169 protein-coding genes, 3 tRNA genes and 2 pseudogenes (2 of these 174 running past the window's edge) are annotated in these 230,686 nt (G+C 56.5%); 86 read left to right on the forward strand and 88 right to left on the reverse strand.

Annotation, left to right across the window (positions count from 1 at the left end; genetic code table 11):
- The 12 genes and pseudogenes from AB1L30_RS24895 to mch all read right to left on the reverse strand — a co-directional run.
- Positions 1-599: the 5' portion of an SDR family oxidoreductase gene (locus tag AB1L30_RS24895; protein WP_367017044.1), read on the reverse strand. 211 nt of this gene lie to the left of the window's left edge; the window shows 599 of its 810 coding nt (coding positions 1-599); it begins with the start codon at positions 597-599; its stop codon lies beyond the left edge, outside the window.
- Positions 600-601: 2 nt separating this feature from the next.
- A complete protein-coding gene (locus AB1L30_RS24900) occupies positions 602-1,033 on the reverse strand; it encodes a 3-hydroxyacyl-ACP dehydratase FabZ family protein (protein ID WP_367017046.1) in 432 nt (143 codons plus the stop codon).
- Between the two features lie 14 nt (positions 1,034-1,047).
- Positions 1,048-2,499 carry an NAD(P)/FAD-dependent oxidoreductase gene (locus AB1L30_RS24905; protein WP_367017047.1) on the reverse strand — a complete coding sequence of 484 codons (1,452 nt, stop codon included), beginning with the start codon at positions 2,497-2,499 and terminating at the stop codon, positions 1,048-1,050.
- Between the two features lie 120 nt (positions 2,500-2,619).
- On the reverse strand, positions 2,620-4,011 hold the full coding sequence (locus tag AB1L30_RS24910) for an NAD(P)/FAD-dependent oxidoreductase (protein WP_367017049.1): 1,392 nt from the start codon (positions 4,009-4,011) through the stop codon (positions 2,620-2,622).
- Between the two features lie 151 nt (positions 4,012-4,162).
- Positions 4,163-4,414, reverse strand: coding sequence for an acyl carrier protein (locus tag AB1L30_RS24915; protein ID WP_345093777.1), 252 nt, complete (start codon positions 4,412-4,414; stop codon positions 4,163-4,165).
- 26 nt (positions 4,415-4,440) lie between these two features.
- Positions 4,441-5,694, reverse strand: a complete 1,254-nt coding sequence (locus tag AB1L30_RS24920; protein ID WP_367017051.1) for a beta-ketoacyl-[acyl-carrier-protein] synthase family protein — start codon at positions 5,692-5,694, stop codon at positions 4,441-4,443.
- A 64-nt stretch (positions 5,695-5,758) separates the two neighbouring features.
- A complete protein-coding gene (locus tag AB1L30_RS24925) occupies positions 5,759-6,760 on the reverse strand; it encodes an NAD-dependent epimerase/dehydratase family protein (RefSeq protein WP_367017053.1) in 1,002 nt (333 codons plus the stop codon).
- 27 nt (positions 6,761-6,787) lie between these two features.
- On the reverse strand, positions 6,788-7,576 hold the full coding sequence (locus tag AB1L30_RS24930; RefSeq protein WP_367017906.1) for a hypothetical protein: 789 nt from the start codon (positions 7,574-7,576) through the stop codon (positions 6,788-6,790).
- A 66-nt stretch (positions 7,577-7,642) separates the two neighbouring features.
- A pseudogene (locus AB1L30_RS24935) lies at positions 7,643-7,729 on the reverse strand (MJ0042-type zinc finger domain-containing protein); the annotation flags it as partial.
- 46 nt (positions 7,730-7,775) lie between these two features.
- Positions 7,776-9,464, reverse strand: coding sequence for a fatty acid CoA ligase family protein (locus AB1L30_RS24940; protein WP_367017055.1), 1,689 nt, complete (start codon positions 9,462-9,464; stop codon positions 7,776-7,778).
- Positions 9,465-10,352 (reverse strand): RimK family alpha-L-glutamate ligase, encoded by an 888-nt coding sequence (locus AB1L30_RS24945; protein ID WP_367017057.1) that lies wholly within the window; start codon positions 10,350-10,352, stop codon positions 9,465-9,467.
- Complete coding sequence (mch, locus tag AB1L30_RS24950; RefSeq protein WP_367017059.1) at positions 10,349-11,305, reverse strand: methenyltetrahydromethanopterin cyclohydrolase; 957 nt, start codon at positions 11,303-11,305, stop codon at positions 10,349-10,351. Before mch ends, AB1L30_RS24945 begins: the two co-directional genes overlap by 4 nt.
- 236 nt (positions 11,306-11,541) lie before the next feature.
- Between mch and AB1L30_RS24955 the strand changes: the two genes are divergently transcribed.
- Together AB1L30_RS24955 and AB1L30_RS24960 are read left to right on the forward strand one after the other, a co-directional pair.
- Positions 11,542-12,648 (forward strand): hypothetical protein, encoded by a 1,107-nt coding sequence (locus tag AB1L30_RS24955; protein WP_367017061.1) that lies wholly within the window; start codon positions 11,542-11,544, stop codon positions 12,646-12,648.
- Positions 12,649-12,773: 125 nt separating this feature from the next.
- Complete coding sequence (locus tag AB1L30_RS24960) at positions 12,774-13,730, forward strand: RluA family pseudouridine synthase (protein WP_367017063.1); 957 nt, start codon at positions 12,774-12,776, stop codon at positions 13,728-13,730.
- On the opposite strand, the gene AB1L30_RS24965 is transcribed toward AB1L30_RS24960, so the two are convergent.
- Positions 13,688-14,476: a PIG-L family deacetylase gene (locus AB1L30_RS24965; protein WP_345093794.1), complete on the reverse strand. Its 789-nt coding sequence runs from the start codon at positions 14,474-14,476 to the stop codon at positions 13,688-13,690. The genes AB1L30_RS24960 and AB1L30_RS24965 overlap by 43 nt on opposite strands.
- Before the next feature lie 217 nt (positions 14,477-14,693).
- Between AB1L30_RS24965 and AB1L30_RS24970 the strand changes: the two genes are divergently transcribed.
- On the forward strand, positions 14,694-15,206 hold the full coding sequence (locus AB1L30_RS24970; protein WP_367017065.1) for a hypothetical protein: 513 nt from the start codon (positions 14,694-14,696) through the stop codon (positions 15,204-15,206).
- A gap of 24 nt (positions 15,207-15,230) precedes the next feature.
- Here AB1L30_RS24970 and AB1L30_RS24975 read toward each other — a convergent pair whose 3' ends face one another.
- Together AB1L30_RS24975 and cbiE are read right to left on the reverse strand one after the other, a co-directional pair.
- On the reverse strand, positions 15,231-16,025 hold the full coding sequence (locus AB1L30_RS24975) for a glycerophosphodiester phosphodiesterase family protein (RefSeq protein WP_367017067.1): 795 nt from the start codon (positions 16,023-16,025) through the stop codon (positions 15,231-15,233).
- Between the two features lie 120 nt (positions 16,026-16,145).
- A complete protein-coding gene (cbiE, locus tag AB1L30_RS24980; RefSeq protein ID WP_367017069.1) occupies positions 16,146-17,399 on the reverse strand; it encodes a precorrin-6y C5,15-methyltransferase (decarboxylating) subunit CbiE in 1,254 nt (417 codons plus the stop codon).
- A 121-nt stretch (positions 17,400-17,520) separates the two neighbouring features.
- Here cbiE and AB1L30_RS24985 point away from each other — a divergent pair, with 121 nt between their 5' ends.
- Complete coding sequence (locus AB1L30_RS24985; RefSeq protein ID WP_367017071.1) at positions 17,521-18,495, forward strand: phosphoglycerate dehydrogenase; 975 nt, start codon at positions 17,521-17,523, stop codon at positions 18,493-18,495.
- Between the two features lie 144 nt (positions 18,496-18,639).
- On the forward strand, positions 18,640-19,695 hold the full coding sequence (locus AB1L30_RS24990) for a linear amide C-N hydrolase (protein ID WP_367017073.1): 1,056 nt from the start codon (positions 18,640-18,642) through the stop codon (positions 19,693-19,695).
- A 95-nt stretch (positions 19,696-19,790) separates the two neighbouring features.
- Here the strand turns inward: AB1L30_RS24990 and AB1L30_RS24995 are convergent, their stop codons facing one another.
- The 4 genes from AB1L30_RS24995 to queA form a co-directional block, all read right to left on the reverse strand.
- Complete coding sequence (locus tag AB1L30_RS24995) at positions 19,791-20,123, reverse strand: iron-sulfur cluster assembly accessory protein (protein ID WP_367017075.1); 333 nt, start codon at positions 20,121-20,123, stop codon at positions 19,791-19,793.
- Positions 20,124-20,294: 171 nt separating this feature from the next.
- On the reverse strand, positions 20,295-21,473 hold the full coding sequence (locus AB1L30_RS25000; protein WP_367017077.1) for a cysteine desulfurase family protein: 1,179 nt from the start codon (positions 21,471-21,473) through the stop codon (positions 20,295-20,297).
- Positions 21,474-21,590: 117 nt separating this feature from the next.
- A complete protein-coding gene (locus tag AB1L30_RS25005; RefSeq protein WP_367017078.1) occupies positions 21,591-22,211 on the reverse strand; it encodes a phosphoesterase in 621 nt (206 codons plus the stop codon).
- A gap of 306 nt (positions 22,212-22,517) precedes the next feature.
- Positions 22,518-23,564 (reverse strand): tRNA preQ1(34) S-adenosylmethionine ribosyltransferase-isomerase QueA, encoded by a 1,047-nt coding sequence (gene queA, locus AB1L30_RS25010; RefSeq protein WP_367017079.1) that lies wholly within the window; start codon positions 23,562-23,564, stop codon positions 22,518-22,520.
- A gap of 139 nt (positions 23,565-23,703) precedes the next feature.
- On the opposite strand from queA, the gene AB1L30_RS25015 reads away from it, so the two are divergent.
- The 3 genes from AB1L30_RS25015 (at position 23,704) to AB1L30_RS25025 (ending at position 26,440) form a co-directional block, all read left to right on the forward strand.
- Entirely contained in the window at positions 23,704-24,834 is a 1,131-nt protein-coding gene (locus AB1L30_RS25015) for a glycosyltransferase (RefSeq protein WP_367017080.1), read from the forward strand.
- A gap of 483 nt (positions 24,835-25,317) precedes the next feature.
- Positions 25,318-26,205 carry a 16S rRNA (cytosine(1402)-N(4))-methyltransferase RsmH gene (rsmH, locus tag AB1L30_RS25020; protein ID WP_367017081.1) on the forward strand — a complete coding sequence of 296 codons (888 nt, stop codon included), beginning with the start codon at positions 25,318-25,320 and terminating at the stop codon, positions 26,203-26,205.
- 43 nt (positions 26,206-26,248) lie between these two features.
- On the forward strand, positions 26,249-26,440 hold the full coding sequence (locus tag AB1L30_RS25025; RefSeq protein ID WP_367017083.1) for a hypothetical protein: 192 nt from the start codon (positions 26,249-26,251) through the stop codon (positions 26,438-26,440).
- A gap of 104 nt (positions 26,441-26,544) precedes the next feature.
- Here the strand turns inward: AB1L30_RS25025 and AB1L30_RS25030 are convergent.
- The 3 genes from AB1L30_RS25030 to AB1L30_RS25040 form a co-directional block, all read right to left on the reverse strand.
- A tRNA-Lys gene (locus AB1L30_RS25030) sits at positions 26,545-26,617 on the reverse strand.
- Positions 26,618-26,797: 180 nt separating this feature from the next.
- A complete protein-coding gene (locus tag AB1L30_RS25035; RefSeq protein WP_367017883.1) occupies positions 26,798-28,168 on the reverse strand; it encodes a DUF1501 domain-containing protein in 1,371 nt (456 codons plus the stop codon).
- 60 nt (positions 28,169-28,228) lie between these two features.
- On the reverse strand, positions 28,229-31,492 hold the full coding sequence (locus tag AB1L30_RS25040) for a PSD1 and planctomycete cytochrome C domain-containing protein (RefSeq protein ID WP_367017085.1): 3,264 nt from the start codon (positions 31,490-31,492) through the stop codon (positions 28,229-28,231).
- Between the two features lie 124 nt (positions 31,493-31,616).
- Here AB1L30_RS25040 and AB1L30_RS25045 point away from each other — a divergent pair, with 124 nt between their 5' ends.
- Positions 31,617-32,186 carry a DUF1802 family protein gene (locus AB1L30_RS25045; RefSeq protein ID WP_367017087.1) on the forward strand — a complete coding sequence of 190 codons (570 nt, stop codon included), beginning with the start codon at positions 31,617-31,619 and terminating at the stop codon, positions 32,184-32,186.
- Between the two features lie 436 nt (positions 32,187-32,622).
- Here AB1L30_RS25045 and AB1L30_RS25050 read toward each other — a convergent pair whose 3' ends face one another.
- The 4 genes from AB1L30_RS25050 to AB1L30_RS25065 all read right to left on the reverse strand — a co-directional run bounded on the left by AB1L30_RS25050 (position 32,623) and on the right by AB1L30_RS25065 (position 38,207).
- Entirely contained in the window at positions 32,623-33,444 is an 822-nt protein-coding gene (locus tag AB1L30_RS25050; RefSeq protein ID WP_367017089.1) for a DUF1559 domain-containing protein, read from the reverse strand.
- Positions 33,445-33,582: 138 nt separating this feature from the next.
- The gene (locus tag AB1L30_RS25055; protein ID WP_367017090.1) at positions 33,583-33,975 is read right to left on the reverse strand and encodes a hypothetical protein; all 393 of its coding nucleotides are present in this window, start codon (positions 33,973-33,975) and stop codon (positions 33,583-33,585) included.
- Between the two features lie 66 nt (positions 33,976-34,041).
- Positions 34,042-34,989 carry a DUF1559 domain-containing protein gene (locus AB1L30_RS25060; protein ID WP_367017092.1) on the reverse strand — a complete coding sequence of 316 codons (948 nt, stop codon included), beginning with the start codon at positions 34,987-34,989 and terminating at the stop codon, positions 34,042-34,044.
- 287 nt (positions 34,990-35,276) lie between these two features.
- The gene (locus tag AB1L30_RS25065; protein ID WP_367017093.1) at positions 35,277-38,207 is read right to left on the reverse strand and encodes a zinc-dependent metalloprotease; all 2,931 of its coding nucleotides are present in this window, start codon (positions 38,205-38,207) and stop codon (positions 35,277-35,279) included.
- Positions 38,208-38,361: 154 nt separating this feature from the next.
- On the opposite strand from AB1L30_RS25065, the gene AB1L30_RS25070 reads away from it, so the two are divergent.
- The 3 genes and pseudogenes from AB1L30_RS25070 to AB1L30_RS25080 form a co-directional block, all read left to right on the forward strand.
- Positions 38,362-39,588 (forward strand): aminoglycoside phosphotransferase family protein, encoded by a 1,227-nt coding sequence (locus tag AB1L30_RS25070; protein ID WP_367017095.1) that lies wholly within the window; start codon positions 38,362-38,364, stop codon positions 39,586-39,588.
- Positions 39,589-39,788: 200 nt separating this feature from the next.
- On the forward strand, positions 39,789-42,428 hold the full coding sequence (locus AB1L30_RS25075) for a thioredoxin family protein (protein ID WP_367017097.1): 2,640 nt from the start codon (positions 39,789-39,791) through the stop codon (positions 42,426-42,428).
- A 174-nt stretch (positions 42,429-42,602) separates the two neighbouring features.
- Positions 42,603-42,896: pseudogene (locus AB1L30_RS25080) on the forward strand (endonuclease domain-containing protein); the annotation flags it as partial.
- 52 nt (positions 42,897-42,948) lie between these two features.
- Here the strand turns inward: AB1L30_RS25080 and hisG are convergent.
- Both hisG and AB1L30_RS25090 read right to left on the reverse strand, forming a co-directional pair.
- Positions 42,949-43,800 carry an ATP phosphoribosyltransferase gene (gene hisG / locus AB1L30_RS25085; RefSeq protein WP_367017098.1) on the reverse strand — a complete coding sequence of 284 codons (852 nt, stop codon included), beginning with the start codon at positions 43,798-43,800 and terminating at the stop codon, positions 42,949-42,951.
- Between the two features lie 42 nt (positions 43,801-43,842).
- Entirely contained in the window at positions 43,843-44,169 is a 327-nt protein-coding gene (locus tag AB1L30_RS25090) for a phosphoribosyl-ATP diphosphatase (RefSeq protein ID WP_367017100.1), read from the reverse strand.
- A gap of 203 nt (positions 44,170-44,372) precedes the next feature.
- Between AB1L30_RS25090 and miaA the strand changes: the two genes are divergently transcribed.
- Positions 44,373-45,338, forward strand: coding sequence for a tRNA (adenosine(37)-N6)-dimethylallyltransferase MiaA (miaA, locus tag AB1L30_RS25095; protein WP_367017102.1), 966 nt, complete (start codon positions 44,373-44,375; stop codon positions 45,336-45,338).
- A gap of 11 nt (positions 45,339-45,349) precedes the next feature.
- Here the strand turns inward: miaA and AB1L30_RS25100 are convergent, their stop codons facing one another.
- Positions 45,350-46,066: a hypothetical protein gene (locus AB1L30_RS25100; RefSeq protein ID WP_367017104.1), complete on the reverse strand. Its 717-nt coding sequence runs from the start codon at positions 46,064-46,066 to the stop codon at positions 45,350-45,352.
- 299 nt (positions 46,067-46,365) lie between these two features.
- Between AB1L30_RS25100 and AB1L30_RS25105 the strand changes: the two genes are divergently transcribed.
- The 3 genes from AB1L30_RS25105 to mqnC all read left to right on the forward strand — a co-directional run bounded on the left by AB1L30_RS25105 (position 46,366) and on the right by mqnC (position 49,015).
- Positions 46,366-46,956, forward strand: a complete 591-nt coding sequence (locus AB1L30_RS25105; protein ID WP_367017105.1) for a hypothetical protein — start codon at positions 46,366-46,368, stop codon at positions 46,954-46,956.
- A 105-nt stretch (positions 46,957-47,061) separates the two neighbouring features.
- On the forward strand, positions 47,062-47,910 hold the full coding sequence (locus tag AB1L30_RS25110; protein WP_367017107.1) for a menaquinone biosynthesis protein: 849 nt from the start codon (positions 47,062-47,064) through the stop codon (positions 47,908-47,910).
- Positions 47,888-49,015 (forward strand): cyclic dehypoxanthinyl futalosine synthase, encoded by a 1,128-nt coding sequence (mqnC, locus tag AB1L30_RS25115; protein ID WP_367017109.1) that lies wholly within the window; start codon positions 47,888-47,890, stop codon positions 49,013-49,015. Before AB1L30_RS25110 ends, mqnC begins: the two co-directional genes overlap by 23 nt.
- 87 nt (positions 49,016-49,102) lie before the next feature.
- On the opposite strand, the gene AB1L30_RS25120 is transcribed toward mqnC, so the two are convergent.
- From AB1L30_RS25120 to AB1L30_RS25140, 5 genes are all read right to left on the reverse strand, one after another.
- Positions 49,103-51,151 (reverse strand): prolyl oligopeptidase family serine peptidase, encoded by a 2,049-nt coding sequence (locus AB1L30_RS25120; RefSeq protein WP_367017111.1) that lies wholly within the window; start codon positions 51,149-51,151, stop codon positions 49,103-49,105.
- 203 nt (positions 51,152-51,354) lie between these two features.
- A complete protein-coding gene (locus AB1L30_RS25125) occupies positions 51,355-55,263 on the reverse strand; it encodes an AAA family ATPase (protein ID WP_367017112.1) in 3,909 nt (1,302 codons plus the stop codon).
- 49 nt (positions 55,264-55,312) lie between these two features.
- The gene (locus tag AB1L30_RS25130; RefSeq protein ID WP_367017114.1) at positions 55,313-56,533 is read right to left on the reverse strand and encodes a DNA repair exonuclease; all 1,221 of its coding nucleotides are present in this window, start codon (positions 56,531-56,533) and stop codon (positions 55,313-55,315) included.
- Positions 56,534-56,727: 194 nt separating this feature from the next.
- On the reverse strand, positions 56,728-57,177 hold the full coding sequence (locus AB1L30_RS25135) for a hypothetical protein (protein ID WP_367017116.1): 450 nt from the start codon (positions 57,175-57,177) through the stop codon (positions 56,728-56,730).
- Positions 57,178-57,207: 30 nt separating this feature from the next.
- A complete protein-coding gene (locus tag AB1L30_RS25140) occupies positions 57,208-59,226 on the reverse strand; it encodes a UvrD-helicase domain-containing protein (RefSeq protein WP_367017118.1) in 2,019 nt (672 codons plus the stop codon).
- Between the two features lie 251 nt (positions 59,227-59,477).
- On the opposite strand from AB1L30_RS25140, the gene AB1L30_RS25145 reads away from it, so the two are divergent.
- The gene (locus tag AB1L30_RS25145; protein ID WP_367017120.1) at positions 59,478-60,515 is read left to right on the forward strand and encodes a YihY/virulence factor BrkB family protein; all 1,038 of its coding nucleotides are present in this window, start codon (positions 59,478-59,480) and stop codon (positions 60,513-60,515) included.
- A 1-nt stretch (position 60,516) separates the two neighbouring features.
- Here the strand turns inward: AB1L30_RS25145 and AB1L30_RS25150 are convergent, their stop codons facing one another.
- Positions 60,517-61,968: a PLP-dependent aminotransferase family protein gene (locus AB1L30_RS25150; protein ID WP_345093862.1), complete on the reverse strand. Its 1,452-nt coding sequence runs from the start codon at positions 61,966-61,968 to the stop codon at positions 60,517-60,519.
- A gap of 168 nt (positions 61,969-62,136) precedes the next feature.
- Between AB1L30_RS25150 and metE the strand changes: the two genes are divergently transcribed.
- The 8 genes from metE to AB1L30_RS25190 all read left to right on the forward strand — a co-directional run bounded on the left by metE (position 62,137) and on the right by AB1L30_RS25190 (position 71,717).
- The gene (gene metE / locus AB1L30_RS25155) at positions 62,137-64,425 is read left to right on the forward strand and encodes a 5-methyltetrahydropteroyltriglutamate--homocysteine S-methyltransferase (protein WP_367017121.1); all 2,289 of its coding nucleotides are present in this window, start codon (positions 62,137-62,139) and stop codon (positions 64,423-64,425) included.
- Positions 64,426-64,595: 170 nt separating this feature from the next.
- A complete protein-coding gene (locus tag AB1L30_RS25160; RefSeq protein ID WP_367017123.1) occupies positions 64,596-65,009 on the forward strand; it encodes a Dabb family protein in 414 nt (137 codons plus the stop codon).
- Positions 65,010-65,329: 320 nt separating this feature from the next.
- Positions 65,330-65,644, forward strand: a complete 315-nt coding sequence (locus AB1L30_RS25165) for a hypothetical protein (protein ID WP_367017125.1) — start codon at positions 65,330-65,332, stop codon at positions 65,642-65,644.
- Positions 65,645-65,866: 222 nt separating this feature from the next.
- Positions 65,867-66,481 (forward strand): carbonic anhydrase, encoded by a 615-nt coding sequence (locus AB1L30_RS25170; protein WP_367017126.1) that lies wholly within the window; start codon positions 65,867-65,869, stop codon positions 66,479-66,481.
- A gap of 30 nt (positions 66,482-66,511) precedes the next feature.
- Positions 66,512-68,221, forward strand: coding sequence for a SulP family inorganic anion transporter (locus AB1L30_RS25175; RefSeq protein ID WP_367017128.1), 1,710 nt, complete (start codon positions 66,512-66,514; stop codon positions 68,219-68,221).
- Between the two features lie 437 nt (positions 68,222-68,658).
- On the forward strand, positions 68,659-70,131 hold the full coding sequence (locus AB1L30_RS25180; protein WP_367017130.1) for a porin: 1,473 nt from the start codon (positions 68,659-68,661) through the stop codon (positions 70,129-70,131).
- Positions 70,132-70,230: 99 nt separating this feature from the next.
- Entirely contained in the window at positions 70,231-70,782 is a 552-nt protein-coding gene (locus AB1L30_RS25185; protein ID WP_367017132.1) for a hypothetical protein, read from the forward strand.
- Between the two features lie 128 nt (positions 70,783-70,910).
- The gene (locus AB1L30_RS25190; RefSeq protein WP_367017134.1) at positions 70,911-71,717 is read left to right on the forward strand and encodes an RNA methyltransferase; all 807 of its coding nucleotides are present in this window, start codon (positions 70,911-70,913) and stop codon (positions 71,715-71,717) included.
- Positions 71,718-71,725: 8 nt separating this feature from the next.
- Here the strand turns inward: AB1L30_RS25190 and AB1L30_RS25195 are convergent, their stop codons facing one another.
- From AB1L30_RS25195 to AB1L30_RS25225, 7 genes are all read right to left on the reverse strand, one after another.
- Positions 71,726-72,514 (reverse strand): biotin--[acetyl-CoA-carboxylase] ligase, encoded by a 789-nt coding sequence (locus tag AB1L30_RS25195; RefSeq protein WP_367017136.1) that lies wholly within the window; start codon positions 72,512-72,514, stop codon positions 71,726-71,728.
- A gap of 3 nt (positions 72,515-72,517) precedes the next feature.
- Entirely contained in the window at positions 72,518-75,961 is a 3,444-nt protein-coding gene (locus tag AB1L30_RS25200; protein ID WP_367017138.1) for a pyruvate carboxylase, read from the reverse strand.
- A 200-nt stretch (positions 75,962-76,161) separates the two neighbouring features.
- A complete protein-coding gene (locus AB1L30_RS25205) occupies positions 76,162-76,623 on the reverse strand; it encodes a hypothetical protein (RefSeq protein ID WP_367017140.1) in 462 nt (153 codons plus the stop codon).
- A gap of 48 nt (positions 76,624-76,671) precedes the next feature.
- Positions 76,672-77,433 (reverse strand): response regulator, encoded by a 762-nt coding sequence (locus tag AB1L30_RS25210; RefSeq protein ID WP_345093884.1) that lies wholly within the window; start codon positions 77,431-77,433, stop codon positions 76,672-76,674.
- 36 nt (positions 77,434-77,469) lie between these two features.
- Positions 77,470-78,159 carry a phosphate signaling complex protein PhoU gene (gene phoU, locus AB1L30_RS25215; RefSeq protein WP_367017142.1) on the reverse strand — a complete coding sequence of 230 codons (690 nt, stop codon included), beginning with the start codon at positions 78,157-78,159 and terminating at the stop codon, positions 77,470-77,472.
- A 115-nt stretch (positions 78,160-78,274) separates the two neighbouring features.
- The gene (locus AB1L30_RS25220; RefSeq protein ID WP_367017144.1) at positions 78,275-80,062 is read right to left on the reverse strand and encodes an ATP-binding protein; all 1,788 of its coding nucleotides are present in this window, start codon (positions 80,060-80,062) and stop codon (positions 78,275-78,277) included.
- A gap of 197 nt (positions 80,063-80,259) precedes the next feature.
- A complete protein-coding gene (locus AB1L30_RS25225) occupies positions 80,260-81,648 on the reverse strand; it encodes a Gfo/Idh/MocA family oxidoreductase (RefSeq protein WP_367017145.1) in 1,389 nt (462 codons plus the stop codon).
- Between the two features lie 190 nt (positions 81,649-81,838).
- On the opposite strand from AB1L30_RS25225, the gene AB1L30_RS25230 reads away from it, so the two are divergent.
- Positions 81,839-82,885, forward strand: coding sequence for an FAD:protein FMN transferase (locus AB1L30_RS25230; protein WP_367017147.1), 1,047 nt, complete (start codon positions 81,839-81,841; stop codon positions 82,883-82,885).
- Between the two features lie 4 nt (positions 82,886-82,889).
- On the opposite strand, the gene AB1L30_RS25235 is transcribed toward AB1L30_RS25230, so the two are convergent.
- A complete protein-coding gene (locus tag AB1L30_RS25235) occupies positions 82,890-83,342 on the reverse strand; it encodes an opioid growth factor receptor-related protein (RefSeq protein WP_367017149.1) in 453 nt (150 codons plus the stop codon).
- Positions 83,343-83,516: 174 nt separating this feature from the next.
- The gene (locus tag AB1L30_RS25240) at positions 83,517-84,356 is read right to left on the reverse strand and encodes a hypothetical protein (RefSeq protein WP_367017150.1); all 840 of its coding nucleotides are present in this window, start codon (positions 84,354-84,356) and stop codon (positions 83,517-83,519) included.
- 219 nt (positions 84,357-84,575) lie between these two features.
- On the opposite strand from AB1L30_RS25240, the gene AB1L30_RS25245 reads away from it, so the two are divergent.
- From AB1L30_RS25245 to AB1L30_RS25255, 3 genes are all read left to right on the forward strand, one after another.
- Entirely contained in the window at positions 84,576-86,138 is a 1,563-nt protein-coding gene (locus AB1L30_RS25245) for a cryptochrome/photolyase family protein (RefSeq protein ID WP_367017152.1), read from the forward strand.
- A 457-nt stretch (positions 86,139-86,595) separates the two neighbouring features.
- Positions 86,596-87,363, forward strand: coding sequence for a helix-turn-helix domain-containing protein (locus tag AB1L30_RS25250; RefSeq protein WP_345093899.1), 768 nt, complete (start codon positions 86,596-86,598; stop codon positions 87,361-87,363).
- A gap of 39 nt (positions 87,364-87,402) precedes the next feature.
- Positions 87,403-88,116 carry a DUF2185 domain-containing protein gene (locus tag AB1L30_RS25255; protein ID WP_367017153.1) on the forward strand — a complete coding sequence of 238 codons (714 nt, stop codon included), beginning with the start codon at positions 87,403-87,405 and terminating at the stop codon, positions 88,114-88,116.
- Between the two features lie 20 nt (positions 88,117-88,136).
- Here AB1L30_RS25255 and AB1L30_RS25260 read toward each other — a convergent pair whose 3' ends face one another.
- The 3 genes from AB1L30_RS25260 to AB1L30_RS25270 all read right to left on the reverse strand — a co-directional run bounded on the left by AB1L30_RS25260 (position 88,137) and on the right by AB1L30_RS25270 (position 91,837).
- Positions 88,137-88,601 (reverse strand): carboxypeptidase-like regulatory domain-containing protein, encoded by a 465-nt coding sequence (locus tag AB1L30_RS25260; RefSeq protein WP_367017155.1) that lies wholly within the window; start codon positions 88,599-88,601, stop codon positions 88,137-88,139.
- A gap of 93 nt (positions 88,602-88,694) precedes the next feature.
- Entirely contained in the window at positions 88,695-89,702 is a 1,008-nt protein-coding gene (locus tag AB1L30_RS25265; RefSeq protein ID WP_367017157.1) for a DUF1559 domain-containing protein, read from the reverse strand.
- Positions 89,703-90,265: 563 nt separating this feature from the next.
- The gene (locus AB1L30_RS25270; protein WP_367017158.1) at positions 90,266-91,837 is read right to left on the reverse strand and encodes a M20/M25/M40 family metallo-hydrolase; all 1,572 of its coding nucleotides are present in this window, start codon (positions 91,835-91,837) and stop codon (positions 90,266-90,268) included.
- A 217-nt stretch (positions 91,838-92,054) separates the two neighbouring features.
- Between AB1L30_RS25270 and AB1L30_RS25275 the strand changes: the two genes are divergently transcribed.
- Positions 92,055-92,143, forward strand: a tRNA-Ser gene (locus tag AB1L30_RS25275).
- A gap of 105 nt (positions 92,144-92,248) precedes the next feature.
- On the opposite strand, the gene AB1L30_RS25280 is transcribed toward AB1L30_RS25275, so the two are convergent.
- A complete protein-coding gene (locus AB1L30_RS25280) occupies positions 92,249-95,116 on the reverse strand; it encodes a hypothetical protein (RefSeq protein ID WP_367017159.1) in 2,868 nt (955 codons plus the stop codon).
- Between the two features lie 215 nt (positions 95,117-95,331).
- Between AB1L30_RS25280 and AB1L30_RS25285 the strand changes: the two genes are divergently transcribed.
- From AB1L30_RS25285 to AB1L30_RS25310, 6 genes are all read left to right on the forward strand, one after another.
- Positions 95,332-96,387: a hypothetical protein gene (locus tag AB1L30_RS25285; protein WP_367017161.1), complete on the forward strand. Its 1,056-nt coding sequence runs from the start codon at positions 95,332-95,334 to the stop codon at positions 96,385-96,387.
- 141 nt (positions 96,388-96,528) lie between these two features.
- On the forward strand, positions 96,529-96,951 hold the full coding sequence (locus tag AB1L30_RS25290) for a hypothetical protein (protein ID WP_367017163.1): 423 nt from the start codon (positions 96,529-96,531) through the stop codon (positions 96,949-96,951).
- 148 nt (positions 96,952-97,099) lie between these two features.
- Positions 97,100-98,725 (forward strand): efflux RND transporter periplasmic adaptor subunit, encoded by a 1,626-nt coding sequence (locus AB1L30_RS25295; protein WP_367017165.1) that lies wholly within the window; start codon positions 97,100-97,102, stop codon positions 98,723-98,725.
- A gap of 12 nt (positions 98,726-98,737) precedes the next feature.
- A complete protein-coding gene (locus AB1L30_RS25300; protein ID WP_367017166.1) occupies positions 98,738-101,941 on the forward strand; it encodes a CusA/CzcA family heavy metal efflux RND transporter in 3,204 nt (1,067 codons plus the stop codon).
- 38 nt (positions 101,942-101,979) lie between these two features.
- Positions 101,980-102,390 carry an RND transporter gene (locus AB1L30_RS25305; RefSeq protein ID WP_367017168.1) on the forward strand — a complete coding sequence of 137 codons (411 nt, stop codon included), beginning with the start codon at positions 101,980-101,982 and terminating at the stop codon, positions 102,388-102,390.
- 95 nt (positions 102,391-102,485) lie between these two features.
- Complete coding sequence (locus AB1L30_RS25310) at positions 102,486-102,899, forward strand: thioredoxin family protein (RefSeq protein ID WP_367017170.1); 414 nt, start codon at positions 102,486-102,488, stop codon at positions 102,897-102,899.
- 42 nt (positions 102,900-102,941) lie between these two features.
- Here the strand turns inward: AB1L30_RS25310 and AB1L30_RS25315 are convergent, their stop codons facing one another.
- The 19 genes from AB1L30_RS25315 to AB1L30_RS25405 all read right to left on the reverse strand — a co-directional run bounded on the left by AB1L30_RS25315 (position 102,942) and on the right by AB1L30_RS25405 (position 132,047).
- The gene (locus AB1L30_RS25315; protein ID WP_367017172.1) at positions 102,942-103,787 is read right to left on the reverse strand and encodes a transporter; all 846 of its coding nucleotides are present in this window, start codon (positions 103,785-103,787) and stop codon (positions 102,942-102,944) included.
- 164 nt (positions 103,788-103,951) lie between these two features.
- Positions 103,952-105,253, reverse strand: coding sequence for a DUF1552 domain-containing protein (locus AB1L30_RS25320; protein ID WP_367017174.1), 1,302 nt, complete (start codon positions 105,251-105,253; stop codon positions 103,952-103,954).
- Between the two features lie 2 nt (positions 105,254-105,255).
- Positions 105,256-109,374 carry a DUF1592 domain-containing protein gene (locus tag AB1L30_RS25325; protein ID WP_367017176.1) on the reverse strand — a complete coding sequence of 1,373 codons (4,119 nt, stop codon included), beginning with the start codon at positions 109,372-109,374 and terminating at the stop codon, positions 105,256-105,258.
- Positions 109,375-109,425: 51 nt separating this feature from the next.
- The gene (locus AB1L30_RS25330; protein ID WP_367017178.1) at positions 109,426-110,154 is read right to left on the reverse strand and encodes a GntR family transcriptional regulator; all 729 of its coding nucleotides are present in this window, start codon (positions 110,152-110,154) and stop codon (positions 109,426-109,428) included.
- A gap of 503 nt (positions 110,155-110,657) precedes the next feature.
- Positions 110,658-112,424, reverse strand: coding sequence for an efflux transporter outer membrane subunit (locus AB1L30_RS25335; protein WP_367017179.1), 1,767 nt, complete (start codon positions 112,422-112,424; stop codon positions 110,658-110,660).
- 589 nt (positions 112,425-113,013) lie between these two features.
- Entirely contained in the window at positions 113,014-116,490 is a 3,477-nt protein-coding gene (locus AB1L30_RS25340; protein WP_367017181.1) for an efflux RND transporter permease subunit, read from the reverse strand.
- Positions 116,491-116,503: 13 nt separating this feature from the next.
- The gene (locus AB1L30_RS25345) at positions 116,504-117,508 is read right to left on the reverse strand and encodes an efflux RND transporter periplasmic adaptor subunit (RefSeq protein WP_367017183.1); all 1,005 of its coding nucleotides are present in this window, start codon (positions 117,506-117,508) and stop codon (positions 116,504-116,506) included.
- 866 nt (positions 117,509-118,374) lie between these two features.
- Positions 118,375-119,400, reverse strand: a complete 1,026-nt coding sequence (locus AB1L30_RS25350; protein ID WP_367017185.1) for a glycosyltransferase family 2 protein — start codon at positions 119,398-119,400, stop codon at positions 118,375-118,377.
- 233 nt (positions 119,401-119,633) lie between these two features.
- On the reverse strand, positions 119,634-119,801 hold the full coding sequence (gene ccoS, locus AB1L30_RS25355; RefSeq protein WP_367017187.1) for a cbb3-type cytochrome oxidase assembly protein CcoS: 168 nt from the start codon (positions 119,799-119,801) through the stop codon (positions 119,634-119,636).
- Positions 119,798-122,314 (reverse strand): heavy metal translocating P-type ATPase, encoded by a 2,517-nt coding sequence (locus AB1L30_RS25360; protein ID WP_367017189.1) that lies wholly within the window; start codon positions 122,312-122,314, stop codon positions 119,798-119,800. The genes ccoS and AB1L30_RS25360 overlap by 4 nt, the downstream gene beginning before the upstream one ends.
- A gap of 9 nt (positions 122,315-122,323) precedes the next feature.
- Entirely contained in the window at positions 122,324-123,109 is a 786-nt protein-coding gene (locus tag AB1L30_RS25365) for a sulfite exporter TauE/SafE family protein (RefSeq protein ID WP_367017191.1), read from the reverse strand.
- A gap of 3 nt (positions 123,110-123,112) precedes the next feature.
- A complete protein-coding gene (locus tag AB1L30_RS25370) occupies positions 123,113-123,355 on the reverse strand; it encodes a FixH family protein (RefSeq protein WP_367017192.1) in 243 nt (80 codons plus the stop codon).
- Complete coding sequence (gene ccoG / locus AB1L30_RS25375; protein WP_367017193.1) at positions 123,334-124,734, reverse strand: cytochrome c oxidase accessory protein CcoG; 1,401 nt, start codon at positions 124,732-124,734, stop codon at positions 123,334-123,336. The genes AB1L30_RS25370 and ccoG overlap by 22 nt, the downstream gene beginning before the upstream one ends.
- 22 nt (positions 124,735-124,756) lie before the next feature.
- Positions 124,757-125,404 (reverse strand): cbb3-type cytochrome c oxidase N-terminal domain-containing protein, encoded by a 648-nt coding sequence (locus AB1L30_RS25380; RefSeq protein ID WP_367017195.1) that lies wholly within the window; start codon positions 125,402-125,404, stop codon positions 124,757-124,759.
- Complete coding sequence (locus tag AB1L30_RS25385) at positions 125,401-125,574, reverse strand: hypothetical protein (protein ID WP_367017197.1); 174 nt, start codon at positions 125,572-125,574, stop codon at positions 125,401-125,403. The genes AB1L30_RS25380 and AB1L30_RS25385 overlap by 4 nt, the downstream gene beginning before the upstream one ends.
- Positions 125,571-127,880: a cytochrome-c oxidase, cbb3-type subunit I gene (ccoN, locus tag AB1L30_RS25390; protein ID WP_367017199.1), complete on the reverse strand. Its 2,310-nt coding sequence runs from the start codon at positions 127,878-127,880 to the stop codon at positions 125,571-125,573. The genes AB1L30_RS25385 and ccoN overlap by 4 nt, the downstream gene beginning before the upstream one ends.
- Before the next feature lie 352 nt (positions 127,881-128,232).
- Complete coding sequence (locus AB1L30_RS25395; protein WP_367017201.1) at positions 128,233-129,570, reverse strand: sigma-54 dependent transcriptional regulator; 1,338 nt, start codon at positions 129,568-129,570, stop codon at positions 128,233-128,235.
- Between the two features lie 13 nt (positions 129,571-129,583).
- Positions 129,584-129,982, reverse strand: coding sequence for a response regulator (locus AB1L30_RS25400; RefSeq protein WP_367017203.1), 399 nt, complete (start codon positions 129,980-129,982; stop codon positions 129,584-129,586).
- Positions 129,983-130,004: 22 nt separating this feature from the next.
- Positions 130,005-132,047 (reverse strand): protoglobin domain-containing protein, encoded by a 2,043-nt coding sequence (locus AB1L30_RS25405; RefSeq protein ID WP_367017205.1) that lies wholly within the window; start codon positions 132,045-132,047, stop codon positions 130,005-130,007.
- A 520-nt stretch (positions 132,048-132,567) separates the two neighbouring features.
- On the opposite strand from AB1L30_RS25405, the gene malQ reads away from it, so the two are divergent.
- The 17 genes from malQ (at position 132,568) to AB1L30_RS25490 (ending at position 157,732) form a co-directional block, all read left to right on the forward strand.
- The gene (gene malQ / locus AB1L30_RS25410; RefSeq protein WP_367017207.1) at positions 132,568-134,106 is read left to right on the forward strand and encodes a 4-alpha-glucanotransferase; all 1,539 of its coding nucleotides are present in this window, start codon (positions 132,568-132,570) and stop codon (positions 134,104-134,106) included.
- A gap of 302 nt (positions 134,107-134,408) precedes the next feature.
- Complete coding sequence (gene pgi / locus AB1L30_RS25415) at positions 134,409-136,055, forward strand: glucose-6-phosphate isomerase (RefSeq protein WP_367017208.1); 1,647 nt, start codon at positions 134,409-134,411, stop codon at positions 136,053-136,055.
- Positions 136,052-136,954, forward strand: a complete 903-nt coding sequence (locus AB1L30_RS25420; RefSeq protein WP_367017210.1) for a fructose bisphosphate aldolase — start codon at positions 136,052-136,054, stop codon at positions 136,952-136,954. The genes pgi and AB1L30_RS25420 overlap by 4 nt, the downstream gene beginning before the upstream one ends.
- Positions 136,955-137,293: 339 nt before the next feature.
- On the forward strand, positions 137,294-138,652 hold the full coding sequence (locus tag AB1L30_RS25425; protein WP_367017212.1) for a PQQ-binding-like beta-propeller repeat protein: 1,359 nt from the start codon (positions 137,294-137,296) through the stop codon (positions 138,650-138,652).
- Positions 138,653-138,699: 47 nt separating this feature from the next.
- Positions 138,700-139,404 (forward strand): hypothetical protein, encoded by a 705-nt coding sequence (locus AB1L30_RS25430; RefSeq protein ID WP_367017213.1) that lies wholly within the window; start codon positions 138,700-138,702, stop codon positions 139,402-139,404.
- A gap of 75 nt (positions 139,405-139,479) precedes the next feature.
- Positions 139,480-142,365 (forward strand): DUF3386 family protein, encoded by a 2,886-nt coding sequence (locus AB1L30_RS25435; RefSeq protein WP_367017215.1) that lies wholly within the window; start codon positions 139,480-139,482, stop codon positions 142,363-142,365.
- A 71-nt stretch (positions 142,366-142,436) separates the two neighbouring features.
- Positions 142,437-143,951 carry a DUF2271 domain-containing protein gene (locus AB1L30_RS25440; protein ID WP_367017217.1) on the forward strand — a complete coding sequence of 505 codons (1,515 nt, stop codon included), beginning with the start codon at positions 142,437-142,439 and terminating at the stop codon, positions 143,949-143,951.
- Positions 143,952-143,957: 6 nt separating this feature from the next.
- On the forward strand, positions 143,958-144,572 hold the full coding sequence (locus AB1L30_RS25445; RefSeq protein ID WP_367017219.1) for a PepSY-associated TM helix domain-containing protein: 615 nt from the start codon (positions 143,958-143,960) through the stop codon (positions 144,570-144,572).
- Between the two features lie 473 nt (positions 144,573-145,045).
- Entirely contained in the window at positions 145,046-146,626 is a 1,581-nt protein-coding gene (locus AB1L30_RS25450; protein WP_367017221.1) for an FHA domain-containing serine/threonine-protein kinase, read from the forward strand.
- Positions 146,617-147,987, forward strand: a complete 1,371-nt coding sequence (locus AB1L30_RS25455; protein ID WP_367017222.1) for an FHA domain-containing protein — start codon at positions 146,617-146,619, stop codon at positions 147,985-147,987. Before AB1L30_RS25450 ends, AB1L30_RS25455 begins: the two co-directional genes overlap by 10 nt.
- A 24-nt stretch (positions 147,988-148,011) precedes the next feature.
- A complete protein-coding gene (locus AB1L30_RS25460; protein ID WP_345093977.1) occupies positions 148,012-149,103 on the forward strand; it encodes a hypothetical protein in 1,092 nt (363 codons plus the stop codon).
- Positions 149,104-149,295: 192 nt separating this feature from the next.
- Positions 149,296-153,120, forward strand: a complete 3,825-nt coding sequence (locus AB1L30_RS25465; RefSeq protein ID WP_367017224.1) for a hydantoinase B/oxoprolinase family protein — start codon at positions 149,296-149,298, stop codon at positions 153,118-153,120.
- Positions 153,121-153,322: 202 nt separating this feature from the next.
- Positions 153,323-153,778, forward strand: a complete 456-nt coding sequence (locus AB1L30_RS25470) for a hypothetical protein (RefSeq protein WP_367017226.1) — start codon at positions 153,323-153,325, stop codon at positions 153,776-153,778.
- A 49-nt stretch (positions 153,779-153,827) separates the two neighbouring features.
- Positions 153,828-154,850 (forward strand): NAD(P)-dependent alcohol dehydrogenase, encoded by a 1,023-nt coding sequence (locus tag AB1L30_RS25475; protein ID WP_367017228.1) that lies wholly within the window; start codon positions 153,828-153,830, stop codon positions 154,848-154,850.
- Positions 154,851-155,119: 269 nt separating this feature from the next.
- Entirely contained in the window at positions 155,120-155,614 is a 495-nt protein-coding gene (purE, locus tag AB1L30_RS25480) for a 5-(carboxyamino)imidazole ribonucleotide mutase (RefSeq protein WP_367017229.1), read from the forward strand.
- Positions 155,611-156,750: a 5-(carboxyamino)imidazole ribonucleotide synthase gene (locus tag AB1L30_RS25485; RefSeq protein ID WP_367017230.1), complete on the forward strand. Its 1,140-nt coding sequence runs from the start codon at positions 155,611-155,613 to the stop codon at positions 156,748-156,750. The genes purE and AB1L30_RS25485 overlap by 4 nt, the downstream gene beginning before the upstream one ends.
- 142 nt (positions 156,751-156,892) lie before the next feature.
- Positions 156,893-157,732 carry a hypothetical protein gene (locus AB1L30_RS25490; protein ID WP_367017232.1) on the forward strand — a complete coding sequence of 280 codons (840 nt, stop codon included), beginning with the start codon at positions 156,893-156,895 and terminating at the stop codon, positions 157,730-157,732.
- Between the two features lie 44 nt (positions 157,733-157,776).
- Here AB1L30_RS25490 and AB1L30_RS25495 read toward each other — a convergent pair whose 3' ends face one another.
- The 6 genes from AB1L30_RS25495 to AB1L30_RS25520 all read right to left on the reverse strand — a co-directional run bounded on the left by AB1L30_RS25495 (position 157,777) and on the right by AB1L30_RS25520 (position 164,465).
- Positions 157,777-158,703, reverse strand: a complete 927-nt coding sequence (locus AB1L30_RS25495; protein WP_367017234.1) for a TIM barrel protein — start codon at positions 158,701-158,703, stop codon at positions 157,777-157,779.
- Between the two features lie 41 nt (positions 158,704-158,744).
- Positions 158,745-159,314, reverse strand: a complete 570-nt coding sequence (gene dcd / locus AB1L30_RS25500) for a dCTP deaminase (RefSeq protein WP_367017236.1) — start codon at positions 159,312-159,314, stop codon at positions 158,745-158,747.
- A 177-nt stretch (positions 159,315-159,491) separates the two neighbouring features.
- Positions 159,492-160,142: an endonuclease III gene (nth, locus tag AB1L30_RS25505; protein WP_367017238.1), complete on the reverse strand. Its 651-nt coding sequence runs from the start codon at positions 160,140-160,142 to the stop codon at positions 159,492-159,494.
- Positions 160,143-160,195: 53 nt separating this feature from the next.
- Positions 160,196-162,154: a DUF4129 domain-containing protein gene (locus tag AB1L30_RS25510; protein WP_367017240.1), complete on the reverse strand. Its 1,959-nt coding sequence runs from the start codon at positions 162,152-162,154 to the stop codon at positions 160,196-160,198.
- 45 nt (positions 162,155-162,199) lie between these two features.
- Positions 162,200-163,513, reverse strand: a complete 1,314-nt coding sequence (locus tag AB1L30_RS25515) for a DUF58 domain-containing protein (protein ID WP_367017241.1) — start codon at positions 163,511-163,513, stop codon at positions 162,200-162,202.
- 1 nt (position 163,514) lies between these two features.
- Positions 163,515-164,465 (reverse strand): MoxR family ATPase, encoded by a 951-nt coding sequence (locus AB1L30_RS25520; RefSeq protein ID WP_367017243.1) that lies wholly within the window; start codon positions 164,463-164,465, stop codon positions 163,515-163,517.
- Positions 164,466-164,739: 274 nt separating this feature from the next.
- Between AB1L30_RS25520 and AB1L30_RS25525 the strand changes: the two genes are divergently transcribed.
- From AB1L30_RS25525 to AB1L30_RS25590, 14 genes are all read left to right on the forward strand, one after another.
- Complete coding sequence (locus tag AB1L30_RS25525; protein WP_367017245.1) at positions 164,740-166,329, forward strand: hypothetical protein; 1,590 nt, start codon at positions 164,740-164,742, stop codon at positions 166,327-166,329.
- Between the two features lie 136 nt (positions 166,330-166,465).
- Positions 166,466-167,590, forward strand: a complete 1,125-nt coding sequence (locus AB1L30_RS25530) for a hypothetical protein (RefSeq protein WP_367017247.1) — start codon at positions 166,466-166,468, stop codon at positions 167,588-167,590.
- A 289-nt stretch (positions 167,591-167,879) separates the two neighbouring features.
- On the forward strand, positions 167,880-170,861 hold the full coding sequence (locus AB1L30_RS25535) for an anaerobic glycerol-3-phosphate dehydrogenase subunit C (protein WP_367017249.1): 2,982 nt from the start codon (positions 167,880-167,882) through the stop codon (positions 170,859-170,861).
- Complete coding sequence (gene moaD / locus AB1L30_RS25540; RefSeq protein ID WP_367017251.1) at positions 170,858-171,103, forward strand: molybdopterin converting factor subunit 1; 246 nt, start codon at positions 170,858-170,860, stop codon at positions 171,101-171,103. The genes AB1L30_RS25535 and moaD overlap by 4 nt, the downstream gene beginning before the upstream one ends.
- Positions 171,104-171,161: 58 nt before the next feature.
- Complete coding sequence (locus tag AB1L30_RS25545; protein WP_367017253.1) at positions 171,162-171,605, forward strand: molybdenum cofactor biosynthesis protein MoaE; 444 nt, start codon at positions 171,162-171,164, stop codon at positions 171,603-171,605.
- A gap of 4 nt (positions 171,606-171,609) precedes the next feature.
- Positions 171,610-172,617, forward strand: a complete 1,008-nt coding sequence (moaA, locus tag AB1L30_RS25550) for a GTP 3',8-cyclase MoaA (protein ID WP_367017255.1) — start codon at positions 171,610-171,612, stop codon at positions 172,615-172,617.
- A gap of 27 nt (positions 172,618-172,644) precedes the next feature.
- Positions 172,645-173,805 (forward strand): aminotransferase class V-fold PLP-dependent enzyme, encoded by a 1,161-nt coding sequence (locus tag AB1L30_RS25555; RefSeq protein WP_367017257.1) that lies wholly within the window; start codon positions 172,645-172,647, stop codon positions 173,803-173,805.
- Positions 173,806-173,832: 27 nt separating this feature from the next.
- A complete protein-coding gene (locus AB1L30_RS25560; RefSeq protein WP_367017259.1) occupies positions 173,833-174,261 on the forward strand; it encodes a YkgJ family cysteine cluster protein in 429 nt (142 codons plus the stop codon).
- A gap of 337 nt (positions 174,262-174,598) precedes the next feature.
- Positions 174,599-175,057 carry an HU family DNA-binding protein gene (locus tag AB1L30_RS25565; protein WP_345094017.1) on the forward strand — a complete coding sequence of 153 codons (459 nt, stop codon included), beginning with the start codon at positions 174,599-174,601 and terminating at the stop codon, positions 175,055-175,057.
- 131 nt (positions 175,058-175,188) lie between these two features.
- Positions 175,189-175,407, forward strand: coding sequence for a hypothetical protein (locus AB1L30_RS25570; RefSeq protein ID WP_345094018.1), 219 nt, complete (start codon positions 175,189-175,191; stop codon positions 175,405-175,407).
- 232 nt (positions 175,408-175,639) lie between these two features.
- Complete coding sequence (locus AB1L30_RS25575) at positions 175,640-176,557, forward strand: dihydroorotate dehydrogenase (protein WP_367017261.1); 918 nt, start codon at positions 175,640-175,642, stop codon at positions 176,555-176,557.
- 163 nt (positions 176,558-176,720) lie between these two features.
- A complete protein-coding gene (gene trpS / locus AB1L30_RS25580; RefSeq protein ID WP_367017263.1) occupies positions 176,721-177,704 on the forward strand; it encodes a tryptophan--tRNA ligase in 984 nt (327 codons plus the stop codon).
- A 16-nt stretch (positions 177,705-177,720) separates the two neighbouring features.
- Positions 177,721-178,131: a holo-ACP synthase gene (gene acpS / locus AB1L30_RS25585; RefSeq protein WP_367017265.1), complete on the forward strand. Its 411-nt coding sequence runs from the start codon at positions 177,721-177,723 to the stop codon at positions 178,129-178,131.
- A 187-nt stretch (positions 178,132-178,318) separates the two neighbouring features.
- Positions 178,319-178,825 (forward strand): DinB family protein, encoded by a 507-nt coding sequence (locus AB1L30_RS25590; RefSeq protein ID WP_367017267.1) that lies wholly within the window; start codon positions 178,319-178,321, stop codon positions 178,823-178,825.
- Between the two features lie 99 nt (positions 178,826-178,924).
- Here AB1L30_RS25590 and AB1L30_RS25595 read toward each other — a convergent pair whose 3' ends face one another.
- From AB1L30_RS25595 to AB1L30_RS25605, 3 genes are all read right to left on the reverse strand, one after another.
- Complete coding sequence (locus AB1L30_RS25595; protein WP_367017268.1) at positions 178,925-181,126, reverse strand: ABC transporter permease; 2,202 nt, start codon at positions 181,124-181,126, stop codon at positions 178,925-178,927.
- On the reverse strand, positions 181,123-182,232 hold the full coding sequence (locus tag AB1L30_RS25600; protein WP_367017270.1) for an efflux RND transporter periplasmic adaptor subunit: 1,110 nt from the start codon (positions 182,230-182,232) through the stop codon (positions 181,123-181,125). The genes AB1L30_RS25595 and AB1L30_RS25600 overlap by 4 nt, the downstream gene beginning before the upstream one ends.
- A 130-nt stretch (positions 182,233-182,362) precedes the next feature.
- Entirely contained in the window at positions 182,363-183,745 is a 1,383-nt protein-coding gene (locus tag AB1L30_RS25605) for a right-handed parallel beta-helix repeat-containing protein (RefSeq protein ID WP_367017271.1), read from the reverse strand.
- A 240-nt stretch (positions 183,746-183,985) separates the two neighbouring features.
- Here AB1L30_RS25605 and AB1L30_RS25610 point away from each other — a divergent pair, with 240 nt between their 5' ends.
- Positions 183,986-188,917: a PVC-type heme-binding CxxCH protein gene (locus AB1L30_RS25610; RefSeq protein WP_367017273.1), complete on the forward strand. Its 4,932-nt coding sequence runs from the start codon at positions 183,986-183,988 to the stop codon at positions 188,915-188,917.
- A 73-nt stretch (positions 188,918-188,990) separates the two neighbouring features.
- Here AB1L30_RS25610 and AB1L30_RS25615 read toward each other — a convergent pair.
- Positions 188,991-189,074 (reverse strand) — tRNA-Ser (locus AB1L30_RS25615).
- Positions 189,075-189,304: 230 nt separating this feature from the next.
- On the opposite strand from AB1L30_RS25615, the gene AB1L30_RS25620 reads away from it, so the two are divergent.
- Together AB1L30_RS25620 and AB1L30_RS25625 are read left to right on the forward strand one after the other, a co-directional pair.
- A complete protein-coding gene (locus AB1L30_RS25620) occupies positions 189,305-190,645 on the forward strand; it encodes a hypothetical protein (protein ID WP_367017274.1) in 1,341 nt (446 codons plus the stop codon).
- Between the two features lie 585 nt (positions 190,646-191,230).
- Positions 191,231-191,902: a hypothetical protein gene (locus AB1L30_RS25625; RefSeq protein ID WP_367017275.1), complete on the forward strand. Its 672-nt coding sequence runs from the start codon at positions 191,231-191,233 to the stop codon at positions 191,900-191,902.
- Positions 191,903-192,055: 153 nt separating this feature from the next.
- On the opposite strand, the gene AB1L30_RS25630 is transcribed toward AB1L30_RS25625, so the two are convergent.
- On the reverse strand, positions 192,056-192,901 hold the full coding sequence (locus AB1L30_RS25630; RefSeq protein WP_367017277.1) for a porin family protein: 846 nt from the start codon (positions 192,899-192,901) through the stop codon (positions 192,056-192,058).
- Positions 192,902-193,076: 175 nt separating this feature from the next.
- On the opposite strand from AB1L30_RS25630, the gene AB1L30_RS25635 reads away from it, so the two are divergent.
- The 11 genes from AB1L30_RS25635 (at position 193,077) to ychF (ending at position 212,164) form a co-directional block, all read left to right on the forward strand.
- Entirely contained in the window at positions 193,077-193,733 is a 657-nt protein-coding gene (locus AB1L30_RS25635; protein ID WP_367017279.1) for a hypothetical protein, read from the forward strand.
- Between the two features lie 208 nt (positions 193,734-193,941).
- A complete protein-coding gene (locus AB1L30_RS25640) occupies positions 193,942-195,663 on the forward strand; it encodes a GspE/PulE family protein (protein WP_367017281.1) in 1,722 nt (573 codons plus the stop codon).
- A 350-nt stretch (positions 195,664-196,013) separates the two neighbouring features.
- Positions 196,014-197,114 carry a type IV pilus twitching motility protein PilT gene (locus AB1L30_RS25645; RefSeq protein ID WP_367017283.1) on the forward strand — a complete coding sequence of 367 codons (1,101 nt, stop codon included), beginning with the start codon at positions 196,014-196,016 and terminating at the stop codon, positions 197,112-197,114.
- Positions 197,115-197,175: 61 nt separating this feature from the next.
- The gene (locus AB1L30_RS25650) at positions 197,176-198,900 is read left to right on the forward strand and encodes an ATPase, T2SS/T4P/T4SS family (protein WP_367017285.1); all 1,725 of its coding nucleotides are present in this window, start codon (positions 197,176-197,178) and stop codon (positions 198,898-198,900) included.
- 72 nt (positions 198,901-198,972) lie between these two features.
- Positions 198,973-200,367: a type II secretion system F family protein gene (locus AB1L30_RS25655; protein ID WP_367017287.1), complete on the forward strand. Its 1,395-nt coding sequence runs from the start codon at positions 198,973-198,975 to the stop codon at positions 200,365-200,367.
- A gap of 164 nt (positions 200,368-200,531) precedes the next feature.
- On the forward strand, positions 200,532-201,461 hold the full coding sequence (locus tag AB1L30_RS25660) for a type II secretion system protein (protein ID WP_367017289.1): 930 nt from the start codon (positions 200,532-200,534) through the stop codon (positions 201,459-201,461).
- 22 nt (positions 201,462-201,483) lie between these two features.
- Positions 201,484-202,461 (forward strand): prepilin-type N-terminal cleavage/methylation domain-containing protein, encoded by a 978-nt coding sequence (locus AB1L30_RS25665; RefSeq protein WP_367017291.1) that lies wholly within the window; start codon positions 201,484-201,486, stop codon positions 202,459-202,461.
- Positions 202,461-203,645 (forward strand): type II secretion system protein, encoded by a 1,185-nt coding sequence (locus AB1L30_RS25670; protein ID WP_367017293.1) that lies wholly within the window; start codon positions 202,461-202,463, stop codon positions 203,643-203,645. The genes AB1L30_RS25665 and AB1L30_RS25670 overlap by 1 nt, the downstream gene beginning before the upstream one ends.
- A 4-nt stretch (positions 203,646-203,649) precedes the next feature.
- Positions 203,650-204,978 (forward strand): hypothetical protein, encoded by a 1,329-nt coding sequence (locus tag AB1L30_RS25675; RefSeq protein ID WP_367017295.1) that lies wholly within the window; start codon positions 203,650-203,652, stop codon positions 204,976-204,978.
- A 134-nt stretch (positions 204,979-205,112) separates the two neighbouring features.
- The gene (locus AB1L30_RS25680; RefSeq protein WP_367017297.1) at positions 205,113-210,887 is read left to right on the forward strand and encodes a hypothetical protein; all 5,775 of its coding nucleotides are present in this window, start codon (positions 205,113-205,115) and stop codon (positions 210,885-210,887) included.
- A 185-nt stretch (positions 210,888-211,072) separates the two neighbouring features.
- On the forward strand, positions 211,073-212,164 hold the full coding sequence (gene ychF / locus AB1L30_RS25685; RefSeq protein WP_367017298.1) for a redox-regulated ATPase YchF: 1,092 nt from the start codon (positions 211,073-211,075) through the stop codon (positions 212,162-212,164).
- Here the strand turns inward: ychF and AB1L30_RS25690 are convergent.
- The 3 genes from AB1L30_RS25690 to AB1L30_RS25700 form a co-directional block, all read right to left on the reverse strand.
- Positions 212,154-214,628, reverse strand: coding sequence for a DUF3488 and transglutaminase-like domain-containing protein (locus tag AB1L30_RS25690; RefSeq protein WP_367017300.1), 2,475 nt, complete (start codon positions 214,626-214,628; stop codon positions 212,154-212,156). The genes ychF and AB1L30_RS25690 overlap by 11 nt on opposite strands.
- Positions 214,625-215,851: a DUF58 domain-containing protein gene (locus AB1L30_RS25695; RefSeq protein WP_367017301.1), complete on the reverse strand. Its 1,227-nt coding sequence runs from the start codon at positions 215,849-215,851 to the stop codon at positions 214,625-214,627. The genes AB1L30_RS25690 and AB1L30_RS25695 overlap by 4 nt, the downstream gene beginning before the upstream one ends.
- 88 nt (positions 215,852-215,939) lie before the next feature.
- Entirely contained in the window at positions 215,940-216,881 is a 942-nt protein-coding gene (locus AB1L30_RS25700; RefSeq protein ID WP_367017303.1) for a MoxR family ATPase, read from the reverse strand.
- Positions 216,882-217,394: 513 nt separating this feature from the next.
- On the opposite strand from AB1L30_RS25700, the gene AB1L30_RS25705 reads away from it, so the two are divergent.
- Complete coding sequence (locus AB1L30_RS25705; RefSeq protein WP_367017305.1) at positions 217,395-218,495, forward strand: GNAT family N-acetyltransferase; 1,101 nt, start codon at positions 217,395-217,397, stop codon at positions 218,493-218,495.
- Between the two features lie 3 nt (positions 218,496-218,498).
- Here the strand turns inward: AB1L30_RS25705 and AB1L30_RS25710 are convergent, their stop codons facing one another.
- The gene (locus AB1L30_RS25710) at positions 218,499-221,513 is read right to left on the reverse strand and encodes a tetratricopeptide repeat protein (RefSeq protein WP_367017307.1); all 3,015 of its coding nucleotides are present in this window, start codon (positions 221,511-221,513) and stop codon (positions 218,499-218,501) included.
- Between the two features lie 370 nt (positions 221,514-221,883).
- On the opposite strand from AB1L30_RS25710, the gene AB1L30_RS25715 reads away from it, so the two are divergent.
- Complete coding sequence (locus AB1L30_RS25715; protein WP_345094074.1) at positions 221,884-222,117, forward strand: hypothetical protein; 234 nt, start codon at positions 221,884-221,886, stop codon at positions 222,115-222,117.
- Positions 222,118-222,191: 74 nt separating this feature from the next.
- On the opposite strand, the gene AB1L30_RS25720 is transcribed toward AB1L30_RS25715, so the two are convergent.
- A complete protein-coding gene (locus AB1L30_RS25720) occupies positions 222,192-223,199 on the reverse strand; it encodes a hypothetical protein (RefSeq protein WP_367017309.1) in 1,008 nt (335 codons plus the stop codon).
- 215 nt (positions 223,200-223,414) lie between these two features.
- On the opposite strand from AB1L30_RS25720, the gene AB1L30_RS25725 reads away from it, so the two are divergent.
- The 3 genes from AB1L30_RS25725 to AB1L30_RS25735 all read left to right on the forward strand — a co-directional run bounded on the left by AB1L30_RS25725 (position 223,415) and on the right by AB1L30_RS25735 (position 225,933).
- Positions 223,415-223,654: a hypothetical protein gene (locus AB1L30_RS25725; RefSeq protein WP_345094078.1), complete on the forward strand. Its 240-nt coding sequence runs from the start codon at positions 223,415-223,417 to the stop codon at positions 223,652-223,654.
- Positions 223,655-224,015: 361 nt separating this feature from the next.
- Positions 224,016-224,981 carry a transglutaminase domain-containing protein gene (locus AB1L30_RS25730; protein WP_367017311.1) on the forward strand — a complete coding sequence of 322 codons (966 nt, stop codon included), beginning with the start codon at positions 224,016-224,018 and terminating at the stop codon, positions 224,979-224,981.
- Positions 224,974-225,933 (forward strand): transglutaminase family protein, encoded by a 960-nt coding sequence (locus AB1L30_RS25735; RefSeq protein WP_367017313.1) that lies wholly within the window; start codon positions 224,974-224,976, stop codon positions 225,931-225,933. Before AB1L30_RS25730 ends, AB1L30_RS25735 begins: the two co-directional genes overlap by 8 nt.
- Positions 225,934-225,942: 9 nt before the next feature.
- On the opposite strand, the gene AB1L30_RS25740 is transcribed toward AB1L30_RS25735, so the two are convergent.
- The 5 genes from AB1L30_RS25740 to AB1L30_RS25760 all read right to left on the reverse strand — a co-directional run.
- Positions 225,943-226,446 carry a peroxiredoxin family protein gene (locus AB1L30_RS25740; protein WP_367017315.1) on the reverse strand — a complete coding sequence of 168 codons (504 nt, stop codon included), beginning with the start codon at positions 226,444-226,446 and terminating at the stop codon, positions 225,943-225,945.
- Between the two features lie 158 nt (positions 226,447-226,604).
- Positions 226,605-228,437, reverse strand: coding sequence for a TlpA disulfide reductase family protein (locus tag AB1L30_RS25745; protein WP_367017317.1), 1,833 nt, complete (start codon positions 228,435-228,437; stop codon positions 226,605-226,607).
- A 153-nt stretch (positions 228,438-228,590) separates the two neighbouring features.
- A complete protein-coding gene (locus AB1L30_RS25750; RefSeq protein ID WP_367017319.1) occupies positions 228,591-229,388 on the reverse strand; it encodes an SDR family oxidoreductase in 798 nt (265 codons plus the stop codon).
- Entirely contained in the window at positions 229,385-230,251 is an 867-nt protein-coding gene (locus tag AB1L30_RS25755; protein ID WP_345094090.1) for an LOG family protein, read from the reverse strand. The genes AB1L30_RS25750 and AB1L30_RS25755 overlap by 4 nt, the downstream gene beginning before the upstream one ends.
- Positions 230,248-230,686 carry the end of an MBL fold metallo-hydrolase gene (locus AB1L30_RS25760; RefSeq protein ID WP_367017321.1) on the reverse strand. Its footprint extends 956 nt past the window's final position, so only the last 439 of its 1,395 coding nucleotides appear in the window; its start codon lies beyond the right edge, outside the window; its stop codon occupies positions 230,248-230,250. Before AB1L30_RS25760 ends, AB1L30_RS25755 begins: the two co-directional genes overlap by 4 nt.

Below are 230,686 nucleotides of genomic sequence, written 5' to 3' on the forward strand. Positions count from 1 at the left end.
ATCCCCGCCGAGGCCGACGTCTTTAACAAGCTTGGCCCGACCGCATTGAAGCGAACGCGCGAGAAGTTGCTGAAGCTCTTCGTCAGGAACGCTAGTGAAGAATCGAGCGCCGCTTTGATCGGCGCCATGAAACCGTAGTTCTCGCTGGCCATCCGGGTGGTCGAGATCGAAATCGTAACCACCGATGCGTCGGGATCGAACATGTCTTTCAACGCATTGGAAAGCTTCACCAGCGAGAAGCAAGAAATATCGACCGCTTGCAGAAACTGGGCCTTGGTCGTTTCGTGAAACGGCTTCATCCCTTCAGAGTAGTCGGCGAATGCAATCGAATGCACCAGGCCATGAATCGTTTGCCCGGTTGCCGTCAGTTCGTCACGCAGGCGATCGATCTGATCTTGATGTTCGACATCGCAAACCAATACCTGGCGATCGGCCAGCAGCTTGGCGGTCGATTCCTTACGGGCTTCGCTGCGGACGACATAAATAACCGTCGCCCCAGCTTCTTCCAGGGTCTTGGCGATATGCCAGGCGACGCTCTTGCGATTGGCGACCCCAGTGACGACAACGTTCTTGCCCGCCAGCTTCAGAAAATCAGACACGTTTACGACTCTTCGATCTGGGCAACGGTGCATGCGAAATCGAACCGCATGGCCAGCTTGCCACCGACGGTTACCTTGCCGGTCATGAAGAAGGCGTCCGCCATCCGTTCATTCAACTTGACGATCATCTCGATGAGGTCACCGGGACGCACCATTTTCTTGAACTTCACGTCGTTCAGCCGCGTAGCAACGGGAACGCCACCACCTTCGGTCACAAATTTGGACAACAAGATCGCGCCTGCCTGCATGGTTGCTTCACACAGAATCACCCCGGGAACCAGCGGATAGTCCGGGTAATGGCCCTGAAAAAAATATTCGTCAGGCGTGAATGTCTTGCGACAGATGATTTGATCTTCGGTCTGCTCGACCACTTCGTCGACCAGCAGCATAGGACCGCGATGCGGAATCGCGTCTTCGATGATAACCTTCGTCATGGATGCTAATTCCGTTAGTTGGTGCTGTCGGCGAGTTGCGAATTGGTGGACGCCTTCATGACGTACGAATCGACATCGTTCGCCACAATCACCCCGTAGTTAATAGCCCCCAGCCAGCCCGACATGATGATGCCAACGCTTCCGGCATGGTACAGACCTGGGATCTGTTCCGGCAGGGCCCGACTGACCGCCAGGCCTTCGAACTTCGTTCCGAAGCTGGAGCCAAGCTGATGCTTGGTGTATCGCTGGAAGGTCTTCGGCGTCGAGACTTCGACATGGTCGACACGTTCACGCACGTTGGGCACGTACTTCTCGAGCGCGTCGAGCGTCGTTTCTGCCAGGTCGTCTTTACTGACCTTGTACTCTTCTTCGGACAGATTCGCCCAATCTTCCCAGCGTGCATTCGTGCTGGAAACGACCAGCGAACGAGGCCGACCATCGGGACGGGTCCGCGGGTAATAGAACGAATAGGTACGGCTGGTGATGTCTCGGCTGAGCAGCAAATCGGTACGGAACGCAGGGGCCGTGCTGCTGAAGAGCAGGTCGCCTGTTTCTTCCGGAATCTGTTCGTCCGGCTTCATGGCGATGTAGACCTGCGTGCTGGAATTGTTGAGCCGCACTTCCTTGGCGTCTTCGATGAACTTTTTATCGAAGTGTTCTTCGCCGATCAGGTTGAAGATCGTCAGCTTTAGGTTCGAGTTCGACACGATCGCTTTGCAGCGAATCTCTTTGCCGTTAACCGTGACGCTTTTTACCTTACCGTTTTCCAAGTTGATTTTCTGCACGTCGGCGTTGATACGGACATCGACGCCTGACTTCTTCAGGTCTTCGTGCATCAACGTGATCAGGCGGTCGGTTCCCCCTTCAAACGTGAACACACCTTTGCTCATGAAATTTGAGAACACGATGCCATAGCTGATCGCCGGATCTTCCAGCGTCGAACCGTTGGCGTAAGTGATCGGCTCCATCAACAGTCGGACCACGTCTTCGCGACCTGGGAAGAACTTCTCGAACAGTTCCTTCGTGGTCGTGCCCTGATCGTCGTAGAAGTTCATTCCACGAGCCGTATCGAAGAATGCCTTGACGGTTTCTTCCGGAACGTTGAACTGCGAGATCAGCAGCTTGCTGAAGTCTTCGCGGTTGAAGGTCGTCGACAGCGAGAACATTGGGTTGTCGAAGCGAATGTTCTTCAACTGAACGATCGAATCGGCGATCTCGCGCGTCCAATAACGACGACAGCTTTTGATCATGCCAATCGGGAAACCATGCAGCGAGATGTCGAAGATGTGACCGCCTGGGCGTTTGAACCAGGTCGCCATGCCACCCAGCTTGTAGTGTTGTTCGCATAGCAGCACTTTGCGTCCCTGGCGAGCAAGCGTGTTGGCAGAGGTCAAACCTGCCAGGCCGCTGCCGATCACTACAACGTCGTATTCGTCCAGAGTGTCTTTAAGAAAGTCTTTCGCCATGATTTACCTGTTTTCCAAACGCTTCCTATCTCGTCGCCGCTTGGGCAGGGTTGCCCACGAACGAGGAGGCCCGTGAAACCGAGATCGGCGACTTTACGCGCCGAATCGCGAGTCGCTGCGTTAGCCTGCTTCCCGCAAGCAATAACGATTGGCCACCGACACTCCGCTCATGATCGAGCCAATGATGCCGACGTAACCTTGATCGGTTCCACAAATATAAAGGTTCTCGAGGTGCGTGGTGCCATCGAGATGTTTTTCTGGGGCACCATAAACGGCCCCGTTTTTGTGCCAAGTGTATCGATGAATCGTTTTCGGCGTGAACATATCCACCGCCACGACATGCCGCCGGAATTCTGGAATGAATCGGACGACGCTGTCGCTGATCAGATCGTACCAACGATTCTTTTCAAAGCGGTACCGTTCTTCCGGCATCGTGGCCCAACGTTCGTAGTTCGCCAGGGCGGTCACGCGAAGGTAACCTTCGTCGAGATTCGCTCCGTCCTGATAGTCGAAGTTATTGGGGGAACAGATCACGCCGGTGCGGACGTCGCATAGATCGTCTTCCGGCTTTTCCCAGTGGAACGTGTTCGAGTCGTTGAAGAAGACGATCGTCGAATCGTATCCAACTTCAACCGGTTGCTTCTTAATGACCGAGATCGTTTCGACGAAGCTCAACCGACCGGGCTCGCTCGGTGGTGGCTGGATACCTTCCTCGCACATCCGCATCGTTTCCCACCAACCGGCGGACGAAACCACTTTGCGGCCGAGTAGCTCAGTCCCGTCGTCCAGCTTCACGCCGACGCAGTTGCCATCTTCGATCTTCAGGGCAGAAACGCCCGTGCGAAGTTTCAGTTCGCCGCCGAGTTCGCGGAACTTTTTCACCAGGTTCTTCAGCAGCAGCCGTACACCTTTCAGCGGTCGGGCGAACCCTTCCATGTAGATGCTGCGGAACATAATGCAAAACTGTCCCCAGTCCATGTCCCGTTCGCGAGCATTGCCGTACCACATCAGCGGGCAAAGCAGCATCTCGACCAACAGCGGATCGGTGATGATCTCGGAGAGTCGCGTGCGAGCCGAGCCGGCGTAATTTTCCGCGGTGATATCGTCGTAGTCGATGATCTGGCCGCGGAGCCGGTCAAAGTTGTCGGCTTGCTTCGGAAAGCGTTGGGCGATTTCGCTGCGTAGAAGTTCGATGTCGTTGTCAAACTTCAGCTCGACGCCGGGAAACATCACCTTCGAGCCCAGTTGAGGGCAAAGAGCGAATTCGTCCCATTTGAAGCGAAGTTGGCGCAGAAGACGCCCGAGCGGCCCCTTCTTCTCGCCTTTCTGCGTGAAGTTGGTCACCGCGTGCAAACCGACATCGAAATCGCGGCCTGCCATGCGATAGAACGAGTTCAAACCACCGATGGTGTTATGTCGTTCCAGAATGCAGACGTTCTGACCGAAATAGGCCAGGCGAATGCCTGCCGCGAGCCCGGACATGCCTGCGCCGATAATGATCGTATCGTACATCGTGACGATGGAGCTCCGACGCTCGTAGGTTATGAGGAGTGGATCGAAGCGGAACGCAACGCACCGTAATTGGCTTCCATCGTCATGCCAAGGCGCGAAACGCGTTGCGTTTCACACCCTACGGATTTGCGTGGGACCTGCCTCTTGCGAGTTACAGGTCTTTCATCTTCGGCTCGAGATAGCTGACCGTGCTGGCCATCGAAGCGAGCTCTGGATATTCTTCTTCCGGAATCTGCACTCGGTGACGCTTGCGGAGTTCCATGACGATGTCTAGGAAGTCCATGCTGTCGAGTTCGAGCTGGTCGCGGAAGGGCTTGTCATCATCGATATCCGTGATGTCGTCATCCGGAGCGATGTCCCGCAAAATGTCCAAAATTTCTTCCCGGATTTCCGCTGGCGTCATCCCGATCTGGCTCCTTCAAGCGTCTATTACAGCTTTTTGATGATTACTACAGAGTTGATTCCCAGCATCCCGAACGAGTTGTTCAGAATGGTCTGGACTTTGCCAAGTTCTCGCGGCTGATTCAAAACCAACCCGTCGATGGCACACGCTGGATCGAGGTCGTCCACGTTAATCGTGGCGTGACAAACTCCATCCTGAAAGGCTGGCAGGTTTCCGGAAAGCTCAAGAGCCCCGGCGGCACCCATCGCGTGCCCAATGAAACTTTTTGTGTTGTTGATGAACGTGGTTTCGCTTTTGCCGAACACTTCGCGAATCGCCGTACACTCCTGCTGGTCGCCCAGGGTCGTGCCGGTAGCATGCGTGCTGACAATGTCGATGTCGGTGGCATTCAACCCGGCACGCTTCAAGGCCAGGTTCATGCATTGGACTTGTCGTTCAGGGTTCGGCAGCACGAAGTCGGTTGCGTCGGTGTTCATGGCATAGCCTGCCAATTCGCCGTAAATCTTCGCACCGCGTTTTTTCGCATCCGATAACCGCTCGAGCGTATAAATACAGCCACCTTCCGAAACGACGATGCCGTTTCGTTGGGTATCGAACGGACGCGAGGCCTTCGTCGGATCGCTATGCACGGCCAGAGCCCCCTGGCTCTTGAAACCGGCGAAGATCCCAAAGGTGTGGACGCTTTCTGAAACACCCCCAGCCAAAGCCAGATCGCATTCGCCCAAGCGAAGCATCTGAGCTCCTTGAATCAGGCCGGCATTCCCGGCGGCACAAGCAGCACCGATGGTGTAGTGCGGCCCCACAATGCCCATCGTCAGGCAGATTTCGCCGGCGGGATTGTTGGCCACGGTTCGTGGATTGTGGTGGTGCGACCAGAACGAGGTGTCGTAATCGTAACCCTTCAGGTTATAGACTTCGTTCTCGGTCTCGACATTGCCATGCTCGGTCACGCCTACGTAGACGCCGACCATGCTCTTATCAATGTTTTCCCATTCCAAGCCGCTGTCGGCGATCGCTTCGCCAGCACAGTAAATACCAATGCTGCCAGCACGGGTACCACGACGGATGTCACGCTTCTTCTGGTAGCGGGTCGCTTCGTAATCGCAGATACCAGCGAGGGTTTCGCCGATGTAACGGATCTCGTAGTCGGACACACCGCTTTTGCCACTGAGCAACGCCTCTCGATACTCAGCGTACGAATTGCCATTCGGAGCGGTCAGACCGACGCCCGTGATGACGATGCGCTGTGAATCGGGTAGTTGTTCGGCAGTGGCAACCATTTGCCCATCCTCGGCAATTTAACGGAAACCGTTCAAGCTACCGATTCCCAGGAACCTTGACAAGTCACCTGCGAGAAGCCAACTCGTCCGCCAGGCGACGCATTCCCTCTTCGGTCGAGACTTTGGGAGAGTATCCCAAGTCGTGTCGTGCCGCGGAGATATCGAAATAATGATGCGTTGCAAGCTGCCGCGCGAGGAACCGAGTCATGCGTGGTTCCTCGTTCATGCGTCCCACCATTTTGTAGGCGGTTTCCATCATAGCACCGGCATAATAGGCAACGTTTGCCGAAACACTTTTTCGGATCGGGGGGAGCCCGTCTAACGCCAGGATGTCGTTAATCCAATCCCAAAGTCGAACCGGAGCACCTTGAGTAACAAAGTAAGCCTTGCCACCAACCTTCTCTGGCGATTCGAGAAGTGCCCCGGCTGCTTGGATATGAGCCGAGGCAGCGTTTTCGACATAAACCATGTCGACGAGATTCTTGCCATCGCCCACAACCCGCAGTTTACCCGTTTTCGCACGGGCGATTAATCGCGGAATCAAGTGCTGGTCACGAGGTCCCCAGATGAGGTGTGGCCGCAAGGCACATGTGAGTAGCGTGCCAGGCTGATTTGCCGCCAGAACGGCCTGTTCCGCGATTGCCTTGGAATGCGGATAGTGGGCGAGCCATGTTTCGGGATAGGGAGCCTTTTCGTCGACTCCCTTTTGATCGGTCCCGTCGAAGGTCACGCTGGGGCTGCTGCAGTAGACCAGTCGCTCGACCTTCCAGGCCTTGCAGGCGGCGATGATATTGTCGGTGCCTTCGACATTGATGCCGTAGTAATCAGACCAACGGCCCCAGATGCCTGCGATCGCCGCCACGTGATAAACCACGTCGCAGCCCTTCACTCCCTTTTCGACGGCCGATGCGTCGCGCAGGTCTCCCTGGATGCATTCAACGCCGAGGCTCTCGAGATCAGGATAGCGTTGCCGCCCCAAGACACGGACCGATTCGCCATGCTGCAGTAGCTGCTCGACGAGATATCGGCCGAGGAAACCACCTCCGCCAGTGACTAGGACGCTCAAATCAGATTCCCCTGATACCGTCTTGGTTTAGAGGCCTTGAATCATTGACTTGGGAATCTGGAATCGGTACGAGCCACTCAGGCCGACCGCTTCGCCTGGCAGATCGAGGTACAGATTCTGAACCTTGTTCGGATCGAAGTCCTCAGGCACGTCGAAGACGATGCAATCGGTTCCCTCGTCCAGCGGATCGAACGTCTTGCTCGGTGTCCACCATTTCAGATCCTTCAAGTCGTCAAACTTGAGGGGATAGTACACGTTCTTATCGTCGTCCGAAAGCTGTGCCGTTCGGATGGCCCCACCCTTGGTGGTAAATTCGTTGCCATACCAGCTCTTGAAATCGAAGGTCTTGTTCGAGCGATTGGCCGTTTCCAGATAGATATTCACGAACGGACGGGACGAGGTTACGAGTTCGCCTTGCTCGTCACGCCCGCGGACTTCTCCCCAGTCGACGTGATTGACTTTGACTTTGAAGCCTTCCATGGTGGCCGAGTTCTTCGCTGGGATCCATTTGATGTGGATCTCCCCCTTTTCGGCGGCTTCCATCACGTCTTGAATTTGATTGCCGCTGTTGGCGACGCCGTCTGCTTCGTACGGTGTCTCGTTGACGACTTCATCGCCACCGGTACTGATCACACCGACCGAGACCAGCACGACAAACAGGACCACCGCCAGAAAGATCGGCAGCACAAACATGTACCCGATCTTCACAATCAAGTCCCAAGGAATTTCCTTGGTGGCCCCTTCTTCTCCTTCAGCTCCCTCTTCCTCGGTTGGCTGCTGATTCGGGTCAGCGGCCTTCTTTTTGGATGGCTTCACGCCTGGTGCCTTCGGCGTGATTACCGGCGGTCCGACTTGAGGTGCTGCCTGAGGGACGACGAACACCCCCTGACAAGTAGGGCATTTGACCTGAGTTCCAGCCGGACTGTTAACACTGAGCACGGTCGAACAATGAGGGCACTTAAGATGCATCGCAGGGAATTGCCTTGAAGGTGAGACGATGAGGGCAAACGTCAGTTTACCGGGGCAGGACCGAGTCGAGCCGATCTTCGGCCCATAGCGTTAGTTTTTCCCGGAAAATCTTCGAGTTATGACGAACGTCGACCGGAAAATTCGGGTGCAGCAGGAAATGCTCTATTCGCTGCGTCAGCCGGTTTTTATTGCCGATCTCTCGCAGTTCGTCCAGCAGAGTGTCAATCTCTTCCGGCGTATCGGGGTACATCCCAGGCCACGGCTGCACGATCACCACCGGGACCTGTTGGCCCGGTTCGCCAATCCCCACCAACGCACTCCGAAAGATCTTTTCGTGCGTGTTGAAGATCGCTTCGACCGGGATCGTATACATCGGGCCTTCTGCCGTTTGCAGACGGTGCGATTTACGACCACAGAACCAGAATCGGTCTTGCTCGTCGAGATAGCCGACGTCTCCCATGCGATGCCAGACCGCGTCGCCGTCGTAGATCTTCGAGCGACGCGTTGCCTCTTCACTGGTTGCATAGCGCCGCGTGATCACCGGTCCATGCACGATCAGTTCGCCAATTTCACCACGCGGCAGCGGCTGAACCTGATCGACCGATTCGATTGCCTCGTCCGTGATGGCGATCACCTGCCAGTCGATGCTGCGGAAGCGTGTGCCGACACAAGTCCCGCCCCCTTCGCTCGATTTCGCCGAGGTTTCTTCCAACACCTCAGTCGCGGAAATCGAAGCCACCGGCAACGCTTCGGTCGCACCGTATGGCGTGTACATCTCGGCATTGGGTGCCGCTTTTTTCATCCGCTTTAACACGTGCGGTGGCACCGGAGCCCCTGCTGACAGAACCCGCTTCAGCGAAGGCATCCATAAACCTTCGCGTTCGCAGAACTGCCCCACCGAGTTCCAGACCGCCGGCGAAGCGAACGACTGCGTGGCGTTCCAGTCGTCGACCGCTTCCAAGATATTGCGAGGGTCGACGGTTGCTGGCCGGCTGAAATCCATTTCCGGAATGACCGAGGTGACTCCCATCGCGCTGTTAAACAAGCCAAACAGCGGGAAGCCTTGCACATCGACATCGCCGGGCTGGATGTCGTAACGTTCTTGGATGAATTGCACCTGGCGGCGGAAGCCTTCGTGACGGAACTCGACACCTTTCGGCGGACCGGTACTTCCGGAGGTGAAGATAATCGCGGCTTGATCGTCCGCTTCCGCAGCGAACGGTTTAAAGTCGCCCACATCGGTCTGTCGAAGTTCTTCAACCGTCGGACCGCCCCAAAACCAGCGACGTCCGGCGGTGACATTCCACTTGGAATCACGATAGCGTCGACCACACAGCTTGCGGATCGCATGCACGATCGGAATCGCGACGAAGCCTTGCGGTTTGACTTGATCGAGACAGGAAAGCACATTCTTCTTGCCCATGCCAGGGTCGATCAGAATGCTGACGGCGCCAACCTTATACAAGGCGAAGACCAGAGAGACGAAGTCGATCCCTGGCCGGACCATCAAGGCCATTCGCGTCCCTGGCACAACTCCCATCTTCGCCAGGCCGGCCGCAATAACAGTGCTGTCTTTTGCCAAATTTGCAAACGTGATCGTGTCGTATCTTCGCTTGCCCGAAGCGTCTCGTTTCCCGGCGACAGCAATGGCGATACCATCAGGCTGTTGCGTGGCAACTTCATCCAGAAGTAGTCCCACGTTGAAGATCGTGTCAGCCGCGTTGGCTTCGAGCATTTAGATTCTTCCTACGACAAAGCGAATAAGCTCGGCAGCGATGTCGACGTCGCATGCCGCCGACAAGCCTTTCCATCCTGGAACAGCGTTGGCTTCGAGTAAATACCAGCCCCCTTCCCCATCCGGCAGGAAGTCGAGGCCCGCGATCACCAATCCCAATGCTTCGACCGCACGGCGTGCCTGGTCGGCGATCTCGGGCGGGATCGGCTCTGGCGTGGCGGTCGCGCCGTGACTGAGATTCGTCCGCCAATCGCTCTCGCTCGATCGTCGCATGCCCCACATCTGATTTTCGAGCACCAAGACTCGCAGATCATAGCCGGGATGGGAGATGAATTTCTGTAGATAGATGACCTGCCCCAATTGCTGGAGCGTTTTGAAGACGCGATGCGCGAGATCCGAACTTTCGACCCGCATGATCCCCCGTCCTTCGCCGCCGAAGATTGGCTTGACCACGACCGAAGGGCCCAGCATCTCGTACGACTGCATCGCTTCCTGCCAGGTCTGACAGACGTGCGTCTCGGGCACCCGGAAGCCTGCCTCGGCGAGGATCGACAGCGTGAGATACTTGTCGATCGCCATTTCCATCGAGCGTGGCGGATTGACCACCAGCACGCCCTGACGCTGCAGGGCCGCCAAGGCATCCATCCGGAAGACCACTTGTTCCAGCGAACCAGGCGGCATCGTCCGTACGATCACCGCCTCGAACCCGCCCGAGATCTTCACGCCGGCATCAATGCACTCCGATCCGCCGATCTGGCTGCGGAGTGCTCCGAAATCGAGTCGTTCGACTTCGGCCAAACCGGTCGCCGCTCGCTGCAAATCACGGAAGTACCAGCTATCTTCGTTCGCTAACACGCCAATGCGTGGCAGTCGGGAAATCGAACTCACGGCGAGACTTCCTGGCCAAACGATCGTGCCAGCACGGCTTCATCATGTTGTCCGAAGATCGTCGCTTTACCATCAACCAGGCTGACCAGGCACACCTCGGCAGGGCTGAACAGCAACGGATCGATCTGATAGAAATCGAACTTCGCGTCACGCAAGATCTGCTCGAACGGCTTGCCATGCATTGCAGACGAACTACTAGGAAGCTGCTCGCCGAAGGACCGCAGGTTCTCCGATGTTTCATGAACCCAGAGGGTGACCGTCCCCCCATACAGGATCGCGTCATTCGTTCGCCCTATTCCCACGACGTCGTCCGCAGCGACCGGTGGCAGCGGGGCTGAGCCGTAGCCGCTGGCGATCTTCGAGAGATCGAACTTCAGCTCGTGCAGCTTATGCAGACATGTCTCGACACTCCGGGCAACCACCTGGACATGACCCGCCAGGCTGGCCGTGCGAGCCGCCAGCAAGACCAGGTTCCGGGGATCAATCTGGCAATCGGCGGCGATTTTGCGACAAACTTCATCGCCGGGAAGCTGCGACGTCTCCAGCACACCGACGGCAACCGGGTAGTCGTCCACCAGGTTCATCGCTTGAATTACTGGCTCTTTGGCCGCTTTGATTCGCATTGGGCCGGAACCCATTCCAAAGAAGTCGCCCGCTTTGATCTGCCAGCCAGCATATTGCGAAGCAATGCAAGCAAGTTCTGGCCGATCGGTGGCGACGTTCACCTGCAGTCGCGTGCCAGGTCCGGTGGTGGGTGTGAAGTCGACTTTTCCCAGCCCTGCCAGGCAGATCTCGGCCAGCAGACGGCCAGCTTCCAAGCCGCCGAGTCTGGACGAAACGCCCAGATCAAGGACCTTCGCCCCGCAATCAACCTGAATCAGTTGAGCCCCAACTTCGGCGGGGGCATCGATGATCGGCTGCACCAGGGCATGGGCCCGTTGGTTCAATTCCAAGATGGTCTCCTCTGCGTGCGAATGCGTCGTTCGTCCGGTGATTTCCCATCTTCCACCTCTTTCCTGTCTGCTGCAACGAGGCGTCTGGGGGATGGGGGGAGCGCTATTGACGCTTTTTGCCGGGTTCTCCTATACTCAGGCGCTTGTTTGTAAGCAATTCCTATGAAACGCTTTAGTGGCAGTCTTTCCCCTATCGCGTTTCCCGTGGCAACCACTCAAATAGCGTTGAATCTGCGATGAAGTCGGAACGTCGGCACGAAATTCAAGAGAATTCCCTGGCCCACTTTCTCGAAGGAATATTCGAGTCGGCCAAGCCTCACGCCAACATGATTGGTGGCGTGATCCTCGCTCTTCTGCTTGGCTATCTGGCCTACATCATCCTGAATCAGGAAAGCAGCACGGTCGAAGACGCCGAGTGGAGTGCCGTTTACACGACTCTCGACCAGTCGTTCCGCGTGGGTGAAGATGACGTCAAGCGTCAGGAGATCGCCCAGGAATTCGCGACCATTTCGACCGATTACGGCGATACTCGTCCTGCTTTGTGGGCCGAGTACTTCTACGGTCAGCAGAACCTGACCCAGGCCAGCGACGTCGCTTTCAGCGATCCGCAATCCGCCGCTGCCGACATCGAACGTGCCATCACTTCGTTCCAGAAGGTCTACGATTCGAGCGATCTGCCGGTCCTGAAAGTGAAAGCTTTGTGGGGTCTGGCCGATGCTTACGAACTGCAAGCCACCAAAGAATCGCTGGGCAAAGCCAAGTCTTCGTACGAAGAAATCATGGTGATTTGGCCCGATACCAACACCTCGCGTGCCGCTGAAGAACGCATCGAACGCCTCGACAACGCCGGCATCGACAGCTTCTACGCCTGGTATCGCGATCAAGACTTCGCTGCTCACGCCGCGGAAATCGAACGCGAAAATCGTGCTCCACTGCAAGGCACCGTTCCTGGTCTCGAACCAGATGGTCCTGGCGGCACCATGTTCGACAATCCAACGGGTACCACCCCAGGTGCTGCGAACCCACTGTTCACGCCAAGCATGGACTTGAACGCCCCTGGTGATGCTCAGCCGAAGCCATCCAGCTTCACCGAAAAGGAAGAAGCAGCCACCGCTGAAAAGCCAGCCGACGAAGCGAAGCCGGAAGGTGACAAGCCTGCCGAGCCCATGACCGAAGCTGCCGCGGAACCGGAAAAGAAGGCCGAAGAAGCCGCCAAGCCAGAAGCCGAACCGATGAAGGAAGCTGCGGCGACCGAAGAGAAACCGGCTGAAGAAGTAAAGGCGGAAGAGCCTGCCAAGGAAGAACCAGCGAAGGAAGAAGCTGCCAGCGACGAGTCGAACTAGGCTCTCAGGCCAGTTCTGCTGGCCGGCAAATCTCCTTAGAATACCCTCCATGGCCACGATTGTTCGTGGCCATGATTTGTTTTAGCCCCAGAAATATCGAGACGGACAACCGCACCTCGAAGCCCATGCGATACACGGTCGACAACGCAGATGCCGGACAACGGCTAGATCAGTTTCTGGCGAAGAAGATCAACCGAGCCAGCCGCGGCCAGGTTCGCGAAGCGATCGACGACGGACAGATCACCGTCAACGATCAAGCTCAGAAGCCGTCGTATAAGCTGCGAGCGGACGATGTGATCGATTACCCACAAATCGATGCCCGCGAAGAAGAGCAAACGCCAGAACAAGTCGATCTCGACATTCTGTACCAGGACGAGCACCTGGCCGCGATCAACAAGCCGGCCGGCATGGTTACGCACCCTGCGAAAGGGCACTGGGATGGTACGTTGACGGCGGCCTTGCTGGCGAAGTTCAGCCAACTGAGCGATATCGGCGGCACGTCGCGTCCTGGCATCGTTCATCGACTCGACCGCGACACGAGTGGTGTGCTGGTAATTGCCAAGAACAACGAAGCCCACCAGGCCCTGAAGCAGCAGTTCCACGACCGTGAAACGGAGAAGGAATACTTCGCCATCGTGACCGGCTGCCCCGATCGCGACCGCGACATGATCAACGAGCCAATTGGTCCGCACCCGCGGTATCGCGAACGGATGTCGATCGTTCGCGACGATCCTGCCGGCAAAGAAGCCCAAACGTTCTACGAAGTCGCCGAGCGTTTCGACGGGTTCTCGGTCTTCAAGGTGATGCCGAAGACGGGCCGGACGCATCAGATTCGCGTTCACCTGGCGCACGTTCGCCATCCGGTTCTCTGCGATCGTGCTTACGGTAGCCGTGCTCGAATCACGCTTGGTGAAATCGCTCGCACCGAAGACGCTCAAATCGTGCTTGGTCGCACCGCCCTGCATGCTCGCCGTTTGAAGATCACCCATCCGGTGAGTGGCGAGCCGATGGAATTTGAAGCCCCGATTCCGCCCGATCTTCACTCGACGTTGGAAGTCTTGCGCAAGTTCCGCTCGCTATAGTCGCGAGGTTCGGGATATAGCAGGTCCATCATGTCGTGGGTACCGATGGCTCGCGTTGTGTAGAACAACTCGCCGGCACCATAGCCCGCTGTCGCTCCCAGGTAGATCGCCGCTCCACGCACGCGGTCAAAGATGTAATCTTTCGCCGGTGGAAACTGGGTCTGATAGCAGCGAACGCTCTCGAGTTTGCGATCGAGACAATCGGTGATGTCATGCACAAAGCTTCCCGGGGCGTCGAGCTTGTGAATCGGCTCGAAGGCAATCTTGTAGTAGAGCTGCCGCCCGATCGTATGCACTGGAAGGTGGTCGAACGTTTCGTCCCACTTCGTTAGCCGCGAATAGAAGACCGCCGCATCGGTGATCTGCATCGCCTGCCAATGATCGGGCGACGCCATCGGCGTGCGATCGCCGAAGCCGATCACCACCTTCGGACGATACTTGCGAAACTCTTTCGCCAACGCGACGCGGGCCTCGAAGCAATCGAACAGCCGGCGATTGGGCAGATCGAGCGTGATTCGCTTCGAGACTCCCAACACCTTGGCCGCCGCGGCAGCTTCGGCCAGTCGCGTCTCTGGATCGGGAGAACCGGGTGTTGGCTCGCCGTCGGTCAGATCAATGATCGCGACCGAATGCCCTTGATCGGCCAGCTTGGCGAGCGTTCCGCCGCAGGCAATTTCGACATCGTCCGGATGGGCTCCCACGGCGATGATATCAATCTGAGGGTACTCTTTCTCGACGTCGACCATGCTTCTTCTTTCTTCCTTCGGCAAGTTGCGATTTCCCTTCTAAGTCTTTGGTTCTTGGCTCGTCAGGTCAATCACTGTTCGCCGTAATCCCACAAGGCATGGCGAAAAATGGCTGCTTCCTGCTACGATTCTCATGTGGGGCCCCTCGGCTGGTGTACAATGCGGCCCTGCGATCCGACTTTCAGATTTCTCATTCGCCGCCTTAAAGCAGAATGCCATGCCTCAGCCTTACGATGCTTCGTTGATTACCGAAGGGACTGTCAACGAAGAGAACATGAACCTGATCCAGGCCGTCACGCAAGACGCGGCAGAATACTTGGATCTTTCGCTCGAAGAGGACACGCCTGACGCGATTATCGCCAAGGTGAACGAGACGATCCGCGATATCAAACTCGACCGCGGCAATCCGTTTCCCGAAGGGGAAGATATCGAGATCTTGCTAGGCTGCCTCTGGGCTTCGCAGTTGATCAAAGCGATGGACTTCGCCTGGGTCGAAATCGATTTCAACGACGAAGCCGACACGAAAGCGATCGGGCTGGTCTCGCCCACCCGTAATATCGCGATTTACCCGTTTAGCTTCGTCCATAGCTGCTTAACCGCCGGCGTTATTTGCACGATCGCGTTGTCGTACAACATGCTCAAAGAGAACGGCGTCGAGAGCTATTACGAGCCGAAGCAATATGGCGACCTGATGGCCGATGTCCATCACATCGTTCCGCCAGAAGCGTAGACTCGCACCATTTGGTTTCAGGCACTACTTGCCCTGAAACTTCTTCACCGCAGCCACGGTCACTTCAGGGTAATCGGTCGCGAACGATTCGACGCCCAGTTCCAAGAGCTGGGTGTACGCTTCTTCGTTCGAGCATTCCCACGGCAGCGTTTGAAACAAGATGCCACGTTGCTTCAGTTCATCCCGAACCTCGGTCAGAAACTTCTTGGAAGGGGTGAAAGGATCGTCACTCTTCAAGTCTCCCACGCGAACGTGGATTTGAAGCTGCGTGATGCCGTCGAAGTTGCCCTTCCGAATTTCAGCCAGCTTGGCGGTGAGCTTCTCTTCGCTGCCACCATTCCAGCAAAGCGTCTGGGACTCGGGCACACGCTGCTTCCACTGCTGAATCAACTCAGGATGCGTGGTCGTGTAGATGACCTGCGGAGCGACCTGATATTTCCGAATCAACTCAATCAGCTGCGTCTGATCGGCGGTCTTGATATCGAGGTAAAGCATACGCTCGGGTCGACCCTGCATCGCGGCGAAGATCGATTCGAGCTTGGGCACCCTCTGCCCTTCAAACTGCTCGCCACGGAACGATCCCACTTCCAGATCGGTGACCTGAGCGGCGGTCATGTTCTCGATCTTCTGGCTTTTCAGCGCGTCGTCGACGTTGCCAACGACACGCTTCAGATCGCCGTCGTGAAAACAAACAATCACCCCATCCGAGGTTGTTCGTAAGTCCGCTTCCGGCGTGACGCCAAGGCTCCAGCTGTATTGGAAAGCCTCGAGCGTGTTCTCGGGCTGGGCGATCCCGGCTCCGCGGTGGGCTTGGATCATGAATGGCTTTTCATCCGCCATTCCGATCGAAGCAAATCCCACTACCAAAGCCAGGCACAAACTTCGCAGGCAACCAAACATCGGCGATCGTCTCTCTTAAAGGAATCCAGCGGTCGCGATTTACTTCTTCAGCGGCTTCTTGGCACTCACCAGGAAGGTCGGATTGGAGGCCTCGAAACGGTGGCGTTCCAGCTGATAGGTCGCGTGCGAGATATTCACCATCGTCACCTTGGCCTGATCCATCTGCTGGTCAAATAGCTGATGCACGTCGGCCAGGTTTTCGATACTGCTGAGATTGCAGACGATGCGTCCGCCGGGCTTCATACGGGTAATGGCTTGTTCACAGATGCCTCGCACCTGACGCCCAGTTCCGCCAATGAAGACGCAGTCAGGATCCGGCAGGTCGGCCCACGCGTCGGGAGCCTTCCCCAGGATGGCCTGCACGTTGGTAACACCGAAAGCGTCGATATTGGTGCGGATCAGGCCGTGATCTTCCGCATCCATTTCAATCGCGTAGATACTTCCTTTTTCGGCGATCATGCCTGCTTCGATCGAAACGCTGCCGCTACCAGCACCGATATCCCACATGACACTCGATTCGCCCAGGTCCAGCAATGACAATGCAATACAGCGGACTTCCATTGGCGTCAGCAAGCCACGTTTCGGCTTCGACTGACGGAAGACATCGTCCGGGTTGCCGAACTTACGCTTGCCAACCAGCGACATCGGACGATCGGGCACGTCTGGCTTGCGAACGAGAATCATCACGTTCAATGGACCAAAAGTCTGCTCGCTAATCTCTTTCAAATCGCCCTGGGTCACGCATTCGTTGGGCGAACCAAGGTTCTCGCAGATGTAGGCATGAAAGTAATCGAGATTGTGCCCGAGCAAAGTCTTCGCGACTTCGGCTGGCGGAATCGCTTCGGTTGTGAACAAGCCAATCGCTTCCGAGATGCGCGCGGCGGCCACAACCGATTCGAGCGGCTGATTGGCGAGGTTCGCCAGGTGAGCGTCGTCCCAGCTCTCTTTGATTCGAGCAAACGCCAACTGCATGCTGCTGACGTGCGGGATCACATGGAAGCGATCTTTTCCGAGCTTATCGCAAAGATACTTCGACACCCCGTAGAACAATGGGTCGCCACTGGTCAGAAGAACGACGTTGCGATCCTGGTACTTTTCCAGGGCTTCGACGATCTCGCCCAGGTCGCCGCTGACCGGCACCTTCTCGGCAGAGACTTTTTCAACGTGACCAAGGACCTGCGGATTGCCGATGATCGCCTGAGCATCGCCCAGGATCCGTGTCGATTGGCTGGTCAGCCCCTCGAAACCGTCATCACCAATGCCAACAATATAAATTTTGGGAGACGTAGTCACCGATTGTTCCATTACCAAGCGTCTGAATTAGAAAAGACTTGCGTCGATTTTACGAGATGCGACCATCCGTGGAAAGTTCACCCAAGGGGAACTCCCGCTCCCACCTTTGCAAGGAACCAAGATGCCCACCGCCTGCGTAACTGCTCCGCACTATCACCAACCGAAGCACGACTACTACGACATTCTGACCCGCGCGGGGTTCGAGGTACGCTTCATCGATCCGAAACAGCACGACCTAAGCGACGCCGATACGCTTTTAGCCCAGCTGGACGGGGCCGAAGTCACCATGTGCAGCATGGAACCGTACACGCCAGAGGTAATGTCCCGTTCGAACCTGCGTGTTATCTGCCGATTTGGTGTCGGATTCGATGCCATCGATGTATCAGGGGCCACAGCGGAAAACATCGTCGTCTGTCGCACGACCGGGGTGCTTCAGCATTCGGTGGCCGAGCAAACACTTGCCCTCCTTTTCGGGGTGATGCGCGACGTGGTCCGCCGGGACCGAGCCGTCAGGGAAGGAAAATGGAGTCAGCCTCCCCTTCCCCGCCTGCATGGAAAAACGATTGGCCTGCTGGGCCTCGGATCGACCGGCCGCTGTGTTGCTGACAAAGCACTGGGGCTCGGCATGAAGGTGATCGCCTATTCCCCATCGGGACGCCCCTCTCCCGGCGTCGAAATGGTTTCGCTCGAACAGCTCTGGCGTGATTCGGATGTGCTGAGCATCCATGCTCCGCTGATCCCTGAGACGCGGAATATCGTCAACGCTGACACTTTGGCGAAGATGAAACCAGGTTCCGTGCTGATCAACACGGGTCGTGGTGGTCATGTCGACGAAGCTGCCCTGGTCGAGGCCCTCAAGTCCGGCCATTTGCTGGGTGCCGGGCTCGATGTCTTTCAGGAAGAACCAACGCCGGCGGATAACCCGCTGTTGAAACTCGACAACGTCGTGGCGGCGCCGCACATCGCTGGGGGCGATCACGAAGCTCTCTACGATATCCCTGTGCTGGCCGCACAGAATGTTGTCGATCTGTACGAAGGGCGCTGGCCGGCCGAGAATATCGTCAATGCCGAGGTACGGCCAACCTGGAAGTGGTAAATCGCTGTTTCAGCGTCTGACCTTTTCGCGCAAACGGGATAAATTCGCCGAGAATCGTGGGCGATTTCTGCTGCGTGGCCAGTTTCAGGGTGTAGGCTCCATGGAAACGTCCCTTCAATTGCCCGGTCATCCCGAGGAAAAGCAATGACAACCATCCAATATATGCATGTTATCTTGTCGGCGATCATGATGATCGTCCTGACGACCCCCACGATCTTCGCTTGCTCGCGGATCTTGTGGAATAACAACGGCGTGGGTGTCTTCAGCTCGCGCACGATGGACTGGCCCGAATCGACTGAGCCAACGATCCTGGTCTTTCCGAGTGGCATCGAACGCGACGGCGGCATTTTGGCCGGAACGACCGTGTTCCAAGAAAACCCAGCCAAGTGGACCTCGAAGTACGGCAGCATCATCACCAGCGTCTATGGCATTGGCACCATCGATGGCATGAACGAAAAAGGGCTTGGTGTTCATGGGCTATACCTCACGGCGACCGACTACGGCAAACGTGATGCCTCGAAGGCTGGCGTGCACGCAGGCCTGTGGGCTCAGTACATTCTGGACAACGCCCAGAACGTCGAAGAAGCGTTGGCACTGAACGAACAAATCCAAGTCATCATGGTCGAGGCTCACGGCCGCGAAGCTTCCATTCACCTGGCCTTGGAAGACGCCAGTGGCGACTCGGCCATCATCGAATACATCGATGGCAAGCCGGTTGTGCACCATGGCCGTCAGTACCAGGTCATGACCAACGACCCAAGCTACGACCAGCAGCTCGAGATGTTGTCGAAGCTCGACTTCTCAAAGCCTAGCAGCGACTTGCCCCTGCCTGGCAACGTAAACCCGCGCGACCGCTTCCAGCGTGCTTCGTACTACGTGAAGCTGTTGCCGAAACCGAAAGATAGTGTCGAAGCGGTGGCCGACGTGATGGCAATTGCTCGCAATGTTTCGGTTCCATTTGGTGCCCCTTACAAGAACTTCGGTGTCTACAATACCGAGTATCGCACGGTGATGGACCTGACCAACCAGCGTTACTTCTTCGAGCTGACGACCAGCCCGAACGTGCTTTGGTTCGACGTGAAGGCCCTCGACTTCTCGCCAGGTGCCGCGGTCCTGCAGCTGGATCCTTACAAGAACAAACTGGCCATCAGCGGCAACGCAACCGACGCCTTCGAGAAGCTCGAAAAGGCTCCGTTCTAAGAACGTTTGATTGGATTATCCACCAAGAAACGAAAGCGGCCCTCGCAGATTTGCGAGGGCCGCTTTTTTCGTGTGTTTGTCGGTCGCGTTCAGGACTAGGCCTGGAACGATTGACCACAACCGCAGCTTCGGGTCGCGTTCGGATTGTTGAACGAGAATCCGCGGCGATCGATACCGTCGTAGAAGTCGACCGTAGTGCCATCCAGGTAGAGGGCATGCTTCTTGTCGACCACAACTTCCACGCCGTGGAAATCGTACTTGGTGTCTTTGTCCGTGTCGAAGTCCTGCGTCAGCGTCAAGCTGTACGAGAAACCGCTGCAACCGCCGGCGGTGATGCCGATACGCAGCTTGGTGTCGTTTTCGTGCTTCTGGTCTTCCAGGATTCGCTTGACTTCGTCGGCCGCTTTTTCGGTGATGACGACTGCCATGTTTTGAGTACTCCAGACGTTATTAACGCAAACTTGTATGTGTTTATTATTATCGATGCCTTGATCCGGGAAAAGGGTGCAAAAAATCTTGCCGAAACAATCCTGCTCCCTTTTTCGGTAGCTTACCCCAAATACGAGGGTCCATGGGGCTTTTTGCCGGAACAATTCGCATCAAACGATCAGCTTGCGAAGTTTATCTACCGCATTCGACACAACGTCAACGGCAAATTCGACTTCCGAGACGGAATTGAACCTTCCCAGGCCAAATCTCAGGCTGCTGCGGGTCAAATCCTCGGACAGCCCCAGAGCCCGTAGGACATGGCTGGGCTGGGGATTCGCCGAGGTGCAAGCCGAACCGCTCGAGACGGCAATCTCGCGGACATTCATCATCAACGCCTCGCCGTCGACCTTTTCGACCGCGAAGTTGAGATTGCCCGCCAGGCGGACTCCCGGGCGATCGAGTTCGGGCCCATTGAGGTGCAAACCTTCGATCCGCTGCTGAAGTCCCTGCCACAACTGCTGTCGCAATGCCGTCAGACGAGCGGTCTCTTCGCTCATTTCTGCGACCGCCAACCGAACCGCTTCGGTCAAGCCAACAATGCCTGGCACATTGAGTGTGCCGCTGCGGATGCCTCTCTGTTGGCCACCACCCAGGATCGACGGCTGGAGCCGCACACGGGGTCCTGACTTACGGACGTACAACGCCCCGATACCTTTCGGTCCATAGACTTTATGGGCCGAGAAACTCATCAGGTCGACGCCCAACTTCTGGACATCGATCGGAATCTTGCCGACAGCTTGCGTGGCATCGCAGTGGAGCAGCACGCCGGCCTGTTTGCAGATCGCTCCGATTTCGGCCAAAGGATGGATCACGCCAATCTCGTTGTTGGCCAGCATGATCGAAACCAGACCGGTATCAGGCCGGATAGCATCTTCGACTTGCTGTGGATCGAGATAGCCGGCCCAAGGGTCCCCCTTTTGCCGTGGAGCCAACCGCGAGACTTCAAAGCCTTGATGCTCGAAATGTTCGATCGGATCGAGCACCGCTTTGTGCTCGGTCGTGACCGTCACGACATGGTCACCGCGACGGCGACGCTGTGTCAGCACGCCTGCGATGGCGAGGTTGTTGCTCTCGGTCGCCCCGCTGGTGAAGACGATTTCGCTAGGCTCGGCATTCAGAAGGGTGGCGAGCGATTGCTGGCAAGATTCGACCAACTGCTTCGCATCTTCCCCGAACAAATGCCCGACGCTGGAAGGATTGCCGAAGACCTGCGTAAAGGTCGGGAGCATCGCTTCCAGCACGCGCGGATCGACAGCCGTCGTGGCATGGTTGTCGAAATAGATGGGCATCGGCTCGGGCCGCTTTCGTACCGAAGAAACCTGGCGAAGTAACGATTCCCCCTATCATACGCCCCGCAGGTCGTATCTCGCTACTTGCCAGAGATTCGCCGCTTGGTCCGCAGGCGTTTACTTGCCGTAAATCGCTTGCAGGCAAATGCTCGACCAGGTCTCGAATTCTTCGAGCTTCGTCAGCATGTCGTTCACGGGGCGAAATCCGGCATCGAGGATGTCTTCTTCGTTCGGCAGAACTTCCGGACGCTCGATTTTGCAAAGATAGACCACACCCAGGTGGACACGTCCGACTTCGCTTTCGTCGTCGTTGATCAGGCCGGCACAGACCATTTCGTGTGGCGCGTTGAAGGTGACTTCTTCGGCCAGTTCGCGACGCATGCCTTCCTGAAACGGATCGTGCGAATCGCTGGGTGCGTCTTCCGACGAAACGTGACCGCCGATGCCAATGCTGCGTTTGCTATGCAGACGCGATTCGCCTTGGCCCTTACCACGCACGTACTGAAAGACATGCTTGGAGCCCTGATCGTCGACGTACTCGAAGATCACGTAAGGAATGAGCTGCTTGAATTCCGGCGACTTCTCCATGATGTCGCGAGGACGAAAGCTCATCTGCTCTGGCGTCAAAAGCTGGTCGAGGTAGTGTTCGACCTGGTCGCTGAATCCCTGGAACTGACCGATCTCGTGGAACTTTTCCGTGGGAACCACGAGTACCTGTTCGACTTCTGCGATGCTCATCTTCTACCCTTCCATGTGGGGGAAACTATGTGCGGGTCCAAGGGGACATCGTATCGAATCGCTAGCACGGGATCGACACCCCCAAACATTTTCACAGGCGGGCTTTTTGTGACCAGCCACGATGGCACGTCACGACAAGCACTTTGCGCTGGTTGGCATTCGTGGTGATGCTTTAAAATTTACCGCATATACCACGGGAAATCATCCCAAGAAATGAGAAGCATTCCTTCGAAACGTGAAAGAATTCCCCAATGGTGGCCTGCGATCGCATGAAATCGCAGGCCGATTGAGGTTTTAAATCTTCCCTTAGAGGATCAGCATCGCGTCGCCGTAGCTGTAAAAGCGATACTCTTCTCGGATCGCTTCGCGGTACGCCTGGCGAATGAGCTGATCACCCCCAAAAGTGCGAACCAGGATCAACAAGGTCGACTTCGGCAGGTGGAAGTTGGTCAGCAAAACGTCGACCGCTTTGAACTCGTAAGGTGGTCGAATAAACAGGTTCGTCTTGCCACTCCAGGGCTGAAGTTGACCTTCGGAGGCCGCCGTTTCAAGCACGCGAGTCGCGGTCGTTCCCACGGAAACGACCCGGCCGCCATCGGCTTTGACCTTCGCCAGGTGATCGACCGTTTCCTGGTTGATTTCGCCGAATTCAAAGTGCATCTCGTGCTGATCGATGTTGTCGACACCGATCGGGCGGAACGTCCCCATTCCGACGTGCAGCGTGACAAACTGCCGATCGACCCCCTTGGCGGACATCTTGTTCAGCAGTTCGTGCGTGAAATGGAGCCCTGCCGTCGGAGCCGCTACGGCCCCAGGCGATTCGGCGAAGACCGTTTGATAGTCCTTCCAGTCGTCCGGCATCATTTCACCACCGCGAATATAGTGCGGCAGCGGCACGCGTCCGACTCGTTCGAGCAAGTCGAACGGCGACTCTTCGCTCAGCGGTTTCACGGCCCATTGGCCGCCACCCAGGTTGGCCAGAAGTTCCAGCTCGACATCTTCGCGGGCCTCGCGATTTTCAAGCACGACTTTCTCGCCCGGTTGGATTTTGCCGCGAGTTTTCGCCAGAACAAGCCAATTGCCGTTGGCATCGGTCTCGACGAACAGCCCCTGCCAACGACCACCTGTGGTCACGCGTCGCCCCATCAGACGGGCCGGAACTACCTTGGTGTTGTTCAAAACCAGGCAATCGCCCGCCCCCAGCAGATCTGGCAAGTCGCGGACATGCTGATGCGTGATTTCCTGAGTCTGGCGATTGACGACCAGTAATCGCGCGTCGGTCCTTTTCTCCAAAGGTTGCTGCGCAATTAAATCGGAAGGAAGATGGTAGTCGTACTGGTCGATACTGGTCATAGAGCTTTCGGAATTCCTCGGTAAATCCACAGTCCACGCCCATCCAAAGCGTGGTCCAAGGTTGAGTATATGTCGCCAGCGGGGAATTCGACTAGAGCCTGTTCGGGTCTAACCCACGTTCCGCCAAGCTGCCTGCACCATGCCCACTGTCCGCAAGCGAATCCTGATCGTCACCACCGAGCTGAGTATGGGAGGCGCTGAACGCTGCGTTGCCAACCTTGGCTGCCGGCTCGATCCGCAGCGATTTGAAGTTCAGGTCGTCGCTCTCGCGCCCCCGCCCGAGGCCCCCAAAGACGCACTGGTTCACCAGCTGGCCGATGCCGAGATTCCTCTGACATTTCTCAACTGTCGCAGCAAATGGCAATTGCTTTCAGCGACAGGCCGATTGAAGCAAATCATCCGCCAGTTTCAGCCCGATGTCGTTTGGAGCTTTCTGTTTCATGCGAACATCGTTTCGTACCTTGCCACCCGCAACATGCGACTGGTCCGCCTTCAATCGCTGCGTGTGATCGAGCAAGGCCATTGGCGTCGAAAGCTTCAATCGTGGACGGCCCGCGGAGCAGATTGCGTGCTCTGCGTGAGCGAAGGGGTCAAAGCGTTCGCCGAACAATCGCTGCGGTTGCCGGCCCAGAAACTGGTGGTGATTCCCAACGGGATCGATCTCGACGTGATCAACCCCACCAGCTACGCCAAGCCGACCGATCGACCGTTTCGCATCCTCGCAGTGGGCCGGCTGCACGAGCAAAAAGGGTTCGACTGGCTGATCTTTCGCCTTGCCGAACTGCTGCGCGAGAAGCCGGAGTGGGAACTGGTGATCCTCGGAGAACACGGGGAAGGCAAGGTATTGGCGGAACTGCTCACGCAAGTTGAATCGGAAGAGCTCGAAGACTCGGTCTGGCTGCCAGGCTGGCAAGCGAACCTGCCCGAGTGGTTCAATCAGGCCGAAATCTTCGCCCTCAGTTCCCGCTGGGAAGGGATGCCCAACGCCTTGATCGAAGCGATGGCCCACGGCCTGCCGGTGATGGCCACCGATGTCGAAGGGGTCGCGGAACTGCTGCCCGGGCCGCTTTCCCGCCAGGTGGTCACCCACTTTCACATGCGAGAAGCCGAACAACTGCTACGGCAGCTGATGGAAGACGCCCAGCTCCGCCAGCAACTGGGTCAGGCCAACCGTCAGCAGATCGAGACGCAGTTCTCTCTTCGCCAGATCGTCCATCTTTACGAGTCGCTCCTGGATACCCTGCTCGACACTTCACGCCCCGAACGCTAGCACGCGGTTTCGGCAGGCCGAGAAACTTTTTGTTTTCGGGGGGGCTGTGTCCAACTCTTGGTTATGGCGTTGCTTAATGACGCTAGCTCAAATCGCTAGCAGAAATTTGGCGGGTTTTTCCGGATTGACGAAAAACGAGCGCCGAATATCTTCAATCACATGCTCGTCACGCGACATCAATTGCTGATCTTTTGCTTAACAACTATTCCTTAACTAAGAAACAACTTCTTACGTCCGTTGCTTGTCTTGCCCGCTGTCGATGTGCCCGATCAGGCCACTATTGGGACATTTGTCAGCACGGTTTCAAAGATTGAAATCGGGGTATTCAAGCCGTGTGAAGTGGCTAGTGCAGCGGCCACTTCACAAGATCCGTCGGTTTGGGGCACGGAAGCGCCACGACGGATTTTTTCCTTTCCGCCCTGCCACTGGGGCGGTGGCTCCGGTAAGCTGAAGACTTTGCCTTAAAGCTCGCTGCATAACTCTATGGCCGCACCGACCATTCACGTCCCTGTACTGCCGGCGGAAGTCCTCCAGTGGCTCGATCCTCAACCAGGAAAAATCCTGGTCGATGGCACCCTCGGCGGCGGCGGCCATACCCGCATGATGGCTGAGAAAGTCGACCCAGAAGGCTTCGTCGTGGCGGTCGATCGCGATGTGATCCCGCTGCAGCGAGCCGAGGAAACGCTGTCAGGCCTGCCGGTGAAGATTGCTCACGCGAACTTCGTCGAAATCCCGAAGATTCTCGATTCGCTCGAGATCGATCAGGTCGATGGCATACTTCTCGATCTGGGCCTATCAAGCGATCAGTTGGCCGACGACGGCCGTGGCTTCAGTTTCGACAGCGACGGCCCGCTCGACTTGCGTTTCGACATGCGAGACAAGAAAACGGCCGCCGATCTGGTGAATCATCTGAAAGAGAAGGATCTGGCCGACCTGATTTATCAGAACGGCGAAGAACGGCTCAGCCGCCGCATCGCCAAGAAGATTTGCCATATCCGCAAAGAAACGCCGTTCGAGACCGCCAAGCAACTGGCGGACGTCGTGACGAGTTGTTATCCGCCGGTGGCTGGCTCTGGCCGAGGCCGCATCCATCCCGCCACGCGAACGTTTCAGGCGCTGCGCATCGCGGTTAATCGCGAGCTTTCCTCTCTGGAAACGGCGTTGGAGACATTGCCCGACCGTCTGAAGCCAGGCGGCCGATTGGCGATCATCAGCTTCCATTCGCTGGAAGACCGCCCGGTGAAACAGGCCTTCCTCGACGATCCTCGCTTAAGCCGCCTGACAAAGAAGCCAATTGTCGCGACCGAGGAAGAGATTGCCCGCAATCCTCGTAGCCGCACCGCCAAGCTCCGCGTCGCCGAGCGTGTCTAGCCAGCGGCTCGCCACGGCCGACCTCGTGCCAGGATTCCGTACGATGACCGACGAAACCCTGAAAGCCTTGCAACTGGAATGGGCCCAAACCAAAGCCCAGCTCGAAGAGCTCCCCGCTCAGCCTGAGGACGCAGAGAGCGCCGACCTGGAAGCAGAACTCCAACAGCGACTCGACGAACTCGAATTCGAGATCGCCCTCAGACAACGCGGCACCGGGCCCTGCTCGCTCATGTAACCTCCGGCGAAGACCGCCGAAGCGATCCATTCCAAGAACAAAAAAAGGGCGACTCCAGTCTGTGACCAGAGTTGCCCTAATTTGTTGAATCATTTTGATTTAAGTGAGATTGCTGGGGCTCGAACCCAGGACCTACGGATTAAAAGTCCGTTGCTCTACCGACTGAGCTACAATCTCGTTTGGGAAGGGAACCAGTTTCGGCCGGATGGGGCGGATTGTCAAGGGGCCGTTTCGAGGCTTCTTGACGTAAGTACATACGCCCGGGCATTTTGCTGCGTGAACTTCGGCTTTCGTGGCTTTCTTTAAGACCGGAAAGCCACCGAAAAGTTCACAGCCCCCTGCTGCGTCTCACCAAGATCACGCCAGAATGTCGTGGACGATGTGCCCATGCACGTCGGTCAGACGCATGTCACGGCCGCTGAAGCGGAACGTCAGGCGTTTGTGATCGACCCCCATCAGGTGCAAGATCGTGGCATGCAGGTCATGGATCTCGACTCGGTTCTCGACCACCTTGTAACCGAACTCGTCGGTCTGGCCGTACACCGTGCCTCCCTTTACTCCGCCGCCTGCCATCCACATGGTGAAGCCAAATGGATTGTGGTCGCGACCGTTCTTTCCTTGGGCGAAAGGCGTGCGGCCGAATTCACCACCCCAAACGACCAGCGTCGAATCGAACATGCCACGACGCTTCAGGTCGGCCAGTAACGCAGCGATCGGTTGATCGACCGCCAGGCTATTCTTCTCGTGGCCATCCTTCAGATTGCTATGCTGGTCCCAGCGATCATGGCCAACGCTGGGAACCGTCAGTTCCACAAACCGCACGCCCCGCTCGACCAGGCGACGGGAAAGCAAACAGAGCCGCCCGAACGTTTGCGTCTTATCGAAGCTATGATTCAGACCATACTCTTCCAACGTCTGCGGCGTCTCGTCTCGCAGGTCCATCAGTTCCGGCACGGCGGACTGCATGCGATAGGCCAGCTCGTAGTTGGCGATGGCCGATTCGATCTGGTCGTTACGTCCCACCCGATCGATCGTCAATTGGTCCATTTGATCAAGCAAATCAAGCTTGCTGCGCTGCGCGGCAGGGCTACGATCGCGCGACTTGATGTTGGCCACCGGCGGATCGCTGGCGGCGAAGATCGAACCTTGAAACGCTGCCGGCAAAAAACCGCTGTTGAAGTTATCGAGCCCGCCCGGCGGAATCAGGCCGCCGTTCAGCACCACGAAGCCGGGCAGATTATCGTTCTCGCTCCCCAGCCCATAGGTCGTCCAGGCGCCCATGCTGGGGCGTCCCTGCAACCCGCTGCCGGTATGCAGAAAATAGTTGGCGTTGGTATGCTCCGAGAAGTTCGACGTCATCGAACGAATCACCGCCAGGTCGTCGACGTGCTTGGCAACGTGCGGGAAGAGTTCGCTGACTTCGATCCCGCTTTGACCATGCTTCTGAAACTTCCAGGGACTCGCCAGCGTTCCGCCCAAATTGTTGAACTGCGTTGGCTCAGTTTCCGCAGGGAACGGCTGGCCGTCGTATTTCTTCAGCATTGGCTTCGGATCGAAGGTATCGACCTGGGACGGCCCGCCATCCATATACAGAAAGATGACACTTCGTACCTTCGGCGAAACGTGCGGAGCCCCCAACAGGCCAAGCCCCTCAGCGGCAGACGCATCGCGCTGCAGCATCCAGTTCAAAGCGAGCGAACCAAAGCCACACGCGGCGCGACTCAGCAGTTGCCGGCGATTTAGCCCGGCGTTATTTCGAGAACCACAATCCACGACATCGCTCCGCGTTTAACGAACAAAAACAAAGGACTTTGCGTTGATCAGCACGTGTGCCAGATCTCGCCACAGTTCAACCGAGGCCAATTGATGGCCAGGATCGACCGAGATCGTCTGGCCATGCGTCTCCAAGAACTGAGCCGCCAAAGCCCGTTCAGCATCGGTCGGCTTACGTGAAAAGGCCTGCTCGACCATTCGCTCGAATCGCAAGTTTGCATCGTCTGGTGTTTCCTGAATGGCTCGCTGTGCCCAGACATGGCACTGCTCGAGGACCATCGGATCGTTCAACAGAATCAGCGATTGGGCTGGCACGTTCGACTGGTTTCGTCGGCCAATTGTGGTGATCGGCTGTGGCGTGTCGAAGGCGAGCATCATTGGCGACAGGAAGTTACGACGAATCGACAAATAGATGCTTCGCCGCCCTGCCCCGTCCAGCGGTCCGCTTTGACCAGGTCGACCACGACCTTGCATGAACGCCGTGAGATGAACCGGAACACTGGGCCCGAACATCGTTTCGTCGAGGCGACCGCTGATCATCAACAAGCTGTCGCGAATCGATTCGCCCGAAAGGCGTTTTACTTCGGCCCGGTGAAACAAGTCGTTCTTCGGATCGAGTTCTTCTGCCGTACCTTCCTGAACAGAAGACATCTGATAAGTCTGCGAAAGAACGACGCGACGAATCATCCGCTTCAGCGACCAGCCATCCGCCACGAATTCGGTCGCCAGGTAGTCGAGCAGTTCCGGATGGGTCGGCGGCTGCCCGAGCTCTCCGAAGTTGTCGACCGTCCGCACGATGCCACGCCCCATCAAGTAATGCCAGATACGATTCACGGCCACACGTGATGCGAAAGGATTGTCAGGCTGCATCATCTGTAGCGCGAGTTCTAGTCGCCCGCTACCGACGGAATCGAATGGATGGTCGTCGCCGGTGATCGCCGTGAGCAATCGTCGCTCGATTGGATCGGCCGGGTTACGAGCGTTACCGCGAATCAACAGGCGTTCGCTTTCCGCCGAGTTATCCCACATGCCAGGGGCCGTACGGGAACGCCATTTCACCTCGGCGAACAGCGGCAGCGTCGCATCCCGATATTGCCGCGCCAGGTCATTCAAAGGATTGGCATCGCCTGGCATCATCTTCGTCCAGTTCCGCACCAACCAGTCGGCCAGCGGTGCGTACTGAGGTTTATCAATCGCTTCATTAAAGGCCTTCACCAACAGCGCTGCAGGACTTCCCCCTTGAGCGACGGCCGCTTGAAACGCCCCGGCAGCCGCTTGCTGTGCGGATGGCAACGGGGGAGGAGCTGCCCCTTCGGCAACCTGATAAATTTCGGCTGGCAGGCCATCAATCGGCGAGAACTCGATATGGACCGAGTGTCCTTGATAATCGCGAAGGTTGTGCGTGACCCATCGAAGTTTCTCTGGATGGTCCGTTTTAAATTCCTGGCACACGACGCCATGCAGTGGACCTTGCACCAGCCGATGCGAGTCGACGACAGCGAAGGCTCGGACACTTCCTTTGACGAGGTAATGCACCAGACCATCGCCGAGCGTGAACGTGTTCGATTTAAGCGTTCGACCGGCGCGGTTCCAGTTGCGGATCCGACCGAAATCATCTTGTACGCCATTCCGCAGTTTGAGCGGTTCCCAACGAGTGTCGAAGACCGCGGCCGTTTCGGTTCGGACGCCAGCGACCTCTGGCTGTTCGGTCTTCGCCCAGACGAATTGCCCGGCCGGTTGTGGTGCCAATCCGAAGACAAAGCCATCGACACGCCACTGATCAGGAATCGTCTGACTGAAGTCGTTGACGATCTGGCCCGAATAGGTAGCCACTTCGCTGGTAAGCTGCGTCTCGGATGGCTGACCATCACCTTGAATCGCCATCGCCCAGTAGTGCAGCGGATGCTGTTGATCTTTGCGGGCCTTTGCGAGTTCGGCAGCCCAGGCCGAGTCTGCTTGGGTCAGCTCTTTTTCCCATTGGACACTGACCTGGGACACTTGCTGGCGATAGATTGCCTTCGCCTTTTGCTGAAACTCGGTGTTCAGTTTTTCCAGCGACTGGGCAATTCGCTGATTGTGAGGTTCGGTTTCAAAACGAACCTGGCGATAGGCCGAGCTTTGCAGGAAGCCCATCTGAGCGTAGTAGTCGGCCTGACTGATGGCATCGAATTTATGATCGTGGCAACGAGCACAAGTCACCGTCAGCCCGAGAAACGCTTTGTTCATCACGTCGAGCATGTTGTCGAAGCGATCGGTTTCGTCCTTGCGGATATCGACCGGCGAATGCACCCAGTCTCCCATGTGCCAGAAGCCTGTCCCCAGGACCGATTCGTTGAAACCGGTTTGAGCATCGACGCGGGGCTGCGGGAGAAGGTCGCCGGCGATGTGCTCGATGACCAGTTCATTGTAAGGGATGTCAGCATTCAGAGAGCGAATCACGTAGTCGCGATACTCGAACGCATTTGGGATGTCGTAATCAAACTCGTGCCCACGTGATTCGGCGTAGCGCACCAGGTCGAGCCAATGGCGTCCCCAATGTTCGCCGAAGCGAGGCGACGCGAGCAATTGATCGACCACCTTTGCTAAAGCTTCTGGCGAGGGATCCCTGAGGTACGCTTCCAGTTGCTCGGGCGTTGGCGGCATGCCGGTCAGATCGAAGTAAACACGGCGCAGCAGCGTGGCTTGATCGGCTGGGGAATTCGGCGTGAGGTTGGCCTCTTCCAGCTTCGCGAGAATGAATCGGTCGAGAGGATCCTTCGCCCAGGCCTCGTTCTTGACGGTCGGCAGTGCTGGGCGGGTGACCGGTTGCCAGGCCCAGTGATCTGCTTTGCGCTGCTCCAGATCGAAGACTTCTTTCATCGGCGTGTTGTCTTCACCGGGTGGCCAGGCCGCACCCGTAGCGACCCACTTCTCGAGCTTGGCGATTTCGTCTTCTGGCATCCGCGACTTAGGAGGCATCTGATAGATGCCGTCGTAGTGGATTGCTTCAATCAGCAGACTTTCGTCCGGCTTGCCCACAACGATCGAAGCCCCGCTGTCGCCACCTTCCAAGATGGCGGCGCGCGACGTGAGGTAGAGCCCACCACCAGGCGTCTCGGCCTCGGGCCCATGGCATTCAAAGCAGCGATTGGCGAGAATAGGCCGAATGTCTTTCTCGAAGAATTCCAGCTGCTGCGCGTCGAATTGCGGCGAGGCCTCTTCGGCGGCATCGACCGTGATAGTCACGATCAGTGTCAGCGCAACGGCAGCCAGCAATGTTCTGAGGCGAGAGAACGTCATCGCTTCGGTCCAGGCGGGTTGTGGAGAAGGAAGTGAGGTGGGATGGATTAGTTCCACCTTATCATTATGCCGCCCAGGTGTCACTATTTCTCTTGGCTCAATTTCACGGAGACCGGTTCCACCCATGAATTGCCAACTTGCCTTGAAAGAATGGAACGTCGTCTGCGAGGCGATTCGCCGCGGACAACAGATCGTCCTGGCCCGCAAAGGTGGGATTTCAGAACCCGAAGGTGAGTTTGAATTGCCCAAAGACCGCTTCTGGCTCTACCCGACTTACTTCCACGAGGCAGGATCGAAGCTGAACGAATTGGGGAAGAAGTTGTTAGAAGATCATCCCGAGTTCACCCAGCCTCCGGCATCGGCGGAGGTAACGCTCGACCTGGTGTGCGAAGTGGTCGAAGCGATCTACATCGAAGACGAATCGAAGCTGCGCGCATCGTTGTTTGAACAGGTCTTAAACCAAGAGGCCTTGACGGCCCGCTTTCATTATCGGAACCCTGGAATTCACCTGCTGGTGATCCGCGCCTACGAGGTTACCTCGCCCGCCACGGTGGTCCCGACCGAGGCGATGGCAGGCTGTAAGAGTTGGGTCGAGCTTGCCGAGTCGCTAGACCCTGGCCAGCTATCGCCGATCGTCGAAGAAGGCTCGTTCGAGATTCGCAAAAATTTACTACTTTCCGCCCTGAAGGCGTGAACCTACAATTGGATTGCCCTGTCCTAAGGGGGCGTTCACCGAGGAACATGATGAAAAAATGGTCTTGCCATTTTGGAAATCATGTTGCAAAGTGAGGTTTACCTAGGGTCGCGTCACGCAACGCGACGTTACTGAAGACCGGCGGTTGGCTCTACACGGCGTTCTGTCCAACCAAAGGTGAGCTTTAGTAGAAAGGAGGTGTTCCAGTGGAATATGTCTGTAGTTGCCGTAGAGGTGGTTTTGCCTAACGGCTGCCGGCGGGTTGCCGGTAGGCAACCACATTCCTATCGGAACCTCTTCTAAGAGAATCCGATCAGGCTACCAATGAGGCCCCGCAAGTCCCGTGCAGGATTTGCGGGGTTCTCTTTTTCTTGGGCTTCGTATCTGCGTCGAAGCGATGCCGCTGACCACCTTTAAAAATCCAAAGTGTCTTCCGTTACTTTGCGAAGCGGAATCCACCGGGTGCGTTCTCGTCGGCGACGATTCGCTCGCCTCCGTTGATGGTGATCATCGCTTTCAGCACTTCCGGCGGAAGGTCTGGCGATAGCTGGACGACGTGTCCATCGGCCATGACCGCGCATGGTCCGTCAGGATGATGGCTCGAAATCGACATCTTTTCCGGATCGTTGATCTGAAACGACATCGTCTCGACATCGAAGTCTTTCGGCTCGAGCCAAGAGATCTCTTCCGAAATGCTTTCTGCCACGGCGATCGTGGTGGAAAGGCCATCCGAAATGTCTCGCAGATTGCGACCACCTTCCGGCAGGCCGAAAGCATTGTCTCCAACGAGCATTAAATAGTTCGTGTGCGTTGACTTGGTGTTGCGTTCGCTCGGGCACTGCCATATCCAACTGGCGTATGACGGTTTGTCTCGATTAACCTTCCCCGGGATAAGGTCACTTGCCAGTTCCTTGCGAGTCCGTTCGGGAGGTTTGCCTTCGTAATGAAACTCGCGGAACTCCAACGTTTGATTCCATTCGCTATTCCAAGGCTCGTCGAGGCGATATAGCGAATAGAACACTGAAGACTCGACAAATGGATGAATGCGAATTCGCCAACTGTTGTCGAGCATTCTCGCCGGAGGCATCTTCAGGTAAGTGTCGTGATAGTTGTGAAGCGCCAACATCACCTGTTTCAGATGGTTCTGGCACTCCATCGTATGGGCGGCATGGCGTGCGTCTTGAATTGCCTTAGCCAGCAACGGCACCGTAACGAGAATCCCGATCCCGATGCACACCAATATAAGTTTACGCTTCATGACTCATTCCGATGGTCGACAAGTTGCCAACATCATCGTAAAGCAAAGGGACATTCCGTGCGAATCGCTGGCCAAGAAAACAAAACACGCCGGTGTTGGGGCCGGCGTGTTTCTCTAGCAAATGGGATGTTGAGGTGACTACTTCTTCAGATCAAAGGTGTAGACATTTTCAGCCTTGTTTTCGACCGTTTTGGTCAGGGTCGTTTGCGTGTTGTATTTCGCGGGGATGTACGGAATGTAATTTGGCAGGCCGTCGGGTGCTGGCTTATCTCCGACCCGATTGGCTGTGATTTCGACCTTCTTTTCGCCTGGTGTGGCGATGAAGGAGAACTCCCCGTTGGTGATGGGCCCGGCACCCACCGGCCCAGTTCCATCCGCCGGGATAAACAGAATCTCTCCCGTTTCGACCGGAGTTCCTTCAAAGGTCACGGTCCCCTTTACGGTGATCTCGGAAGCGGTATTGCAGCCTCCCAGTGATACGATCAGGCCGAGTCCGATCAATAGGGCAATTCTCTTTCGATGGATATCCATGCGTCGTCTTTCTTCCTGGGCCGAAGGGATTCAGTTCCCTCCGACGTTGTCTCGTCCCGTTGCTAATTAATACGACTTGGGAACTTCGCCACCAGAACGGGTTCCGAGATCTCGCCAGGTTTGCGTATCGATTGTTTCTGGCACGAAGTGTACGCTGGCATCCATCAACGTCATCAACGCACCGCCTGGATGCATGCTGCGAGAATAGATCACCTGGGTGTTGGTGTCCTGGGCGCAAGGCGCGTAAGAAGGACTCGTCGGCGAACCTTGGCATGTGCGGCACTTGTCCGAGGCGGTCGTGTTCGGCGGCAAACGGGTGCTGACGATGCTGCTCAAGTGATCTGCCCGGTAGTACCGACCACGCCAGTCGCGTTTGCCGGTGATGTTCGAGGGAACAAGCAGGATTTCAGCGGCCATCACCGTGTTGGCGGTCCCATCGGTGACCGACGAGAAATCGGTCTTCGACAGGTAAAAGAACATGCCACTGGCGGCGTTGTCGGTGGTGGTCGTGATCTCTTCGTTGCCGTGGCAAAGCAGATAGTTACCGTGGAACCCGTCGTTAAAGTCAGGCACCGGTTCGCCGGTTCCGTGCACTTCGCCGGTCTGACCACGATTCGGATCGGAAGGGCACATCAATGTCTCGATCTTCGTGTTCATCAAGGCACTAGGGAACGCATTCGAGTTGCGCGTGGTGAAGTACTGCGAGAGCTGATCGTGTAGCGCCGCTTGCTCCAGGTAAGGCAGGATGACCGGCATCCACGACATCGAGTGTGGCGGCGTGTTCAAACTGTCGTTCAAACCGTCGGCAAACACCCCGGGCGGAAAGACACGATGGGTATCGTGATAGTTGTGGAGCGCCAGCCCCAGTTGCTTTTGATGATTCGAGCAGGTCATTCGCCGGGCCGCTTCGCGGGCTTGCTGCACAGCAGGCAACAGCAACGCAATTAACACCCCAATGATCGCAATCACAACCAGCAATTCCACGAGCGTGAAGCCCGTCCGTTTGAGCACCATGGGACCATCCTTATGAAGTAATGACGAGATTATGGAAGAGCATCCTTCACACGGATTTTATAACGGTGCACTATCTACCAGCACTACTTTTTCCTCTTTTTTTCTTTTTCCCCTTCACATAACTCCCCATAAGGGTGGACTAGCAGGCAACAAGGTTTACCTAACTCACCCCCCCCTCTACAGGGAGGACCGTGGACTCGAACGCACAAAAAAAGCCCCACCCGAGCATGTGCCAGGGTGGGGCTTTGGTTTGCTTTGAAAGCGTTGCCCGAAGGCAACCGCTTCGCTTACGGACGCGATAGCGTCAGCTCGGCGTCGAGAACCTTTTCGATCCGACGGGTCGTTTCCAACAAGTGGGCACGAGTGTAAGGATCGAGTTCCAGGTCTTTCTCTTGCAGTTCTTCCAGCTTCTCTTGCAGGTCGATCAACTGAGCATAAGCGATCGTCTGGCAGTCGGCCGGAGCGAAAGCATCCCCCATTGCCAGGGTCGACAGACGCTGCAGATAATCTCGCTGCAGGTTACGACGCAGGCTACTGATCGCCGGCTTGCGAACCGTGTACTCACCTTCTTCCAGTGAATCGAGTTCGCTGTAGATGGAGTCGGTCAGCGACTGGATCATTTCTGCCGTGGTGAAGGCGTCTTCGTCGGCAGGAACTTTCAGTTCGGCATCGTGCATCCGCTCGAGGTTCATAGCTCCCATCATGCGGGACAAGATCTGCGACTGCCATCGCGAGATGGTGTCGTGGATCGCGTAGTCACCCTTCACGTCGAAGTTGGTACCCCAGTGGTTCCAGTGCGAAGGAGCCAACTTGTTGTACAGGTCGGCATCGAACTGGAATGGAGCGTCGCTGAAGACCTGTTCGCTGAGCAGGGTCATCACTTCACGCTGCTTTTCGGCGGGAACGATTTCGAATGGTGCCTTGGCGTCCTTCTGACCCTTGTGGGCTCGATTGACGTGCACACCACCGATGTAACGCGAAGCGAAGTACATTGCCTGACCGTGGGTGTTCAACAAGGTGTTGAAGGCCTGACGGGCACGCGAGTAGTCGTCGCCATCTTCGACCACGCGATCGGCCAGACCATCCATGGCAGCTTGAACGACGGCGGCCTGGTTCTTAGCGAACTCGATGGCGTCTTTGCCGAAGTCAAAGCGGTTGGAATCTGGATCTGGCGAGATGCTCGTGGTGTCTTCATCGGTCGAGAAGTGCAAAGCTGGCTCGGTGCTGCGCGAGGCAATCTTGCCGAGTTCACCCTTTTCGCCATCGGTACCACCGCTGAACGGCTTGTAACCGTATTCGATGGCCCACATGTCGTAGTCACCGATCGACTGAGGGAAGAACAGACCTTGCTTCTGGCCTGGAGGCGCGATGTGTGGTGGAACGTAGTCCATCACGCTGGCAACCGTTGCGGCGTCGCCTTCCATCTGGCTCATTTCTTCCATCGTGCGGTACTTACTGGCGACGAAGTTGTGACGCAGACCAAGGGTGTGCCCCACTTCGTGCATTGCCACTTCCTTCAGGCCTTCCATGATCATGCGATCGAGCAGTGCATCACGCTCTTTCTTGATCTCTTCCGCCGAAGGCTTCTTTTCTTCTTCTTTCTTTTCGTCGTCCTTCGACTCTTCTTTTTCTTCCTTCTTGTCGTCGGAAGCTTCTTCCTTCTCTTCGCCCTTTTCCTCGGACTTTTCGCCGTCGGTCATTTCTTCTTCCGACTTGGCTTCTTCCTTGTCAGCCTTCTTCTTCTTTTTCTTCTTCTCTTCGTCAGCCTTTTCTTTCTCGGCTTGAGCCAAGACCGCGGCAGCACCGTAGGCGAACTGCTGCGACATGCCGCCCGAGAGCATGCACTGGTGACGAGGCGAGATCGAACCAACACGCTGCAAGAATTCCTCGGCGTTGCTGACGTCGAGAGGGCCACCCAAAAGGGCTTCGGTTGCTTGCGGGTTGTAGTTCTCGAAAGCGGACTTCCAGTAGTTCAAGAAGCCAGCGTCGAAGATGATGTCGGCATCCAGGATCTGACCGGTGTATGGATTCACACGGGATGGACCCATGGCAAAACCAGCGTCCGAGGTGATCCAGCGGAAGGTGTTATAGCGAACGTCTTCCGGATCCCAATCGGCATCGTCTTCCTGTTGGCGAACATGGATGGCGTCGATGAAACCAGCCTTCTCAAAGGCCTTGTTCCAAGCCAGGATGCCGTCGCGGATTGGCTTGCGATACTTGTAAGGAATCGTGTTTTCCATGTAGAAGATGATCGGTTCTTTTGGTTCCGACATCTTGGCCGATGGATCAGCCTTTTCGAGCTTCCAACGGTTGATAAAACGAACAAACTGTTCGTCGTCACGGTTCGAGAAGTTCTTCACGGCCGTCAGGAAGTAACCAACGCGGTCGTCGGCAACTCGTGGCGTGTAGCCACCGGTTGGGATCTTGCTGATCGAGTAGTGCACGTCGACGGTCAAACCGCGCGAGTCAGCCACGGTGTCGATGTTCGAGCGACCGCTGGAAGCGTAGGTAGCTTCGACCTGCAGTTCGAGGTTCTTTTCAAAACCCTTCACTTCACCAAAGATCGACTTGCTGGCCGAGAAACCGAAGCCTGGCAGCGTGTCGCCGATCATCGGCAAGTCGCTCATGAAGACCGGTGTCACTTCGACCAGGTCGCCACCCTTCGGGCCCTTGCCGGCAATCGGCAGGCTGAAGAGCACGCTGTCGTTGTAGGCATGCTTCACGGCACGCGATTCTGGCTTGCCGTCGTTGGCCTTAAAGCGGACGTTCTTACGCAAGATGTGGACGCGATCGTCAACCTTGCGGAACGACCAGACCCAGTCGTCGCCAAAGCCCCACGACATACCGCCGTACAGAGGTTCAATACCGGCACCACGTGCGATCGAGATCAGCACGATGAATTCGCCGTTGTAATGCGAGCCATTCAGCTCGAAGAACATGCGGTTCCCTTTGTAGTGCGTAGGAACCAGGCCATCGGCCGTTTTGAAGTCCTTCAAGATACCGGACGAGGCCGAACTCGACCCGCCGGAGCTTCCACCGCTGGAACTGGAACTCGAAGCACCGGTGGTAGCGGCGATTTCCGACGGAATGCCCTTGGCGTTGTCGCCGGCAGCGTCGGACTTCGTATCGTCGGCCATAGCTACGTTGGCTGCGGCCAGGGCGACTACAGCCGTCGCACACCAAACCGTCGACCGACGCAAAATTGAAAACACCTTCATGCGTACAACTCTCGTACAAATTCAAGGAGGGGGAAGTGTCCGATGGTTTTCCGGATTTCGTTCCCAAAAGGTAACGTGCGGCGAGGTCCGATTTCCGCCCAGTCGGAAGCGGCCTCTTCTGATAGAGGCTTCCCAGGCTGGAATCTTGCGGAAAATGACAACGAAATTCAGAAAACGTACCAAAGCGACGTTCTGCCGAAGCGTTGGGAAAATATACCCTACTCTAAGCAGCCGCCGTAATTGTTCTATTCTGCGCACGAGATTTTGGGAAAGAAAACCCGGTTGTATCAATAAAATTGATTCACAACCGCGATTATCCCGATTTTCCCGCGGCGGACTGGGACGGAAAATAGAACGGAAAAAACAGCAGGAAATGACTAGCCATACGTCTCCACTCGAACCGGTTCTTTTCAGATTTCCCGCGATCCACGGGTTGGGCGGGCAGATCGAGCCATGTCGAGGTGGACTGAGTGGAAGTAAGGCCTGGAAAGTGGTCGGGCGCTCCAAGTCCTTCTGCCTTAAGCGTATGCCGATCGACTTTCCGGTCAAACTTCTCCAGTCGATCCACGCCGCGGTTCAGGCTCGTCGGCAGCAAGGAATGACCACCCTGCCCTCCTTCATCGCGGCCGACAACGGCGAAACCTATGTCCAGCACCAAAACCGCTTCTGGGAACTTCAAGAGTGGCTGCCCGGCGAGCCACTAACGTCCCCGCCAGATCGGCGTCAGAAGCAGGAAATGCTAGGCCTGATCGCCCAATTCCATGCGTTGTCGAGCGACATCAGTCCGGCGTTGGAAGTCTCGCCCGGCGCCGAGCGGCGTCTGGCGATGTTCCAGCACTGGAACGAGATCAACATTCCCCACACCCACGCCCAGATCAGCAAACTCGGGCACCCGCAATGGCAGTTCTGGCTGCACGCATTGGTCGACAGTTTCGTTGCGTATCGTCAACCGCTAGGTTTGCTGGTGCAGCAAATGCAGGCCGAGCGAACGACACTTCGCACCTGTATTGGCGACCCGCGACTGGAAAACTTCCGCTTCGATGGTCAGAAGTTCGTAGGCATGTTCGACCTCGGATCGCTGCGACGTGACAGCATCGCCTTGGATGTTTCGCGACTGGCAGGTGAAATGTCCACTGAGGGTGTTGTCGACTGGGAAGAGGTATTTGCGCTACTTCCTGCCTCGCAAAGGCTTACCCCTTCGGAAGAGCGGTTAGCGATCGAACTCGACGCGGCCAACGTACTACTTACAGGGCTCAATTGGGTACAGTGGCTCATAACCGACGGTTACAGTTTTGAAAACTGTGACCAAGTCAGTTTCCGCCTCCAGCATTTCCATACACGAATGCTGAAAATCGACGGGCATTTGGCCTGGAAAATCTAATTCGTTTGGTTGAAACTGCCTATGGTAAGAGGCATCACAGACTTTGATTTCTCTGAACGGGAATAATAAATCAACAGGCTCGGATTCCCGTCGGAGCGAATTACGGATTCTACGTTTACGAACCGTTCGATATTTCCGAAGATGGAAGGAGACCGATTCGTAGGTCCTTTCCAGCTTTACTCTTGGGACAGAACTCTCTCATGAAGCGTATTGCCCCCCTCGCCGTGGCATTAATTCTTTGCTGCTTGCCTACCCTGGGTTTCGCCCAAGGTTTTGGCGGCGGCGATCTGTTCCAGGGGATCGAAGGTTTCGACGACTTTGGCGGCAACCAGAACGATCCGAACTTGGAAGTCTCGGCGAAGTTCTTTGTCGATCCTTCCGGCACCCATGGCCGGATCGACGTGAAAGCCTCCGTCGGTAGTGGCTGGTGCTTGTACTCGATCACGCAGCCTAAGGGTGGCCCGATCGCGACGAAGATCAAGATCGAAGAAAACCCAGCGATCCTCGCCGTGGGCAACTTCACCCCTGACCATAAGCCAAAGATCGTTCCTCCTGATAAGATCATTCGCGTCGCTCAAGAGAAGTTCTACGACACGGTGACCTGGAGTGCTCCGATCTTGTTGGCCAACGGCACCGATGCCGAAACGCTGAAGCTCGACGTCAAGCTCGTCGGTCAAAGCTGCCACGACAAGGGAACCTGCTTCCCCGTTTCCGGCGACGCCGTCGCAAAGTTCGGTGGCACTGAAAAGATCGCCAAAGACGAAACGCTGCTGCCAGAAGTCGCGACCAAGCCAAGTGCCGCGATTCCACCGACCGACTACAAGCTGCAAGGCACCATCGGCGACTACAAAGCGGAATCGGGCCACGCGATCATCAGCGGTAAGTTCGAGCCAGCCCAGGTCTCTCCTGGTGACAAGATTACCGTCTCGCTCAGCATCAAGCCAACCGGCGACTATCACGTTTACGCTTACTCGCCAACCGATTCGGAGTTCAGCTACAAGGCGACCGTCGTTGGTCTGGGCGAACAGACGCCATGGCTTTCGATGAAGCCAAAGACCGAGAACCCCGTCGTCGAGAAGCCACTGATCGAAGGTCTGCCTGACATCGTGCGTTACCACGAAGGAGTCACGACCTGGACGTTTACCGTTCAGATTCCGATCGATGCTCAGCCGGGCAAATACCCGCTGGTCGGTTACCTCGGCTACCAGACCTGCACCAACACAACGTGCGATCGTCCTTCGGCTGTGATGTTTGAAGGCGTGGTTCAGGTCGGCGACAAGGCCGGCACCGATTCCTCTCCTCTCGCCTTCTCGAAGGCTCCTTATTCGACCGCGGCCGAGCGAGCCAAGATCACCAACGCCGAAGTCCAAGAAGCGTTGGGCGAAACCAGCATGGCTATGCCGCCACTGCGAGGCAATGCTGGTGACCACCAGCCAGAAGCCAAGGCCGTGGCCCCGCCCGTTCCGCTGAAGGACAGCATTGCCTGGGAAGTGCTCAATCCACCAGAAAACGCCAGCCTCGGCTGGATCATCCTGCTGAGCTTTATTGGCGGGGCGATCTTGAACCTGATGCCATGCGTGTTGCCGGTGGTTGGCTTGAAGATCTTGTCGTTCGTTAACCAGGCGGGCAAACATCGCGGTCAGGTGTTCATGCTGAACCTGATTTACTCGGCCGGCGTGATCTTCGTGTTTATGATCCTGGCGGTCTTCTCGTCGTCGTTGAATTTGATTGTCGAAGCCATTGCTCCACCGACCGAAGGAGCTGCCGCAGGGTCCGACGGCTTGGCTTGGGGCCAATGGAGCGGTGACTGGCGATACATCCTGGCGATGATCGTGCTGGTCTATACGATGGGCCTGAGCATGCTGGGCGTCTGGGAACTGACGATGCCAAGCTTCCTGGGAAGTGGCAGCGTCGCGAGTGCCTCGAATCAGTCGGGGTACGGGGGTGCGTTCTTCAAAGGGATCGTTACCACGCTATTATCGACGCCTTGCAGTGGTCCCTTCCTGGGCCCTGTGTTCGGCTATACGATCTCGCAGCCAGTCTTCGTCACCTTCCTGGTGTTCGGGTTCATTGGTCTGGGGATGGCTTCGCCTTACTTGATCATTGGTATCAACCCACGTTTGATCGCCTTTCTGCCGAAGCCTGGCAATTGGATGGTCGCCTTCAAGCAGATCATGGGTTTCGTCATGATGCTGACGGTCGTCTACCTGATGTACACGCTGCAGGACGAATGGGTCGTGCCAACCCTGGTTCTGCTGGTCGCCTTAGGAGCCGCCTGCTGGATGCTTGGTCAGGTCCATACGCTGGAGCACAAATCATCTCGCATCGCGACGACGATAGGTGCTTTTGTGGTGGCGATTGGTGTTGGTGTTTTCTCGTTCACCAGCTTGGTCGAAGGGGAAGCCCACGACGGGCAAATCGCCTGGGACACCTACGCCGAAGAACGTTGGCCAGCCCTGGAAAACGACATTTATGCCCGGCAGAAAGCTGGCGAAACAGTGATGGTTGACTTCACGGCCGACTGGTGCCCGACCTGTAAGTTCAACTACTACACCGCGATTAACACTGCTGGCGTCGGTGCCGTGGTCGACGAACACAAGATCGTGCCCATGCTGGTCGACTGGACCAACACCACGCACGACAACTCAGGCAAGGTGCAAAGCTTCATCAACAAGCTCGGGTCGAACAGCATCCCGCTGCTCGCCATTTTCCCTGGCGGCCAGCCTGGCAAGGTCTACGTGCTGAGCGACCTGCTCACCGAATCGAAAGTGATCGAAAGCCTGAACGCGGCTCAAGAAACTTCAAGCAGCGTGGTGAAGCAGACCGCGATGAACGAATAATCGTCGGCCTGCTGTCCGAGCGTCAAAACTTCAGTCCCCTCGCCCCTGAGGGGAGAGGGTTAGGGTGAGGGGCCTGGTGAAATCGTCACCCTCACCTTCGAAGCTCGTAGCATGAATGATCCCCCCGCAGATCGCCAACTGCGTTGTACTTCTACTTAACCTGAGCAGCTCCTTTGGTCGGCCCTGCGGGATCGTCGTTTAGGTGGCCTTAAATTTCGACGGCAACACTCAATTGATCCGTGGATCGTTGACTTTGCTTGCCTCGAGAAATCGCTGGTACTCGAGATCGATGGAGGCTACCACGATAAGACACAGGCCGAAGATCTGCGTCGGCAGAATGACCTGGAAGCTCGCGGCTTTCAGGTCTTACGCTTTCAGAACGAAGAAGTACGGACCAATCTGGAAGGGGTCGTCATCGCCATCCGCCGGCACCTAGGGTTCGCGGACGAAGAGAGCCCCTCACCCTAGCCCTCTCCCCACAGGGGCGAGGGGACAAGATACAACCAATCAGTCTCGCCGACTACAGGCGGCAGTTGGCGATGTTGGTCTGCAGGATCGCGGATGCTCCGAGTTGTTCGAGCTTTTCCATCACGTCGATCACTTCTTTGCGTTTGACCATCGCGCGGACGGCACACCAGGCTTCGTCTTCCAGCGGGTTGATCGTTGGCGAGTTGAAGCCCGGCGTAATCGCTTCGGCGGCGGCCAGGTTTTCGCGGCGGATGTTGTATTCCAGCAGCGAATAGTCGCGAGCGATCACCACACCTTCCAGGCGACGAACGATGCGGTCGGCCAGTTCCGGCATCCGCTTCTGCTTGTTCTGGATCAACACCGTTTCGTAGCTGCCGATTTCGGCGAAGATCTTCAATCGGTTCGCGGCCAGCGTGCTGCCGGTTTCAACCAGGTCGACAATCGCGTCGGCGATGCCTAGCGAGATCATCACTTCGACCGAGCCAGACAGGTTCACCAGGTGTGGATGGGCCCCGTTCGCTTCCAGATACTGACGGGTCACGTTCGGGAAGCTGGTCGCCACGCGACACTGCTTCATGTCTTCGACCGTGTTCCAGCTGGTATCTTCCGGAACGCACAATGCCAGGCGGCACTTGCCAACGCCTAGTTCCATGCGGGTATCGACTTCGACTTCCGCTTCTTGAACCAGGTCGCTGCCGGTGATCCCCATGTCGATAGCACCTTCGGCACACAAAACCGGAATGTCATCGGTTCGCAGGAAGGTGATGTCGATCGGCATGTCGCGCACCCGAGCGAACAAGCTGCGGTCCTGGCGACGGAATTTCAGTCCAGCGTCGCCTAATAGTTCCGTGGCGACCTCAGCCAGACGCCCTTTGCTGGGAATGCCGATACGAAAGTTTTCCATGATTCAATGCTTGGGGTTGGGTGCTAGAGCGAGTGAGTCTGTTTACTTTTGGGGGCGGGAAGCTTTTTCGTCGATGCCCGAAACACCGAATCGTCGGCCCAGTTCCGCTTCGACTTCTTCCAGGGCGATTCCTTTGTGCCCCAGCATGACGAACAAGTGATAAATCAGGTCGCCCGCTTCGTAGATCAAATGCTGACGCCCTTCGTCTCCCTCTTCGCCGGCGGCTTCGACCACTTCGGCGGCTTCTTCCATGATCTTTTCGCCGATCTTAGGGACGCCGCCGTTGAACAACTTCGTGGTGTACGATTTCTCAGGTGGGTTCGCGCGACGGTCTTCGATCACCGCCATCAGGGCGGCCAAGACGTTCACACGATTATCAGAGTTCGATTCGCCGGACAATGTTCGGCCCCTCTCGCAGCAAAGGTCGACGCGTGGAAAATCCCAGCCCTCCTCATCGGGTGGCCAGGAATCTAGTATTGTAGTCGGCTAGGGTAAAACTGAAAATTGGCCCCCCAACGAACCTTAACATCCGCAGTTTTCAGGGTTTAGGCCTTAAAAACGCCCCGCAAAGCATGACGAATCCCTCGACAGACAAAGAGTTTACCTTCCTCGATTGCTGGTTTCTTTCCGGAGCGACCGCCAGCGGCAAGACGCGCATTGGGTTGCAGCTGGCCAAGAAAATTAACGCGGAAATCGTCGCGCTCGACTCGATGTCGCTCTATCGCGACATGGATATTGGCACCGCCAAGCCGACCGCAGCCGAGCAATCCGAGGTGCCTCATCACCTGATCGATGTGCTCGATCCGACCGAAAACTCGAGCATTTCGCACTACCTCGAGATGGCCCAGGCCGCCGCGATCGAAATCCGCAGCCGAGGCAAAGAAGTCCTGTTTGTCGGTGGAACGCCTCTTTATTTAAAGGCTCTGCTGCGAGGTCTCTCGGAAGGGCCGGCCCCTGATAACGCGTTCCGCCAGGCCCTGGAAGAGGAAGCAAGCCGGGTGGGTAACAAGGCTCTGCACGACCGATTGAAGATGGTCGATCCGCTGGCCGCCAATCGCATCCACGAAAACGACATCCGCCGAATCATTCGGGCCCTGGAAGTGCATCACACCACTGGCCAGCCGATGAGCCACTATCAATTCGAGTTCGACGATCATGCCCGACCCGAAGATTGTCGAGCCTTCTGGCTTTCGTGGGATCGCCCAACCCTGCACGACCGGATCAATGCCCGCGTCGATCAAATGTTCGAGGAAGGTCTGGTTGCCGAAGTCGAGCGTCTGCTCGAGAAGCATTCGCCGCTCGGCACGACTGCCCTGCAGGCCGTCGGCTACCAGGAGGTGATTGACTTCCTGGAAGGCAAACAAGATCTGGAAACCAGCAAAGATCGCGTCAAAGCCCGAACGCGTCAGTTTGCCAAGCGGCAATGCACATGGTTCCGCAGCTTGAACGAATGCCGCGAAATCCCGCTGGAAGGCGAGCTCGACGCCAATGCGGTCGCCGAGCAGATCGAACAACTAGGTCGCGCGAGTCGAACCTAGTCGGGCGAGAATTACCACCAGTTCACGTAATAGGCCGACAAGCCCATCGTCAGCCGCAAGAGCAGCGTGACCAACAGGTAGAAAGAGAAGTGCAGCCCGCCCGATAACGGCGAGATGTCGAACGAGCCCGCCGCGGCCAGCCCGCCGAATACCACGCAAAACGCGGCCATCATCACGTAGTACGGCAAGTACTCGTTTAGATTCGGGCTTAGATCCCAGTAGCCCACCAGAAACGCATAGATCCCCCACAGCACGGCATACGCCGCTGAGCAGACCAGCACGCGTCCCCAAAGTTCCTGGCCGGCGTAAGGTTCGTATTCGTCGTCTCGCAGGAACCAGTATCCGCTCCAGCAGATCGGCACGGCGATCAGATAGCTGCCAGCGACCACGACCCAGGTCAAACCGCTTGGATCTTCGGTCGAGTGACCAATGAAAAAGGCAATCAGGAAGGTCGACAATGCCGCGACCATCACAACCGCCAACACGGTTGGCGAGAACTTCACGTCTTCGCGAGCCACTGGCTTGAAGACCAGCTTGCCGGAGGCGCTTTTCACACCGCCGAATTCTTCGCGTTCGCGAAGGACGACCGTTTCGCTCAGTTCCGGAACCTTGATCGTCTTCTTACAGTTGGGACAAGGGCCTTCGCGACCGGCGAACTTGGCGCTGACTTCAAAGCGTTTGAAGCAGCTGGGGCATGTTACGCGTATTTTTTCTTGCTGTTCGGCCATGTTGTTCCGCGAAAAGAGGCTGAAGCGGGAGGTCGGAGGAAAAGCTGACCCGCGGCCTTTAACTTGGCCGGGGCCCACATTTTAGTCAATGATCTGGCCGTTGATAATGCGTCGAAACGAAGAGACTTACGTCGATCCTCTGGCGAAACTTCGGCAAAACTCCTGCATTTCGGAATCCTGTCGCCCGGTTTTCATCAATTGCTCACATCGCCCCCTTAAACTAGCGGCATGCAGGCGGGCAGATTTCCGAGCCGAATTGATTCGCTGCACCTTTCCGGCATTCACCGCCAGGAGTCATCTTGAACACGAAACCAGAGACAATCGTGTTTCTTTGCCCGAATGGGCACCGTTTGAATGCACCGAAACGCCTGGAAGGCCAGCCCGGCAAGTGCCCTCATTGCAACGTTCGTTTCCGAGTTCCCAATCCATCGGGACACCCTTCGCACGACTCGATTCAGCTTGCCAAGGCCGCGTCGCCTTCGTCCTCGGGGATGGGGTCCCTTTCCACATCTGGCGAGTTTGATGGTTCCGGCCTGGCCGACTTCACCGACCTGGGCGGCCGTGACGAGGCCGAAACGTCCGACGTTTTACATTCGTCGATTGGCCTGAAAGCAGCCTCCCATTCGCCGGCTAGCGGTGAATCGCTACGAATGTTCCTCGAATTTCGAGAGCTTTGGCAAAATCGAACGGCAGAAACCCGCTTCGAGATCCACCTGCCCGAGGGGGAAGTATTCGTGCCGCAGCAGTTCTCTGTGGAAAAATCGACGCCAGAGCTGGGATATTTCGCCCGAAAGATGGAGTCCGAGAAGTTTCAGGTCCACCTGATCCCCTGGAAAGCGGTATGCCGGATTGTGGTAAGCGGACTGTCCGACCTTCCCTTCGAGCCATAGTCTTCGTACGCTAAGAGATGGTTCCCTAAATCGGCGTCATTGAGCGATTTAGGGGGTTACGCTTCCCCGCGAAAATCGGTTCAACTCGCGGAGAAACCCGGTAACTTGCCTGAACTGATGGGTGCGAAAAACACCGTGAACGCTGTCGACAAGAAGCCTCGCGTTGGGGCCGTCCGCTATTTGAACACCAAGCCGCTGGTGCATGGCTTGGACGACGCCGACACGCCGTTCAGCCTGACGTTCGACTACCCAAGCCATCTGGCCGATCAGCTTGCCCTGGGTCTGCTCGACGTGGCGTTGATTCCATCGATCGAGTACTTCCTCGGCGATGGCTATCGCATCATCACCGACGCCTGCATTGGCTGTCTCGGTCCGGTTTGGAGCGTGAAGATCTTCTTCCGCACGCCCCCGGAACAAGTCCGCACGCTGGCCCTCGACGAAGGTTCGCGAACCAGTGCCGCCCTGGCCAAGATTTTGCTGGCCGAGCGGTTGGGCGTCCGACCGCAGCTTCAAGCATTGCCGCTGGGCAGCGACATGCGTGATTGCGAAGCGGACGCCATCTTGCTGATCGGCGACCGAGCCATCCATCCGCCGGCGATCGATGCGGTGGAAGTTTGGGACCTGGGCGAGACCTGGGTCCAATGGACCGGCCTGCCATTTGTGTTTGCGATGTGGGTTGCCCGGCCTGGCATTCAAACCGAAGCGATCTCGCAGGCCCTGATGCATGCCCGCAACGGCGGACTCGACAATTTGCAGATGATTGCCGAACGCGAAGCACCGAAACATCGTCTGACGACGAGCGAGTGTTTCCACTACTTCCACGATAATTTACACTTCACCCTTGGCCCGCAGGAAAAGGCCGGACTGAAGCGTTACTACGAATTGGCCGCTGGGCTCGACCTGGCTCCCAGTGGCAGGACACCGATTTACGATGATTGCGAAATTGCTCGATAAAGCAGTCGCGGGCGAGCGACTGACACCTGAAGAAGGTCTGCAGATTCTCGAGTCGAACGACCTGCTGGCGATCGGCAAAGCAGCCGACGCGGTTTCGCGCCGGATGCATCCGGAGAACTACCGCACCTACAACATCGATCGCAACATCAACTATACGAACATCTGCACGGCGGTCTGCCACTTCTGCGCTTTCTATCGCAACCCGAAAAGCGAAGAAGGTTACGTCGTGCCGCGGGAAGAGATCCTGAAGAAGGTCGAAGAAACGGTTGCCCTTGGTGGGGATCAAATCTTGATGCAAGGTGGTCTGCATCCGAAGTACAAGCTGGAGTGGTACGAAGAACTGCTCAGCGACATTCGGACCAACTTCCCCCAGATCAACCTGCACGCGTTCAGCCCGCCCGAGATCTATCACTTCACCAAAGTCAACAAGCTGCCCCTGCGGGAAGTGCTTCAGCGTTTGAAAGACGCCGGCCTGGGTAGCTTGCCAGGCGGTGGTGCCGAGATTTTGGTCGATCGTGTTCGTAACGAACTGACCCGCGGCAAGGTGATGACCGACGACTGGCTCGACGTGATGCGAGTCTGGCACGAACTGGGAGGCCACAGTTCGGCGACGATGATGTTCGGTCACGTTGAAACCCTGGCCGAACGCATCGAGCATCTCGAACGCCTGCGTCAGCTACAGGACGAAACCGGCGGCTTCACGGCTTACATCTGCTGGACCTTCCAGCCAGACCACACCGACATGGCCCACATTCCGGCCCGCGGTACGTTCGAGTACCTGAAGACCCAGGCGGTCTCGCGGCTTTACCTCGACAACATCCACAACATTCAGTCGAGTTGGGTTACCCAGGGCCTGAAGGTGGGGCAGCTCGCCATGCTCTACGGAGCGAATGACATGGGCAGCTTGATGATCGAAGAGAACGTCGTGGCTGAGGCAGGTACCGTTCACTTCCTGACGCTGCAAGAGATTCGTGACGCGATTACCGAACTCGGTTTCGAGCCGCGTCAACGCAACGTCCACTACGAATTGCTGCCCAAAGAGCACGAGATGAAAGCCGTTCAGGCCAACGTGCTGCGGGACAAAGAACTGGTTACGCTCTCGTAAGCGAGCCGTTCGACATCGAACAACGAAAAGCCCCAAGGTGATTTGCCTTGGGGCTTTTTTCGTCGATGGTCGTTTCGCCAACCGGTCTTACTTTTTGGCGGACTTCAATTGCCAGGCTTCGTCAAAGAAGTCGGCGGCGACGATCTTACCGGGCCAAAGGGCGTCGGGCGGCGTGTTGATGTCGACCACGGCCCAGTCGGGCAGCTTGGGTACCTGGCGAGCGTTGTTCAGATAGGCATACTCGCGATAGGTGAAGCCGCTGTTGATTACCACATACTTCTTCGGATTCAACGGGTTCGGGTAGATCAAGACCGGGGAGTTCTCGTTCGCCTTGAAAGTTTGCTCTCCCACCTTCACTTCATCCTTTGTCCATTGAATCGGCAACTTGTCGGCAATCTTGGCCAACACACTGTTGCTGCCGGGGTCGCCGAACAGAATCAGATTGCTGTTGGCAATATCGGCGTCCGAGATCGCGCTGTCTTCGCGGATGATCGCATCGCCGCGGAACTGCCGACGCCACTCATTCACGAAGTGATCCATTTCGCCAACCGCCCAGGCATGGACCTTTTCGTTGTTGGCTTTCCCTGTTGGACTGACGATGACAAACGAATCGAGAAACGCGTCATCGATAGGTCCCTGTAGGCCTGGTGTCTTGGCCAGGGCATCGCCATCGGTCCAACCAACTTGCCACTGCTGACCGTCCCACTGCAATTTGCAGTTCCACGATCGATCGGTCTCGGGACCAGGGACTTTCAGTTCCTGGCGTTGGCTATCGACTCCGGCGGCGATTGGCGAGAGCGATAGCGTCACTTCACCTCGCACACCTTGCAGAATGTCTTGGCCGGCTGGGAGACTCAATTCCAAGCGGCTGACGTTGTTGGTGGCCAACGCAATACGACCATGATCGTGCACGGCAGCCAAAACGCGGGCCTGCTTCCAATGTTCCTGCAAGCCGCCAACTTTGACCCAATGCACCTCCGGATAACGAAGCGTGAACGTTGCGAACTGGATCGTTCGGGGTGTCTTATTTCGCCCTGCTTCGGCAATCGCATCGAGCTTAGCGGAAATGATCTTCTTCGAGTCGGCATGGATCGCATGTTTCGTATCGGGACCGATCACGTGCGTCAGGTGCATCTTCTCTTCGCGAAGCGCCGCTTCCATCACGTCGGCGGCCTGCTTCTGCTTGTCGATTTCGCCGCTGTAGGCCACCGTCGGCAAGTTGGCAAGATTGACGCAATAGCCTGGGCAATCGTACCACTGCCACAACGTCTTTTCGTACCAGGTTGGCTCTAAGGTTTCATTCTGGAAGACATCGAGAAACAACGGCGTTTCCGAGAAACCAGCCCCAGGGTTCGCGGCAAAGAAGAGGCCCGGATAATGAACCGCCATCTGCCAGCAGCCAGCGCCCCCCATCGAGAAGCCGCGGATCGCCACGCGATTATCGTCGATGCGATAGTTTCCTTTGACGTGGTCCATCGATTCCAACACGTCGATCTCGCCGGCGAACTTAAACGCATTGCAGTAGCGGCCGAAAGGATGCAGCACGATGGTCCGCTCCGGCTGGTACTGGCCAGGTCGCGAGGCTCGTTCGGCAATGAAGTTAGCCTCGGTATTGCGTTCGCCACGGCCATGCAGCCAGACATCCAAACGGAATGGTTCGGCCGATGCAAAGTCGTAGTTGGCGGGAATCTCGAGACCGTAAGGCTGAACGGTTTGATCGATCTTTGAGCGATATCCTCGCACCACCAAGCCGGTCTGCTTGGTCCACGGAGCCTTACCGTCCAACAGAGCCTCGGCACGGTTCAAGCCTTCGGTCAGTGTTTGCTTGGCGGCGGCGATGTCGTTCGGTTTGTAGAACTCGTGATACTTGAGTGCCTGGTGAATCGCTCGCGAATAAATCTCGACGTCTGGCAGCAACTGCGGGGTGCGGGCATCGCGCCGCATCTTCAGCTTCTTGATCAAATCGTCGAGCCGTTCGAGCCCCTGCGCGAGTTGGTCAGCATCAGCGGCCGGGACTTCGATCCCCACCGGAGGAATCGGGCGAACATTCGAGGCGATGTTATCGGCGGGACCATCCGCCCAGGCAGGCAAAGCCGCCAGACAAAACGCAAATACCAGGGGAAGAAGTTTGTGCATGAGGTCGATCCAGGTGGGAGGGAATCGGGCCAAGCGAAGATTTTGGGGCTTGGCGAAGCTACCTCGATTTTAACTACTGAGCACCTGCGAGGAAACAATAGCGGAAAGTTGGAGATTTTTTGCCTGTCCTCAATTAGCAACGCGCAAAGAAAAAGGGTAGCCGTGGCTACCCTTGTTTATGGAATTGAGTCATTCGCGTCGGATTAGTCCTCGTCGTCGACGATTTCCTGGCGAACTTCGATCTCGTCGTGATCTTTGCGAGGATCCTTTTCTTCGTACCAGCGGCGAGGGGAGTCCCAACCGAACTCTTCCTGCTGCGTGTAGACGTAGCGGATTCGCATCTTTTTCTTCTTCGGAGCCGGGATCAAAACCGGTTCTGGTTTTGGCTCTGGAACCAGTTCGAGCACTGGCTCGGGTTCAGGTTCCGGCTCTGGATCGGGTTCCCAGTCGAGTTCGACTTCTGGTTCCAGAATGGCGTCAGCCACCGGGAACTCGACTTCTTCTTCGTAAGGTTCTTCCTCAACCGGCTCTTCGGCCAACAAGGCGTCCCAGTCGATCGCCACCTTGCGGTCGCCATCGGCATCTTTCAATCGGTAGTTTGCCGGAGCACTCATGTCGACGTCGAAGTCGGCCAGCGACAACCGATGCTGATCGGTCACGTCGCTACCCTTCAGGCGGTAGCTGACTTCTTCTTGCAGCACGTCGACACGCAAACGAACGAGATCGTTCGGCACTTCAACGATTGGCAGAGCAATGTCTTCGAAGACCGGCTTCTTGATCACCTCGAAGTGGATCGGCACGTAAGGTGGCAGAATGACTTCGGTGAATCTGGCGGCCTGGAATGGAACCGGCTCTGGCTTAGGGTTTTCGATGTGAACAGTGATCTCGCCCTTTGGTAGCGGAGTCGACTTCACCTTCTTTGGGGCTGGCTTCGGTTCAGACGCGGGCTCTGGCTCCGGTTCTGGCTTGGGAGCTTCCAGTTCCATCTTCGGCATGGGCTGATCGATATCGATCAGGCCTGGGCGGCAAAGGCCGGTGAACTTAGGCAGCTGGCGAACGTCGGCACCCATGTCTTGGAACATGGCCGCGATATGTTCGTGGCAGGTAAAGATCAGCAACTGATGCCCTTCCGAAGCGAACTCGCGGAACAAATTGGCGGTCGCCTTCGATCGCTTCGAATCGAAGTTCACCAGCACGTCGTCCAGAATGACCGGCAAGACGCGGCCCTGGCGAGCAAACAAGTGAATCAACGCGAGGCGAACGCTGAGGAAGACCTGTTCGCGGGTACCTTCGCTCAAGTGAGCCAGGCTCTTCGAGTCGGCATAACGTTCTTCGACGAACAGGGTGTTTTCGTGCAGCGGCGTCCAAATGCGGATGTAGCGATCGTCGGTCAGCTTTCGCATGTACGAGGAAGCCAACCGCAGCGTTTCTGGCTGGCGGTCGCTTTCGTAGACGCGGCGAATTTGTTCGAGGATGCACGACGTGGTCGCCAGCGTCTGCCACTTTTCAATGGCCTTCTCGAGCTGAGCTTCGACCTCGGAAAGTTCGAGCTGGGCATGCAGCAGGCGATCGTTCTTCTCGAGCGATTCGAGCTGAACCTTCAGTTCGCCGCGACGCTCGAAGCATTCCTGCATCCGCTTTTCGGAATGCTGATGATCTGCCAACAGCTTGGCCAACTGTTCGTCGGCTTCTTTGCTGACGGTTGTTTCCAGCCAGGCTTCAATTTCTTCCAGCGTGCTTTCGGTACCGATCTTCTCGTCGATCGTTTCGGTCAGAGCTTCGAGCTTCGCTTCCAGCTCTTCGACTTCTTCCGTTTTGACGATCCAAGTGAGGTACTCTTCTTCGTCGCTGCTACTGGCTTCTTCCAGCAGTTGCTCGCGTTCGGCCATTAGCGCTTTGGCTTCTTCGGCCACACGGCGGAAGTCACCACGAACCTTCTGACCTTGCTCGAACAAGCCAGTCCGCTGCTTGTGCTTCCCTTCCTGACGCAGCAGGTCGTCTTCCAACTGATCTAACAGCAGCAAGGCATCCTGGGTCTTTGGTGCCACACCGACATCTTTGGCAAGATGCGAAATCCGGGTCAGCAGGGCATCGCGTTCTCGCAGGGCGATTTCGTTTTCGCCCTGAATCGCCTTCAAACGCTTGCGATACTGATGAATCTGAGCCAGGAAACGCCCCAGCGACTTTACGCGATCTGGGTTGATATCTTCCGGCAAATCGAGCACGCGAAGCGTTTCTTTCCAACGCTTCTTCGCTTGAACGACAGCCGATTCCAGCTCGCTGATCTGACGGGTGCTGGTTTCCTGCTTTTCGCGAACTTCACCCAGCTTGTGGCCCAGTGGAATCAGTTCTTCCAGGCGAGTCAGATGATCTTCGGCCGACTTCAGACGAGCCATCAACGCGCCATTGCCACGCGGCAATGCGATGTCGAGCTCTTTCTGCTCGGTAATCGCCTTGTCCATTTGCTGATCGAGCAGCATCAACTGACGCTTGGCCGAATCGAAACGTTGGGCCGATTCGTTGTCGAGCTTTCGCTTCATGCTGTACGAGGCCACCATCGCCATGGTGCCGAAGATCCAGCCGAAATGGCCCAACTGCCAGCCAATCAACAACGCCGGACCAAACATCGAATACAGCGTCATCGAGCTGCCCACGATGAACATCGCCCCCAGCATCACCATCTCTGGCTTCGGGGTGATCTGGTCTTCGAGCAGGTCGTGCGTTTCCCCTTCTGACTCGCGGTACTGAAGACGAATCTGGTCGATCTTGTCTTCGACCTGAATTCGGCGACGAAGTAAATTGACCAGATCGCCAGCCTTGGCGAGAGCCTTGTTCAGGTCTTCTTCACCGAGCGAAGTCAGCGATTCTTCGACTTCGCTTTCGACGCCGAGCAGTTCTTCGTCGTGGGTCGAGGTGTGTTTTCGAGCCGATTCCAACTCTTCGGTCGAGCGTTCCAGGGTCCGCAGCGGTTCGCGAAGTGAGCGAAGCTGCTTGCGGCTCAGATCAGGATTCTTCCCGGCCCGAGTCTTGACGCCGGTTTGTTCCCACAGATCTTCGATCTCGGAGCGGATCTGCGTTTCTTCTTCTTTGTTGCGTTCGAGCTGCTGCGTCAGCGATAGGATCCACTGGCGTTGTTCCCCCAATGCATCCACACGGGCTGCCTGGCGGGCCAGTTCCTGGTTGACCGGAATCGAGCTATGGCGTTCGCGAAGTTCCGTGTACTGCGCACGTAGCTCGCGGCACTTGGTCCGCTTCTTCGAGATTTGATCCTGCAGCGAATGCAGGTGACGCAGCGTATCCCGCGACACTTCCGGCAGTTCGCCATATGCCGCGATCTTCTCTTGCAGCTTATTGCGGCGCTGGATTTCAGGGCGAAGCGATTGTCCCAGTTCAATGAACTGGGCGAGGCGTTCGAGATCGGCAACTTTGAACTGGAACTGATCGATTTGCGTTTGCAGGGCTCGACGCTGGTTGATCAGGTTCGACCATTCCTGGGTGCCGCCCCGAAGTTGTTCGATTTCCTTCTTCAGGATCTGATGCTTTTCCAGCAGCTTATCGACCAGGGCTTCTTCGTCCCGGCCCGAGATCAAACGGCAACGGGAAGCTTCCAACTCGCGCATCACTTCGGCAAGCGAGATACGATCGAGTCCGCTGGTCAGTTCATAGATTTTTTGAGCGGCGACGCTATCGTCAAGGGTCGCCAGCAACTGCATTTCGCGCAGACCGACGGCGAAGATGTTGCTGTAAGTCAGGCGGTCGACACCTTCCAGCAAGGCATCCAGCTGGGCACGACTTTGCCGGGAACCATCGGAAGCTTCGATCCAGACCTGTTCTTCGCTTCCATCGTGATTGAACCGACGCACCACCTTAAAGCGGCCCATCGCTCCATTCACGCGCAGCCCACCGCCTGGCTCGCCACCATGAATCGGTGGCAAATAGCGACGTTCCAGATCGGGCTCTTGCCCGTAGAGCATCGTGCGAAGAAAGTGCAGCAGCGTGCTCTTTCCTGCTTCGTTATGACCGAACAGAACGGTGATGGTTGGCGACAACTGCTCGACACTCAGGTCGTGCCAGACGCCGAAACCGTCGATTTGAATTTGATTGAGTTGCATCCCTTCACTCCTGAAGATGGCCCACTTGCTCGGCCTGCGAAGTCTTCGATCACTCGGCTCGCAGCAATTGGACGCCCAACCGGCGTGCGTCTTGCAACACGCGGCGGCGATTTTCTCGTGACTCGATAGCGACTGCCTCGGCTAACTGGCTTTCCTCGTGCCCAGGGGCAAGGAATTGTGTCAGCTCGATCGGCAGACTTGGATCGGCGGCCAGCTCTCGCGTCAGACGCAAGTAATCGCCGCAGATCGATTGTTCTTGATACCAGGCTTCCGGAATGACCGAGGCCGTTTCGACCGTCAGTTCATAGGTCCACGAACCCATCGGCTCTTCGCCGAACTGTTTGTTCAGTTCGTTGGTGACCTCTTGCCAGGTTTCTTCTTTCAGCAGTTCGCGAGTCGCTTCGTTAGCGACAATCACGCGCCAGTCGATCATCAACTGGCGGTTTCCCTTGGTCGTGTTGAGCGTGTTTAAACGATTCTTGATGATCGTCGTCAGGTCCGAGAGCTTCTTGCAGTTTTCAAGCTCGATGATTTCGCTTTGCCAGCGACAGACGTCGGTTGGGACCGCTTCCATAGCGATATCCCCTTCTTCGTCCACTTCCACCAGGGTGCAGCTACGTTGCCCATTGGCAGTGATGGTTCGTCCCTGGGGCGAACCGGCGTACAAAGCCATCGAAGGCGAAGTCGCCAGCTTGTTGCGAAGTTCTTTCCCGCCCAGTGCCCAGTAAGGAATGCCGCTACGGGCGATCGATTCTGGCTCGAAGTCACCATGCAGCGCGGCAATGGTGAACAAACCTGCCGCATCGGGGCGGAACTGGCTCCAGCCTGGATCGCGACCGATGAATCCCTGGGCGATGATCGTGCAAATGGCGTCGTTGCCACGTTGATGGAGGATCTCGACCGGCTTGCCAGGACCAATCGTATGAACGTTTGGCGGCAGATGAATCGAAGCAGGCCAACGTGCCGGCGGGTCGATTTCGCCACCAACCCAATAAACCTTGATACCGGCGTCGTTCAGCGTTTCGAGCTGATCGAGCAGAAAACCAACGATCACCGGGCTGCTTTGCCGGACGTCGAGAATGTTGCCGGTAATCAGCACAAAGTCGACCTCGTGCAGCAAGGCGTTTTCCACCACCTGCTGAAAGGCCTGACGTGGCGCAGTCAGGAAGATCTCGCGCAGATGCTTGGGGACTTCAGCGAGTCCGCCGAGCGGCTGATCGAGATGAATATCACCGGTTTGAATGAATCGGAATGGTGACCCAGGCGTCACGGCCTCTCTCCATGGCTGACGGCCCTCGAAACGACTTGCGATAGCATCTTGCATGCTGGCACGAGGAGTAGTTTAACCAAACCGCAAAGTTTCGCCTATCCAGATTTGTTCAAGTCATTCGGTGGCAAATGCCGACACGCAAAGCCACTCGCCAGAGGTATTCCCTGACGGTATCCCTGCAGAAACACTCCCAACTAGGCCTCGTCGGCGAGAATGACCATCAGATCTTGGACCGGCAGAGCGAGAAAGATTACCGAGAACCAGAGCGCCCCGAACAGCAACAACAGATAGCCGACAAACCAAAGCCAGGTCAGCCATTGAAGGCGTTGGGGAAGATAGGGAACCGCCAACGCGATCGGGCCATCGAGCAAGACCACCAACAAGGCGGGAATATACCAGTAACTGGAAACGGTCGACGACCAACGAATCACCAGCTCGGTCCCAGCCGGCAGGTCGAGCTCGAAATGCTCAAACATGCGGATGAACATTGGCACGATGCTTCCATAAAACATGATCATCGCCGCAGTTACGACGACATGAATCCCCCAGGCAAGCCCCGAGATGAGAAGTCGCAAGATCACCGTCAGCAGCGATGGGCCAGCGTCAGGCTTGTCCGCAGTGGAGACAACTTCAACTTGCGACATCGGGACAACTCCGGTTTCAGGGCGAACGGCTTATCGACGCCGGGCTTGGGCTGAAGGGCGTCGCTGCCCCGATTTGGGTGCAGCTGGTCCACTTTGTTCCGCCTTGGCGTTGGGGTTGTCGGCCTGACCGGTCAATTCGTAGAGGAACCGGCTGGTTTCGGTAGGACGGGGCTTACCCCATTTCTTGCGAGCCAAAGCAAACGAGAAGGTCAGCCGTTCTTGGGCTCGCGTGATGCCCACATAGCAAAGCCGGCGTTCTTCCTCGATCGCTTCGTCCCCATCTTTCAAGCTGCGCTGGTGAGGCAAGATGCCTTCTTCCATGCCGACCATGTAAACATAGGGAAACTCGAGGCCTTTGGCAGCATGCAGCGTCATCAAGATGACGCCGTTCTTTTTGAGCTGCTTTTCTTTCTCGTTGTCGAAACCATCCCCGGCCAAGGCGGTGTCGTCGAGGAATCCGGCGAGGGTCGCCTTTTTCTTCTTCTTTTCCTCGTAAGCGCTGACGGCGTTAACCACCTGTTCGACGGCCGCTTCCCGTGACTCGCGATCGTTGGGGTCGGGATAAAGCCGAGCGAGTTCCTGCTGATAGCCGATCGCTCCGATCAAATCGCGGACGATGTCGGTCAGCGAATCCTTTTTCTCGACCCGAGCATGATAATGCTTGATCAGACGGACAAATTTGTTGATCGCGTCGGTCGTGGTCGACGAAGAACCTCCCCGCAGCGAAGCAGCCTGGGGCAGCACTTCCCACAGCGGTTTGCCTTCGTTGGTGGCGAAGTCGAGCAGCGATTTTACCGTCTTCTGCCCGATACCACGCGGCGGCGTATTGATGATTCGCAGCAGCGCGACTTCGTCTTGATGCGAATTGATCAGCTTCAAGTAGGAAAGGATGTCGCGGACTTCTTTGCGATCGAAAAACGACATCCCACCGATCAGGGTGTACGGAATGTTCATCGCGCGGAACTGCTGCTCGAACGCACGAGGCTGTTCGTTCGTGCGGAACAAAATCGCAAAATCACGCGGCTCGACGTCGGGCTGGTTCACTTTTCTCGAGATGTCGCCGACAATTTCTTCCGCTTCTTTTTCTTCGTCTTTGAAATACAGCACTTTCGGCTGGTCACCACCATGCCGGGCCGCGTTCAAAATCTTGTCGTACCGGGTCGAATTGAAAGCGACCAGGCGGTTGGCCACCGTCAAAATGGCACTCGTGCAGCGGTAATTGTCCGCCAGCAGCACCACTTTGGCTTCGGGCCAGTCTTCTTTGAAGCGCAGAATATGCTTCACTTCGGCACCACGCCACGAGTAAATCGACTGGTCGTCGTCTCCCACCACGCATAAGTTGCGGTGTCCTTCGGTCAGACCGCGGACGATACGGTACTGCGAGGCATTCGTGTCTTGGTATTCGTCGATCATCACGTGATCGAACAAGGCGGCTTCCTGATCGCGTACGTCCGGAAAGTTGGTGAACAACTCTTCGGTGCAGAGCAACAAGTCGTCGAAGTCGAGCGCGCCGCACGATTTCAGGGCGTTCTGGTAACGCCGGAAGGCCACAGCCGCCAGGTGGGCTTTATCGGTATCGGCATGGGCGAACGCTTCTTTGGGCCGAATACCAGCCGACTTCCAGCGACTGATAAAGTTCAGCAAGTCGCCTGGACGGAGGGTCTCGTTGGGGACACGAATCTCGCGAAGCACACCCCGGGCCACCATTTCCTGATCGCTGCGATCGTAAATGGTGTAATTCAGTGGATAGCCCAGGTGGTTAATATGCCGACGTAAAACACGAACACAATGAGAGTGGAACGTCGACACGACCGGTTCGTCTTTGGTCTGCTTGCCCAACAGTTTGAGGGCACGTTCCTTCATTTCGGCCGCGGCTTTGTTGGTGAACGTCACCGCGAGAATCCGCTGCGGCTTGATCCCATGCTTGATGAGATTCGCAATGCGGAACGTCACCACACGGGTTTTACCGGAGCCGGCCCCTGCCAACACCAGCATAGGGCCTGACAGTGTATTAACCGCTTCAAGTTGTGGCGGATTGAGTCCGTTCACCCGATTCTCGTCCGATATTCCGTTCCACCGAATTACCCTTTGGCGCAATTAATGCCGCGTAAAGGGTTCAGGCCCAGATGGCCAGCAAAGCCCATTGATCGTACGTCGCTGCCCCCTGCAATTTCAATGGGGTCTTGCCCAACTTTCCTCGTTTACTGTCGCGATCAAACTACGCCGAATGGGTCGTCCCGATTAGAATGGCGGTTTCAATGCACTCAGACGCACCTAATGCTCCGATTTCCAGGACCGCTATGCTCGAGCCGTGGAAGAAATTTTGTTCGCAGATCGTTTTTCGCTGGGTCGAAAACGATCATTCGACTTCGGCCGCTGCCATCGCTTTTTACGTTATTTTCTCGCTGGCCCCGATTGTCGTGTTTGCCGTCGCCATCGCCGGCGAAGTGTTGGAAAGCGATACGAGTGCCCGGGAAGCAGCCATCGCGTTTCTGAATACCAGCTTGAACGTCGCTTCCGACAATGAGCCTTCAGAGACAGAGAAAGCTCCAGCGAACGGCACCGACACCAAGCCAGACGCCGCCGATCCCGACAAACCAGAGACCGAAAAAGAGGAAGCGGCTGAAGAATCGGAGGAAAAAGAAAAAGAGTCCCAGTTCCCGGCCAAGCTCGACTATGGCAAAGAAATCGTCGACCAGGTTCGGCTTTCCGCTTTCCGCGAAGCGACCATGCTGCAAACCATCACTCTGTCAGTGATCGCGATCTGGAGTGCTTCGGCGACCTTCATGCAATTGCGGGCGGCGTTAAACCGAATCAATGGCTTTGTGGCCGAAGGGATCCGAGACAGCGTGATTGCCGTCTTGCTCGGGCGAGTTCGTGCTACGTTATTTTCAATCGGTGTCGGGCTGCTGCTCGCGGTAGCCACGCTGCTGAGTACCTGGTCGCATATCATCTTCGACCGAGCCTCGGATATGGGCTACACCTTCTTCGGCAAGCCAGACTGGCTGCCGACTCAGTTGATCTCGTGGCTGACCGTGCTGACGGTGTTTTACTGCATGCTCCGCTTCTTACCGATGAAACGGCCGCCGTGGCGGGAAGTCTTGTGCGGAGCCATCATCGGCACGGTCTGTTTTCAGCTCGGAAAGTACCTGATCATTCCGCTGGGCGAAAAGAACGTCGTGGCGACCGCCTACGTCAACAGCCGCATCTTGGTGATCACCGTGATGTGGATCTTCCTTTCCAGTCACGTGCTGCTGTTTGCCGCCGAGATCGGGCACATGTTGTTCGCGCCCGATACCTCGCCGTTTGCGAAGTACCGCCTGAAGCGCGAGTCGTAGCTTATCGCCCGGTCCGAATGTACTCGCCCATCCGTTCCACCTGGCGATGCAAGAGTGGCGACCAAGGGAAACCCGTGTTGATGCGGATGTAGTTTTTGAACGCCCCGCTCGGCGAGAAAATCGGCCCCGGAGCGAATTGAATTCCTTCTTCGCTCAGCGCGTGATACATCTTCATCGAGTCGACGTGCCGTGGCATCTCGATCCACAGAACGTGACCTCCCAGTGGTCGCGAGGCCCGAACGCCATCGGGAAAACAGTTTCGCACGGCCCTCAATGCGTCGTCCATCTGCTCGGCAAACTGCGATCGCACTTTGCGAAGATGCCGATCGTAGGCACCCGTTTCCAGGATTTCCGCCGCGACCAATTGGGGGGCGACTGACGTGCACTGGTTCACGACCAGCTTCATCAATTGAAACTGCTGGATATACCGGCCTGGGATGCACCAGCCCAGACGGAGCCCTGGCGAAAGGGTTTTACTGAACGATCCGCAGTAGAGGACTCGTCCCTGGGTATCGAACGCTTTAACGGCACGCGGCCGCGGCGATCGGAACGAAAGGTCACCGTAAACGTCATCTTCCACCAGCGGGACCTGGTAGCGATTGAGGATTTCGACCAGACGCTTCTTGTTTTCTTCCGGCATTAAGCTGCCGGTCGGATTCGAGAAGTTCGACACGATCGCACACGCGGCAATATCGTACTTCCCCATCACATGGTCCAAGTGATCGAGCTGAATCCCTGTCTCTGGATCGCAAGCGACTTCCACCGCTTTGACCCCCAAAGACTGCAGCACTTCCAGCAGTGCGTAGTAGGCCGGCGATTCGATCGCGACGATACTGCCCGGGGGGGCGACGCATTTGATCGAAAGGTAAACCGCTTCTTTCGCGCCACTGGTCACCACGATGTCGTCGGGGCTAACAATGTAACCGGCCTCGGTCCCGCGTTTCGCGATCGACTTGCGCAGTGCCTCGTGCCCTGGGACGCCGTCGTAACCGAAGCAGGCATCGGGCAAGTCTCGCATCACCTTCTGATACGACTTGTTCAGCACGCCCAGCGGCATAAGCTGCGTCGACTGGACGGCCGCCCCCAGCGTGGGTTCCGCCCCAGAGCCGATCGCGGCGTTCATGCGTGTCGGAATGTTTGTCTGGATGACGCATGCCTCGCCATTGGGACTGGTCGAAGAGAGCTTTGGCAATTCCTCAGGCGGGCGTCGAACATAGTGCCCCGACTGCGGGCGAACTTCGATCACGCGCCAATCTTCGAGTAGCGCCAAAGCGCTCTTGGCGGTATTCAAGCTCACGCGATGTTCTTCGCTGAGTCGGCGGATCGAAGGAAGCTTCTCGCCGGGCTCGAACGCTCCGGTTTGCACCAATCGGCGAAGCTTGTCCGCCAGTTGGTAGTAGAGCGTGCTCTCTTCATCGGTGGCCACTGCGGCCGCTTTGGGGGGCGTGTTCATCTGTCACCCTTGGTTCGGGCGGAATCTGATAAGGCGTGTTCTGCGCGGGCATCTGTACCCACGGACAATACTGGAATCCAGAACTGTGCCCACAGCTATCGTACCCATAAACTGCTCCCACTAGCAAGTGTTATCACATTTCACACTGAAACAAGGACTGTACCCCTCATGGCGATTGCAACCAATCTTGGCTTTCCACGGATCGGAGCCAAGCGCGAACTGAAGTGGCTGCTCGAGAAGTATTGGCAGGGAAAAATCGGGGCGGAAGAGCTTCTGACCAAGGCCCAAGACGTTCGTCAGACCAACTGGCAGTGGCAAGCGGATGCCGGTATTCAACAGGTGCCGGTTGGTGACTTCTCGCTGTACGACCATGTGCTCGACTGGTCGCAGCGGGTCGGGGCGGTTCCGGCTGCCTATCAATCGTCGCAACTGGTCAGCGAATTGGATCGCTACTTCGCGATGGCTCGCGGCACGCAAAAGGGTGTCGACCTGCCCGCTTTGGAAATGACCAAGTGGTTTAACACCAACTACCACTACATCGTTCCAGAATGGACCGAAGACCAGACGTTCCACCTCAATGCCGAGGCCTACCTCAACGAAATCGCCGCCGCCCAGGCCATCGCCACCGATGCTCGACCAGTGGTGCTGGGGCCAGTCAGTCTGCTGCTGCTGGGCAAGTTGAAGGGAAGTAATGCGTCGCCATTGGTTCTGCTCGAACGACTGCTGCCGGTTTACGAACAACTACTGGCCAAGTTGAACGAAGCGGGCGTGACCTGGGTACAGTGGGACGAACCGGTCCTGGCACTTGACCTTAGCGAAGAGGCTCAAAAGGCAATCCAGAAGAGCCTGGAAGTTTTGTCGGGGGCATTCGGCAACTTGAAGTTGGTCGTGACCAGCTACTTTGAAGGACTACGTGAAAACCTCGCCCTGGCGTTCTCGCTTCCCGTCGCGGCGGTTCACCTCGATCTGTCGGCTGCCCCGAAGCAACTGGACGAAGCATTGTCCTTGATTCGCCCAGAACAGCTCCTCTCGCTGGGTCTGATCGATGGACGCAACGTCTGGAAGAACGATCTGTCGAAGACACTCGACCTGGCAGAGAAGGCTGCCAAGGCGATCGGTACCGACCGTCTGCTGATTGCCCCTGGCTGCTCGCTGCTGCATAGCCCGGTCGACCTCGCTTCCGAAACGGCGATCGATGCCGAACTGAAGAGCTGGCTCGCGTTCGCTCGGCAAAAGCTGGATGAAATCGCCATCATCACCCAGGCCCTCAACGAAGGTCGCGACAGCGTCGCCGATGCGTTGCGACAGAATGCCAAAGCGATCCAATCGCGTCGCAGTTCGGTGCGAACCCACAATCCAGCCGTGCGTCAGCGGATCGAGTCGATCACTCCGGAAAGCTTGCTGCGGCAGGGTGCGTACAATCAGCGGCAAGGTGAACAACGCAGTCGCTTGAACCTGCCGCTACTGCCAACGACGACGATTGGTTCGTTCCCGCAGACCAGCGAAGTCCGCCAGGCCCGTGCCGCCTTCCGCAAGGGTGACCTGACGGCCGATGCGTATCAAGAGTTCCTCGAAGCCGAAACGCAAAGCTGCATCCGCCGCCAAGAGAACCTCGGTCTCGACGTTCTGGTGCATGGCGAATTCGAGCGGAACGACATGGTCGAATACTTCGGCGAACAACTCGAAGGCTTTGTCGTCTCACAAAACGGCTGGGTTCAAAGCTACGGTTCGCGTTGTGTGAAGCCGCCGATCATCTTCGGTGACATCCAGCGTCCCCACGCGATGACCGTCCCGATGGCCAAGTATGCCCAGTCGCTGACCCAGCGTCCGGTGAAGGGAATGCTGACCGGGCCAGTGACCATCTTGTGCTGGTCGTTCGTCCGCGACGATCAACCGCGCCGCGATACGTGCGAGCAAATCGCGTTGGCCATTCGTGACGAGGCGGTTGATCTCGAGTCGTCCGGCATCGGTGTCATTCAGATTGACGAGCCCGCCCTGCGAGAAGGATTGCCGCTGCGTCAGCGAGATCAGCCAGGTTACCTGCAGTGGGCCGTGGATGCCTTTCGACTCGCATCGAGTGGGGTCTCGAACGAAACGCAGATTCACACCCACATGTGTTACTGCGAGTTCAACGAGATCTTGCCGTCGATCGCCGCGTTGGATGCTGACGTGATCTCGATCGAGACGAGCCGCTCGAAAATGGAACTGCTCGACGGGTTTGGCGACTTCCAGTACCCCAACGAAATCGGCCCTGGCGTCTACGACATTCATTCGCCTCGGGTCCCTTCCACCGACGAAATGGTGGGGCTGCTGCGAAAGGCGGTCGACCTCATTCCAGCCGAGCGATTGTGGGTTAACCCAGATTGTGGGCTGAAGACCCGCGGATGGGTGGAAGTGGAAGCGGCACTGAAGTCGATGGTCGAGGCCGCCCAGCAAGTTCGCTCGCTGCTGGCTTAAGTGTCTGGGCTTTGAACCAAGATTTTGCACGCCCCGTATAGGAAAAACCTACGAGGGGCGTGCATTAATTCTTGGCTCTAGACGTTGAAAATGCTGGGGTTTCGTGTCAAATTGGATGTTTCCCTGCCAGCACATTCCTTCCTGAGTCTAGCCCAAAAGGTCCCACCTCCATGAAGTTTCGTCGTTTCGAACTCCGCTCGCTGTCCATTTGCCTGGCCCTCACCTTCGTGGGGATGCTGTTCATGAGCTCGATGTCGCAAGCTGAAGAGAAAGAGTCGACTCGCAAACTCCGCCATGTGGTGGTCTTCAAATTCAACGAATCGGCCAAGGCTGAAGATATTGAAAAGGTCGAAAAGGCTTTTATCGCCTTGCCTAAGCAGATTCCGGTCATCAAGGAATTCGAGTGGGGCACCAACAACAGCCCTGAGATGCTCGACAAAGGTTTCACCCACTGCTTCCTGGTCACCTTTGCCAGCGAAGAAGACCGTGCCGCCTATCTGCCGCACCCGGCTCACCAGAAGTTTGTCTCGATCCTGCGTCCGCACCTGGAAGAAGCATTCGTGATCGACTACTGGGCCGACTAATACTGGCACCGACGCCCGTCGCTGCTTCTACGCAAATCACTTCCGAGCGACCTAGCCCTGGCGGCCGGGGTCGCTCTTTTTGTTTGCATCATTAACTGCGAATATTCGATCAACTAAGGAACAATCAGCGTCACTAGATGACTTCTTTTTGAAAATCAGTCGCGGATCGCAAACTTGGGATTGGACGTAAGTCCTCTGATTCTCTATTCTTTTTCAGGAACAATCAGTCGAATTCTGCGGTATTTGATTGCCGCCGCAAACCACAAGCGTTCGATATTCGTACTGATTACACATTCCCAACGACCACGATTTCTTCGCCTATGCGACCTTATTGGCTTTACCTTCTGCTGATTCTTGCACTCTTGATGCCAGGGGCACGCCCTCGGTACATCAGTGCCAGTATCGCGTCTGGTGCCCCGGTCGAAGGCATTCCGACGACCGATACATCGGAAACGGAAGAACAAGAGGTCAACGAAAAGACGGTAACTTCGCGGCATCGGCTTTCTTTGACCGCCACGCGAAGCCTTGATCCACGACCGGTCGTTCAACGCCAGAGATTTCCGCGATCTCTGTCTGCTGTCCCTGGCATTGTGCATCAATCGCACAACGGATTTGGTGGCGATATCACCTGCTAGGTGAAACTGGGCCGCTGTGCGCAGTTGCTGAGTCTTTTTCCGTCGGCACTCTGCCTATCTCTGGCGGCCTCCTGTTTTGATTTGCTCTGGCTGATGCTCTGCACGCTCGGCCTGGCGAGCCATGCAATCTTTGGCCTGGTCACGACACCAAGTCGCCCATTGATCAGGCCCCCTGGTATCTGAATTCGTTCGACAGCCCCGAGACAGCGATAGGCAAGATCTATGCGTAATTTGATTGCTGGCGTAACTCAATTTCAAAACAAGACCTACCCGCAGATGCAGCCCCGCTTCGAGGAGCTGGCCACCGGGCAGAGTCCCGACGCGTTGTTCATCACCTGCAGCGACTCCCGCGTTGTCCCCGAACTGCTTACCGGTAGCGACCCTGGCGAACTATTCGTCATTCGCAACGCCGGCAACATTGTCGGTACGAAAGACGAAGCCGACCTGGGTGTGGCTGCGACCATCGAATACGCCGTCAAGGTGTTGAAGGTGCCACAAATCATCGTCTGCGGCCATGCTCGCTGCGGTGCGATGCAAGGTTTACTCAATCCATCGGCGGTCGAGAGTCTGCCGGAAGTCGCCAAATGGGTGTCGCTTTCCGCGGAAGCGCTCAACGACACCAGCGACGACTCCGACGACGACCGCCTCACCCAGTTGATCCAGGCCAACATTCGCCTGCAGCTTCGCAACCTGATGACCTTTCCGGAAGTTGCGGAAGGGGTTGAATCTGGCACACTTCAGTTGCATGGCTGGCTGTACGACTTCGTCACCGGCAAGGTGAGCGTCGTCTCGTTGGGCTCGAGTCAATTCGTCGAGCCCGTTGCCCAAATGGCCTAACCCAAGCTCAAATTTACGGAAGCACCACTCATGGCTACGCAAGAAACCTCCCCAGCTCAAGCGGCCGGTTACTTCTCAGGAACCTTTCGAAGAGACTTTGTATCGTCGATTGTTGTTTTCCTGGTCGCCTTGCCGCTGTGTATCGGAATTGCGGTAGCCGTGGGGGTGAATCCGGCACGAGCCTTAATTACCGGCATCATCGGTGGCCTGATCGTTGGTTGCTTTAGCGGTTCGCCGCTTCAAGTGAGCGGACCAGCGGCCGGCCTCTTTGTGATCGTGGCAGATTTGATCGCCTCGCAAAAAGCAAAGTTCCTTGGCTTTTATGCAGGTCCGGAAGCATCGGCCGAGGGCCTGTCGATGACGTACGCACTGGCAGCCCTCGGTTTCGCGGTGCTCCTGGCAGGCGTGCTGCAAGTTGCGGCCGGCAAGTTGTTAATCGGTCGCTGGTTCCAGGCAGTCTCGCCGGCAGTGATCAACGGCATGCTGGCTGGCATTGGTGTGCTGATCATCGTCAGCCAGTTTCATGTGATGCTCGATCATGAAGCCCTCTGGCATGGACATAAGGCCCATGGTGGCCTGGAATATATGGCCACAATTCCTGAAGCGATCTGGAAGTGCTTTGACCTGCAAGGGACCGGTCCTTCGCATCACTTGGCGGCAGCCATCGGGATTATCACCATCCTGACGATGATTCTTTGGCAAGGTTTCGCCCCACCGAAATTAAAGCTGATTCCATCGGCGTTGTTGGGGATTATGTTGGCTTCGATCGTAGCGGTCGTCTGGAACTTCCCGCTGAAGAATCTGGCGGTTCCTCAAAACCTGCTGGATGAAGTCTCGTTCCTGAACTCCACTTCTCACTGGACTTCGGTCATCACCGATCCGGCCGTCTATACCGCGGCGTTGGTGATCGCCTTGGTGGCGAGCGCCGAAACACTGCTTTGTGCCACGGCGATCGACAAGATGAAGCCCGGTCACAAAACCAATCACGACAAGGAACTCACCGCCCAGGGAATCGGCAACATGCTCTGCGGACTGGTTGGTGCCTTGCCGATGACCGGCGTGATCGTGCGAAGCTCGGCCAACGTGAACGCTGGCGGCCAGACTCGCGGGGCGACCATCATGCACGGTGCCTGGCTATTGCTGTTCATCGTGCTGCTCCCTTCAATCCTGACGCTGGTGCCACGGGCTGCCCTCGGGGCGCTGTTGGTCTACACCGGTTTCAAGCTGGTCAACATCAAGCAGATCAAAGAACTGTTTCGGACTGGTTGGACCGAGTTCGGAATCTACGTGACGACCGTTGTGCTGATCGTTAGCTTCGACCTGCTAATCGGTGTGGTGGCTGGTATTGTGCTTTCGGCCGTTAAATTGCTGGTGACCTTCACCAGGTTCGAGACCGACCTATTCATCACGGAAGAAGAAAAGAAGGCGACCCTCGCCTTGCACGGAGCGGCCACGTTTTTACGGCTTCCGGTTTTGACGGAACGCCTGGAAGAGATTCCGGCGGAAGTCGAACTGACGGTCGACCTCAGCAATTTAACCTACATCGACCATGCCTGCTTCGAGGCACTTCTCGATTGGGCCAAGCAGCACGAGAAGACTGGCGGCAGCCTGGTCATCGACTGGCGTTTGCTACATGGCAAGTTCCAGAAGGAAATGGATGTGCGGCAGCTGGAAACCCGTGATAGCGTCGAGCCTCAGAAACTTAGCGGCAAACCGTCAACCAAGACGGTTACGGCTTAGCCCCCCGTTTTAATCGATACGACTTACATAAAGCACATGCATACTGATCACCTGAAAGGGTGTTTTCGTTAAGAGTGTGTAAATATGAAAAAGTCGAGGTCTAACATAACCGTTCTCGGTGGTCTGGTTTCGTACGAACGCGACCGTTACCAGCCCCTTGCATGAGGGTTTTTCTGTGAGCAACGGTTGCACCCAACCTATTGCTAGCACCACTTATTAGGGTTGCGCCGGATTTCCGTTCAACCCCTGCGGCTTCGGTAAGTCTTTCTGCTTGTGCACGTTTCTCAGCATGTGCCAATTCTGTCGCGATTTTCGATTCTTGCGCGCTGTCTGAAATCGATCTGACGCTCGTAAGACCCGTTCCGATTATCGCATCTAACGGCATTGGTCATTTCTGCTCAGGATGAGCGACATTCGTGAAGTATGGAAACCGCACGATGAAAACTAGCTGGACGTTTCGCGCCCTTGGAATCTGTTTGGGCGCATTAGTCCCTGCTTTGGGCTACTCCCAAGAACCTTTCTATAACGCGCCCAATAGCAACTACGCCGACTCGGCAACGCAATACCAGTCGATGTATTCGCAGCCGCCGCAATCGTATGCGGCGGCTGACGTCCCCCAGGCGCTTCCTCAAGTAGTCGACGACATCTCAGCTGCTTCCTACTACAACCTTCTGGAACGCGTCGAAGCTCTGGAAGCGGAAAAGGCGGAAGAAGCTTGCAAGGAGGTCGATTTGATCGCCAAGCCAACCCAGAAGTGGTCTGGCCGTGTGCACTTCGACTACTGGAACTTCCCCGATGAATCGGCTCTGCCGAACTACATCGAAACCGGAAATCCCAACGACGGTCCCGACGACTTCATCGGTTTCCGCCGATTGCGATTTGGTGTCGCTGGCGATGTCTGGGAAAACATGAACTACAAGATCGAGATGGAGTTCGCTGATCCGGCGAACCTGGCATTCAAAGATGCCTATCTCGGTTGGACACAGCTGCCATTTCTGCAAACCGTGCTGCTCGGTAATCAGAAACGTCCTTACGGTTTGGATCACTTGAACTCCAGCCGTTACAACGTCTTCATGGAACGTCCGTTCGTAATCGAAGCGTTCAATCAAGACGCTCGTCGTATCGGTCTGCAGTCGTATGGCGTTTCCGAAAACGAATCGTGGAACTGGCGATACGGTTACTTCCTTATGGATGACCTGGCCAAAGTCGGTCACCAGTACGATGACAACTACCAGTCCGAAATCGCTGGCCGTCTGGCCAACACGATCTGGTACGACGAAACCTCCGGCGGCCGTGGTTATGCTCACTGGGCGATCTCGGGTTCGGCTGCCTTCCCTGGTAGTGGCGGCGACGATCGCTTCACCACCCGTCCAGAATCGCGTACCAGCGAAAAGTGGCTGGACACTGGCTCGCTGGGTGCCTCGAACTATCAACTGGTGGGCCTGGAAGGTGTGCTGAACATCGGCGCCTTCTCGCTGGTCGGTGAATACCAGACGGTTCACGCCAATCGCTCGGCTGCTCCGGACGTCAACTTTGGTGGTGGCTATGTCTACGCTGCTTACTGGTTGACTGGCGAATCGACGCCTTGGGAACGTGACTCCGGTACGCTGGGTCGCACCAAGCCGTTCGAGAACTTCTGGCTGGTCAATCGCTGTGATGGCTGTCGCAGCTACGGCTGGGGTGCCTGGCAGGTTGCCGCTCGTTATTCGTATGGCGACTTCAGCGATGCTGATGTCTTCGGCGGTGTTGGCGAAAGTGCCACGCTGGGCGTCAACTGGTGGTGGAATCCGAACGCTCGCGTTCAGTTCAACTACATCAATGGTCGTATCTCGGACCGCGTGATCGCGGGTGCTCCTTCCGACGCCGGTTGGTACGACATGTTCGGCCTGCGATTCATGGTCGACTTCTAAACCGCGACGCGGATGCAAACCCACTGCCTGAGGCCGACCACGCCCCAGGCATTCACCCTGATAACAACCAGTCAATAAACCAAATACGGAGAGATCTCCATGAACCGTTACCTCGCCATTCTCGGCCTCGGTCTGCTGATGTACGGCAGCGGGTGTTGCACAACCAAGTGCTGCGTTCCGACCTGCTGCTCGTCGTACGGCAAGACCTGCTCGCCTGAAGTAAAGCAGACTGAAACCACGCACAACTGCTACGCCGACAAGTGCAAAGACATTTGTATCCCGGCCGTTCGCTTCCCATGGGAAGATTGCTGCACGCCGCTGAAGTGCGGTCGTGTTCGCTCGGTCAAGCAGTTGACCAAGTTTGAATACAAGTGCCCTGACTGCGAAGTCAAATGGAACGTTGTCGATTCGGGCTGTAACTGCGGTCCCGGTGCGTGCGGCCCCGGCGGTTGCGGATGTGGCAAAAACTGCGGCGGTGCCTGCGGCATTCCTGCTTGTGGAAGCTTCGCCACCGATGGTACCACACCGGCTCCGACCGAAGCCCCAATGCCGCTGCCGGAAATGAATCATCAGGAGAAATCACCTTCCGAGGTTCCTCCGATGCCGCCGGTCGTGATCGAACAGACCTCGTACTTCGCAACGGGTCAGTAAGCGAGTCTTTCTCCGACTCGTCCAGGAATTCCGATCAAGCCCTTGGAGCTCTCCCTACTCCAAGGGCTTTTTATGTTCGAACCGGGGCCACTTTGGCCGAACGAAATCTATGGCTAAAATCGTTCGCTATGGCCGAGAACATCATCTATATCGATTCCCCGCAAGACCCGCAGCTCGTTCGCTACCATCGCGAGTTCGAGCGAAAAGCTCATATGCGCGACGGGTATTTCATTGCGGAAAGTCAGTTTCTTGTTCAGCGTTTGCTGGATAGCCCGTTTCCGATTGAATCGCTGGTGGTCGACGATTCCAGCAAGATCCCGCAACTCCCCGCTCAACGTCAGGGGCAGTTTCCGATCTACGTCCTCAGCCGAGCCGATATCAAAGAATTGGTCGGGTACAACTTCCATCGAGGCATCTTGGCCTGTGGGCAGCGTCCTCCGCGTCACGAGATCGCCAGCGTCTTCCCCGACGAAGTCCCGGCCACCTCGACCGTGCTTGCTGCGTCAAAGATTGGCGACTTCGAGAACATCGGCGCCATTATCCGGGCGGCGTGTGCCTTTGGCGCGGATGCAATCCTTTTGGATGAGGGCTGTGCCGATCCGTTTGCCAAACGGAGCTTACGCGTCTCGACCGGGCACGCATTTAAGATTCCAATCGTCGAATCGCAAGACTTCGCGGCCGACCTGAAGCAGCTTCAAGCGAAAGGCTTCGAAACCTTTGCGACCGTTCTCTCCGATTCCGCCACGCCCCTATCGCAGGTAAAACGAGCCGATCGAAGCATTATCTTGATGGGGAACGAGGGATATGGACTCGAGGCCGATACGCTGGCTCACTGCACCCATCAGATCACCATTCCGATGCTGCGTGGCAGCGATTCGCTGAATGTGGCGATGGCGAGCGGTATCTTCTTATACCACTTCTGCCACATGCCGTAGCGACGCGACTACCAGCGGACAATCTCGCCGGAAACCAGTGCACGTCGTCCCGACGAAGTTTCCAGGAGCAACGCTCCCTCGGCATCAATGCCGTGACACTCGCCGACGAAGGTGCGTTCCCCTTGCTGCATCTCGACCTGGCGACCTGTCAACAGACAGTGTGAACGCCAGTACGGCAACAAGCTGGCGAATGACTCGGGGTTCTCTGAACAGAGCGAACGAAACCGTTTCAAAAACTCGAGCAGCACCTCGGGCAGAAAGTGCTGCTGATGCGTCACGTCGGTCAAAGCGATCGCTCGCTGCTGGACATCGAAGGGTGCCTGTTCGAGCGAATTGTTGACATTCACGCCAATTCCAACGCATAGATAGGGACGCCCCTGATCACGTTTCTCGACGAGAATTCCGCACACCTTGCGTCCAGCCAGATAAACATCGTTTGGCCATTTGACCTGCACCATGCCATCGTCGGCATATTGTTCCAGAGTCTGACACATGGCGACGCCGGCAACGATCGAGCAGCGATGCCACGCCAACGGAGCAATCGGGATATCGGCCTCGCCCATCAACAGCGAAAACGTCAACGCCCCGTCGGCAGCGAACCAGCTACGCGTTCCCCGTCCCCTGCCCTTGGTTTGCGAGCGAGCCACAATCAACGCCGGCAAGCGGTCGGCGTAGTGCTCGATGGTGGCGAGCGCATGGTCGTTGGTCGACGTGATCTCGTCGAACACGTCGACCGTCTTCAGGTTCGCTTCCCGCAGGATCTCTTGCTGGGCGATTTCAGGAAACCAGGCACTCATGGGTTACGCCAACTTGACCATCAAGTCGCCTGTTTCGACCTGGCTGCCTGGCTTGACCAGGACCTGCTCGACGGTTCCTTCGACTTCCGCGTAAACCGTGGTTTCCATTTTCATGGCTTCCAGCGACAGCAGCTTTTGTCCCTTGGCAACCTTCTCGCCCGGCTCGACTGCGATGGTCACCACCATGCCAGGCATCGACGAACCAATCTGCTTCGGATCGCCAGGATCGGCCTTCTGCCGTTTTGGAATGTCCGACTCGAGATTCTGATCGATGATGCTGATCTCGCGCGGCTGACCGTTCAGCTCGAAGAACACCACGCGCGAACCATCTGGGTGCGGATCACTGATCGTCAGGAACTTCACGATCAGCGTCTTTCCCTTTTCGATATCAAACGCCAGTTCTTCGCCCGGTTCTTGCCCATAGAAGAAGACCGGTGTCGGCAGCCGACTGGTGTCGCCGAAGGCTACCTGATGCTTGGCGAAGTCTTCGTACACTTTCGGATAGAGCAGGTACGAAACCACCTCGTTTCGCTTCGGTGCCCGGCCGAGCATCTTCTCGACCTTCGCCGTCGCATCTTCAAAGTCAGCCGGTGCAAAGCTTTCGCCGGGGCGCGTCGTCAGGATCGTTTCGTCACGCATGACTCGCTTCTGCAATGCTTCGGGGAAACCGCCCGGCGGTTGCCCCATGCGACCGCCAAGCAGGTCTTTCACCGAAGCGGGAAAAGCCAACTCGCGTTCCGGGTTCAACACATCAGCAGGCGTCAGGTCGTTAGCTACCATGAACAAAGCCATGTCGCCGACCGCTTTCGAGGTGGGCGTCACCTTCACAATATCCCCCAGCATCTCGTTGACCTGGGCGTAGATCTCACAGATCTCGGACCACTGATCCGAAAGCCCCAAGGCGTGGGCCTGCTGGAACAAGTTGGTGTACTGACCGCCGGGCATTTCGTGCCGATACAGGTCGGCGGTCGCTGGCAGCACGGTGCTTTCAAACGGAGTGTAGAACTCGCGAACCGATCGCCAATACTCGGCAACTTCGTCGATTTGCTTCGTGCCGAGACTACTTTCCTGAGGCGTTCCTCGCAGCATTTCGACCACGGTATTCAAGTTTGGCTGCGACGTTCCCCCGGAAAGCGGAGCCATCGCGGCGTCGGCGATGTCGAGCCCCACTTCGGAACCTTCCAGGATCGACGCGGCCTGAATCCCGGCGGTATCGTGGGTGTGGAAGTGGATCGGCAACCCAATCTCTTGCCGGAGGGTCTCGATCAGCTTGCGCGCCGCTTTCGGCTTACAGAGCCCTGCCATGTCTTTAATTGCCAGGAAGTGGGCCCCCATCGATTCCAACTGCTTCGCCAGATCGACGTAGTATTTCAGGTTGTACTTATCGCGTTTCGGATTGCTGATGTCACCGGTGTAACAGATCGAAGCTTCGCAGATGCCGCCGGATTCGATCACGGCGTCCATTGCCACCTTCATGTTCGGCACCCAGTTTAAGGCATCGAACACGCGGAAGATGTCCATCCCGGCCTGGGAGGCTTCTTCAACGAATGCTTTTACGACGTTATCCGGGTAGTTGGTGTAGCCGACGGCGTTCGAGGCTCGCAGCAGCATCTGAAACAAGATATTCGGCACCGCCTCGCGCATGTCAGCCAGTCGCTGCCACGGCGATTCTTTGAGGAAACGCATCGTCGTATCGAAGGTCGCCCCGCCCCACATTTCGAGCGAAAACATATTCGCACAGTTGTGCGCGTACGCCGGGCAGATATTCAGCAAATCGGACGTCCGCACACGGGTCGCCAGCAAGCTTTGATGGGCATCGCGGAACGTGGTATCGGTGAAGAGCAGTTCTTTCTGATCGCGAACCCACTGCGCGAACTTGGTCACCCCCAGTTCTTTGAAGCGATCGCGCGAGCCTTTAGGTAGCTTTGCATCTTCATCGACGTGCGGCGTCGGAGCCGGATCGCGACGCTTGGAAACGGCTCGATCTTTCACCAGTGCGTTGCCGTTAACGGCGATCTCGCCCAGGTACTTTAGCAGCTTCGTGGCCCGGTCTTTTCGCGGGATGAACTGCATCAAGTCAGGCGTTTCGTCAATGAAGCGAGTCGTGCACTTCCCTTCGACAAACGTCGGATGCTTCATCAAGCGAATGAGGAATGGAATGTTGGTCTTCACGCCACGAACGCGAAACTCTTGCAGAACGCGTTCCATGCGACGCGAGGCATCGACAAAGCGGCGGCCACGGGCCGTCACTTTCACCAGCAGCGAATCGTAATACGGATGCACGACCGCACCGCTGAACGCGCTGCCTGCATCCAGACGCACGCCCATGCCAGCGCCGCTGCGGTAATGCGTCACGCGGCCATAGTCAGGCATGAACTTGTTGGAAGGATCTTCCGTCGTAACGCGGCACTGCAAAGCAAAGCCAAACGGCGTGATCGCCGATTGATCTGGGATTCCGATTTCAGGATGCTCGAGCGATTCGCCTTGAGCAACCAGGATCTGCGACTTCACCAGGTCGACGCCGGTGATCTCTTCGGTGACCGTATGTTCGACCTGGATACGCGGATTCACTTCGATGAAGTAGTATTCGCCGGTTACCGCATCGACCAGAAACTCAACCGTTCCGGCGGCATAGTAATCGACCGCCTTGCCAATGGCGACGGCAGCATCGCACAAGCCTTGACGGGTCTTGGGATCGAGCAGTGGTGCCGGGGCGATCTCGACCACCTTCTGGTGGCGACGCTGCACGCTGCAGTCACGTTCGTACAGATGGACCAGGTTGCCCTCCTTATCCCCGAGCAACTGCACTTCGATATGCCGGGCATGCTCGATGAACTTCTCGATGAAGATATCGGGGCTGCCGAACGCATTGAGCGATTCGCGCTGGGCTTCTTTGAACGAGCCATCGAACTCCTCCGAAGATCGAACGACACGCATCCCACGGCCGCCGCCACCTTTGGCCGCCTTTAGGATGATCGGGAAGCCCATCTTCTCGGCCAGTTGGCGTCCGGCATCGACGTTTTCAATCGCCGCGTCGCTACCACCCAGGATCGGCACGCCTGCCTGTTTGGCGACGTTTCGAGCAGCCGTTTTATCGCCGAGCATTTCGAGGCAACGCTTCGATGGACCGACGAAGACAATGCCATTCTTCTCGCACGCATCGGCCAGGTCTGGGTTCTCGGACATGAACCCATAGCCAGGATGAATCGCATCGATCCCATGCTCCTTGCACAGCCGAATCACACCAGGGATATCGAGGTAGGCCCGAACCGGTTCGCCTTCGGTTCCGATCAAGTACGCTTCGTCCGCTTTGAAGCGATGGAGCGCGAAACGATCTTCGTACGAATACATGGCGACCGTCCGAATTCCGAGCTCGTGGGCACTCCGGAAGATGCGGATGGCGATTTCACTACGATTGGCTGCCAGAAGCTTGGTGATCTTTTTCATAGTCGGCCGTATAGAATTCGCGACTGCCCAGGGACGGGGAAGCCAGACGGGAGAGGTGCAGTGGGGGAAAGCCAGCCAGTATATCAGATTGTAGGCGAAATAAACGAGCGTAAGTCAGACAACAATTTGATCTAATCCGACATGCGAAGTGATAGCATAAAGCGATTATGCGGACGATTCGTGCATTGATCGAGCGGCGACTACAAGAGCTCGCCAAGCTTGCCCGGCACTGGGATCAACTCGTCTGCCGGGAACCTTCCAGCGGCGTACTCGTTCCAGAGTCCGTTGACCCAATCGTCCTGGATATCCAACAGCAGCGATGAAGCGATCAGGCCGAAGTCATCCGAAACATATCCAGCCAACTCAGGCGACTCGGTCAGTTGCAATGTTTTCAAGAAGGCTGCCTTACGGATCTCTGCATGCAACCCTTTGAACTCTGCCGAGATATCCGCTTCAGGAAGCTTGTTTGAGGCCGCAGTCCAGGCAGTGTCGAAGGGAGCCGTATCGCGATAGTCGAGCTTCGCGTCGATATCGGCCTCGAACATGGCCGGTATCAAAAGTTGGTCGCTGTTAATCCGGTCGATGATTGACTGAACTTCCTTCACGGTAAACTTCCCAACGGTGACCTGACAGCGCATAAAAAAGAGAACGAGTTGGCTCACCCGTTCTCTTGCTGGTTATAGCGACCCAATTAGGTTGCGTCTACCAAATTACATCCGCGAGATGTTGGTCGACTCGGCGAAGTCTTCGTCGTCGATATCTGCGTCGCTGCTGGGGGCGGCCCCTGGGTCGCGGAAGCGGTAGCCTACGCCACGAACCGTTTCAATCAGGTCGGCGAACTCAGCCATTTTGCGGCGAAGGGCTCGCACGTGAACGTCGATCGTGCGTTCCATCACGACGGTGTCTTCGCCCAAAGCGGCATCGATCAATTCCGATCGATCGAACACGCGACCAGGCTGGCGAGTCAGCGTTTCGAGCAAGCGGAATTCGCTGCGGGTCAGCTGCAGCGGCTTGCCATGGACGGTGGCACGGTGACGGCGACGATCGATCGTCACACCCTGACTGGCAACCACGTCGGTGGTTGCCGTTTCGGTTCCACGACGACGACGTTCAAGAGCTTTGATTCGTTCCAGCAGCACCTTCACGCTGAAAGGCTTGGTGACGTAATCATCAGCACCGAGCGAGAAACCGATCAACTGATCGGACTCTTCCGCCTTGGCGGTCAGCATCAGCACCATGATGTCTTTGGTCGCTGGATCGGCACGCAGGCGGCGGCACACTTCCAAACCGTCGACAACCGGCAACATCAGGTCCAAGATCACCATGTCAGGCGTCTTCACTTGAGCCTGGGTCAAACCATCCTGACCATCGTAAGCCGAAAGCACTTCGTAGCCTGCCTGGCGAACGTTGTAAGCCAACACGTCGGCAAGTGCTCGGTCGTCTTCGACAATCAGAATCTTCATTCGGGCCATTTTCTAGGTCCAATTGCTAATACAGAACGGGGAGTTCTAGGAATGACTGGAAGAGCCAACTTCGCCACCATTGGAAAAGCGGTGACGAACAATGACTCCATCTACCATGTAAATTACATCGTCCGCGATATTCACCGCGTGATCCGATATTCGTTCGATGTGGCGACTGGCCGAGAAGCAATGCAGGGCCGGCACAACCTGGTCGGGACGTTCCCGCATGACTTTCTGCAGCTCTTCGATGACTTCGCAATTCATCCGGTCGACTTGGGCGTCCATTCCGCCGACACGAGTCGCAGCGACGCTGTCCATGTTGACGAACGAGTCGAGAACTTCGGTCACCATTTGCTTGGTCAGATCGACCATGCGAGCAAGTCGCGGAGGGGTGACGAACGTGGGGAACTCGATGACCGATTTGGCCCGTTCCGCCAGATTGACCGTCAGATCGGCCATCCGTTCGAGGTCGTTGTTTACTTTCAGAACCGTCGCGATGCGACGCAGGTCGACCGCCACGGGTTGATGTAAGGCGAGGGCCTTCAGGCATTCTTCCTCGATCTGAACTTCCCGCTCGTCAACGATGATGTCGAACCGGATCACCTCGTCGGCGATGTGAGCGTTGCGTTCAAAGAGGGCCCGAGTCGCCTTTTCGAGCATCTCTTCCACCACGCCAGACAACGACAGCACCTCGTGATGGAGGTGATCCAGGTCGCGTTGCAGGTGAAGAGACATAAGTTCTTAAATCTCGGGCGTTGCCTAGGATTTGAAGACGCTCCCAGGCCGAATCAGGTGTTTTCGATGAACCTAATGTTAACGCTCGATTATTAAGACAATGTAAACACAATTGTTAATTTGTAAGAACTCGGCTTCTTTTCAGCCGAACTGTGAAGACAGACCCCACTTCTAGCTCACTATCGAGCTCAACGCTACCCCCAAACGAACTAGCCAAGTGCTTAACAATCGAAAGACCTAAACCTGTCCCCCCCATTTCGCGGGAGCGTGCTTTATCGACGCGGAAGAACCGCTCGAAGATGCGGTCCTGGGCATCCTGCGGAATTCCAATCCCATGATCTTCGACCGAAAAGGCGACTTGGTCCCCTTCGGTCTTCCAACGGACGAGCACGTCGCCTGGCTTGCCCGAATACTTCACCGCGTTGTCGACCAGGTTGCCGACAATCGTGCGTAGGCCTTCTTCATCGGCTCGGACGTAGACTTCATCATCTTCGGCCGATTCCACCACCAGCCGAATTTGCTTGGCGGCGGCCTTATCGCGTAACGAGTCGACGCTCCACTGGGCGATGTCGGCCAGATTGACGTCGGTGATGTCGAATACTTCCTGTCCAGCTTCCACGCGAGCCAGCTGCAGCATGTCCATGATCAGATCGTGCAAGCGATCGCTCTGGTCGGTGATCTGCCCGAGGAAGTAGTCGCGATTCTCAGCATCGTTCACCGCCCCCATCGCCAAGGTTTCGGCGTAAGCACGGATCGCCGCCAAGGGGGTCTTCAGTTCATGCGAGACATTCGCCACGAACTCGCGGCGGAGATTCTCGAGGCGGCGAAGCTCGGTCATGTCGTGCAGCACCAGCACCACGCCTGGGCAAGGATCGCCAGGCAAGCAGTTGGCATGAATGTTCAGCACGCGGCGAAAGGGGGACGTTACCTCGAACTCCGTCGAGCAAGGCTCGCCAGTTGTCAGGGCCTGCTGCACCGATTGATCGAGCGCTCGAATACGGGTGATCTCGATCAAAGGACGACCTTCGATCTTCTCGACCCGGATCCCCAGGAGACGGCGAACCGCATGGTTTGCCAGCAAGACGACACGATCGGCACTGACCGCCAACACCCCTTCGACCATGCTCCCGAGCACGGTTTCGATTCGGTTGGCCTGGTCTCGCAAGGCTTTTTCGCGATCAGAAACCGCGATGGCCATCGCCTGGAAACGACGAACCAGTTGGCCTAGTTCATCTTTCGACGAGTTCCACAGATGCTTGCGATCACCACTTTCGGCCAGCGTGTCACATGCGTCGATCAGCTCGACGACCGGATCAACCGTTCTCGTTTCAACAGCGCGGGTCAGAAACAGCCCGGCCACGATGGTTCCGAAGGCAATGATGCCCAGCACCACGGCAACCGTTCCGGTCGAACTGGCAAGCTGATCTTTCGGCAAGCCAGCTCTGACAAAACCAACGGTCTGCCCTTCGTGGACCACCCGCTGAGCCACCATCAGCATGGTGACATCTTTGTCGATCAGAAGTCGTTCGGCATAGCCAAAGGTACGTGTGTCGGCATTGCGAAACTCGCTGAGATCGCGTTGGTTCTCCATTCGCCGTGGGGGATATAGAGAGTCCGCCAGCACCCGGCCGCCATCGCTGATGATGGTGATGTAGACGCCTGTCTCGGCTGCATAGCGTCGGACGCTGTTTTGCAGGTGATCTTCCTCTTGCAGCGGCGGATCTTCCTCGGTCAGAACGCCTGCTTTGACCATCTCGACAACCGTTTCCAGGTTGTGGATACGTTCGCGGCGGACAGCGCGTTGCTGTTCGACGCTCGCGGCCCACGTCATTGCAAGTAACGTGATGAAGCTCAGCGAGACGACCAGCAGCAGGATATATGTTCCGATTAGTGAACGGACCATTGCGACTTGAAACCAATCTTCCGTGTCAAAAAAGTTGCCATCTTGTATGATAAGCCGCGCAGGCCGACTGCCCAGCGCGGGAAGGGACTCGTTTTGGTTAAGTTCCGTTCATAATTCCGGCAAACCGCACGAAAAAGGGCGGCACCCAAGCGGGCCCGCCCTTTCGTTTATCGCTAGAACTTGCTGAAAAACAAGCCTTAGATGGTAATGGTTTCGCCTGGCATCGGAACGACGTAAGGCGATTGTTCCAGCTGCTTCTTAACCGCTTCTGGATTTGGCTTCACTGGGGCTTCATCGTCCATGCTGTTCAGCTTGTCGAAGTCGGCCAAAGCGATTTCGGAGTTCAATGCGTCTTCGTAGCGAAGAACCTTGCCACCCTTGCCGCTGTGACCACCCGAGTAGGTAGCCATACGACCGAAGATTGCGGTCATGGTGCTGTGGGCACCGTAATCGCCTTCGTTCGGACGTTCGCCGTTACGCAGCGATGCGAACAGGTCGTGATGTTCTTCCTGGTGACCGCCGCGACCACCCTGGCCGTAGCTCCAAGCCAGATTGCCTTTGGCGTCGTAGATCTTGCCGCCACTGATGTCGGCGTAACCCTTCGAGCCGTGAGCATGTTCCGAGACGCTGTTCCAGCAGCCGGGGATATGACGGCAAGCGCTGAGCATCTTCACGCCGTTGGCATAGGTGTATTCGATCATATGGTGATCGTAGATTTCACCATGATCGGCACCCTTACGAACCTGACGACCACCCTGCCCTTCGGCGGTTTCTGGTGGACCATCCATCAGCCAGTTGATCACGTCCAGGTTGTGGATGTGCTGCTCGACGATATGATCGCCACAGAGCCAGTTGAAGTAGTACCAATTACGCATTTGATATTCGAGTTCCGACTGCGAAGCAGAACGGTTACGAGTCCAAACGCCGCCCGAGTTCCAGTAGGCTCGGCAGAAGATGATGTCGCCGATCGCACCATCCTTCAGACGGTTGATCGTCTCGACGTAGGCCTTTTCGTGGTGACGCTGCAGACCGACAGCCACTGCCAGGTTCTTCTCCTTGGCCTTCTTGTTGGCTTCCAGCACGCGGCGGATACCAGGGGAATCGGTCGCGACTGGCTTTTCCATGAAGATGTGCTTGCCAGCGTCGACGGCGGTTTCGAAGTGCAGTGGACGGAAACCAGGCGAGGTGGCCAGGATCACCAGATCGCAATCCGATTCGATCACCTTCTTGTAGGCGTCGAAACCAACAAACTGGCGATCGGCTGGCACGTCAACCTGCTTGGCGTGACGGCTCGAGAGCGAACGGAGGCTCTGCGACAGGCGATCTTCAAACACGTCGCCCATGGCAACCAGCTTGGTGTCGCCCTTGGTGTTCATCGCTTGATCGGCGGCACCCGTACCACGACCACCGCAACCAACCAGACCGATCTTAATTTGATCGCTGCCAAAAGCGTGGGCACTTTGAGCGATCGTCAGCGAACCGGCAATTGCACCGCCAGCTACCAGCATCGACGAACCGGTCTTAATGAAATCGCGGCGCGATGGCTGCGTCGCGTCAGATTGCTGCTTGGAATCTTTCTTAGCCATAGATGGAGAATCTCCGTACTGCGTGAAAGTATTAGATAGGGGCGAGGTGGGAAAAATTAGACGTGCGTCCTACCATGAGGGTAAGCTTAAAGCATACCGGATTCTCAAGTTGAATTCAATTATTTCCAGGTAAGATAAGGGCTTGCGCAATATTCTGCACAAGCTTGAAGGCTGATAATCGGGAGCGAAGATGCCGTCACCATTCTCAAATTGCCGTGTCATCTGGGGGGCCATTTTGGCCTATCTCAGCATGGCAGGAACCACCTTGATCGCTGCCGAGTCTTCCCTTCTTACAGTCTCCCAACCGCACATGGGAACAATCGTCCGCATAGTGGCCGACTACGACGATGTCGAGAAGTTCCAAAAAGCCACCGATGAGGCTTTCCAACGGATACGCGAGATCGAGCAGATTTGTAGTGATTATCGGAGTGACTCCGAGGTCCTTCAATTGTCAGCAAAATCTCCGACAACCACTCCGCAGCGGGTGAGTGATGATCTGTGGAACGTCCTCGTCGAAGCTCAATCGGTCAACCAACAATCGCACGGCGCGTTCGATGTCACGCTGGGTCCACTCACCAAAGAGTGGCGTCGGTTTCGACGTCGCAGTGAATTCGATGCCGAGCGGATCGAAGCGGCCCGGCCGGCGGTTGGGGCGAAGCATCTGACGCTGGACAAAAAGCAGCAGAGCGTTTCGCTCGGTGTAGCCAACATGCGGATCGACCTGGGCGGCATCGCCAAGGGTTATGCGATCGACGCCGCCTTGAATACGCTGACCAGACATGGCATTACGCGAGCATTGATCGATGCTGGCGGTGATATCGCTGCGAGCGATGCTCCGCGTGGCGAACTTGGCTGGAAGGTCGGCATCTCAGGCCTCAATCCGAAAGATCCTCCGATTCTTGTTACCCATCTGGCAAACGGCGCCGTGGCAACCTCAGGCGATGCCTATCAGTTTCTGGAACATAACGGCAAGCGTTATTCCCACATTCTCGATCCTCGTACCGGGTATGGGGTCGAGCATCGTGCGACGGTAACGGTCTTCGCGACCAACGCCACGCTGGCCGATGCTTGGGCGTCAGCCCTGACCGTGCTGGGGCCAGATCAGGCCGGCGAAGCTTTACAGAAGCAGCCCGCAGTCGCGACCTGGATGGAGGTGCTGGTCGACGAGAAACCGGTTTCGTGGACCAGCCCAAACTTAGGTGCCTGGCTGAAAGCCCACATGGCTGAAGCCGAGTAGAAGTCTACTTTCGCAGCGAATCGAACACTTCATCTTCCAAGGCCATGTTCCAGAAGGCAAGCGTGCGATTGTCGATGCAGCGGGCATCCAGGGCCGATGCCGCGACTGCCTGAAAGAAGGCACGCGCCAATTGATCGAACCCAAACAAACGCAAACTACGGATCACACGTGTGACACGCAAATGATTGTGGTTTAGCTGCGTGTGCCAGTTCTTGCGATTCGCCGCCAACAAAGGCTCGGCGACAAACTGGCCATCTTCGTTCAGCTCGAACCCCATGAAGCGAGCAAAACGAACAATCATCTCGCGCATCAAGAGCTGCGCTTCGATGTTCTCGCGAAGCACATGCGCGGAGTCTTCGTCGACCAGCGGCGCACCGGGATTCACCATCGATGTTTCGTGAAGCGGAAACATCCACTGAATAATATCGTGATGCATTTCGAGATCATGATCGCTCATCGCGATCATATCCCGGGCAGTCCGACCATTCGAATCGGATCCACCGTGACAATAAAACTCGATCACTTGTGAGGTCATTTCTGCCTCTCCATCGGCAACGACAAGTCGAACTCGAGTCGGCTCTCTGGCCGACTCGAGCGGTCCTGCTGCACTTCTCTCTGCATCGCAAGCGTCTTAGTCGAGACTCTTTAAAGAAGAGAGGACATCGTTCGTTGCTTCGCGAGGCTTTCGTTCCGGTTTGGTCACATTCACTTCCGAGGCAAATACCCAGTGAACGTGATCTTGAGCTTCGTACACGCGGCCTTTCGCTGTCACATGATCGCCGACAGCGGCATAAGCCAGGCTGTTGACCATCAGGTGGGCGATTGTATCGTCGTTGATCAAAAACGCGAGTCGATGCAGTTTGCCAACCGGCGTCTTTAACGTCAATTGATCTCCGCGGAGTCGCGCCACAGCCGCCACGATCGATTGGCGCTGCTCCGGCTCGATAGCGTCGGGCTCGAACCCAGGCGGAACGCTCACGACGTCCAATTCACTTAGCACGTCTTTCCCGTGGCCGACTTGATCGACTGACGACACCATCCGAACCACCATCCCCGGCTGCAGGCTTCGGGCAAGGACATCCCCATGAACATCGACGGCAGAAACTCCAGCAGGATGGGTAGCAATTGTCCGGATGGTTCCGTTCGCCTGGCGAACCCACAGCATACCATTGCCAACACGAACCACCTCTCCTTCCACTGCGGTTTCAGGAAGTCGATTCACGTCGACCTTGTTCTTTTCTACGGGAATGGTGATCCTTTTGTTAGTTCCGCCGCACGATCCCATTTTCCATAGGTTTTCGTAACGCGCTTCAACCAGTTGCGACTTATAGAACGTCGGCCAGTTGAGCGATCCGTCAGCTTTGATCGGGGGCTCTTCTTTCTCCGCTGGGGCGTACGGATCGTAAGCAGCAAACTGAGCATACAAGGTGGGGCAAGAACTGGCAAAGACGATCGCCCCCCACACCGCCATGAGGGTGAATCTACACATAGGGCACCGATAGATTTTCTCGGAAGGAAACGGGGAGGGAGGTGGGGGTTAGAAGCTCCCGTTTCACCTAGCATATGCAGACAAACCTTCCAGGGGAAATAGCCTGCGTTGTAGAATTTGGGAAACATCGTTCCCAATTCGTGACCTGGGCGACAGTTACGAATGCACCTCGCCTGCGGTCAGGGGCTAAAATAGCTCCACATGGAAAGGGCCTCTCGCTTGCGGCATTTACGGATCATCTTTGGCGATCAACTCGATCGAAACTCGGCCATCTTCGACGGATACGATCCCCAGCAGGATAAGCTTTGGATGTCCGAAGTCGAGGAAGAGATCTCGTACGTTCCCAGTCATAAGCAGCGAATCGTCCTCTTCCTTTCTGCCATGCGACACTTCCGGGCGGAGTTGGAAGAAGCGGGTAAACCGGTTCGATACCATCCGCTTCAGGCCGACCGACGGCACGATTCCGGCAAATCGTTTCGCGATCTTATCTCGCAAACGATTAAGGAAGATCGCCCCGAAACCATCCGGGTGGTCCTGCCTGGCGACTTTCGCGTGAAGAAGGTATTGGAAGAGATCGCTGCGGAACATGACATCCCACTCGAGATCTTGCCAGACCTGCACTTCTATTGCACGGTCAACGAGTTCCACAAGTTCGCCAAAGGTCGCAAGACGCTGCTGATGGAAACGTTCTATCGGCAGATGCGGAAGAAGCACGATCTCTTGATGAGCGACGGCAAGCCTGTGGGTGGAAGCTGGAACTATGATCACGACAATCGCGAACCATTCCCGAAAAATGGCCCAGGCAAGATCGGTCACCCCACCTCATTTCAGCACGACGAGATCACGCAAGAGGTAATTGCGTTGGTCGAGGCTCGTTACCCGAAGCATCCCGGCAGCCTCGATTCCTTCGCCTTGCCGGTGACGCCTGGTCAGGCGAGTCGCATGCTCTCAGACTTCGTTCGCTGGCACCTGCCTGACTTCGGTCGCTTTGAAGACGCGATGTGGACCGACGAACCGTTCCTACATCACTCGCGGCTGTCGACCTGTATGAACCTGAAGCTGCTCAATCCGCGCGACTGTGTGGCCGCGGCGATCGAAGCATACCAAGACGGTTCGGCGCCGTTGGCCAGTGTCGAGGGCTTTGTGCGGCAGATCGTTGGCTGGCGCGAGTTTATTCGCGGGGTCTATTGGACGCGGATGCCAGATTACGCCGAGCTGAACTACTTTGAGCACGACCAACCGATCCCGTCGTTCTTCTGGTCAGGCCAGACCGAGATGCAGTGCGTGCGGCAGTCGATGAAGCACGTGCTGGAACATGGCTACGTGCATCACATTCATCGCTTGATGGTGCTGGGCAACCTGGCGATGACGTACGGCATGCATCCGTACGAGTTCCACCAGTGGCACATGGCGATGTATTTAGACGCAGTCGACTGGGTTTCGCTTACCAACACGCTGGGCATGAGCCAGCATGGCGACGGTGGTGTGGTCGGCACGAAGCCGTACTGCTCGACCGGAAACTATATCGACAAAATGAGTAACTTTTGCCATGGCTGTAAATACCATCCGAAGAAAGCGGTGGGGGACGAAGCGTGCCCGATCACGACGTTTTACTGGGACTTCCTCGATCGTCATTACGACCGACTGCAAAACAATCAACGCATGAAACTGCAGTTGAAACATGTCGAACGAAAACGAGACAACGGCGAGATCGAAGCGATTCGCCAGCATGCCGATCATCTTCGCAAGGCCTGGCAACCGTAACGATCCCAGGCCCTTCACAATCAAACCGCCGGACAGTGGTCTGATAGCTTGAGGTGATTTCTTCTGATCCAATCTGGCAGGAAAAAGAAGCCGGGAAACGAACCACAACGAGCGACTCGTTCCCCGGCCCATCCCCTTAGAACGGACTGACCGAGGTTGATTTCCTAGGTCTGCATATATGGTTGGCTTCCATTGAGAAGTATGCCGATGGCATTTCGTCAGCTCGCTTGGGCAGGCTTTCCGACCAGAACCAATCTGCACGCTGGCAGTTGGATTCCGCTTCTCGCAAGTCATGCGATACAAAAATTAAGGAGTAGGACCTGGAACAATTCCGGGCCTGAATGCATGATGGGTAGGCAGAATTCGTTGGCGAAAAGAATGTGGGGCACTTCTCGCCAACAGGGGTCTATTATTTATTGACCGAAATCGCTTGTCTTGCATCATTTCCACCAGCGCAATGCCGAATAAATACAAATCTGAGTGGGAACGACGCCTCGAAGATCTTTTCTCCCAGGCCCCCACCCTCGAGATCTTCGAGGAACTTTTTGCACGCCTGGACGAGGTCAACTTGTGCATTAAAGATCTCGAAGGGCGCTACCTGAGCGTGAACAGTGCGTTTCTGCGCAGTGTTCCGCGATTGAAGCGTGAAGACGTGATCGGCAAGACCGCATTCGACATCTATCCCAAGGCCCTCGCGATCGGCTTTCAGCAGCAAGATCAGCAGTTGCTTTCGCGTGGCCAGAATCTGCACGATCAGTTGGAAATGATCACCAATCCCGACAGTTCCCTTGGTTGGTACATTACCAGTAAGGTTCTGGCTCGCAACATTCAGGGGGAAGTGATCGCGATCATCGGCATGTCGCGCGACTTGCATACACCAACGGCAAAAGGAGATCGCTACAACAAGTTGGCGGTCGCTTTGAAACGGATGCAGACCGAATACGCGAGCCCGCTGCGGATCCAGCAACTGGCTGACGATTCAGGGCTGTCGGTCAGCCAGTTCGAGCGGCTGATGCGCAGCATGATTCAGATCACACCTTCGCAATACTTGATCCGCCAGCGGGTCGAAGCGGCGGCAGTGCAACTGCGCGATTCCGACAAAACAGTCGCCGAGGTCGCGCTCGATTGTGGCTTCAGCGATCAGCCTTCATTCTGCAAACAATTTAAACGGATCACTGGCCTCTCGCCTTTGAAGTATCGTAAGATGACCCGCGAAGAGAGCTAACCGCTCCCCTGCCCTGACCCATCTTATCGAAACGTTCGCATGTCTTCTGGCTTTCCCTACCTGATCGGTCGCATCGGCCTGACCGACCACTGGTCGATTCATTTATCGCACGTCCACAAGCAGCGGATGGAAGATGGGGCGATGGTCTTATGGCGTCCCCGCTTCACCATTTGGATCAATGCGTGGAACAACGATCAGCATCAGTCGATCGAAGCGCGAAAGCTTCACTTTGCGAAATCTGCCGATCCGAATAAATACGACGAACGCGAGCAGCAGACCGACGATGGGCGATTGATCTATTCCTATCGGCTGCGTGAAGAAGCGAGCGATGAACGCGTCGCAGCCCTGTACGGGTTTGTCTTCTCGGACTCAGGTCATGTGCAACTCTCGCTCTATTTCAACGAAGAGTCGGACGCCGAGATCGCCTACGCGACATTGAACAGCGTCAACCACGAACCTCCGGCGCTGGCAGACTGTCAGATCTATTCGCAGTTTTGCTATGCGTCGAACATGGTAACGATCGATCGAATCCCGGTCGATTACATGGTTCGCGAAGCAACGGAGCGGCCAAGAGATAGTGGCTGGCAGTTCTTCTCCGGCCGTGAAAGCCAGGAATACGTCGACGGGACGAACAACATCCAACTGGTTCCCGTCGCATTTGTCGCAGCCATTTCGCCGGAGATCATTCCGCACCTTAGTGCGGAACCAGGCACCCAATGGGAACGCCGAGACGACAGCTTCGTCCCGGCGTAGTGGTTCGCGGATAAGTCGGACTAACGAGTCAGCTCGAGCGACATTGCCTCGGTCGGTCCCTCGTTGACCGTGACCTTCAGGTCGGAAGTGTTCGGGCTGGCGTACTTCTTAGGGAGCAGATCTTTCGGCGGACCGAGTTTGCGGAAGGCGGCCTGGGCTTCTTGCGGCGTGCCTCCTTCTTCTACCTTGCGTACTTCCAGCTTGCGAATGGTCACCGAGTAGTCCCCAGGCATCGCTCCTTTTGGCTGAACGCCCGGCGAGACGTAGGTCATCACCGAGAACTTTCCTTCGGCATCGGTAATGCCGCTCGCCGATCGGCCCGTCTCGCTGCTGGGAACCAGTGTTACGGTTGCTCCCTCGACAACCTCGCCATCCATTGTGACTACCCCGGTCACTGGATAGGTCGCCGGACCAGATCCTCTGGAACATCCCAGCAGCGTGGCGAACCCAATTCCGCACACCACCATCGCTTGTGCCACTTGCATTGAATTTTCTCCCCCGAGAGTTCGTGTCCTGCGATTCACCCCGCCCCCTGCCGGCAGTGGCCGAGGTTTTTGTTTCCTGCCTATTTCCGACGATCAATAGTCGCCGATGACGCCGCCGTCCGACTTGTCACCTAGCCGGGCATAGGTCAGCCGATCGATCGTTTCTGGTAGAAACTGAACCGAACCATCCCCCATCACAAACTGACAACCACCAGGATGCAGCGACTTGAAACCGAACGTCGCACTCCAGTTGTTGCTGGCGTTCGAGAAGCAGGTATTCGATCCGTAACCGGCGTCGCCAGGGCATGTCGGGAAGTTGATCGGAGCGGTCGTTGCATACCACAGCGTTTCTGGCCAGGCCCAGCCCCAAGGCGCGAAGGTCTGACAGGTCGTGCGAATTTCACCCATCATGATCGTGTTGGTCGTGCCGTCCCGTAGATCCGCGATTCTTGCCGAGTACGGCGTGAAATAGCCACGACCAAACGGACCTGAGACAGGCTGATTCCCGTAGTCCGCCCGCACGTTTCCGCGGTTGAACGGATCCTCGCCATCGTTGTCGTTGTCGAGCCCCTGGCCAGAAGGAAACGCCCCGGCCGTTGCCAACATGTCGCATCCGGCCGCCGACTGCATGTACTGCGAACCAATGCTCGGGGCATAACTACAGCGAGCCGTGTTCGTCGTAGGATTGAGGGCGGTCACATCACCGTCGCTGGGGCACTGATAGGCCGAGATCTGATAATCGCCCACTCGCTTTCCATTGACGTTGTACAACGTCAGGTTCGAGTTCGTCATGTCGATGCCGTCGTAGAGCGACGTCTGTTCGATGAAGGGCAACATGCCAATCAACACGCACATGTTGTTTCCACCGGTGCCAGAACCGTTGTACCAATTGATCGGGAACCGCTGCAGGACGTCGTGATAGTTGTGCAGACCAATCCCCAACTGCTTCAGATTGTTCTGGCAACTCATTCGCCGAGCCGCCTCGCGTGCTTGCTGGACGGCTGGCAAAAGCAGCGCGATCAAGACACCGATAATGGCAATCACGACCAACAATTCGACAAGCGTAAAAGCGCGATCTTTGCGCATTCGTGTGGCACGCATGATACAGGTCCTATCCATCGAATGAGATAAGGATCGAGAAGGGACAAATCGTGTCGCCAGAGTATCAACACCCGATTTGCAATGCCACAATATTTTCCATCTTTTTACAGTTTTTACACAACAATCGCCCATTTTGAGAGTCATAAGAACGATTCCATCGCGAGACCTTGCCTCGATTGCTCAGCTTTCTATCAGTGATACGTGATCTCATAAACTCCTCACGATTCGCAATATTTCACGTCTGATTTGAGAACGACAAATACGAGCCAAGACGTGCCATATAAAAGATGAAAGCGTCGGCGTGGCCGAATTTCGCCCAAGATGCAAGGCGACTTTCTAAGCCCTGCCGGTCAGATCAGCACCCTGAAACGCCTGTCAGAATAGGGCTACGCGAAGGCGTTGCCCGTTTTAGGAATAGCAGTCAACGTTGTTAATCGAGCCAAGACTTACGAAGCGGTAATAAGAGATACTGCTTGATGATATCAACGCGTTCAGGCATGTCTGGCTTCCTTCAGAAGGGAAGCCCGTTCACAAAGAATTGCTTGCTTGAACCGCCGCAGATTCTACTCAGCGGGAGCTTCTTCCGTCGCTTCGCTGGACGTAGCCAGCAGCGGGCGGATTGCTTCCAGCGGCAGTTCGATTTGCTTCAAGTGACCCTGGCGATCGATCAGCAGAACGGAAGGGTCTGCGAACGAAGTGATCAGGTCTTTGAATTGCATGCTGGTCTCGAACGTTTGGCCGTTGACCTCGTAGACGCGATCGAGCGGACGAAGCCCAGCCATCGCCGCAACCGAACCAGGCGTCACGCTGGTCAGCATCACCGAACCAGGCTCTGCCGGATCGTCGGTCCACGCAATGCCGATCGGCGCTGGGTTCAAGTTTAATTGAACTGGCAGCTTCAACGGAGCCTCTTCCCCGTCCCGTTCGACTTCAATTTCGACTTCCACAGGCGCCGCTTGCACTTGAGCCAGAAAGCGATCGACCGTCGAGAATGGAAGCCCTGCGAATTGAATCAGTTTGTCGCCAGCCTTGATGCCAGCCTTGTCGGCCGGACTGCCGGTGGTGACGGCTGAGATTTCGAGCGAAGTCGCATCCTCTGACCGGTCTGGATTCCAGCGGATCCCCAGTCGTGAACGATTGACCGACCGTGGAACTTCGAATCGTTGACGTTCCGATTCCGATTCCAACCGACAACGGGTTCGGAATGCCGGATAGAAGTCACGATTCGCCGCATCCCAAGCCGTTTGAGCCGTTAGCCGCGCGACCGATTCAATGCCGGCATGATTGATCAGGTGAGCATCGTCCTGCGGACGATGGTATTCGTCGTGCAAACCGGTATGAAACATAAGCGTCGGGATCGACCGCGAGAAGAACGTATAGTGATCGCTGTTGTCGGTCATCTCCCAGCGGAAGTCGAGCTTCAAATCGCTCTTCGCGTTGGCCCGAGCAATTACCTGACGCAGCCCTGGCAAAGTGCGGGTGCCATAAACTTCGACTCCCTGGGGACGCAAACGCCCCACCATGTCGAGATTGATATACATGCGAACTCGATTCCAGGCCACCGTGGGATGCTCGACCCAATACTTCGATCCGAGCAGGCCCTTCTCTTCGCCGTCCCACAGAACGAACAAGATCGAGCGACGCGGCTTCACTTTCATTTCCGAGAGTGCCTGAACGACTTCCAGCAATGCGGAAGTTCCGCTGGCATTGTCATCGGCCCCATTATGAACGTAACCAAACGGGCCAAAGCTGTTGGCCCGATTTCCGTAGCCAACGTGGTCGTAATGAGCCCCGACCACGATCAGGTCCCCTTTATCGGCCCCTTCTTCCCCAGGCAAGATTCCCAGGATATTGCGCGAGCCGCCATGGAACAGTTGGAAATAGGTTCCACCGTCACCAGCCGGCTTCAGGCCGTACTTGGCGAACAGCTCTTGCAGGTAATTGCCAGCGGCGCGACCACCTCGGCTGCCTGCCTCGCGACCTTCAAAGCTATCGTCGGCCAGGACGTCGACGTGCCGTTTGATGTCTTCCGTCTGGATCGTATCGATGGCAGCCGATAGCGAAAGCTCGCCAGCAGCAGCACTTCCGACGAAGGCGAACCCAACGCAAGCGACAACTGTCCAGACACGTAACATTGAGGTGATCCCGATCGCAAAAACTAACAACGCCCCTGCCAGTTCACCCTAAAACAGAGTGGAAAGGTATGGAAGGTGACGATTATCGCGAATAAAGCCAGGCCCGCTACCCTCGCCGGGGAACGTTATTCAGCGTAACCATAGGCCATAATAGGAAAAAGCGAAGGAGGTCCCGTTGAGGCCCAGCCAAAAACCGTGTAGACTTTCGCTTTCCTCAGGAGAGATGGCAGAGTGGTCGAATGCGCCGGTTTGCTAAACCGGTGAACGGGTCAAACCGTTCCACGGGTTCGAATCCCGTTCTCTCCGCTTCCGCGAAAAGCCGTCAACGTAAGTCGTTGTCGGCTTTTGTTTTGCGCTGGATGTAAGTTTGCGGTCCCCGTTGCCATCGGTCTTGGACGGCGGGGCAACTGCTTACGGTTGCTGTTGTTGCAGGCGTCTTAGAATGGCGTCCAGGGTGGCCTCCATGCGGCGGGTTCTGGCTTCCAATTCGTCGAGCCGCTGCTCGGTACTTTTGGCCTGGGGCGCCCCCGGGTTGTTCATGGCTGCCTCACGCTGTTTCTGGCGGGCTTCTTCCATTCGCGCTTGTTGCTGAGCCTGGGCTTCCTCATTCTTTTTCAGCGCTGAGTCAACCTCTTTCCGTGGACCGACGACGACGACGCTAAACTGGACGGTATCTTCCTGCCCTTCCGAGTCTTGCAGGGCGGCCAAGATCGGAATTTGCGCTGCAAACTTGTCGTCAGGCAATTTCTTGCCGGTTAACTCCTCGTACTTCTGCGCGTTGTTCGACCGCGTTGCGAACGATGCCTCTTGGCGCGAGCCAGGCAGGATCGGACCACTGCTCGTGATCCTTTTCGTCATATCGTCCCACAAGCTCTCGACTTCGACCGTCAACTTCCCGCTCTTCGGGTCGAGCGTCAGTCCAGGAGACTCAGCCAACAGACTGAAGGTCACCCCTTCTCGAAGACCGGCCGTCCGAAGTGGAATGACTGCCGACGGGCTGAGAGCAATTTCCGTGACTTGATCTTGAGAGAAATGAACAGGCACCGGCATCGCTTCGGCAACATCGGTGGGAATCGTCGCGACAAGGAGTTCCGTATTATTCAGAAAAAGCACCGTCTGTTCGTGAACCAGCAAGCGGTTCGCCCCAGTGAAGAACGTGCCCTGCGAATTGCTGTTTGAAGAAACGTCGATCACCGCAGAGTGCTTGACCAGTCCTTCGACCAAATCGCACAACTCCATTGTCGTATTCACGATGCGTCCCTGCCGCGAAGACGCCACGAGCACTCCCAGTGGCCATCGCTCAGAGATCACGCCGATGCGGCCGCCTGGCCAGGAAGTAATCTGACGTCCCTTGGAATTGGTAAGACTACTTCCTTGCAACCGGCGTCCCCAGCGAACCGGTGATTGATTGCGATCCGGAAGTCGATAGAAGCCGGTCGCTTCGTTCTGAACGAGCTTCGGTAGTCCATCTGTCGGCGTGATTCGCAGCGTTTCGCCGGTCTGACGGTTGAAAATTCGCGAACCAAATTGAATGACATTCTCACCGATCAAAGCAAAGTTTTGCGGCGAGTTGAGTGGAACGGCTTGCATCTTCTGAGTGTCAAAAGCCTGCAGCTTGCTCCCCTCCGCGACGACAACATTCGGAGCGAACTTGACCAACTGCTTCGGATACGACTGCAAGAACTGGCGCTCGCTGCCTGCCAACTGGTGATCGAGCCGATAAAACAACGTACCGGAATTAGGAGCAAGGTAGACGTAGCTCTCGTCGATCGTGGCGCAGCGGACTCCTTGCGGCAACGACTTCCGGGCGATGATCTCGAGCATTTTCAGATTGACGACGGCGACATCATCCGGACCGGGCTGTGCTGGGTGTCTCGAATCCGTACCAGCTACAGGCCCCCATACCACCAGAAACTGGCCATCTTCCGAGATCTCCATGGCCCGGGCCTGAAACTCCAGGTCGACCTTCGGCAGGGTGACATGAACCGTCATATCGGCCGAGTCCAAAACCTTTTCATTACTCGTGGAGACCACTTCCAATCGGAAATTGACCAAACCAACGTCCTGGGCCTGCGGTGTCCAAGAAAGCTTGCCGTCGAACAGCGTTGCCGTTTCGGGCCCTTCGGCGATCCTCAATTTTGCTGCTGGCTCTTGATCGGCATTCGTGACGGGCAGAGCGATTTCCAACGGTTTCATTACCGTCGTGGTAACCTCTGAGGGCGCCTGAACGACTTTTAACGGCGCAATATTTTCCGAGTAAGGCCCCAGATCGATCCATGTGCCGTACGAGTCAGTGCCGACGAACACCACGTTATGTTTCAAGTCGAACTGCACTGTCGGATCGATATTGAACCGTCTTGAATTTCGACTAGACCGGTTCCCAGCGTTGGCAGTTGCCGCAGGAAGGCTCGCTGTGCCAATTGGCGACGCGTCGCTGAAACGCTCTAGCAAAAGTCCTCCTGAAGAAAACGCTGCCACCAAATCCAAGTGTGGATGAATAGCGACCGGCGTACCTCCGAAACTGCGAACCTTCTTCGTAATATCTAACGTGTACAAGGCGCTGCCAAAGGTCCAATATCGGTTCATCGGACCGGCAACCATTTGTCCGAAACTGTCATGGTAGTCTCGTACCTGGGTGAAGGTCGCCTCTTCTTCATCAACCTTCATCAGGTCTGCGCCGCTCGGTGAAGTCGCCCCTCGGGAGTCAGGGACAATCCACTTTCCATCGCGACTCATTGCCACGTGCACGACATGTGACTGCCCCCAAGACTGCACCTTGACGCGATTGCGGACCCGCTTTTCTTGCAGGTCGACCTGAAATACCTCGCCGTCCCACCATGCCGATCCTGTATTGCAGACGCAATAGACATAGTGATTATCGACCTGCGAACAGAAGAGGGCGTTCGGGCCTTTACCGCTGACGGCGGCCATGCCGGTCACTTGGTTGCTGTTCAGGTCGATCACATGCAGTGCTGGCGATTTGGTGCAAGCGACGACCAGTTGATCTCGCTTGATAATCATCTCAGTCGGAGTTTCCCCGACTTTGAAGCGTTGCACTTCCTGGGCATTCGAGTCGAATTCGACGACTTCATTTCCTTCGCTTAGCGAAGCAAACACGCGGCCACTCGGTTCATGCATGACCCAATCACCGATCTCTTCCGTTAAGGTGACAGAGCGTGGTGGAGCCTCGGCGAACCCGGCCGATGGCCACAGCATGCTACCGACCACAATCCCCAATACAATCCGAAAGTAATTCATCGAGTCATTATGCCAATGCACTATCATGTTCCATTGATAACATATGGTATTGTTATTCGCCGCGATCAGAGTGTATCAGATCAGCAACCCCCGTTACAGCAACGCCTCAAACTTTGAGCGTTTTGCTCACCCAGCGAATATTAAGATTGCACGATTCGGCTTGGCCATCGCACTCCGGTCGCGAATCAGGTAATTTCTCGCGGAACTTACTGGCGGTAACTGGAGTTACATTCGATATGCGAACTCCACATTTGCTTTCATTGCTGGTTGCTCTTGGTTTTGCCACGTCCCTTCGAGGTGCCGAGGTCGAGAAACCTACGGGCACTTATGCCAGCAAGATCACTCCAGGAGCAGTGCGTAGTCCGCAAATGCAAGGTGGGCTCGTTCGGGTGACCTGGAGCGAGATCGAACCGCAGCCAGGAAAGTTTGATTTTGAGCCGATCCAGCAACAGGTTCGGCTCTTGAAACCAGAGATGAACTGGACGCTCGCAATCCACGGGGGCTGGACTTCGACCGATTCTCCGGAGAGTTTCCCCCGAGCCTGGCGACGACCTCTTTCCCTATCCCCTGGCTGGTTGGTTTCAGAATTCAACGTGAAAACGTTCTCGATGAGTTTCCGAGGCAACCCGGTTCAAATGCCGAAATATTGGGATCCGACGGTGCAGAAGCGTTTGCAGATGATGCTTCAAGCCGTAGGTGATAAATATGCCCAAGACGCACGTTTGAAACTCATATATGTGCCGCAAATGACTAGCAACGGCACGGAAGGGCACTTCAATGGCGTTTCTTCAGAAACGCTCTATCGAGCGGCTGAAATCGATCCTCGTGATGCGAATGCCGAACAGAAGTTTGGCGATCTCTGGCTGAAAGCTGCAGGCGAAACGACACACAGCGTCCTGCAAGCGTTTCCTGGCAAAGCAGTCGCATTCGAGGTTCACGAGTTGTTCCGCAGCCCCAAGATTCCCGCTCGGCTGATCGCCCAGTTTCAAAAGGAAGAATTCGAAGATCGCGTTGGGATCGCCATGTGGTGGATTTCGGGTAAGACCGACTACCAACCTGGGCTCATCGCACTTCTGAAGGAGTATCCAGGCGACCTCTACGGTCAGGTGATTGGGCGTTCGGATCAGTCGCATCGCTTTCCTAACGGCGACTACACAGCCGTCTTCCGGCAGGCGGAAGAGCTCGGCATGCGTTACATCGAACCGTGGAACTACGAATTCGAGCACGGTACCAGCGACAAGGCGATGAAGAAATTCAACGCCACGGCCAAGTCCCGCTACAAAAAGCGGTAAGTAACGTTGATTCCGCGAAACAACCCGCCATTTACCGATCGGAAACCACCAACGAACGGCAACTCGACTTGAACCACGGCGATTTGTCACCTACCATTCAAGTGAGCTTTGCAAGTCGTTCCCGGTGAAAAAGCCCTCGGCATGAGCCAAATCGTCACCCTGTTAATCATGTTTCGCATTATCTTTTGCCCGCTATTTTGCGGTGCGGAGATGATGTTTGCTGCCATGCAACATGAATCAGGGAACACTTCGGTCGTGGTTTCCCCGGTGGTATCCCATGGCTGTTGCAAGCACTGCTCGGCTCCGGAACCTGCGGCTCCATCGGAAACTCCGCACGATTCCTCTCCCGATTGCGACTGTTTCTGCAGCGAATCGGCCATCGTTGGCATAAAGGTCGATCTCGACGATCTTTCGGCCTCTGCCTGGTCCGCCTGCCTCCCTCCGGCCCAGCAGTGGTTGGCGACGGAACTGCTTCCCCAGGCCACTCTGAAGTCGCACATCAAAATCCCTGGCATTGCCCCAGGGCGTTCTATGCGCGTCGTTCTTGCGTCGCTGCAGATTTAACGCTGCCATCTAAAAAGCGTTGTGTTAACGGTCCGGTTCTGCGCGTACCGCGTCGTGGAATCGGCTGCCTCTGCTTCCCAGGTATCGGTTATTGAAACGAGCTCATGGTTCGTTCGACCAACCTGGCCCTCTTTGCGGAGTCCTGCAAATGAGTCAAACAAATCTCGATATCCCCCGTTCCAATCCTTCCACGTCAAGTCCGCCGTCGTCACGTGCTGGCTTGCAGCGAGTCTTTTCGTGGATCCTCGGAAGTATTGGGCCTATCGCCGTCCTGCTTAGCTTCGCGGCGATCTTTGCATTCGGTCACTACACCGATTGGACAATGCCAAAGTTCGCCGCATTGACGGGGCAACCAGCGCCGGTCGCTGCCGATTGGTGCGAAGAACATTCTGTGCCAGAGTCGATTTGTGTCGAGTGCAACGACTCTTTAATGGAAAAGACGCCCGACTTCGGCTGGTGCTCGGTTCATGGCGTCCATAACTGCGTGATCGAGCATCCCGAACTCGCCCAGCTCGCCGAACAGCCAACCATCTCTCCGGGAGACAAAGCCCGCGCAGAACTGGCCATGACGATGCCTGTCTCGCGTGAGAACAACAGCGGCTGCACGACCTACCTTAGACGAATCCAATTCGCATCGGTCGATGCGGTCGCCCAGGCCGGCGTTGATGTCGAACTAGTGGAACGCCGTCGCATCGAACAAACCGTCTCCGGTAGCGCCGAGATTCTTTACGATCCGACGCGAACGGCCAGCTTTGCATCACGAACCGCCGGCAGCGTTTGGCGTGTCGAGAAGAATGTGGGTGATCCGGTTGAAGCTGGCGACGTGTTAGCCCTGGTCGAAGCGGAGCAAGTCGGCGCGTTGAAGTCGAATTTGATCCGGGCACTCGCTGAACAATCGTTGCAGCGACAAAACGTGGAACGACTGCACATTGCCAAAGATGCCGTCGCTGGCGTTCGTCTGCTGGAAGCCGATGCCGCCCAGGCCAAAGCCGAGGCCGATGTGTTGAGCATCGTGCAGTCGCTAGAGAATCTGGGGCTATCGGTCGATTTGCAATCCATCGCCCAGTTATCAGAACGAGAGGCCTTCGAGCAACTTCGCTTCTTAGGGATTCCCTCGGCCCTTCGGTCGCAGGTGCAAACCGCCACGGTAACTGCCAACCTGTTGCCGATTCGTTCATCGATCGCAGGGGCCGTCGTCGAACGCAATGTCACTCAAGGGGAGGTGGTCGACACCCATCGTCCGCTGTTTCAAGTGACTGATACCCGGCAGATGTGGCTGATGCTTGATATTCCGCAGGAGGATCTCGAGCATGTTCAGCCAGGACAAAAGATTCGCTTTCGTGGCGACGGAAGCAGTCGCGAAATAACAGGCCAGGTCGACTGGATCAGCACCGCAGCCGACGCCCAGACGCGTCTGGTTAAAGTCCGAGCCGTGTTGCCGAACCCAGATGGCCGGCTCCGTGACAAGACCTACGGAACCGGAACGATTGTTCTACGAGAAGATCCTAACGCGATTGCGATTCCATCCGAGGCTGTCCACTGGGAAGGTTGTTGCCGTACGGTTTTCGTGCGTGACAAGCATTACTTCGACAGTCCCGAAAGTCCCAAGGTATTCCACGTTCGCTCGGTTCGTCTCGGGGCGACCGACAAGGGCTATACCGAAGTTGTCGCAGGCCTGCTTCCTGGCGAGGTGGTTGCCACCACCGGAAGCGATGTGCTACGGGCCCAGCTTTTAAAGAATGGCCTGGGTGCCGGCTGCTGCGTGGACGAATAGGGGACAACTTCGATGCTGAATGGCCTGATCGACTTCTCGCTCCGGAATCGTGCCCTCGTGATTATCATCACGCTGGCATTTGCTGCTTGTGGCATTTATGCCCTGCAGCATCTGGACATCGATGCCTTTCCCGACACAACGCCGGTCCAGGTACAAATCAACACCACCGCCCCTGCCCTTTCCTCGGAAGAGGTTGAAAAGCAGATTACGTTTCCTGTCGAGCAAAGCATCAGTGGCTTGCCAGGGCTGACCGTGATGCGATCGATCTCGAAGTTCGGACTTTCTCAGGTCGTAGTGACCTTTGAAGATGGAATCGACATCTACTTCGCTCGCCAGTTAATTAACGAGCGTCTCTCGACGGTCGAGCTTCCGCTGGGAATTGTTCGCCCGCAGATGGGCCCCGTTTCAACAGGCCTGGGTGAAGTATTTCATTACGTGCTGACGTACGATGGTGTCGACTTCTCGACCGTCAGCGACTCCGAGCGAGTCAAACGCCTGACCGAGCTTCGCACGCTCCACGACTGGGTTGTGAAACCGCAATTGCGATCCGTTCCGGGTGTCGCCGAGGTGAACAGCTGGGGTGGCTACGAAAAGCAGTACCAGGTGCGTCTCGATCCCGATCGGCTACTGAAACATGGTCTGACTTATGAAGAAGTTGCCGACGCGATCGAGGCGAACAATGAAAACGTCGGGGGAGGCACCATTACCGACGGAAGCGAAATGCTGCTGGTCCACGGCATCGGACGCACGGTGAACCTCGACGAGATTCGTAACATCGTCATCAAGGCAAAGGATGGCGTGCCGATTGTGGTGAGTGACGTTGCCGAAGTGCAGATCGGTCACGAAATCCGCCGCGGTACGGTTACTGCCGATGGGCAAGGCGAAGCGGTGCTGGGGCTCGGCTTCATGCTCATGGGAGAGAACAGCCATCAGGTGACCTGGGCACTGAAGAACAAACTGGAACAAGTTCGCAGTTCACTTCCCCCGGGAGTTATCATCAAAACGGTCTACGACCGTACCGAGCTAGTGGACCATGTGATTCATACGGTTCAGAAGAACCTGTTCGAGGGAGGTTTGTTGGTCGTTGCCGTCCTGTTCATCTTCCTCGGAAATCTTCGGGCAGGCTTCATCGTGGCCCTCGCAATTCCGCTTTCGATGCTATTTGCCTTCTCTGGCATGCTGCAAGTGGGTATCGCGGCCAGTCTCTTAAGTCTCGGGGCAATCGACTTCGGTTTAGTTGTCGACAGTTCAGTCGTCATGATCGAAAACTGCGTACGGCATCTTTCCCACAATCGCGATGGGAGGAGCCGACTGGAAATCATCCGCGATGCAGCCGTCGAAGTTCGCAAACCAACCATGTTCGGCGAGCTGATCATCATGATCGTCTACTTGCCGATCCTCACACTGGAAGGGGTCGAAGGCAAGCTATTTCGCCCAATGGCGTTGACAGTGATCATGGCGTTGGCGGGCTCCATGATTCTTTCCCTAACCTTGATGCCCGTTCTGGCAAGCTTCCTGCTGCCGCGAAACTTGAAAGAGAAGGAACCACTGCTGATCCGAGGGTTGAAGCGGCTTTACGCTCCAATCCTTCGATTCACGATGCACAACAAGTTTGTCGTGATCGGGACGGCGGTTTGCCTGTTTGTCGCTGTCTTTGGATTGATCGCCCCTAATCTTGGCTCCGAGTTTGTGCCTCGCTTGTCGGAAGGCGCGATCACGCTGAACGTTGTTCGCCTGGCAGGGACCGATCTGGAAGAATCCATCCGCTACAACACGCGCATGGAGAAAGTCTTGCTCAAACAGTTTCCGGACGAGATCGCTCACGTCTGGAGTCGTGTTGGCACGGCAGAGGTCGCAACCGATCCGATGGGCACCGAACTGACCGATCTCTTCATCACGCTCCGGCCCCGGAAAGAATGGACCAAGGCGACCAGCCAGGAAACGTTAACACGGCTCATCCAAGAGGAACTCCGCGACTTGCCAGGTCCGCGGCTTGCTTTGTCGCAGCCGATCGAAATGCGAATGAACGAGATGATTTCCGGTGTCCGCGCCGACGTGGCTGCCATTCTATATGGCGACGATCTCGACCTGATGGTTCGCAAAGCGAGTGAGATTGAACAGCTCCTGAAGTCGATTCCAGGGGCTGCCGACGTCAAGGTCGAACAAGTTACTGGCCAGCCGGTCTTGCAAATCAAGATCAAGCAGGATGCGATTGCCCGATATGGCGTGCCAACCCGCAACGTGATGAACCTGGTACGTTCGCTGGGCAGCCACCATGTCGGCGAAGTTTACGAAGGGCAACTTCGTTTCCCTCTGACGATCCGCTTACCGGAAGAAGTCCGTGCCGACCAGGATGCGATCGCCAACATCCTGGTCGCTACCTCCTCTGGTCAACGGATTCCGCTTGATCGGCTCGCTTCGATCGAACGGGTCGACGAGCCAAACACCATCAAACGGGAATGGTATCAACGTCGCATCACGATCGAAGCCAATGTACGTGGACGTGACATGGGAAGCTTTGTAGCAGAAGCCCGCCAGGCGGTCGCTGACCAGATTGTCTTGCCGCCGGGACGGTATCGCGTGGAATGGGGAGGACAATTCGAGAACCTGCAACGGGCTCAACAGCGTCTGATGATTGTCGTGCCGATCGCCCTGCTTATGATCCTTGCGTTGCTCTACATGACCTACCACAACTGGGTCGATGCCATCCGGGTATTCACTGGGGTTCCGTTTGCCTGGATTGGTGGAGTGATCGCATTATGGATTCGCGATATGCCTTTCTCCATCTCGGCCGCCGTCGGCTTCATCGCCTTGTCCGGGGTCGCGGTTCTCGACGACATGCTGCTTGTTTCAACCATACGTCAGCTGCGTCGAAAAGGTCGAAGCCTCGACGATGCCGTCGAAGAGGCCGCCATGACACGACTGCGTCCGATTTTGATGACCACGCTCGTTGCCAGCCTCGGCTTCGTACCGATGGCGTTCAGCACTGGCATGGGAGCCGAAGTGCAACGACCGTTGGCCACCGTGGTGATTGGGGGCGTTTGCAGCGCGATGGTCATGAGCCTACTGGTGCTTCGTGTGCTGTACATGGTCTTCAATCCCCGGGACGAGGCAGCTGGTGGCAATGATGGCGGCGATCATCATGATGAGGAAGCGTCTCAGCCGCCACCCCAGCAACCAGATACCGGGCGAGTCGCAGAACTCGCCTCGTCTTAATCGAATGTTTTTAATCACCTTTCAAGAAGGAGAATTGTATGAAGTGGATGTCTCGATTTTCAAGTTTGGCGGTAGGGTTCGTTGCGATTACCGCGTTGACACTAACCGGTTGCGGCACAAGCCAGACGGCGATGGGCGATTCGGACGAGCACTCTGAAGTGGCCCACGACGACCATGATCATGGACACGAACATGGGGATGAGCATGTCCATGGCGAGTGGTGGTGCGTCGAACATGGTATCCCGGAAGAAGTTTGTGCACGCTGCGATTCGAGTCTGATTGCGGACTTCAAAGCGGCCGACGACTGGTGCGAAGACCACAACCGCCCTGACTCGCAATGCTTTGTCTGCACCCCAGGACTGTTCGACAAGTTCGCTGCCCGGTACAAAGCCAAATATGGCGAAGATCCTCCCAAGCCAGAAGAACTGGCGAAAGACGGAGACTCCTAGTCGGGGCAGTGACAAGTCTTGATTGGCTTCGCGGCGTCAGATGCCCGACCTGGCATTCTGTCGCCGCAAGGCCATCGCCTCCTTGAATGACAATCATGCCGTACGCCCAACATTCGATCTGGCTTACCGCTCTAACGTTTGCCCTGCTGATCGGCCTGGCAAGTTGTGCGCGGCAACCTCCCTTAGAATCGCCGGTTATTCTCGACCCGGTCACGGACGCGTCGTTCGATCGCGAAGTGCTGAAATCTTCCATCCCGGTGCTGGTCGTCATGACGGCGAATTGGTGTCCGAAATGCGCCCAAGCCAAGCCTTTGCTTCAAGAGATGTCGGAACGACTTCAAGGGAAGGTTCGCGTTCGTGAAGTTGATGCCGAACGCAATCGATTTCTCGCCGAGAAGTACGACGTTCACCAATACCCGACTTATCTGATCTTTGATGCCGGCACGCTTCAAGAGCGTTTCGTCGGCGACGAAGGCGTTGATCGTGTTCGTGAAACGCTCAATCGATAGGCGGTCGACTGTTTCTTACTGGTCGCTTAGGCATTTGGGCAATTAGAAACGTAGCCCGGCCCCAACATTGGTGAAGAAGTTCGGAGATTGGTCGTTCAGTCCCCAGCCGAAGCGAACACCGACTTCGACATTGGGCGTCACCAGGCAATGCACACCGGGGCTGACAAAATGCTGCGTGCTTTCGACTTCACGTCCTTCGGTGAAGACACCGAAGTATTCGATGTGCCCTTTCCAGCGTTCGCCAAACGGGACCTTCAGTACGGTGGATGGTGCCCAGACATGGAAGTGGTCTTCCTCGAAGCTGCCGGTGCTGTAGCGCATTGCGGAATCCCAGACCCAGTTGTTCGCGAACTTCCAACCACCGACGTACGTTACGGAAAGGTTGCTATCGTTTGCCTCGCCACTGGTGGGCGTGAAACCTTGCACGATCAATGAACTTTCTGGCAGCCAGTCCGACTGCTCGGTCAGAAAGAACTTGGCACCATACAAAATGGTACTCTCACGTTCGAGCATCGTTTCATCCTCGAACTCGTCCGGGATATTGCCTGAAACCGGATTGCCCGCGCCACCTACTTCGTAGTTCCAGCCAAGACGAAGTTCGATGTTTTCCGTTATCCCGTAGCGGGTGACAATTTCGGGATAGCTATGCGTTTCTGGAACGCCGCGGTTGTCGATGAACGTATAGGCCGATTCGACGACCAGCCAGTTCTTTCCTACGACACTCGTTGCTGGAGTGAACGAGTCGCGATCGGTCTCGATTTCGCTTTCCTCCGCCTCTTCAAAAGCAGACTCCGCGAATCCTTCGAACGCCATTTGGGCCTGGGCAAGGTTCGCTCCCGCAGCCCATATCAATCCCAGCCAAACCAGAACCTGCCGATACGAATTCATCGTCGACTTCCTGCCGAATTCAAGACGCTACCAATGCCCATAGTTCTTTTCGGCAGCCCTGACAGGCTGGCGAACTAAATTCGTCTCTGGTCTGAGAACTTCTTCTTTCCCAGTCGATTCAATCGTCGCGAATTGCTAGCAACCTGGTTCCACCTGCGCGAGAACTACACTTCCGCCAGTGGCGCGTCCGCATCGCCAAACGATGGCAGTTGGACCCCCATCTTGTTCATTATTGACAGATAGAGCCGGCACATCTGCCGATTCGGTTGATCTCGATAGTCGAGGTTCTGCCCTCCTTTTATTTGCCCACCTGCGGTCCCCAGCATGACGACCGGCAATTTGGTCGCATCGTGATGACCGTTGAGCATGCTCGAGCAGAGCATCAGCATCGAATTGTCCAGCAGCGTTCGCTCTCCTTCCTGAATACTGTCCATCCGCTTGGCGATATAGGCCATCTGTTCAAGGAAGAACTGATTCACCTTCAGCCAATCATCCGAGTCGGTATGCGACAACAAATGATGAATCATGTAGTCGATACCCAGATGCGGGAATCGCAGCGTGCCATGGTCGTTGTTCAGCTTCAACGTGCAGACCCGCGTCGTATCGGTCTGGAAGGCCAGCACCAGAATATCCGACATCAATCGCATGTGCTCGACGATATCCTGCGGATAGCCATCCGCTGGCCGGGGCATGTCTGGCTCGGTGCGTGTCGGCCGCCAACCTTGCATTTCGCCACGTTTGCCTGCCTTCGCGATCCGCTGCTCGACTTCGCGAACGGAAGTCAGGTACTCGTCCAGTTTCTGTCGATCGCCCTGGCTCAAACCGCGACGGAAGTCACTCGCATCTTCCAATACCGCATCGAGCACACTCAAGTTCTCGCGACCCGATGTATCTTTAAACAACTGATCGAATGCCAAGGCGGGATAAACTTCCAGCGGAGTCGGCGTCGTTGGGCTGCTCCATGAAATGTGCGAACTGTAGAGCATCGAATAGTTCTTGTGCACTGACGGATTGGCCTTCTCGCAACCGAGCACCAGGCTCGGCAGCTTGGTCATATGTCCGACGCTTTGAGCAACAACCTGATCGACACTCGTGCCAGAACGAATCACGCCGCCCGATGCCAATGGCGCGCCCGAAAGGAGGTTGCCGGTTTGCGAACTGTGAATGTTCCCCTTCAAGGCTTCAGCGTTGTACAACCCCTGAACAAAAGTTAGGCGATCGCGGTAGTCCTTCAAAGGAGCCAACACGTCGCCCAGTTCCATCTCGACACCACTTCCCTTGACCCACCATTGTCGCGAATGGAAGCCGCAGCCAGAGAACAAAATCGCCATGCGTACTGGCGGTTCGTTCACCCGACTATTGGTCGGCACTTCATCGGCGAAGGCCTGGACCGATTCCATCCATGGCAACGCCATCGAGACCCCCAGACCACGCAAAACAGTGCGGCGCGTCAATTTTCGATTCATGATTAATGCCCTTCCTGGCTAGTTGGCCAATCGCGGCCTCGAATGGAACGAAACTGGGGACTCAACACAATCGCTTCGACGGCGGCATGAAATCGATAGTCATTCTCGGCCAGGCGAGATTGCATCTGATCGAGCAAGATCTCGTCGGAAAGCATCACTTCCCGGCCGAGGGCAAAGCCAAGCAGCTTGCGGCAAAATTGCCGGACCACGTCGTCCTGCCGCTGCGTCAACAGATAACGTCGCAGACCTTCGACACCTTCAATTTTGTGGCCACTTTCGAGAGTCGACCGCGTATCCACGGCTTCCGAACGTCGCCGACCAATCGCGTCGTATTGCTCCAGGGCGAAGCCGTACGGATCGATCTTTTGGTGACACTTCGCACAGGCAGCATCCGAACTATGCTTTTCAATCAACTGTCGGGCCGTTAGCCCCTCGGGCAATTGGTCTGGCAGTTGTGGCACATTCGCTGGCGGCCTAGGGAGTTGCTGGCCGAGTAAGGTTTCGTAGGTCCAGTTCCCCCGCAAGATTGGGCTCGTTCGTGAAGCACCTGATTGGCTTGCCAGAACCGTGCCGAGACCGAATACGCCACCCCGGCCATGCTGCCGAATCCCTTCGACCTTCCGCCACTCGGGCCCGGTCACTCCGTCAATCCCGTAATGCTTCGCCAATGCCTCGTTCAGAAACGTGTGATCCGCATCCAGGATATCGAGCACTGATCTATTGTTGCGAAACATATCCTCGAAGAACCTTACCGTCTCTTCGTTCATGTCGACACGAAGTGACTGGAACTCGGGATAAAGCTGCTCGTTCTTATCGTCGTTCCGATCGAAGTCGCGAACGTGCAACCATTGGCAAGCAAATTGAGTCGCGAGTCGGCGAACCTTAGGGGCGTCGAGCATGCGTTGCGTTTGTGCGAGCAAGTCGGTTTCACTCGTCAGCGTATCCGTATCGGCAGCCTGGCGTAGCGTGGCATCCGGAATCGATGACCACAGGAAAAAGCTGAGCCTTGTCGCCAGTTCCGCCGAAGTGACCGGAACCGCTTGATCTCCTTCCCCTGGCTGTTCGTATCGATACAAGTATGCCGGCGAGGTCAACACGCGAGCCAAGGTCAAACGAATCGCCTCGTCATGTTCGATCTCGGCCGCACGCAATTGCCGATAGAAGCCGCGCAGACGCTGCTGTTCCGACGAGGAAAGAGGTCGCCGCCAGGCTCGGTCCGCGAACCGGATTACCGCCTCTAGATGAGAAGGTTCGGTTTCGATTAACCGGGCACGGAAAGCGTCGGCTCGCTCGAAGATCGGTGTCCGCATCGGTTCAAAGGCGTTCACAAGGTCTTGTCGATCTTGTGTAGCAAATTCATAAATTTGCTCGTATACCACCGTCAACGCGATCGGTTCCTGAGCGACATAACGGAGATGGTCCCAGAGGCGATCGAGCTCGCCGACTTGCTCCGCATTCAGCATCAACCGCTGGAGAGCTTCGTCTTCGCGAAAGTACAGTGTCATCGTCACGACTTCATCAACCGGGACAATCCGTGAGTAGCAGACCACCGGGGGAAATAGTTCGCGAAACTCTTGGGCAGCCTGATCAATCCGCTGTTTGCCTTGGCTACCGGGCGATACCAGCACCGAGGCATTGGGATCGAATACTGGCGAAGCTTCATTCTGAAGCGTCACGGAAACCTGGGCCGCGCCTTCGGCAGAGGTCGCTTCATCCAGGCGAGCCACCACGACCAATTCAGCTCCGTCGAGCAAAGACGCCGGTAGCGAGATTTCCGTTGCCGCCGGCGCTGCGACGCAAAGATCTTCAGCAGCGATGACCTTGCCGCGGGGATGCTTGCCGAACGCGCTGGTTACGGCCACCTCCGCTGTTGGTTGAGACAGGGCAACTTCCATCCAGCGCAAGGGACCTCTCCAATCAATCACTTGCCGCCGAAGGACTTGATCGGCGGACGCCAGTTCCTCAGCGTTGGCCTGTGTGACGATAGCTTGCACGCGTGCCGTGGCGTTCGCGACTGCCTCCGTGGATGCCTCGCCAATGATGGCATCTTTCCAGGTCGCTAACGCGGATTCTGGAATGATGGCCGTGGGGACAGGTTGGGAGGCCGCATCTGCCACACCCAAATGCCAGGTCGCATCGTGACCGTACTGATCTGGCAGAGGGTTTGCCTGGAGAATCGGTTCCACGATGTCACGCGAAAGGCTCCAGTTTCGCTTGGCTTCGACCATTTCCGAGATCGTGAGTTCAATTTGCGTCGAATCACAAACGTGCGACTTATCGCGGGCATTGATTACGTACTCGATCACGTCGCCTGCTTGCACGCGATGTTGTTCTGGCAGGTCGAACTTTGCGGAGCTTCCGTTATCGACGGCACCGCTGGCCAGGACTTGCTCTCCCGCTGCGGAAATCCAGTTCAACTGCCATGCCACACCATTGCCACAGTTCGGATCGACGTCGGCGACCATACCGGTCAATTGAACGGTGGTCTCCGCAGGGCTCCGCCAAGAGATCACCACTTGCTGCGTCGGCGAAGGATGAACCACAACACTTCCCGCCGGAACAGAAAGCGTTGAATACTGGATCACCTCCGCGGAACGGTTCGTCACGATGCTTGGCGTTTGCGGCCCCCCCCAGCCATTCACCTCGTCGTAGCCAGCGACGTTTTCCAGCTTGTTGGTAAAGTGGCCGGTGACCTCACGGTTGGCTTGAACTCCGAGTCCGACAGTCTTGGCCCAACTCGCCAGCAATCTCTCATTCAATTGGCGACTGGAAGCGACTTCCCCAAGCGGTTTGGCAGTTCGGTGAAGCTCAGCAACCGCAGCCAGGTACTGATCAGTTCGAGGCAGCTCGCTCTGCTGGAGCTTCGGCAACAGAGCTGAGATTTGCTCGACATCCTTCAGCAAAACCGGGGGATGCGTTTCGCTTCCCTTATCATCACGAAATTGAAGCTGAGGTCGCTGCCACACGACGTCTGTATTTCCTCGACCGGTCCTCAAATCATTGGCGTGGAAATAGACCGAAACTGGATCGCTTTCCCCTTGTGCTTTAAGCGGAACGCGAATCTCCTGGCTTGTCACCACCGTCGAAACCGGCGACATCCAGATCTTCTGCCGGGCTCCTTCGGTCAGCTGGCCAATCGAGTTGAACTTCCACATCCGCTGCTGCAGCGACTCGATGAAGTTCATCAACGCAGGCACGTCGTCGCTCGTCGCGGTTTGCCAGCGACGACGAAGTTCGTTCAAGTACAACGACGAACTGTCGTCCGGCTTCTGTAATTGTTCCCACAGGATAGCAAGATACTTCGCGTTCAGGCCGGTTTCCTCGGCGATCGCTGCCAACGACTTCTCGCCTCGGGCAAGCGTCTCGCGATGAACGATCGTCGCGGCCAGGTAGTCGCCAAACGGAATCGCTCCCCCTTCATTAGCAACTTTGCCGGTCCCTCCGACTTCGACGTAGACATCTTTCTCGGTCGTAAAACGTTGATAGAACTGCCGAACCGCCGCGACACGTTCGTCGCTCCAGTCTCGCCGCGACGCCCCGGCCGAGAACTCGATTCCTTCCGGGACCAGCACCGCGTGAGAAGCGACCTCTTTGGCGGCATCGAGATACTTGCTGACCATCGCCGGTGACATGGCCTGGGCGGCACCGGTGTTGATGAATCCTTCGCCGGCCGCTCCATCCACCGGGAACTCTCGCGTCGGATCGAGCGACGCGACTCCGGTCAGATCGCGAACAGTGAAGTTGTATTCGTCATTGTTCAAACGCCGCAGCACGACCGGGCCTGGGTCGCCAGCAGTCGCCTTCGCTTCCTCTTTCAGAAAGTTGTGTACCCACGTCCGCAACAGTACAGCCTCGGTTTCGCTCGGTTGGTTCGAATCCTTGGGTGGCATCTGCCCTTCGTCCAGCATCCGCCGAGTTTTGATCCAGGTTTTCTGATCCTGCGGAAGTTGCTCGAAGGTGTTGAAGCGTCCTAAATCAATTTCCGCTTCGGTCGTATCGCCTGCATGACAATCGAAGCAATACTTCTGCAATAGTGGACGGACCTCTTCGACGTAACGGGCTTCCTCTGCCGCCACGCACACCGGGCTAATGAAAAGCCACGAAGCTGCCCAGAGCAGCACTTTCCCTGATAGATGGTTTGCTCGACAACGCAGCAGGTTCACGGGGAGGTCCTAGGAGGGAGGTGCGGGTTGGGTGGGAGGAGAGCGGCGGGCTTCGTCGAGACTTCGCTTGAGGCCATATGCATGACGCCGAGCAAGCTCTTCGCAAGTGGCAATGTCACCAGACTGCAGGGCTTGAACAAGCTCTTGGTGGGATGCAGCGGTGATGGTTTGCGTCTTCTGAAAGATCACCATGTGTTGGCGATGTAGTTCGGCCAGCAGCAAAACCAACTGCGGCCGCAACAGCCTCCAGGCCGAGAGCAATCGCGAATTGCCTGCAGCCTGAATAATCACCTCGTGGAAGTCAACATCGCGATGAGTCAACTGCAGGAGATCGGTCTCTTGTCGAATCGCTTCGATGCGTTGCTCAAGCGATCGAACCACTTCATCGGTCAGCCGCGAACAGGCCAGCCGAATCGCGGCCACATCCAACACTTCACGAAACTCGAGGATCTCGCGAATATCGTCTTCCGTTAATGCTCGCACAAAAGCGGTGCCGCGGGAATCGAATTCGAGCAAGCCTTCTTGTGCGAGTTGAAACTTTGCCTGACGAATCGAGGCTCGACTCACGCCGAGCTGCGATGCCAGTTGCGCCTCGGCCAACGACTCACCAGGAGCCAGTTGCCCCGCCAGGATCGCATCGCGTAGCTGCCCTTCCACATCATCGGTAACGGTCTGCTTCTTGACACGACGCAGGCCGGACGTCGAGCCAGCGGATCGTGGTTGGAGGTGGGTTGTCATGGCCATGATGCTAAGCGGTCGACGGTCGACCGTCAATCACTTACGAAAGATTATCCCTTATAACATCCGCTCGTTGGCGGAGATCGTTACAAAGCGAGGAATCGGCGATGCTGTGGAGATAGACCTACCGCGTTACAGACTTCCCTGCCTATCGACTGTCGCCGCAGGGCAACACTGTCTCCTGCAGTCGACATCCCAGGACAACTTTTCGAGCGGTTCTGGCCGAATCGTCAAGTCACATCGCCGTTACGTCGTCCCCCATTGAAAACGGCTTGGGAATCCACTTGGAAGAAGCGATTCCCCTTGGTGTCGCGACGATGTACTCAACGATCGAGCTACGTACGGTGAAGTCGACGATGTTTGCGCACCTGACTCTCTGTCCGAGTGCTCTACTTAGTTCCTAGCCAGTTCGAAACAAAAAACCCTCGGCCTTGGACTTGGCGCGAGGGTTCTTCGTGGAGACATGTCTGCCTAAGCCAAACGAGCATAGGCAAACCTCGATATTAGTATCGCTCCGGCATGGCGAACTCAGGCGGCACCTCGTTCGCTCCGTGATACTTCACAATCTTGTCCGGCTGATTGAGAGCCGGCAGCAAGGTTACCTCTGCGGCTGGTTCTACTTCGACCTGATCGAGCGAAGTAGGAGCCAAGGCGTCTGGCGTCGCCGGATGTGGCTGACCGTCAACCGTTGGCGGGACCGGTAGTTCCATTTCGCCCGTGGCCGAACCGGCCTGAACCGGTTCGCACAGCGAGTAGCCTGGTGGCAAGCAGCGGACGTCTTTGTAGGTCATACCGGCGTTGTTCAGCAGGTAACCACCACCCAAGGCCTGGTAAGCGTTGACGATCGCCGAGAGCTGTTGCTGCTTGGTTTCGATCAGGTCAACTCGTGCTTCCAGCAAGTCACGCTGCGAGAACAACACGTCGACGTATTCGGCGCGGGCATTCTGGAAGAGGTTGGTAGCGACGCTAACCGATTCTTCTAAGGCTTGCACCTGGCCCTGCTTGATTTCGACACCACGCCGGTAGTTCTCGACCTTGGCCATGCGATTGACCACTTCGGTGTAAGCGTTGAGCACCGTTCGCTGGTAATCGTAGACTGCTTGAAGCTGACGTGCGTTGGCACTCAGGTACTCAGCACGGATCGCCTTCTTATTGATCAGCGGTGCTACGAGTTCGCCAGCGGTGTTGGCGATGAAGGCACCTGGGTCGAACAAGTAACGAGGATTGAAGGCCTCGAAGCCCACACGAGCGGTGATGTCCAGCGTGGGGAAGAAGCGAGCCCGAGCTACGAGGACGTCGAGTCCCGATGCGGCCAGTTCACGTTCAGCAGCGCGGATGTCGCGACGGTTCTGCATCAACTGGGCTGGCACACCAACCGCCAGCACCTGCGAGTCGAGCGTGATGAAGCCCCACGACTGACGATCGACGTGTTGTGGGTAACGACCGACCAGGAAGTTGATCTTGTTCTCGGTTTCGATGATCGACTGCGAAACGATGTAGCGTTGGCTTTCGTTTTTGCGAACTTCGGCCAGGAATCGCTGGACGGCCAGTTCGGTGCCACGAGCGGCATCTTTCTGGGCCTGAGCCACTTCGAGGCTCTGCTTTTGAATCTCGATCGTCTGATTCAAGTAAGTCAGACGTTGATCCAACGCCGACAGTTCGTAGTAGTTCTCGGCAATCTCGGCCACCAGACGGGTGACGAAGAAGTCTCGAATCTCGACCGCTTCGATGTAGCGATTCGTGGCGGCATCACGCGAGTTTCGCAGTTCCCGCCAGATATCGACGCGCCAGAAGAGGTTGGCCGTCAGTCCCACATTGCCCAGCGGATCAGGGAAGGTGCCGCCGCCTGGGTAGGTCAGCTGATCTTCTGCAGCACCCAGAGGCGTATACCGACTGGTGCGATCGAAGCCACCCTTGGCTCCCACGGTGACAAACGGCAGGTAAGCACCGCGGCGAGCCAAAATCTCGTTGGCTGCGACCTGCACTTCCTGGTTGCGAATCTTAAGTTCCTGATTCGAGGCCAATCCCTCGGCAATCAGGTCGGTCAGCATTGGATCGCCGAAGAACTCGCACACCCCAACGTCTGCTACGTTGTCGGCAGTGGTGGTCCCATTAAAGTCACCCGGCATCACTGGTGCAGGCGAAGCACAATACAGCTTCGGAATCGAACAGCCGGACAGAACCATCATCAGGCAAGCCGCCACGCCGAGCAGCAGATGGCTCGCCGGCGTCTCCCCAAGGGAGCATGTGGTCAATCTGTTCTGTCTCATTATCGAGCCCCTTTGGCCAAATGGCAGTCGTAGGGAAATATGAAAATCGGAAGTGTGGGGTTCAGATTTTTCATCGAGAGGTTCTTACAGCCTCTCAGATTGCCAGCCGCACCTTAGGCACAATTGGAAAGCGTATACCGAGTCGAACGAACTGCGAGAAGCCGCAGGACCACGAACGTAGGAATAGCCGGCTCAGTTCCTATCGGCAGAATATTGACTACAGGACAGAGAATCATCCCTGAGAAATCGATCGTGCGTATGTTTTCGTTCACGAACGTTTGGACTCGTAAATCCTCGAGTCAACCTGCGTTTTCAAATGCGACGGTCTGGTAACTTTTGAGGGCTGTTCGCCATGACCCAAGAGTGGTCATTCGACTTATCAAGGCCATCAAGTGATGGCATAGAAGGGGCCTGGCGGCCGGGTCGTAACATCTCGGCAAGATGTAACGACGATTGCCTGGTCGAGGTGCTCGTTTCGTGTCCAGATACGAAACGAGTGAAATTTTTTCGAGCAATTCGATGTTAATCTTTGCCGGTTGTAATTATTGTGACGAACCGGCAAAGATTTCCGTTGTCGAACCGCACTATCCTAGGCGTGACCATGACCATGATCGTGGCCATGACCATGTGACTCGTCGCGTTCGAAGAGTTCGCTGAGCGGATCGTCGTGCTCGTCTTTAATGAGCTTACGCCCGTCCGATATCTTCGCGAACAGGTAATACAGCCCCGGAATCACGAAGACACCAATCAGCGTGCCCATCAACATACCGCCGACCGCCGTGGTACCGATGGTCTGGTTACCAATGGCACCAGGACCTGTCGCTCGCACCAGCGGAATCAAACCAGCGATAAACGCGAACGAGGTCATCACGATCGGGCGGAAACGGAGCTTACCACCTTCGATGGCCGCATCCTTGATGCTCAGCCCTTCATGTCGTCGCTGAACGGCGAACTCGATAATCAGAATCGCGTTCTTGCCTAACAGACCGACCAGCATGACGAGACCAATCTGACAGTACACGTCGTTGGAAAGTCCCATGCCTTTAAGCATGAGGAACGAACCAAACAAACCGACCGGAAGCGAAACAATCACCGCCAACGGCAGCAGGAAGCTTTCGTACTGACCGACCAGCACCAGGTACACGAACATCACCACGATCGCGAAGATGTAGATTGCCGTGTTCCCCTTGTTGGCTTCGTCGTACGCCAATCCTTGCCAGCCGATGTCGTACCCGTGAGGGAGCGTCTCTTTGGCAACTTCCTGAATGGCTGCGATGGCCTGACCACTACTAAACCCAGTCGCCGGTGCACCCTGAATGATGGCCGTGGTATAGAGGTTGTAGCGGTTAATTTCGTTCATACCCTGCTTCTTCTCGATCTTCATGAACGCCGAGTAAGGAACCATTTCTCCCTCGTCGTTCTTGACGAACATGTTCTCGAGATCTTCAGGGTAACGCCGGAATTCAGGAGCAGACTGGACGTACACCTTGTAAAACTGACCGAAGCGGATGAAGCCCTGTTCCCAGGTACTACCCACCACGATCGACAGGTTTTCCATTGCATCGGAGATCGAGACCCCCTTCTGCATTGCGACGTCGTTGTCGATGATGATCTCGTACTGCGGATAGTTGCTGGCGAAGAAGGTAAACAGACCCTTCAACTCCTTCCGCTTTTCGAGCTCGGCCATGAAATTCTCGGTCACGGTGCCGAAGGTTTCGTAGTCGCCACTGTTCGTTTTATCCAGCAAACAGAGCGAGAAACCACCGGCAGCACCAAAGCCCGGTACGGCTGGCGGCTCGAAGAACTCGAGCTTCACATCCGAGATCTCGCGTCCTTTTTCCTCCAGTCGTTCGATCAACTCTTTCGAGGTTAGTTCGCGTTTAGCCCAAGGCTTCAAGTTGATCAAACAGGTACCGGCATTCGAACCACGACCTTCGGTCAGAATTTCGTAACCAGCTAGCGAGGTTACGGAAGTGATTTCTTCAAACTCTTCACAGATGGCCTGCAGTTCGTGCGACTTCTTGTTGGTGTACTCGAGCGTCGAACCTGGCGGTGTCTGGATAATACCGTAAATAACGCCCTGGTCTTCCAGAGGAATAAACCCAGACGGAAGCACCTGGTTGACCACCAGAATGCCGTAGCTAAACACACCAACCACCACCATCGTGACCAATCGCCGCGTCACAATGCGACTGACGATTGCCACGTAGGCTGAAATGGTCTTTTCCACCGCTCGATCAAAGTAGTAGATAAATATCCCCAGTGGACCACGGATCTTCTTCTCGCCAGGCTCTGCCCCCGAGAAAACCGATCGGAACGTGAAGATCATCAACACTGCCACAATGCCGGCAACGATCATCGTGCGTTCGTGGGTTAATTCAACCTGCTCCGAGATCACCTCCTCGATCAACTCGACATGCAGCAAAAAGTACACGCCGACGCCCACCGCCAGACCAAGCACGATCGACAGCAGCAGCCGAGCAATATGCACCTGCTTGCCGGCCATCGCTTTCAAGCCGCGATTGGTCAAACCAACCAGCCCCTTCTGCTTTTGGTAGCCATGTGGCTTCAAGATCATTGCGCACAGCACCGGGGTCAACGTCAACGCAACCACACCAGAAAGAACAATCGACATGGCCATCGTCAGCGCGAACTGCCGATAAAACACGCCCACCGCACCTGGCATGAAGGTCACCGGAATGAACACCGAAGTCATCACCAGGGTGATCGCAATAATTGCACCGCTGATTTCGCCGACCACTTCTTTGGTGGCCGCATATGGGGATAAATGTTGCTCGTGCATCTTTGCGTGGACCGCTTCCACCACCACGATCGCGTCGTCGACCACCACACCGATCGCCAACACCAGGGCGAACAAGGTAATGAGGTTAATCGACATCCCGAACATGCTCATGAAGAAGAACGTCCCAATCAACGACACCGGCACTGCCAACGTCGGAATGAGCGTACTGCGGAAGTCGCCTAGAAAGAGGTACACCACAATCGAAACAAGGATGAACGCTTCAAACAGGGTGTGAAGCACCTTTTCAATCGACGCATCCAAAAAGTTCGACACGTCGTAGCTAATGGCGTAATCCATCCCCGGCGGGAACGATTCGGCCTTGATTTCCCGTAGTTTATCTTTCACCGCCTTGATCACCTCAGCGGCATTCGACCCCGGAATCTGCTTGAGCACAATCGATGCCGAAGGATCGCCGTCGATGTCGGAATAAAGGTCGTAGAAAGAAGAACCCAGGTCGACTTTGGCGACGTCTTTAATTCGTAAGATTTCGCCGTTGGGATTCGCCCTCAGAATGATATTTTCATATTGTTCTGGCTTGTTGTAACGGCCCACCCATGTAAGCACGTACTCGATCGTCTGCGATGTCGTACCGGTCGCCTGGCCGAGTCGACCGGGAGAACCGATCATACTCTGCTCTTTCACCGCCTCCATCACGTCGGCGGACGAAACGTTGTAGGCCCGCATTCGATCGAGATCTAACTCGATACGCATGGCATAAGCGCGGTTCCCCAGGATGGTCGCGCGGCCCACGCCTCGAATACGTTGAATTTCCGGCAGAACGTTGACGCTCACATAGTTGTACAGAAAGTTCTGATCGTGATTCGGATCTTTACTGTACACGTTCACGTACATCAGCATGCTCGTCATGTTTTGCATAACGATGATGCCTTCGCGTTCCACGATCGGCGGCAGTTGGTTCTTCACCATCTGAATGCGGTTGTTCACATTTAACACCGCAATGTTCGGGTCGGTTCCCGGCTCGAACGTGATCATGATCGTCGCTTCACCAGCACTGGTGGCAGCTGACGTCATGTAACGCATGTCAGGCACACCGTTGATGGCTCGTTCCAAAATCACGAGCGTCGAGTCAACCAGAATCTTGGCACTCGCACCCGGAAACGAAACGGAAACCACCACGCTGGGAGGCGCGACAGAAGGGAACTGAGAGATCGGCAAAGCCGTGATGGCTAGCCCACCCATGAACAGGATGAGCAGCGAAATCACAATAGCTAGCGCAGGGCGATGTAAGAATTTCGAAAACATGGGTCATATCTCCCTATTCCGCGTGGTACTTGAGGTTGCCAAGAACGTCTTCGGGAGACCTAAATTCGTATTCGATCTTGTCGCCATCGCGCACCTGTCGAATACCTTCGAGGATAATCTTTTCCCCTGCTTTTAAACCGTCGGCGAGCACGAAGATGTCTTCCTGCTCGTTCCGAATATCGATTTCGCGTTGATGAACGACCCCTTCGTCATCAACCACAAACGCATACCGCTTCGCCAGGATCTCGAACGTCGCCCGCTGTGGGATCACTACTGCCCCGGGTAGCGTGCGATGGATTAGGATGGTCCCGGTCTGGCCGTTTCGCAGCAAACCACTGGGGTTCGGGAAGTCGGCACGGAAGGCGATGTTACCGGTTGTATTGTTGAAGTCGGCTTCGATCGCACCGATTTTCCCAGGTTGCGGGAAGATCTTGCCGTTAGCCAACTTCAATTCGATTTGCAGATGCTCTTCGCTAGAGCCACTCGAATCGGCGGCGTCCAGATCCGCCTTGTATTCCAGGTAGCGAGATTCCGGCACGTTGAAGTAAACCCACATCAGGCTGTTGTCCGAGAAGGTCGTCAGGACGTCCCCTTCTTCGATCAAGCTACCCAGCTGCGTGTGCTGGCGGTCGACGATTCCGTCGAAAGGGGCCTTCACGTCGGTGAAGTTCAACTCGGCCTGGGCCAGGGCAACCTTGGCTTTCGCTTTGGCCAATTCGGCTTTCTTCAGTGCCAATTCCTGGGGCGAAACAATGCCTTTATCAGCCAGATTTTGCGCGTTTTGCAGCTCGATTTCGGTACGGTTGGCTTCCGCGATTTCCGAGTCCAAGCGTGCCTGGTAGAGGGTCGGGACGATCTTAAACATCAGATCGCCTTTCTTGACCGCCTGTCCTTCGTTGACACGAATCTCTTCGAGATAACCACCCTCCAGGGCGCGGACCTCGATATGCTTGCAAGAGTGGATCTGGCAGACGTATTGCTGCGTCGTGATCACATCTTTTTCGATGGGACTGGTCACCAAGATCTTGTGGGCATGATGACCCGATCCACCGTGAGACTCTTCATGAGCCTCCGAGTGGGCCTCTTCGTGGCCGTGGGATTCCTCATGCGACTCGGCTGGAGAAGTGCAGCCCACGAGCGCAACGGAAGCCAGCGCCAACAAAATGGCTGCAGTGGCTGAGAATTTCATGTTGTTCTTACCGACCTCTGTAGAGCCAGGAAGACTGGCAAGGAGAGATTGAATATAGATCGGTGGGGTTGCATCTATTGTTCCCGAAGGAGCCCTTAGAGAAAACCCGACTCACGCCGATCCACACAGGTTTTGCTTGATTTACAACCCATTGGGGGATGTCACAAACAATTCCAGATTTCACACAAAATCAATGGCGGCTCATTTCTAATGGCCTGCGACAGCAATTTAAGGCTCCTTATCGGCAGCAGCTGTCCACCTTGGTTCCGCTCCCGGTGCCACTCCATCGAAGATCACCCAGGCAGACTCTTCACGTCATACCCAAGGGTGAGAACGAATATTGGCGACCTTCGCCCCTTTCAAGTTGCCACAGTGGCAGAACGTTCGCAGGTCGTCTTGAGATGCGTTCGTTCCACCGCCCTACTCGTTCGGGATCCGCAGCGGCGTCAATGATGGCAATGGCGACGCTTCGAAGGCAGGCACTGCCGGCGAAGTTCCGAGAATTCTAGTTTTGCCTATGGAGTTGTCTATCAGCTGCTTACTGAAGATGGTCTTCCCTGCGGCAAGCCGCTCGGCGGAAGACGACTCACACGACACTTCGTACGTAATGGTCGACGCAACTGCTGCAACCGAATGAGCAGCAGAGACCTGTGCGTTCTTAGCGGCGACGCCGAACGTGCATTCAGGCAAAACAACTAGAATCCCGCCAGGTCGCGAACGGCAGTCAAATAGCCGAGCGAGAAGCGATGATAGCGACCGGCACGCAGCTCGCCGAAGACTTTTGCAACCTGCCGACCGGTCGCTTTAATCTGGAGTCGCGTCCGAAAGTGGTCGGCAGCTTCGTCCAAATCGGCCAGGCGTTCGGTCAACACGTCCTCCAGCTCTGGTGCGTCGAGCGTTTGCAGATGCTGTTTGACCTGCGCGAACTGACGAGCCATTTTCTGCAGCCGCTCGATCTCGCCTGACTTCGTTCCAGCGATCCCTTTCGATCGGAGACTTCTCCCCAGCGGGCCTAAACTCAGCGGAAACCGCGAAGGGCGACGCAATCCAATCTGCTGACGGGCGTGCACTCGGTAGTCGATCAGGTCGTCATCGATCGCCACGCTCGGCATCCAGGCACTCAGTACGATGGCCATCCAAGCGTCGTGAACCCAGTCGCGAGGAATCGGGCAAACCGCCTTCAAATAGTCACGTCGAACCGCCATCGCTGCGCCGGTTACCATGCATTGCTTCAGCAAATGTGGGTAAAGATCGATGGCGGCAACTTGCTTCCCTCCCGGCAATAGTCGCGGCAGCGAATCCCAGGCACGGAAACCGCGTGGATCGCCAGCTTCGTCCACGATCCGGGCATTCGAGAACGCAAAGCCAGCGTCGGGATGCTGATTCAAGGCCTCCAGCATCCGTTCAACTTTGTCCTGACGCCAACGGTCGTCTTGATCGCACAGAAAGATCACTGGATGCGAACAGGCCTGCATCGCTTGCTCGAAGTTGGCGGTCGAACCAAGGTTTCGCGGGTTGCGAATCCAACGCACGGCAAACGGAGCCTCGCGTTGGAAGTCGGCGACGATGTCGGCGGTCGCATCGGTTGAACCATCGTCGCAAATGATCAGTTCGTCCGGAACGATCGTTTGCTGAGCGATACTTTCCAACTGGATCGGCAAATACCGCTCGCCGTTGTAGGTGCAGAGTGCGACAGAGGTGTGCAGACGGGGCCCGTTCATGCGGCGAAGCCTCTGCCGAAAATCGTTACCTGGAAACGCCATCCAATAGATTCGCCCCAACCCCAAGGGCAATTCAGGACTTCGACCTCTTCAGCAACCAGCGACATCGCAAACATCTAGACGGCGGAATGGAAAGACAATCCCACATCGTATGGGACGAATATTAAGATCCGCGCAGCAAACCGCGAATTCTTGATAGAGGGTTCTCCGCCAATCGACCTGAAACCACCGTTTTAAGACGAACGCGGCTTGTTGTGAGGCGGATCGTCATCTTGCAACATCCGCACGGCAGGAGTTTCCAGATCGTCGTATTGCCCCTGCTTCACCGACCAGATGAATCCCCAGACGGCCAGGCCAGCCAGCAGTAATGCGATGGGAAGGGCGATGAAAACGACGCTCATGAGACGACCTGTTGCACCTGAAGTTCGACGGGCTGTTCCTTCGTTGGACGTTGACCGAACGCGCCACTCGATGCCGAAATCGCCAAAACCGACAAAGAACTAATCGGCATCAGGATGGCAGCCACGATCGGGTTGATCAAGCCGCACATCGATAGCAAAACGGCGATTCCATTGTACCCTAGCGAAACGGCAAAGCTGCGTCGGATCGCTCGGACCGTCTTTTGCGAGCCGGTAATGGTCTCAAGGATCGGTAGGGTGCCTGGTCGATTCAGATAGACACTCGCCGCCTTCAAACTGACTTCCGCTCCCCCCTTCACCGCAATCCCGACCGAGGCCGCGGCCAATGCGGCACTGTCGTTCACGCCGTCGCCGACCATCACCACGGTTTGCGATGGGTTCGACTTCTGAATCTGACGCAACTTGTCCTCCGGGGATAGTCCTCCCAGGATACGCTGAGGTGCGATCCCGATTGCCTGACCGATCCGCAAAGCCGCTTGTTGATGATCGCCGGATAAGATGCCGACCGTCCAGCCCTGCTCTTCCAGCGAGGCAATCGTCTGCTTGGCATCGACACGGACACGATCACCCAGAGAGCAGACGGCGACCACCTCGGACTGGCGAGCAATCACCACGGCGGTGTCCCCTGCCTCGATCAAACCGGCTAGACGATCTTGAAGCGATTCGCCGATGAACAAGTTGGCCTCGGCGATCAATTGGCTTGATCCGACCGAGATCCGTTCGCCATCGATCCATCCCTGCACACCGATGCCGGGAAGAGTTTCGACATCGGTAACGCTGGTCGCAGAGATTCGCTCGTCGGCTGGAACTGCCAAATCGCGGACCAGGGCCTCGGCGATGGGATGCACGATCTGGCGTTCTAACGCTTCGACCGCCGGAGCAATACTCGTATCGCCGAAGAACTCGATCAGATGCATTCGTCCTTCCGTCAACGTGCCGGTCTTGTCGAGCCAGATCACGCCAGGCCGGGCCAGGTACTCGAACACATCACCCGATTTGACCAAGATCCCCTTCGCAGCCGCACGTCCCTGGGCGATTGCCACGGTCAGTGGCGTTGCCAATCCTAAGGCACATGGGCAAGCGACAATCAACAAAGCCATCGCGTGATTGATGGCAGCTTCGATGCCTAACGGTGCCCAACAAACGATCGTGATCGCTGCCAAGGTCAGGACGACCGCCACGAAGTAACCGCCAATGCGGTTGGCGAACTGAACGATCGGAGCCTTGCCACGAACTCCCTCTTCGACTAGTTCAGCGATCTGGCCGAGCCGAGTCTCCGCTCCGATCGACTGAGCTTGAACGATGATCGGGCTGGCGAGGTTCGTCGCCCCGCTAAGCACGCGATCACCGATCGTCGCCGGGATCCCATTCGACTCGCCAGTTAGAATCGCTTGATCGATCAGCGACGATCCATGCATGACAATCCCGTCTACCGGGATGACATCCCCAGCCCGTACATGGATCCAGTCGCCGACGCGAATCGCTTCGAGTGGAACGCACTCGGTCGCGGCGTCGACATTTGTTTGCAATAGTCGCGTCACCGAACGAGGCAGCATCGACCGCAGCAACGAAATCTGCTGGATCGCTCGACGCTGCTGCACATATTGCAGATAGCGTCCCACCAATAACAAAAACACCAGCACCGTCAGCGAGTCGAAGTAGATCTCGCCGCGCTGCAAAATCGTGTTCACAAACCCCATTGTGGCGCCAGCCGCCAAGCCCAAGGCCACCGGCAGATCCATATGCGGAACGCCGGCCCGGACAGCTTGCCAGGCACCTTGAAAGAAAACTCGTCCCGGCCAGACGAGGCAGACCATCGCCAGGCCTGCACTCGTCCAACGAAAGAGATGGAAGAATTCGCTGTCCATGCCGGTGAACAGCCCAAAGTACAACGCGACAGCAATCAGCATCGTGTTACCGGCACATGCCCCGGCCACGGCCAGGCGGATTAATTGACGGCGTGACTCTTGCCGCTGCAAAGCTTCCAGTTCATCTTCGACCACTGGATGAGGCGGGTAACCAAGTCGGTCGAGCGTTCGAGCGATCTCTGATAATCCAATCGCGTCGGCCTGCCAGTCGATCGTCGCGGTCGACGTGGTCAGGTTCATTCGTGCCGAAACAACACCTGGCAAGAATCGTGGAAGCTTTTCGATCGAGAACACGCAGCTCGCACAAACGACCCCGCCCAAAAGAAACTTCGTACGAACCAGTCCATCGGCGATCGGCTGACAGTTGGCCTCCTGAAAGCTTTCATGATCAAGGAAGCCATAGTCGTGCCCGCTGAACAACGATGCATCGTTTTCGCTGCGTCGTTGCTGGATCGAATCGAACAGTTCCTGATCCTCTTGCACGATACGATAAGCTGTCTCGCAGCCGTGGCAGCAGAACTGCTCGTCATGTTCTTTCCGCACCAGGTGGCCCGGGACGGGCTGGCCGCAGTGGGTACAGGCCACCTGATTGGAGAAAGACTTCGCTTTGATTTGGGCTGTGGTCATCGTCGTGCCTCAATCACACGCCGACTGGCTATGACAACACGGGAGAGGCGTCTGGCTGGCCTTGTTAACAGCCTCGACCGTGTTGATTTGTCCGGCCAGTTCCTGATCGATTGAATCGAAGACCGCATGGGCCCGGACCGAGATCGTGAAAAACCCGCTGACAATAAGCAGCACCGCCGTTGCCGTCGGAATCCAACGCTTCCAGTGATCGGTCAGCCAGTGCACGCCAATTTCAAACAACGAGAGCAGCGGCACGGTTCCCATCCAAAACACCACCATCACGCCAGCTCCATGGAGCGGTTGCGAGGTTCCGAGGGCAATCAACAGGAACGCATACAGCCAGCCACAAGGCAGCAAAGCGGTCACGCCACCAATGGCGACCGACCGCGACATTCCCTGAAAACGCCCACTCACACGATACAGCCGCTGCACCAAATTTCCGAGGTAAGTGGGCAGACCAAAGTGAACCGACCCGACTTTCGACAGTCGCAGCAAAGCGATGAACCCGTAGCCGATCATCACAAATCCGGTGATCCATGCCGCCAGTCGCTGCCATCCCAGGAAGTCGCCTCCCAGATCAACCAGCGAACCTGCCGCGCCGGCGACCGTTCCCAGCACGACATACGTGAGCAGTCGTCCCAGGTGGTAACCACCGAGCGAGACCAGCGACATCCATTTGCCCTGCGATTCGCCACGACTAGCCAGGATGGCGAATGGGCCACACATGCCAACGCAGTGCCCACTGCCGACCAGGCTGGCAGTCAGAATCACCAGAGCAATCGAGATCACCTCCATGGACTACGACTCCTTGATTACCGACGTCGCGTGAAGCTCGTCGTAATGCAACGCCTTTTGGTAATAGTCCGGCACGATGTCGTTCGAGTGCGAATTGGTCGCGATGATCGCTGCCGTCACCGACATCACGATCTGTAGCACCAACAGGCCAACGATCATTCCCACCCACACCAGGTGCGACCACTGTTCTTTCCAAACTTCGTCGGAATCCTCAGCGGTCGGTTCTAAGGACCGAATATTTGACATTGGATGCTCCGTTCGTCTTGGGTCTTTTCGCTAGTTATTTTGAGCGTGGCCGGAATCTTGCCGACCACGAAATCTTTCCGATCCGCGATCACCACGAACGAGATCGTTTCCGAAGCTCCTGCGGCGATCGTGGTGGGGCCATTCCCATCCAACTGCAGGATGTTCGGCTCGAGCGCCATCTGAAATGTGTCCTCTTCTTCCAGACGATTCACCAGCTTCACCTGCAATCGGTTTTCGATCAGTCCGGCATCATTCACCGCGTAAGGCAAGCCAAACCCGCGAATCAGGGTCACATCGAACGACTTCTTGTTGATGATGTTGTAGGCCAGGATCGAAACAACGATCGCCAGCAGTGTGGGATAGATGAAAACGCGTGGCCGCAGGTATCGCTGCACGCCCGTCTCGATCGCCTCTTGGCTCGAATAACGAATCAGGCCGGTCGGCTTGTTGATGCGCGTCATAATCTCGTCGCAGGCGTCAACGCACTGGGTGCAGTGGACACATTCCATCTGCAGCCCATCGCGGATATCGATCCCGGTGGGACAGGTTCGCAAGCACAACTTGCAATCGATGCAGTCGCCTTGCGGCTCTTCCACGATTGGCAACTCTTGCCCTTGCCCTTGCCCTTGCTTTCGCTTGCCGCGGGGTTCGCCTCGGATGTGGTCGTAAGTAACAATCAGCGAATTGCGATCGAGAAGCACCGATTGCAAGCGTCCATAGGGACATGCAATCAAGCACAGTTGCTCGCGGAAAAACACGAAGTCAAACATCATCAGGCCGGTCGTCAGAGCCATCACGATGAATGGTCCAGGATGCTCGAACGGCGATTGAGTCACCCATTGGCGAAGCCGATCGGTTCCGACAAAGTACGCCAGAAACGTATGGGCCAACGCCATCGACAGCACCAGGTAGATCGCGTACATCGCGATCTTGCGATAGGCCGGCACGCTTTTGCTGGGAACGCCGCCGCGGCCAGAGGTTCCCATGAAAAACCGTTCGATCGGGCGATAAACGAACTCCAGGTAAACAGTCTGCGGGCAAGCCCATCCGCACCACACGCGTCCCAGTAGCGCCGTCAGCAGGAAGATGGTCAGAAAGACACTGATCATCAACAACGCCAACAGCAACGTATCGCTCGGCAAAAACGTGTAGCCGAAAATCGTGAACTGACGTTCCGTGATATCCAGCAGCACAAGCGGCTTGTTATTCAGTCGCACATGCGGGATCGCCACGAAGATGGCAATCAACGCGAAGCCGACAATCCGGCGAGCATGCCAGAACTTCCCCAGCGAAACTCGCGGGAAGAGCCAACGGCGCGAACCGTCCGACTCTAAAGTGGAAAGCACATGCTCGTCAGGGGTTAACAGTTCGTCGCTCATGACTGGTTACCGATTGGCTGGGCTATTCAGACGGGGCTGCTTCGCTTGGCGCATCGAGGTCTGAAATCACGTGGGTTTCGCCTGCGATCGGACGAAGGCCCTTTCCTGCAGGATTGCTCCCCTTCAGCGAAAGCAAATAGGACGAGACCAGAATGATCTCTTGCGGCTCCAGCTTGCCGCGCCACGCAGGCATGGCGTTACCATTGGCACCGTTTTCAATCACTCGATAGAGGTCTTCCACCTTCTTGATGTTCTTCCAATGTTCGTCGGTCAGGTTCGGTCCGACGCGTCCCTCGGCATCGTTACCATGGCATGACGTGCAGTTTGCTTGAAAGACGTTCTTGCCGACCGGCAGCCATTCAGGGTCGGTCGAAAACCGCAGGATCGTCTCGCGATCAGGCTTGATCTCGCCCAAGGTCGAGAAACGCTCTTTCAAGTTGGCGGCCAGGGCCCGGTCGTAAGCCGCGATGACCGAACGTCCCGGGGTCAGACCGTTTTCGTAATAGACCCAGTAAAACACGGCGTAGATGATCGTGCCGACAAAAATCGCCTTCCACCAACCCGGCATCGGATTGTCGAATTCCTGAATGCCGTCGTAACTGTGGCCGGTCAACGGATCGTCTGGAATGTGGCCGTCAGCGGTCGAGTTTGGTTTTTCAGTCGAGTTCATCGTGGGCTCCGTTCCCCATCGTCTAGCGGGATTTCGGCTTCGGACATGGTTATCTTCTTGTCAGTCAGCAGCGTGCGGATGGTGATTGCCACGAACACGCAGAAGAACATCAACAGCGACAGCGTACCGATCCACGCGTACAGCGAGCTGTTTAAAAGGTCGCCTATCATTCCTGGTCTCCCATTTCGTTACCCACAGCCGCTTCCGCAGGCTCAGCTTTCTCCGCTTCTCCTTCGGCCGCTGTTTCTTCCGTTTTGGAAATATCGGTGCCCAATCGCTGGATATAAGCGATCAATGCGATCACTTTCTTCCCTTCAAGACCCGCAGGACCTTGCTGCTGAGCGATCTCGTCCGCGATTTGCTTGGCTTGGGCTTTCGCCACTTCGATCGAGTTCTCCAACACTTCGTCCGGATACGGAGCACCCAGGTAATAAGCCGCTTTGACCCGTTCTGGAATCGTATTGAAGTTCAGATCCTGCTGCTCAAAATGCGGATAGTTCGGCATGATCGAGCCCTTGATGTAGTCACCTGGATTACGGAAGTGGATCAGATGCCACAGGTGGGATTGCCGTCCTCCTTCACGTGCCAGATCAGGACCGATGCGACGCGAACCCCATTGGAATGGATGGTCGTAGACAAACTCTCCCGGCTTCGAGTATTCGCCGTAGCGGATCGTTTCCGCCACGATTGGACGAATCATTTGCGAGTGGCAGTTGTAGCAACCTTCCGCCACGTAGATGTCACGGCCGGCCAGTTCTAGTGGTGTGTATGGCTTCACCGAAGCGATGGTCGGAACATTCGAGCGAATCAAGAAGGTTGGAATGATCTCGAACAGCGAGGCGGCGATCACTGCGATCGTGACCCAGATGCTGAAGTAGATCGGACGACCTTCCCATCCGCGGTGCCAACCGAGACGCGTGAACACGTCCAGCTTCTTGGCAACGTTCACCACGGTCTCCAGCTTCGAGCCTTCAATGGCTGGTTCCTGATAGTCCTTGCTCAGTGGAGCGGCCTGGTAAACCGGCACTTCGTACGTCGACGGACGTGATGCCCATGTCTTGTAGAAGTTGTAGCTCATCATGCTGGCCCCACCCAGGAAGCAGAGGCCACCCAAAGCACGGATCCAATAGAACGGTGCGAGGTTAACGGTTGTCTCGATGAAGTTCGGGTACACCAACTGCCCCTTGCTGTTCATCGCGAACCAGAGCAGCCCCTGATAAACACCGACCCCATAGATCGGAATGATGTACAGCAGAATGCCAATCAGCCCCAGCCAGAAGTGCCATTCGGCCAGCTTCTTGCTGTAAAGCTGCGTCTGGAAAACACGTGGCAATAACCAGTAGATCATGCCGAAGGTCATGAACCCGTTCCAACCGAGGGCACCGCTATGCACGTGAGCGATCGTCCAGTCGGTGTAGTGCGAAAGGGAGTTGACCGCTTTGACCGACAGCATCGGCCCTTCAAAGGTCGACATGCCATAGAACGTAATGCCCACGACGAAGAACTTGAGCACTGGGTCTTCGGTCACTTTACGCCAGGCACCACGCAAGGTGAGCAGGCCGTTGATCATCCCGCCCCAAGATGGCATCCATAACATCACCGAGAAGATCATCCCCAGCGACGACGCCCATTCCGGGACGGCTGTGTAGTGCAAGTGGTGCGGACCGGCCCAGATGTAAATGAACACCAGCGACCAGAAGTGAAGGATACTCAGCTTGTACGAGAACACTGGGCGATTGGCGGCCTTGGGCAGGAAGTAGTACATCAGTCCGAGAAACGGCGTCGTCAAGAAGAACGCCACCGCGTTGTGGCCATACCACCACTGCATGAAGGCGTCCTGAACGCCGGCGTAGATCGAATAGCTTTTGAACAAGCCGGTCGGGAAGACCAGATTGTTGAAGATATGCAAAATGGCAACGGTGATGATCGTGGCAATATAAAACCAAATCGCCACGTAGATGTGCCTTTCACGACGAACAACGAGTGTCATGAAGAAGTTCACCCCGAAGAAGCCAGCCCAAACCAACGCAATCAGCAAGTCGATCGGCCATTCAAGTTCGGCGTACTCACGACTCTGCGTGATCCCCAGCGGAAGCGTCACCGCCGCCAGGACGATGATCAACTGCCAGCCCCAGAAGTGAAGCTGGCTGAGCGTGTCGGACCACATGCGGGTCTTCAACAGTCGCTGCGTCGAGTAATAGATTGCCGCGAAGATCGAGTTCCCGGCGAAGGCGAAAATCGCTGCATTGGTATGCAGCGGACGAAGACGCCCAAACGTCAGGAACTCGAGGTTCAGCGACAAGGCCGGGACCACCAGCTGAAGGGCGATGTAGATCCCAGCCAGGAAGGCGACCATACCCCAGACGACGGTCGCCGTCATGAATTGCCGGGTAATCTTGTCGTCGTACGAGAACGACTCGAGATGCCCCGACCTGACTTGTGAACTTCCTGTAACGTTATCCTGCGCTGCACTCATGGCAATCATCACTCGCTCGCGTCTAATCTTTCCCGACTAATCAAGGGATTCACCTGTGCTGGTCCCGTTTGGCAACCCTTGTGCCAGAACCCTGCGACAGAATGTCCCAAGTCGTCAGGAAGCGTTGTGCAAGCAACGATCTCGCATAGAGTTCCGACGAAGACCTGGGCCAATCCCGCGGAAAACGCGGGTTTGCATCCTGGACGTCGGCAGAAAGACCAGAGGCAGCTGCGGCAAGCCGAAAGGAGTTTGAGGGCGAATTTTTCGGCGAGTCACTGGCATCTCGGACTGAGCTTGCCAGTGTGCGGCAAAGAACGTGCGGGATCGCACGGCGGTGTGCGGATCCGCACGGCTATTTTGACTCGATTCCGTACTTCTCGAGAAGTCGATACAGAGCTCTTCGACTAACGCCCAGGGCCTGAGCCGCCTTGGTTTTGTTACGCTGATTCGCGTCGTAGATCTGCTCGATATGCTGCCGAGTCAGTTGCCCAAGATCGGCGGTGGTGGCTTCATCTTCAGGCTCGATCGTGGCGACTTCTTCGGGGAAGTTTTTCAGTTCGAGCAGGTTATCATCCGCCAAGATCTTGGCCCGCTCGACCGCATTTCGAAGCTGTCGAATATTGCCTGGCCAATCGTAGCGACGCAGGGCTTCTACCAGCCCTGATTCCAGCTGCCAGCTGTTGCCGGCGAACTTGGTCAGCAGCAATGCCAGGTCTCCTTCTCGCTCGCGAAGAGGCGGTAGCGAGATCGTGATCACGTTCAAGCGGTAGTATAAATCCTCGCGAAATTCGCCAGCTTTCGACGCCGCGGCCAGGTCGCGATTGGTTGCCGCGATCAAGCGCACGTTTGCCCGGCGTTCCTGGATCGAACCGACGCGGCGAAACGAACCATCTTCGAGCACGCGTAGCAACTTCGCTTGAAGTGGCAGCGCGAGCTCTCCGATTTCATCGACGAAGAGCGTCCCGCCATCGGCCACTTCAAACAATCCTGGCTTGGCGGAAGTCGCCCCGGTAAAAGCACCTTTTTCGTGCCCAAACAGTTCACTTTCCAACAACTGTTCCGGCAACGCGGCGCAGTTGATCGTGATCAGCGGAAAGTCCGCCAACGGGCTCACGCGGTGAATCGCTTGGGCGACCAGTTCCTTGCCAGTGCCGCTTTCGCCCTGGATAAGAACCGCTTTGTCGGTCGGTCCGACCCGTTCGATCAAGCGGAACACCGACTGCATCGGGGCCGACTTTCCGATCATTTCCGAGCCGGAAGGAAGCTGCTGCTGAATGAGCTCTTTCAGTTGCTGGTTTTGCTTTCGCAGCGTCTGCGTTTCGGCCGCTCGCAGGATGACCGCCTCTAACTCCTTCAGCCGTACTGGCTTGGTCAGATAGTCGGTCGTGCCGAGTTTCATTGCTTCGACGGCGGTCTCGATTGATCCTTCGCCGGTAAGCATGATGATCTCGCAATCGGCGTCTGTTTCACGAAACCGGCGGACCAGTTCCAGCCCTGAAAGATCGGGCAGATGCATGTCGAAGACCGCGACATGAAACGCATGCTGCTGCATCAACGCCAACGCATCGGCTGCGGTGTTGGCGGTTTGCACTCGGAAGTTCTGTCGCAAAAAGTAGGTCTGAAGATCTTCGGTCAGGTACTCGTCGTCGTCGACAATGAGCAAATCAATCTGTTTCTGAGACGCCGTCATAGGTTGCAAATTCTTACGAGTTATCAGCCTTGTCCTCGCACGAGGAGCGTTCGGTCGTGGTCTCTTCAAACGATTGCAACGTCGACTGTAACTTCGCTCGGTTGATCGGTTTATTGAGATAGCGAACCGGTGGAATGGCTTCGGCTTTGACGATCCACTCCGGGCATTGGTAAGCCGAAATGAGAATAGCAGGAACCGGCTGCTCTAGCCAGATTTGCCGCAGCGCATCTTCCCCGCTCAGCTCAGGCATCATCAAGTCGGTGATTACCATGTCTGGCACGTTACGACGGCACGATTCAACGAGAGCTTTTCCATCTCCCGCGACCGCGACTACTTCATGCCCCAAATGCGAGAGGATCTTCACGAAGTAATCCCGCATATCAGGTTCGTCGTCGGCAACCACGATTTTCATCGAACAACCTCAACGGCAAGCATTAGTCCTGCCCCAGAAACATCATGACAAACTTCGCCCCACAGCCTGGCTGGCTGATCGGCTGGATCTGCCCCTTATGGGCCTCGACGATTCGCGATGCAATCGCCATGCCCAAGCCGGATCCTTTCGTTTTTGTTGTAAAAAAAGGATCGAGCATCCGCTTGGCGATATTCTCGTCGAATCCAGGGCCATTGTCTTGATAGGTTACCCGAACCTGCCCATCTTCGCTCTTCTCGAACAAAAGAGTCACTACCAGGGGGTCTGGTGTCGCCGCGAGCGAGTTTTCCAGCAGATTCCGAAAAACCTGGACCAGCCGGAACTCGTCGGCCTGGAAAGGAACTTCAGCCATCCCATCGATTTGAATTGTCGTCTCGCGACAGCGGCGCTGCGGTTCGGTCTGCTCCCAGGCCCTCCGGCAGAGAACCGCCAGGTCGGAAGGTTTCGTTTCCAAAACGATCGGGGCGGCATAGTTCCGGACTTCATCGAACAGCAGTTGCAGGTCGTCTTGGGCCTGCTGCAGGCGTCCGATGAGCTTCATTTCCTGCGATTCCGGTTGGAATTCAAGTTCGAGCATTTCGGTGCAGGCCTGAATTCGCTGCAAGGCGTTCCGGCTTTCATGGGCTAAACCAGTGATCATCTGCCCGATCGCCGCCAGGCGTTCTGCTTGAAGTTGTTGCCGCCGTTGCTCCTCCATCTCGGTGATGTCGTGCAACAGCCAGATCTCGTCGATCGCGGACCGAAACTTCAATTGCGAGATAATGCGTTCCTCGCCATCGGGTCGGCGAATCCGGACTTCGGACTGCACGATCTTCCCTTCGGGTGATTTGGCGGCTGACTCCTCGACTCGCTCCTGTTCCTCGACGATGGTCAGTTGTTCCCAATCGGCCAAGGTCGCCAACTCGGCTCGGGCATGCCCGGTCATCGATTCGACGGCCTGGTTGACCTGAAGTTGCCCCCCGGCAACATAGACCGCCCCGGCTGGCAGACGCTCGATCAAGCGTCGAAGCTGATGCTCGCTTTGCTGACGTTGACTTTCGATCCCTTTCCGATGAACCGCGTTGGCAATTACATTGGCCATCGAAACGAGGAAGTCACAGTCCGAGGCCTGGAATTGCCGTCGGTTATGAAAGTGAACGCCGATCACGCCGTAGATCTGGCCTTCATTGCGGACGGCGACCTGCAGGCTGCTGACAACACGTTGCTCGCGAAGCAGTGGCGGGAAGTCGAGATCCGTTCGCAAGTCGTGATCGATGATCCCAATACATTCTTTATAGGAACAGACAAACTCGTAGTACGATTCAGGCTTCCGCAATCCGATCACGTCGTCGATCGCCGCGCCCGTCCAGCCAGCCGCCGACCGCAATCGAAACGAACTGTCGGCCGGGTGAAACTCCAGATATTCGGCACAATCTCCTTGAAGCGTTTCCATCAGGTGGGCAACGGCCTGGTCGTAAAGAACGTCGAGCGACTCCCCCGCCAGGGCATCGCGGCTTAACAGGGCAAGATGCTTCTGCTGCTTCAGCCGGGCATGGTCGACCGGGATCTGCCGGAATTGATATTCGGTTTGATAGGCATCCGACATGATCGCCAGGTCGAGGTCCAAACGACGATTGAGCGATTGATGTAACGCAATCCGCTCTTCGAAGGGGAGATCGTCTTGCCGGCAAAGGACACCGTTCAATGTGCCCCGGATCCGTGAGAACGCCGCGTTGACGTAAACCTGGTCGAGACCGATCTCGACATGCTGCTGGCCAATTTTTGATCGCCGATCGACATAGCTGCCGTCATGCTTCGCCAGCAGGGTATCGACCAACCATAACCGGAGGCTGGCCTGAAGTCGCTTGATCTGTTTTTCACCACCGGTAATCACCCGCGAGGCAGCGCGATGCTTTCGGATCTCGTCGTAGAAATCTTGAACGATTGGTTCAAAATAAGGTTCAAGACGGCGCAGCAGTTCTTCGGAACAAGCATCGTCCGCATCGGACCATGCAATGTATCGCTTGAGATCTTCGAATCGTCCATGAAAGTCAGAAGGAACACTCATTCAGGCTTTGCTTCCCTCGAGGCGGTCGTCATTCGGTTCCCTTCTTCCCCATGGCGTCCGGGTGCCAGATCGTTCTCAAAAAGTTGTCGTTTCGGTCGACTCGCAATGCTTCGATCTTCGTGGTTAGTCATCGAAGCCTTGGCGATCCCAGTCGGCAACTTTCCCCCACGTAACCAAGTGTGCAGTGGGGCAGCCTTCCACAATAGGCGTTCCAGTTCGTTTCGCCTAGCAACCTTGGCAATCCGATCGTACCGGCGCCATAGCTCATAACTGGGAAAAGATTTTCAAAATCTTGTACGAACGCTTCAAAGATTGTGCAATGCTTGCGAAGATCACACCTGATACTTTCGAGATCGTTGGAAAAGTGTCGGAATCCGGGCCAAACAGATTACCCTCTGTAGGCGAAATAGTTTCGCCAGCCCTGCCCAACGGTTCTCTCTCGGATAGCAGCATTCCTCGATTGACTATTTGTGCCCCGTATTGATGAACGGCGGCGGATTCGTTTACGGAAAACCGAACCATGTCGGACGATTGCCCAGTTGCTCCTATTCCCCCCTTCCCGGACGGATATCGTGCGGCCGGCATCTTGATGCATATCACCTCGCTTGCCAGTCCGCATGGCATCGGCGACTTCGGCCCCAGCGCGATCCAGTGGATCGATCTGCTGCACGACGCCGGCCAAAGCTGGTGGCAGGTCCTCCCCCTCGGTCCCACAGGGGACGGCAATTCGCCTTACTTGCCGCTGTCTTCGTTCGCCATGAACGAAGTGCTGGTCAGTCCAGAGTGGCTTCTGGAAGACGGCCTGATCTCGGCCGACGACTGCCAGACCTCGTGGCCAGACGCCAAGGTCGATTTCGACAACGTCAATCCTTATAAATACCGCCTGCTGGAAACGGCCTGGGATCGTTACCGTGCTGCACCTTCGGCAGAACTGTCCGAAGAGTTCGAGGCCTTTAAACTGGCCGAAGGGCACTGGCTCGACGACTACACCTTGTTCCGGGCCCTCAAGAATCAATTCCAAGGCGACTACTACATGCAGTGGCCGGCCGAGCTTGCCGAACGAAAGCCGGAAGCCCTGCTGAAGGCCCGCACCGAACTAGCCGAGCAGTGCGAGAAGTTCGCCTTCTTTCAATATTTGCTGCATCGCTACGGGATGCGAGTTCGTAATCATGCTCAGGCCAAAGGGGTTCGATTGATCGGTGATGTGCCGATCTACGTTTCGGCCGACTCGAGCGATGTCTGGGCGAATCCGGAACTATTTTCCCTGGACGAGCACAAGCGGCCGAAGTTTGTCGCCGGCGTGCCACCAGATTACTTCAGTGCTGTCGGGCAGCTTTGGGGCAACCCGGTCTACAACTGGGAAGCCCACCGTCAGACCGGTTATCGCTGGTTCATCCAACGCTTCCGTTCGCTGCTGACCTATGCCGATGCCATTCGCCTGGATCACTTCCGCGGGTTCGCTGCCGCGTGGCATGTGGCAGCCGATGCGAAGACCGCGGAAGTGGGTTACTGGGCACCGGGGCCTGGTGCGGAATTGTTTGAGGCCATCAAAGCAGCACTCGGCAACTTGCCGTTCATTGTCGAAGACCTCGGCACGATCACTGAAGATGTCTGGGAACTGCGTGATCAGTTCGACATGCCAGGCACCCGTGTCGTGCAGTTTGCCTTCGATGGCGACCCCGACAATCTTTACCTGCCGAAGAACTACGTTGCCAACACGACCGTTTACACCGGCACTCACGACAACGCGACCAGTCGTCAGTGGTACGAAGAATTGCCGGAAGAATCACGCGAGACCGTTTGGCAAAGTTTGAATATGCCGGTCGTCCCCGAGGACGAGGTTGCCTGGGCGTTACTGCAAGCAGCCTGGCAGTCGATTGCCGCCCTGGCGATCGCTCCGCTGCAAGACGTTTTGAACCTGGGAAGCGATTCACGCATGAACGTTCCTGGCGAATCGGATGGGAATTGGGACTGGCGCTGTCCATCCGACTTGCTCAGTAGTCCTTATTTTTCCACCTTGGCGCAAATCACCAAGGATACCGGTCGCTGGCCTGAATAAAGCGTGGTTCAGTTGTGGCACTTGATCAAGATCTTGAAAAACGTCAAAGATCAGGCGGCGCACTTCTTCATACGCTCTCCGCAAACTCCTACGATTGGTAGTTACGAGTCATCCTCGACGATCGGTGGAAATTTACACCCGGGCGTCAGGGGGCTGGCTCGTGGCCCACGCAATGGGACAATACAAGTGGTCACGGTATCCAGGATATTGCCTTGGCCCACGCGGCTACCGATTGCCTTCGCTCCGTTCCAGGTCGGCTCGCGAGCCCGTCACGACAGCAATGCTTAATCGATAAGGAATTCATGATGGCAGCAACCAAGACACCCCTGACGGAAATGAAAGCCTGGAAGGGCCTTACCGATCATTACCAGGCCATTCGCGACGTCCACATGCGGACGTTGTTTGCCAAAGATCCGGAACGTGGCGAGCGTATGACGGCCGAAGGTGCTGACCTGTTCCTCGATTACTCGAAGAACCGCGTCAACGAGGAGACGCTCAAGCTGCTGCTGGAACTCGCCGAAGAATCGGGCCTTCGCGAACGAATCGACGCAATGTTCCGCGGTGACAAGATCAACATCACCGAAGACCGCGCTGTGCTGCATGTCGCTTTACGTGCTCCGAAAGGAGCAACGATCGAAGTCGACGGCGAGAACGTCGTGCCAGACGTTCACCAGGTGCTCGAAGCAATGTCGGCGTTTTCCAATCGCATTCGCAGCGGTGAGTGGAAAGGTCACACCGGCAAGCCGATCAAGAACGTTGTGAACATCGGCATCGGCGGCTCAGACCTCGGCCCTGTGATGGCGTACGAAGCACTGAAGCACTTCAGCGACCGCTCGCTGACGTTCCGCTTTGTCTCGAATGTCGACGGAACCGACTTTGCCGAAGCGGTTCAAGACCTCGACGCGGCTGAAACGCTGTTCATCGTTGCGTCGAAGACGTTCACCACGCTCGAAACGATGACCAACGCGAACACCGCTCGCGACTGGCTGCTTTCCGCGTTGGGTGGCGACAAAGACTCGGTTGCCAAGCACTTCGTCGCGGTTTCGACCAATGCCGAAAAGGTGTCTGAATTCGGGATCGACACCGCCAACATGTTTGGTTTCTGGGACTGGGTGGGTGGCCGCTATTCGATGGACTCGGCCATCGGCCTATCGACGATGCTCGCCGTGGGCCCCGAGAACTTTATGGCGATGCTCGACGGTTTCCATCAAATGGACGAGCACTTCCGGACCGCTCCGTTTGAGAAGAACCTGCCCGTCCTGATGGCGCTGCTGTCGATGTGGTACAGCAACTTCTTCGGTGCCGAGACGATCGCCGTCCTGCCATACGAACAGTACCTGAAACGCTTCCCTGCCTACCTCCAGCAGTTGACGATGGAGAGCAACGGCAAGTACATCACGCTGGCTGGCCAACGCGTCGACTACTCGACCGGCACGATTTACTTCGGCGAACCTGGCACCAACGGTCAGCACTCGTTCTATCAATTGATTCACCAGGGAACGCGATTGATTCCTTGCGATTTCATCGCCTTCGGCAAGTCGCTCAATCCGCTGGGACGTCACCAGGACATGCTGATCGCCAACGTCTTCGCCCAGTCCGAAGCCCTCGCCTTCGGCAAGACGGAAGAACAAGTCAAAGCGGAAGGAACGGCCGACTGGCTCGTTCCGCATCGTGTGTTTGAAGGCAATCGTCCGTCAAACACGATCTTCGCCAAGCAGCTTTCCCCGTCGGTTCTCGGCCAGTTGATCGCTTTGTACGAACATTGCGTCTTCACCCAGGGAACCATCTGGCAAATCAATTCGTTCGATCAGTGGGGCGTGGAATTGGGTAAGCAACTTGCCCAGCGCATCATTCCAGAATTGGAAAATGCCGAACTTCCTGAGCTCACGCACGATAGTTCCACCAACAATTTGATCCGCCGTTACCGAGCCACCAAGGAGTCGAAATGACCGCGATCGATCCTAGCAGTCCCCAGTTCAAAAAGGTAAAGTCGGCTCCCGGCTTTATCGCCGCGCTTGATCAAAGTGGCGGCAGCACGCCCAAGGCGCTTCGTTCGTACGGCATCTCGGATGACGAATGGTCTGGCGACGAAGAGATGTTCGCGATGGTCCACAAGATGCGATCGCGTGTCATCACCAGCCCAGCGTTCACCGGCGAACGCATCCTGGCGGCGATCCTGTTCGAAAACACCATGGATCGCGAGATCGAAGGGAAGCCGACGGCCGATTACCTGTGGGACGTGAAGAATGTCGTTCCGATCTTGAAAGTCGACAAAGGTCTGGCCCCGGAAGCCAACGGCGTCCAACTGATGAACTCGATGCCAGGGCTTGAACAGCTGTTGGTGAAAGCCAAAGGCAAAAACATCTTCGGCACCAAGATGCGATCGGTGATCAAACAAGCCGACAAGTCAGGAATCGAAGCGGTGGTTGCCCAGCAGTTCGACGAAGCCAAGAAGATCATCGCAGCCGGCCTCGTGCCAATTATCGAGCCGGAAGTCGATATCCATTGCCCCGACAAGGGTGATGCCGAGGCTTACCTGAAGGCCGCCCTGGCCAGCAAGCTGGATGAATTGCCTTCCGACGACTATGTGATGCTGAAGCTGACCCTTCCCAGCGAAGACAACTTCTATGCCGAGTTCGTCGAGCATCCCCAGGTTGTTCGCGTTGTTGCCCTTTCCGGCGGTTACTCGCGGGAAGAAGGGAACGAGATCCTCGCTCGCAATCATAACGTGATCGCCAGCTTCTCGCGTGCCTTGCTGGAAGGCCTATCCGCCAAGCAAACCGACGAAGAATTCAACACGATGCTCGATAACACGATCCAGAGCATCTACGACGCTTCGATTACCTAAACGGTTATCGACAATCTATTTAGGCACCTCGTCCCAAGGGGGACAGGTGCCTTTTTCCGTTCGAATGGCAACTTCTGGGTTCCCTTTTTGCAAATGAGTTGCAAAAATGACGTTCTCAGCGTCCCCGTGTTGCAAGTGGCGGAAAGCTTGGTATCCTGTTCTCTGTACTGAGATTCAATATCAATTTCTAGCCGCCAGCCGTTTACGCCAGCATCCAGGCCACTCGCGAGCTCTCATCGTTGTATCGATGAGCGTTTGCAGAACTTGCTTCAGGGGGATGCTGTGATCTCTTGTAAACCTGCTTATTTCTGCGATCACACCATAAAGGCGACTGCTTTCATGTCTGCGTCGATCCGGGCCTTTGCCCCAATTTTCGTTGGCTTCCTCCTTGCCTCTTCCCCTTGGGCTCTTTCGGCGGAAGAACACACCAGTGCTGCCTGGCCGTCGTTTCAAAATGGGGGGCAATGCTTGATCCCAGGCGATTCCCTTCCGCAGAAGTGGTCGGCTACCGAAAACATTGCCTGGAAGGCTGAAATCGAAGGTTACGGTCAATCGACGCCGATCGTCACCGGCGATCAGATCATCGTGACTTCGACCAGTGGCCCCAACAAAGAGAACTATCATCTCGCCGCGTTCCAGCTAGGAACTGGCGAAAAGCTGTGGCAGAAGGATTTTAAGAATCCGAGCCCGATCGAAAACACTTCGTACGTCAGTCGTGCCGCCCCTTCCCCGATCGCGGATGGTAGCGGCTACATCGTCTATTACGAAGGAGGCATCGTCGTCGCCGTCGAACAAGACGGCAAGATCCGCTGGGAACGCAACCTGGTCGAAGAGTACGGTCCGATCAGCTCGCGTCACGGCCTTTCTTCGTCGCTGGAACAAACGGACGACCATGTTTACGTGTGGGTCGAACGTTCCGAAGAGCCTTACCTGGCTGCGCTGAATAAGAAGGATGGAACCACCGCCTGGAAGGTTCCAGGCCTCGGCTCAACGGCCTGGAGCTCGCCACGTTTGATCCCAGTCGGTGACCAATTGCAGCTGGTGTGCAGCTCGAGCGGCAAGATCGCTGGCTTCGATCCCAAGACGGGCGATCGTCGTTGGGACTTCGATCAAATTGCCAATAACACGACCTGCACGCCGATGCCGCTGGGTGACGGCAAGTTCCTGATTGGCGCCTCGGATGGTCGCGGTGAAGCAGCCGCCACGACCGATGGCACCTCGAACGGTGTTATTCAAATCAGCAAACAGGACGACGGTTCGTATACCGCCGACTTCGCCTGGCAGGCCGCCAAGGCAAAGTCGAGCTTTGGCAGCCCGATCGCCGCGGACGGCAAGGCCTGGTTCGTCAACCGCAGTGGTGTGCTGTTTGGTGTCGATCTGGCAACCGGCGAGCAAACTTCGTCGGCACGTCTCGCCACCGGTGGCATGTGGGCGACGCCGATTCAGCAAGGCAATGTGCTCTATATCTTTGGCTCGAAAGGAACGACCGAGTTGATCGACGCGACCAGCGGCAAATCGATCGGCGAGAACGCTCTGTGGGTCAACGAAGAAGAACCGGAACCAGCCGAAGGTGGACGCCGTGGCGAAGGTGGTGCTTCGTCAGGCGAGATCGTCTACGCAGCCGTTCCGGTTGGCTCGTGCCTGTTGATCCGCACCGGCAACACGCTGTATGCGATTCAAGAAGACACCACGAAATAGAACTCCCCCCACTCCCTCAGGATTGAAATCCGGAAGGAACTTGATCGATGAAAACGCTTACCGCTTCCTTGTTGGCGATCGCCCTGCTGGCTTCGGCCACGCCGGCTTATGCTCACTTCCCTTGGTTAACAATCCAGAAGGATGGCAAGGTTGCCTATTTCTTCGGAGAGAACCCGGCCGATTGCACCTACAAGCTGCCTGGCCCCATCGCCAAGTCGGAAGTGAGTGCGGTCTCCGAAAGCGGTAAGCTGACAGCCGTGGAACTGGAAGCGATCGAGTCCGACGACTTCGTCGGTCGCAAATCCGCCAAGCCATTGGCCAAAGACGCGTTACTTCAGTCGCAAGCGACCTTTGGCATCTATCATGGCTCGCGTTTGGACTACTACACGCAGCATGTCGGCGGCAAGCTGCCTGCCTCGCGGGAAGCGGCTCAGAAGGTTTCCGCAACGATCGATCTCAAGGCGGAATTGGTCAAAACGGAGGAAGGTGTCGACGCTTACATCCTGTGGCAAGGCAAGCCATTGGCAGACGCAGATGTCCATCTTTACTGCGAAGAAGGGCATGAAGAAGCGACTGCCACGACCGATCAAGAGGGCAAATTTTCCTTCACTGATGCTCAAATTGAAGAAGGCGTGAACGGAATCATGGTGGGGCACACCCTCCAGGAAGCCGGCACGCTGAACGACAAAAAGTACGACTCGAATTCGCACTATTTGACCGTCACCTTCCAGAGCCCAGCCGAAGGCAACTAGCCCTCCGACAAATATGCTCTGACCTGATCAACGGATTTCATTTCTCCCCCCAACTCACTTCGTGAATCGAATACCATGCGAACCACCTTTCGTTATCTTGCCGCCGCGTTGCTGTTGACGTCGGCAAGCTTCGTTCAAGCCGAAGAACAAAGCACGGTTACGACCAGCAAGACCTCCGAACCGACCGCAGCCGATCTGCGGCAAGCGGCTCACGACTCGCGCGAAGTCTGGCACAACTTCCCTGGGTTCACCGCCGGGATCGTGATCTCGGAAGATTCGCAGCGGTACGAAGGGACGATCCGCGTCGGAGCCGACTTCGAGTACGACATTGAAATCGACGACGAAGCTCTCAAGCCATGGCTGAAGTCGAAGCTCCGTTCGGTGATTTCGCATCGTCGTCCTGATCCTTCGCCCGAGCATTACGACGTTTCGTTCCGCGAAGAAGGAACCGATCACGCTGGTGGTCGCCTGGTTGCCGAGAACGACGGTTCCGGCATCTTTCGCATTCAAGATGGTCAGATCAAGGAAGTGATTCGCCGTAACGAATCCTCGTGGTTCGAGATCACCACGCTTGAAAACCTCACCACGCCAGCCGGGAAGGTATTGCCTCGCTCGACGTCAGTGACCTTCCGCAATCCAGACACCGGCAACATCGAATCGAACCTCAGCAACTACTTCGGCTGGACCCAGGTCGGCGAGTTCTTTCTGCCCGACTACTGCTACACCGTGAAGGTAGGTGCCGACGGCGAACGCTCGACGCGAAAGCTTGAGTTCAAATCGCACCAGTTGCATCTGGGCGACGCAAAAACAGTCAAGTTGCACAAGCCTCTGCCGGAACCGCTGACCAGCTTCGGTGCGGCGATCATGGGAGATTACCTCTACGTCTTTAGTGGTCACGATGGTGACGCCCACGGCTTTGGCCGCGACGTTCTGGCCGATCACTTCCGTCGGATTAAGTTCGCCGATCCTGCCGCCGAGTGGGAAGAACTGGCCAAGCAAGAGCCAGCCCAAAGCACCGCCCTGGTAACCGATGGTCAATACATCTATCGCATCGGTGGTCTGACCTTCTTAAACCGTGGCGACGAAGAAACCAACTTCAAATCGACCACCCACTTCTCGCGTTACGATGCCGAGAAGAACGAATGGACGCAGCTTGCTGAACTGCCTGACTCGCGTTCGTCGCTCGATGCCGCCGTCCTCGGTCGCCACATCTACGTGGCCGGCGGATGGAACCTCCAGGGAGCTTCGTCGAACGACGCCCCTTGGCACGAAGATATGCTTCGCTTCGACCTCGACAATCCTGAAAAGGGTTGGGAATCGCTGCCAGGTCCTGGTTACAAGACCCGTGCGATTTCGTTGGCGGCCCACGACGGCAAGATTTATTTGTTCGGTGGTATCCAGCCAGGCGGGATCTCGCGAAAGGTTTCCGTTTACGATCCTGAATCGGAAAGCTGGGCCGCTGCCCCAGACCTGAAAGCGGACAGCAGCACGTCTGGCTTCGCGACCAGTTCGTTCGCGACGGGCGGCAAGCTGTACGTGACCGGCGGCTCTGGCATCTTGTATCGCCTGAGTGACGACGGCAACGACTGGGAAGTCGAAACTCGTCTGCTTTACCCTCGTATGTTCCTGCGTTTGCTGCCGGTGAACGACCAGCAACTGCTGGCCGTGGGTGGCACCTCGATGCTGGGAGGCCGGATGGCCGTGGTCGAATCGATTGACGTGCAAACCGAAAAGGCTTCGCCCAACATGGTGAAGTGGTCGCTGCCATTCGATGGCCGTGCCAAGCAGAGTCAGACGCTGGTGCTTAATGGAACCAAGCTGTTCGCCTTCGGCGGCAACGCCAGTCGCTCGCCTCACGACTTCAGCAAAGAAGCCTTCGTGAATGAAGCGTTCGCGTTTGATATTTCGGACCAGTCGGTCGAACGCCTGCCCGATGTCCCGGCCGCTTCGCAAAGTGGAAGTGCCGTCTCGCACGCGTTGACCAGCAAGCACGAAGAGATCTTGCTGCTGGGTGGCCTTGGCATGCCCGACGATCAGTTCGGTTCGCTGTCGAAGGTCTATTCCTTTGATCCGAAGTCGAAACAGTGGACGACACAGTCCCCTACCCTGCCGACGCCTCGTGGCATGTTCAACGCCGTCAGCTACGACGACGCGGTCTGGTGCTTCGGTGGAAGTGCGGCCGGGAAGGGTGGCAACTTGAATCCCAACATCCTGCATTGGTGGGGCGATGAAAGCTCGATCGCGGCGCTGCCCGATGTCGCCCTGCCTCACCCGCGTCGCTCGTTCGGTGGTGCTCGCATCGGTGACGAGTACTTCCTGGTCGGTGGTCTGGGGGAAGGAACCGGAATTGAAAACAACGTCGATGTCTTCAACTTCAAAGATCGCACCTGGCGAACCGCAGCCTCGCCGGTCACCTCGCGCGTGTTCCCAAGCCTCGTGAGCGATGGCAAGCGTTTGTACTTGTTCGGCGGATTCGCCAACAACGATGGGCACTTCGCTCCGGCAACCGCGCTGGAAGTGTACGACCCAGCCGCCGATCGCTGGACGGTGCTGGCCAGCGAACTGCCGGGCGTGGATGCCTCGATGGCGATGTTCAACTTTGGTGGACGTCTGTTGTTCTACGGCATTGATAAGGAAGCCGACGGTCAAGCCAACTTCGTTCTATACGATCCGAACCCAACCGAAGCTCCGAAAGAAGTGGCCGCTGCCAACTTCTCAGGCCGCCGTGGTCGCGGGTCGGAAGCGACTTCCAACGCCAAAGCCATGCTTCGCAAAGACACCAACAAGGATGGCAAGCTTTCCCCCGAAGAGTTGGGCGATCGCTTGAAGTCGTTGGTGGAATCGGCTGATACCGACGGTGACGGCCTCCTTTCCCACGAGGAATTGGTGAAAGCCTTGGAAAAGCAAGCCGCCGAAGCTAAAACGGCGGAAGAGACGAAAAGCAATGAAAACGAAACCTAAGTACTGGTTTTGGGTTCAATAGCTTTAGCCCCTGCTTCCCGACGTTCAAACAACCTGACGCTGGATCCGTGATGCTGAAAACTTGCTGCTCTGCCTTCTTTTGCTTGACGCTCGTCTGCGTGGCGACGCGTTCCCAGGCCGAAAACTTCCAGTTTCTCCACGAAAACGTGCTCGGCACCTCGCTGCAACTGGTGATTGATAGCCAGGACGAAGCGACCGCCAAGAGCGTGGAAAAGCGAGCCCTGGAAGAGATCGACCGGCTCAATGCGATCCTCAGTCGTTATTACCGCCAAAGCGAATTGATGCAGTGGCAAGCAGGCTCAACCACGGAAGTTTCCAGTGAACTGTGGCAGGTCTTGTCGCAAGCGGAACAATGGCGTCGAACGACCAACGGTGCGTTCGACGTTCGTTCGCAAGCGATCTCGGAGCTCTGGGAAAAAGCCGACGCCACGGCCAAGGCTCCCTCGGATGGGCAACGTCAACAGTTGGTTCGTCAATTGTCCGCGGCCCCTTATCAACTGGCGCAGCCAAACCATGCCACCACCAACGGATTGCTTCCGTTGAGCTTGGATGGTCTGGCGAAGGGTTATGTGCTGGACGCCGTTTGCCAGGTCGTTCAGCAGGAATTCCCTGAGGTCCAAGACTTCGTCGTCAACATTGGTGGCGATCTCCGCAAACTGGGGGAAGCTCCTCTCGAGCTTTCGATTGAAAACCCACGCAACGCTGCGGAAGGGGCCAAACCGCTGCAACACTTCATCGCAACACAACCTTTGGCGATGGCCACCAGCGGAAACTATCGCCGCTTCGTGAATGCCGGCGGTCGCCAGGTTTCGCACATCTTCGATCCCCGTACCGGGCTTCCGGCGGAAAGCATTCTGTCGGCCACGGTCATTTGCCAGAACGCCATGGACGCCGATGCCTTGGCAACCGCGATCAGCGTACTGGGAGCCGAAGAAGGCCTGGCATTGATCGAAAACCTTTCGCACACCGAGTGCTGCATCGTCACCGCCAACGGCAACGTGGTGACCTCGAGCGGCTGGCCATTGGGGCACCTCACTACTTCGCCCCTGGCCATGGTACTGAAGGTGGAAGAAGAGACGAAGCAAGGTTTGTTCGTCGATTTCAGCATCGATCGCCCCGAAGGTGGTCGCCGTTATCGTCGACCTTACGTCGCCATGTGGCTGGAAGATGAAGATGGCTACCCAGTCAAAACAGGCATTCTCTGGCTGCAGACCGAACAACCAGGTCCCCGCTGGCACCGCGACTTGACCCGCTGGTTCCGCAGCGATCGAATTCGCAAAACGGTCGAAAACACCGACCTGGTCAACACCATCTCTGGGGCAACGCGTGGCCCAGGCAAGTACGACGCTCACTTCGATGGCACCGACAACCTTGGCAAACCGCTCAAGCCAGGCCAATACACCTTGTGCCTGGAAGTGGCTCGCGAACATGGTACTTACCAGTTGATTCGCGAATCGATCGAGTGGGGCAACACGCCGATTGCCGAGAAGAAGCTGGAAGGCAACGTCGAAGTCGGTTCGATGTCGTATCGCTTCGTCCCGACCACTTCGGAAGCAGGCAAGTAGCTCCGCATGAGGTCTGACGAAAAGAAGCCTCGCGGGCGTAATTGGTACGCGACGAGTGCCAAGTGGACGCGGTGGCTGCATACGTACTTGTCGATGATCAGCTTTGCCACGTTGCTCTTCTTTGCCGTGACAGGGCTCACGTTGAACCATCCAACCTGGCTCGGGGCCGATCAAACGGTCATTCGTGACGAGGAAGGTGCGTTCCCCACTGAAGAGATGACCGGCGAACTCGATAAGCTGGCCATCGCCGAAGAGCTTCGCGAACGCCATAAGCTAAAAGGGAAAGTCGCCGAATTCGAGGTCTCGGACTTCGACTGCATGGTGACCTACAAGAGCCCAGGCTACGTGGCCGATGTCTTTATCGATCGCGAGTCTGGCAAGTACACCGTCAGCGAAACGACCAGCGGCGTGATCGCCGTGCTGAACGATCTCCACAAAGGACGTGACTCCGGCGCGAAGTGGTCGTGGGTAATCGACATCTCGGCAATTTTGCTGGTGCTGGTTTCTGTCACCGGATTGGTGCTGCTGCTGTTCCTCAAACGGCAGCGAATGCCTGGGCTGGTCGTGACCGTCTTGGGAACCGTGCTGCTCGTGTTGGCCTGGCTCTGGGGCGTGCCGTAACGTTTCGCTGGCTAACCATTCCAAGCCTTGCTCGACGTTCTTGATGCGATGCCGCGATGCTCCCCCCTTACAGTCTATTTGGGGGCAGGTTTCCGCCGACTTGTTTTTGCCGAAAAATCAGTTTGCAACCATGGATCGGTCCAACTTAGAATCGATGGTGGCAAATTAAGTAAGGTCTTGGGAGAACCCAGGTTTCGCACTTCGGGATGATCGATTCCGTGCCGGCGGTACGCTACGGGGCAGCACTGATCCGTGAAAATATATTGACGCCCGATGGTGGATTTTTGGCAACATTTCTTCGCAACGATCGATAACCCTTTACGGATTCGTCGAATCAGCGGAATTTCGGGGGAAGCGACTGGGCAAGAGCCTGCTCCGAATGCAATTCTGCCGTGCCCCATGCCGATGAGCCGCTGCCTGGGCCTTAGAGGTTCGGTGCCACCTACCGTGTACTTCCCAGCGGAGGCGAGACATTGATTCGAATTGAAATTAAGAAAGGCCCAATGGAGGGCCGCGTCTTCGAATTCGAAGGGCACGACATTTTCTTGTTCGGGCGCGACGAGCAGCATTGCCATGCCTCGATCCAGCAAGACCCGTTCGTCTCACGGCATCATTTTCTGTTGGAAGTGAATCCGCCCCTCTCGCGGCTGCGCGATCTTGGTAGCCGAAATGGTACCTTCGTCAACGGCAAGAAACATGGTGGCAGAGCAACCTTTGCCAACAGCGAGGAAGAAGTCAAAGCAGGAGGTTCAACGATCGACCTCCACAGTGGCGATGTCATCACCGCGGGCAAGACGGTCTTTCAAGTGTTCGTCGCAGAACGTAAGCGGGTGACCGACACCATGGCGTTCGGCCAGTTCCCTCTCGACGATGATCGCGGCCATCACGGCGGCGATATCCGCCGAACGATCACGGAGTTCCCTCCCTCGTCAGCCGTCGGACGCCAAACGATGCACGAGCTTCCTCCCTCGATGCCAGGCCATGCCGGTCGGCAAACGATGGTCGAGATGCCTCTTCCGGATCGCTCGCAGGCGATCGGCCGACAAACGATCGTGGAAATGCCGAACAACGTCCAAAACGACATCGCCCAGGTCGCTGGACGGGCCACCATGGTCGAAGGAAGCATCGGCGGGACTGGGGCGTTTGGTAGCCACGTAGGCCATGTGGGGCCTTCGCAATACATTCCCCCGGAAAGGCAGCCAGGTGAATTTCCCGTGCTCGATGGTTTCGAGTTCCGCCAGTTTCTCGGTGCTGGTGGTCTCGGCGAAGTCTACTTTGCCCGTCGAACGATCGACAACAGCCCTGTCGCGGTCAAGTTCATGCGGTCGCGAATCGCCGTGACGCCCGATGCCCGCGACGAGTTCCTGCGAGAGAAAGAAGTCAGCGGCCGTTTGCGGCACCGGAATATCGTCCAATCGTACGGAGCGGGTTCGATCGGCAACGAGTTCTACTTCGTTACCGAGTACTGTGACGGCGGTCCATTGGCCAAACTGTTTCGCCAGAAGAAATCGACGATTCAGCCGAAGCATTTGGCGGTATCGCTTTACCTGATTCTCGATGGACTCGCCTTTGCCCATGAAAAGGGCCTCGTCCATCGCGACCTGAAACCAGCCAACCTGTTAGCCGCGAAACGAAACGGACGCTGGATTCCGAAGATCTCGGACTTCAGTTTGACGAAAGACTTCGAGAAATCAGGCTTCTCGGGCATGACCACCACCGGAACCTATACCGGAAGCTTCCCGTACATGCCACGCGAACGCCTGACCGATTACAAGTTCGCGAACCCCGCCAGCGATGTCTTCAGCCTAGCCGCCAGTTTCTATCGGATCATCACGGGGCGTTATCCACGCGGTGACGAAAAAGGAGGCGATTCGCTCGCGTTGATTCTAGGCAGCGACGTCCGTCCGATGCGGAAGAAATATCCAGGCTTCCACGCAGGTCTCGGCGAAGTCCTCGATACGGCCCTGCGTACCGAATGTTGCGAGCGTTACCCCAATGCTCGCGAGATGCAAAATGCCTTGCGCGTCGTCATGAAAAAGGAAGGATGGTTATAGACCGGATGGGCTCGAAGAAGGTCTGGATTATTGGTGCACGCGATACGTGCGACATCGTCATCGATCAGCCGACGGTGTCTGGCGAACATTGTCGATTGGAGTTCGACGATGGCCGAGTCTTCATCGAGGACCTGCAGTCGACCAACGGCACCTTCGTCAATGGCGAACGGATCTTCAAAAAGAAGCAGATTCACCCCGATGCCTTGGTCACCCTCGGCAAGAGCGTGACAATGCCGATGCCATCGCAGCTTTCCGGTCCGAAAGAACCACCCAAGAAACCAACTCAACCGGCCTCCCCGGTATCCAGCGAAGACGAGGCCCCTTTCCCCGCGACGATCTTGATCGCCAGCGGAATTGGTGCAACCGTTGTCCTGCTGCTGGTGTTGTTTGTCGTGCTTGCCTTCAGTTCAAGCTCGTCGGACAAAGATGCCCATGCGAGCAGCAACGATCCCATCGCGGAGGAGCCCGAAGACTCGAAGCCAAGCATACCGGCGACTTCTTCTACCAAACCAACCAACACGGTCGCTCAGAAACCGGTCGAACCGCCGCCGGTCACCCATTCGCCTCAGGAAGCAATCTACGTGCTGGCGGTCACCGACGCCTCGAACACGCAGCGTTACCGCATCGGAACGGGGGTCGCGATTGGTCCGACCACGATTCTGACTTCCGCGACAGTTAAAACAATCTCGGATCTGGCCAAAGAACGATTTCCTCGTGTTACCGTATTGGGAGATCGCCCGCTGACGGTTACCCAGTTCGTGCCTCATCCGACCTATCTGACCGCGATGCAGGAAGGGGACGAAGCGGAAGCCAAGTTCCACACATTGTTCTCGAAGGTCGACATGAACGACATCAGTGCCGACCTGCGAAAGACGGTCGAAGACACCTACCGGCACTACATGATCTATGCCGAGAAGCCGCACCACTACGACGTCGCGATCATTCAGGTCCAACAGAAACTTCCCTATTGGCTACCGCTGGCCAAAGATCCGACGCTACCTCCTTTAAGCAAGTTGACCGTAGTTGGCCACGGCTTCGATCGGATGGCACCGTATTATCCACCCGGTAGCTCTCTTCCTTTAAGTGAAGTGACAGCCCGCGTGCAGAAGGCTACCGGCGAAGCAGGCAATCAAGAGAATGCCCGTCTGCTGGTGGCCCGTTTCGATTCGGTCACGCCGCAGAATCACCTGGAAACCAATTGGAATGGATCCGCACTGTTGAATTCGCAGGGAGAGCTTGTCGGTATCTACTCGCGTCTGACTCCCGAAATGACGCTCGGCTCGCCCCCAACCGGCGAGACCTTCGATGCGAGTGTGATTGCCGATCTACAACCATTTATCCGCCAGTTCTCGACGAACTAGAAACGCCCAGTGAGGAATCGAACCATGTCTCATCGTCTCACGCAGTTTTGTTTGACCATCGGGCTGTGCGCTGCTCCGATGGCTGCCGTCGAAGCTCAGGTCGTCGTCGAAGATAACGTACGACCTTACTTCTACTCGCGGTCTCCGCACATGGAAGTTGGCTTACTGTTCGGCCAGGCCGAAATGATCCGGGCCCAAGGGGAAGCGGCCGTTGACTACCAAACGGCACGCACCATCGCCGCCGAGGCCTACGACAAAGAACTCGACAACGCCTTAAAGGCGGTCGAGATCTATTTCGAGCGTCGAGCCCTGCGAGATGCCAAGGTCTTGAAGAACCACCTCGACGAAGCGGACTCGCGGAAGGCCAAGGCCCTGCGTCGCCTGGTCGACCATCCCGATCTGACCGGTGAAGGCCAGGTCAACGGTGCCGCACTGAACACGCTGAAAGAGGCCCTTCGTTCGAGTGTCCTCTCATTCGATTACTTGAACGACGACGTCCAAGTTGCCGACCTGATGGCTCGTTTCCGTTTGACGCCAGACGACCTGGCAAAGATCAACTTGCGATTGGCCAACGTTCGAGGCGAATCAGGTACCTTCCGGGCAGACTCGGGCAAGCTAGGAACCTTCCAGTGGTGGCCGCAACTGCTGCAGGGCGAAGCCTTCAAAGAAGACCGCGCCAAGATCGAACAGAACCTGGAAGAGATCCGCCAGGCAGCCTCGAAGCAGACCGACATCGACCCGGTGCTGATCGATAAGCTCGAAAGCTCGATCCTGCAGTTGGCCAACAAGTTTCTGCAGGAAGTCGATGGCCAGGAAATGGCTCGCAAAGGGGTGTCCGAGTACTACACCTATCGCGAATCGGAACAGCACCTGCAAAGTCTGTCCCAGGCCGTCCGTCGCTTGAAACGCGTTGGCAAAGCGGAAGGTGCCTTAGTGATGAACGGCTATAATCCGTCGATCGATGGCCAGAACTTGACCGCCCTTCTCTCCTACATGGTTCGTAATGGGGTCGAGTTCGCTCCGCCAGAACCTGGCAACGAGAACACCTACCAGAAGTTGTTCGAGATGGCTAAGAGCCTCTACGTGGCGACTTCCGCCGCCGATCCTTCATCGTAAGCCGTCCGTTTCGTTGGACGCCGTACCACCAAGCCCAGGCACATCTTCAAATGTTCGCCTGGGCTTTTTTCGTGGCGATCTCAGCGTGACCTCCTACTTCGCACGTCCTTCCGCGAACAGGTGCCATTCGCCTATCATGGAAGCGGCTGTGCCCTGACCCTCTTATGACTTCTATTGACGATTGACTGGTTGATGCGACCTGAGTTCTGGATCGATGTAGGTGGAACGTTTACCGATTGTTTGATGCACTTGCCTGGCAATTCTCCGATGCGGCACAAAGTGCTCAGCTCTGGCAAGATGCAAGGAACCGTCGGTCCCGGTTCAACGCGATTCGACATCGTCGATGCCATTCGCCAGAACGATCCGCCCGAGGTATGGCAGGGCTATCAGTTCCGTTTGCTCGATCAAGCCGGACAGATCGTCGACGAACAAATCGTCACCCGGTTCGATAACCTCCGTGGAACGCTCACGCTGGCCGCTCCACTTAAATCAGTGCCAGCCCCTGGGATGGTCTATCAACTGGATGGGCACGAAGAAGCACCGATCGTTGCGATCCGCTATGCCCTCGGGCTTTCTCGCAACGATGTCATTCCACCAGTCGACGTCCGGCTTGGCACTACCCGGGGAACCAATGCCCTTCTAACACGAACAGGAGCGAAAGTCGGCCTGGCCATTACCGATGGCTTCGCGGATATCCTCGACATCGGCAGCCAAAGTCGCCCTCACCTTTTCCAGCTGGCGATTCGGAAACCAACGTCGCTTGTCACCACGGCTATCGAAGTTCGCGAGCGTCTCGATGCGGAAGGCAATGTTCTCCGTTCGCTCGATGAAACGCATCTGCAACAAGAGCTCCAGCGAATTTACGACGATGGCATCCGCTCGCTGGCGATTGCCCTGCTACACGCCTATCGCGATCCTTGTCATGAACAACGCGTCAGCGAGATCGCCGCGGAGATTGGCTTTGAAAACGTGAGCATGTCGCACGTGGTCGCTCCGTTGATCAAGATCGTTTCGCGTGGCGACACTACCGTGGTTGATGCTTACCTCAACCCGATCCTGCAAGACTATGTCGGTCGCATCCAGGCCAAGCTGGGCGAAGGTAGCCACCTCCGTTTGCTGACCTCGGCTGGGGGACTGGTCGCGGCCGATTCGTTCTCGGGCAAAGACAGCATCTTGTCAGGCCCAGCCGGCGGCGTGGTCGGTTTCGCGGCGGCGGCCAAGGCCGCCGGTTTTCAGCAGGCAATCGGATTCGATATGGGAGGCACCAGCACCGATGTTTCCCGGTTCGATGGCACGTATGAACGCCAATTTGAAACAGAAAAGGCAGGCGTACGGATTGTTGCTCCGATGATGGCGATCGAAACGGTCGCGGCCGGTGGGGGGTCAATTTGCGGCTTCGATGGCGTGAAGCTGGTGGTCGGGCCAGCGAGTGCCGGAGCCGAACCTGGCCCGGCTTGCTATGGCCGGGGCGGCCCGTTGACGGTTACCGATATCAACTTTGCTTTGGGCAAACTGCAAGCGGCCCGGCTCCCCTTCCCGCTCGATGCCGAAGCGGTCGAGCGTCGTCTGAATGAAGTATCGCAGCAACTGCAGCAGGCAACCCAGTCGACACAAACGCCAACCGAGTTGGCCGACGGTTTCCTGAAGATTGCCAATGCCAACATTGCTGAAGCGATCCGTACGATCTCGGTCGCTAAAGGCTACGATCCGAAAGACTATCTGCTGGTCCCTTTCGGCGGCGCGGCAGGTCAGCATGCGTGTGCCGTCGCCGAGCTGCTGGGGGCGGAGCAACTGCTGTTTCATCCAAGCGCCGGGATTCTCAGCGCGGTTGGGATTGGTGCGGCGGAGACAACCCGTTTCGCGGCCAAGCCCTTTTATGCCGCGTTGGCCGAAGCAAACCCTGAAATCGAATCAGCACTCGGACAGCTACGACAACAAACCTGTGACGAAGTCACTCAGGAAGGCGTTCCTGCCGCGGCGGTGTCGTATCGCGAGCAGATCGAACTCCGTTATCGCGGGCTCGAGTCTTCGCTGAACATCGATGCGTTTCCAGTTGCGAACCTGGAAGAGCGATACCATGCCGAGCATCGTCGCCGGTACGGGTACGATCGGCCTGGGCAAACAGTCGAACTGGTCGCCGTGCGAGTGGAAGCTTTTGCGACCGGACAAGCGACTTTCTCTCCCAGCGCACACGGCACCGCTTATTCACCTCGACCGAAAGAGACGGTGACTGTGACTTTCAATGGGAAGGCGTGCGACACCCAGGTCTTCGATCGCGACGAACTAAAACCAGGAGCCCTGCTCACCGGTCCGGCCCTCATCGCGGAGTCGCTGGCGACCACGGTGATCGATCCTGGCTGGGAAGCGGAAATGCTAACTGGTGGCGAGATCGTTGCCCGCCGTGTCGCGAAGACAAAGCTTGCTTCCGTCAGCAACGCGACTTCTGAGGAACTCACCGAGGCGGATCCTGTCTTGCTCGAGATTCTGAACAATCGGTTCGCGGCGATCGCCGAGCAGATGGGCGTTGCGCTTCAGAACACTTCGGTCAGCGTCAACGTAAAAGAACGGCTCGACTTCAGTTGTGCCTTGTTCACTGCCGCGGGCGACCTGATTGCCAACGCCCCGCACATTCCGGTTCACCTCGGAGCGATGGGGGAAACGGTGAAGGCAACCATCGAGCGTCATCCGCACATGCAATCGGGCGACGTCTTTGTCACCAACGATCCGTACCATGGCGGATCGCACCTGCCCGACGTGACTGTTATTTCTCCTTTCTTTGCGGATGTTGCGTCGCCAACGCCGCAGTTCTTCGTCGCGAGCCGGGCTCATCATGCCGAGATCGGCGGTATCGCGGCGGGATCGATGCCGTCTGGTTCGACCAACCTGGCAGAAGAAGGGGTGCTGATCGATAACCTGCGTCTCTTCGAGGCCGGCACTCCGCGCTGGGAAGCGCTGGAATCGATTCTGACCTCCGCCGAATATCCTTCGCGGAAACCGGCCGACAACCTCTCCGACATCGCCGCCCAGATCGCAGCCAACCAACATGGGATCGATGATCTGCATCATATGATCGGCCAGTACGGCCTTTCCTTGGTACAGGCCTATGCTCGATTCATTCAAGATGCTGCGGCTCGCAAAACGCGAGCCGCCCTGTCGCGGCTTCCCAACGGAGTCTACCGCTTTCAAGATCACCTCGATGATGGTTCCCCCCTTTGCGTGGCGATCAACTTGATCGACGATCAGGCCACCATCGACTTCACCGGCACCGGTCCAGTCTTGCCAGGCAACTTGAATGCGAATCGCGCGATCGTAACCGCAGCGGTGATGTATTGCCTTCGCTGCCTGTTGAACGAAGACATCCCTTTGAATCAGGGTGTGCTGTCGCCCGTGACGATCGTCTTGCCAGAGTGCTTTTTGAATCCTCCCAAACGCGAGACGCCACAGCAGTCGGCGGCCGTCGCTGGGGGCAACGTCGAGACTTCGCAGCGCGTCGTGGATGTTCTGCTGGGGGCGCTCGAGATGGCAGCCGCCAGCCAGGGGACGATGAACAATCTGACGTTTGGCGACACGACGTTTGGTTATTACGAAACGATCTGCGGTGGATCCGGCGCGACGGCCTCGGCAGATGGAGCTTCGGCCGTGCATACGCACATGACCAACACTCGGCTGACCGATGTCGAAGTGTTTGAACTACGGTTTCCGGCTCGAATCCAACGGTTTGCCATTCGGCGTGGCTCTGGCGGCGCAGGCAAGCATTGCGGCGGCGATGGCATCGTTCGCGAGATCGAATTTCTTAAGCCGCTCGACGTGTCGCTTCTCACGCAGCGACGGGGCCCTTATGCACCGTATGGGTTAGCCGGTGGCCAGCCAGGAGCATGTGGCGAGAATCTGCTGAGACGCCACAATGAACAAGAGATGCCGCTTGGCAACATTACCAGCGTCCAGGTAACGGCCGGAGATGTCTTGATCCTGAAGACACCTGGCGGCGGTGGCTGGGGGAAGCCGGACGCTGGGTAACGGCGGGGCCCGCGGAATCTGTCAAAGTTAAAAACGCGCCCAGATGGTCAGTTTTCACCCATACTGGCGGAGGGTGAGCCAGCTTAGGACGCACCTATCTGACGGCAATTCCCGAGGTTCGATCGCCAAAACCGCCTGAAACGTCTTTGGTATGCGATATGCACATTGATTAAGTAACGCCCTCAGTTGTAAGGAGGTTACGATGCCCACCGCATCTACCAAACTGATCGTACAAGATTTGCCTGGGATCGATGAGACGACCCAGGTCACGCGAGCCCCCGAAGATACAGACAACGTTTCAAGCGTCGATGCCCGCTACCTCCGTCTGAAGACTCGCGAACAAGTTGGCACACAAGCCACCGTCGGCGAAGCAACAATTTTCTGCGTTGCGGGTAATGTCGATGTGCTTGTGCGGCGTCAGCACTATTTGCTGGGGCCTAACCAACTGCTTTACGTCGCTGCCGGCTCTCCATTTCGTTTGGAAGCCGAGGACGAAAGTGCGGTATTGATCACCACGCTATCCAAAGCAAATAAAACGTCCCCCGAGATCGCGATCTCGACTCCCGCTTCGCGCGAAGAGAAGGATACCGTCCAGGAAGCTCTCGAAGAAACATTCCCGGCCAGCGATCCACCTAGCTATAACTCGACGATTACCTAGGAATCGGCATGCGTCGAATCTCACGAACCCCAAATCGAGGAGTTTGAATATGGCCACCGCCGAAGTCCAACCCGAAGCCCAAGCCAAAACTATGCAAGCCGTCGTACTGGAAAAGTATGGCAGCGAAGATTATCTCAGTGTCGAGACGGTCGCCCGACCGAAAATTACTGCCGACCAGGTTCTCATTCGTATCCATGCGGCAAGTGTGAACCCCATCGACTGGAAGTTACGCCAGGGGATGCTGAAGTGGGTGATGCCCGATCAACTTCCCGGCATCCTCGGCTTCGACGTCGCGGGCGAGATTGTCGAAGTGGGTTACAGCGCGCGGCAACAAGGGTGGTCGGTAGGCGACGAGGTGATGGCCTTCTCGAGTAAGACTCTGGGAGGAGGCTACGCCGAGTTCCTGGATGTCGATGCCGCTTACATTGTGCGAAAGCCGGATGGTTTTTCGTACGAAGAATCGGCCGGGATTCCACTGGCCGCGACGACAGCCTGGAAATCGCTGGTAAAACTTGGTCAGCTTCGTGATGGAGACGACGTGCTAATCAATGGCGCCTCGGGTGGTGTCGGGACGTTCGCAGTTCAGATTGCCAAAGCTCTGGGTGCTCGGGTCACGGCTGTCTGCAGTGCCGATAATCACGATCTGGTTCGTAGCCTAGGGGCGGATGAACTGATCGATTATCACTCGACCCCATTCACACGGATCGACCACTCATTCGATATCGTTTTCGACGCCGTCAGCAAGTCGACGTTCCGCGATTGCCGCCGACTGCTGAAACCAACAGGCCATTACGTTGCGACGCTTCCATCGGTCGAGAATGTTGGATTCTCGGTCTTCTCGAAGCTGCAGAAGCAATCGTGCCATATTGTACTGGCTCGGCCCGATGGACCAACGCTGAAAGCATTGGCCGCATTGGCAAACGAAGGGAAGCTGCGGACCATCATCGACTCGGTCTATCCGCTCAACGATGTTGCCGCCGCCCATCGGAAGAGCGAAGGTGGTCATGTCGTGGGAAAGGTGATTCTGAATGTGGTTCCCGACTTGCCATTCCAGGAAACCAATCAGGACTAAGGTCTCGCAGGCCAAACTTCGCCGTTAGAAAATCAAGAGGCAGCCGGTCGCTTATCGTCCGGCTGCCTTTTTTTATGGGATGAGCAAGGATAGCTCCTAGACAAACAAGGGTGATTTCGCTGTTTTAGCGGGTAAGTCGTATTTTTAGGTGGTCTGCGGTGGTCGTCCCGGTGCGAAAACTCGCGATTCGGGTTACCATTTTACGTTTGAAATACCCCGGTTCGCTCCGGGACGAAGTGTGCACCTAACGACGATTGAGAGAGCCAGGAATGTCTCAAGCACCCCAGCCGCTGGTGGGCGTCATCATGGGCAGCAAATCGGATTGGGAAACCATGAAGAATGCCTGCGATATCCTCGATAACTTCGAGGTCCCTTACGAAAAGCGAGTTGTCTCGGCCCATCGTACGCCAGCCTGGATGAACGAGTACGCAACCACCGCCGAGGGGCGTGGCCTACGCGTTATCATTGCTGGGGCTGGTGGCGCCGCACACTTGCCAGGCATGGTCGCCGCTCAGACGATTCTTCCGGTCCTGGGTGTTCCGGTCAAAAGCCGTGCTTTGAAGGGGCTCGACTCGCTTCTTTCGATCGTGCAGATGCCCGGCGGCATTCCGGTCGGAACGCTGGCCATCGGTGACGCCGGTGCCAAGAACGCCGGGTTGCTCGCCGTTCGGATCCTGGCAACTACCGATTGTGACTTGGCCGAGAAGCTGACGGCTTACCAAGACAAGCAAACCAACGACGTGATGAAGGACTCGGAACTGTGAGCCAACCGATTCTTCCTGGAGCAACGCTCGGCGTTCTCGGTAGCGGCCAGCTCGGTCGCATGTTTGCCATCGCGGCCCGTCGCATGGGCTACCGCGTGCATGTCCTCTCGCCAGAAACCGACACGCCCACCGGCCAGGTCGCCGATGTCGAAGTCACGGCCAGTTACGATGACCTGGACGCGGTCGCCGAGTTCGCCAAGCAAGTCGATGTTGTTACCTTTGAATTCGAGAACGTCCCTCTCGCGACGGTCGATGTGGTCAGCAAGTATGTCCCCGTTCGACCAGCCGGACGCGTGCTGCACACCACGCAGCATCGCTTGCGAGAAAAAGGCTTTCTTCACGAGAACGGTTTTCCGGTCACGAAGTTTCATGCGATCCGCGAAGCTGCCGACCTCGATACGGTTGCCGACGAGCTTCTGCCTGGCGTGTTGAAGACCGCCGCGTGGGGTTACGACGGCAAGGGACAGGTCAAAGTCGCCAACCGGGAGGAACTTCGCAAAGCGTGGACTGAAGAGCTGAAGCAAGAGGCAATCCTCGAACAGATGGTGCCGTTTGAGAAAGAGTTCTCGGTGGTTGCGGCCCGAGGGCTCGATGGCAAGGTTGCTTGCTATGCACCGATCGAAAACGTTCACACAAATCATATCCTCGATGTTTCGGTCTCTCCCGGTCGCTTGTCCGAAAAGGCCAGCCGCGAAGCGATCGAGATTACGACCGAAGTGCTGACCAAGCTGGACGTGGTTGGGGTGCTGTGCGTCGAGTTCTTTCTCGCTCCTAGCGATACGTTGTTAATCAACGAGATGGCTCCGCGACCGCACAACTCAGGGCACCTTACCATCGATGGTCACGTGACCTGTCAGTTCGAGCAACAGGTTCGCTCGATCTGTGGCCTGCCTTTGGGTTCGACCCTTCAAATGCGACCTGTGGCGATGGTGAACCTGCTGGGCGATGTCTGGGCGGAAGGCACGCCCAACTGGGTTGCTGCCTGCGAAGACCCCGACGTGAAGCTGCACCTGTATGGCAAGCACGAGCCACGCATGGGTCGCAAGATGGGGCATCTTACGGTCACCGCCGATACGGTGGACCAAGCTATCGAAGCTGCCCGGGCAGCGAAGGCAGCCTTGGGAACCTCGCGATAGCTTCACTATCCTACGCATGCCACCCAGCTTAAAGCTCGGGCGTCAGTGGCCGGGATTCGATTGGATTCCCTGCCGGACATTGGTCGAAGAGAGAGTTCAGTACCCCCTCTCTCTCGATGCCAATCCATGCGAGTCTCAGATCATGCGGATCGAAACGCAGTCGAGCCCGACGTTAACACGCCAGCAACGCCAGGATGCAGCTTCTGAAGAACTGCAAAACCTCTTCAGCGAGATCCTGACGCAATCGGGGAAGTCTGGCTACGCATCGGCGGAAGCATACGAGTCTGAAAACACCGTCGAGGAAGATATCCAGCAAACGTGGGACGACTGGTTCGCACTCTCAAACGTCGGTAATTATCCCGATGGAGTCGATGCCGAGACGCTCAAGACTTCGTATGGCGAACTGCTCGTTCGAACCTACAACGAAGGTGGATACGCCGATCCTCAAGGTTTCCTGCAAAGCCTTGAGAAGGAAGACCTGGAAGTCGTTCAGCACATTAATCGTCTGGCCAAACCGATCGACACCGATTCGCTTTCCCAGGAAGCCGCCATCAACTTGCTGCTCCCGCGGCCGACGCAGATCGACCTAGACTTCAACGGTCTCACCCAGGTCGGCGCTGCCAATACGATCCGCTTTCCTAACAGCCGCACGCCGGAAGCGGTGGTGAATGCCTGGAACGAAACCACGGCCGGTATGAGCCAGCGCGAGAAGATGACCTACGAACTGCAAATGTCGTTACCGACCATGCTCGCGAACATCGAAGTGGACGAGAACGGCCAGTTCGTCAGCCAACGCGAACCAGGCGATCCAGGCTGGGTCAATCCCTTGGCTTCGCCTGATTACTCTTACGTCGACTTCACCCAACAGATGCTCGACTATCTGGACTACTTCAAAAACCAGATTCCACCAGATCAGTACGAACAGCAAACGTCGTTCTATCAGGCGTTTCAGCAAGCTCTTAAAGAAAACAAGGCACCTTAATCAAGGTGCCTTGCTGAAGCTTTCGCGTTCGATCGAGTCGGCAACTAGACGTCGCACAACGCCACACCGTGACGCAGAGCAGCGATCTTGTCGTCCCAGGTCGGGATGTATTCTTGAACAACGTAGCCGTCGTAGTCCGATTCAGCCACGGCGCGGATAATCGCGGCGTAGTTCATTTCCTGGTTCTCGTCGATTTCGCAACGACCAGGATTGCCAGCCGTGTGCAGGTGGCCAATGTATGGCAGTAACTGCTGGAAACGACGGGTCACGTCGCCGTTCATGATCTGCACGTGGTAGAAGTCGAACAGCAGCTTGAAGTTCGGCGAGTCGACCTGTTTGATGATGTCGATGCAGTGGTCGACGTCGTCGCCGAAGTAGCCAGGGTGCCCCTTCATTGGGTGCGAGTCATCGCGGCTGTTGAGATGTTCCAGCACCAGCGTGACGTTCTTCTCTTCTGCGTAAGGGACGATCTTCTTGAAGAAGTCGACGCAGTTCTTGGTTCCCTGATCGAACGACTGACCTTCAACCGACATCCCGGTGAAGGTAATCACATTCTTACAATCCCACTCAGCGGCAGTGTCGATCGATTCCTTCAGTCGAGCTTCCAGCATGGGGTGCAAGCTGGAATCGACAGGGCCTTCTTTAAAGCTGTGCCCTTGGGCCAGCGAAACCTTCAGGCCGTGCTCCTTCATCAACGGGTACCACTTCTTATCAAGACCTTCCATCCCAACCAGTCCCATCTTGGCACATGCCGGAATCAGTTCTTCCATCGGCATCGGATTGAAGCACCAGGCCATGACCGACTGCTTGATCCGTTTGCCGCTTGCCTTAAAGTCTTCTGGTGGAAGCTTCGCGGTCGCTGGGTTCTCTGCGGCGGCCGTCCCGGCCATGGCCAGGCTGCCTACAACCGAAGTACCGACTGCCGACTTCAACAAGTCACGACGCGAGAGGTTGGAAGGTTCTGTGGGCATATCAATCTCTGGGGCTTGGTTGAGGCGGGAAGGTGGGATTTCTAGTGGTCGAAAGGAAAGGCAAGTTGCGATTCTTCCGGCTGCCTGGCATCGGGGTTGAGTTCTTTGAACAGCAGGCTCGGCTGGATGCCCTGATTGTTTTGGTATTTGTCGCTGACGTACTCGGTGATGTCGCCGGTGATCTCGTGATAGAAGATCTGGCAGATCGGTACGTTGCGATAGATTCGAATCGGCTGAACGGCGAACATTTCGAGCGTCCAGAATCCTTTGAACCCCACGTCGCCGAAGCCGGCCGTCACATGGACGAACAAACCCAGGCGACCAATCGAAGAGCGACCTTCGATCATCGGCACAAACCCGTGCGTCTCGGTCAGTTCGTTCGTCCGAGCCAGATACAACTGGTTGGGATTCAAGACGTAGCCTTCGTCAGGAATCGTGATCCGGCGAATCCGATGCGGCTGACGCATGTCGAGGATCAACTCCTCGTAAGTCATCAACTCTTCGTTGAGCGTCAGATTGTAGCTGTTGGGGTTTAAACGGCTTTCGTCGTAAGGCTCGATAAAGATCTTGGTACCGAGATGTTTCCGAATTTCATTGCCGGAAAGAATCATGGAAAGCCTTTGGGTTGACGGCGCGGTCTTCATGGCCAAACGCCGGCGAATTATCTAAAAGATGCCGAAGTGCTGATTATAAAGGGATTTCGCGAAAATAAAACGGAGTCGCTGCCCCCTATTTTGGTCATCGGCCGATCTTTGCCCGGCGACTCCCCACGCGGGAGGGAATCTCGCCTAGGCAACGCCCACCTGCGGGCAGAACTTCGCGAAATGACAATCGTGGCACTTCGGCTTACGGGCCGCACAAATGGCGCGGCCATGATGAATCAATCGATGCGAAAACTGGATCCATTCCTTTTTGGGGACGATCTCCAGCAGATCTTTCTCGATCTTCACGGCGTCTCCCTTATCGGTCAGCCCCATCCGCTTGGTCAGCCGGCCGACATGCGTATCGACCACAATTCCGGAAGGAATCCCAAACGCGGTCCCCAAAACAACATTCGCCGTCTTTCGGCCGACACCAGGCAAGTCGACCAGCTTGGCAAGATCTTGCGGCACTTCGCCGTCGAACTTCTCGTCCAGGGCCTGCGATGCGGCGTGGATGTTTTTCGCTTTGTTGCGGAAGAACCCGGTCGTTTGCACCAGCTTCTCGAGCGTTTTCACCGGTGCCCGAGCCATGGCATGGGCATCAGGGTATTGGGCGAAGAGATCCTTCGTCACGATATTCACGCGCACGTCGGTACACTGGGCCGAAAGTATCGTCGCGATCAGGAGCTGAAACGGGGTCTCGTAATTCAGCGCACATTCCGCGATCGGATAATCTTTCTTCAACTGTCGGACCACACGACGGGCCTGAGCTTTGCGGTCGGCGAGATCTGAAAACATGCGGCTTGCTCGATGAATAATCGCAGGGAAGTTTCTTGGCGACCAGCAACCGGTCAGCCTCGAAGGGTCTCCCATAACTTTCGCAGAATTTCGCCCGTTTCCCTAGGGGCCTTGCCAGAGCCATAGGCGACCTGGCCATATATGTCGGCGGCCCGCCGGAGCGTGTTGTTGAACTCGGCATGCTCCGTTTCAAGCCGATTGGCAAACTCGCCCAGCGTTAGATCTTCGCCGCGCTCGCATCCTCGTTCCGCCCCCCAGGCCTCGACCGCGGCGACACTGTATCGAATCCATTCTTCCGGCGGCTTTCCTTTCCACTGGGCATCGTGAAAAGGATTCCGAAACGCCGAGAACGGAACACGCGGCTTCACCACCGGAGCTGGTTCCGCAGCCTGTTCCTCCTCATCCGACGGCTTCGAGCCAAACAAGCTTCCCCAGAAATCTCTCCAGGCCGCGGCGATGTCGTCCCAAAAGGCCCAGCCACCAATTCCCATGCCGGCAGCCAACGCTACGTAAAACAACATCTTCAAATAGAAGCCAAGATTTCCAAACAACTCTCCAAGAAATGAAAACGGCTTGGGCTTGGCCGCAGGGGTTTGCTGGGGGCTATTCGACGGTTTCGCAGCGTCTGCGTCCTTCGGCTCTGGACTTTGCGACTTCGATGCCTTTTGATCGTCACTCGATTGCTTCTCGTTCGAATCGCTCTGCTGGTCTGATTTCTCGCCGGACGCGTCTTGTTGCTGCGACTGGGAATCTTGCTGCTGTTGCTGCGAGTTTTGCTGATCTGAATTTTGAGACTGCTGATCTCCAGAGTCTGACTTGCCCTTTTCAGATTCGCCCTGCTGGGAATCGCTTTGCTTCGAGTCTCCTTGGTCCGACTGTTGCTGATCTGATGGTTTTTGATCTGATTGCCGCGAATTCGATTCGTTCGACTTACCGGGCTTCGACTTCTGGGCATTGGCGTCGGTCTTATCGCCAGCCTGTTTGCCATCTTCCCGGGTTTCGTCCGACTGCCGCGAGTTCTCGTCGGCTTGATCCTGGTTCTCAGTCGTGCCAGAGCGATCGTCGCGATTGTCTTTGGTCCCCTCGTCATTGACCGAAAACTGCGACGCGTCGGAATCGTCTTTCTCGGAATAGGTAGGAAGCTTCGCCAATTCATACTCGGCATTGGGCCGTGGAAGGATTGCCACCAACAGCAAGACGATCAGCACCACGCTGAAGCCAACGCCGAGCCAGGTTCCGGTCATGCTTAAAGGCATCACGACGCCACGTTGCTGCAGGTAGCGTCGCAGTCCCAGAAAGCTGGTCGTCACCAACAACCCGAGTGCCGCGAAGACATACGCGACCAACAGCATGAACAAATACCAACGTCGGTCACCCGCCAGTTGGCTGGCGAATGCCTGACCGAGGCCGAAGATCGGCAATGCCCCAAGCGAGAAATAAACAACCCAAGCCCCAGGGGCGAACTTCGTGTTGGTGGGATTGAACCAGGCATCCAGCTTCTCGGCAAAGGTAGTGGGTTTCGCTTCTTCAGGGTCGGTGCCGGTGACTCCTTCGATCGGCGTCTGAACGTCAGGCTGCGGCGAAGTAGGTGGCGGCGGTTCTTCTTGAATCGGTCGAATCCATTGCATCAGCCCCTTCTGCGAGGCATCGACCGATTGTTCCATCACCGTGCAGTCATAAACCAACCGGGTACTGATCCACCAAATACCCATCAGCATCAGCGTGGCCATCACCAAGGCATCGGGGGCCATTTGCCAGACGGCAAACAGCATGACGAACGTGAATGCGGCCCCCAGTTTGATCGATTTCAAAATACCTTCTTCAATGTGCAGCCGAGCCAGCGAAACGATCCCCAGCACGAACATGCAGATCACCATGTTCAGCCGCCACTCGTACTGCCCGTGATAAAACAGCCCCGCCAGAAACAGCATCAAGCTGGCCACCAAAACCATGATCAACGCAGGGGCAACCGCGATGATGGCGTAATCGGTTTCGGTTAGTCGGGGACGCATTGGTTGGGATCTAATCAGGAGAAAAGGGAAGAGAACTCAGCTTCATCAAAACAACGGATAGGCCTGCTCCTGGCATATCTGGCTGATCGTTTCGAGCGACTTCAATTGCTTCGCGACCATTCGCTCTGCCAACAGCAGGCCGGCGGCCTGAGCGAACTCGTATTCATCCCAGCAATTCACAATCGGGCTGACGACATAGCCACTGCGGACCAGGTTTCCCAGTGCCAAAGCGACTTCGGGAGTGACCTTTGATAAGATCGGAACAACCGTCGCGTCGCGAGGCAATTCGCTTTGAATCTCGAACAGCAATGCCGGCAGCGAGAGTCCTTCGTTCTTTTCGCTGCGAGCCATCATGTGCCGAATCTGCTGAAACTGCTCGGCCCCGCGCCGGGTGCGGACACGCTGCGGTGTCAGGCGAGGATCGCGATCGATCCGGCCAGCACTTTTCCGAGCCGCATTTCGCGTCCGTGCATCGAAGTCCCAACCCTCGTACTTCATGCGTTGGGCGGCATCGACCGAGTTGGTCACGATACCGACCTGTTGATCCATCAGGTGAACCGCGTTGGCAATCGCCACGGCACACTTCACCGACAGTTCGCTGCGGATCGGTTCGTCCTTGGCCGGAAAACTATCGGGATGCAAGTCGAGCACCAGGCTTACGCCGGCGATGCAAGTTGCTTCGTACTGTTTGCTATGCAGTTCCCCGGTCCTGGCAGTCGAAGCCCAATGCACGCGGTTCAGTGGATCTCCCAACTGATACCGCCGCACACCGGCGATGCGTGAGGGATCTTCGAACAATCGCGACTGCATCTTGATCTCGCCCAGCGGACGCTTCGAGGCGAGGTCGAATCCATCGAGAGCGATGATGGAAGGTTCGACGGTAATGAAGCCAGGCTCGGCCAGCATCTTGAACTGCTTGTACAGCCCGAACACGTCTCCCGTTTCGACGACTGCCGGCCCGATTTGATAGTAACCGCGCCGATGGCATTGGATTCGATAGGTCAACAAACGTGTTGCCCGAGGCCACATCATCGACAAAAAAATTCGCTGTCCCTCGACTTCTAAGGCAGGCGGTCGCGAGACGATCGCATGTCGTGGTAAAAGATCTTCGACCAGAAACCATGGCATCGGGATTGATCCGGTATAGCGAACCGTTAGCCCAACCGTCAGCAGGTCGCCCTCTTCCAGATCGGTATGACTGAGATGCCGGGTCGCGGTGAGGTTTCGCAGCCAATAGTTCACCAGCAGTCGCGATCCACCAATCACGGCCATCAGGGCGTACATGGCATACGCCATCAATCCCAGCCCGAAGACCATGGAGATGGCAAGCAGGATCGCGGCTCCCAGAATCCAACGCATATCAAACGGCCGCCTCGTCGATCATCGGGACCGGGACTTCCTGCAGGATGTCGTCGATCACGTCTTGCGGAGTTACCTTCCGCAGCCGGCTTTCGGGACGCAAGATCATCCGGTGAGCCAACACCGGCGTAAGGACTCGCTTCACATCGTCTGGCAACACGTAGTTTCGCCCCAAGATCGCCGCCAGCGACTGGCTGGTGCGAAACAGTGCCAGCGACGCGCGGGGACTTGCCCCCAGCAGAAGTTGATCGTGCCGACGCGTCGCATGAACGAGTTCGACGATGTAACGCTGAACCTTCTCGTGCAGCTTGACGCTGCGTGTCGCCTTCTGACAGGCTCGCAGTTCTTCTTTGGTCACGACCGCATCGATGGTCTCGAGTGGGTGCTGTTTCCGCGAGGCCGAAAGCATCCGCAGTTCATCCTCCATGTTCGGATAGCCGAGGCTGAACTTCATCAGAAATCGATCGAGCTGTGCTTCGGGCAGCGGAAAGGTTCCTTCGTGGTCGATCGGGTTCTGCGTGGCGAGCACTAGAAAAGGAGGATCGAGCGGGTAGGTCTCTCCGTCGACCGTGACCCGCGACTCGGCCATCGCTTCCAGCAAGGCGGCCTGAGTCCGGGGAGTCGTACGGTTGATTTCGTCCGCGAGCAGAATGTTCGTGAAGACCGGTCCCTGACGAAACTGGAATTCCGAAGTCTTCTGGTTGTATATCGACGTCCCCGTTACATCGCTGGGCAGAAGATCAGGCGTGCACTGCACCCGTTTCAGCGTGCAACCCACGCTTTTGGCCAAGGCGCGTGCTAGCATTGTTTTGGCAACGCCCGGCACGTCTTCCATCAAGACATGCCCTTCAGAAAGCCAAGCTACCAGCGAAAAGACAACCTGCTGCCTCTTCCCCAAGATAACTTTTTCAACGTTCCCTAAAATCTTCTTGACAGTCGCAGCAACGTCCATAGGGTGTAGTTTCAGTGCCGAAGATGAGAAAAAGCGAAGGCGAAACGCCCCCTATTATGACGCAAATTGCCGGAAAGGCCCGCATTAAGATTGCCTTTTTCAGATTGACGATCAAGCATCTCCCAGGATATCATCATACACCTCTGCAGGGGCATAAATAAATCCAATGCTGCAGGAAGCACGTCTTACTGCTGAGTCCGGTGTTATATACAGAAGTTACAGGCAATCGACGCGCGCGGCGGTGAATCGTCTGGCCAGCATTGGAGAGATATCTTTGAACAAGCTATTGAATGCCTTCGGGCAACATGGCGTTGGCTGTCTGGCCCTTATTTTGGGGTTCTTCTGCACAGTATCCATCGAAGCCCGCCCTTGGACGACAGTCGAAGGAAAAGTGGTCGAGGCAGAACTGGTCGAAGTCGTACAAGACGGCAAAGCGGTGGTGCTGGATGTTCAAGGAAACCGGTTCACGGTCTCGCTCGAAAGGCTCTCCCCACAAGACAGGGGGTACATCCAAGGCTTACGAGATGCGATGTCGAAGCCGAGCGACGCTGAAATCAACAAAGAAATCGATGAAGCGGTCACCGAAGATGAAAACGACAGCGACTCTTCCGAGAGCAATGGCGTCCGGCTGAAATCGCGTCGTGTCTGGAAATCACGGGATGGGATCGCCGTCGAAGCTCAGTTCGTCCGCATCGTCTACGGGACAATCCTTCTGAAGGAAGGGAGCCGCTACCACCGGATCCAGTATTACGATCTCTCGACGGATGATCGTCAGTTTCTGTTCGATGCCCACAAGGCGATGGGCAAAGAAAGTCTGATTCCACCGGTTCGGCCCGACCTGCTCGATCCGGTAACGCAGCAGAACGTTCCGATGTACCAGGATTCTTCGCCAACGCCGACGAACACTACCGGCACCAACAATCCAGGTCCAACGGGCAGTTCGGACAAGAAAGAGGACGTCAAACTGCCACCCAATGGCTTCGGGGCTGGTCCGTCGAGTTCGGTCAATCTTCCCCCAGGTGGCTTCGGCAGTATGCCTTCCAGCGGATCGGATTCCAAAGTCAAATTGCCTCCGTCCGGGTTTGGCAGTGTCGGCTCGAACAATTCCGGCGGAAGCGGCAGCGTTAATCTGCCTCCATCCGGTTTCGGAAGTGTCCCCAGTTCTGGCAACTCAGGCACCAACGTGAATTTGCCCAGCAACGGCTTTGGCAGTTCAAGTTCCAGCGGAAGTTCTCGCCAAAGCGGCGGTGGTAAAGTGGGGCTTCCTTCCTCGACGATCGTCGAAAACGATATGCCCGAAGAAACCGAGTCGGAATCAGACTCGGGCCAGCCTCTGTTCGACGTTGCCTCAGTTCCCCAGCGTTCCAATGGTTACGACTCCCTGCCATCGAGCTCGACCTCGGGCTGGTCAGATAGCCCGCAAACCACCACGCCGTCCACGACCACTCCTATTTCGCCTGCCCGTCCGGCCGGAGAAACGAAACCCAAAAGCAGCCAAGGCTCGCAGCAATCGCTCTCGGAACAAGGTGCCGAGTTCAACGCTCAGATGTTCAAGCCGCAGTCCGATTTCACGCCGCTGCAGAGCAACGAACCGCGTGAATTCACCACCACCGACTGGAACATGCAGATGTTCGGCGTCACGCTGCTGGGTCTGGGTAGCATGATGATTGCCGGGGGGTATCTCTGGATGATCGCCCTGGCATTCCTTGAAAGTCTGCAGTGGGGTCTGAAGAGCTTGATCCCTGGTATGGCGATTGTTTACGGAATTACAGAGTGGGACAAAGCCAGCACGCCACTTCTGACGATGGGGCTGGGCGTCTGCTTGACCCTGGGTGGATTTGGTTTGTTGATGAGCCTCGGTTAAATTAACGGAAGTTGGATCGAGCTGCATTCGCCGGTGCCTGGTTGCCGGCTTCCTTATCCATACTGATCGACGTAGCTTTTCAGCCGATCCTTCCCTTCCAACCGTCATTGAATCTCCGCATTCGGGAATCTTGTTCATGTTGGCCAGCCGCCTGATCCCTCTTTTTTCGCTGCTTCTCTGCCTGACGTCAGCGATTGCCTCTGCTCAGGAAGTTCGCGAGTGGACCGATGCCAGTGGTCAGAAGCTGACTGGCAAGTTCATCGAACTGACTTCCGACAACGTCGTCCGCATCGAATCGAACGGCGAAGAGTATGGCATTCCGCTGTCGGCGTTTATCCAAGCCGACCAGGACTACGCCAAGCTGCAACAAGCCAACGCCAACAAACCGAAGACACCAACGGACAGTTCCCCTGCCCCGTGGATCGACAAGTCGGACAAGACGCTGTTCGAGAACCGCGAGTGGGCGAACTACCGCGATCAGAAGATCAAAGCACGCTACGTCCGCATGGTGGATGGCTACGTTGTCTTGATGCAGGGAGCCAATCCGCAAAAGGTTTCGTTTTACCTGCTCAGCAAAGAAGACCAGGACTACCTGCGAAATCACCTGAAAAAGCGAGGCGAACTCGACCAGATCCTCACTCGGCAAGAGATCGAAGAGGACGATCCCGACGTCCACAAAGACATGGACAGCTACATCAGCTCGGGCCCGACCGGGATGGACGGTGGTCCGATGACCTCGAACACGAACGGCAACAATAACACGTCGCGTCCGCCGGCATATGTTCCCCCAGAAACAGAACCATACCGACCACCATCGGATGAACTGCCATCCGGGAATGGATCTGCCAACGGCAGCCCGATGACAACCGAGCCAACCAACATGTTCGGCACCGAGCCACTTGGACCTGACTCCGGGACCGCCCCGATGGCAAACGGCACCAGCGATCCCAATACCGAAAACGGCAACACATCGGGGACTTCATCAGGATCGCCCGGGTTTGCCGATCGCTTCCGCAGCAAGGGTGGCGACAGCAGCGTTCCGCCTGGGCATTGCCCCAACTGTCGCATGGAACTGCCGGCAGGCTATGGTGCCGGCGATCACTGTCCACGCTGCAAAGTCTTTCTCGAAGAGTGGGTCGTTGAAGGATCTGGGCCCCCGGTCGATCCGTGGTATGTTCGCTATCCGGTCATCTATATCGTCGGCTTCGGGGTGGTGATCATCGGCGGATTGACCATGTTGTCGAAGAAGTTCTACGGCTAACCGTTGGCTTAACGAACCGATTTCTGCTGGAAAACTTCCCGCCCGAGGGGAACAATTCCACGGCATTTGCGACCAATGTTAAACCTTGCAGGCCGTCGTAAACATCGACACCGCAAGGGGATCCCTGGGCAGCACGCTCCCCAGGGATTACCATTGAATCGACGCCAGCGGGGCATTTGGTAAGGCCTGTTCGCCGAATCCCGCTTTCGTGTGTGCCGCACTAAACACCGCACTGGGCTCTGCCGAAGTCCGTGCCTCTCTGTGACGGGTCGTCGCCGACTCGCAGCCGATGGATTTAGAACGCGAACGAATACGAGCCGATCTCCGGGGTATCATCGCCGGCGAGATTCGCTGCGACGATACGTTCCTGGAACTGTATTCGACCGACGCCAGTATCTTCCAAGTGAAGCCGCTGGCCGTGGTACGTCCCCGTCGAACATCCGATGTGGCCGCCACTGTCCAGTATGCGGCAGAGAATCAGATACCAATCCACGCTCGCGGCGCCGGCACCGGCATGGCGGGCGAATCGCTTGGTCGTGGAATCGTCATCGACTTCGCCCACTCGATGCGGCGCATTCTGGAAACGGGCGACGACTGGGTTCGGGTTCAGCCTGGGGTCGTGCTGGCGAATCTGAATCGACACCTGGCCCAGCGGCATCGAATCTTCGGTCCCGATCCCGCCACGCGCAGCGTAACGACCATGGGCAGCGTGATCGCGCTCGATGCCTCTGGCAGTCACTGGCCGCAGCATGGCTCGGCTCGCGATCATATCCTGGAACTGCAAGTCGTACTGGCCAGCGGCGAAGTGGTGACGCTCAAGCGAACCGATCTCGATCGCATCGCCCACATTCAATCGCCGGAACTGGTCCGCATTACGTCTGGCATCGCGGAACTCCTTTCGAGCAACGCCGACAAGATCCAAGGGCATCTGCCCAAGACGTTCAACCAAGGAAGCGGCTACCGACTGTCTGGGGTGCTGGAACAGAACGAAGTCGACCTGTGCAAGATCCTGGCCGGGTCAGAAGGTAGTCTGGCGTTAGTCACCCAAGCCAAACTACGGACCAGCCCTCGCTCGAAGGCTCGCGGCCTGGTGTTGCTGTTCTTCGATCGCCTGGATAGTGCGGCCAAGTCAGCCGTGCAACTCTCGCAGTCAGGCATCAGTGCCTGCGATTTGCTTGATCGGCGAATCCTGGCGATCGCTCGCGAAACCGATCCGCGTTACTCGAATCTCATTCCCGAGAATACCGAGGCGATGCTGCTGGTCGAGTATTCCGGCGATACGCAAACGATCGTGCACGAAGAGCTGGAAAAGATCGCCGACCGCATCCGCAGACGTCGCCGACTTGCCTTCCATTCGCTGATCACCACGAGCCCAAAAGAAGTCGGTGTTTACTGGGAACTGGCACGGCGAATGACGCCGATTCTGTATCGCTTGAAAGGGAACACACGGCCCCTTCCTTTCATCGAAGACATGACCGTTCCGCCACCTCAGCTTCCAAGCTTTCTGTCGAAGATCCAGGACGTGATGAAGCGACATGAAACGATCGCTTCGATCTTCGCCCATGCCGCCCACGGTAACCTGCATGTGCGTCCGCTGCTGAATCTGGCCGACCGCGCCGATCTGACCAAACTGGAACGGATTGCCGACGAAATCTACGAAGAACTATTCCAGGTTGGTGGCTCGCTCAGCGGTGAGAGCGGCGACGGGATCAGTCGAACGCCCTATCTGCCTCGGCAATATGGCCCGCTGTACGAACTGTTCGGTCGGGTCAAACGGCTGTTCGACCCCGTTGGGATTTTGAACCCGGGCAAGAAGGTGTTGGCGTCGACATTCTCGCCGATGGAACTGGTCCGTCGCGTGGAACGGGTTACACCAGTTGGCTCCGGCGACTTTCCTGGCGGCAGCGAAAGCGGAACAAGCAGCAGCAAGAATCAATTCGAGCTACCGATCCTGACCTGGTCGCCCGAAGAAATGGCCACCGCCGCGCGAAGCTGCCATGGCTGCGGCCGCTGTCGAACATATGGCTCCGACACGCGGATGTGCCCGGTATTCCGGTTCGATTCGCGCGAAGATGCTTCACCGCGGGCCAAAGCGAACCTGCTACGGGGTGTCTTATCGGGGCAGCTTTCGCCGGAAAGTATCGACACCGAAGAGACCAAAGAGATACTCGATACCTGTTTCCATTGCCATCAATGCCGGATCGACTGCCCATCGAACGTCGATATTCCGGACATGGTCATGGAAATGAAGGCACGCAACGTCGAAGCGAACGGGCTCTCGCAAGATGGCTCGCTACAAGCCAAGATTCATCGCTGGGCCATGTGGGGAAATCGCTTTCCGCGAATCGCCAACTGGGCCTTAGGCAATCGCGCGATGCGTTGGCTGATGGAACGGATGATTGGTCTGGCCAAGCTCCGGAAGCTTCCGCGACTGGCCAATCGCAGCTTCATCAAACAAGCTGCCCGAAAAGGCCTGACGACCGCCACGCGTCGCAGTGGTCGGAAGGTGCTGTACTTCGTTGATCTATATGCGAACTTGTTCGACACCCAGTTGGCGCAATCCTTCGTCAACGTGCTGGATCACAATCGGATTGCGGTCTACGTCCATCCCAAGCAGCAAGTCAGCGGGATGACCGCCATCGCCCAGGGATCGCTGACGATGGCGGCTCGTTTGGCCCATAAGAACGTTCAAGCACTAGCCGAAGCGGTGCGACAAGGCTACACGATCGTCGCGACCGAGCCTTCCGCCGTGATGGCTTTGACACACGAATACCCGAACCTGCTCGATTCCGACGATGCGAAGATCGTGGCCGAGAACACCCGGGAAGCGTGCGAGTTCCTGTGGGATTTACACCATCATGGAGAACTGGAACTCGACTTGAAACCAGTGAACCTGACGGTCGGCTTCCACGTTCCTTGCCATTTGCGTGCCCTGCATCAAGAGTCGTTCGGCCAGCGGATCTTACAACTGATCCCAGGCCTTTCCGTTCGCTCGATCGAGAAAGGTTGCTCAGGCATGGCGGGCACCTATGGCCTGACGCGAACCAATTTCCGCAGCAGCCTACGTATCGGTTGGGACTTGATCGTCGCGATGCGAGCCAAACAAATTCAGATTGGATCGACCGAGTGCAGTGCCTGTAAAATGCAGATCGAACAAGCTGGCAACAAAGCGGTCGTGCATCCGATCAAGCTGCTGGCGAAGTCATATGGTGTGCTCGATCAGGACACCGACCTGTTCACTCCTTCCTCGCACGATTTGTTTGTTTCATGAACGTACGTGTCAAACTATTCGCGCTGACGCAGGACCTGGCCGGTACGGATGAAGTTTCGCTCGAACTGCCAGCAGACGCCACGGTAGCCGACGTTCGCTCAGGCCTCGCTACTTTGGTGCCGGCTTTAGAAGCGATTTTGGTAGGCTGTGCGTTTGCGGTGAACAACGAATATGCCACGAACGACGCGCCGGTGAATGCCTCCGACGAAATTGCCTGCTTGCCGCCAGTCAGTGGCGGTTAGTGAGCTTCACTTCCCATCGCTCGTCTCCTCGGAATCTTGTCGCGGAAGCAACTTTGCTATGGTGGAACTTACCGACCAGCCCATCAACACCGATCAGATCACTGCTACGGTGACTTCACCCAACTGTGGCGCGGTCGTGCTGTTTTTAGGAACGACGCGGCAATTTACCGACAGCCGCGAAACCGTCACGCTGAGCTATACCGCGTATGCACCGATGGCGCAAAGCCAGATGGAAAAGCTCGAAGCCCAGGCCAAAGCTCGCTGGCCGGTCGATGGCTGCGCGATGATTCATCGCCTCGGAGAAGTCCCCATCGGCGAAGCAAGTGTTGCCGTCGCCGTCTCGACACCACACCGTCGCGATGCCTTCGAGGCGGCAAGCTGGCTGATGGACCGTCTAAAAGAACTAGTTCCCGTCTGGAAAAAAGAGCATTGGGCAACTGGAGGGACCGATTGGGTCCACCCAGGACTAGTTCAGTCTTCGGAGGAGAATAGGCTACAATAGAACTATGCCTATCGAACCTCATTCACCGTTAATCGACACCTTTCAACGGGTGCATACCAGCCTGCGGATCAGCGTAACCGATCGCTGCAACATCCGCTGCTTCTATTGCATGCCGCTGGAAAACGTGCGATTCAAGCCTCGTGACGAGCTGCTCTCGTTCGAGGAAATGGCACGCGTGGTTCGCGTTGCCGCCGGGCATGGGATCTCCAAAATTCGACTCACCGGTGGCGAACCGCTCGTCAGGTCGAATCTGGCGGAATTAATTCGCCTGCTAAAGAACATCTCAGGGATCGATGAAGTTGCCCTGACGACCAATGGCATCCTTCTTCCCGACCAGGCCGCCGACCTGAAGAGAGCCGGCCTCGATCGTTTGAATGTCAGCCTCGACGCCTTAAGTGAAGCGATGTTCGAGCGGATCACGCGGCGGCAAGGTGTACAGAAAGTGCTCGACGGAATCGCCGCGGCCAAGCAAGCAGGCTTCCATGATATTCGCCTCAATGCGGTCGCGATCCGCGACTTGACTGAGGGGGAAATTGTCCCGTTGGCCAAGTTTGCACGTGAAAACGATCTCCATTTACGCTTTATTGAATTCATGCCGCTGGATGCCGATCGGAACTGGGACGCCAGCCAGGTCCTATCCGGCGAAGACCTTCGCGCGATTATTTCCCGCGATGTGGTCCCGCTCGTCGAAGCGAATCGAAGCGACGCCAGCCAGCCGGCGACCGACTTTGCCTATGCCGATGGAAACCAGCGTGTCGGCTTCATCAACAGTGTGACTCATCCCTTCTGCGGAACTTGCAATCGATTGCGAATCACCGCGGAAGGACAATTTCGTAACTGCTTGTTTGGCACAACCGAATGGGATGCCCGACAGATTTTGCGAACCGGCGGCAGCGATGCAGACTTGTCGCAGCTATTGCATGACTGCGTTGTCGCCAAAAAAGCCTCGCACGGAATCGACTCCCCCGAGTTTGTTCCTCCAGCGCGAGCCATGTATCAAATCGGGGGCTAAAGCGACCACGACCAGAAAGCTTGAATAGTGGCACGAGAACGAATCTATCTCGATAACGCAGCAACCAGTTGGCCTAAACCGGCCTGCGTGGTCGAGGCTGTGCAGCATCATCTGACCGAACTCGGAGCGTGCGCCGGACGGAGCGGCTACCGCGAAGCGAACGAAGTCGAACGACTGATCGGCGATACCCGCAAACAGATCGCCTACCTGTTTGGTACCCATACCCAGGAACAAGTCGTCTTCGGCCAGAACGGCACCGATATGCTGAACCTGGCCCTGCATGGGCTCGTTCGCCGAGGCGATCATGTGATTACGACTTCGCTGGAACACAACTCGGTGTTGCGGCCTTTGTCGTATATGAAGCAAACTCTCGAGATCGATATCACCTATCTCGATCCTGGCGAAGATGGTCGCATTGACCCGAATGCCGTCGGGGAAGCCATTCGTGACAATACTCGTCTGATCGCGATCACGCATGTCTCGAATGTCACCGGTGCCATTCAGCCAGTCGAAGAGATCTTTGCGATCGCTCGGGACCGCGGCGTGCGGATGCTGGTCGATGCGGCCCAGTCGGCCGGCCATCTCGATTTGAACCTGGCGGAAACACCGATCGACCTCGTTGCTTTTCCGGGGCACAAAGGCCTGCTCGGTCCGCTGGGGACCGGTGCGATGTTGATTCAACCGGCCGTGTCAGACGAACTGCAAAGCCAGCGTCAGGGTGGCACCGGCACAAAGAGCGAGTCGGATCAACAACCCCTTGAAATGCCGACCAAGTTCGAAAGCGGCAACGCCAACGTGACCTGCCTGCTGGGTTTACGTGCTGGTGTGGAATACATTCGCGAACAGACAGTGACCGCACTGCATCGTCACACGATGCAAAACACCAGCCGCCTGATTGAAGGCATTCAGGGGCTGCGAGGCGTAAGGATCTTCGGCCCGCAAAACCTTGAACATCGCACCGGTGTCGTCAGCATCCAGGTCGAATCATTCGATCCGCACGAACTTGCCACGGCGCTCGATTCTGCGTTTGGCGTTCAGTGCCGAGCAGGGCTACATTGTGCCCCTCTGACGCACCAGCACTTGGGAACAATTAGTTCGGGCGGTACGCTAAGGTTTAGCCTCGGCATTTTTAACACCGCTGACCAAATCGATCGAACTTTGGAAGCGATGCAGGCCATTCTGCGATAGTCCATTCTCCGCGATAGCATTGAAGCCATGAAAGAAAAACCAAACCAAGGACCGTGGTATCAAGATGGACTGCAATTTGAATGCAGTCAGTGCGGTGACTGCTGTACTGGCGGTCCCGGTTACGTCTGGGTGAATGCCGCCGAGATCGAAGCCCTGGCCAAGTATGCAGATATGACCGTCGAACAATTCGAGTCCGTTTACGTTCGCGAAGTCGGATTACGAAAGAGTTTGAAGGAATACTCAACTGGAGACTGTGTTTTTCTCGATACCGAAAAGAGAGGTTGTACGGTTTATCCGGCACGACCCCGCCAATGCAAGACTTGGCCATTTTGGGACTCGAATATCAGAACGCCGGAAGATTGGCAGGCTACCTGCGACTTCTGCCCCGGCAGCGGTCAAGGGCGTCTCTATACGCTCGAAGAAATCGAAGACCGAGCGAGTCAGATCCGGATTTGACGAAAATTCCGGTGAAACTGTCCTGATCGGTTGAAGATTTGCCGATTATTCCGCCGATACCGATTACACCGAGACCGGTATGTTCGAACAGCGAGGTTCCTTTACCCCGCTTTTCACCCGAACGAAGGGGCTCGGTAACCATGGATCTTTGAAAATTGGATAGTTCGGAGAAGCCTGCAAAAGGAGCATCGGTCCAGATGCTGGCGTCGCGTTAAATCTGCGCGGCTTCAGAAACATCTTGACTCTAGTGCTTGTGGCACTTACACTTGGAGCAATTGCTGACGGAAGTTACGAAAACTTACGGCAACTTACTCTATCCTCGTGTGGGAGTCGCCTCGTGACCAAAAAAGAGATTGTGAAGACGATTTCTGAAGAGATCGGGCTCACACAACTCAAGACGAAAGAAATCGTCCAGAAGACGTTCGATGCTATCGTCACTACCCTCGTAGAGGAGGGTCGTATCGAGTTGCGAAACTTCGGCGTTTTTGAGGTCAAGAAGCGAGCAGCCCGCAAGGCACGCAACCCTCGGACTGGGGCGAAAGTTGATGTCGACGAAAAGTACGTCGTCACTTTCAAGCCGGGAAAAGAGATGGAAGAACGGGTGCGACAGCTCGAAGAGAAGGACCGACAAGGTCGTCTCGAATCAGAGCAAGCCGCTTCGGCTCAGCCGCAGCAGCCCCCCTACTCTGCTCCTCAGCCACCTCAGTCGAATGATTCGCCTGGTTACCCAACGGCTTACCCTAGCCCGCCAAATCCGCCGACCTCTGGTCCTGGCGACTACGGCTCGCAAGGTTAAATCGCCACCAGCGAACAGGCTCTTAAGCAGACAGGTCTCTCCGAACTCTCCAAGATTCAAAGCCTTGGACGATTGAGAACGAACGCAGTCGGTCAGGATGGCCGCTATATAAGTTTCACGGAGGAAATGAGATGCGTAACTTCATCATCGCACTGCTGCTTGGCTTCGCACTGATGGGCAACACCGGTTGCTTCCTGCCAATTTACTCGGCCGATCCGAGCACACGAACGACCGAATTGATCTACACGTCGGAAAACTTGCGGCACGTGCTGGAAGAATGGCAACGCATCTGGTTCCTCGACCAGCCTAGCCATCTGACCCCGTACCGTACCCATGGCGGCATTATCTAACCACTGCCGCCCTGCTCCGAAACCGTGAAACGAGACACCATCAGGCTGTGTTTGCGCAGTCTGGTGGTGTCTTTTTGCATGCGCCGAACGGTCTCCAGCAACGAATTGTCCAGTAGAAGGCCTCGCTTTTCGGCCCTCGTTGCGAGATCGTGTTTACCCCGATACGATTGGCTTAGCTTTTTGCGGCAAAATGGCCGCTTTTTGAACGCTTAACCTTTGCCAATCCAGACGCATGCCTGTTGATCTTGCCGTAACGCTCGGGCGGCTTACCCTTCCCAATCCAATCCTGGTCGCCTCCGGAACCTTTGGCTATGCCAAGGAAATGGCCGGAATCGTTGACCTGGCTACATTGGGGGGCATCCTTCCTAAAACGATCACCAGCAGCCCACGCCCCGGCAACAAGCCATGGCGAACCCTCGAAACCACCGGGGGAATGCTCAATAGCATCGGTCTGGATAACGATGGCATCGACTATTTCATTGCCAACCACCTGCCTTATCTGGGCTCGCTTGGTTCGCCTTTGGTGGTCAGCATCGCCGGCAAGACAAAGGAAGACTTCGTCAGCATGGCCGCCCAACTGGGCGAGCACTCGCAGATCGCTGCGATCGAACTGAATATCTCTTGCCCGAATGTCAGTGGCGGTATCGACTTCGGAACCGATCCCGCGACCTGCGAAACGCTGGTCGCCGCTGTCCGGGCTGCGACTCCACACCCGATCATCGCCAAGCTGACACCGAACGTGACCAGCATCGCCTCGGTCGCCAAGGCCGCCGAAGCTGGGGGCGCCGATGCCGTTTCGGCGATTAATACCGTCCAAGGGATGGCGATCGACTGGAAACGCAAGAAACCGCTGCTCGGTAACGTGATCGGCGGGCTTTCCGGCCCCGCGATCAAGCCAATCGCCCTGCGATGCGTGTTCCAGATTGCCAAAGCGACGAAGGTGCCGATTATCGGTATCGGTGGCATCAGCAGCGTCGACGACGTGATGGAATTCCTGGTCGCTGGGGCGACGGCCGTGCAGATCGGCACCGCCAACTACTTCGATCCACCGCTCAGCGGTCGAATTGTGGGCCAATTGCCTGACGCGATTGCCTCGCTGGGAGTTTCCAGCGTCAAGGAAGTCGTCGGTAGCCTACAACTTCCTTCGTAAGTTCAGCCGAGGCTAATCGCCTAGGTTTTCCTTTCGGTGATCTGCCCACGCATTGAACCCTTGTCATGCCGATCTTGTCCCCGGGGTGACAGTTCGCCTCGTCGTCCGTCATAATAACTAGCTGGTTTTGACTTCTTTTGACCCCGTAAACTGACGTAGATCCATGCGTGTCCTCTCCGGAATCCAGCCGACTGGACGTCCCCACTGGGGCAACTACTTCGGTGCTATTCGCCAGTACATCGACCTGCAAGGGAACGAGCAGTCGTTCTACTTCATCGCGAATCTGCACGCTCTGACGACCGTTCGCGATCGTGAGAAGCTGGAACAAGCCACCATCGACATGGCCCTCGACATCCTGGCCCTGGGGCTCGATCCCGATCAGGCCACGCTGTTCGTCCAGTCCGATGTGCCTGAGATCAGCGAGTTGTGCTGGATCTTGATGACCGGTACCGGCATGGGTCTGCTGGAACGCTGCGTTAGCTACAAAGACAAAAAAGATCGCGGGCTGAAGGCCGACGCCGGCTTGTTCACCTACCCAGTGCTTCAAGCGGCCGACATCCTGGGCTACGACTCCGACATCGTGCCGGTTGGACAAGACCAGGTCCAGCACATCGAAGTGACCCGCGACATCGCACAAAGCTTCAACCATCAGTTCGGCGAAGTCTTCGTGCTGCCGAAACCGAAGGTGCTCGATGCTTCGGCCAAGGTGCCCGGCACCGACGGCGAAAAAATGTCGAAGTCGTACGGCAACATCATCGAACTGTTCGAGCCACCCAAGCAGGCTCGCAAAAAGATCATGCGAATCGTGACCGACTCGCGTCCGATGGAAGATCCCAAAGAGCCGGAAGGGGATCACCTCTACCAGTTGTTCTCGTTGTTCGCCGAGCCAGAAGCCCTCGAAGAAATGGCGGCTCTCTATCGCAAGGGTGGCTTTGGCTATGGCCACGTGAAGAAAGCCCTGGCGGACGCTGCCGAAGCGTATTACGCCGAAGCTCACGAACGCCGCGCCGAGTTGGTTGCCAACCCGCACCGCCTGAAAGAAATCCTCGGCGATGGCGCCCAGGTCGCACGCAAGAAGGCACGCGAAGTTCTCACCCGAGCTCAAGAAGCATCGGGGATCTCGGGCTGGCACGCACGGTTGAAGTAAGCAGGCAAGCGAAGCAATGGAAATCATCGGAATCGGAACCGACATCATCGAGTGCCTGCGCATCGCCCAGATGATCGAACGCCACGGCGAGATGTTCATCAATCGTGTTTATACCCAACACGAAATCGAATACTGCAGCGAACGCAAAGCGGCAACCCAGCACTACGCTGGCCGCTGGGCAGCGAAAGAAGCAGTGCTGAAGGCGATCGGCACCGGCTGGATCAAAGGGATCACCTGGCGTGATGTCGAAGTTGCCAACCTGTTTGGTGGCAAGCCGATCATCAACCTCTCTGGCGGAGCCCTCGATTCGGCGCGACGCCGCGGAATTCAAGAGATCCAGATCAGCATCAGCCACTGCCGCACCCACGCGGTGGCCTACGCCATGGGTCTGGGCGATCCGTCGAAGGCCGAATCGATCGACGTCTAAAGCCACTCTGGCGACACCATTCCCACGACCAATTCCGGCGAAACTTCGCCCGGCGTGGGCCGATGCGCAGTTCTCGTTAATTTTATTCCTTCCCAGTTGCATGATACTGAACGCCTGTATACATTACAGGCGTTCTGGCCAGGAACTCGACTTACTGAATCATGCTTTGGATTAGGGACGATTAACGATGAGCCTTTGTCAGACGGTCTTCGGCGATTTTGAAATCGAATTGGCCAACACGCGCAAGACCTTAGAGCGGGTTCCCAACGATAAGTGGGACTGGAAGATCAACGAGAAGTCGAACACCATTGGCTGGGTCGCTGGCCACCTGGCTGAAATCCCCGGTTGGGCCGTTTCGACTTGGACGAAAGACGAACTCGACTTCAACCCTCCCGGCGGACCAGGCTACTCACCACCAGCCGTTTCCAACTGCGAAGAAGTGCTGGCCTTGTTCGAGAAGAACGCTGCCGCCGCCAAAGAAGCCATCGCCGGCATCCAGGAAGCTGACTTGGGCAAGCCATGGTCTTTGCTAAGCGGCGGGGAAGTGTTGTTCACCATGCCGAAGGTCGCCGTCATGCGAACTTTCGTCATCAATCACATCGTCCACCACCGAGCCATCCTGACCGTCTATTACCGCGTCAACGGCGTTCCGGTTCCAGCCTTGTACGGACCATCGGGCGACGAGACCTACTAAACGCCGCGATCGATTTCAACAACACACCAACTTGCCAGTGGTCAGGCGTCCAATTGTCCTCCGTGACGCCTGACCGCTTGGCATGGTGCAATCGCTTTTCTACAGCCGTTTCTGGAATCGCATCACGCTGCCACTGATCACCGCCAGACCACACAGCGCCAGACCAATCACCGACGGTACAAGGTCTTGAAAGTCGGCGGCTCGCAAGACAATCCCGCGTAAGATCTCGATGAAGTAGGTCACCGGAATCGCGAACGTGATCAAATAGATCGGCAGCGGCATCTCGCTGCGCGGGAACATAAAGCCTGACAGCAACACGGAGGGCAACATGATAATGAACGCGAACTGAACCGCTTCTAACTGCGTGGTGGCGACGGTCGAAACAAACAGCCCCAGCCCCAGCGAGCAGACCATGAACAGCATCGACAACGCCAGCAGTAGTCCGATGCTTCCATTCACCGGCACGCCAAACGCATAGATCATCACCGAAAGCACAATCAGCAGTTCGACGAAACCGATCATCGCATAGGGAATCAGCTTTCCCAGGAGCAGCCCCATTCTTCCGACCGGCGTGACGAAAAGCTGCTCGAGCGTTCCCAGCTCGCGTTCACGCACAAGGGCGAACGAAGTCAGAAACAACGTCACCAATTGCAGAATGATGCCGACCAGCCCCGGCACAAAGAAGTGAGCACTATCGAGGTCTGGGTTATAAAGCAAACGCGTTCGCACTTCGATCGGCAAAGCGATCGCTCCGTTTTCGTCCCGAGAAGGAGCGACCTGCAGCGTATCGGCGAAGTTTTTCGCCCTTCCCATCGATAAGTTCAGCCCCAATAGCTGCGCCGTGCTTTGCGCCGTGGTGGCGACCTGGGAATCGCTACCATCGATCAGCACTTGAACTTCGACCTGTTCGCCTCGAAGCAGCTGATCAGAAAAGTTCGGCGGGATTCGTAGGCCGGCTCGGGCCCTTCCGGAAGTCAACGCTCGATGGAACGACTCCTCGTCGTACACTTCTTTCAGCAGGCGAAACTTGCGAGTGTTGAGGAACGACGAAATCATCTCGCGCGAGCTTTGCCTTCCATCCAAATCGAAGACCACCAGCGGAATGTTTTCGATCTCGGTATCGATGGCATATCCGAAGATGATCGTTTGCATCACCGGCACGACCAGCATGAAAAACAGCGTGATCGGTTGGCGACGAATATGGAAGAACTCTTTCACCAGGACCGCCCACAGCCCCAGCAGTGGATTGCCCGACTTCCGTTGCCCAGGCGACTTCTTGGCGATCGGTACTGGCGGTTCTTCTGATTCGGCCTCGGTCGTTTTATCGCTTAATTCGGCTTGAACTTCGTTTGCTCCTTCTTTCTCCGCATTCGCGGTGAGCGTCACGAAGACATCCTCCAGCGAAGGCGTGATTGGGCGGAGCTCGATTTGTTGATCGGTGACACCAAGATGCTGCCGTAATGTGTCCGGCGAAAGAGTATCGTCAATCAAGACATGCAGCGTTTCACCAAACAGCGTCGCATCACGCACCCCTTCCTGTTGTCGCAACTGCGAAAGATGCTCGGCGGCATGCGGCACCCGCAGTTCAAATCGCTGGGTACCTTCCGGCGTGATCTGAGGCAACTCTTTCAGTTCGTCCGGTTTCCCCAGGACCAGCAACCGCGAAAGATAGAGGTATCCGACATCGGTGCAGCGTTCCGCTTCATCCATGTAGTGGGTCGTGACGACCAGCGTGACACCGCGGCCGGAGAGCTCGAAAAGCAAATCCCATAAGTGACGCCGAGCGACCGGATCGATGCCGGCGGTTGGTTCGTCGAGAAACAACAAGTCTGGCTCGTGGATCAACGAACATGCGAGCGCCAGCCGCTGTTTCCATCCGCCCGAGAGCGTTCCAGCTAATTGATCGATGTAGTCGTGAATCCCGGTCAGGTCGAGCACTGCCTGCTTCCGTTCTTCCAGCCGCTGCGAGTCGAGCCCGTAGATTCGGCCGTAGAACTCCAGGTTCTCGCGTACCGTTAGATCGGCATACAAACTGAAGTGCTGCGACATATAGCCGACACGCGGCTTGATGCTTTCCGACTCGATGTATGCGTCGCGCCCCAGAACAATCGCTCCGCCATCGCTAGGTGGCAAAATCCCCAGCAGCATACGAATGATCGTCGACTTGCCGCTTCCGTTGGGACCTAGCAGTCCGAAGATCGCACCTCGTTTGACTTGAAAGCTGACATCGCGCACCGCCACGAAGTCGCCGAAGCGACGCCATAAATGCTGAACGTCGATGACCACGTCGTGATCGCTCATGGGGCGTCCTTCAAGGGATCGAGCGAAACATCGACCGTCATCCCGGGACGTAGTCGCCCCACTTTCTCGTCCAATTCGACTTTTACCCGGAACACCAGCTTCGACCGATCCTCCAGCGTTTGTACGTTGCTGGGAGTGAACTCGGCCTGACGAGCAACGTAGACCACTTCACCGATATGCTCTTCCCCTGGAATACCATCGACGTTGACCGCCAGCTTGTCGCCGACCTGGATTGCTCGTTGATTCTGCGGCACATAGCAGCGAACCCAGAGGTTCTCTTGATCCAGGATCGACATCACCGGAGCACTTGCCCCAACAAGGTCGCCTGGTTGAAGGTCGAGGGCTTCCACGAACCCATTGACCGGGCTGGTGATGTTCAGCTCTTTCTTCTGCTCCCGAATCACCTCGACCGAGGCCTTCGCGGCATCGCGGGCCGCTTTGGCCTGGGCAATGTCTTCCGCACGATAGCCATTCTTGGCCAGTTCCCAGGCCGCCTTCGCTTCGGCCATCTGCCCTTCGGCCTGACGTATTTCTTCTTCGCGTGTGCCTGCTTCCAGCAGCGATAACTCTTGGCCTCGCACTTCGACTTGTGACTGGGCGGACTCCAATTCTTTGGTCGCCGCGTCGAATTCTTCCCGCGAGATCGTGTTGTTTTCGTAAAGCCGATTGCGACGTGCGAAGTTCTCTTTGGCCAGCAACAACTCGGCCGCGGCGACCTCTTTTCGCCCGCGTGCCGCTTCGATCTCTTGCGGACGTGGCCCGGTCTTCAGCTTGTCGTAGTTGGCCAGGGCCTGATGATACTTCGCCTCGGCCTGGGCAATTTCTTCGACGCGGAAACCGGTCTTCAACCGCTGATACTCTGCTTCGCGCTGGGCCAGCGTCTCGATCGCCTCTTGCTCACGCTGCAGCAGATCGAAAGGTTCTAATTCGACCAGCAACTGTCCGGTGGCAACCGTGTCCCCTTCTTCCACCAGGACTTGCTTGACGCGACCGCCAACGCGTGAGCCGATCCGAATTTCGTCGGCTTCGAGAAAGCCAGAGACCACATTGGGCGGCGGGACGAACTTGCTGTAGGCGACTAATCCTCCGAGAACGAGGATTACCATTCCGACGATGAGTGCTCGATATACCATCGTTGCCCGACTTTCGCGTGGGATGCAACTCGAGGAGAATGTCGACGATCTGCCTTCATTCTATCGCTCGCCGGGCATCGATCCCACCTGGGCAAAGAAACCTTTACGGTTCGATGCGGTTCTTTCGTCCGCCGGTCACGATCATCGGTTGCCAGTCTTTGGCAGCTTCATCGGCACTTAAGACCATGTTGTCATGAATCTCGCATTCTTCCAGATCGGTCAGCTTCAGCCCGGCGTTCTCGCAGTCGAGTACCGTGCAGCCGGTCACGTGAAAGCGTCGACATTTTTCCAGGATCAATCCGGCATCGGCTCGCAGCGTTTCTCGGATATGCAAACCGGTGATCGTGCCACCATCGCAGTTTTTGAACAGCACGGCGTTGTCGCACGTGTCGCGATCGCGATAGGGTGGATTGCGTGCCAGCACATTCGCTCCCACAACCACGTTCATACTGTCTTCCACGCGGAGGTTATATTGGTAGCCGCTGCCAATCGTATTGCCGACGATCGAAACGTCCCGGGCCTGGCGGATGTCGATGTTCGTTTCGACGTCGCTCAAGATGTTGTTCGCAATCGAAACCAGCCCCCAGCAAGGCTCGCCATGTGGGGTCGCGCCGATGAAGCGGACATTCGCGGAGTTCTCTCCCTCCGAGTGCTGTAGCGTACAACCGGTGATCGAAACCTCAGCGGTTCCCCAGGCCGATCCGTCACTGTCGATCAACACGTTTTGCACATTTGCTTCCAGGTCCGATCCGCTGATATGCAGGTTACGAACGCCGCCCCCTTTCGAGACCACGCCCCCTCCCTGGTTGTAGCTAATATGCGAAGCCGAAATGTTGATCTGGTGCAGATCGACATCATCGAGAAATACCCCAGCGCCGCGATTCTCGTACAAGTGGCAGTTCGCGATGATCACGTTGCGGTTGCGTTCGACCAGGTGAATCGCATGGCGTGTGTTGCGAATCGCGACCTGAGAAATCGTGAGCTGCATCGTCTTGAGTGCTTCTATCCCATCGGCCTCTTCATGGGCGCCAACGATTTCGATCCCCTCAATGATTGGCATACGTTGGTTCAGCCACACATTCAATTTCACCGTCTTGGGGGAAGCGGTTCCTTCGTGGGTTCCGATCAATCGGATCGCCGGCCCAGCGCCTGCCATCACAATTCGTGCGGTCCCGTCGCCAACAATCGATGTCACACCGACTTTATCAAGCTCGATCACCAGCGGCCTGGTGATCTTGTAATCTCCCTTCGGTAGCACCATCCCCGGTCGCCCTGCTTCGAGCCACTGTTGCAGCCCGGCAGTGTCGTCGTGCCTTCCATCGCCGACAACACCGAAGTCGAAGACATCTTGCTGCGCGGCTCCCTTCAACGCGTTTGGGGAGTCTGCCTTTCCAACCGAAACAATCACCATCGCGGCACTTAACAGCAACAGCAAAACGGCAAAGCTACTTCCTGTAGAACGGAACGTACGAACGATGTTGAGCATCGTGGACTCTCCAGCGACAGCGATTTCTGGTTTGGCTTGGGCCTGCGATCGCTACAGCGGCAGGACGCGTGAATTGCCAAAGTAACCCAAAACATGTCACGAGACATCATTTTTCTAGAATTTTGTCCTCCAAATCGATTTCCCGAGCGAAAGAAGATTTGCTTCCCGCCGGGCGAAGTGGCATATTGACGTCGCATCCCACCTACCTCCATCTCGGTATCCTCGACCGGAGATCTTGCCATGGCCTGGCTTCGTTGTGCCGTTTGCACGCTCGTGCTTTCGTTTATCTCGGCATCTGATTTGTATGCGGAACTTCAAGTCGGCGCTGCTGTTGTCGATATCACGCCCGAAACCTTTCCGGTGCTGATCAACGGCAGCTTTTATCCTCGCCAGGGCGAACCGAAAGACATCCATGCCCGCGCGATCGTTGTCGACGATGGCACGACGCGGCTGGCCATGGTGGTCGCCGATAGTTGCATGCTGCCCAAAGACTTGACCGACAGTGCCAAGCAGTTGGCGGCCGCGCGTAGCCAGATTCGCCCAGACCATATGATGATTTCGGCGACGCATACCCATTCGGCACCCGCTTCGATGGGTTGCCTGGGGACCGATGCCGATCCGACGTATGTCCCGTACCTGCGTATCAAGTTGGCCGAAGCCATTCTGGAAGCGGAAAAGAATCTTGCTCCTGCCAAGATCGGCTGGGGATCGATCGATGCTAACCAGTTCACCGCCCTGCGACGCTGGATCTTGCGCCCCGGTATGGAACGCGAAGATCCGTTCGGAGAAAAGACCGTCCGGGCCAGCATGCACACGGCTCGCGACAACATGGCCAATGTCACCGGCGAATCAGGCCCGGAAGATCCGGAGTTGTCGATGATCGCGTTCCAAAGCATCGATGGACGACCGATCGCGCTGCTGGCGAACTTTTCGATGCATTACTACAGCGGAGGCGGCGCGGCCGACTACTTTGGTGCTTACTGCGGCAAGCTGGAAAAAGCTCTCGACAAATCAAGTGACGGGCAACCACCATTCGTCGCGATCATGTCGCATGGCTGTAGCGGTGATATCTGGCGGCTCGACTACCTTACCGGTACCAATCAAACGTTCGACGGCTTTGTCGACGGCATGGTCGCCAAGACGCAGCAGGCGTTAAAAGACGTCGAGTATCAAGCCGAGGCTCCTTTAGCGATGGCGGAAACTCGCATGAAGTTGAATTATCGCGTTCCGAGCGAAGATCGACTGAAATGGGCCGAAGAGATCGTCACCCAGATGGGAGATCGATCTCCGAAAACGCCTGCTGAAGTATATGCCCGCGAGCAAATTTTTCTACACGAAAAGCAATCGACAGAAATTGTACTGCAAGCGATTCGCCTGGGAGATATCGCCATCGCGACCACGCCCAACGAGACCTACGCCCTGACCGGTTTGAAGCTGAAGGCCCGCAGTCCTTTCACCAAGACGATGGTGATCGAACTGGCCAATGGCGGCGACGGCTATATCCCTCCGCCAGAGCAGCATGTACTGGGAGGCTACAATACCTGGGCGGCCCGATCAGCAGGGCTCGAAACCACGGCCGAGCCGAAGATTGCCGAGGCAGACCTGAAGCTTCTCGAAGCAGTTACCGGCAAGCCGCGTCGTGAATCGTTGCCCCCGGCGAGCAAGATGACCGAGACGATCACCAGCTTGAAGCCGGTCAGCTACTATCCGCTGCACGACATGGAAGGGCCCACGGCGGCGAATCTGGTCGCGGATGCCTCGCCTGCTGAGATCGAAGAGGGCGTCGTCTTCTTTTTGGAAGGAGCCGATGGCCCTGCCTTAGCGACGGAAGGCAACTTGAACCGTGCCGCTCACTTCGCAGGCGGGCGAATCGTTGCCGATGCCAGTGAGCTCAAACCGAACTATACCGTCAGCCAATGGATCTGGATCGGAATCGATCCGGAAGCCCGGCCGATCGCAGGCTGGTTTCTTTCCCACGGCGTTCACCTGGGCCTCGCCGGTCAGGGAGAGCACGCGGGGCGACTGCTGCTAAAAACTAGCGACGAAGCTGTCACCTATGGCAAGACATCGATCGCACGTTGGGACTGGGCACACGTGGCACTCGTTCGCACCGACACTACGGTTCAAGCTTATCTCGACGGAAAGCTGGAACTCGAAGGGCAGATTTCGGACGCTCCCGTACCGAGTCAGCTTTTCATCGGTGGTCACGCCAACAACGAAAACAATTGGGAAGGTCGCCTGGACGAGGTGGCCATCTTTGACCGAGCGTTGACGGCGGAACAAATCGCCAAATTGGCCGACGATGGCCAGTCGACAACTTCGACCACGCAGACCACGCTCAGCGAAGAAGATCAAAACAAAGGCGGCCGCCACTGGGTCGATCAGGCCACGCCTGCCCCACGCTCACCGGAAGAGGAAAAGAAATCGTTCCAAATCGAACCTGGCTACGCGATCGAACTGGTCGCCGCCGAACCGCTGGTGATGGATCCGGTCGCGATCGCCTTCGACGCCCAGGGAACGATGTTCGTCGCCGAGTACAGCGACTACCCCATCGGACCGTCTGAGGAAGGAGCCCCACCTCTTTCGCGAATCGTAAAACTGATCGATCACGACGGCGACGGCAAGATGGACCAACGAATCGTGTTCGCCGACCAACTAAACTTCTGCCACAGCTTGATGCCGTTTCGCGGCGGCATCCTGGCATGTGCCCAGACGGAGTTGATCCTATTGACCGACACCGATGCCGACGGGATCGCGGACCAACGCGAGGTGCTGTTCTCGGGCTTCGTTCCAGCCCACGCTCAGATGCAGGTCGGTTGCCCACGTTGGGGCTTGGACAATCGAATCTATTTCAACTACGGCGTCGGCAAAGTCACGCAGCATGTCGACAACACAACGAAAACCATCCCGCGGAACGAGTTTTGGATCGATCCGTTGACACTCGAGTTCGGCCCTGCCAGCGGCACCGGCCAGTATGGCAACACGATCACGGCTTGGGGGGATCGACTGTTTGCGACGAATCGCAATCCGATCATCGCGACAACGATGTCGCTGGAAGAGGCCGCGCAGAATCGCTTCGCGCCGATTCGATCGATCCAATACGATGTCGCTCCGTCTGGCGGCGACTCGAAGGTCTTTCCGCTGGTCGCCATGAAAAGCAACTGGCTTTCGCATGCCGGTACGCACACCTCGGCTTGCGGTACGACGGCTTACGTGGGTGATGGACTGGGACCAGCGATGGTGGACAGCGTATTCGCCTGCGAACCGATCGGGCATCTCGTGACCCGGGCGATCGTTGCCCGTGACGGATCGCGTCTGACTTCCAAGCGTGCTCAAGAGAACGCCGACTTTCTGGCCGCCAGCGATACCTGGTTTCGTCCGGCAAGTCTTTCCAATGGCCCCGATGGGATGCTCTATCTCGCCGACATGTATCGGTTGTGGGTCGAGCACCCGAAGTTCCTTCCGCCGGAGATCGCGGCCCAGCTGGATTGGCGGGCCGGAGAAGATCGCGGGCGAATCTGGCGAATTGTGCCTGCGAAACACAAAGCAGCAAAACCATTCGAGCCTGCGAAATCAACCAGCGATCTTGTGAAGATGCTGGGCAGCGACAACGGTTGGCAGCGTCGCACGGCGCAGCAACTTCTGGTGGAACAGCAGCGCCACGATGCCCAGCCAGATTTGAAGAAGCTATTCCAAACAAGCGATTCCCCCCTGGCCCGGCTGCACGCCATTTGGACGATGGAAGGCCTTGGCAAGCTTTCCGCAGATACCATCGTCGCAGGCTTAAACGATCCTCATCCAGAAGTTCGGGCCAATGCCATTCGACTGGCAAAGCGTCACTGGGCAGAATCACCTGAACTGTGCCAGGCCGCGATGAAGTTGGTTGACGACACTGATCAGCAGGTTCGGTTTCAACTCACGTTGGCTCTCGGCCAGACCAACGATCCGGGCAAAGCCAAGGTGCTGGCGTCGCTGCTTCCAAGTGACGGCGCGGATTCGACCTTTGCCGACGCCATCGTTGCCGCCTCCGAAAATTGCTCTGGCGAAATCCTGGCGATCTGCTCGGCCGATCTCGTTCAGCAAAACGCTCTCGCCGAGCGACTTTCACAGGTGGTTGGATCACGACGCGATGAAGCGGAGATGGTGGCCACACTTCAGGTCGCACTTTCGCAAAAGGCCCCGACCGGACAACTTGCCGTGCTGAAAGGACTGACGACCGGACTGGGAAATGCTAAGCAGTTTCATGCCCTTCTCGCGAAGCTGCCCGATGCACAGCAGCAACTTGCGTCGCAGCTTCAGGCTTTGGCGATTGATCCGCAGCAATCGCCTTTGCTACGCCGCGATGCGATTCAGGTCGTCCGCCTGGCGGGCATGGCAGGCGACGACTTCTTTGCCGAATTGTGCACTCCCCGCGAGCCTGCATTGGTTCAACAGGAAGCGGTCGCTACGCTTGTTTCTCCACTCACGCCAGTACGGTCGCAGCTTCTAGCCGAGCTTTGGCCCGAGCTCGAACCGGGTACCCGCGACACGGCGATATCGCTGCTGATCAAATCGACGCCTGGGGTCGAGTTCCTGCTTACCGCACTTCGCTTGGGTACGATCTCGCGAACCTCCTTGAGCCTCGATCAGCAGTCGCAACTTCGCCAGCATCGCGATGCGGCGATTCGCAAACAGGCGGAACAACTTCTCGGCCAGGCCGCCAACAGCGATCGCGCTGCGGTGCTCAAGCAGTATCAGTCGGTCACCACGACCATCGGCAGCGCTACCACCGGGAAGGCGATCTTTCTAAAGAACTGCGCCAAGTGCCACACACCAGCAGAGCCTCGTCAGGCAAGCGTCGGGCCAGACCTGGCTGATTCGCAGAACCGTCCGCGCGAAGCAATCTTGTTCGATATTCTCAATCCCAGCGGCAAAGTCGAACCGAAGTATGCCGCCAGCCAAATCCTGACCGATAGCGGGCAAAGCTTCAGCGGGATTGTCATCCATCAAACGCCGCAAACCATCGTGCTGCAGATGGCCGATGGCAAGACACAAGAGATTGTCCGGGCCGAGATCGAGTTGTTCCAGACCAGCGACCGCTCGCTGATGCCCGATGGCCTGGAGAAAGAGATCTCGCTGGATCAAATGGCCGACCTGCTCGAATTCCTGCAGTCGCCACTTCCCAAGCGGTAACGATACGAAAAACGCCTTACACGGTGAAGCGTAAGGCGTTGGCGTATTTCGGGCGATCTAAGATCTTCTCAAGCGGAGGCGACAGGACTCGAACCTGCAACCGGCGTAACCGGCGACGGATTTCAAATCCGCTCCCTAACCAATTCGGCTCGCCTCCGGGCGTGGGTAATCGATTGATTTCCCATCAACGTAAACGCTAACGAGCCCATGGAGTTATGTCAACGGGCCGAGTTCCGGTCGCAGCGATTGCAGTGACTTAACGGCGGGCAGCTTCTCGTGCGAGAGCGATATTTTTCGCGAGTCCTCCAATATTGGAACGCGACCAGACAATAACGCTATGATGAAACCGCCGAATCGTTGCCCGAAAGACACTTGGATCGTACCTCCATGAATAATCTCCGGCAAAGCATCATCGCGCTGCTCCTCCTCGCATCCCTCTTCCTGCTGTCAGACTGGCTACCTGCGGGCAGTCCGACGGTTGCCTTTGCTCAAGAACTTCCTGCGACGGTGGAAGATATTCCTGATGCCGCAGAGTTGGAAGGGGAGCCGAAGCTTTACACATCGCCGCAAAGCATCTTGTCCGACTTTTTCGGACGGCGTCGCGCTGGCATGGTGGTGAACGGCCTGGAAGATATCGTCGGGGTGACGGCGACCGGGTTATCACCGCTTTTGGTGCTCTCGATCGCGTCGCCAGTCGTCTACTTCATGACCGATCCGGCTCAGCGAGAGTCGCTGATCTTTCTTTATCAGCCGTGGTTCTTCATCCCCGTGATATTGATCACGCTGCTGATGATGTTCAAAGACACGGTACTAACGTTTGCCAGCTATCTGAAGCTGCCGCTCGACATCCTTGGTGTGCTATTTCACTTGCTGGGTTTTCTGGTCGGTTTCCGTTTGATTTACCACTTGCTCGATGTGAACCTCGGCGGGCAATCAGGCCCAATGGGAACTATTCTCGCTTTGGGGCTTGTCGTCTTGATGTTCGCGTTCTACACGAGCGTCTGGGTGATGAGTAACGTCTTTGAAGTGTTGATCCTGATCAATCCATTCCCGCTGGTCGATACGGTGCTGCGAATCGGTCGGATTGGCGTGCTACTGTGCATGTACCTGGCCTGCTGGATTCATCCGGCGCTGGGCGGGATGATCGCGGTCCCGATCTTGATCGTGTCGTTGATCACGTTTGAAAGATCGTTCCGAACCACCACTCTCGGGTTCCGACTGATCGGCGATGTATTTCTGTTTCGTAGCGACAAGATCGACGAGAACCGCAAGAAGTTCACGACGTTCATTTCGGTGGGTGGCCCGCTCCCTTGGCTGACACTCGGATCGATTTCCCAGGGAGACAACGGCTGGCAATTCAGTTACCGCTACTTGTTGATTGGACCAAGTCGAATCATCCTATTGCCACCCGGCCCTTACGCGATTGCTCAAGGCTCGCTCTTTCCTGGTCTTCTGCGCGTGACCGAGAACGGTACGCAACTGATCCTGCGATTCCCAGCGTCCTATCGTGGTCAGGAAGCGGCGTTAGCTCAGAAGTTTGGCTGCGAAGATATTCACGACTTCCGCTGGAGCACGCTCACACGCTCGATGGGAGGGTCGATTTGGCGAGGCATTTTTGGCAAAGGAAAGGAGCCCTCGCAAACGGCTACTGCCGGGTCGACAACGCCAGAACCCGTAGAAGAGACTTCCTCCGCCGAGGCCGTTTCGCCTGTCGAGAGTCAAGGATAATTCTGACGGTATTACGAATATAAGAATCTGCAATGAATTGGAAATGGAATCCGCAGATTCGGTCCATAGCATGCTAAGTTATAACATCGAACCATACATTCTTGTTTTTGCGCCTCAGACAATGACGAAGCTAATGGCGTGAGGACATCACTCTAAAAAACAGATCGGCAACTTCGGTTGTCGCATCAAGGCCGTCAAGAACCTGCCCCTCTTGACGGCTTTTTTATGCGCACATTGTGGAGTTTATCGACGTTGCAAGTCGGTACGGTTCCCCGAATTCTCCCGCATCGCCGTCTCCCCTACTCCGCTTCATAGCCGATGCTTTGGTTACCGAAATGCCGCGATGCAAATCGTGGGCAGGAAGCCGTTGTGTATCTGGGGGCGGATCACAACGGTTTTTTTACGCGCCGACGGCAATGCCACCATCGATAGCAAAACGGCTTTTTGTGGCAAAGTTTGCCGATTACGGCAATTCTCTCGATTGTGCCGATTATCTGGCCGATATCCATTCTTGCGTCACGACACCATTCCCCCCTGCCCTGCATTCCAGGGTGGTTCGTTTGATGTGAACCTGGAAACCTCGACATGATGGCACGTCACTTAATTCTCAGCTTGTTCACCGTAGCCCTGTTGGCATCTGTCGGTTGCCGTACCGTTCCGAGTTGCAACTCTTGCAACCTGGGCGGAGTCAGCTCGGCTGCCGGTTGCGGATGCAGCGATTGCGGTTCGACCTGCGGATCGTCTTGCAGTGGTGGTACGACTTGCGGCAAGAGCTACGGTCCGAACTACGATGTTTGCTTGCCAGGCATCCCCTTCGCCGAAATGCGTCAACGTTTGCGTAATAACCTGACGTGTACCGCCGGTTGCTCGGACGAAGTGTACTGGGGCGAATGGATCTCGGACCCACCGAAGTGCGATCCATGCGATTGCTTCGGAAACTACATCGGCCCTGTCGGTGGCCCATGCCGCCCTGGCCTGCTCGGTATTCGCCGCGGCGACGACTCCTGCACCAGCATGTGCGACAAGGGAACACCTTGTAACAGCTGTGCCTGCCAGGCAAAGGCCCGCACGGTCGGCTACGAACACGCCGTCCCTGGCGAATCGACCATCCTGTACGATTCGGAAGTCCCGATGGAATATCAGCAGCCAACGCCGGCATCTCCTTCCGACACCACGATGATGCGGATGCAATCGAAGAGCTACCCAACCTCGGCGACTAGCCGTCAGCCACACACCCTTGGCCGCGGCAGCATGTAATCCAAAACAATAGCCAGGGGGGCTTTTGAAGAGACGCGATCACGACGGTGATTGCGTCTCTTTTTTATGCGCTCATCCCTAGAGAAGACCACCGCGAAGCAAATGCTGGAGTGGCCCCGCATGCACATCGATGCGATCGAATCGCGAAGGACTCTAGCGATAGTAGCTCGGTCCGGTGCCGCCGAAGCGATACTCGAAGCCACCACTCACCGAGAAGTTGTTCGAGGAAACCGCGTCGGTTCCACCAAGTGCAAGGTTATCGAGAAGCTCGAAGCGAAGAGCGACTCGCTTGTGCAAGAAGTACTTGAGACCTAAGCCAAACGGCATCGAGACCTGAGACTGATCGCGGGCACGGCCCAGGACATCTTCATACTGAAACACGGCGGCCCCTAGACCAATCGTGGCGTAAGGTCGCCATTTGGTATCGCCCCACGGATAGAACTGCACGTTGTAATCGAGCAGCACCAGCTGACTCTTTCCTGAGAAGGTGGTATCGGTCGGATAGATCAAACGTCCCTGGGCGAAACCAAGTCGGACTTCCGTTCCCCAGTAGTGATCGAAGTCGTAGCCCAAACGAAAGCCGTCAAAGAAAGCGCCCGACTGTTCGACATCGCCGGGGATCAAGTTCTGCAACATGATCGTGCCGGCGAACGCATCGAAGTGGAACGGACGATTCCGCCAGCTCATTCCTTGCAGTGGTTGCCCCCAGCCAATATGCCGAGCCGGATCGTCTGGATGACCATGCACGAAGTCGAAACGGTGCTGGTACTCTTTTCGATTGGCACCACCAAACCACGACTCTGACGAGCCAGGCGTTTCATAGATACGCTTCGGTTCGACGTCGATAACCTCGGCATCCAAGATCGATTCCGAGACACCTTCCATGATGGGTGCGTTCGCCGTCGGCAGCTCTTCTTGTGCCTGGCAAATCGCCACGCACCATCCACTGGCAACTAGGGCCAGGAGCATCGAGAACCGAATTGTAAAACGACGGATCATCCACCTACCTCGTGGGGGCATCTGTGATAGCTGCCAAATTAGGGCAGCGGATTATCGAAATGCACCCCGGTCACGTCAATGGATCTTCTGAAGTCAAAGTTGGTGGGATTGAAACGATTTGCTAATTTATCGCTGCTGAGCGCAATCTTCCTTGCTAACCCCTTCGGAGCAGACCATGCCAACTCGTCATCTTGGGATTCTAGGCCTTCTACTTTGCCTTCCCGTTAGTCCGCTAGCAGCCGATCCGGTTCCAGCCCAAGGCGGGGGGGATGGCGCCGTCGATGAAGTCGAGCAGATCCGAAAGCAGCTTGGGCCTGAGTTCTCCATCGAATCGAAAGAATTCGAGATCGAGTTCGAGCATCGCGAGCCTGGACATCGAAATTCGTCGGCATTCAGCCCTGGGCATCCTTCGCCTGACAAAACCACGCAAATGAACGAACGCCTCCGAGCGATGAGCCAGGCGACCCGCGATCAGGCCCGCCAGCTCGAGCAGATGGCTGCCGAAGCAGAAATGAAAATGCACTACGAGTTAGCCGATCGCTTGCGGGATGTGGCTCGCCGCCAGTGGGAATCGGCTCGTTTCATGCGAGCTCCACTGGAATACCCGGCCCACCCGGAACCAGGCTTCGTGCCACCATCGTTCCCGATGCCGGCCATCCATCATGCGGAAGCAGATCATCCAATGCCGCATCCTGCGGAGCATGCCCCCCACCAGGAAGCACCACCAGAAACCGATTCTCACTGGATCCCAGGTCCGCCGCGACCTCACGGGCCTCAAGATCGCCCATCTGCCATGCGTGCGCCAGCGTCGACGAAGAATCCGGATCGCTAAATCGCCCTCTGACGCGACCTTTCCCCCCATATCGGCAGGAACTTGACGACCGCCCTGGTCGTCAAGCATGATGAGACTGCGTGTGTAGACCTAAAATTCACGCACAAAAGGCTTAACGGCGATCCGCGGCGCGTGGTACGCTAGTAATGCACTTATCTTTTTCTCTAGATCACTTCTCCCTTCCATATTCCGCTCGGAGGATAGCGCTTTGGCTGGAACCCTGGGAAATTTTGCGGACATTCTGATTCGACGCGGACTTGTTGGTCCTGACCAGCTGCGCGAGGCCGAAACCATGGCCGATGCCCAGGGAATCTCGGTTCCTGAAGCATTGATCCGCTCGGGCTACGTCGCCTCGAACGATGTGATGCGTGCCGTCGCCGAAGAACATGGCCTCGACTTCATCGACCTGGACGAGGTCCGAATTCCGATGTCAGCCGTGGAAATGGTGCCGGAATCGGTCGCTCGTGAAAACGTCGTGATGCCAATGGCCGAAGACGATGGCGCCCTGAAAGTCATCATTTCCGACCCGCTCGACCTCGGAACCATCGATAAACTTCGATTTATTTTGAATCGAAAGATCGAAATTGCCCTCGCTCCGCGTGAAAACATCACCGAAGCGATCAACCGCTATTACGGGCAGCAAGAAGGGGAATCTGCGGACTCGATGCTGCAGGAATTCACCGACACGGCGATCGACTTCACCGACACCATGGAACAAGACACCATGACGATGGCGGGGGAAGAGTCGATCGACGAAACCAGCGCCCCTGTGGTGCGTCTGGTCCAGTTGATGATTAGCGAAGCGGTTCAGCTTCGTGCCTCGGACATCCATGTCGAGCCGTTTGAAGACCGCGTCCGCATCCGCTATCGCATCGACGGTCGTTTAATTGAGCGTGACAGCCCCCCCAGACGTATGCTGGGTGCCATCCTGTCCCGTCTCAAGATTCTGGGGGGTATCGACATCGCCGAACGTCGTCGCTGCCAGGACGGTCGTATCAAGGCAGACGTCGGCACCAAGACGATCGACCTTCGCGTGAGCGTGATCCCGACCAACCATGGTCAGTCGATCGTCATGCGTATTCTGGATAAAGACAGCATCAAGGTGGGCATTCGCCAGCTTGGTCTGTCGGACGGCAACTTCATCAAGTTCAACAACCTGATCAAGCGTCCCAACGGCATTATCCTTGTGACCGGTCCAACCGGTTCGGGTAAGACCACCACGCTGTACGCTGCCCTGAACGAACTGAACCGCCCCGACACCAAGATCATCACTGCGGAAGACCCAGTCGAGTACTACCTGCCAGGGATCAACCAGACCCAAACGCGGCATAGTATCGGGCTCGACTTTGCCAAGATTATCAAGGCAATGCTTCGTCAGGCCCCGAATATCATTCTCGTGGGTGAAATGCGCGATAGTGAAACAGCATCCATGGGGATCCAGGCCTCTCTGACTGGACACTTGGTTTTCAGTACACTACATACGAACGATGCGCCCGGTGCCATTACACGTTTGATCGACATGGGTGTTCCCTCGTATCTCGTTTCAAGTACAATTATTGGGGTGCTAGCCCAGCGTTTGGTGCGTGTGATTTGCGAGAAGTGCAAGGCACCGTTCAAGCCAAGCAAAGAGACTTTGCAGGCAGCCGGCATTACCCCAGAGATGGCCGAGAACGCGACCTTTATGAAGGGGCGTGGATGTGGCAACTGCCAGCGTAGTGGCTACAAGGGCCGCATGGGTATCTTTGAGTTAATGCAGATGAATTCACGACTTAGAGAGCTGGCGTTCCAAGGCGCATCGACGCAGGACATCCGCAAAGCGGCAGTCGCTGGCGGCATGGAAACCTTGTTCGACGACGGCGTCCGCAAGGCCATGATGGGCAAGACCAGCCTGGAAGAAGTCTTCCGCGTGGCGAAGATCGTCGAGAAGTAAATTCTCGGCCCTTACCACCCCATTGGCGGAAAACAAAAGAGAACAAGCGTTTACGAGCTATCCCGCCGTAAACGCTGAAATTAAACCGACTTATTTGAGTCCTTGGCGGCAGATAGCAACAATTCTGCCATACGGGACAGCTTTTCCATCGCTTTTCAACATTTATTCATCAGCAGTTCAAGTTCCAGTCGGCAAACTGGAGTCTTTGGCGCGAACCAGCTCGGTCGAAGTCAAAGCCTTGTCCTCCAGACGACTGCGACGATTAGAGGCTGGATGTTCTTCGAGGGTCGGGCGTAAGCGCAAGGATGCCCCCTGAACGAGGACCGTCCAATTCGTCACAAAGGGAACATATGGCCACCATTCTGATCGACAAGTTGCTGCAAGCTGCCATCAAGCAAGGCGCGAGCGATATCCATATAACCGTGGGACAGCCCCCGGTGTTCCGCTTGCATGGCCGAATGCGTCAACTTGATACCAAGTCGCTCGAACCGGAAGACACCGTTTCGCTGATGAAGAGTATCACGCCAGAACGTTGCCAGCGGGAATTACAGGAAACGGGTGGTTCCGACTTTGGTTTCGCGTTCTCGGACCTGGCTCGCTTCCGTGTGTCGGTGTTCCGCCAACGCGGTAACATCTCGATGGTGCTGCGTCAGATTCCTAACGACATGCTCACCCCCGATCAGCTGGGTCTGCCGGCGAAGGTGCTCGAGCTGTGTCACCGTCCGCGTGGCTTGTTCCTGGTGACGGGGCCAACCGGTTCGGGGAAAAGTACGACGCTCGCCAGTGTGATCAATCACCTCAACGAGACGATCGACCACCATATCATCACCATCGAAGACCCGATCGAATTTTATCACTACCACAAGAAGTCGACGGTCAACCAACGTGAAATTGGCGTCGACGTCCCCAGCTTCTCGGAAGCCATTCGTCGCGCACTTCGTCAGGACCCCGACGTGATCCTGGTGGGTGAAATGCGAGACTTGGAAACGATCGAGGCGGCCATTTCCGCGGCGGAAACGGGGCACGTGGTGTTTGGCACGTTGCATACCAACAGTGCGGCGAGCACCGTCGACCGTATCATCGACGTGTTCCCGAGTGGTCAACAGGACCAGATTCGTACTCAGCTTGGTTCCGCCTTGCTGGGCGTGTTGGCCCAGACGCTCTGCCCAAAAATTGGGGGTGGTCGTGTGGCTGCTTACGAACTGCTGAACGTGACCTCAGGTATTTCCAACCTGATTCGCGAAAACAAAACATTCCGTATTCCATCGATGATTCAGACCGGCTCGAAGCACGGGATGATCTTGATGGACGACTCTCTGTTCAATCACTGGCGAGCCGAACGCATCACCATGGAAGATGCCCTCGCCAAAGCCCAGAACCCGAACGACCTAGCCAAGCGTATCGCCGACGCGCGACGCGGCCTAGTCGAAGAACGTCCCGTCGTCGCTTAGTCGACTTTCGGACGACACCACCTTTTCCTGATTCCTTCCTGACGGACAACGAGACGACTTCATGGCAGTTCGCCGACTTGGACAAATTCTGGTCGACCTTGGCTTCATCAGCGACGAGCAGTTGGACCTGTTGCTGGAAGAACAAGAAGCTCAGGCGGAACACCAGCCGCTCGGCAAGATCGCCGAGGATATGAACCTGATCACCGACGATCAGCTGGCTCAGGCTTTGGCCGAACAGCTGCACATGCAGGTGATCAGCCTGGACGACGTCTCGATTGCCCCAGACCTGCTGCGTCGCATCACCGAACCGATGGCGCAGTTGTACAAGGTGATTCCGGTCTCTTACGAAGAAGACATGAATCGCCTGACCATCGCGACCTGCGAGCCACAGAACCTGTCGACCCAGGACGAACTTCGTCAGTTTTTGGGTTACGACATCAAGATGGTGGTCGCGACCGAGCGGGACATTCAAAAGACGCTCGATCGATACTACTCAGAAGACTCCGAGAGCTTCGAGGGTCTTGTCCGTGACTTGGAAGGTGACAACGACCTCGCCAAGGCAGCCGCTGCTCTGGAAGGGGACGGCCCGATCGATATTACCGACGCTGAGGCCCTTGCCGATAGCGCCCCTGTTCGCAAGCTGCTGAACATGGTGCTGCTGATGGCGATTAAGGACCACGCGAGCGATATTCACTTCGAACCATTTGAAGAAGAGTTCCGCATCCGTATCAAAGCGGACGGCGTGCTCTTTGAAATGGTTCCTCCGCCACGCCACCTGGCGTTCGCGATTACGACTCGTATCAAGGTGATGGCGAACCTCGACATCGCCGAGCGTCGTTTGCCGCAGGACGGTCGTATTGAATTGACAGTGGGTGGTCATCCGGTCGACTTGCGCGTGAGCGTGTTGCCAACCATGTTCGGTGAAAGCGTCGTGATGCGACTTCTCGACCGCAGCGTGGTCTCGCTGAACATCGAGAAGGTCGGCATGGGCGAAGACACACTCAAAGAGTTCCGCCAGGTGATGCACAAGCCGAACGGTATCGTCCTGGTGACCGGGCCGACCGGTTCCGGCAAGACGACAACCCTTTACTCGGCCCTCAGCGAACTGAACGTGATCACTGAAAAGCTGATCACCACTGAAGACCCGGTCGAATACGACATTGACGGCATCATCCAAATTCCGATCGATCCCGACCTGGGCAACACGTTTGCGAACTGTCTGCGGGCCATCCTGCGACAAGACCCCGACGTGATCCTGGTGGGTGAGATTCGAGACCTGGAAACGGGCGAAATCGCGATTCAAGCGTCGCTCACGGGTCACTTGGTGTTCAGCACGCTGCACACCAACGACGCACCTTCCACCATCACGCGTTTGAAGGACATGGGCATTCCGACGTTTATGATCACCGCGACGGTGGAAGCCATTTTGGCTCAGCGTCTGGTGCGTCGCGTTTGTAGCCAATGTCGCCAGGAACACGAACCATCCAAAGACGCGATCTTCCTTCTGAGCATGAAGGAAGAAGAGCTTGCCGGCCGTAAGTTCTTCAAAGGAACCGGCTGCGAGAACTGCAACGGTACCGGCTACAAAGGCCGTATCGGCATTTTTGAATTGATGATCATGAACGACAACCTGCGGGAAATGATCATGCGAAATACCTCGACCGACGAACTGCGGGACGAAGCCAAGAAGTACGGCATGACTCCCCTTCGCGATGCCGGCCTGGCGTTGGCGTTCGACGGCCTGACAACCCTGGACGAAATTCTTCGCGAAACGGTTGTCGACTAAACCTTATCCTTTGCTGGCCAGCAAACACCGATCACCTATTTCGACCCACTTACGTAAGAGCCCGACGTAGCCATGCCAACCTATCAATTTGAAGCGATGGACGCTCAAGGTCAGGAGATCCGCGACGTCATCGAGGCCCCAACCGAAGACGATGCCCAAGCTACTATCCGGCAGATGGGCTACTTCGTAACGCGTATCAACGAGAAGAAGTCTCGTGAAAAGACGGGTGCGAAGGGGAAAGGGAAACAACGCGGGATGGCCATCGGTGGCGTCAGCCATCGACAGTTGACCACCTTCACGCGGCAGTTGGCCATTCTGCAAAATGCCGGTCTGCCGATTCTGCGAAGCCTGAAGATTCTCGAACAACAAGCCAAGCCTGGCCGTTTGAAGAACAGCCTGATGGATGTCTGCGAAGACATCGAATCGGGTGCCGGCCTTTCGGAAGCAATGGGCAAATGTCCGAAGTGCTTCAACCGACTGTACGTGAATATGATCCGTGCTGGTGAAGCGGGCGGTGCGTTGGAAGTCATTCTCCTGCGTCTGGCCGACTTCATGGAACGTGACGCCGACCTGCGACGTAAGGTCCAGGGTGCCATGATCTATCCGTGCGTGGTGATCACGGTGGCGGTCGGTATTTTGACGTTCATCATGATCAAGATCGTGCCGACGTTCCGCCAGATCTTCGAGGACTTCGAGCTCGACTTGCCCGCCATGACCGAGTTGCTGATCACCATCAGTAACGCTGTGGTCAACTACTGGTACTGCATCCCACTGATTCCGGTGGCGGTGTTCCTCTTCGTCAAGCTCTTAAGAAAATTCAAACATGGCCGCATGGGCTGGGACTTGTTCTTCTTGAACATTCCAATCTTCGGCGGCCTGGTCGAAAAGAACGTGTTGGCACGAACCACGCGTACATTGGGCACGCTTATCTCCTCTGGGGTTCCCATTTTGGAATGCCTCAACATCGCTCGCGATACCAGCGGTAACGCCATGTTCGAGCGGATGTACAACAACGTGTCGGAATCGGTGAAAGAAGGTGAATCGATCTTCAAACCGATGGAAGAGAATTGCAGGGCTCCCTTCCACCCCGTCGCCTTGTTCCTGTGGGTTGTCTTTCCGGTGGCTCCCTTTGTTTCATTCTTCTTTATCCCGGCGATGCAGCCGTTTGCCTGGCAGGCGGTCGGTGTGGCGGGTGCCATCGGGGCAGGCTGGTACTTCCTGACGCTCAAGCGGCGAACGGTCGAACTGTTCGTGACGAACATGATCGACGTGGGGGAAGAAACGGGTGAACTCGACACCATGTTGTACAAGGTGGCCGACACCTACGACGAAGACGTCAAGGTGCTCACCGAGTCGCTCACCAAGATTATGGAACCGCTGTTGATCGTGTTCCTCGGCCTTTCGGTCGGGTTCATCGTGATCGCGTTGTTCCTGCCGCTGGTCGACCTGATTCAGAACCTGAGTTAGACGCTCGCCAGCGACAACAGACGGCGTCCCGAGTTTCAGGGGTTTCGGAACGCTTTGCCTGGGAAACCAACATCTTGAAATCAATCCACCAGACCGGTGCATCCGAGTCTGCCCAATATCCAACACAAGGACGAAGCACCGCTTCGTCACAGGAAAGGTCTACCATGACATCCCGACATCGCGCATGCCATCGTGGCTTTACCCTCGTCGAATTACTGGTGGTGATCACCATTATCGGAATTCTGGCGGGCCTGGCTCTGATCGGCTTGCCGGGCGTAATCCGAAGCGTGCAGTCCGCGGCCATGCATGCCGAACTCGTCCAGATCGGCACAGCCATCGAAGAGTTTCAGAAGGAACGTGGCTCTTACCCTCCCGACGGCAACACCGTTGTTACCGCAGGGGCCGGTGCTCGAGCCGCTGCGTTTAACAGCTTTCTGAACAAGCGATTTCAACAACGTAATGGTGGAGCAGACAATCCGAACTCCACGGCCCAAGCTCGTACTCGCCTGATGGCACTGGGTACCAGCCAAGGCATCGTGAATCCGAGCCCAACGGCGGGAACTCCTTATCAGTTGGAAGACATCGATCCTTCGGAAGCTTGGGTCTTGATGATGATGGGCTTCAGCCCGGACGTTGAACTGCCACTCACTGGCGATGGCGATCGTCAGCGTCGCTTCGAATTCGATACCACGCGACTGGTCGACGACGACGGCGATGGCTGGTGGTCTTACAAAGCCAAGTACAGCAACTCCCCTGTCGTTTACTTTAATTCCAATACCTACGTCAATGGGGCCGGTAGCGTAGCCTCTTTCACCGATCCTTCCGGTCTCGTGCAAGGTCAGGCTCGTCCTTACGGTCGTGTGAACTCGGCAGGTGCCTTTGAATGGGTCGCCCCGAACAAGTTCCAGCTGATCATGGCTGGCATCGACGACGACTTCGGCAGCTACGGCGGCGTGACGGAAATGAAGATCTATTCGTCCGGCATCGCCGATTCCACGGCTGCTCCGACCTCGGTCGATTACACCCCGGCCGACTTCGACAACATTACCGACTTCAGCCAGGGTGCCACCCTCGACGCCGACACCGAACTGTAACAGGGAGCGAATCATGCCAAGTATGGCACGACAATTTGCGAATCGCCGGACTCGGCCTGCCTTCACCCTGGTGGAGTTGCTGGTCGTGTTGGCGGTGCTCTCGATGATGGCCAGCCTGGTTTTGGTTGGCCTGGCGTCGGCCGCGGAACAAGCGAAAGCTGCCCGCACGCGAAGTCAGATCCAGCGAATCCACGAACTGCTGATGACTCGGTGGGACGACTACAAGTACCGCCGCGTGGAAGCGAACAAAACGGGTAATATGCGGGTGCGTCAAGCGGCACGGCTCAACAAGATTCGTGAACTGATGCGAATCGAGATGCCGGATCGTAAGTCTGACGTCGCCGATGGACCTGTCTCGCTCGATAGCGTGCCTGGTTTGCAGTTCCGCTATCAACGTGTGGCGATGGCTCGCACAAACACCAGTACCTTCACAGCGGCGGACGCAGCATGGTCCTCTGCGAATGAGAACGCCGAGTGTTTGTACCTGATTCTGGAATCAATCCAGGATGGCGAAACCAACGGCCTCGACTTTTTCAAAGAGTCGGAAATCGGCGATACCGATGGCGATGGTATGTTCGAGATCCTGGATGGTTGGGGGAACCCGATCATCTTCCTGCGGTGGCCCTTTGGTTACCCGATCATTGAACCAACCGGTGTTCGACGCGACGCCCTTAGCAGTTTGAACGATCTTTCCGCTCCAGACCCGTTCGATCCGCTCGGAGTCTTGGGTGGCAAAACGACCGTGACGACAACGCCACTGGTTTACGAACATCCGATCATTTTCCCGCTGATTTTCTCGGCAGGACCCGACGGGCTGTACAACATTCGTACCTCACCCTCGACGACCTACCAGGCGTCTTTGACAACTCCGCCCAACAATCCTTACTTCGAGGACACCTCGTTCTCGCCAGCGACTCGGATGGGCATGATTCTGGATGACTCTGGCGACGAGCTCGATAACATCACCAATCATCAGCTCGTGGTAGGAGGTAATGAGTAATGCGAAGGCTTAAGTTCCAACATCGCGATCGTCGTCACGGCATGACCATCATTGAATTGTTGGTGGTGCTGGGGATCTTTGCGATCTTGCTCGGAATCGCGGCGACCGCCGTGAAGAATGGCACCAAGGGAAAGAAGCAGCGTGAAGCGGCTCGCCAGGTGAATTCGTTCATCGCCGCCGCCCAGGCCCGAGCCGTACAACTCAACCGTCCTGTTGGCATCGAGATCCGCCGCAATGCGAACGACACCAATGACGATGGCGTGATCACCCCTGGTACCGACAGCGGTGTCAGCAACGCTGGTCTGATCATGTACCAGATCGAAACGCCGCCACCTTATGCGGGTGACAACCTCGCCTCGACCGTCAACGTCGCTGTAGCCGCTGGTACGGTGACCCTTACCGATTCGGCGTTGAACTTTGGTGCCGCCTCGGTGCTGATGGACGTGGGTGACTCCGTGGAAGTTCGCTTGAACTATCGCGGTCCACGTTACAACGCCACCGTGACGTCCCTCAGCCCGCTGACGCTCGAGTTCGGCGTGCCTGCTTACGACAACACCGTGTTCGCAGGCACCGCTCCGCTGCAGATTTATTTCCGCCCGGTTCGCAGCAGTGTCACGCCGCTGCAATTGCCAACGGACATGTGCATCGACTTCTCTTGCAGTGGCATGGGAAGCACCGGCAACGAGTTCGCCAACTGGTCGGTTTACAACGCGCTCAACAGTGCGGCCAATCCGATCGACGGCGATGAAGCGGTGAAGTTCACCTTCAGTCCACGCGGAACCATTCATCGTGTGTATCCCGACGGCGATACCGAGATTTACCCCAGCGGCAACATCCACTTGCTGGTCGGCAAGTACGAATACGCTGTCAACGCCACTGAAGTCATGGGCACCAACGGGCTGAACGATGTGACGTCGTTCCCCACCGGTACCCCGGTGCCTTACGACGCGTACCTCACGTCGACCGACACCCCGACCAATCTGGCCGATGGTACAGCCATGTGGGTTTCGATCAACTACCGAACGGGCCAGGTCACGACGACACGTAATCAGTACATCACCAGTCCGTCCACCTACGGATTCACGACCAGCGCGGGCAGCGCGGCGAGAAACGCGGAGATCCTTTCGATCACGCGGGAATTCGCCTCGAGCGTGTTGACCATCCAAGGGGAAGGAAACGAGTAAGCCAATGGACCGAATCGTGCGCAAGCATCCGACTCATCGACCAGGCCGAGCTGGGGTGACACTCATCGAAGTGATGATGTCGACCATGGTGGTCAGCCTGGGGATTCTAGGCCTGGCGGCATTGATTCCGCTCGGGACCCACCTGACCGAACGAGGCACGCGAAACGACCGGATCGCCAGCCTCGGGCCGCGTGCCTTCCATCAGGCGAAGACGATGGGCTATTTAAATCCCCAGAACTGGACCGACGCCACCGGTACCGGCATCGTGTTCGGTCCGGCTGGTTCGTCGATGCCTTATCGTCAGCCTTACATGCTCGACCCGATGTTCTTCGGAACCAACGGTGTGGATGCAACGCGTGGCATGTTCCCCTATGCCGACCGATTCGCGCACGACGACGCAACCGGTTTACAGAATGCCTCTTACACCACGACGAAAAGAATGCGGATGCCTCGGCTGAGCGTCGAACGTGGCGGCAGCGCGGCGGCTTTGTCCTTTGCTCAAGCGAAGATTGGTTTTCAAACCGACGACGACGTCGCAGTGACTCGCCCTAGCGATGGCGACTTGCCACCTTACCAAACCTTTTTCCAGCGTGGTGCCACGCCTGCCAGCGTGAAGCGTCAGGCAGCCGGCGAGTATAGCTGGATGATCATGCTGACGCCGGAGCCATTCGCTCTGGGTAACGTCAGTGCGATGACAACAAGCTTGAGCACCAGCACCGCCCAGGCCCTTCGTCCCCCATTGAACACCGGGACCACAGCCTTGAACGGCATGGGTGTCTCGAACACAACCGAACAAAACGAAGTTCGTGCAACGCTGGCCAACTCGGTCACCGACGAATACACGGCTCACGTCATCATCATGAAGGAACGCCAGGGACGAATCCCGACAGCTGCGATCGCGATGCCAGCGACAACAGCAGCGGTCCGAACCAACGAACGCATCTTGCAGGTTGCCCCAGGCAGCTTTATTCCAACCGGCGGTTATTCGACCGGGGAAGTCAATTTGCAGGTCACCACGTCGTTGACGCAAGACGAAGTCGAAGACAGCTACCTCAAGTTCAGCAACGGCGACTGGATCTGCCTGGCTGGACGCATGTCGATCGCCGGGAATACCAGCTTCCCACGCGGCGACCTTTACCAGTGGTATCGGGTAGTAATGGCCGACGACCTGCAAGAGGAGACATCGCTACCAGGCTTTTCTCGGAACCTGACCATCAGTGGTCCCGACTGGCCGGGCGACTCGCCACCAACCCACGCAATCGCCGTGGAAGGCGTGGTGGGTGTTTACTCGAAGCGTGTGACCTTGGAATCGCAGAATCCCTGGACTCCGTAACGCTTCCCTTTTCCTGACGAACTTTTCCAAGTTAGATCAACAAGCCCGGCCTGGCATGCCGGACATTGCATAAAGTGCTGCGGGAGACTTTGCGGGGGCAGGTCTTCTTACCAGCGAGCAAGGATTGAAGAACTATGAAACGCATCGAGAGCATCATGAATACCAGGCAGCCGCGGCGAGGTGCCCTGCTGCTGGTGGTTCTCAGCATCTTGGTTCTCTTCGCTTTGGTCGGATTGACCTTTGTGGTAGCGGCCGCCACGTACAACAAAGGATCGATCGCGAACCTGCGAAAAGACCTGGCGTTAGGCGACTCTGCCTCCGAAGCGGACAACGTCCTGATGCAACTCTTGCGCGGCCCTCGCGATGGTTCTTCCAGTCTTCTTTGGAAGCAAGACCTGCTGGCCGACATGTGGGGCAATCAGTCGGTGGGCATCTCCGGCAACGCCACCACGGTCACCATTACCCGGCCGCAATCGGGTGGCGGTACGGCGTTCGACATCAATCAGCTGTGGGAAATCAAGGTCGACCAGACCGCCATTCCTGCCGACCTCTTCACGATCGAACAGTATTACACCGGCTCGATCGTCACGTTCACCAGTGGCGAGGTTCGCGGCCAGTCGCACCGAATCCTCAGCTACCGTTTGGAATTCGACGAGTCGGGCATGACTCCAGCTTTTCAGGGCGTGACGTTCATCATCGACAACGATCCGATCGTTACCCGAACTTCACTGGTCGACATCAACGGCGACGGTGAAATCGCTCCTGGCAACGGCGACGAATTTGTCGTCAACGATCCACCATTCAACGGCACCGGCCGGGGTTTCAATCCGAACCAGACGGGTACCTCCCCCAACTACAACAAGCGCACGCTGAACCTGCGTGACAGTGCGGGCGATCCGGTCGCCTTGTCGCCGAACATTCGCCTCGCCTATCCATCGGGCCGGGTCGGTGGTATTGCGGTCGACGCAGGCGGAAGTGACGAAGCTTACGATGCGGCCGACTACCAGAACATGTACCTCTCGTACACCCAGGGGGGATCGACCGGCGTCACGAACAACATCCTTCCATCGTTCCATCGCCAGGACCTGCTCGAGTATTGGGTTAACTACCTCAACGACACCGACACCGAATTCAACGGTTTGGCCAGCGACGCCGAACGATATCAACTTTTCCGCGACCCGGACAACAAATCGTCGTTCATGTACGCTACGGCACCGACGCTGGCACTGATCAATCGTGTGAAGGCGATTCGCCGCAAGACGATCTTCCGGCCGTTGACCGACAATGACCACCATCCGAATTTCAACGGCAGCAATCCGAACTTCGACATCTTTGGCACCAGTGCGACGGCCCAGTGGGACATCGACAACGACCTGGACGGCACTGCCGACAGTATCTGGGTCGATGTAGGTTTGCCGCTGAAGACCGACCCGCAAGGTCGCCGCTACAAGCCATTGGCCGCCATCCTGGTGAAAGATATGGATGGCCTGCTGAACGTCAACGCCAACGGCTTCTACTCGCAGTTGGCATCGTTCGAGACCACCGGCGGCTTCCCACCGACGAGTGGCACCGACAGTGCGGCTCGCACGTTGCTAGAAGCATCGAACAGCGGTACACCACGGCATAGCCAGTATTCGCCATCGTGGGATGCCTCGAACAATCCGCTCGATATGCAGTTAGTGCTGGGAACGGGCTACGGTCCGGCCGACATCAATCTGCAGCCATTCTTCTCGGCGATCGAATCGTACAACCTGATGAATGCCCGTTACGCTGGCTATCCCGGAGAAGCTGGCGTCGACGATCCGATCAGCCGAATGGACAACATTGGCCTGATCAATTCGTTCACGACTTCGGTTCGGAATCGCTTCGGCAACCCGGCAGATCGCGTCGGCATGGGACGAATGTACATGGACTACTCCGGTCGTCCCCGTTTCCAGCCCCGAGTCGACGGCACGACCCTTTCGTCGCAGGCAATACCTAGCGGCATTGGTCAAATCCAGGACGATCCGTACGAGTTCAACTTGTTGCAGGCCTCGAATTTCGACGCTCCTTTTTCGTACCAGGAACTGGAACGGGTCTTGCGTTACGAAGAGTACGACTCGCTTCTGGCAACCGGTAGCGAAGACCGCTTGTTGCAACTGGCCAATGCGACCCTGACTGCCGCTCCGGCCAATCGCCGCTTGATCACCACGGCCAGTTTCCAGGTTCCGGCCGCCAAACGTGTCGACGTGCCTTACGATCGCCGCGCGGTGGGTAGCGGTTCCAGCCAAAACATGATGTTCAACGGCCGCGCCGCGACCCAGCGCCGCCCTGCCCCGACCCTGGTGTCGCTGCTGCAGGAACGTCTGCGAGAAGAAAACAGCTGGGACCCAACCAACCCGGCCGATCAAATTCTGCTGAAAGAAAAGATTCACGAACTGCTTCCACCCGAAGTCCTCCGTGGAGAACAGTTCGACCTGAATCGTCTGCTGGAAGGTCCAGCGAATGGTATCGATGATGATATGACGTTTCAGACCGACGACATCTTTGAGCTGCAAACCAATGCTCAGTTGATGTTCCAACAATCCATCTCGACGTCGAATCCAGTGAACCCAGCAACGAACGTTGGCTTAACCAACTGGGTTAAAGGGACTGCCGGTGTCGGAGCGAATGCCCCGAACATTAACGGTGGCACGGTCAACCCGAACTATGCGATCTCGTACAGTGCCTCGCGTCAGTTGATGGCTCGTTACTTGTACGTGATGATGCTGCTGATGGTCGAAAAGGACTACATGCTGCCAACGGTCGACAGCTCGCTGACCGATCCGCAGAAAGAAGAGTTGATGAAGCGGCGGATTGCCCAGTGGGCCGTCAACGTCGTCGACTATATCGACCGCGACGCCGTGTTGACTCCTTTCGAGTTCGATCTGAACCCGTTCACGTACGACTCGACGAGTGGCGTCGTCTGGAAGGTGAATGGCGACCTGGCCGACAACGAAGGCACGCATCGCCGAGTTGTCTGGGGTGCGGAAGCTCCGGAACTGGTCATTTCGGAAACGCTCGCCTTCCACGATCGTCGCATCAAAGACACGCTGCTAGACGACGACAAGCAGAAACAGCGCGGTCCATCGGCGATGAGCGACGACCTGACGCTCGACCAGTACCGGATTCCGCAGGGCTCGCTCTTCATGGAGTTCTACAATCCGCGAAACCAGTCGTCGAACGTCGGTAACGCAGGTTTGCCGAACGAACTGTATACCAGTGGTGGTTTGCACCTGAACAAAATGACCCCATCGGGCAACTACCCGGTTTGGCGGGTCGTGATTGCCAACCGCAAAGAAACCAGCGGTGCTCCGACTTCGCTGATTGAAGAAATGGCAACGCGGCCAGACACGGTCAACTTCCAGCCAATTCCGCCATCGCCCGGTGGCATGCCAGGCGACCTGAACACCGAATCGATCCTCGGTACGCTGAAGATGTTGGGTCAAGCGACCGACGCGACGAACTACACGGACGAGCAATACGAAATCGACCGGATCGTCTACTTCGCGAACTACGTTGGCACGACTCCAGACCGCGAGTTCCGCTGGCGTGGGAACAATTCGACGAACTTGTTGCTCGCTCCCGATGGTTACTTCGTGGTGTGTCCGCGTCAGGACACCTTCATCGGCTCGAAGCCTGACACGGCCAACGATCCTGCCTTCAACATCAATGGAACGTACTCCTTCCATATGACTGGGGCAAATAATGGCGCCCTGCAGTTCCTGCAGAATGGTGCTTTGGCGACCACGCCAACCGCTTACCCAATCGCCGCAACGGGTCAGAAGACGAATCTGGCGATATCCGTCACCATGGACCTGCCAACCGCCTATGGCACCGATGATCCAGACGGGCTTCCACTGGGGATCGGTTTGAACGTTTCGGAACCGCTGCGGAACGATTACTATCCCAAGCCAGCCTATCCGAACCCGGCCACGATGACCGGCGACCTGCAGTACTACACCGATGGCACGTCGATGACCGCTCCGGACATTCCGTTTGAATCGGATGCCGGTGCGGCCGACGCGACCTATCAAGACTATCCGCTGAACGACGCCAATGCGGCCCTGACGGCAGTGAAGCCTTTGTATCGCACCCAAACCGCCCCAGAAAAGCAGGTCACCGACGTATTGGCCTATGCCGACGGCTACAAGACCGCCATCCTACAGCGTTTGGCCAATCCTTGGAGCGATTACGACGCCACGTTGAATCCTTACATCAGTGTCGACTCAATGCCGATCGACCTGACCGTTTTCAATGGCGAAGACAATCCTGCGAGCAATGCCACCGTGACGGCCAACCAGTTTGATCCGTCGGAAGGTGCCGACCCGAATGCTGCCACGGTTCGCTTTGGCAGCCGTGAACGAGGCAAGCGTGCGTTAACGCAAGACGAAACGGCCGTCGCGACCACCATGAATGGTCAAACCTCCGACGGGAACATGCTGGGCGTGATGGGAACCATCAGTGGTACCACGATCGCCAGCCCCGACGAAATTGCCAAGACGCTGCAGCAAACGCCTCCGATCTGGTCGACTCCGCGGGATACGACGACGTTCCCTGACGACCACTTCGCGCGGCCGCTGGTCCACACACTGGGCTATATCAACAGCACGTACGGTGCCCCAATAAATCAGGGGATGACGGTTGGCTCAGGTACGGTGAACAACGCTTATATTGGTTCGCCTCGTCCGGCCGAGACCCGCGTCGACAACCGGGCAGTGCCAAGCGGCACGACGGTCGATGTGATCAACAATCCGTTCTCTTGGCTCCACTGGGCGAACAGCCCGATGGTGAGTGCGTATGATCTGATGATGGTGCCGACCAGTTCGCCACAGCGTCTGCTGTACGAATATTCGCTGGTTCGCAAAGACAATACGAATACTGTCGTCAATCCTTACTACGCTGCTACCGCCGCAGGTAATGGCGATAGCCTGGACGCCACGAAGGCTCCTTATGGGAACCTGCTCAACTTCTTCCACAGCAACGGCACGATCGGCCTGACGGGTGCGGCGCCAGCGAATGATGCGATGACGACTCAGTTCGCTCGTATCTTCGACTTCGTCACGGTGCCATCCCGTTTCAGTGGAACGAAGAAGTGGTTCAACTACAGCCAGTTCAATCCGACCGGTGGTCTGCGAACCGATGGTGTGACGTCGAAGGTTAACGATGCTCGACTCGGCTATCTGTTCCCGTTCAACAACCGTTCCGAGTTCCGCGAACCAGGCAAGATCAACCTGAACACGATTCCAGCCCAAAGCGTCTACGAATCGATCTTTGATCCGACCTTCTGGAATAACGGCAACTTCAACTTTGCCAGTTGGACGGCGTTCCAGACGAATCGCCAGGGTCACTTCTCCGGAACCGCCGGCGAGTATCCATCGCGATTCTCGAACCCTTACCGCACGCCAGGGACTTCGGAACTGATGGCGGAACTGGGATCGGCTGGCTCGCCAGATACCCGCTTGCAGTTGCCACCGGTTGAAGGCTCGATCTTGCGTTCGGTCGATCCGACTTCGGCCACGAAGGATCCGCTGTTCGACCTGACACTTACCAATTCGTCGATCGACAACACGGCGGTTCGCCACTACCGAACCAACGACAACCCAATGCTCCGTTACCAGGCCTACCAGCGTCTGGCCAACGTGGCGGGGACGCAGTCGAACGTGTTCGCAGTCTGGATCACGATTGGCTACTTCGAGGTCGAACCTCACGACGTCGACGCCAACCATCCGGACGGCTGGGCTTTGGCGGCGGAAAAGGGGAGCGACACCGGCGAGATCGAACGGCACCGGGCGTTCTACATCATCGACCGCTCGGTCCCGGTCGGATACCTGCCCGGCGAAGACATGAACGTGGAAGACACGATCATGCTGAAGCGGTTTATTGAGTAAGACCTGCAAGTTCGGGCCGACTCGTTCCTCTGGGATGTTTCGGCCTTTCATGCGAACAGCGGAAGGCGACCAGTCACGACGACTGGTCGCCTTTTTCATTTCGGGTAAAATCAGCCGTTTATCCAAGGCGCTTGCGTGTTGAATGTGCCTGGTATCGCGTCTTTTGCCAAATCAAGCGAGAGTTCATGGAAGCCGGAATCGTCGGCCTGCCGAATGTCGGTAAATCGACCCTATTCAACGCTTTAACTGCCGCCGGCATCGCCAGCGAAAACTACCCCTTCTGCACCATCGAGCCCAATGTGGGGATCGTTTCGGTGCCGGACCCCCGTCTGGATATCATCCAGTCCCATATCAAAACCCAGAAAGTGATTCCGGCCATTTTGCGGCTGGTCGACATTGCTGGGATTGTCCGGGGTGCCTCGGAGGGGGAAGGTCTGGGCAACAAGTTCCTGTCCCACATCCGCGAAGTCGATGCCATCATTCACGTGGTCCGCTGCTTCCAGGAACCAAACGTGGTGCACGTCGACGGTAGCGTCGATCCGATTCGCGATATCGACACCATCGATACCGAACTGATGCTGGCAGACCTTCAAACGGTCGAGTCGGCTCGCGACAAGGCGGCTCGCACGGCTCGCTCAGGCGACAAAGATGCCAAGGCCAAGGTCGAGATCTTGAACCAGTGCCACGCCCTGCTCGCCGATGGCAAACCGCTCCGTTCGGCCGAATGGCACGATCCCGAGATGGCCAACATCGTCAAGAATTATGGGCTGTTGACCGCCAAGAGCGTGCTTTACCTGGCCAACGTCGACGAAGACAACCTGAATGGTGAAGGCGAGATCGTCGAACGCGTTCGAGCCCGAGCTGCCGAAGAAGGTGGCGAAGTGGTGCCGGTGTGCGCCAAGATCGAATCGGAACTGAGCGAACTCGAAGACGAAGATCGCCGTGAGATGCTGGAAAGCGTCGGCCTGGCAGAACCAGCGTTGGCCGTGGTCGCTCGGGCAACCTACAAGCTGCTCGGCCTGCAAAGCTACTTCACCGCTGGTGAGAAAGAAGTTCGTGCTTGGACGATCCCAATCGGAGCGACCGCCCCACAAGCGGCTGGCGTGATTCACTCCGACTTTGAACGGGGATTCATCCGGGCTGAAGTCTATTCGCTCGCCGACCTGGAAGCCCTGAAGAGCGAAAAGGCAATTCGCGAAGCGGGCAAGCTCCGCGTCGAAGGCAAAGGCTATGTCATGCACGACGGCGACATTTGCCACTTCCTGTTTAACGTTTAGGCTTTTTCGCCCTGCGTAATGCGATCGTCTGCACCTCAATGGCGTGCAGATGGTCGCCGATGGCTTCCTGCTGAGCCGGAGCCAACGTCTTACCGCCGAATCGAATCTGGTAATACCAATCGATCAACTGCGTCAGTGCCGGCATCATGTCGGCGCCGACGTCACGGCTCTTACAGTCGGCGATCACTTGGTTGATGTATTCGCGTGGGGTCTCGGAATCGCGACGCTGCCAGCCTGCATTGGACAGCATCTTTTCGGCTTTGAAGTAGAAACCCGCGCGGTGCGACTTGCTGGGGAACCAGCGATAGAACAATCGCTTGAGGATCGGCCACAGGCGACGCAGCATGTTGCGGGCCACTTCAAAAAGCACGACCACCATCAACAAGGCCAGCATCGTAAAGATCGAGGCGAAACCGTTGAACCACTCGTCGCTGAGGTGAATCCCCATGGCGGCGAGCTTTACACGGAAGAACTTCACCCATTCCTCGCGGCTCACCCAGCCTTCGAGCGGCTTGACCAGGTTATCGGTCAGCGGCTTGTAGATGTCCTTTTCCTGCCGTTCGCTGTTCATACCCACCACATAGTCACGCCAGGCGAGTTCTACGTAGTCGAACCAGTCGAGAAACTTGTCGATGATGGTTCCGCTATCTTTACGATTGGGCGAAGGACGAGACGCAGGAGTCGGATCGAGTCGCATCCAGGCACCCTGAGGGTACTCAGAGCGATCGACGCCAATGGGCAGTTGATCGGGCGGCATGAAGCATTCGACCCAAGCGTGGGCGTGCTTTTGCTTCACGGCGTAATAACCGCCGATCGAATTGAATTCGCCCCCCTTGTAACCAACCACGACCCGAGCAGGGATTCCTTGGCTGCGAAGCATAATCGCCAGGGCACTCGCGAAAAACTCGCAGTGGCCGGTACGGTGATTCACCACGAAGTCTTCAATCGGATCGAGCCGCGTATTCTTCATATGCAGCGGCACACTCAGAGAATACGTGTAATTGCCATCCATCACGAAGTGGCGTTCCAGACGCTGAGCGATCGCCAGCCGGGTGGGCTCTTCGTTGCCGTTGCCAGGAATGTCAGCGACCAGTTCATTGGCGACCTTCGTCAGCCCATGAAACAATGTGTCGGCAAACTCTTTATCGAGGGGAACCTGGGTCAGATCGTGATCGAGGTAATGGCGAAAGTCCCGATCATTCAGCGGATGACGGTTGGGCATCAAGTCGCCGTCGGCGCCAAACGGATTCCAGGGAACCAGAAGTTCGTACTGATCTGGTTGACGAACCTGGGCCTGGGCATCGGTCGCCATCGAGACGATTCCGAGCGTCTGGTTATCGACCAGGTCGCTGGCAGTTGCCCGTGATTTGTAGGCGGGATAAATACTGAACAGCAGCACACCCTCGTTGGTGCGATCGAAATGGATCGACTGATTCGTGGCGATCAGCTGCCGGACCAGATTGGTTTTGTTTGGCGGCGATTTGATTTCGCTAACGCGATACGACTTCAGGTTGCCAACGATCCAGGTCTTGCTGTTGGGAAAGTAGGTGCTGAGCGACGTTCCGCGGAAGTAAGGTTCGTACTCGGTGTCGATCACTGTTTCAGTCGACAAGTCGGTCAAACGGACGCGCATCACAAAGCGATCGCTTTGGAGGATGTTCCCCATGTCGTTCAACGAAATCTGGTCTTTGAAGCCAGTCTGAGCACCAAACTCGCCATTCAATCCCTGACCAAACTGATTTTGATCGAATCGCGGGAAGCAATAGAACAGCACAACGGTCGAAATCAGCGTGAAAACCCCCAGTTTCAAAACCTGGACAAACATCTTGCCGCTGGAAAACACGGCTGCGAGGTTGCCTGGTAATTGCCCGGAAAGCGAAATCGTCGGCACCGAGACCTCGGTCGAATCGTTCGTTTCAGGTTGTTTCTTTGCAAGAAACGAGAACAACGGCCGATTCTCGACGGCATCGTGGGCGGCCCGAAGTTCGGGATCGACTCGCAACGTTTCGCGATAGACGAAGAACAGACACAAGGTCGTCAGCGCGGTGAACATGTACGGGATGAGCATCAGCCCGAACGTCACCCCGAAATCGAGCGCCGCTGCCACCACCACCTGCAACAGACTTAACACGGCCAAATGCCAGTAAACGCGGGTCGTTTTCGGTTGGAACAGCAGCACGACCTGCAAGTAGATCAACAGCTTGGCGATGGCAATGAGCTTCGAGTCGTCGTTGTCCCAGAAGTCGAAGAACGAGAACACGACCGCGATCAAGGCGGCGAAGTTCGCCAGGTTTCGATTGAGAGTAATCCACCCTTTGATGTCAGTCAGATAGACCGACATAAACGCCCCCAACGTGGCAAGCAGTGGCAACGCAGAGTTACTACCTTGCCCGAAGGCCAAAAAAAGCGAACCGAGCGCCGCCAGCAGGGCTACGCTGATTTGGAGAAGTCGTTCGACTTTCACGGGGATTCCTCCAAAATCTTCGCCTTACTTTGCTCGGGAAGGTGGAAGTACATGGCGTCTTCACCTCGACCGGCCGACACTGTCTTGATGCGGCCAAGCTCGCTGCGAAGCTTGGCATCGTTCCAAACCGCCGCAAACTGGTCGGTATCGGAAAGATCGGACTTCCGCGTCGTCAACAAAATGATTCTAGCGCCTGGCCGAGACGTTCTCAAGCAACCCGCGATTGTTTCGCCAATCGGATGCTCGCTGGTCGGAACGAGAATTGCCAAATCATGCATGGCTTGAGCGACGAATGCCTGGGATACATTGCCGATGGTCGTTTCACTTCCTTCGCCACAGGTCACCAGTTGGAGTTGGCATCCACCGACCACCGCTAGTTCGCGAATCGCCGTGGCGGCCATGCTAATGATACGTTCGGCACGCTGTTTATCTTCAGCAGAAGGTTCGTCCGGGATCCAGGCGTCAATCACCAGGACGAAGTCTTGCTGGTTCTGTTTTTCAAACTGGCGAACGACCAGTTCGCCTTGCTTGGCACTGCTTCGCCAGTGAATCCACTGTTTGGGATCACCGGAACGCCATTCACGCAGCCCGTAGAAGTCCCCTTCCAACAGACCATGCTGCCGACGGGAAGACGCAAAGCCCGACTTCTCTTGCTGAACCAGTCGACGCCATGGAGGCAACATCGCACCTAGCCGCGGCATGACGACGATGGTCGAAACAACCGTGTCGGTTCGCGTGCTCCGCATCAGCCCCAGCGGGAATGCGGTTGTCGCCGAGAGGGGACCGAGTTGGTACTTTCCTCGTTTGCGAATCACCGCCTTATACGAGATCATCGCTTCGTCTTTGTTGCTGATCTTGGCAAAGAAGACTTCCACATCTTGCGGCGGTTCCGGTTCGTAGCCTTCGACCTGAAACAGTTGGTCTTCGATCACAACCGCGTACGTGGTGTAACGACTTGAGTTCTTCGCGGTCAGCTCAACAAAGAAGGTTTCGTCGCAGGAGAGAAGGGATGGCACTCGGCGACTGAAATTCAAATTCCTCAGACTGCTGGTCACCACCCATAGATTAAACAGCAAGGGTCCCAACAGCATGCACGCCAGGATCATCAGCAGTTGGATACCGCTACGAACGATCGCACCGGCGAGAATGAAAATAAAGACGAGGAAGTAGTAAACTCCCTCTTGAGGAACGGAGACACCTCGAAAACGAAACCACGAGAACATTTTCGATTCGGCCTCCGACTTATTCTTGCTTGGGCTCCACCGATGCGGAGCGGATCCCTGGTAATGGGAAACGACAGGAACACGTCCCTTACACAGGAACCGAGATATCGTCGACGATGCGTTTAACCATCGACTCGACCGCCTCACGCTGGCCAGCGTGGAGGAAGCCCTTTGGAATCACGCGGTGAGCCAACACCGACACGGCCAGGTGTTTCACATCGTCGGGCGTCACGTAGTCGCGGCCGTCGAGCAACGCGTGGCTTTGAGCGGCGCGGAACAAGCTAAGACCGGCGCGGGTACTTGCCCCGACCTGCAAGTCATCGCTGGTTCGGGTACCGTCGATGATGTCCAGCAGGTACTCGCTGACCGATTCGCTGACTTCGATCTTGCGAACGGATTCCTGCAGTTGCACGATCTGTTCACAGGTGACGACCGGCGACAGTTCTTCAACCGGTTCACCGGTACGATGCGATTCGAGAATCGTGCGTTCCGCGGCCCGGTCGGGATAGCCCATCGAGATCCGCATGAGGAATCGGTCGAGTTGGCTTTCCGGCAGCGGATAAGTGCCCTCGAACTCAAACGGGTTCTGCGTGGCGATCACCATGAAGGGTCGCGGCAGATTGTGCGTTTCACCGTCGACCGAAACCTGGCGATCGCTCATCGCTTCCAGCAAGGCACTCTGGGTTCGCGGCGACGAGCGGTTGATTTCGTCGGCAATCACCACGTTCGAAAAGATCGGACCAGGGTGATAAACGAACTCGTTGGTCTTCGAGTTGAAGATATTCGAGCCGACAATGTCGCTGGGCAACAAGTCCGGCGTGAACTGCAGACGGCAGAAATGACCCGAAAGACTACGAGCCAAGGCCTTACCTACCAGCGTTTTACCCACGCCTGGGACGTCTTCCAGCAAGATGTGTTCGCCGGCGAGCAAGGCGACAAGGCACCTCCGGACGACTTCGGGTTTCCCCACCACAACCTGATTGATATTCGATTCCAACTCGGATACGAGACTTAAGAGCTCGGCTGGCATTCAATATCCCTTAGCGCGTGCTGTTCTTCACTGATTCTTCGTCGTTGTCGACTTGCGGCGGGTCTTCCTTGCAGGTGGGCATCGAACCGACTCGAGAACGGTGTTCACGAACTGCTTTGCCCAAATGCTGGGGTCGACCCATTATAGCGGATCGTCGTGGAAAAGTAGCGATCCAAGATCCGTTTCGTTTTGGTCGTTTGCGGAAAGATTCTCATCTGGATCCGGATAACCGGTTACAACTCTAAACCATAACAAGGGTTAGATGCACGCCGATTGTCAGACGCGTGTCAGCGGTTTCTTCCGTAGACGTGTGGCATCCCGTCAACACTGTTGTTTTTTGTCATCATCTACACCGATTTGTACTGACACGCACGCAATGTCAGTAAACCCTATCTAATGCAAGACTTACGACGCCAAATGGGCATCCGAAAATGAATCCCTATGGGGTGGCATTCCTATTGCAGATCTAAGGCACGGGCAACCTATGCACGCCGAATCTGGGAATGGCCAAACATGGCGAAAGTGATCGAAGTCAATCGTATCGAGGATCTGCGGGCCTATGACTACCATTGGGATCGCCTTGTCCAGCAAACGCCCAACGCCACGTTCTTTCAAACCCTTCCATGGCTGCAAACTTACTGGCAATTCTTCGGATTTGGAAAGAAATTGCGGGTTTTGCTGATCCAGATTCATGGCCGGATCGAAGGTATTCTGCCGCTGGTGGAACAACCAGAGACCACCAAAGCAGGTCGCGTGACGGTGTTGACCTATCCGCTGGATGGCTGGGGACCGTTCTTCGGCCCGATCGGCAGCGAACCGACTGCGACTCTTTATCTGGCGATGCAGTACCTGTCGGTAATCCCAAGGACTTGGGACATGCTCGATTTGCGCTGGATCGATCCCCGTGCCGATCGTGGTCGGGCCAGCAACGCGATGCGGTGCCATGGTCTGGCGTCGATGACTTTGCCGTGGAATCCTACCTACGTGATCCAGCTACCAGAGACCTTCGACCAATACCTCGCAACACGAAGTCCCAAGTTCCGGGCGTCCATTCGCCGAACACTCCGTCGCATGGACGAAGAAAACGTCGTGGCGGCAAGGTATCGTCCAGAACAACAGCCAGGCAATCCGATCGTCCCAGACGAAAAGCTTTACGACACCTGCGTTGCCCTCGCGCGAGCTTCCTGGCAGGGAGGTTCAACGACGGGCACGACCATTTCCCACGACTCAACCGCCGCATACTTCCGCGAATGCTTCTTTCAGGCATCCAAGCTCGGCATGATCGACCTGACGACGCTGCGACACGAGAATCGCCTGATCGCCTTCAGCTACAACTTCCATCATCAAGGGAATGTGCTGGGTCTGCGAATGGGTTACCAGGGAGATTGCAAGCGGTTGAGTCCTGGCACGATGATGATGGCGTATCAGATTCGTGACTCGATCGAGCGTGGAGATACGCTGCTGGATCTGGGACCAGAACATGCAGAGATCAAGGCTCGCTGGATCAATCAGACATTACCGTCTCAGCGAGTGTGCCATTATTCTTCGGCATCGCTGCTGGCTACGATTCTGCGACTGGGCCACTGGTGGAAATATCGCACCGTGGCCGGCTAGTTGCTATTCATTCTTTTGAGGGTCGATGCCGGTATCGATCAGCATCATGTCGGCCCAGAAGTAAGGATGGTCGAGCGTCTGCAGTGCTCCCCCATCGTTCCCTTTCAGGCGAGGTTCCATTTTGGAATCGAGCGGCATCGTTCGGACTTCGGCAATCGTTTCCTGCATGGCGGTGCTCGCTGGCATCTCGCCGATGCGTTTGCCGACCCCTTCGACCACGGCGATACTCCCCGAGCCAGCCGAATGCCAGCGACTGAGGAGAACGGTTTCCGAACCGGTCGCCATCAGGCCGAGTGACGTGAGGAAGATATCCTCGCCACTCGAACTACCCTTCAAGGCGTCTTCGGCGCCGGTATGGAATCCTGGGAGGTAGATCACTTCTGGACCACCCATCGGCGATCGCAGCCAGGCCGCCAGTTCGCTGCCTGCTTTACCGCGATCGGCCTGAGCCGGAGACCAGGCCCAGATATCGCCCCGGTTGGCATCTTCGCTATCGTCGATGACGACCAACTGATTCCAAACCTTGCTAAGTAAATACGAAGGAGCCGCCGTCGGTCGATCGATACGATCAGGCGCGACAAAGACATCTTTCAATTTGTCGAAATGCTGCTGGGTAACTTCGTCATCTTCGCCATTGAAAAGGCGGCCAACAATGATCGCGGTGTTCTGCGGACGAGGTCGTGCCCCCTTCTCAGGCACGGCCAGGCTTGCCGTCGGGGCGTACCGCACCGGAATTAAGTTCACCAGGGGCACTGTATGCCCTGCCCCGAGTCCGTCGTCGGTATGCATCGCCTCGAACGGCACATACCAGACAACGTCGTCTGGGATGACGACCAGTTCCGAGTAGTTGTTCCAGAAGCCAGGTTTCAAGCTGGGGATAAACTTCTTCAGCAGTTCGGCTGAAGTGGTTTGCCACTGAGTATCGTTGAGATCTTTCATCTGGACCGGAGCGTCACGTTTGACCAGACCAATCTGCTTCAGCAAGTCGCCGATCTGACCTTTGACTTCCCGCGGATTATCGAGCGTCCAATGGACGTAGTCCTTCTTGGTGAACAGAAACGCATGCACGGCCCGTGAAGTACTGAAGAACGACAGCACCAGTTGAGTGTCGTCCAACTTCTCACGGATTTCGGGGGTCGACTTGAGGGGCGGAAACAGAAACTGGCTCGGTGTCCGTCGCAAAGCGATGGCCCCCAGAAGCAATTCGTAGTTGTCGGAAACGACCTTCAGTTTCTCGGCCAGGTCGCGCTGCTTGGCGTACGACTCTTTGTCGTCGGGTTGCAAACTAATCTGGGCCAATTCTCCCTGCAGGCGTTTTGCTTCATCCTGCATCACCTTCAGATCGGGATATTTGCCTACTAACTCTTGCCGCTGAAGTTTCGCCTTTGTGTCGAGGGCTGAGTCGGGTGATTCCAACACCCAGCGTAGTGCCAACATACGCCCGCCCAGCGGAAGGGTCGCGAAGAATCGCATCCGTCGAATACGATCGGCAAGTTCGAGCGCCAACTCAGGCTGCTTACGAATCACGGCTGTGTTGAACCAATGTTCCATCGCGGCCGCGTTCGGTGTGAGCAACACCGTCAACGTCTCGAACGGCGCCGAGATCCAATCGGCGTCGGTCGGCTCGCGAAGCAGTTCATCGTAAAGCAACTGCGTGGCACGTTCGTTCAGGGTGCCTGAGACAAAGAGTTGATTGGTCATCTCGGTCTGATAAAGCCGAGTCGAAACGGCACGGTTTCCTTTTACTGCCGTAATGAAATCACTCGTTCCCTTATTCGCGTTGCCGGCCTGAAAGTTGATGAGAGCCGACAGATAGTTGTACCGAATCCCCACGCGTCCCTTCGCCATCGAACGCCGGGTCATGGCGCGGCGAGCTTGTTCCAACGCGGACGAAGCGGCGGGCACATTTCCCATATAACTGTTGGCTTCGGCCAGGGCCAGGTTCAACTTCGCCCGTAGTGCGTCGACCTTTCGAAGTTCGTTCCAGTTCTGCATGGCCAGCAAGCCTTGCGGCATCTGGCCAGGCTCGGTGATCATGCTGATTTCCGAGAGACCATCCAGGGCGTCTTCAATCTGGCCGTATTGGTTGAAAGCAGCAGCGCTGTAAGTCGCTTCCAGGAAGTAGGTCTTCGCGGCAGGGTAGTTCTGCTGCTTCAATGCCAGGCGCCCCAATTCGATCAAAGCTAACGGCGTCAGCACGTGATCGTACTGACCAGCGGTGGTCAAGCTTCGCTGCAGCGTCTGCACGGCTTCGTCGGTCTTGCCGGCCGCGGCCAGGGCCAGACCATACTGGGCATCAACCCAGGCACCGGTCCAGTGATTTGGCGGTGCGGGTCGTCGCTGCAACGCACCCAGCACCTGGCCGGTCAGGCCATCGTGCGGTGCCAATGGTCCCATGATTTCGGCCCGACGAAAGATCGCCAGCCCAATACAGCGCGCGATTTCACCCGCTCGGACTGGGGTCACCTGCAGCGTCGAAAGAACGCCGCCATTGCGGACCACCTGCTGGTTCTGGGCGTCGGTATTACCGCGATACATAGGGAGTGTATCGGGGTAGTTGCCAATGATCGTATTTCGGCCGGAACTTCCCCAGGTGACATTCGCACGGCGATCGTTCGTTTCCGGGCTAACCGGACGAATGGAGTCAGGACTGATGCGCAGCAACCAATTGGTATGCTGCACGAACAACAGGAGCGCAGTGTTGTAATTCTCGAGGGCCAGCGCATTGTTGCCCATCTGGTAGTGGCATTCGCCCAGCATCGTGGCGTAGCAGATCGAATCAACCCAGCGGCCATCGCTCGAAATGATGGCGGAGCTCTTGCCGGCGGAATTGAACGCTTCGCCGGCGGTCTCGTAATCTCCCTGGAAGAAGGCACCAAAACCAACGAAATAAGCGTCCGACGGCACTGTGGTGCTACGACGCTGATTGTTCTGGGCCCACGATTGCGCAGGCAGTGCAAACAGAGCGATGAGGACGAGAAATAAGATCGAGGGGGTTCGGCTGCTAGCCCAAGGCATCGGCAGGCTCCTTCGAGGAATTAGCTTCTGCGGAGGTGTTACCGCCATTCTACCCCCCACATGCAAGCGATACATGGAAAAAGCCAAAGTCATTGCCAGCATTCGGAATATGCCACGCAATTTCGTACCGTAGGGTGGTGAGCTGAGGCGAGCGCGACCAAGTGTCAAGTTGGAACGGTTAGGGGGATTTCGTCGCTCCTACCGGTTTTTCCTGTTTTTGGAGCAAAGTTTCGCCCCGGATGCGTCGATATCGAAAGTAACGAATTTACGCATTTCATGCGTTATGCATTCACGCGACCCTTACAACCCACGACAAGCGAGCCAATGGTTCAGGATGAACCGCTCGCCGACCTGGTGGAGACTTCCAAGGATGGAAACGAAACGCACCTGGATTCAGACCACGTTGTACTCCGGCCTCGGATGTATTGCCCTCTTGGCGGGAACTGGTTGCCAAGTGGACGTGGGCGGACAAACGCTGCCAAGCCCTTATTACATCTACGACGACGTCCAGTACTACTCGGAAGGTCCGGAATTCAAGCTTCAGCGTGAATCCGACGCGATGGAAGCCTACCGAGCCGAAGAAGCTGCCCGCGAAGGCAACTAAGGCTACGTCGATCACGAAATAAACGATCACCGTGCTGCGAAGAACTTCTCAGCACGGTGTTTTCGTGCGCCGATTTAAACTTCTTTCCATTGCAAATAGTCGCGTGCCCGTTCCATCAAACAGAAGGCACATACGATGTTGTCCCAGCTATGCTCTTTGCCGAGGATATTCGCGGCATTGACTTGCTCGACTTTCTGTCGCTGCTGAGAAGCGAGGCTCAAACCGATGTAGCCAGCCGCTTCGTCTCCCTTACGCTGCGTCGCCAGGCGATAGTGCTTCAAGATCTTGTCGGCACTATTGAATGCGTTGTACATCCGATCGATCACTTCCATCGCTTGCCCATTGCGACCGGTCGGATAAACGGCCGAATAGGTCACGCCGGCCGACAATAGCACCACGCGGTAGCCATGCTCGTTGGGCTCATGCTCTGGCAGCACGCGTCCCCCCAGCGTTCCGCCACCCAGCAGATGGCAAGCCCCGGTCACCACGCGAGCCCCGAGGCTAAACGCCGACAACGAAACCTGTTCGGTCGGCGGAAGGGTCATCAAGTAAGATGCAAGATAAAACGCATCAGCATCGGCTCGAACGGCATGTTCGCGAACCGTTCGCAGAGGATGCGGTTCTTCCTGGGTCGGCCACGACCAGATAACGTGGCGAACCTTCTGATCCATCGACAGACCACGCGTTAGCTCGTGGTACATCTCCCAGCCACGGCGTTCGGCCCAATAGGTATTCATCCAATTGCCATGGACGTAGACGCTGGTCAATCCGCCGGGCGATGGCATATCGACGAAGGCATCCCACTCGATCGACTTCCAACCTTCACCGACAACATACTGCGACACTTGCAGGTTCTCGACCGGCAATTGCCAGCCGCAGCCGCCAGGCGCACAGCGGGACGAGACCATGAAGACCTCGTCGCCGGGACGAGGTTCTTTGCAGTGGTAGCCGCAAGGATAGCCGTCGATCGATTCGCGGAATCCACCGGAATTGGCCAAAAGCGATGTGCCAGAGACTAGCAACATCAACAGGGCAAGCAGGCACAACCGAACCTGGCAGGAAGTTAAACGATAGGCGTTCATCAAAGTTTTAGGCTTGGGGGGAGCTTTAGGGTCACGCAATCCATCGCAGTAACTTTATCACGTATTTGGCGCGCGGCGATGAAAATTTTCATCATCCATGTTGCCGGAAATTCTCATGTTTCAGTTGCACATCGTTAATTGTGGGGTAGTGTTTCGCAGCCAAACTTGTGTTTGTTTCATTTCCCCAGTCGCAACGTTCCCATGAGGAGAACCCCATGAAGCGCTTTACGCTACTTCTGTCGTGCGTGGCTTTGCTTGCCGCGACCGCCGGTTGCCGCTGCGGGGGTGACATTTTCAACTGGCGATCGAGCAACGATGGTTGCTGCGGACCTGTTGAATCGATCAGCCCTGCCGTGACCAGCTATGACCCGCCCATTTCGTACGAAGGCAGTTACGACGGCTCGTCCGTGATCGTCTCGCCTCCCGAAAATGTTTTGCCGGCACCTGCCCGCTAAACCGGACACCCAGTCCGCATCACGGGCTGGGGTGCACGTCCAATGGCCACCTTTCTGTCGAGATTTACTCGCTGGAAAGGTGGCTTTTTTTACGCACCTTTCTTTCTTCGGACCATCACCCCTCCCAATCCGGGTGTTTCGTATCGAGTCCGCGTAACCGGTACGACTGCCAATACAGGTGCAGTTACCCGAACCGATATTGGGATTGCCAGACTCAGCAGATTCCCTGGCCCGAATTCGCCCCGTTCCCTGGAAGCGACTAAGATAGAGTATCAGGCGGCAGGTGAAGGAGTACTGGCCCGGACCGGCACACGGAAGACCTCACGACTCCATCGTTCTTCCCCAATTGCCCGAAGATTTCATGCTGCGATACACCTTCCCCCTTCTGCTCGTCGCCCTCAGCTTTCCGAACACGTTGTGGGCTCAATTCGACAACGTCCAACCTGACGAAGCGAAATCAGCCACCGTTCTTGGTACCTCGAAGACCGCCAAATACCAGGTCGGTGTCAAAATCCAAGCGGTCGGCGGTCCCGTCGGCGGACTGGTCGCCTCGATTCCGGTTCCCGCAGACTGGCCGGAACAATCGGTGCGTCTGGCGGACGAAGAGATCTCGCCTGAGATCGGCCGGGTCGGTTACCGCCTGGTCGAAGGGACCGTCAAAGAGATGATGATCTCGATCCCACGCCTCAACGCCGGTCAAACCGCCGTCGCGCTGATTACCGTGGAAGTCGAACGCCGCTCCGCCTCCCCTCCTGCTGATACGTCCGGCCTGAAGATCCCGAAACGGGTTCCATTGGCGATGCGACGTTACCTTGGCTCCAGTCCATTCATCGAATCGCGTCACGGCGAGATACGTTCGCAGGCCAAAGAGATCACCAAAGACATCGAATCGGACTGGGACAAAGTCGAAGCGATCTACGACTGGGTGCGTGACAACATCGAGTATACCACGACTCAAAACACGAACGCCGTGACCGCACTTCGCGACAAGAAAGGTGACTTTGAAGACGTCACCGGCGTCTTTATCGCCCTATGCCGAGCCTCGGACATTCCTGCCCGTACGGTTTGGGTGCCAAGCACCAGCTATGCCGAGTTCTACCTGGAAGACGAAAACGGCGATGGCCACTGGTACCCATGCCGCGTCGCCGGAGACCGTGCTTTCGGCGAAATGCCTGATCATCCGATCATCCTGCAAAAGGGTGACAACTTCCGCGTGCCTGATAAAAAAGAGCCTCAGCGTTTCGTCAACGAAAAGCTGACTGGCAAAGCAGTGCGTGGTGGTGGCAAGCCAAAGGTCGAGTTCGTTCGCGAGGTGCTCGGTGGTTAAACAGTTCTTCGCGGCAACGTTGCTTCTGCTGGCCTGCGGTTCGTGGGCATCGGCTCAGTTTGGTGCGGTCGAAACACCAGCCGCTTCCTCCGGTGGCGTTGGCAACTTTGAAACCGGATTCACGCTACAAGTCCAAGGGCCTGCCTTGGGTGTGACGGCAACCTTTCCGGTACCGGCCAACTGGCAAGATCAGAAGGTAGAACTGGTTCGCCAGGAACTCCCTCCAGGGGCTTCGCTCAAGTTCCTCGACTTGGATGGAACCAGCCAGGCCCGAGTTGATATCCCTCGCATGTCGGCCGGCGAGACCGCGAAGGTGATGCTCTATTTCCAGGTCGATCGCCAACCGATCGTTGCCCCGAATCGACCTGAGTCGTTAACTGCGCCGAGTCAAAAGCAACTCGATCGAACCCAGCGGAAGTATCTTCTGCCAGGGCCTTTCGTCGAAAGCCGTGACAACAAGATCACGACGGTCGCTCAGTCGTTGGCGAAGCCCGATGCTTCCACATGGGATCAGGTCGAAGCCTATTACGACTTCGTCCATCAGAACGTCACCTACGAAAACGGCCCGATGAAGGGCGCTGTTGCGGCACTAGAAGAAGGCCGCGGTGACTGCGAAGAAATGACGACGCTCTTTGTCGCCTTGTGCCGGGCCGGCAACATCCCGGCCCGCACGGTCTGGGTGCCGGGACATTGCTATCCAGAGTTCCTCACGAAAACCGACGACGGTACCGACCGCTGGGTGGCAGTCGAAATGACAGGCGACTTTCCTTTTGGACAATCGCCCGAGAAGCGTCCCATCTTGCAAAAGGGGGACAACTTTCGCATCGCTGGCAGTCGCAAGCCACAGCACTACGTGAAGCAGGAACTGGCCATTCGCGACTACAAAGGATCGGCCCCGCCGGCAGTGGTCTGGTTGCCAGCTCCCGGCAAGGAACCTCCTCGAGCCGAATAAGTCAGCATCTTACTTCTTCAGATGCTGCATGATTTCGTCGCCCATCGCGCGATCAGGCTTGGTCCCTTCCAGCACGGCGATGATCTTTCCCTGCTCGTCGATGATGTACGAGTCGAAACCTTCCGGGCTATACGCTCCGGTTCGCTCCGCTTTCAGGTCCAAGGCGAATGGCATCGTTGCCTTCGTCTTGTCGCGAATCTTCTTCAAACCGTCGCTGCCGGTTGCTTCTTCTCGCCAGATGACCAGCACTTCCGCGCCGGCGTCTTGAATGGCATCGTAGTGCTTCTGCAGATCGACGACTTGCTTCATGCAGAAGGGACACCAGTTGGCGCGATTGAAACTGAGTACCAGTTTCTTCCCCTTGAAGTCACTGAGGTTGATCGTGTCGGCACCTTCCCCTTTCAGCGAGAACTCAGGAGCCTTGTCTCCGACCTTCAGCTCTTCAGCAACAGACGTGGAAGCCATCAGGGCAACGGCGGTCAAACAGAGTGTGGTAATTGTCTTGGTAATCATCGTGGATCTCCATGCGAATAAAGGTTGGTGGCCTCGTGGTTCATTATAGAATCGCAGGCCTCCCTTCCCCCGACCGTGCTGCAGATCACACAAGAACGAAAAAAGGCAAGGTGAGCGTTCACCTTGCCTTTTTTTGTTCGACTTCTATCGGGTGGCGTTTAACGCACAACCTTCAGGCTGACGTCAGATTCAGCGGTCTCAGGAACCATTTGGTTGGCTGGGACGGTAGCCCCAGGCACCTGGGTGACTGGGGTGCTCAACGATTGCACGCCGCCGGCCCCTTGGTTCAGGACACTTTGGAGCAACTCTTCCAGACGTTCGCCACGTGGATTGATTTCCACCACGGTGCCGTCAGGACCGACGAAGACCAGAAACGGCAGTGCTTCGACGCCGCAGCGCTGGGCATTCGGGTCTTTGAAACCGGTCGTATCTGGGTTGGCACTGATGACGGTTGGCCAAGGCAATTGCTTCTGTTGGAAGAACTGGTTGCGAGCTTCGGCCGTGTCGTCGAGATTGATGCTCACGACTTCGAAGCCCTTCGCGCGGTACTTCTGATAGACCTGATTGATGTGGTCCATCTCTTCGATGCAGATTGGACACCAGGTCGCCCAGAAGTCGACCAGAACCCACTTGCCCTTGTACTGTTCCCAGTTGAAAGGCGTACCGTTCAGGTTGTTGCCTTCGACGACGAATGGCTTGGCAATCAAACCGGTTCGCTTTTCAGCATTCTTGACCGAGATGTTGACCGACTCGACCACCTGAGGATCAGGATGGTTGCCGTAATGTTCCAGCATGAGGTTGGCCAAGCGACGCGCCAACTGCATCTTGCGATAGTCCTCCATCTGCATTTCGATGGTCGCCAGCATCTGCAGCGGTTCGAGGTCTTCCTTTTCCTTGGTCGCGATCCAGGCACGCAGCGCGGCGACCAGTTGGTCTTCCGAAGCTTCGTCACCATTGGCGGCGGCCATCATGGTGCCCAGAATCTTGTACTGCATGATCATGTCATCCAGTTCGGTCGCACGAGCAGCCAGCTTTTCGTCTTTGGCACCGGTGAACGAATTCTTCATCATCGTCAGGATGGTGACGGCTTCGTTGGTGTGACCCATGCGGGCAAACACGGTGGCGGCGTTCTCAGCAACACCGAAGTGCATGATGTCAGCGTTAGGATCTTCGATGATGTAACGCGAGTCTTCCAGAACAGGCTGGAACAACGATGGTTCGCCAGCAGCGAACTGGGCCAACATCTGCTCGAACAGGAACAAACGGGCAAATCGCGAAACTTCAGGATCGTTCGATCCGGCAATGTTCTGAGCGTACTGAATACGTTCCTGACGGATGGCGTTGGCCTGTTCCGGCAGAATCTGAATCAGCATTTCATAAGCGTTGAACTTGAACTGCACCGCATTGCGACGTACGTCCGAGGTTGCCCCAGGAACGGCCAGCAGCTTGTCGGAAGCAGCCAGAATGTTCGAGTAAACCTTCGACGCGAACTGACGCAGTTCGGCAGGCGTGGCGTTGTCCGGAAACGGAACGGCCGTCAAGTTATTCATATAGGTCAGCAGCTGCACGGCGTTGCCATCTGGCACATTGTCCAGATCCATTGCGGCAGCCAGCTCAGCGGCCGTCATCGCCGGGGTCAGGTCTTCCTGGGCTTGCGCCGCTTGACCGTTGACCTGCATCTCGGCCCCGTCCTGGGCAGGAGCCGCAGCAACCATGTTCTGCTCGGTCGAAGTGAACTTCGATCCACCCGCAGGGCTTGCTGCCGCAGCGGAAGTCGCCGGGTTGGTCTGCGGCGTCGCGTTCTGCGTCGCATTGACCTGAACGGTCGGTTGGGTAGGTGCCGCGGCGGTCGAATTGCCGGCGGCAGGTTGTTCGATACTCACGGTTGGCGGCGCGGTATCACCACCACCGCAACCACTCAACGTCAGCCCAGCTGCCGCTGCTACGGCAGCCGACCAGCAACTCTTGTTCAGCAACACTCGAACTCGCATGGAACACTTCCTGATAAATTTCTCGGATCCTTCCCGATTGCCCACGGAAAGTCGCGGCGGAATTCTAGAGGATTGGCGAAATCGATACAGCGCCGATTTCGCATGATTCTGCTGGCATGAACCACCTGACAGAGGGTGGCGATTAAGAGAGCGTTAATGCACGCTGGGGTCGTCGAAATTGCCGCTAAAGATAGTTCGCCCCCCATCCACGGGCAGGCTAACCCCAGTAATGAACGGACTTTCGATCAGAAACCGTACGGCCTGGGCAACATCGTCCGGTTCGCCTTGCCGTTTCACCAGGGTCGCGTCGATGGCTGCCTGACGCTTCGCTTCGCTCGAACCTTCTGGCAAAAGTACCTGGCCCGGCAGGACCGCATTCACGCGAATCCACGGATTTCGCTTCGCCAGGTCAATCGCCAGGCTTCGCGTCAAACTGACCAGGGCCCCTTTGCTGGCGATGTAGGCATTGAAATCGGTCGCCGGCCGTTCGACCGACCAGTCGATGATATTCACGATCGCGCCGCCGGTCGTTTGATTCGCCATCCGCAGGCCGGCCCACTTCGAGCAGTGCAGGACCGAGAAGGTGTTCATGCGGAACATCGCTTCAACATCCTCGACCTTCAGCGATTCGAGCGGCGTCGGATGGAAGATCGATGCCGAGTTCACCAGAACGTCGATCCGGCCAAAGTACCAGTGCACCTTTTCCATCATTTCCCGAATGGCTGACTCTTCGGTCAGATCGGCCTGAAATGCCTGGGCTTCGGTCCCCTCCCCTCGCAACTTTTCAACGAACGAGTTGGCTTCATCCATCGAGTGATTGGCGTGCACGGCAATACGGTAGCCCGACGCCGCCAGGTGCTCAGCGATCACACGACCGACACGCTTGGCACTGCCGGTTACCAAAGCTACGGGAGCGATTTCGCCAAAGGTTCTTCGTCGTGCCTCGCTCATGGGGCAACCACCTTCGCTTCAGGATTGGCCGCATGAAACTTCTGGATGATGTCCCAGGCCTCGGTCGGCGAATCCGCGAACTGCACCAGTTCGAGATGCTCGTCCCGTACGACCGCCTCATCCGCGAGAAACTGGAAATTGATCGCCTGCTTCCAGTAGTCGGTACCGTACAGGATGATCGGAATCGCCTGCATTCGATCGGTCTGGCGAAGCGTTAAAGCGTCGAACAGTTCGTCCAGCGTCCCGAATCCGCCAGGGAACACCACCAAGGCTTTGGCCCGCATCAGGAAGTGCATCTTTCGCATGGCGAAGTAATGGAACAAAAAGCAGAGTCCCGGCGTGATATACGGATTGGGGTGCTGCTCTTCCGGCAAAGTAATGTTCAAACCGATTGTCGGAGCGCCGACATCGTATGCCCCGCGATTGCCTGCTTCCATGATGCCTGGCCCGCCGCCGGTCACCACGACGTAGTCGTAACGATCGTTGTTGTACGAGTGCTGCGAAACCAGCGTGGCGAACGCCCGAGCTTCTTCGTAGTACTTCGATTTCGCCAGTTGTCGTTCCGCGCGGTGGATGGCCCGGATCAGCTCAGGTCGGTCTCCTTCGGCATCGCGTTGCTTCTTGAGGACATCGAGCTTTTCCTGAGCTTGCTCTTCCTCGACGATCTGCGTCCCACCGAACAAAATGATCGTCGAATTGATCTTCTTGCGTTCCAGGTACAACTGCGGCTTGGTGTATTCCAATTGCATCCGCAGACCACGCATCGCTTCGCTTTGCAGGAAGTCGGTATCCAACTCCGGCACGACGTAGCTGGGCGAGTTGATGATCTGTTCTAGATTCTCGGCGACATGTTGGGGGTTCATGGTTGCTCCTCGAGGTCAAATGCTTCGCCCATCCTGGGGATGATGGTACGAAATCCAAATCGCTGCCGCATCAGCCCCGACAACACCGATGCACTCTCCGGTTCGCCATGGGTTAAAAACACTGCCTTCGGTTTGGGAAGCCCCGAAACCCATTGCAACAGCTCGCTTTGTCCCGCATGACCACTCAGCCCCGAGATCGAAGCCAGGTGAGCATTCACCGGAACGTCTTTCTTATGAATCTTCACGGTGTGTTCGCCATCTTGCATCCGGCGCCCCAGCGTGCCGGCCGCCATAAAGCCGCCAGCCAGAATTGTATTTTGCCGCCAAGGCAATCGTTGCCGCAAATGAAACAGGATCCGGCCACCCGTCATCATGCCGGACGAAGCAATAATCACTGCCGGACCTTTGACATGATTGAGTTGCTTCGATTCCTGG

This window comes from Bremerella sp. JC817, assembly GCF_040718835.1.
In the GTDB taxonomy this organism is placed as follows: domain Bacteria; phylum Planctomycetota; class Planctomycetia; order Pirellulales; family Pirellulaceae; genus Bremerella.

Coding starts and splice junctions, on each gene's coding strand:
- AB1L30_RS25470 (WP_367017226.1), top strand. CDS start 153,323: ATGCCCACCGCATCTACCAAACTGATCGTACAAGATTTGCCTGGGATC.
- AB1L30_RS25570 (WP_345094018.1), top strand. CDS start 175,189: ATGCGTAACTTCATCATCGCACTGCTGCTTGGCTTCGCACTGATGGGC.
- AB1L30_RS25710 (WP_367017307.1), bottom strand. CDS start 221,513: ATGCCTTGGGCTAGCAGCCGAACCCCCTCGATCTTATTTCTCGTCCTC.
- AB1L30_RS25160 (WP_367017123.1), top strand. CDS start 64,596: ATGAAGTTTCGTCGTTTCGAACTCCGCTCGCTGTCCATTTGCCTGGCC.
- AB1L30_RS25230 (WP_367017147.1), top strand. CDS start 81,839: ATGCCGTCACCATTCTCAAATTGCCGTGTCATCTGGGGGGCCATTTTG.
- AB1L30_RS24900 (WP_367017046.1), bottom strand. CDS start 1,033: ATGACGAAGGTTATCATCGAAGACGCGATTCCGCATCGCGGTCCTATG.
- AB1L30_RS25455 (WP_367017222.1), top strand. CDS start 146,617: ATGGTTATAGACCGGATGGGCTCGAAGAAGGTCTGGATTATTGGTGCA.
- AB1L30_RS25465 (WP_367017224.1), top strand. CDS start 149,296: ATGCGACCTGAGTTCTGGATCGATGTAGGTGGAACGTTTACCGATTGT.
- AB1L30_RS25200 (WP_367017138.1), bottom strand. CDS start 75,961: ATGAAAAAGATCACCAAGCTTCTGGCAGCCAATCGTAGTGAAATCGCC.
- AB1L30_RS25420 (WP_367017210.1), top strand. CDS start 136,052: ATGACCGCGATCGATCCTAGCAGTCCCCAGTTCAAAAAGGTAAAGTCG.
- AB1L30_RS25210 (WP_345093884.1), bottom strand. CDS start 77,433: ATGGCCCGAATGAAGATTCTGATTGTCGAAGACGACCGAGCACTTGCC.
- AB1L30_RS25440 (WP_367017217.1), top strand. CDS start 142,437: ATGCTGAAAACTTGCTGCTCTGCCTTCTTTTGCTTGACGCTCGTCTGC.
- ccoN (WP_367017199.1), bottom strand. CDS start 127,880: ATGAGTGCAGCGCAGGATAACGTTACAGGAAGTTCACAAGTCAGGTCG.
- AB1L30_RS25245 (WP_367017152.1), top strand. CDS start 84,576: ATGGAAAGGGCCTCTCGCTTGCGGCATTTACGGATCATCTTTGGCGAT.
- AB1L30_RS25620 (WP_367017274.1), top strand. CDS start 189,305: ATGAATAATCTCCGGCAAAGCATCATCGCGCTGCTCCTCCTCGCATCC.
- AB1L30_RS25395 (WP_367017201.1), bottom strand. CDS start 129,570: ATGACGGCGTCTCAGAAACAGATTGATTTGCTCATTGTCGACGACGAC.
- AB1L30_RS25285 (WP_367017161.1), top strand. CDS start 95,332: ATGCGAACTCCACATTTGCTTTCATTGCTGGTTGCTCTTGGTTTTGCC.
- AB1L30_RS25650 (WP_367017285.1), top strand. CDS start 197,176: ATGGCAGTTCGCCGACTTGGACAAATTCTGGTCGACCTTGGCTTCATC.
- ccoS (WP_367017187.1), bottom strand. CDS start 119,801: ATGAGCGTCGTTTTCATCGCCCTTCCCATCGCATTACTGCTGGCTGGC.
- AB1L30_RS25535 (WP_367017249.1), top strand. CDS start 167,880: ATGGATTTAGAACGCGAACGAATACGAGCCGATCTCCGGGGTATCATC.
- AB1L30_RS25560 (WP_367017259.1), top strand. CDS start 173,833: ATGAAAGAAAAACCAAACCAAGGACCGTGGTATCAAGATGGACTGCAA.
- ccoG (WP_367017193.1), bottom strand. CDS start 124,734: ATGAGCGACGAACTGTTAACCCCTGACGAGCATGTGCTTTCCACTTTA.
- nth (WP_367017238.1), bottom strand. CDS start 160,142: ATGTTTTCAGATCTCGCCGACCGCAAAGCTCAGGCCCGTCGTGTGGTC.
- AB1L30_RS25025 (WP_367017083.1), top strand. CDS start 26,249: ATGACCGACGAAACCCTGAAAGCCTTGCAACTGGAATGGGCCCAAACC.
- AB1L30_RS25605 (WP_367017271.1), bottom strand. CDS start 183,745: ATGCTCAACATCGTTCGTACGTTCCGTTCTACAGGAAGTAGCTTTGCC.
- AB1L30_RS25060 (WP_367017092.1), bottom strand. CDS start 34,989: ATGGTGCTCAAACGGACGGGCTTCACGCTCGTGGAATTGCTGGTTGTG.
- AB1L30_RS25000 (WP_367017077.1), bottom strand. CDS start 21,473: ATGCCCATCTATTTCGACAACCATGCCACGACGGCTGTCGATCCGCGC.
- AB1L30_RS25260 (WP_367017155.1), bottom strand. CDS start 88,601: ATGCAAGTGGCACAAGCGATGGTGGTGTGCGGAATTGGGTTCGCCACG.
- AB1L30_RS25475 (WP_367017228.1), top strand. CDS start 153,828: ATGGCCACCGCCGAAGTCCAACCCGAAGCCCAAGCCAAAACTATGCAA.
- AB1L30_RS24995 (WP_367017075.1), bottom strand. CDS start 20,123: ATGGCAGTCGTCATCACCGAAAAAGCGGCCGACGAAGTCAAGCGAATC.
- AB1L30_RS24910 (WP_367017049.1), bottom strand. CDS start 4,011: ATGTACGATACGATCATTATCGGCGCAGGCATGTCCGGGCTCGCGGCA.
- AB1L30_RS25490 (WP_367017232.1), top strand. CDS start 156,893: ATGCGGATCGAAACGCAGTCGAGCCCGACGTTAACACGCCAGCAACGC.
- AB1L30_RS25520 (WP_367017243.1), bottom strand. CDS start 164,465: ATGGACGTTGCTGCGACTGTCAAGAAGATTTTAGGGAACGTTGAAAAA.
- trpS (WP_367017263.1), top strand. CDS start 176,721: ATGCGTGTCCTCTCCGGAATCCAGCCGACTGGACGTCCCCACTGGGGC.
- AB1L30_RS25495 (WP_367017234.1), bottom strand. CDS start 158,703: ATGCCCACAGAACCTTCCAACCTCTCGCGTCGTGACTTGTTGAAGTCG.
- AB1L30_RS25255 (WP_367017153.1), top strand. CDS start 87,403: ATGTCTTCTGGCTTTCCCTACCTGATCGGTCGCATCGGCCTGACCGAC.
- AB1L30_RS25360 (WP_367017189.1), bottom strand. CDS start 122,314: ATGACCACAGCCCAAATCAAAGCGAAGTCTTTCTCCAATCAGGTGGCC.
- AB1L30_RS25320 (WP_367017174.1), bottom strand. CDS start 105,253: ATGAATCGAAAATTGACGCGCCGCACTGTTTTGCGTGGTCTGGGGGTC.
- AB1L30_RS25340 (WP_367017181.1), bottom strand. CDS start 116,490: ATGTTTTCGAAATTCTTACATCGCCCTGCGCTAGCTATTGTGATTTCG.
- acpS (WP_367017265.1), top strand. CDS start 177,721: ATGGAAATCATCGGAATCGGAACCGACATCATCGAGTGCCTGCGCATC.
- AB1L30_RS25015 (WP_367017080.1), top strand. CDS start 23,704: ATGCCCACTGTCCGCAAGCGAATCCTGATCGTCACCACCGAGCTGAGT.
- AB1L30_RS25150 (WP_345093862.1), bottom strand. CDS start 61,968: ATGAACACGCCCCCCAAAGCGGCCGCAGTGGCCACCGATGAAGAGAGC.
- queA (WP_367017079.1), bottom strand. CDS start 23,564: ATGACCAGTATCGACCAGTACGACTACCATCTTCCTTCCGATTTAATT.
- AB1L30_RS25460 (WP_345093977.1), top strand. CDS start 148,012: ATGTCTCATCGTCTCACGCAGTTTTGTTTGACCATCGGGCTGTGCGCT.
- AB1L30_RS25045 (WP_367017087.1), top strand. CDS start 31,617: ATGAATTGCCAACTTGCCTTGAAAGAATGGAACGTCGTCTGCGAGGCG.
- AB1L30_RS25405 (WP_367017205.1), bottom strand. CDS start 132,047: ATGAGTGTTCCTTCTGACTTTCATGGACGATTCGAAGATCTCAAGCGA.
- AB1L30_RS25250 (WP_345093899.1), top strand. CDS start 86,596: ATGCCGAATAAATACAAATCTGAGTGGGAACGACGCCTCGAAGATCTT.
- AB1L30_RS24915 (WP_345093777.1), bottom strand. CDS start 4,414: ATGACGCCAGCGGAAATCCGGGAAGAAATTTTGGACATTTTGCGGGAC.
- phoU (WP_367017142.1), bottom strand. CDS start 78,159: ATGTCTCTTCACCTGCAACGCGACCTGGATCACCTCCATCACGAGGTG.
- AB1L30_RS25700 (WP_367017303.1), bottom strand. CDS start 216,881: ATGCCAGCCGAGCTCTTAAGTCTCGTATCCGAGTTGGAATCGAATATC.
- dcd (WP_367017236.1), bottom strand. CDS start 159,314: ATGATTCTTTCCGGCAATGAAATTCGGAAACATCTCGGTACCAAGATC.
- AB1L30_RS25240 (WP_367017150.1), bottom strand. CDS start 84,356: ATGGCGGTGTGGGGGGCGATCGTCTTTGCCAGTTCTTGCCCCACCTTG.
- AB1L30_RS24970 (WP_367017065.1), top strand. CDS start 14,694: ATGCCTCAGCCTTACGATGCTTCGTTGATTACCGAAGGGACTGTCAAC.
- AB1L30_RS25195 (WP_367017136.1), bottom strand. CDS start 72,514: ATGAGTGCCTGGTTTCCTGAAATCGCCCAGCAAGAGATCCTGCGGGAA.
- AB1L30_RS25235 (WP_367017149.1), bottom strand. CDS start 83,342: ATGAGCGATCATGATCTCGAAATGCATCACGATATTATTCAGTGGATG.
- AB1L30_RS25750 (WP_367017319.1), bottom strand. CDS start 229,388: ATGAGCGAGGCACGACGAAGAACCTTTGGCGAAATCGCTCCCGTAGCT.
- AB1L30_RS25575 (WP_367017261.1), top strand. CDS start 175,640: ATGCCTGTTGATCTTGCCGTAACGCTCGGGCGGCTTACCCTTCCCAAT.
- malQ (WP_367017207.1), top strand. CDS start 132,568: ATGTCGGACGATTGCCCAGTTGCTCCTATTCCCCCCTTCCCGGACGGA.
- AB1L30_RS25645 (WP_367017283.1), top strand. CDS start 196,014: ATGGCCACCATTCTGATCGACAAGTTGCTGCAAGCTGCCATCAAGCAA.
- AB1L30_RS24920 (WP_367017051.1), bottom strand. CDS start 5,694: ATGGTTGCCACTGCCGAACAACTACCCGATTCACAGCGCATCGTCATC.
- AB1L30_RS25270 (WP_367017158.1), bottom strand. CDS start 91,837: ATGTTACGTGTCTGGACAGTTGTCGCTTGCGTTGGGTTCGCCTTCGTC.
- AB1L30_RS25225 (WP_367017145.1), bottom strand. CDS start 81,648: ATGGCTAAGAAAGATTCCAAGCAGCAATCTGACGCGACGCAGCCATCG.
- AB1L30_RS25745 (WP_367017317.1), bottom strand. CDS start 228,437: ATGCGAGTTCGAGTGTTGCTGAACAAGAGTTGCTGGTCGGCTGCCGTA.
- AB1L30_RS25725 (WP_345094078.1), top strand. CDS start 223,415: ATGAAGCGCTTTACGCTACTTCTGTCGTGCGTGGCTTTGCTTGCCGCG.
- AB1L30_RS25165 (WP_367017125.1), top strand. CDS start 65,330: ATGCGACCTTATTGGCTTTACCTTCTGCTGATTCTTGCACTCTTGATG.
- AB1L30_RS25055 (WP_367017090.1), bottom strand. CDS start 33,975: ATGGATATCCATCGAAAGAGAATTGCCCTATTGATCGGACTCGGCCTG.
- AB1L30_RS25600 (WP_367017270.1), bottom strand. CDS start 182,232: ATGGTAATCCTCGTTCTCGGAGGATTAGTCGCCTACAGCAAGTTCGTC.
- AB1L30_RS25220 (WP_367017144.1), bottom strand. CDS start 80,062: ATGGTCCGTTCACTAATCGGAACATATATCCTGCTGCTGGTCGTCTCG.
- AB1L30_RS25510 (WP_367017240.1), bottom strand. CDS start 162,154: ATGCGTCCCCGACTAACCGAAACCGATTACGCCATCATCGCGGTTGCC.
- AB1L30_RS25370 (WP_367017192.1), bottom strand. CDS start 123,355: ATGTCAAATATTCGGTCCTTAGAACCGACCGCTGAGGATTCCGACGAA.
- AB1L30_RS25005 (WP_367017078.1), bottom strand. CDS start 22,211: ATGAGCATCGCAGAAGTCGAACAGGTACTCGTGGTTCCCACGGAAAAG.
- pgi (WP_367017208.1), top strand. CDS start 134,409: ATGATGGCAGCAACCAAGACACCCCTGACGGAAATGAAAGCCTGGAAG.
- hisG (WP_367017098.1), bottom strand. CDS start 43,800: ATGGAAAACTTTCGTATCGGCATTCCCAGCAAAGGGCGTCTGGCTGAG.
- AB1L30_RS25050 (WP_367017089.1), bottom strand. CDS start 33,444: ATGAAGCGTAAACTTATATTGGTGTGCATCGGGATCGGGATTCTCGTT.
- AB1L30_RS25695 (WP_367017301.1), bottom strand. CDS start 215,851: ATGTTCTCGTGGTTTCGTTTTCGAGGTGTCTCCGTTCCTCAAGAGGGA.
- AB1L30_RS24990 (WP_367017073.1), top strand. CDS start 18,640: ATGACAACCATCCAATATATGCATGTTATCTTGTCGGCGATCATGATG.
- AB1L30_RS25385 (WP_367017197.1), bottom strand. CDS start 125,574: ATGATAGGCGACCTTTTAAACAGCTCGCTGTACGCGTGGATCGGTACG.
- AB1L30_RS25635 (WP_367017279.1), top strand. CDS start 193,077: ATGCCAACTCGTCATCTTGGGATTCTAGGCCTTCTACTTTGCCTTCCC.
- AB1L30_RS25185 (WP_367017132.1), top strand. CDS start 70,231: ATGAACCGTTACCTCGCCATTCTCGGCCTCGGTCTGCTGATGTACGGC.
- AB1L30_RS25075 (WP_367017097.1), top strand. CDS start 39,789: ATGAAGCGTATTGCCCCCCTCGCCGTGGCATTAATTCTTTGCTGCTTG.
- AB1L30_RS25380 (WP_367017195.1), bottom strand. CDS start 125,404: ATGAACTCGACTGAAAAACCAAACTCGACCGCTGACGGCCACATTCCA.
- AB1L30_RS25715 (WP_345094074.1), top strand. CDS start 221,884: ATGGAAACGAAACGCACCTGGATTCAGACCACGTTGTACTCCGGCCTC.
- AB1L30_RS24965 (WP_345093794.1), bottom strand. CDS start 14,476: ATGGTCGACGTCGAGAAAGAGTACCCTCAGATTGATATCATCGCCGTG.
- AB1L30_RS25125 (WP_367017112.1), bottom strand. CDS start 55,263: ATGCAACTCAATCAAATTCAAATCGACGGTTTCGGCGTCTGGCACGAC.
- AB1L30_RS25330 (WP_367017178.1), bottom strand. CDS start 110,154: ATGACAACCCACCTCCAACCACGATCCGCTGGCTCGACGTCCGGCCTG.
- AB1L30_RS25675 (WP_367017295.1), top strand. CDS start 203,650: ATGGACCGAATCGTGCGCAAGCATCCGACTCATCGACCAGGCCGAGCT.
- AB1L30_RS25730 (WP_367017311.1), top strand. CDS start 224,016: ATGCTGCGATACACCTTCCCCCTTCTGCTCGTCGCCCTCAGCTTTCCG.
- AB1L30_RS25190 (WP_367017134.1), top strand. CDS start 70,911: ATGGCCGAGAACATCATCTATATCGATTCCCCGCAAGACCCGCAGCTC.
- AB1L30_RS25425 (WP_367017212.1), top strand. CDS start 137,294: ATGTCTGCGTCGATCCGGGCCTTTGCCCCAATTTTCGTTGGCTTCCTC.
- moaD (WP_367017251.1), top strand. CDS start 170,858: ATGAACGTACGTGTCAAACTATTCGCGCTGACGCAGGACCTGGCCGGT.
- AB1L30_RS25545 (WP_367017253.1), top strand. CDS start 171,162: ATGGTGGAACTTACCGACCAGCCCATCAACACCGATCAGATCACTGCT.
- AB1L30_RS25595 (WP_367017268.1), bottom strand. CDS start 181,126: ATGAGCGATCACGACGTGGTCATCGACGTTCAGCATTTATGGCGTCGC.
- AB1L30_RS25680 (WP_367017297.1), top strand. CDS start 205,113: ATGAAACGCATCGAGAGCATCATGAATACCAGGCAGCCGCGGCGAGGT.
- AB1L30_RS25740 (WP_367017315.1), bottom strand. CDS start 226,446: ATGATTACCAAGACAATTACCACACTCTGTTTGACCGCCGTTGCCCTG.
- AB1L30_RS25265 (WP_367017157.1), bottom strand. CDS start 89,702: ATGCGTGCCACACGAATGCGCAAAGATCGCGCTTTTACGCTTGTCGAA.
- miaA (WP_367017102.1), top strand. CDS start 44,373: ATGACGAATCCCTCGACAGACAAAGAGTTTACCTTCCTCGATTGCTGG.
- AB1L30_RS25100 (WP_367017104.1), bottom strand. CDS start 46,066: ATGGCCGAACAGCAAGAAAAAATACGCGTAACATGCCCCAGCTGCTTC.
- AB1L30_RS25065 (WP_367017093.1), bottom strand. CDS start 38,207: ATGAAGGTGTTTTCAATTTTGCGTCGGTCGACGGTTTGGTGTGCGACG.
- AB1L30_RS25755 (WP_345094090.1), bottom strand. CDS start 230,251: ATGAACCCCCAACATGTCGCCGAGAATCTAGAACAGATCATCAACTCG.
- AB1L30_RS25435 (WP_367017215.1), top strand. CDS start 139,480: ATGCGAACCACCTTTCGTTATCTTGCCGCCGCGTTGCTGTTGACGTCG.
- AB1L30_RS25120 (WP_367017111.1), bottom strand. CDS start 51,151: ATGCACAAACTTCTTCCCCTGGTATTTGCGTTTTGTCTGGCGGCTTTG.
- AB1L30_RS25145 (WP_367017120.1), top strand. CDS start 59,478: ATGCTCGAGCCGTGGAAGAAATTTTGTTCGCAGATCGTTTTTCGCTGG.
- AB1L30_RS25290 (WP_367017163.1), top strand. CDS start 96,529: ATGAGCCAAATCGTCACCCTGTTAATCATGTTTCGCATTATCTTTTGC.
- AB1L30_RS25300 (WP_367017166.1), top strand. CDS start 98,738: ATGCTGAATGGCCTGATCGACTTCTCGCTCCGGAATCGTGCCCTCGTG.
- AB1L30_RS25180 (WP_367017130.1), top strand. CDS start 68,659: ATGAAAACTAGCTGGACGTTTCGCGCCCTTGGAATCTGTTTGGGCGCA.
- AB1L30_RS25335 (WP_367017179.1), bottom strand. CDS start 112,424: ATGAGACAGAACAGATTGACCACATGCTCCCTTGGGGAGACGCCGGCG.
- rsmH (WP_367017081.1), top strand. CDS start 25,318: ATGGCCGCACCGACCATTCACGTCCCTGTACTGCCGGCGGAAGTCCTC.
- AB1L30_RS25070 (WP_367017095.1), top strand. CDS start 38,362: ATGACAACGAAATTCAGAAAACGTACCAAAGCGACGTTCTGCCGAAGC.
- AB1L30_RS25135 (WP_367017116.1), bottom strand. CDS start 57,177: ATGTCGCAAGTTGAAGTTGTCTCCACTGCGGACAAGCCTGACGCTGGC.
- AB1L30_RS25610 (WP_367017273.1), top strand. CDS start 183,986: ATGGCCTGGCTTCGTTGTGCCGTTTGCACGCTCGTGCTTTCGTTTATC.
- AB1L30_RS25310 (WP_367017170.1), top strand. CDS start 102,486: ATGCCGTACGCCCAACATTCGATCTGGCTTACCGCTCTAACGTTTGCC.
- AB1L30_RS25315 (WP_367017172.1), bottom strand. CDS start 103,787: ATGAATTCGTATCGGCAGGTTCTGGTTTGGCTGGGATTGATATGGGCT.
- AB1L30_RS25625 (WP_367017275.1), top strand. CDS start 191,231: ATGATGGCACGTCACTTAATTCTCAGCTTGTTCACCGTAGCCCTGTTG.
- AB1L30_RS25400 (WP_367017203.1), bottom strand. CDS start 129,982: ATGAAAATCGTGGTTGCCGACGACGAACCTGATATGCGGGATTACTTC.
- AB1L30_RS24960 (WP_367017063.1), top strand. CDS start 12,774: ATGCGATACACGGTCGACAACGCAGATGCCGGACAACGGCTAGATCAG.
- AB1L30_RS25295 (WP_367017165.1), top strand. CDS start 97,100: ATGAGTCAAACAAATCTCGATATCCCCCGTTCCAATCCTTCCACGTCA.
- purE (WP_367017229.1), top strand. CDS start 155,120: ATGTCTCAAGCACCCCAGCCGCTGGTGGGCGTCATCATGGGCAGCAAA.
- AB1L30_RS24985 (WP_367017071.1), top strand. CDS start 17,521: ATGCCCACCGCCTGCGTAACTGCTCCGCACTATCACCAACCGAAGCAC.
- AB1L30_RS25670 (WP_367017293.1), top strand. CDS start 202,461: ATGCGAAGGCTTAAGTTCCAACATCGCGATCGTCGTCACGGCATGACC.
- AB1L30_RS25630 (WP_367017277.1), bottom strand. CDS start 192,901: ATGATCCGTCGTTTTACAATTCGGTTCTCGATGCTCCTGGCCCTAGTT.
- AB1L30_RS24975 (WP_367017067.1), bottom strand. CDS start 16,025: ATGATCCAAGCCCACCGCGGAGCCGGGATCGCCCAGCCCGAGAACACG.
- AB1L30_RS25720 (WP_367017309.1), bottom strand. CDS start 223,199: ATGAACGCCTATCGTTTAACTTCCTGCCAGGTTCGGTTGTGCCTGCTT.
- AB1L30_RS25515 (WP_367017241.1), bottom strand. CDS start 163,513: ATGCGTTGGATTCTGGGAGCCGCGATCCTGCTTGCCATCTCCATGGTC.
- AB1L30_RS25530 (WP_367017247.1), top strand. CDS start 166,466: ATGTTGGCCAGCCGCCTGATCCCTCTTTTTTCGCTGCTTCTCTGCCTG.
- AB1L30_RS25445 (WP_367017219.1), top strand. CDS start 143,958: ATGAGGTCTGACGAAAAGAAGCCTCGCGGGCGTAATTGGTACGCGACG.
- ychF (WP_367017298.1), top strand. CDS start 211,073: ATGGAAGCCGGAATCGTCGGCCTGCCGAATGTCGGTAAATCGACCCTA.
- AB1L30_RS25040 (WP_367017085.1), bottom strand. CDS start 31,492: ATGACGTTCTCTCGCCTCAGAACATTGCTGGCTGCCGTTGCGCTGACA.
- mqnC (WP_367017109.1), top strand. CDS start 47,888: ATGATTGCGAAATTGCTCGATAAAGCAGTCGCGGGCGAGCGACTGACA.
- AB1L30_RS25305 (WP_367017168.1), top strand. CDS start 101,980: ATGAAGTGGATGTCTCGATTTTCAAGTTTGGCGGTAGGGTTCGTTGCG.
- AB1L30_RS25350 (WP_367017185.1), bottom strand. CDS start 119,400: ATGAACGGGCCCCGTCTGCACACCTCTGTCGCACTCTGCACCTACAAC.
- AB1L30_RS25665 (WP_367017291.1), top strand. CDS start 201,484: ATGGCACGACAATTTGCGAATCGCCGGACTCGGCCTGCCTTCACCCTG.
- moaA (WP_367017255.1), top strand. CDS start 171,610: ATGCCTATCGAACCTCATTCACCGTTAATCGACACCTTTCAACGGGTG.
- AB1L30_RS24955 (WP_367017061.1), top strand. CDS start 11,542: ATGAAGTCGGAACGTCGGCACGAAATTCAAGAGAATTCCCTGGCCCAC.
- AB1L30_RS25175 (WP_367017128.1), top strand. CDS start 66,512: ATGGCTACGCAAGAAACCTCCCCAGCTCAAGCGGCCGGTTACTTCTCA.
- AB1L30_RS24940 (WP_367017055.1), bottom strand. CDS start 9,464: ATGCTCGAAGCCAACGCGGCTGACACGATCTTCAACGTGGGACTACTT.
- AB1L30_RS25660 (WP_367017289.1), top strand. CDS start 200,532: ATGACATCCCGACATCGCGCATGCCATCGTGGCTTTACCCTCGTCGAA.
- AB1L30_RS25430 (WP_367017213.1), top strand. CDS start 138,700: ATGAAAACGCTTACCGCTTCCTTGTTGGCGATCGCCCTGCTGGCTTCG.
- AB1L30_RS25590 (WP_367017267.1), top strand. CDS start 178,319: ATGAGCCTTTGTCAGACGGTCTTCGGCGATTTTGAAATCGAATTGGCC.
- AB1L30_RS25705 (WP_367017305.1), top strand. CDS start 217,395: ATGGCGAAAGTGATCGAAGTCAATCGTATCGAGGATCTGCGGGCCTAT.
- AB1L30_RS24905 (WP_367017047.1), bottom strand. CDS start 2,499: ATGGCGAAAGACTTTCTTAAAGACACTCTGGACGAATACGACGTTGTA.
- metE (WP_367017121.1), top strand. CDS start 62,137: ATGGCGATTGCAACCAATCTTGGCTTTCCACGGATCGGAGCCAAGCGC.
- AB1L30_RS25365 (WP_367017191.1), bottom strand. CDS start 123,109: ATGGAGGTGATCTCGATTGCTCTGGTGATTCTGACTGCCAGCCTGGTC.
- AB1L30_RS25655 (WP_367017287.1), top strand. CDS start 198,973: ATGCCAACCTATCAATTTGAAGCGATGGACGCTCAAGGTCAGGAGATC.
- AB1L30_RS25170 (WP_367017126.1), top strand. CDS start 65,867: ATGCGTAATTTGATTGCTGGCGTAACTCAATTTCAAAACAAGACCTAC.